General features: G+C 54.1%; 208 protein-coding genes, 10 pseudogenes and 1 riboswitch (1 of these 219 only partly in view). Of the genes and pseudogenes, 191 read left to right on the forward strand and 27 right to left on the reverse strand.

All coding sequences use genetic code 11. The features are described from left to right. Window positions 1–585 carry the end of a stalk domain-containing protein gene (locus OCY70_RS13470; protein WP_213430724.1) on the forward strand. 1,554 nt of this gene lie to the left of the window's left edge, so only the last 585 of its 2,139 coding nucleotides appear in the window; the start codon falls outside the window, past its left edge; it ends in the stop codon at window positions 583–585. Window positions 586–1,336: 751 nt separating this feature from the next. On the opposite strand, the gene OCY70_RS13475 is transcribed toward OCY70_RS13470, so the two are convergent. Then, window positions 1,337–2,389 (reverse strand): FecCD family ABC transporter permease, encoded by a 1,053-nt coding sequence (locus tag OCY70_RS13475; protein WP_213430725.1) that lies wholly within the window; start codon window positions 2,387–2,389, stop codon window positions 1,337–1,339. Beyond that, window positions 2,386–3,405, reverse strand: coding sequence for a FecCD family ABC transporter permease (locus OCY70_RS13480; RefSeq protein WP_213430726.1), 1,020 nt, complete (start codon window positions 3,403–3,405; stop codon window positions 2,386–2,388). Before OCY70_RS13480 ends, OCY70_RS13475 begins: the two co-directional genes overlap by 4 nt. Window positions 3,406–3,635: 230 nt before the next feature. Between OCY70_RS13480 and OCY70_RS13485 the strand changes: the two genes are divergently transcribed. The 12 genes from OCY70_RS13485 to OCY70_RS13540 all read left to right on the forward strand — a co-directional run bounded on the left by OCY70_RS13485 (window position 3,636) and on the right by OCY70_RS13540 (window position 14,587). Then, window positions 3,636–4,616: an ABC transporter substrate-binding protein gene (locus OCY70_RS13485; protein ID WP_213430727.1), complete on the forward strand. Its 981-nt coding sequence runs from the start codon at window positions 3,636–3,638 to the stop codon at window positions 4,614–4,616. A 28-nt stretch (window positions 4,617–4,644) separates the two neighbouring features. Beyond that, window positions 4,645–4,794: a hypothetical protein gene (locus OCY70_RS13490; protein ID WP_261944902.1), complete on the forward strand. Its 150-nt coding sequence runs from the start codon at window positions 4,645–4,647 to the stop codon at window positions 4,792–4,794. 33 nt (window positions 4,795–4,827) lie between these two features. Next, on the forward strand, window positions 4,828–5,292 hold the full coding sequence (locus OCY70_RS13495; RefSeq protein ID WP_213430728.1) for a Fur family transcriptional regulator: 465 nt from the start codon (window positions 4,828–4,830) through the stop codon (window positions 5,290–5,292). Beyond that, on the forward strand, window positions 5,289–5,561 hold the full coding sequence (gene yidD / locus OCY70_RS13500) for a membrane protein insertion efficiency factor YidD (protein ID WP_168181724.1): 273 nt from the start codon (window positions 5,289–5,291) through the stop codon (window positions 5,559–5,561). The genes OCY70_RS13495 and yidD overlap by 4 nt, the downstream gene beginning before the upstream one ends. Before the next feature lie 419 nt (window positions 5,562–5,980). Further along, window positions 5,981–7,984, forward strand: a complete 2,004-nt coding sequence (metG, locus tag OCY70_RS13505) for a methionine--tRNA ligase (RefSeq protein WP_213430729.1) — start codon at window positions 5,981–5,983, stop codon at window positions 7,982–7,984. Between the two features lie 151 nt (window positions 7,985–8,135). Further along, window positions 8,136–8,312 (forward strand): hypothetical protein, encoded by a 177-nt coding sequence (locus OCY70_RS13510; RefSeq protein WP_249725561.1) that lies wholly within the window; start codon window positions 8,136–8,138, stop codon window positions 8,310–8,312. Window positions 8,313–8,529: 217 nt separating this feature from the next. Then, window positions 8,530–8,745 (forward strand): hypothetical protein, encoded by a 216-nt coding sequence (locus OCY70_RS13515; protein WP_249725562.1) that lies wholly within the window; start codon window positions 8,530–8,532, stop codon window positions 8,743–8,745. Window positions 8,746–9,415: 670 nt separating this feature from the next. After that, window positions 9,416–11,209: a group II intron reverse transcriptase/maturase gene (gene ltrA / locus OCY70_RS13520; protein ID WP_261944929.1), complete on the forward strand. Its 1,794-nt coding sequence runs from the start codon at window positions 9,416–9,418 to the stop codon at window positions 11,207–11,209. 48 nt (window positions 11,210–11,257) lie between these two features. Continuing rightward, window positions 11,258–12,124, forward strand: coding sequence for a metal ABC transporter solute-binding protein, Zn/Mn family (locus OCY70_RS13525; protein WP_249724882.1), 867 nt, complete (start codon window positions 11,258–11,260; stop codon window positions 12,122–12,124). Window positions 12,125–12,178: 54 nt separating this feature from the next. Beyond that, a complete protein-coding gene (locus tag OCY70_RS13530) occupies window positions 12,179–12,937 on the forward strand; it encodes a metal ABC transporter ATP-binding protein (RefSeq protein WP_249724874.1) in 759 nt (252 codons plus the stop codon). A gap of 50 nt (window positions 12,938–12,987) precedes the next feature. Continuing rightward, window positions 12,988–13,791 carry a metal ABC transporter permease gene (locus OCY70_RS13535; RefSeq protein WP_197257810.1) on the forward strand — a complete coding sequence of 268 codons (804 nt, stop codon included), beginning with the start codon at window positions 12,988–12,990 and terminating at the stop codon, window positions 13,789–13,791. Between the two features lie 79 nt (window positions 13,792–13,870). Beyond that, window positions 13,871–14,587, forward strand: a complete 717-nt coding sequence (locus OCY70_RS13540; protein WP_213427678.1) for a cytochrome c biogenesis CcdA family protein — start codon at window positions 13,871–13,873, stop codon at window positions 14,585–14,587. A 110-nt stretch (window positions 14,588–14,697) separates the two neighbouring features. On the opposite strand, the pseudogene OCY70_RS13545 reads toward OCY70_RS13540, so the two are convergent. Then, a pseudogene (locus OCY70_RS13545) lies at window positions 14,698–15,123 on the reverse strand (spore photoproduct lyase family protein); the annotation flags it as partial. Between the two features lie 146 nt (window positions 15,124–15,269). On the opposite strand from OCY70_RS13545, the gene mntR reads away from it, so the two are divergent. The 3 genes from mntR to OCY70_RS13560 all read left to right on the forward strand — a co-directional run bounded on the left by mntR (window position 15,270) and on the right by OCY70_RS13560 (window position 18,504). Continuing rightward, window positions 15,270–15,698, forward strand: coding sequence for a transcriptional regulator MntR (gene mntR / locus OCY70_RS13550; protein WP_006676725.1), 429 nt, complete (start codon window positions 15,270–15,272; stop codon window positions 15,696–15,698). A gap of 117 nt (window positions 15,699–15,815) precedes the next feature. Beyond that, complete coding sequence (locus OCY70_RS13555) at window positions 15,816–17,429, forward strand: family 10 glycosylhydrolase (protein WP_213427677.1); 1,614 nt, start codon at window positions 15,816–15,818, stop codon at window positions 17,427–17,429. Window positions 17,430–17,526: 97 nt separating this feature from the next. Further along, entirely contained in the window at window positions 17,527–18,504 is a 978-nt protein-coding gene (locus OCY70_RS13560; protein ID WP_213427676.1) for a patatin-like phospholipase family protein, read from the forward strand. 104 nt (window positions 18,505–18,608) lie between these two features. Here the strand turns inward: OCY70_RS13560 and OCY70_RS13565 are convergent, their stop codons facing one another. From OCY70_RS13565 to OCY70_RS13595, 7 genes are all read right to left on the reverse strand, one after another. Beyond that, entirely contained in the window at window positions 18,609–19,862 is a 1,254-nt protein-coding gene (locus OCY70_RS13565) for a polysaccharide deacetylase family protein (protein WP_213427675.1), read from the reverse strand. Between the two features lie 193 nt (window positions 19,863–20,055). Then, window positions 20,056–21,216, reverse strand: a complete 1,161-nt coding sequence (locus tag OCY70_RS13570; RefSeq protein WP_213427674.1) for an acyltransferase — start codon at window positions 21,214–21,216, stop codon at window positions 20,056–20,058. Window positions 21,217–21,375: 159 nt separating this feature from the next. Then, window positions 21,376–22,605: a sensor histidine kinase gene (locus OCY70_RS13575; RefSeq protein ID WP_213427673.1), complete on the reverse strand. Its 1,230-nt coding sequence runs from the start codon at window positions 22,603–22,605 to the stop codon at window positions 21,376–21,378. 27 nt (window positions 22,606–22,632) lie between these two features. Continuing rightward, on the reverse strand, window positions 22,633–23,331 hold the full coding sequence (locus OCY70_RS13580) for a response regulator transcription factor (RefSeq protein WP_213427672.1): 699 nt from the start codon (window positions 23,329–23,331) through the stop codon (window positions 22,633–22,635). A gap of 182 nt (window positions 23,332–23,513) precedes the next feature. Next, the gene (locus tag OCY70_RS13585; protein WP_213427671.1) at window positions 23,514–25,262 is read right to left on the reverse strand and encodes a stalk domain-containing protein; all 1,749 of its coding nucleotides are present in this window, start codon (window positions 25,260–25,262) and stop codon (window positions 23,514–23,516) included. A 282-nt stretch (window positions 25,263–25,544) separates the two neighbouring features. Beyond that, window positions 25,545–25,856 (reverse strand): hypothetical protein, encoded by a 312-nt coding sequence (locus OCY70_RS13590; protein WP_197257828.1) that lies wholly within the window; start codon window positions 25,854–25,856, stop codon window positions 25,545–25,547. A gap of 49 nt (window positions 25,857–25,905) precedes the next feature. Beyond that, entirely contained in the window at window positions 25,906–26,856 is a 951-nt protein-coding gene (locus OCY70_RS13595; RefSeq protein WP_213427670.1) for a DUF1385 domain-containing protein, read from the reverse strand. 192 nt (window positions 26,857–27,048) lie between these two features. Between OCY70_RS13595 and OCY70_RS13600 the strand changes: the two genes are divergently transcribed. The 4 genes from OCY70_RS13600 to efp all read left to right on the forward strand — a co-directional run bounded on the left by OCY70_RS13600 (window position 27,049) and on the right by efp (window position 29,982). Beyond that, window positions 27,049–27,645 carry a YqhR family membrane protein gene (locus tag OCY70_RS13600; RefSeq protein WP_213427669.1) on the forward strand — a complete coding sequence of 199 codons (597 nt, stop codon included), beginning with the start codon at window positions 27,049–27,051 and terminating at the stop codon, window positions 27,643–27,645. Between the two features lie 119 nt (window positions 27,646–27,764). Then, window positions 27,765–28,232, forward strand: coding sequence for a type II 3-dehydroquinate dehydratase (gene aroQ, locus OCY70_RS13605; RefSeq protein ID WP_213427668.1), 468 nt, complete (start codon window positions 27,765–27,767; stop codon window positions 28,230–28,232). Between the two features lie 36 nt (window positions 28,233–28,268). Next, complete coding sequence (locus OCY70_RS13610) at window positions 28,269–29,345, forward strand: M24 family metallopeptidase (protein WP_213427667.1); 1,077 nt, start codon at window positions 28,269–28,271, stop codon at window positions 29,343–29,345. A gap of 79 nt (window positions 29,346–29,424) precedes the next feature. Further along, window positions 29,425–29,982, forward strand: a complete 558-nt coding sequence (gene efp / locus OCY70_RS13615) for an elongation factor P (RefSeq protein WP_213427666.1) — start codon at window positions 29,425–29,427, stop codon at window positions 29,980–29,982. Window positions 29,983–30,670: 688 nt separating this feature from the next. Here the strand turns inward: efp and OCY70_RS13620 are convergent. Continuing rightward, on the reverse strand, window positions 30,671–31,588 hold the full coding sequence (locus tag OCY70_RS13620) for a transposase (protein WP_213427665.1): 918 nt from the start codon (window positions 31,586–31,588) through the stop codon (window positions 30,671–30,673). An 853-nt stretch (window positions 31,589–32,441) separates the two neighbouring features. Between OCY70_RS13620 and OCY70_RS13625 the strand changes: the two genes are divergently transcribed. After that, complete coding sequence (locus tag OCY70_RS13625; RefSeq protein ID WP_261944903.1) at window positions 32,442–33,695, forward strand: aspartate kinase; 1,254 nt, start codon at window positions 32,442–32,444, stop codon at window positions 33,693–33,695. Between the two features lie 80 nt (window positions 33,696–33,775). Here the strand turns inward: OCY70_RS13625 and OCY70_RS13630 are convergent, their stop codons facing one another. From OCY70_RS13630 to OCY70_RS13640, 3 genes are all read right to left on the reverse strand, one after another. Then, window positions 33,776–34,237, reverse strand: a complete 462-nt coding sequence (locus OCY70_RS13630) for a DUF441 domain-containing protein (protein WP_213427663.1) — start codon at window positions 34,235–34,237, stop codon at window positions 33,776–33,778. Window positions 34,238–34,368: 131 nt separating this feature from the next. Next, entirely contained in the window at window positions 34,369–35,091 is a 723-nt protein-coding gene (locus OCY70_RS13635; protein WP_213427662.1) for a 2-phosphosulfolactate phosphatase, read from the reverse strand. Between the two features lie 61 nt (window positions 35,092–35,152). After that, a complete protein-coding gene (locus OCY70_RS13640) occupies window positions 35,153–35,983 on the reverse strand; it encodes a phosphosulfolactate synthase (RefSeq protein ID WP_213427661.1) in 831 nt (276 codons plus the stop codon). 282 nt (window positions 35,984–36,265) lie between these two features. Here OCY70_RS13640 and OCY70_RS13645 point away from each other — a divergent pair, with 282 nt between their 5' ends. The 28 genes and pseudogenes from OCY70_RS13645 (at window position 36,266) to OCY70_RS13780 (ending at window position 60,909) form a co-directional block, all read left to right on the forward strand. After that, window positions 36,266–36,535, forward strand: a complete 270-nt coding sequence (locus tag OCY70_RS13645) for a YqhV family protein (protein WP_181454649.1) — start codon at window positions 36,266–36,268, stop codon at window positions 36,533–36,535. 120 nt (window positions 36,536–36,655) lie between these two features. After that, entirely contained in the window at window positions 36,656–37,681 is a 1,026-nt protein-coding gene (gene spoIIIAA / locus OCY70_RS13650; protein WP_213427660.1) for a stage III sporulation protein AA, read from the forward strand. After that, window positions 37,651–38,175 carry a stage III sporulation protein SpoIIIAB gene (spoIIIAB, locus tag OCY70_RS13655; RefSeq protein WP_213427659.1) on the forward strand — a complete coding sequence of 175 codons (525 nt, stop codon included), beginning with the start codon at window positions 37,651–37,653 and terminating at the stop codon, window positions 38,173–38,175. The genes spoIIIAA and spoIIIAB overlap by 31 nt, the downstream gene beginning before the upstream one ends. Window positions 38,176–38,186: 11 nt before the next feature. Next, window positions 38,187–38,390 carry a stage III sporulation protein AC gene (spoIIIAC, locus tag OCY70_RS13660; protein ID WP_006676747.1) on the forward strand — a complete coding sequence of 68 codons (204 nt, stop codon included), beginning with the start codon at window positions 38,187–38,189 and terminating at the stop codon, window positions 38,388–38,390. A gap of 50 nt (window positions 38,391–38,440) precedes the next feature. After that, complete coding sequence (spoIIIAD, locus tag OCY70_RS13665) at window positions 38,441–38,830, forward strand: stage III sporulation protein AD (protein WP_213427658.1); 390 nt, start codon at window positions 38,441–38,443, stop codon at window positions 38,828–38,830. Between the two features lie 12 nt (window positions 38,831–38,842). Then, window positions 38,843–40,090, forward strand: a complete 1,248-nt coding sequence (gene spoIIIAE, locus OCY70_RS13670) for a stage III sporulation protein AE (protein ID WP_213427657.1) — start codon at window positions 38,843–38,845, stop codon at window positions 40,088–40,090. A 28-nt stretch (window positions 40,091–40,118) separates the two neighbouring features. Beyond that, window positions 40,119–40,907, forward strand: a complete 789-nt coding sequence (spoIIIAF, locus tag OCY70_RS13675) for a stage III sporulation protein AF (protein ID WP_213427656.1) — start codon at window positions 40,119–40,121, stop codon at window positions 40,905–40,907. Window positions 40,908–41,026: 119 nt separating this feature from the next. Next, on the forward strand, window positions 41,027–41,683 hold the full coding sequence (spoIIIAG, locus tag OCY70_RS13680) for a stage III sporulation protein AG (protein ID WP_213427655.1): 657 nt from the start codon (window positions 41,027–41,029) through the stop codon (window positions 41,681–41,683). Window positions 41,684–41,731: 48 nt separating this feature from the next. After that, window positions 41,732–42,475 carry a SpoIIIAH-like family protein gene (locus tag OCY70_RS13685; RefSeq protein ID WP_213427654.1) on the forward strand — a complete coding sequence of 248 codons (744 nt, stop codon included), beginning with the start codon at window positions 41,732–41,734 and terminating at the stop codon, window positions 42,473–42,475. A gap of 140 nt (window positions 42,476–42,615) precedes the next feature. Continuing rightward, window positions 42,616–43,107, forward strand: coding sequence for an acetyl-CoA carboxylase biotin carboxyl carrier protein (gene accB / locus OCY70_RS13690; RefSeq protein WP_213427653.1), 492 nt, complete (start codon window positions 42,616–42,618; stop codon window positions 43,105–43,107). 46 nt (window positions 43,108–43,153) lie between these two features. Then, entirely contained in the window at window positions 43,154–44,497 is a 1,344-nt protein-coding gene (gene accC / locus OCY70_RS13695) for an acetyl-CoA carboxylase biotin carboxylase subunit (RefSeq protein ID WP_213427652.1), read from the forward strand. Between the two features lie 110 nt (window positions 44,498–44,607). Next, a complete protein-coding gene (locus OCY70_RS13700) occupies window positions 44,608–45,015 on the forward strand; it encodes an Asp23/Gls24 family envelope stress response protein (RefSeq protein ID WP_168178007.1) in 408 nt (135 codons plus the stop codon). Between the two features lie 75 nt (window positions 45,016–45,090). Next, window positions 45,091–45,630, forward strand: a complete 540-nt coding sequence (gene amaP, locus OCY70_RS13705; RefSeq protein ID WP_213427651.1) for an alkaline shock response membrane anchor protein AmaP — start codon at window positions 45,091–45,093, stop codon at window positions 45,628–45,630. 16 nt (window positions 45,631–45,646) lie between these two features. Further along, complete coding sequence (locus tag OCY70_RS13710) at window positions 45,647–45,877, forward strand: DUF2273 domain-containing protein (RefSeq protein ID WP_197257861.1); 231 nt, start codon at window positions 45,647–45,649, stop codon at window positions 45,875–45,877. 198 nt (window positions 45,878–46,075) lie between these two features. Beyond that, complete coding sequence (gene nusB, locus OCY70_RS13715) at window positions 46,076–46,609, forward strand: transcription antitermination factor NusB (protein WP_213427650.1); 534 nt, start codon at window positions 46,076–46,078, stop codon at window positions 46,607–46,609. Between the two features lie 46 nt (window positions 46,610–46,655). Beyond that, complete coding sequence (gene folD / locus OCY70_RS13720; RefSeq protein WP_213427649.1) at window positions 46,656–47,531, forward strand: bifunctional methylenetetrahydrofolate dehydrogenase/methenyltetrahydrofolate cyclohydrolase FolD; 876 nt, start codon at window positions 46,656–46,658, stop codon at window positions 47,529–47,531. Window positions 47,532–47,664: 133 nt separating this feature from the next. Beyond that, window positions 47,665–49,020 carry an exodeoxyribonuclease VII large subunit gene (xseA, locus tag OCY70_RS13725; protein ID WP_213427648.1) on the forward strand — a complete coding sequence of 452 codons (1,356 nt, stop codon included), beginning with the start codon at window positions 47,665–47,667 and terminating at the stop codon, window positions 49,018–49,020. 3 nt (window positions 49,021–49,023) lie between these two features. Further along, window positions 49,024–49,290: an exodeoxyribonuclease VII small subunit gene (gene xseB, locus OCY70_RS13730; RefSeq protein WP_249724871.1), complete on the forward strand. Its 267-nt coding sequence runs from the start codon at window positions 49,024–49,026 to the stop codon at window positions 49,288–49,290. Further along, a complete protein-coding gene (locus OCY70_RS13735; protein ID WP_213427647.1) occupies window positions 49,283–50,197 on the forward strand; it encodes a polyprenyl synthetase family protein in 915 nt (304 codons plus the stop codon). Before xseB ends, OCY70_RS13735 begins: the two co-directional genes overlap by 8 nt. Window positions 50,198–51,021: 824 nt before the next feature. After that, on the forward strand, window positions 51,022–51,648 hold the full coding sequence (locus OCY70_RS13740; RefSeq protein WP_213427646.1) for a hypothetical protein: 627 nt from the start codon (window positions 51,022–51,024) through the stop codon (window positions 51,646–51,648). Next, window positions 51,629–53,527, forward strand: a complete 1,899-nt coding sequence (dxs, locus tag OCY70_RS13745) for a 1-deoxy-D-xylulose-5-phosphate synthase (protein ID WP_213427645.1) — start codon at window positions 51,629–51,631, stop codon at window positions 53,525–53,527. The genes OCY70_RS13740 and dxs overlap by 20 nt, the downstream gene beginning before the upstream one ends. Window positions 53,528–53,559: 32 nt before the next feature. After that, complete coding sequence (locus OCY70_RS13750) at window positions 53,560–54,390, forward strand: TlyA family RNA methyltransferase (protein WP_213427644.1); 831 nt, start codon at window positions 53,560–53,562, stop codon at window positions 54,388–54,390. 111 nt (window positions 54,391–54,501) lie between these two features. Further along, window positions 54,502–54,972, forward strand: coding sequence for a DNA-binding protein (locus OCY70_RS13755; protein ID WP_261944904.1), 471 nt, complete (start codon window positions 54,502–54,504; stop codon window positions 54,970–54,972). Window positions 54,973–55,073: 101 nt separating this feature from the next. After that, window positions 55,074–55,523, forward strand: a complete 450-nt coding sequence (ahrC, locus tag OCY70_RS13760) for a transcriptional regulator AhrC/ArgR (RefSeq protein ID WP_213427643.1) — start codon at window positions 55,074–55,076, stop codon at window positions 55,521–55,523. A 23-nt stretch (window positions 55,524–55,546) separates the two neighbouring features. Beyond that, a complete protein-coding gene (gene recN / locus OCY70_RS13765) occupies window positions 55,547–57,268 on the forward strand; it encodes a DNA repair protein RecN (RefSeq protein WP_213427642.1) in 1,722 nt (573 codons plus the stop codon). A 120-nt stretch (window positions 57,269–57,388) separates the two neighbouring features. Further along, on the forward strand, window positions 57,389–58,726 hold the full coding sequence (gene spoIVB / locus OCY70_RS13770) for a SpoIVB peptidase (RefSeq protein ID WP_213427641.1): 1,338 nt from the start codon (window positions 57,389–57,391) through the stop codon (window positions 58,724–58,726). 226 nt (window positions 58,727–58,952) lie between these two features. Then, window positions 58,953–59,771 (forward strand): sporulation transcription factor Spo0A, encoded by an 819-nt coding sequence (gene spo0A, locus OCY70_RS13775; RefSeq protein ID WP_213427640.1) that lies wholly within the window; start codon window positions 58,953–58,955, stop codon window positions 59,769–59,771. A 171-nt stretch (window positions 59,772–59,942) separates the two neighbouring features. After that, a pseudogene (locus OCY70_RS13780) lies at window positions 59,943–60,909 on the forward strand (tyrosine-type recombinase/integrase). A 162-nt stretch (window positions 60,910–61,071) separates the two neighbouring features. On the opposite strand, the gene OCY70_RS13785 reads toward OCY70_RS13780, so the two are convergent. Then, entirely contained in the window at window positions 61,072–61,197 is a 126-nt protein-coding gene (locus OCY70_RS13785) for a hypothetical protein (RefSeq protein WP_261944905.1), read from the reverse strand. Then, window positions 61,190–62,173, reverse strand: a complete 984-nt coding sequence (locus OCY70_RS13790; RefSeq protein WP_213427639.1) for a hypothetical protein — start codon at window positions 62,171–62,173, stop codon at window positions 61,190–61,192. The genes OCY70_RS13785 and OCY70_RS13790 overlap by 8 nt, the downstream gene beginning before the upstream one ends. Before the next feature lie 216 nt (window positions 62,174–62,389). Between OCY70_RS13790 and OCY70_RS13795 the strand changes: the two genes are divergently transcribed. The 5 genes and pseudogenes from OCY70_RS13795 to OCY70_RS13815 all read left to right on the forward strand — a co-directional run bounded on the left by OCY70_RS13795 (window position 62,390) and on the right by OCY70_RS13815 (window position 68,378). After that, a complete protein-coding gene (locus tag OCY70_RS13795) occupies window positions 62,390–63,427 on the forward strand; it encodes a DUF4238 domain-containing protein (RefSeq protein WP_249724865.1) in 1,038 nt (345 codons plus the stop codon). 819 nt (window positions 63,428–64,246) lie between these two features. Next, window positions 64,247–64,651: a hypothetical protein gene (locus tag OCY70_RS13800; protein ID WP_213427637.1), complete on the forward strand. Its 405-nt coding sequence runs from the start codon at window positions 64,247–64,249 to the stop codon at window positions 64,649–64,651. 304 nt (window positions 64,652–64,955) lie between these two features. Continuing rightward, window positions 64,956–66,083 (forward strand): hypothetical protein, encoded by a 1,128-nt coding sequence (locus OCY70_RS13805; protein WP_213427636.1) that lies wholly within the window; start codon window positions 64,956–64,958, stop codon window positions 66,081–66,083. A 158-nt stretch (window positions 66,084–66,241) separates the two neighbouring features. After that, window positions 66,242–66,475 (forward strand): annotated as a pseudogene (locus OCY70_RS13810) (sporulation initiation factor Spo0A C-terminal domain-containing protein); the annotation flags it as partial. A 569-nt stretch (window positions 66,476–67,044) separates the two neighbouring features. Further along, window positions 67,045–68,378, forward strand: a pseudogene (locus OCY70_RS13815) (IS3 family transposase). 201 nt (window positions 68,379–68,579) lie between these two features. On the opposite strand, the pseudogene OCY70_RS36130 reads toward OCY70_RS13815, so the two are convergent. Beyond that, window positions 68,580–69,736: pseudogene (locus tag OCY70_RS36130) on the reverse strand (IS110 family transposase). Window positions 69,737–70,104: 368 nt separating this feature from the next. Between OCY70_RS36130 and OCY70_RS13830 the strand changes: the two are divergent. The 4 genes and pseudogenes from OCY70_RS13830 (at window position 70,105) to OCY70_RS13845 (ending at window position 72,940) form a co-directional block, all read left to right on the forward strand. Beyond that, window positions 70,105–70,927: pseudogene (locus OCY70_RS13830) on the forward strand (MerR family transcriptional regulator). Between the two features lie 22 nt (window positions 70,928–70,949). Beyond that, window positions 70,950–71,965 (forward strand): annotated as a pseudogene (locus OCY70_RS13835) (serine hydrolase domain-containing protein). 477 nt (window positions 71,966–72,442) lie between these two features. Continuing rightward, window positions 72,443–72,544, forward strand: a pseudogene (locus OCY70_RS13840) (type II toxin-antitoxin system HicA family toxin); the annotation flags it as partial. 108 nt (window positions 72,545–72,652) lie between these two features. Continuing rightward, window positions 72,653–72,940: a type II toxin-antitoxin system HicB family antitoxin gene (locus tag OCY70_RS13845; RefSeq protein ID WP_249725655.1), complete on the forward strand. Its 288-nt coding sequence runs from the start codon at window positions 72,653–72,655 to the stop codon at window positions 72,938–72,940. Window positions 72,941–73,360: 420 nt separating this feature from the next. On the opposite strand, the gene OCY70_RS13850 is transcribed toward OCY70_RS13845, so the two are convergent. Further along, the gene (locus tag OCY70_RS13850) at window positions 73,361–73,999 is read right to left on the reverse strand and encodes a DJ-1/PfpI family protein (RefSeq protein ID WP_213431215.1); all 639 of its coding nucleotides are present in this window, start codon (window positions 73,997–73,999) and stop codon (window positions 73,361–73,363) included. Window positions 74,000–74,295: 296 nt separating this feature from the next. Between OCY70_RS13850 and OCY70_RS13855 the strand changes: the two genes are divergently transcribed. Then, window positions 74,296–75,795 carry a VanZ family protein gene (locus tag OCY70_RS13855; RefSeq protein WP_213431214.1) on the forward strand — a complete coding sequence of 500 codons (1,500 nt, stop codon included), beginning with the start codon at window positions 74,296–74,298 and terminating at the stop codon, window positions 75,793–75,795. 54 nt (window positions 75,796–75,849) lie between these two features. Here OCY70_RS13855 and OCY70_RS13860 read toward each other — a convergent pair whose 3' ends face one another. Both OCY70_RS13860 and OCY70_RS13865 read right to left on the reverse strand, forming a co-directional pair. Next, window positions 75,850–76,218, reverse strand: coding sequence for a DUF2627 domain-containing protein (locus OCY70_RS13860; protein WP_213431213.1), 369 nt, complete (start codon window positions 76,216–76,218; stop codon window positions 75,850–75,852). Window positions 76,219–76,559: 341 nt separating this feature from the next. Continuing rightward, window positions 76,560–77,804 carry an IS110 family transposase gene (locus tag OCY70_RS13865; protein WP_261944707.1) on the reverse strand — a complete coding sequence of 415 codons (1,245 nt, stop codon included), beginning with the start codon at window positions 77,802–77,804 and terminating at the stop codon, window positions 76,560–76,562. A 407-nt stretch (window positions 77,805–78,211) separates the two neighbouring features. Between OCY70_RS13865 and lpdA the strand changes: the two genes are divergently transcribed. From lpdA to lipB, 5 genes are all read left to right on the forward strand, one after another. Further along, entirely contained in the window at window positions 78,212–79,639 is a 1,428-nt protein-coding gene (gene lpdA / locus OCY70_RS13870; RefSeq protein ID WP_213426215.1) for a dihydrolipoyl dehydrogenase, read from the forward strand. A gap of 137 nt (window positions 79,640–79,776) precedes the next feature. Continuing rightward, window positions 79,777–80,808 carry a thiamine pyrophosphate-dependent dehydrogenase E1 component subunit alpha gene (locus OCY70_RS13875; RefSeq protein WP_213426216.1) on the forward strand — a complete coding sequence of 344 codons (1,032 nt, stop codon included), beginning with the start codon at window positions 79,777–79,779 and terminating at the stop codon, window positions 80,806–80,808. Next, complete coding sequence (locus OCY70_RS13880) at window positions 80,799–81,782, forward strand: alpha-ketoacid dehydrogenase subunit beta (protein ID WP_213426217.1); 984 nt, start codon at window positions 80,799–80,801, stop codon at window positions 81,780–81,782. Before OCY70_RS13875 ends, OCY70_RS13880 begins: the two co-directional genes overlap by 10 nt. A 102-nt stretch (window positions 81,783–81,884) precedes the next feature. After that, window positions 81,885–83,252 carry a dihydrolipoamide acetyltransferase family protein gene (locus tag OCY70_RS13885; RefSeq protein ID WP_213426218.1) on the forward strand — a complete coding sequence of 456 codons (1,368 nt, stop codon included), beginning with the start codon at window positions 81,885–81,887 and terminating at the stop codon, window positions 83,250–83,252. Between the two features lie 62 nt (window positions 83,253–83,314). Continuing rightward, window positions 83,315–84,043 carry a lipoyl(octanoyl) transferase LipB gene (lipB, locus tag OCY70_RS13890; protein WP_213426219.1) on the forward strand — a complete coding sequence of 243 codons (729 nt, stop codon included), beginning with the start codon at window positions 83,315–83,317 and terminating at the stop codon, window positions 84,041–84,043. Between the two features lie 146 nt (window positions 84,044–84,189). Here lipB and prli42 read toward each other — a convergent pair whose 3' ends face one another. Beyond that, window positions 84,190–84,291: a stressosome-associated protein Prli42 gene (gene prli42, locus OCY70_RS13895; RefSeq protein WP_085982251.1), complete on the reverse strand. Its 102-nt coding sequence runs from the start codon at window positions 84,289–84,291 to the stop codon at window positions 84,190–84,192. An 89-nt stretch (window positions 84,292–84,380) separates the two neighbouring features. Here prli42 and OCY70_RS13900 point away from each other — a divergent pair, with 89 nt between their 5' ends. The 8 genes from OCY70_RS13900 to OCY70_RS13935 all read left to right on the forward strand — a co-directional run bounded on the left by OCY70_RS13900 (window position 84,381) and on the right by OCY70_RS13935 (window position 93,158). Next, window positions 84,381–85,511, forward strand: a complete 1,131-nt coding sequence (locus OCY70_RS13900; protein ID WP_213426220.1) for a M20/M25/M40 family metallo-hydrolase — start codon at window positions 84,381–84,383, stop codon at window positions 85,509–85,511. Between the two features lie 109 nt (window positions 85,512–85,620). Then, the gene (locus OCY70_RS13905; protein WP_213426221.1) at window positions 85,621–86,475 is read left to right on the forward strand and encodes a helix-turn-helix transcriptional regulator; all 855 of its coding nucleotides are present in this window, start codon (window positions 85,621–85,623) and stop codon (window positions 86,473–86,475) included. A gap of 224 nt (window positions 86,476–86,699) precedes the next feature. Further along, window positions 86,700–87,875: a Gfo/Idh/MocA family protein gene (locus OCY70_RS13910; RefSeq protein WP_213426222.1), complete on the forward strand. Its 1,176-nt coding sequence runs from the start codon at window positions 86,700–86,702 to the stop codon at window positions 87,873–87,875. Window positions 87,876–87,966: 91 nt separating this feature from the next. Further along, complete coding sequence (locus OCY70_RS13915) at window positions 87,967–89,235, forward strand: glucuronate isomerase (RefSeq protein WP_213426223.1); 1,269 nt, start codon at window positions 87,967–87,969, stop codon at window positions 89,233–89,235. Window positions 89,236–89,256: 21 nt separating this feature from the next. Continuing rightward, window positions 89,257–90,027 carry an SDR family oxidoreductase gene (locus OCY70_RS13920; protein ID WP_373871407.1) on the forward strand — a complete coding sequence of 257 codons (771 nt, stop codon included), beginning with the start codon at window positions 89,257–89,259 and terminating at the stop codon, window positions 90,025–90,027. Window positions 90,028–90,101: 74 nt separating this feature from the next. Further along, a complete protein-coding gene (locus OCY70_RS13925) occupies window positions 90,102–90,989 on the forward strand; it encodes a sugar phosphate isomerase/epimerase family protein (protein WP_213426225.1) in 888 nt (295 codons plus the stop codon). After that, window positions 90,986–92,119, forward strand: a complete 1,134-nt coding sequence (locus OCY70_RS13930) for a Gfo/Idh/MocA family protein (protein WP_213426226.1) — start codon at window positions 90,986–90,988, stop codon at window positions 92,117–92,119. Before OCY70_RS13925 ends, OCY70_RS13930 begins: the two co-directional genes overlap by 4 nt. Further along, a complete protein-coding gene (locus tag OCY70_RS13935) occupies window positions 92,085–93,158 on the forward strand; it encodes a mannonate dehydratase (RefSeq protein WP_213426227.1) in 1,074 nt (357 codons plus the stop codon). The genes OCY70_RS13930 and OCY70_RS13935 overlap by 35 nt, the downstream gene beginning before the upstream one ends. 89 nt (window positions 93,159–93,247) lie before the next feature. Here OCY70_RS13935 and OCY70_RS13940 read toward each other — a convergent pair whose 3' ends face one another. Further along, entirely contained in the window at window positions 93,248–93,397 is a 150-nt protein-coding gene (locus OCY70_RS13940; protein ID WP_158000447.1) for a hypothetical protein, read from the reverse strand. A 151-nt stretch (window positions 93,398–93,548) separates the two neighbouring features. Between OCY70_RS13940 and OCY70_RS13945 the strand changes: the two genes are divergently transcribed. From OCY70_RS13945 to fur, 4 genes are all read left to right on the forward strand, one after another. Beyond that, window positions 93,549–94,136, forward strand: coding sequence for an NUDIX hydrolase (locus tag OCY70_RS13945; RefSeq protein ID WP_213426228.1), 588 nt, complete (start codon window positions 93,549–93,551; stop codon window positions 94,134–94,136). Continuing rightward, window positions 94,124–95,335: an endonuclease Q family protein gene (locus OCY70_RS13950; RefSeq protein WP_213426229.1), complete on the forward strand. Its 1,212-nt coding sequence runs from the start codon at window positions 94,124–94,126 to the stop codon at window positions 95,333–95,335. Before OCY70_RS13945 ends, OCY70_RS13950 begins: the two co-directional genes overlap by 13 nt. 119 nt (window positions 95,336–95,454) lie before the next feature. Next, complete coding sequence (gene spoIIM / locus OCY70_RS13955; RefSeq protein ID WP_213426230.1) at window positions 95,455–96,099, forward strand: stage II sporulation protein M; 645 nt, start codon at window positions 95,455–95,457, stop codon at window positions 96,097–96,099. Between the two features lie 102 nt (window positions 96,100–96,201). Continuing rightward, the gene (gene fur / locus OCY70_RS13960; RefSeq protein ID WP_168178049.1) at window positions 96,202–96,681 is read left to right on the forward strand and encodes a ferric iron uptake transcriptional regulator; all 480 of its coding nucleotides are present in this window, start codon (window positions 96,202–96,204) and stop codon (window positions 96,679–96,681) included. A gap of 15 nt (window positions 96,682–96,696) precedes the next feature. Here fur and OCY70_RS13965 read toward each other — a convergent pair whose 3' ends face one another. Then, entirely contained in the window at window positions 96,697–98,112 is a 1,416-nt protein-coding gene (locus tag OCY70_RS13965) for a S8 family peptidase (RefSeq protein WP_213426231.1), read from the reverse strand. Between the two features lie 179 nt (window positions 98,113–98,291). Between OCY70_RS13965 and ald the strand changes: the two genes are divergently transcribed. From ald to OCY70_RS14125, 32 genes are all read left to right on the forward strand, one after another. Beyond that, a complete protein-coding gene (ald, locus tag OCY70_RS13970) occupies window positions 98,292–99,410 on the forward strand; it encodes an alanine dehydrogenase (protein WP_213426232.1) in 1,119 nt (372 codons plus the stop codon). Window positions 99,411–99,497: 87 nt separating this feature from the next. Further along, window positions 99,498–99,734, forward strand: coding sequence for a DUF4227 family protein (locus OCY70_RS13975; protein WP_213426306.1), 237 nt, complete (start codon window positions 99,498–99,500; stop codon window positions 99,732–99,734). Between the two features lie 132 nt (window positions 99,735–99,866). Beyond that, window positions 99,867–100,844, forward strand: a complete 978-nt coding sequence (locus tag OCY70_RS13980) for a tyrosine recombinase (protein ID WP_213426233.1) — start codon at window positions 99,867–99,869, stop codon at window positions 100,842–100,844. Continuing rightward, window positions 100,841–101,662, forward strand: a complete 822-nt coding sequence (locus OCY70_RS13985; RefSeq protein WP_213426234.1) for a purine-nucleoside phosphorylase — start codon at window positions 100,841–100,843, stop codon at window positions 101,660–101,662. Before OCY70_RS13980 ends, OCY70_RS13985 begins: the two co-directional genes overlap by 4 nt. A 34-nt stretch (window positions 101,663–101,696) precedes the next feature. Beyond that, complete coding sequence (locus tag OCY70_RS13990) at window positions 101,697–103,025, forward strand: pyrimidine-nucleoside phosphorylase (RefSeq protein WP_213426235.1); 1,329 nt, start codon at window positions 101,697–101,699, stop codon at window positions 103,023–103,025. Between the two features lie 228 nt (window positions 103,026–103,253). Then, window positions 103,254–104,483, forward strand: coding sequence for a D-alanyl-D-alanine carboxypeptidase family protein (locus OCY70_RS13995; protein ID WP_213426236.1), 1,230 nt, complete (start codon window positions 103,254–103,256; stop codon window positions 104,481–104,483). A gap of 89 nt (window positions 104,484–104,572) precedes the next feature. Beyond that, window positions 104,573–104,926: an anti-sigma F factor antagonist gene (gene spoIIAA, locus OCY70_RS14000; protein ID WP_006676804.1), complete on the forward strand. Its 354-nt coding sequence runs from the start codon at window positions 104,573–104,575 to the stop codon at window positions 104,924–104,926. Continuing rightward, window positions 104,923–105,372, forward strand: coding sequence for an anti-sigma F factor (gene spoIIAB, locus OCY70_RS14005; RefSeq protein WP_213426237.1), 450 nt, complete (start codon window positions 104,923–104,925; stop codon window positions 105,370–105,372). Before spoIIAA ends, spoIIAB begins: the two co-directional genes overlap by 4 nt. An 11-nt stretch (window positions 105,373–105,383) precedes the next feature. Further along, on the forward strand, window positions 105,384–106,139 hold the full coding sequence (gene sigF, locus OCY70_RS14010; RefSeq protein WP_213426238.1) for an RNA polymerase sporulation sigma factor SigF: 756 nt from the start codon (window positions 105,384–105,386) through the stop codon (window positions 106,137–106,139). A gap of 1,079 nt (window positions 106,140–107,218) precedes the next feature. Continuing rightward, a complete protein-coding gene (locus OCY70_RS14015) occupies window positions 107,219–108,973 on the forward strand; it encodes a spore germination protein (RefSeq protein ID WP_213426239.1) in 1,755 nt (584 codons plus the stop codon). 153 nt (window positions 108,974–109,126) lie between these two features. After that, a complete protein-coding gene (gene lysA / locus OCY70_RS14020; RefSeq protein WP_213426240.1) occupies window positions 109,127–110,467 on the forward strand; it encodes a diaminopimelate decarboxylase in 1,341 nt (446 codons plus the stop codon). A 123-nt stretch (window positions 110,468–110,590) separates the two neighbouring features. Next, on the forward strand, window positions 110,591–111,028 hold the full coding sequence (locus OCY70_RS14025) for a peptidylprolyl isomerase (RefSeq protein WP_213426241.1): 438 nt from the start codon (window positions 110,591–110,593) through the stop codon (window positions 111,026–111,028). Window positions 111,029–111,485: 457 nt separating this feature from the next. Next, window positions 111,486–112,298 (forward strand): transglycosylase SLT domain-containing protein, encoded by an 813-nt coding sequence (locus tag OCY70_RS14030; RefSeq protein WP_213426242.1) that lies wholly within the window; start codon window positions 111,486–111,488, stop codon window positions 112,296–112,298. Window positions 112,299–112,338: 40 nt separating this feature from the next. Then, complete coding sequence (locus OCY70_RS14035) at window positions 112,339–112,830, forward strand: VanZ family protein (RefSeq protein ID WP_213426243.1); 492 nt, start codon at window positions 112,339–112,341, stop codon at window positions 112,828–112,830. Window positions 112,831–112,914: 84 nt separating this feature from the next. Continuing rightward, window positions 112,915–113,080, forward strand: a riboswitch (FMN riboswitch). A gap of 268 nt (window positions 113,081–113,348) precedes the next feature. Further along, window positions 113,349–114,518, forward strand: a complete 1,170-nt coding sequence (gene ribD / locus OCY70_RS14040) for a bifunctional diaminohydroxyphosphoribosylaminopyrimidine deaminase/5-amino-6-(5-phosphoribosylamino)uracil reductase RibD (RefSeq protein ID WP_213426244.1) — start codon at window positions 113,349–113,351, stop codon at window positions 114,516–114,518. Then, window positions 114,499–115,158 (forward strand): riboflavin synthase, encoded by a 660-nt coding sequence (locus OCY70_RS14045; protein WP_213426245.1) that lies wholly within the window; start codon window positions 114,499–114,501, stop codon window positions 115,156–115,158. The genes ribD and OCY70_RS14045 overlap by 20 nt, the downstream gene beginning before the upstream one ends. Before the next feature lie 23 nt (window positions 115,159–115,181). After that, window positions 115,182–116,423, forward strand: a complete 1,242-nt coding sequence (locus tag OCY70_RS14050) for a bifunctional 3,4-dihydroxy-2-butanone-4-phosphate synthase/GTP cyclohydrolase II (protein WP_213426246.1) — start codon at window positions 115,182–115,184, stop codon at window positions 116,421–116,423. Between the two features lie 54 nt (window positions 116,424–116,477). Further along, window positions 116,478–116,945, forward strand: coding sequence for a 6,7-dimethyl-8-ribityllumazine synthase (gene ribH / locus OCY70_RS14055; protein ID WP_213426247.1), 468 nt, complete (start codon window positions 116,478–116,480; stop codon window positions 116,943–116,945). An 81-nt stretch (window positions 116,946–117,026) separates the two neighbouring features. Next, window positions 117,027–117,821, forward strand: coding sequence for a segregation and condensation protein A (locus tag OCY70_RS14060; protein ID WP_213426248.1), 795 nt, complete (start codon window positions 117,027–117,029; stop codon window positions 117,819–117,821). Further along, window positions 117,790–118,407, forward strand: coding sequence for an SMC-Scp complex subunit ScpB (gene scpB / locus OCY70_RS14065; RefSeq protein ID WP_213426249.1), 618 nt, complete (start codon window positions 117,790–117,792; stop codon window positions 118,405–118,407). The genes OCY70_RS14060 and scpB overlap by 32 nt, the downstream gene beginning before the upstream one ends. Next, window positions 118,408–119,109, forward strand: coding sequence for a metal-dependent hydrolase (locus OCY70_RS14070; RefSeq protein ID WP_213426250.1), 702 nt, complete (start codon window positions 118,408–118,410; stop codon window positions 119,107–119,109). A gap of 243 nt (window positions 119,110–119,352) precedes the next feature. Further along, window positions 119,353–120,060, forward strand: coding sequence for a DUF2953 domain-containing protein (locus OCY70_RS14075; RefSeq protein WP_249724453.1), 708 nt, complete (start codon window positions 119,353–119,355; stop codon window positions 120,058–120,060). Between the two features lie 137 nt (window positions 120,061–120,197). Next, the gene (gene ytfJ / locus OCY70_RS14080) at window positions 120,198–120,635 is read left to right on the forward strand and encodes a GerW family sporulation protein (protein ID WP_213426251.1); all 438 of its coding nucleotides are present in this window, start codon (window positions 120,198–120,200) and stop codon (window positions 120,633–120,635) included. 215 nt (window positions 120,636–120,850) lie between these two features. Next, window positions 120,851–122,080, forward strand: a complete 1,230-nt coding sequence (locus tag OCY70_RS14085; RefSeq protein WP_213426252.1) for a D-alanyl-D-alanine carboxypeptidase family protein — start codon at window positions 120,851–120,853, stop codon at window positions 122,078–122,080. A 44-nt stretch (window positions 122,081–122,124) separates the two neighbouring features. Next, on the forward strand, window positions 122,125–122,769 hold the full coding sequence (locus OCY70_RS14090; RefSeq protein ID WP_213426253.1) for a nucleoside recognition domain-containing protein: 645 nt from the start codon (window positions 122,125–122,127) through the stop codon (window positions 122,767–122,769). An 80-nt stretch (window positions 122,770–122,849) separates the two neighbouring features. Continuing rightward, window positions 122,850–123,383 (forward strand): spore maturation protein, encoded by a 534-nt coding sequence (locus OCY70_RS14095; RefSeq protein ID WP_213426254.1) that lies wholly within the window; start codon window positions 122,850–122,852, stop codon window positions 123,381–123,383. A 550-nt stretch (window positions 123,384–123,933) separates the two neighbouring features. Next, on the forward strand, window positions 123,934–124,677 hold the full coding sequence (locus tag OCY70_RS14100) for a pseudouridine synthase (protein ID WP_213426255.1): 744 nt from the start codon (window positions 123,934–123,936) through the stop codon (window positions 124,675–124,677). Window positions 124,678–124,955: 278 nt separating this feature from the next. Continuing rightward, complete coding sequence (gene resA, locus OCY70_RS14105) at window positions 124,956–125,480, forward strand: thiol-disulfide oxidoreductase ResA (RefSeq protein ID WP_249724456.1); 525 nt, start codon at window positions 124,956–124,958, stop codon at window positions 125,478–125,480. 24 nt (window positions 125,481–125,504) lie between these two features. Continuing rightward, entirely contained in the window at window positions 125,505–127,169 is a 1,665-nt protein-coding gene (gene resB, locus OCY70_RS14110; protein WP_213426256.1) for a cytochrome c biogenesis protein ResB, read from the forward strand. Beyond that, window positions 127,166–128,419, forward strand: coding sequence for a cytochrome c biogenesis protein CcsA (gene ccsA, locus OCY70_RS14115; RefSeq protein WP_213426257.1), 1,254 nt, complete (start codon window positions 127,166–127,168; stop codon window positions 128,417–128,419). Before resB ends, ccsA begins: the two co-directional genes overlap by 4 nt. 79 nt (window positions 128,420–128,498) lie before the next feature. Beyond that, entirely contained in the window at window positions 128,499–129,215 is a 717-nt protein-coding gene (locus OCY70_RS14120) for a response regulator transcription factor (protein ID WP_213426258.1), read from the forward strand. 1 nt (window position 129,216) lies between these two features. Further along, window positions 129,217–130,656, forward strand: coding sequence for a sensor histidine kinase (locus OCY70_RS14125; RefSeq protein ID WP_261944908.1), 1,440 nt, complete (start codon window positions 129,217–129,219; stop codon window positions 130,654–130,656). A gap of 158 nt (window positions 130,657–130,814) precedes the next feature. On the opposite strand, the gene serA is transcribed toward OCY70_RS14125, so the two are convergent. After that, window positions 130,815–132,401, reverse strand: coding sequence for a phosphoglycerate dehydrogenase (gene serA / locus OCY70_RS14130; RefSeq protein WP_213426260.1), 1,587 nt, complete (start codon window positions 132,399–132,401; stop codon window positions 130,815–130,817). 519 nt (window positions 132,402–132,920) lie between these two features. On the opposite strand from serA, the gene OCY70_RS14135 reads away from it, so the two are divergent. The 50 genes from OCY70_RS14135 (at window position 132,921) to OCY70_RS14380 (ending at window position 174,055) form a co-directional block, all read left to right on the forward strand. Next, window positions 132,921–133,511, forward strand: a complete 591-nt coding sequence (locus OCY70_RS14135) for a CPBP family intramembrane glutamic endopeptidase (RefSeq protein ID WP_213426261.1) — start codon at window positions 132,921–132,923, stop codon at window positions 133,509–133,511. Next, entirely contained in the window at window positions 133,508–133,903 is a 396-nt protein-coding gene (locus tag OCY70_RS14140; protein WP_213426262.1) for a hypothetical protein, read from the forward strand. Before OCY70_RS14135 ends, OCY70_RS14140 begins: the two co-directional genes overlap by 4 nt. A 6-nt stretch (window positions 133,904–133,909) precedes the next feature. Next, window positions 133,910–134,719, forward strand: coding sequence for a metallophosphoesterase (locus OCY70_RS14145; protein WP_213426263.1), 810 nt, complete (start codon window positions 133,910–133,912; stop codon window positions 134,717–134,719). Window positions 134,720–134,856: 137 nt separating this feature from the next. Further along, on the forward strand, window positions 134,857–135,288 hold the full coding sequence (locus tag OCY70_RS14150) for a DNA-directed RNA polymerase (RefSeq protein ID WP_213426309.1): 432 nt from the start codon (window positions 134,857–134,859) through the stop codon (window positions 135,286–135,288). 265 nt (window positions 135,289–135,553) lie between these two features. After that, complete coding sequence (locus tag OCY70_RS14155; RefSeq protein ID WP_213426264.1) at window positions 135,554–136,174, forward strand: genetic competence negative regulator; 621 nt, start codon at window positions 135,554–135,556, stop codon at window positions 136,172–136,174. Window positions 136,175–136,349: 175 nt separating this feature from the next. Continuing rightward, window positions 136,350–137,600: a Glu/Leu/Phe/Val family dehydrogenase gene (locus OCY70_RS14160; RefSeq protein WP_213426310.1), complete on the forward strand. Its 1,251-nt coding sequence runs from the start codon at window positions 136,350–136,352 to the stop codon at window positions 137,598–137,600. A gap of 65 nt (window positions 137,601–137,665) precedes the next feature. Then, window positions 137,666–138,379, forward strand: a complete 714-nt coding sequence (gene prsW, locus OCY70_RS14165; protein ID WP_261944930.1) for a glutamic-type intramembrane protease PrsW — start codon at window positions 137,666–137,668, stop codon at window positions 138,377–138,379. A 53-nt stretch (window positions 138,380–138,432) separates the two neighbouring features. Beyond that, window positions 138,433–138,582, forward strand: coding sequence for a hypothetical protein (locus tag OCY70_RS14170; protein WP_006285250.1), 150 nt, complete (start codon window positions 138,433–138,435; stop codon window positions 138,580–138,582). Window positions 138,583–138,701: 119 nt separating this feature from the next. Then, on the forward strand, window positions 138,702–140,045 hold the full coding sequence (gene ypeB, locus OCY70_RS14175) for a germination protein YpeB (RefSeq protein WP_213426265.1): 1,344 nt from the start codon (window positions 138,702–138,704) through the stop codon (window positions 140,043–140,045). Between the two features lie 287 nt (window positions 140,046–140,332). Continuing rightward, complete coding sequence (locus OCY70_RS14180; RefSeq protein WP_249724460.1) at window positions 140,333–140,611, forward strand: hypothetical protein; 279 nt, start codon at window positions 140,333–140,335, stop codon at window positions 140,609–140,611. A gap of 89 nt (window positions 140,612–140,700) precedes the next feature. Next, entirely contained in the window at window positions 140,701–140,913 is a 213-nt protein-coding gene (locus OCY70_RS14185; protein WP_249724463.1) for a diadenosine tetraphosphatase, read from the forward strand. 147 nt (window positions 140,914–141,060) lie between these two features. Next, window positions 141,061–141,765 carry a (d)CMP kinase gene (gene cmk, locus OCY70_RS14190; protein ID WP_213426266.1) on the forward strand — a complete coding sequence of 235 codons (705 nt, stop codon included), beginning with the start codon at window positions 141,061–141,063 and terminating at the stop codon, window positions 141,763–141,765. A 6-nt stretch (window positions 141,766–141,771) separates the two neighbouring features. Continuing rightward, window positions 141,772–142,350 carry a lysophospholipid acyltransferase family protein gene (locus OCY70_RS14195; RefSeq protein ID WP_213426267.1) on the forward strand — a complete coding sequence of 193 codons (579 nt, stop codon included), beginning with the start codon at window positions 141,772–141,774 and terminating at the stop codon, window positions 142,348–142,350. A gap of 249 nt (window positions 142,351–142,599) precedes the next feature. Beyond that, the gene (gene rpsA / locus OCY70_RS14200; protein WP_006678906.1) at window positions 142,600–143,820 is read left to right on the forward strand and encodes a 30S ribosomal protein S1; all 1,221 of its coding nucleotides are present in this window, start codon (window positions 142,600–142,602) and stop codon (window positions 143,818–143,820) included. A gap of 89 nt (window positions 143,821–143,909) precedes the next feature. Next, window positions 143,910–144,524, forward strand: coding sequence for a permease (locus OCY70_RS14205; protein ID WP_249724466.1), 615 nt, complete (start codon window positions 143,910–143,912; stop codon window positions 144,522–144,524). Window positions 144,525–144,664: 140 nt separating this feature from the next. Continuing rightward, window positions 144,665–145,987: a ribosome biogenesis GTPase Der gene (gene der / locus OCY70_RS14210; RefSeq protein WP_213426268.1), complete on the forward strand. Its 1,323-nt coding sequence runs from the start codon at window positions 144,665–144,667 to the stop codon at window positions 145,985–145,987. 24 nt (window positions 145,988–146,011) lie between these two features. Next, on the forward strand, window positions 146,012–146,614 hold the full coding sequence (gene plsY / locus OCY70_RS14215) for a glycerol-3-phosphate 1-O-acyltransferase PlsY (protein WP_373871408.1): 603 nt from the start codon (window positions 146,012–146,014) through the stop codon (window positions 146,612–146,614). Next, window positions 146,604–147,629: an NAD(P)H-dependent glycerol-3-phosphate dehydrogenase gene (locus OCY70_RS14220; protein WP_213426270.1), complete on the forward strand. Its 1,026-nt coding sequence runs from the start codon at window positions 146,604–146,606 to the stop codon at window positions 147,627–147,629. Before plsY ends, OCY70_RS14220 begins: the two co-directional genes overlap by 11 nt. 95 nt (window positions 147,630–147,724) lie before the next feature. Further along, entirely contained in the window at window positions 147,725–148,003 is a 279-nt protein-coding gene (locus tag OCY70_RS14225) for a stage VI sporulation protein F (protein WP_213426271.1), read from the forward strand. Window positions 148,004–148,177: 174 nt separating this feature from the next. Then, the gene (locus tag OCY70_RS14230; RefSeq protein WP_087441947.1) at window positions 148,178–148,357 is read left to right on the forward strand and encodes a DUF2768 family protein; all 180 of its coding nucleotides are present in this window, start codon (window positions 148,178–148,180) and stop codon (window positions 148,355–148,357) included. A 34-nt stretch (window positions 148,358–148,391) separates the two neighbouring features. Continuing rightward, window positions 148,392–148,694: a 2Fe-2S iron-sulfur cluster-binding protein gene (locus OCY70_RS14235; RefSeq protein WP_213426272.1), complete on the forward strand. Its 303-nt coding sequence runs from the start codon at window positions 148,392–148,394 to the stop codon at window positions 148,692–148,694. After that, window positions 148,691–149,452, forward strand: coding sequence for a hypothetical protein (locus OCY70_RS14240; protein ID WP_213426273.1), 762 nt, complete (start codon window positions 148,691–148,693; stop codon window positions 149,450–149,452). Before OCY70_RS14235 ends, OCY70_RS14240 begins: the two co-directional genes overlap by 4 nt. Before the next feature lie 53 nt (window positions 149,453–149,505). Then, window positions 149,506–149,862, forward strand: a complete 357-nt coding sequence (locus OCY70_RS14245) for a 2Fe-2S iron-sulfur cluster-binding protein (RefSeq protein ID WP_213426274.1) — start codon at window positions 149,506–149,508, stop codon at window positions 149,860–149,862. Window positions 149,863–150,141: 279 nt separating this feature from the next. Then, window positions 150,142–150,876, forward strand: coding sequence for a hypothetical protein (locus tag OCY70_RS14250; RefSeq protein ID WP_261944909.1), 735 nt, complete (start codon window positions 150,142–150,144; stop codon window positions 150,874–150,876). Between the two features lie 365 nt (window positions 150,877–151,241). Further along, the gene (gene spoIVA / locus OCY70_RS14255; protein WP_213426276.1) at window positions 151,242–152,720 is read left to right on the forward strand and encodes a stage IV sporulation protein A; all 1,479 of its coding nucleotides are present in this window, start codon (window positions 151,242–151,244) and stop codon (window positions 152,718–152,720) included. 278 nt (window positions 152,721–152,998) lie between these two features. After that, the gene (locus tag OCY70_RS14260) at window positions 152,999–153,271 is read left to right on the forward strand and encodes an HU family DNA-binding protein (RefSeq protein ID WP_006678894.1); all 273 of its coding nucleotides are present in this window, start codon (window positions 152,999–153,001) and stop codon (window positions 153,269–153,271) included. 169 nt (window positions 153,272–153,440) lie between these two features. Continuing rightward, window positions 153,441–153,662 (forward strand): trp RNA-binding attenuation protein MtrB, encoded by a 222-nt coding sequence (gene mtrB, locus OCY70_RS14265; protein WP_168181472.1) that lies wholly within the window; start codon window positions 153,441–153,443, stop codon window positions 153,660–153,662. A 201-nt stretch (window positions 153,663–153,863) separates the two neighbouring features. After that, the gene (locus OCY70_RS14270; RefSeq protein ID WP_213426277.1) at window positions 153,864–154,409 is read left to right on the forward strand and encodes an ATPase; all 546 of its coding nucleotides are present in this window, start codon (window positions 153,864–153,866) and stop codon (window positions 154,407–154,409) included. 124 nt (window positions 154,410–154,533) lie between these two features. Further along, window positions 154,534–155,403 carry a heptaprenyl diphosphate synthase component 1 gene (locus OCY70_RS14275; RefSeq protein WP_213426278.1) on the forward strand — a complete coding sequence of 290 codons (870 nt, stop codon included), beginning with the start codon at window positions 154,534–154,536 and terminating at the stop codon, window positions 155,401–155,403. Between the two features lie 38 nt (window positions 155,404–155,441). Continuing rightward, window positions 155,442–156,179, forward strand: a complete 738-nt coding sequence (locus tag OCY70_RS14280) for a demethylmenaquinone methyltransferase (protein ID WP_213426314.1) — start codon at window positions 155,442–155,444, stop codon at window positions 156,177–156,179. Continuing rightward, window positions 156,172–157,044 (forward strand): UbiA-like polyprenyltransferase, encoded by an 873-nt coding sequence (locus OCY70_RS14285; protein ID WP_213426279.1) that lies wholly within the window; start codon window positions 156,172–156,174, stop codon window positions 157,042–157,044. The genes OCY70_RS14280 and OCY70_RS14285 overlap by 8 nt, the downstream gene beginning before the upstream one ends. Next, window positions 157,041–157,670 carry a UbiX family flavin prenyltransferase gene (locus OCY70_RS14290; RefSeq protein WP_213426280.1) on the forward strand — a complete coding sequence of 210 codons (630 nt, stop codon included), beginning with the start codon at window positions 157,041–157,043 and terminating at the stop codon, window positions 157,668–157,670. Before OCY70_RS14285 ends, OCY70_RS14290 begins: the two co-directional genes overlap by 4 nt. Continuing rightward, window positions 157,642–158,511 carry a menaquinone biosynthesis protein gene (locus tag OCY70_RS14295; protein ID WP_213426281.1) on the forward strand — a complete coding sequence of 290 codons (870 nt, stop codon included), beginning with the start codon at window positions 157,642–157,644 and terminating at the stop codon, window positions 158,509–158,511. The genes OCY70_RS14290 and OCY70_RS14295 overlap by 29 nt, the downstream gene beginning before the upstream one ends. An 8-nt stretch (window positions 158,512–158,519) precedes the next feature. After that, entirely contained in the window at window positions 158,520–159,494 is a 975-nt protein-coding gene (locus OCY70_RS14300; protein ID WP_213426282.1) for a polyprenyl synthetase family protein, read from the forward strand. 92 nt (window positions 159,495–159,586) lie between these two features. Further along, window positions 159,587–160,030, forward strand: a complete 444-nt coding sequence (gene ndk / locus OCY70_RS14305) for a nucleoside-diphosphate kinase (RefSeq protein WP_213426283.1) — start codon at window positions 159,587–159,589, stop codon at window positions 160,028–160,030. A 168-nt stretch (window positions 160,031–160,198) separates the two neighbouring features. Then, window positions 160,199–161,080 carry a CheR family methyltransferase gene (locus tag OCY70_RS14310; protein ID WP_213426315.1) on the forward strand — a complete coding sequence of 294 codons (882 nt, stop codon included), beginning with the start codon at window positions 160,199–160,201 and terminating at the stop codon, window positions 161,078–161,080. 87 nt (window positions 161,081–161,167) lie between these two features. Next, entirely contained in the window at window positions 161,168–161,353 is a 186-nt protein-coding gene (locus tag OCY70_RS14315; RefSeq protein WP_213426284.1) for a molecular chaperone, read from the forward strand. Window positions 161,354–161,565: 212 nt separating this feature from the next. Next, the gene (gene aroC, locus OCY70_RS14320) at window positions 161,566–162,735 is read left to right on the forward strand and encodes a chorismate synthase (protein WP_261944910.1); all 1,170 of its coding nucleotides are present in this window, start codon (window positions 161,566–161,568) and stop codon (window positions 162,733–162,735) included. Between the two features lie 11 nt (window positions 162,736–162,746). Then, window positions 162,747–163,868 carry a 3-dehydroquinate synthase gene (aroB, locus tag OCY70_RS14325; RefSeq protein ID WP_213426286.1) on the forward strand — a complete coding sequence of 374 codons (1,122 nt, stop codon included), beginning with the start codon at window positions 162,747–162,749 and terminating at the stop codon, window positions 163,866–163,868. 2 nt (window positions 163,869–163,870) lie between these two features. Continuing rightward, the gene (aroH, locus tag OCY70_RS14330; protein WP_213426287.1) at window positions 163,871–164,239 is read left to right on the forward strand and encodes a chorismate mutase; all 369 of its coding nucleotides are present in this window, start codon (window positions 163,871–163,873) and stop codon (window positions 164,237–164,239) included. A 408-nt stretch (window positions 164,240–164,647) separates the two neighbouring features. Next, a complete protein-coding gene (gene trpE / locus OCY70_RS14335) occupies window positions 164,648–166,297 on the forward strand; it encodes an anthranilate synthase component I (RefSeq protein ID WP_213426288.1) in 1,650 nt (549 codons plus the stop codon). Next, window positions 166,294–167,349 carry an anthranilate phosphoribosyltransferase gene (gene trpD / locus OCY70_RS14340; RefSeq protein ID WP_213426289.1) on the forward strand — a complete coding sequence of 352 codons (1,056 nt, stop codon included), beginning with the start codon at window positions 166,294–166,296 and terminating at the stop codon, window positions 167,347–167,349. The genes trpE and trpD overlap by 4 nt, the downstream gene beginning before the upstream one ends. Next, window positions 167,339–168,142 carry an indole-3-glycerol phosphate synthase TrpC gene (trpC, locus tag OCY70_RS14345; protein WP_213426290.1) on the forward strand — a complete coding sequence of 268 codons (804 nt, stop codon included), beginning with the start codon at window positions 167,339–167,341 and terminating at the stop codon, window positions 168,140–168,142. The genes trpD and trpC overlap by 11 nt, the downstream gene beginning before the upstream one ends. A 19-nt stretch (window positions 168,143–168,161) precedes the next feature. Then, window positions 168,162–168,932, forward strand: coding sequence for a phosphoribosylanthranilate isomerase (locus OCY70_RS14350; protein WP_213426291.1), 771 nt, complete (start codon window positions 168,162–168,164; stop codon window positions 168,930–168,932). Next, on the forward strand, window positions 168,889–170,112 hold the full coding sequence (trpB, locus tag OCY70_RS14355; protein WP_213426292.1) for a tryptophan synthase subunit beta: 1,224 nt from the start codon (window positions 168,889–168,891) through the stop codon (window positions 170,110–170,112). The genes OCY70_RS14350 and trpB overlap by 44 nt, the downstream gene beginning before the upstream one ends. Beyond that, the gene (gene trpA / locus OCY70_RS14360; protein WP_213426293.1) at window positions 170,109–170,939 is read left to right on the forward strand and encodes a tryptophan synthase subunit alpha; all 831 of its coding nucleotides are present in this window, start codon (window positions 170,109–170,111) and stop codon (window positions 170,937–170,939) included. The genes trpB and trpA overlap by 4 nt, the downstream gene beginning before the upstream one ends. Window positions 170,940–170,981: 42 nt before the next feature. Beyond that, window positions 170,982–172,079, forward strand: coding sequence for a histidinol-phosphate transaminase (gene hisC / locus OCY70_RS14365; RefSeq protein WP_213426294.1), 1,098 nt, complete (start codon window positions 170,982–170,984; stop codon window positions 172,077–172,079). Continuing rightward, window positions 172,076–173,170, forward strand: a complete 1,095-nt coding sequence (locus OCY70_RS14370) for a prephenate dehydrogenase (RefSeq protein ID WP_213426295.1) — start codon at window positions 172,076–172,078, stop codon at window positions 173,168–173,170. The genes hisC and OCY70_RS14370 overlap by 4 nt, the downstream gene beginning before the upstream one ends. A gap of 154 nt (window positions 173,171–173,324) precedes the next feature. After that, window positions 173,325–173,894 (forward strand): hypothetical protein, encoded by a 570-nt coding sequence (locus tag OCY70_RS14375; RefSeq protein WP_213426296.1) that lies wholly within the window; start codon window positions 173,325–173,327, stop codon window positions 173,892–173,894. After that, on the forward strand, window positions 173,891–174,055 hold the full coding sequence (locus tag OCY70_RS14380; protein WP_213426297.1) for a hypothetical protein: 165 nt from the start codon (window positions 173,891–173,893) through the stop codon (window positions 174,053–174,055). The genes OCY70_RS14375 and OCY70_RS14380 overlap by 4 nt, the downstream gene beginning before the upstream one ends. Before the next feature lie 204 nt (window positions 174,056–174,259). Here the strand turns inward: OCY70_RS14380 and OCY70_RS14385 are convergent, their stop codons facing one another. Together OCY70_RS14385 and OCY70_RS14390 are read right to left on the reverse strand one after the other, a co-directional pair. Continuing rightward, the gene (locus OCY70_RS14385; RefSeq protein WP_213426298.1) at window positions 174,260–175,741 is read right to left on the reverse strand and encodes a recombinase family protein; all 1,482 of its coding nucleotides are present in this window, start codon (window positions 175,739–175,741) and stop codon (window positions 174,260–174,262) included. Window positions 175,742–175,775: 34 nt separating this feature from the next. Then, complete coding sequence (locus tag OCY70_RS14390) at window positions 175,776–176,510, reverse strand: LexA family transcriptional regulator (RefSeq protein ID WP_213426299.1); 735 nt, start codon at window positions 176,508–176,510, stop codon at window positions 175,776–175,778. A 446-nt stretch (window positions 176,511–176,956) separates the two neighbouring features. Between OCY70_RS14390 and OCY70_RS14395 the strand changes: the two genes are divergently transcribed. From OCY70_RS14395 to OCY70_RS14460, 14 genes and pseudogenes are all read left to right on the forward strand, one after another. After that, entirely contained in the window at window positions 176,957–177,091 is a 135-nt protein-coding gene (locus OCY70_RS14395; protein ID WP_261944911.1) for a hypothetical protein, read from the forward strand. Between the two features lie 100 nt (window positions 177,092–177,191). Beyond that, entirely contained in the window at window positions 177,192–177,941 is a 750-nt protein-coding gene (locus OCY70_RS14400) for a phage antirepressor KilAC domain-containing protein (protein WP_213426300.1), read from the forward strand. Then, a complete protein-coding gene (locus OCY70_RS14405; RefSeq protein WP_261944912.1) occupies window positions 177,938–178,285 on the forward strand; it encodes a hypothetical protein in 348 nt (115 codons plus the stop codon). Before OCY70_RS14400 ends, OCY70_RS14405 begins: the two co-directional genes overlap by 4 nt. 4 nt (window positions 178,286–178,289) lie before the next feature. After that, window positions 178,290–178,502, forward strand: coding sequence for a hypothetical protein (locus OCY70_RS14410; RefSeq protein ID WP_213426302.1), 213 nt, complete (start codon window positions 178,290–178,292; stop codon window positions 178,500–178,502). A gap of 453 nt (window positions 178,503–178,955) precedes the next feature. Further along, window positions 178,956–179,120, forward strand: coding sequence for a hypothetical protein (locus OCY70_RS14415; RefSeq protein ID WP_213426303.1), 165 nt, complete (start codon window positions 178,956–178,958; stop codon window positions 179,118–179,120). Window positions 179,121–179,264: 144 nt separating this feature from the next. After that, window positions 179,265–179,459, forward strand: coding sequence for a hypothetical protein (locus tag OCY70_RS14420; RefSeq protein ID WP_213426304.1), 195 nt, complete (start codon window positions 179,265–179,267; stop codon window positions 179,457–179,459). A 45-nt stretch (window positions 179,460–179,504) separates the two neighbouring features. Continuing rightward, on the forward strand, window positions 179,505–180,413 hold the full coding sequence (locus tag OCY70_RS14425) for a hypothetical protein (RefSeq protein ID WP_213426305.1): 909 nt from the start codon (window positions 179,505–179,507) through the stop codon (window positions 180,411–180,413). Continuing rightward, the gene (locus OCY70_RS14430; protein WP_283776700.1) at window positions 180,391–181,194 is read left to right on the forward strand and encodes a PD-(D/E)XK nuclease-like domain-containing protein; all 804 of its coding nucleotides are present in this window, start codon (window positions 180,391–180,393) and stop codon (window positions 181,192–181,194) included. Before OCY70_RS14425 ends, OCY70_RS14430 begins: the two co-directional genes overlap by 23 nt. Continuing rightward, complete coding sequence (locus OCY70_RS14435) at window positions 181,191–181,514, forward strand: hypothetical protein (RefSeq protein ID WP_261944913.1); 324 nt, start codon at window positions 181,191–181,193, stop codon at window positions 181,512–181,514. Before OCY70_RS14430 ends, OCY70_RS14435 begins: the two co-directional genes overlap by 4 nt. Window positions 181,515–181,519: 5 nt before the next feature. Next, a pseudogene (locus tag OCY70_RS14440) lies at window positions 181,520–181,729 on the forward strand (LexA family protein); the annotation flags it as partial. A gap of 19 nt (window positions 181,730–181,748) precedes the next feature. Further along, the gene (locus OCY70_RS14445; protein ID WP_261944914.1) at window positions 181,749–182,687 is read left to right on the forward strand and encodes a hypothetical protein; all 939 of its coding nucleotides are present in this window, start codon (window positions 181,749–181,751) and stop codon (window positions 182,685–182,687) included. 5 nt (window positions 182,688–182,692) lie between these two features. Further along, the gene (dnaI, locus tag OCY70_RS14450; RefSeq protein WP_306433993.1) at window positions 182,693–183,634 is read left to right on the forward strand and encodes a primosomal protein DnaI; all 942 of its coding nucleotides are present in this window, start codon (window positions 182,693–182,695) and stop codon (window positions 183,632–183,634) included. Window positions 183,635–183,731: 97 nt separating this feature from the next. Continuing rightward, complete coding sequence (locus OCY70_RS14455; RefSeq protein ID WP_213431442.1) at window positions 183,732–183,935, forward strand: hypothetical protein; 204 nt, start codon at window positions 183,732–183,734, stop codon at window positions 183,933–183,935. 216 nt (window positions 183,936–184,151) lie between these two features. Next, window positions 184,152–184,652 carry a Holliday junction resolvase RecU gene (locus OCY70_RS14460; protein ID WP_261944915.1) on the forward strand — a complete coding sequence of 167 codons (501 nt, stop codon included), beginning with the start codon at window positions 184,152–184,154 and terminating at the stop codon, window positions 184,650–184,652. A 534-nt stretch (window positions 184,653–185,186) separates the two neighbouring features. Here OCY70_RS14460 and OCY70_RS14465 read toward each other — a convergent pair. After that, window positions 185,187–186,119, reverse strand: coding sequence for a helix-turn-helix domain-containing protein (locus tag OCY70_RS14465; RefSeq protein WP_315973913.1), 933 nt, complete (start codon window positions 186,117–186,119; stop codon window positions 185,187–185,189). 125 nt (window positions 186,120–186,244) lie between these two features. On the opposite strand from OCY70_RS14465, the gene OCY70_RS14470 reads away from it, so the two are divergent. The 19 genes and pseudogenes from OCY70_RS14470 to OCY70_RS14560 form a co-directional block, all read left to right on the forward strand. After that, window positions 186,245–186,460, forward strand: coding sequence for an XRE family transcriptional regulator (locus OCY70_RS14470; protein ID WP_213430788.1), 216 nt, complete (start codon window positions 186,245–186,247; stop codon window positions 186,458–186,460). Window positions 186,461–186,503: 43 nt separating this feature from the next. Continuing rightward, window positions 186,504–186,656, forward strand: coding sequence for a hypothetical protein (locus OCY70_RS14475; protein ID WP_249725572.1), 153 nt, complete (start codon window positions 186,504–186,506; stop codon window positions 186,654–186,656). Between the two features lie 324 nt (window positions 186,657–186,980). Further along, complete coding sequence (locus OCY70_RS14480; protein ID WP_213430787.1) at window positions 186,981–189,056, forward strand: Mu transposase C-terminal domain-containing protein; 2,076 nt, start codon at window positions 186,981–186,983, stop codon at window positions 189,054–189,056. Window positions 189,057–189,071: 15 nt separating this feature from the next. Further along, window positions 189,072–190,061, forward strand: coding sequence for an AAA family ATPase (locus tag OCY70_RS14485; RefSeq protein ID WP_213430786.1), 990 nt, complete (start codon window positions 189,072–189,074; stop codon window positions 190,059–190,061). 9 nt (window positions 190,062–190,070) lie between these two features. Continuing rightward, complete coding sequence (locus tag OCY70_RS14490; RefSeq protein ID WP_213430785.1) at window positions 190,071–190,424, forward strand: hypothetical protein; 354 nt, start codon at window positions 190,071–190,073, stop codon at window positions 190,422–190,424. Between the two features lie 63 nt (window positions 190,425–190,487). Beyond that, window positions 190,488–190,778 (forward strand): AbrB/MazE/SpoVT family DNA-binding domain-containing protein, encoded by a 291-nt coding sequence (locus OCY70_RS14495; protein ID WP_213430784.1) that lies wholly within the window; start codon window positions 190,488–190,490, stop codon window positions 190,776–190,778. Further along, window positions 190,775–191,407, forward strand: coding sequence for an ABC transporter permease (locus OCY70_RS14500; protein WP_213430783.1), 633 nt, complete (start codon window positions 190,775–190,777; stop codon window positions 191,405–191,407). The genes OCY70_RS14495 and OCY70_RS14500 overlap by 4 nt, the downstream gene beginning before the upstream one ends. Before the next feature lie 14 nt (window positions 191,408–191,421). Then, window positions 191,422–191,835 carry a regulatory protein GemA gene (locus OCY70_RS14505; protein ID WP_261944918.1) on the forward strand — a complete coding sequence of 138 codons (414 nt, stop codon included), beginning with the start codon at window positions 191,422–191,424 and terminating at the stop codon, window positions 191,833–191,835. Continuing rightward, window positions 191,822–192,184 carry a hypothetical protein gene (locus OCY70_RS14510; protein WP_163979858.1) on the forward strand — a complete coding sequence of 121 codons (363 nt, stop codon included), beginning with the start codon at window positions 191,822–191,824 and terminating at the stop codon, window positions 192,182–192,184. Before OCY70_RS14505 ends, OCY70_RS14510 begins: the two co-directional genes overlap by 14 nt. 34 nt (window positions 192,185–192,218) lie before the next feature. Then, window positions 192,219–192,917, forward strand: a complete 699-nt coding sequence (locus OCY70_RS14515; RefSeq protein ID WP_261944919.1) for an ATP-binding protein — start codon at window positions 192,219–192,221, stop codon at window positions 192,915–192,917. 242 nt (window positions 192,918–193,159) lie between these two features. After that, window positions 193,160–193,387 (forward strand): hypothetical protein, encoded by a 228-nt coding sequence (locus OCY70_RS14520; protein WP_213430782.1) that lies wholly within the window; start codon window positions 193,160–193,162, stop codon window positions 193,385–193,387. Beyond that, the gene (locus OCY70_RS14525; RefSeq protein WP_213430781.1) at window positions 193,384–193,806 is read left to right on the forward strand and encodes a hypothetical protein; all 423 of its coding nucleotides are present in this window, start codon (window positions 193,384–193,386) and stop codon (window positions 193,804–193,806) included. The genes OCY70_RS14520 and OCY70_RS14525 overlap by 4 nt, the downstream gene beginning before the upstream one ends. Next, window positions 193,803–194,540 carry a peptidoglycan recognition protein family protein gene (locus tag OCY70_RS14530; RefSeq protein WP_261944920.1) on the forward strand — a complete coding sequence of 246 codons (738 nt, stop codon included), beginning with the start codon at window positions 193,803–193,805 and terminating at the stop codon, window positions 194,538–194,540. Before OCY70_RS14525 ends, OCY70_RS14530 begins: the two co-directional genes overlap by 4 nt. A gap of 51 nt (window positions 194,541–194,591) precedes the next feature. Next, entirely contained in the window at window positions 194,592–194,918 is a 327-nt protein-coding gene (locus OCY70_RS14535) for a Mor transcription activator family protein (RefSeq protein WP_213431483.1), read from the forward strand. A 112-nt stretch (window positions 194,919–195,030) separates the two neighbouring features. Further along, complete coding sequence (locus OCY70_RS14540; RefSeq protein WP_306433995.1) at window positions 195,031–195,459, forward strand: guanylate kinase; 429 nt, start codon at window positions 195,031–195,033, stop codon at window positions 195,457–195,459. Then, the gene (locus OCY70_RS14545) at window positions 195,459–195,722 is read left to right on the forward strand and encodes a hypothetical protein (protein ID WP_213431481.1); all 264 of its coding nucleotides are present in this window, start codon (window positions 195,459–195,461) and stop codon (window positions 195,720–195,722) included. The genes OCY70_RS14540 and OCY70_RS14545 overlap by 1 nt, the downstream gene beginning before the upstream one ends. Then, entirely contained in the window at window positions 195,723–196,040 is a 318-nt protein-coding gene (locus OCY70_RS14550; protein ID WP_213431480.1) for a hypothetical protein, read from the forward strand. Next, window positions 196,040–196,600, forward strand: a complete 561-nt coding sequence (locus OCY70_RS14555; RefSeq protein ID WP_261944921.1) for a DUF3486 family protein — start codon at window positions 196,040–196,042, stop codon at window positions 196,598–196,600. Before OCY70_RS14550 ends, OCY70_RS14555 begins: the two co-directional genes overlap by 1 nt. Further along, a pseudogene (locus tag OCY70_RS14560) lies at window positions 196,593–197,102 on the forward strand (phage terminase large subunit); the annotation flags it as partial. The gene OCY70_RS14555 and the pseudogene OCY70_RS14560, both read left to right, overlap by 8 nt.

Raw genomic sequence — 197,102 nt, forward strand, 5'->3', positions numbered from 1 at the left:
GCGATGAGACCAGGGGATGTCTATACGATGTATGCCGATTTCTTCGGCGACAACACGCTGGAATATTCGGTCGTGGCCCTGGAAGATTCGAAGGATATTATGAAGGAACTGAACAAGCTGAAGGAGCTTGAGCCTGACGGCAAGCATATCCGGGGTACGTTCAACAATGCGGATCGCGTATTCACGATTGGCGAGCGGGTAGGGGAAGTTGCGTCCCGTCTCGTATTTGCCGACAAGACAAATGACACGTACATTGAAGGTTCGGATATGATGACCTATGAGAACCAAGTGAACGCCGGCAACTACGGCGTATTGTACCGCGTCAAGCTGGAAAATGTGGCGCCGCACACACTGATCGCCTTCAACTCTCGCGGCGGCTCATACTCCGGGGGCTTGTTTGTGAACGGACAGACCGTGACGACCCCGAATAACGGAAGATTGAGCAGTACGAGCGAAGCCAGCGTCGTCTACCGGACCGGAGCTTACGAGGAGACGGTAGAGATCCTGTTCACCCCGGCTGCGGGCAGCAATATGCCGGTCAATCTGCTATTCATCCCACTGCCAAAAGAAAAACCAGCAGAATAAGCCATCATTCTTAACTTATCACAACGCTTGATTGAGAGAGGGTACCCCCGCGGTGCCCTCTCTTTTTGGCGTAACTCGACGGGCCCTTGACTCCTTATAGCCAATATCCCCGCGGCTCAGGTGTCACGGCTGATATCCCGTGCACTCCTTACAGCCAATATCCCTGCGGGTCAGGTGTCAGGAGTGATGTTCCGCTGATCCTTATGACCAATATCCCACCGCCTCAGGTGGCAGGGCTAATGTCCCGCGCTAACTCCTTACAGCCAATATCCCCGCGGGTCAGGTGTCAGGAGTGATGTTCCGCTGACTCCTTATGACCAATATCCCACCGCCTCAGGTGGCAGGGCTAATGTCCCGCGCTGACTCCTTACAGCCAATATCCCAACGAATCAGGTCTCACAACTGATGTTCCGTGCTCATTTTATTTAACAATGAATCCCCACCGAGAACTTTGGCACACTAGCTAACCGAGAACTTACTAAACCTGCGCGACGGGGAGAGCGAGCATAAGAGTCAGAAAGAGACGTGTCCAACCTGGGTGACGGGGATAACGAGCATAAGAGGCAGAAAGTGACTTGTCCAACCTGCGTGACGGGGATAACGAGCATAAGAGCCAGAAAATGAATAGTCCAGTCTGCGTCAAGAGGGTAGCGAACGTAAGCGGCAGTAAGAGATGTATCCGTCCGATATGCGACCTTGTGCCCCGGCTTCGGTGGCCCGCGCAGGCGGGCCATCCGTTACAGTTGAGGGGCTAGCCGTCGCTCCGCTTCCGCCGGAGCAGCAAGATGATGAAGAAGGGAGCCCCGATGGCGGCGGTGAAGACGCCGACCGGGATATCGAGCGGACTCATCATGGTGCGGGCGGCCGTATCGGCGATGACGATCAGGATGGCGCCGACAAGCGCGCTCATTGGTATGAGCAGGCCATAGGTCACGCCGGCGAAGCGGCGGGCGATATGCGGCGCCATCAGAGCGATGAAGCCGATAGGGCCGCCGATGGCCACTCCGGCCCCGGCAAGGACGGCCGCGGTGCCCAGCAGAAGGAAGCGGTCGCGCTGCACGCTGCTGCCGGCGGCTTGGGCGACATCGTCCCCGAGCTGGAGCAGGTTGATGCGCCGCGACAGGATGAAGGCGATCACCCCGGTGACGGCGAACCAGATCAAGATTTGCTTGGCTTGCGGCCAGCCGGCGCCGTATACACTGCCGAGCAGCCAATTGTAGGCCTTCGCGGTCACGTACATCGGGCTCATGACGACCAGCATCGTGTTGACCGCCTGTGCGGCGGCGCCGACGCCGACCCCGATTAGGACGAGCGTCGCCGGCTTCACGCCCTGCTTCCAGGCGAGACCGTAGACGATGAAGGTCATGAGCGCCGCGCCAACGAATGCTGTCGGAGGCAGCCAGGCGATGCTGGCTGACGGAGCCAGTGTCAGCAGCGCCGTGGCGGCGACCGATGCCCCGCCCGTAATGCCGATGATATCCGGCGATGCGAGCGGATTGCGGATTAGCCCCTGCATGATGGCGCCGGAGGCGGCCAATGAAGCGCCGACGAAGGCGCCCGTCACGATGCGCGGCATGCGCAGCTTCTGCACGGTCATCACATGGACGGGCTCGCCGTAGCCGAAGGAGGCCAGGAGCGCATCGAGCGGAGCGATGCGCAGCGTGCCGATGCCGGCGCTTACTACCATGCATATGAGCAGCAGCAGGAAGAGCAGGGCCAGCGCAAACCATCCCTTCCGTTCGATCAGGAAGGAGACGCGGCCCGAGCGGGAGCGAAATTGCCGTTGGGTGCCATTCTGTCTCATCCTCTAACCCCCTTGCGTGCGGCGTATACAAAGAACGGTACCCCGATGATCGCGGTCATGACGCCGATAGGAATCTCCTTCGGTTCGGCGATGAAGCGGGCGCCGATATCTGCAAGCAGAAGCACGATCGCGCCGATCAAGCCGCTGTAGACGACGAGCCAGCGCATGCCGATGCCGACCAGACTGCGGGCGATATGCGGGACGACGAGACCGAGGAATCCGATCGGTCCCGCAACGGCGACCGAAGATCCGGCAAGCATGACGATGAGCAGTCCCATGCCCCACTTGATATAGGGGACCTTCAGCCCGAGGCTGACGGCGACATCATCGCCGAGGTTCAGCGTATCCATCGGCTTGGCCAGCACCCAGGCTCCGATCCAGGCGATGGCCATGTACGGGAGCACGTCAATCAGCACCTCCAGCTTCCTGCCTTCGACCGAGCCGGCAATCCAGAACAGGACTTCCTCCAAGGCCCGATGATTGGAGATAAGCAGGCCGTTGGTCAGCGAGCTGCTGAGCGCGGCGATGGCGGAGCCTGCGAGCGTCATGCGAATCGGATGAATCTGTCTTCCGCCCGACGAACCGAGCAGGAAGACGAGCAGGCAGCCGGCGCAGGCGCCGGCTAACGCGAGCCAAGTGAAGGATTGCAGCGAGTTCAACTGGAAAAAGATGAATCCGATCACGACAAACAGGGAACTGCTCGCGTTGATTCCAAAAATCCCGGCATCGGCAAGCGGGTTCTTCGTCAGCGATTGGAGAATGACGCCGGAGATGCCGAGGCTGGCTCCGACCGCTGCGGCAATGAGCGCCCGCGGAATCCGGACTTCGCGGATAACGATATGCTCATTGCTTCCCGCATACTGCTGATAATCGGTTAGCGCTTCCCATACGTGATGAAGCTTCGTATCGAATACGCCGTATACGATGCTCGCCCAGACGCATCCGAGCAGGACAAAGATGCCAACGCTGCAGCCAATCCATTTGGCGGACGAGGATGATAGCCAAGAAGTTCTCATGCGGCGTATTCCTTTCTTTAACGTAAATGATATAAAAATCAATTGTTGACAAATCGCAGCACATTCTATACGATTAGCTTGTTCGGCGACTGATAATCATTATCAGGACTGGCCGATTCAATTGCAACAATAAATTTATATCTATTTTTGAACTTTTTTTTAATGTTTGGAATGATTCTAAGGAAGAGCCGATTGATGGCTCTGGTGATGTGAAAGGGGCAAATACTCGAATGAAGAAGTGGACATCATTGCTGTCTCTCGTGCTGGTGATTGGTCTGGTGCTGTCGGCCTGCGGCGGTAATTCGAATGGCGGGGCAGGCGGTTCGACGGAAGGCGCCGGGAAAGCGGAAGGAGATGGCGAGGCTCAGACCCGGGCCGTCAAGCATGCGATGGGGACATCGAACGTTCCGACGCAACCGAAGCGCGTCGTCGTGCTGACGAACGAAGGGACGGAAGCGCTGCTCGAGCTCGGCATCAAGCCGGTCGGAGCCGTGAAGTCCTGGACGGGAGAACCTTGGTATGATCATAATAAAGCGGACATGGAAGGCGTCGTCGATCTCGGTGAGGAAGGCCAACCGAATCTGGAGGCGATTCTGAGTCTGCAGCCGGATCTTATTCTCGGAACGAAAATGCGTCACGAAGCGCTCTACCAGCAGCTAAGCGATATTGCCCCAACGGTCTTTTCCGAGACATTGCGCGGGGAATGGAAGGAGAATCTGCTGCTGTGGGCCGATGCGGTCAACAAGAAGGCGGAGGGCGAGCAATTGATTCAGAACTTCGACAAGCGGGTTGAAGATTTCCGGGCAAAGGCCGGCGATCAGCTCAACAAGGAAGTCTCGATTGTCCGATTCATGCCAGGCAAGGTGCGCATTTATTATAAGCAGACGTTCTCCGGCATTATTTTCGATCAGATCGGCATCAAGCGTCCGGCGGCCCAGCAAAAAGACGCCTTCGCGGATGACGTCTCCAAGGAACGGATACCGGAAATGGACGGCGACATGATGTTCTACTTCGTCTATGAGACAGGGAACCAGGAAGCGTCGAAGCTGGAGGAAGAATGGACGAAGGACAAGCTGTGGCAAAACCTGAACGTGGTGAAGAACAACCAGGTCTTCCGCGTCGATGACGCCATCTGGAATACGGCCGGCGGCGTGCGCGCAGCGAACCTGATGCTCGATGATTTGTACAAGCAGTATCATTTAGAGAAATAATCGCATCACGTTAAGGAGGCTGTCCCCCATGCCGGAAGGCATGGCAGGGGCAGCCTCTTATGCTGAGTGGCATCGGCAGAGTGGCAGCGGGGTGACCGACTGGATGAGCGGGGGATTAACTGGGCAGCGGTTGGCGGGGAGAAGGTTTGACTACGGAAGGACAATAGCTCATTATTAGAGGAGAGGTTCGGAATCTACGGGAGGGACACCGATGCTGACCACAGATCAAATATTGGACAAAATGGCGGCGCAGGGACTGCGGATTACGGAACAGCGTCGCACGCTAGCCAAATTATTCGCCGATACGGACGGCTTCCTGACACCGAAGGATGTCTATGAGTTTATGGGGAAGCGGTATTCGGGGCTAAGCTTCGATACGGTCTACCGCAATCTCCGCGTCATGCATGAGCTGGGCGTGCTGGAGCAGATCGTCTTCGAGGACGGAGTCAAGTTCCGGGTTCATTGCGCGGAGTCGCACCACCATCATCATATGATCTGCCTGCAGTGCGAGAAGACGTACCCGATACATTTTTGTCCGATGCCGCTGACCGATGTGCCGGATAAGTTCCAGGTCGTGAAGCATAAATTCGAAGTTTTCGGCTATTGCGAAGCCTGTTCGCATGCCGGCGGCTCCGAAGCGGGAACCGGCGCGGACAAGGACGGTGCCCGGCCATGAGCTCGCCCGAAGATGCGGGCCGGCAGACCGCTTCACGCCCGTCGCGGGCGGTGCGGACGCTGCAGGGGCCGGTGAGATTTTACCGCAAATTCATCTCCCCGTTGAAGCCTCCGACATGCCGCTTCTACCCGACCTGTTCGGCTTATGCGCTGGAAGCGCTCGAGGTTCACGGTCCGATCAAGGGGAGCTGGCTCGCGATCAAGCGGATCGGCCGCTGCCATCCGTTCCATCCGGGCGGCTACGATCCGGTTCCGCTCAAGCGCTCTTGACATGTGGCGGAGGGCTGGGATATATTTGGAGATAAGCTGGAGACAATATTGCATATATCATCCGATGAAAGGATAAGTAGGAAGCGATGAGCATCGCAGAGAGCCGGGATTGCTGCGAACCGGTATGTGAACCCTTCCGAATATGGTCCCGGAGGAACCGCTTGCGAGCTTCTGTGCGTGAATGGCGAGAGAAGGCAAGCCTGCGGCGGCTCATTCCCGTTAACGAATGTTCCAGGCCGGTTGAATCGGCCGCAAAGAAGCTGTCGCCGCTGCCCTGCGGAAGAGGAAGGGAAGGCGGCAGGAATTTGGGTGGTACCGCGTGAGTTCAGCTCTCGTCCCAAGAGGATGAGAGCTTTTTTGCGTGCATTCCGGGGTTCACTCCCAGCGGCTGCAAGCGAATATGAAGGAGGATGGGCATGATGGCCAACAATAACAAAACCTTTTACATCACGACTCCGATCTATTACCCGAGCGACAAGCTCCATATCGGGCATGCGTATACGACGGTAGCCGGCGATGCGATGGCCCGCTACAAGCGGCTTCGCGGCTTCGATGTCCGCTATTTGACGGGAACGGACGAGCATGGGCAAAAGATTGAGCGCAAGGCGGCGGAAGCAGGGAAGACGCCGCAGCAATTCGTGGATGATATCGTCGTCGGAATTAAAGAGCTGTGGAAGAAGCTGGATATCTCCTACGACGACTTCATCCGCACGACCGAGGAACGGCACAAGAAGGTCGTCCAGCAAATTTTCGATCAGTTGGTTCAGCAAGGCGACATTTACAAGGGAACCTATGAAGGCTGGTACTGTACGCCGTGCGAGGCGTTCTTCACCGAGCGACAATTGAACAACGGCAACTGTCCGGACTGCGGACGTCCGGTGGAGCTCGTGAAGGAGGAAAGCTATTTCTTCCGCATGAGCAAGTATGTCGATCAACTGCTGGCTTACTATGAAGAGCATCCGGACTTCATTCAGCCGGAATCGCGCAAGAACGAGATGATCAATAACTTCATCAAGCCGGGCCTTGAGGATCTGGCGGTCTCCCGCACGTCGTTCGACTGGGGAATCAAGGTAGCCGGCGATCCGAAGCATGTCGTCTACGTCTGGATCGATGCATTGACGAACTACATTACGGCGCTCGGCTACGGCTCCGACAATTCGGAGCTGTACGAGAAGTTTTGGCCGGCCGATGTGCATCTGGTCGGGAAGGAGATTATCCGCTTCCACACGATATATTGGCCGATTATGCTGATGGCCCTCGGACTCCCGCTGCCGAAGAAGGTGTTCGGGCACGGCTGGCTGCTGATGAAGGACGGCAAAATGTCCAAATCGAAAGGCAATGTCGTCGATCCGGTCATGCTGATCGACCGCTATGGCCTGGACGCGCTGCGCTACTATTTGCTGCGCGAGGTGCCATTCGGTTCCGACGGCACATTTACGCCGGAGGGCTTCGTGGAGCGCATCAATTACGATCTGGCGAATGATTTGGGCAACTTGCTGAACCGCACGGTGGCGATGATCGAAAAATATTTCGACGGTATCATTCCCGCGTTCCAGGGGCAGGTGACTCCGTTCGACGGCGAATTGGCTTCGATGGCAGGCCAGACGGTGGATAAGGTGGAAGCCGCCATGGAGAAGATGGAATTCTCCGTCGCGCTCAGCGCAATCTGGCAGTTCATCAGCCGCACGAACAAATATATCGACGAGACGCAGCCATGGTCGCTCGCGAAGGACGAGGCGCGTCGTGACGAGCTGGCCTCGGTGATGACGCATCTGGCGGAGAGCCTGCGCGTCGCTTCGACTCTGCTGCAGCCGTTCTTGACGAAGGCGCCTGCGCTGATCTGGGAGCAGCTCGGACTGAAGCCGGAGTCATGCGCCGACTGGGATGCGGCCCGCACGTTCGGCGTCATTCCGGAAGGCACGCGCGTCGTCAAGGCCGCGCCGATCTTCCCGCGCCTGGAGGCTGCCGCAGAGGCGGCATTTATCGCGGAGAGCATGAGCGGCGGAGCAGCCGCGTCCGCTCCGGCCGATACGCCTGCGCCTCCAGCGTCCGCACCGGCGGAAGCGGAGCCTGCGGCAGGTCCGCCGGCCGACGCCAAGGAAGAGATCAATATCGACGATTTCGGCAAGGTTGAGCTGCGCGTTGGCCAAGTGACGCATTGCGAGCCGGTGCCGAAAGCGGACAAATTGCTTCGATTGGAGCTTGATCTCGGCTACGAGCAGCGCCAAGTCGTCTCCGGCATCGCGCAGTATTACAAGCCGGAGGAGCTGATCGGCCGCAAAGTGATTGTGGTCGCGAATCTGAAGCCGGTCAAGCTGCGGGGCGTCTTGTCGCAAGGCATGATTTTGGCCGCGTCCAAGGACGGCCAGCTTACGGTCGCTACCGTGCCGGACAGCATGCCGAACGGAGCGGTCGTCAAGTAGGTTAACTGACGATACGAATCGCATGCAAAATGTCGTTCAGATTGGAAATCAATTTGAACGACATTTTTGTGCTTACACGCGCGAACGTTTGTTTGTGGTATAGTTGAAGACAGCTTGGAAAATGATTCAATGGGACAATGGGGAGGGCAATATGTCAGGATTGCAAAAAGTGGAATGCGGGTTATACACGATGTGTCTTGTGCAGGATGAAGACCGGGTGCTGCTGGTCAATCGCCCCGATAAGCTGGGATTCCTGAAGAAGGCCAGCAAATACGGGCCGATGAACTGCCCGAGCGTCGGATCCTTCAGCATATCCTTCCCTTCTTGAATCATGCCGCCCAAGCTGACGGGAATGTATAGGTATACCGCGGGATTCAGATGCCAGATGGCCCTCTATCATCTTATGATCGGTGTCGAGGGATGTCAAAACATGAAACTGTTTTTTTTCCGTAAAGAGGGGATTGACATGTGTTTGGACCCTGCTATAATCTTAATAGTAATGATTACGAAATAGAAAGAACAAGGACAGGAAAGGGAGTTGGAATATGAATCTTGGGAAACGACGTCTGTCGCTGCGGTTCATCATGATGCTGCTGCTCGCTTGCGCTCTTCTGCTGCTCAATGCATGCGGAAATAACGATTCGGCTGCGGAAGGAGCGGCCAACGGCAAAGTTAATGTAATAACAAGCTTCTACCCGATCTATTTCATGGCGAGCGAGATTGGAGGGGAACATGTGTGCGACTTGTTTTGCTATAACTGAATAACTTCAGGAAAAGCAAGGACTTTATAAAGAAAAGTCTAACTTTCTATCCGAGAACAGGAATGAGGAATCCATGTTTTCCAAAACTGTTCCGTTGAGACTCCTACATGCGTCTTGTTCGGCAGGGCATGAGGTATGAAGCTAGGTGAAGTCGGCAGAAGGAAGCTGGAGCCACCAATCAAGGAAGGTATGCTTACTGATATGCCGGACGGCTGAAAAATTGCCTATGGTGAGAATGTTCAAAGGGGAACTGACGAAACTCCGAATGTAAGAATCTAAATGCCTACCTCATGGAAACATGTTGACCAATGAATGTTGGGGCAAGTGGCGTAAAGTACAATTACATGTTAGGAAATACGCTATACCGAACAATGGCGGTATCAAGCTTGCAGGTTCAAAGGAGTCACCTAAGGGCAGTATGCATAGCTAGGATAGAAGGAACAAGGAAAGCAAGGGACGTTGCAACAATGGACTGCCGTCCAAGACGGTTGCTATAAGGTTACACCGAAATGCATTTACCCTTGTGAGAGTAGGGGCACGACCAATGAAACTTCCGTAATAGAAGTGGAGGAACAGCCCTGAGTCTTGTTACTTGACAACAACTTTCCAAAAGTGAACTGTATCGGTCGGGTATGAATGTGGGGACAATCTCTGCAAGGGGGTTGCCACAATACAGGCTCTGCGTTATTGGGATTACTATAATCTAACAGATACCTTTACAGACTTACACGAGCAGGCCAAGCAAGGAAAAACATTCAAACGTCTCTATGAACTAATCACATCAAGAGAAAATATCCTTCTTGCTTACCGTACAATCAAGTCAAATAAGGGATCTAAAACAGCAGGAACAGATGGCAAAACAATCGAGAATCTTAAAACAATGACAGACAGCGATCTTGTGAACCTTGTTAAAACAAAACTTAAGAATTACCAACCTAAAAAGGTTAGACGGGTCTTTATTCCAAAACCTAATGGGAGAAAGAGACCACTGGGAATTCCATGCATTCTAGATCGGCTAATACAGCAGTGCTTTAAGCAAGTACTTGAACCAATCGCCGAGGCGCACTTTTATAAACATAGTTATGGGTTCAGACCATTGCGCTCCACCCATAATGCATTGGCTAGAGTTCAATTTTTGATTAATAACGGGGGACTTCACTTTATCGTAGACATCGATATCAAAGGATTCTTCGATAACATTAATCATTCAACCTTGCTAAAGCAGATATGGAATCTTGGAATACACGATCGTAAGGTTTTACGGATTATCAGTCGAATGCTAAAAGCTGTAATAGAAGGTGAAGGTACTCCTGTAAAAGGAACCCCACAAGGAGGAATTTTATCCCCTTTACTTTCTAACATTGCACTGCACGATCTTGATACTTGGGTAGCTGGACAATGGGAGAATTTCCAAACAAAACATGCATATACGAAGAGGAATAAATATAATGCTCTTAAGAAGTCAAAGCTTAAAGAAGGATTCATCGTCAGATACTCCGATGACTTCAAAATCCTCTGTCGTGATTGGAAAACGGCCCAAAAATGGTTCCATGCCGTAAAACTTTATTTGAAAGATCGCCTTAAGTTGGACATTTCCCCTGAGAAATCAAAAATTCTGAATTTGAGGAAACAGAAATCTGAATTTCTCGGCTTTACAATTAAAGCTACAATGAAGGGGAAAAAGGCAGTTGCACATACCGGTGTGATTGAGAAGAAAAAACAACAGATTAAGATACAATATAAGAAACTTATTCAACATATTCAACAATCACCCTCAGCCGGTAATGTGCACAAATTCAATAGTTTTGTTCTCGGGATTCACAATTACTTTAGGAAAGCAACGCATGTGTTCATTGAGTTCTCACGACTTGCCTATGACCTGAAAAAGTTCACTTATAATCGTTTGAAACGGGCTGGTAAATACGAACATCCTGATAATCCACCTCCGACATATAGGAAGTTTTACTCAACCAGTTATCGCACGTTCAAGGTGGATGGAGTCTACTTATACCCGATAGTAGATGTAACTACCTCTAACAATCTGAACTTCAGTCAAGAGATAACTCCATTTACTGTCGAGGGGCGGAAGAGGATTACTAGAAAACTGGTTGGATTTGTACAATCAGAAATCATTATATTAATGAAATCAGACAATCCTCAACGCAGTGCAGAATACTTGGATAATCGGATTAGTAGGTACAGTATGGTCATGGGAAAATGCGAGATCACAGGTATATTCCTTTATGCAGACGATGTGCACTGTCATCATTATCTTCCAACTTACCTTGGTGGAGATGACAGCTACAATAACCTGAGGATCCTTCATCAAGATGTCCATACACTTATTCATGCCACAAACCAGGAAACGATTATGAAACTCATAAACATGCTTGGCCTAACAGGCAGCATGATTAAAAAGGTAAACCAATACCGCAAAATGAGTAACTTGGGCACTGTTGTTTAATTCAAGTAGCAAGATGGAACGCCGTGTGCGGTGAAAGTCGCATGCACGGTGTGGAGGTGGGGAAAAGGTGGCGAGCTATTCAAAGCCTTACCTATACCTATTCAGGTGACCAATCTGATCCCGACGGGAGTCGAGCCGCATGACTGGACGCCGAAGAGCCGGGATTTGCAGAATGCTTCCAAGGCGCAGCTGCTGCTCGTGAACGGAGCCGGATTCGAAGGCTGGCTGCCTGATTTCCAAAAGGGGCTGGACGCCGGCTCGAAGGTGAAGACCATCGAGGTCAGCGATGGAATCACGCTGATAAAGGCGAGCGAAGAGGAAGAGGAGCACGGGGAAGAAGCGCATCACGAGGGCGAGCATGCACATGAGGACGATCATGGACATGACCATGGCGATATCGATCCGCATACGTGGATCAGTCCCAAGTCTGCGCTCATTATGGTGGAGAACGTGAAGAACGCGCTCGTGGATGCCGATCCGGAGCATCGCGCCGACTATGAGAAGAATTATGAGCAGTTGAAAGCGAAGCTGGCTTCCATTGATGAGGAATATACGTCGAAGCTGAAAAACGTGGCGAAGCGCGATATCGTCGTATCGCACCAGGCGTTCGGTTACTTGGCGCGGGATTATGATCTTCGCCAGCATGCGATTATGGGCATTTCTCCGGATGCGGAGCCGCGCGCGCAGGATTTGCTGAATCTGGCGAAGCTGGTGCAGGAGAAGCAATTGAAATATGTATTTTTCGAGGAACTGGTATCCGATCAACTGGCCCAGACGCTGGCTTCGGAAGCGAAGGTCGACACGCTCGTCTTGAATCCGCTGGAAGGCTTGACGCAGGAACAGGAAGCGGCGGGCGATAATTATTTGACGCTCATGGAACGCAACTTGCAAAATCTCCTTCTCGCGTTACAATAAGAAGGATACATTCCGGCGCGGGCGGCGAGCCGGCCGGGAGGATAAGGAAGAGAGATGACAAGAACAATGCACGTAACCGATCCCTGCCACGGGCAGGTCATAACGTTGGATCATGTCGGTTTTGACTATGAAGGGCAGAAGGTCTTCGAGAATGTGAATTTCACGGTGAGAGAACGGGACTTCGTCGGGGTTATCGGAGCAAACGGGGCAGGCAAGACGACGCTGCTGCGCTTAATGGTAGGCTTGCTCCGGCCTACCGCCGGGGAAGTGAAGCTGTTCGGCACGCCGATTCAGCGCTTCAAGCAGTGGGAACGCGTAGGCTATGTTCCGCAAAAAAATTCGTTCAATCCGCTGTTCCCTGCCACGGTCATGGAGGTGGTGCAGTCCGGGATGTATAACCGGAGACGCATGTTCCGCAGGCTGTCGAAGCAAGAAATCAGCCAATGCGTCGATGCGATGGCTGCGATGCGGATCGAGAATCTGGCTCACAAAAAAATCGGGCAGCTCTCCGGGGGACAGCAGCAGCGCGTCTTTTTGGCCCGGGCGATGGTGAACAAGCCGGACTTGATGATTTTGGACGAACCGACCGTCGGCATCGATGCCGGCACGCAGAAGGAATTTTTCAGCCTGCTGCAGCATTTGCATGCGCATCACCGGATGACCTTCGTCATGGTCTCCCACGATCTGGACCTGGTGAATTCGTGGCTTGGCGACGAGCCGGCCGGCACCTGCGGGAACTTCCACTTCTATGTGAAGCACTCTCATGAGGCGGAATGTCTGGAGCCGGGTTTGACGCATGGCGTTATCGTCTGAATGCCGCTGCGGCATGCGGCTAGCAAATGATGTGAAGGGGTCGGTATAGATTGGATATTATATTTTCGGAATTTTTCCAGAGAGCCCTTATCGGCGGTCTGTTCATCGGGATTACCGGACCGCTGATGGGGATGTTTCTCGTGCTGCGCCGGCTGTCCATGATCGGGGATACCTTGGCCCATGTCACGATTGCCGGGGTGGCGCTCGGATTTTTGCTGGGCATCTATCCGCTCGCGATGGGTGTCGTCTTCGCCCTGCTGGGGGCGGTGGCGATCGAGCGGCTTCGCAAGGCGTATAAGACGTATGCGGAGCTGTCGATAGCCGTTATCATGTCGGGCGGCGTCGCGTTGGCCTCGCTCTTTTTCACGCTGGGACGAAGCTTCAACGCGAACGTGACCAATTATTTATTCGGCAGCATCTATACGCTGAACGGCACGGATCTGACGGTGGTCGGAGCCGTGACGGTCATTGTCGTTGTTTTTATGCTTATTTTTTTCAAGGAAATGTTCATGCTGACCTTCGATGAGGATGCGGCCGCGGTGAACGGGCTTCCGGTCCGCTGGTTGAATATCGCCGTGACCGTGCTGACGGCGCTTGTCATCAGCGTGGCGATTAAGATCGTCGGCGCCTTGCTCGTATCGGCGCTCTTGACGATTCCGGTCGCGACCAGCCTGCTCCTCGCCAAGAGCTTCAAAAGGGCGGTCATCGTCTCCGTGCTCGTGTCGGAATCCGCCGTCATCGCCGGGCTGCTCATGGCAGGCGTGTGGAACCTGGCGCCCGGAGCGACGATTGTATTACTATTGATTGCCATGTTAATATTAACCTTAGTGATACGCCGGGGGGTAAAGGTATAGGTCTGTCGGCATGGCGGTCTTCCGCTGCATGCAGGCGTTCCGTCACCCTGGCGCGCGAACTAGGGAGGAGGCGGTCAACATGTCGGATGTAACGGTCTGGGTTGCCTTTTGGGCAGGAGTCATATCATTTATTTCCCCGTGCTGCTTGCCGTTGTATCCCACGTTCCTTTCAATTATAACGGGCATGTCCGTCAATCAATTGAAAGAAGAGCGCAACAAGCGGGTCGTTCGCTGGAAGACGATGACGCATACGCTGTTTTTCATTCTTGGGGTCAGCGTCGTTTTTTATACGCTGGGGTTGAGCGCGACCTTCCTCGGATCATTCCTGGCCGAATACCGGGATACGGTCCGTCAAGTGTCGGCGATTATCATTATCGCGATGGGGCTTGTCATTATGGGCGTCTTCCGCCCGCAGCTCCTGATGAAAGAATGGAAGTTCGACGTGGCGCGCAAGGGAGGCTACCTCGGATCGTTCTTGTTCGGGATGGGCTTCTCGGCGGGATGGTCCCCCTGCGTGGGGCCAATTCTTGGCGCGATTTTCACCTTGTCGGCTTCTCAGCCGAGCCTGGGCATCGTCATGACGACGGCCTACTGCATCGGCTTCGGGCTGCCGTTTTTCATTCTGTCGTTTTTCATCGGATCGGCGCGCTTACTGCTCCGCTATTCGAACGCCATGATGAAGTTCGGCGGCGCGGTAATGATCATCATGGGCGTGCTGCTGTTTACGGATCATTTGAACCAGATTAATATTTGGCTGCAGCAGATTACGCCGGATTGGCTCAAGCGGCTTACATAGGAGCGGCATCTTTTCAAGGAACTGGATGCGGCCCATCAGAGAACCGGGCATGCTTTCTCCCGATGGAGAGGGCATGCCCGGTTTGTTGTTGTTCGCGCCCGGAATCCGGCTTACGTGAAATTCAAAACGCGGGAAGCAGGGAAGTATTCGCCGATTCGCCCGGTGATGAATTCCTTCAACCGGTTCGCCCGCTCATCCGGATAGACATATTTCCCTTGTCCCCAGCGGCCCCACTTATATTTGCGCTCCGCGATATTCATCTGAAGCTTGCTCTTCGGATAGCGCTTTTCGATGACGGAGCGGAGCTTGCCGAAGGGTTGATCGGCCATCCGCTCGATCAGGTCGTACAGGCTCCCGGTAATATGCTCGATGCTCAGCGGATCCGAGGTACAGGACGCTTCGAAGCGCGTAATCTCCGGCTTCCGCTCCTCAATGCAGCGCACGGCCGTTGCCCATATGTCATCCGTGTTGACATACACCCGGATATAGGGCTTGGCGCCATGCGTCATCTGCAGATAGCAATAATGGCAGTGGCCGCTGCCCGGTTAGTATGCGTCATTTTGAGGCGGAACCGCTTGGAAAAAAGCCGTATTTCCCTGCGATGGTTGAACTTGCTTACATGAACATGGTACACTATCTTATGGATATTGTTAGCGATCGTGGATGAAATGAGGGACGCTTGATGCCTACGCCAAGCATGGAAGATTATTTGGAACGCATTTATAAGCTGATTGATGAGAAAGGGTACGCCCGTGTATCGGATATTGCGGAAGGGCTGGAGGTACATCCATCTTCCGTCACGAAGATGATTCAGAAGCTGGATAAGGATCAATATCTGATCTATGAGAAATACCGCGGGCTCGTGCTGACGAGCAAAGGCAAAAAAATCGGCAAACGGCTTGTGGACCGCCACCATCTGCTGGAGGAATTCCTGGAGATGATCGGCGTGCAGCATGAGAACATCTACACGGATGTGGAAGGAATCGAGCATCACTTGAGCTGGGATTCCATTACGTGCATCGAGGCGCTTGTCGAATATTTCAAGCGTGACCCCGAGCGTATCAAGGATCTCGCCGGCGTGCGCGGCGAATTGGAGAACGAATCTTCGTAAAAACATCTGTTTCGAGAGAAACAGATGTTTTGTTTTGCGCGTCTAATAGAGTAGGGCTTGAATACTTGAATAATTGACCAAGCCTGGAATATCAGATGCAAGGGAGAGAGAGGATTCATGACAATCTGGAGACGCCTCCTGTCGGGAACGATGGCGGCGCTGCTGTTCGGGGGCGGATTGGCGGCGCCTGCGCAGGCAACGGCGAACGACATTGCGATTTATCTCGATCAGAAGAGGCTGGTCACGGACGTGGCGCCTTATCTGGTGCCGGGGAAGAACGTAACGATGCTTCCGTTCCGGGCCGTCGGGGAAGCGGTCGGTGCGACGGTAGGCTGGGACAAGAGCAAGCAGGAAGTGGAGTTCCGCAAGGATGACACCGTCATCCAGCTCACGATTGGCAGCGATACGGCGCTCGTCAACGGGGAGAAGGTGGAACTGGACGCGGGAGCGCAGATGCGGGACAGCCGGACGATGGTGCCGCTGCGCTTCATCGGGGAGAACACGGGCCTGACCGTCAATTGGAATCAGCAGGAGCGAAGGGTGAACCTGTTTACGGGCGAGGCAGGCTCACAAGGAAATACAGGTTCGCAAGGCAATGCTGGAGCGGAAGAAGAAATACATACCGAGGGCTTGAGAGGCACTTGGATTTCCACCGTATATAACATTGACTGGCCGGCCGATCCCCGCAAAGGGGCGAACCCGGAGCAGCAGAAGAAGCAATATTCCGATATGCTAGACAAGCTTCAGGGTATGGGGTTAAACGCGGTCTTCGTTCAGGTGAGACCGACATCGGACGCCTTCTTCCCTTCGAAGCTTCTTCCGTGGTCGGAATGGCTGACGGGCAAGCAGGGGCAGGATCCGGGCTATGATCCGCTCGCTTATATGATCGAGGAGACGCACCGGCGGGGAATGGAGTTCCATGCCTGGTTCAATCCGTTCCGGATCAGCGTCCAGGGAGACATCGCCAAGCTGGCCGCCGATCACCCGGCGAAGCAGCATCCGGATTGGGTCGTCAAGCATGGCGGCAAGCTGATGTATGATCCGGGCGTGCCGGAAGCGCGTCAGTTCATTATCGATACGATTATGGAAGTGGTGAACGGATACGATATCGACGGGGTCCATCTGGATGATTACTTCTATCCGTACGGACAGGATGCCGAGCCTTTCCTTGACGACGCTTCCTATAAAGCGTATAACAAAGTATTCAACAACAAAGGCGATTGGCGGCGCAACAATGTCAATCAATTCATTCAACAATTGAATGAGGAGATTAAGGCGAGCAAGGCGAAAATCCGCTTCGGGGTCAGCCCGTTCGGGGTATGGCGCAACTCGACGCTCGATCCGACGGGCTCGTTAACCACGGCGGGCTACAACAGCTACGACGATCTGTACGCCGATGTGCGCACCTGGATCAAGAACGGCTGGATCGATTACATCGCTCCGCAAGTCTATTGGCATATCGGCTACAAAGCGGCTTCTTATGATACGCTCGTCGACTGGTGGGTAAAGGAGACGGCAGGCACCGGCGTCGATCTGTATATCGGGCATGCCGCCTACAAGCTGGCGGACGCGAAGGAAAAGGATTGGTCCAGCGCCGACGTGCTTATCCGCCAACTGGACTACAACAAGCAATATGACAGCGTGGCCGGCAGCATTTTCTTCAGCGCCAAGGATTTGCTGAACAACACGAAGGATGTGGCTGCGCGGCTGAAGCAATATTATGAGCAATAACAACACCGCACTTATATAACCCATCATATCCGCCCTCTTCCGCGCATACATAACAGTAATACGATCCGCGTATGCGCCGGAAGGGGGTATTCCCTCTATGAAAATCAATGCTGTTTTTGAAGGCGGCGGCGTCAAAGGCATTTCGTTGGCCGGAGCGGTGCAGGCCGCCGAGAACTACGGGTTTTCCTTCCATCGCGTGGCCGGAACTTCTTCGGGTTCCGTCGTGGCCGCGCTCATCGCTGCAGGCTACTCGGCGGAAGAGATGCGCCAGTTCATGATGGAGATGCCATTCTCCTCCTTCTTGCAGCGCGCTCCGATTTTTCAAATCAAATGGATTGGACCGGCCATGCGGCTGCTGCTGAAAAAAGGCTTGTATTCCGGAGAACGGCTTGAATACTGGATCCATCAGCGGCTGCTGGAAAAAGGGGTCCGCACCTTCGGGGACATCAAGCCCGGCCGGCTGCGCATCATCGCCTCGGATATTTCCAACGGCCGGCTGCTCGTGCTTCCCGACGATATGAAGCAGTACGGAATCGATCCGAACCGGTTTCTCGTCAGCCGAGCCGTGCGGATGAGCACCAGCATTCCGTATTTTTTTGATCCCGTCATCATCCGCCAATCCTTCCAATCGGCCGTCCGCAAAAACAAGCCATTCAACAAACAGTTCTCGTATATCGTCGATGGAGGCTTATTGAGCAATTTTCCGCTATGGCTGTTCGATGAGGACGCGGCGGGCGGGGGCAATAACTGCATTCCGACGATCGGATTCCAGATGGTAGGGAAGAAGGAGAATCACCCGCACCGGATCGGCGGCCTGCTGTCGATGCTGCAAGCGATTTTCGGCACGATGATGTCCGCTCATGATCAGCGGTATATCGAGAAGCACAACCAGTACCGGACCATCAAAATTCCGACGCTTGGCATCGGCACGACCGATTTCGCTCTCACGCTGGAGCAGAGCATGGCGTTGTTCGCCTCCGGGCTGGAAGCGGGCATCGAGTTCTTTAAAGACTGGGATTTCGGAAAGTATAAAGAGATGTTCAAAGCTTTTCATAGCCAGGTTCATAAAATATAGACAAATAGCGCTCCGCGGTTTATGCGGAAACGCTATTTCGGGCAGGTCTTGAATTCGTGGAAGAAGCGAACGGGCGTAAGACAGGTTATTGATAAATGGACGCGTTACGGGAAAGAGATGCCATCGCTGCCGGGATCTGCCGGTGATTCCTCCGGCACGGGATCGGTTTTCAACGACACGGTATTTTGCGAGCCGTTCCAGTAGATCTCGATGCTATACATTTGGCACAGCTCCCGCAGCGGAATCAATATCTCCCCGTCCTCTAATAGAGGCTGTTTTTTTTTAAAATTGACATTTTTGCCGTTGATCTGGACATAAACCTCATTCTTCTTTTTTTTCTTCGCATACCCGCCATCGCTAAGCAGCTTGATTAGCTCCTCGGGCGTCTGCTTGGTCGTTCCCGCATTGAAGCGGAAGGCGTTGCGATCTTCCCGGCCGGTCATTCCCGGTTTGATGGTGAAGGAGAGCTCAATGTTCAGCGTTTTAAGTACACGTAGCACATCTTGGTTATAAGCTCCGTATGGGAAGGCGACGATGCTGCGCGTGTTGCCCAGCTCTTCCCGGAGCCGCTTCTCGGCAGTGGCCAGGTCTCTGGTAATGCGGCCGATATATTCCTCGTCGGTCTCGACTCGATCCCGGTCCTTCAAGTACAGATGGCGGCTCAGCATCGGTTTCTCCTTGCCTTTGGCGTTGATCGGTCCTTGGCGATGGGAGTTGTATGTATGACTATAGAAGCTCATGCCGGCTTTTTTCATTTCTCGCATCTGATCCCACGTCAGCTTCGGCTTGCCGGTCTGGTTGTCTATGCTGGCGACAATGACGAAGTTCGTGGCGGTGTAGCCGAATTTCTGCAATATCGGAAAGGCGTGCGTATAGAACGTCTCGTAGCCGTCATCGAAGGTAAGCAGCACGGCATTATCCGGAATCGCGGACCCTGCCGTCATAAAGTCAATATATTCACCCATGCTGATGACGTGAAATCCCCGTTCCTTAAGCAGCTTCATCTGCTCCTCGAATTGGTCGACGGGCAGCAGGTGAGGCTTCTTCTTATCCGGTTGGTCGACGAGCTGATGGTACATCAATACGGCAACCTGGTTCGAATAGTAGACGGAAGATGACGCCGGCGGGGAATATTCCTCGATTGACATCCCCAATTCCTTCCAGATCTGATCGGAGGATGCCCGGACCATCAGAGTTCCTTCGTCCACGACAACAGAGACGGGCTTCTCCAGCTTCTGTCCATTTATCATAAACGCAACCTCCTTCACGCTTCGGTTCAGGCCGCAGCCTTGCAGCACCACGAATAAAGATAGAAGCGCAAGCGCGATTTTTACAGGGTATAATAAGCGGGCTTTCATCAATAAATCCTCCTTTGTTCATCTCATAACGAGATTGTAGATGGAGGATCTTAATGATCTTGTTAGTCAAAGCTTAACGAATGCTTATCGATCGCGAAATATTTACCATCTTCCTTAAAGATCCCTTAATAAAGGACCAAATAAGGAACCAAAAAACTCCGCCCCGCATCAGATCGGGACGGAGTATTCAGGGTCAGCCGCTCGCGGCGACTCCCTGTCCTGGCTTGCTCTTTTTCCGTGGAGGCGTGCTCCCGAAGATAACCCAGGATTGGGGCACGAAGCGCACCGTCAGGGAGACCGTAATCCAGGACAAGATAAGCGCCGACAAGAATCCGCCGGCATACCACATATGCAAGAGCGGCGATTTCGATGTATGCGGCGGGAAGTTGCGATAGACGAATAAAAAGAACGGATGAATCAAATAAATGCCGAATGAGATTTCCCCGAGACGATGCATTCCGTTAACGAGCCACGGCCAAGCATGACGCCGAAGCAGAAACGCGATCTGAAATGCCATAATCGCGAAAGTATAGGTATGAACATTCCACATCAATTCATACAAGAGCGAATTATAGTTGGCGCCGTACAACCGAGTCGTGTGCCAGATGTACACATGTCCGAGTCCGGCGCATAACCCGACCGTCCACAAGGCGATCCAGGACATGATCCGCGGCGCGGTCGCATTTTCCCGGCTGATGATGAGCCAGCTCTTCAGCTTCGGATAGTAGATGCCCAGGAAGGCGCCCAACATGAAGTAGGACATATACGCGAGCGACCAGCTCCCTTTGTTCGGCACCTGAAGCGCGTATTTATTAAGCAGGATGAAGCCCCATTGTATGGCCAGTCCGATGGGAATGCTCCACTTGACGATAGACGGCTTCCGCTTGAACAGCCACAGGCAAATCGGGAACAGCAGATAGAATTGGATGCTGATGAAGACGAAGTATAGATGCGTATACGCCTTGCCTGTTGCCAACTGACTGAAAAATTTGATAAGCGTCTCGTCCAGGGCACGATCCCGGTAATGAGTAAAATGCAAGATGACGAAGTAAAATACCGAAAATAAACAATACGGAATGATAATGTACTTCAGCCGTTTTTTGTAGAAATTGCCGATAAGCTGCGAGTCCAAAGGCCTCGAAAAGTAATTGTAGAACAGCACGAAGCTGCTCAGAAATAAAAATGTCGGTGTCCCAATCTTCATAAATATATTCATGAAGCTGTACATCCAGTAAAAGTTGGAATCCTTCATCTGCAGCGTCGCAAATGACGTCGAGTGGACGGACAGGACTCCGATGATCGCCATCGCGCGTACTAGCTGCACCTCGGACAGCTTTTCACGTCCGGTTGCCATGATGTCATACCTCCCATGCGAAATATCTATAAGAAGATGTTCAAGCAGGCCCATAAATCAGGTTCTCTGGAACATTCCCTATCAACGATTATAAAATATGTATCTTATGAAAACGGATCGGAAATCCTTATTATCTTCTTAAGAGAAGGCGCCGGCGGGTCAGGCGCATGGGAAGCGAGTCGTAAATGTCGTCTTGTTGCGATCGCTTGTAGCCGAGATCTTCCCGCCGTGAACCTCGATAATGCTCTTCGTAATCGCCAATCCCAAGCCGGTTCCGCCGGTCTCCTTGGAGCGGGACTGCTCCGCCCGATAGAAGCGGTCGAAAATATACGGCAGATCCCTCTCCGAAATCGGCTCGCCGTAATTGGTCACCTTCACATAGATCTGCTCCTCTTCTTTGCCGAGCTCGATATCGACATACTTGCCGGCCTTCCCGTACTGGATCGCATTCGAGATCAGATTCTCATAGGATCGGACGAGGCGGTCTCCATCCGCCATAATGTACAGCGGCTCGGAAGGGGCGTTGATGCGGCACATCATGCCGGCTTTCTCAAGACTCGGCACGAATTCCTCCGCCAGCTGCCGGATGAAGTTGGTCATGTCCAGCTCGGTCAATTCGAGAGGAAGTCCGTTGTTGATGCGCGTGAATTCGAACAGATCGTCGATCAAATACTTCAAGCTTACTGCTTTCTCATAGGCGATATTGACATAGTACCGCAGCTCGACTTCATCGTGATACCTATCGTTTTCGATCAGCTCAAGGAAGCCGAGAATCGATGTCAGCGGGGTGCGCAGGTCATGCGAGACGCCCGTAATCAGGTCGTTCTTCGTCTTCTCGGCATTGCGCTCTTCCTGGATCGAGTGGTACAGTTGGGCGCTCATATGATTGATGCTCTCGGCCACCAGACCGAGATCGTTCGCAGGCTTGACCGGAATGACGTGCTCGAATTGCCCCTTGGCGATCTCCTGCAGTCCGAACGTAATTTCTTGCAAATAGCTGTTCAATTCTTCAGACAACGCGTTGATCCGATAGGCGATCGATCCGATTTCATCCGACGACTTGACCGGAATGACATAATCGAATTGTCCCTTGGCAATCTCCTGAAGCCCATCTGTAATCTCGTTCAGATAACGGATGATGGGACGGCTGAACAGAAAATAAAACAAGATAAACGACACGATACCGGTCACGATCATAATCGGCTTGGAGCCGATATTGTTCACCGCCCAGATGAGCAGTCCGTTGTAGGGCGGCTCTAACAGCAAGTACCCGGCCAGCAAGCGGCCAAGCAGCATGATGAATGCGGTTAGGCTCACGCTTCCCAGGAACACGAGCAGGAACTTCCAGCGGACGGTACGGATGAGGTTGGCGCTTTTCGGTTTTGCCATGCATGACACTCCTATCGCATCCGAATTTTACAGGGACTCCATCTTATAGCCAATGCCCCATACGGTTTTAATGAATCTCGGATTTTGGCTGTCTTTTTCGATTTTCTCGCGAATTTTACGAATATGGACCATGACGGTGTTTTTGGATTCCATGAACGGTTCGTTCCATACTTCCTGATATATCTTCTCCATGCTCAATACGATCCCCCGATTCACCGCCAGCAGCTTCAGAATCGCGAATTCGCGCGGAGTCAGCTTCACGGGCACATCATCGACGGTCACCGAGTGCGTCGCAAAATTAATGACGAGATCGTCGATCTGGATCTCATTCTCATCCGCCGGGCGCGCCGTATTGAACTGCTTGTAGCGGCGGAGCTGGGACTTGACTCGGGCAATGAGGACGAGCGGGTTGAACGGCTTGGTGACGTAATCGTCCGCTCCGATGCTGAGGCCTGCGATTTTGTCGATATCCTGGCTCTTGGCCGACAGCATAATAATCGGGGTATTGTTCTGCTCCCTTATTTTCATGCAGGCCTGAATCCCGTCCATCTTCGGCATCATGACATCCAATATAATCAGATCGACCTTATGGTTCTGAAGCAATTCGAGCGCGGCCAGGCCGTTTGGCGCTTTCAGCAGCTCATACCCTTCGTTTTTCAAATAGATTTCCATAAGCTCAATAATTTCTTTTTCATCGTCTACCAATAGAATGGTCTCTTTCGGCATCAGACTGACTCCTTTGCAGTGTAGGTACGATTGTGGGCTGTGACACGTCCCGCTGGCGGCGAAGCGGCGGGACATGCTTCAAGACGCCCCGGGCATACCGCCCGGCAGCGTCTTGATCGCGCCAATCCACCGAATTTTATTCTCTCTATATAGGATGCGCGTAACTGCGCAAGAACGCAACCCTATTCTTTGGCTTCCGGTATCGGCAGGAAGAGCATGTGAATCGGAAGGTTGCTTCCGGAGGCCAGGACGAAGGTCAGACGAACCGTCTCCTCCCGATCGCCTGTCCGGTGCAGAATGCCGACTTCTTCCGGACTGGTAAGGATGCTTCCGTCCACCATATTGACGACTTTGCCGTTCACGAGGAAGGCGCCTGCATAATGTCCGCCGCGCGCGTTCAGCCCGACAACGGTGTGCGGGGCAACCTGGAGCTCCATATCATAGAGTACCCCGGTGTTCCCGATATTGGTCTCCTCCAGGCCGGTGACGCGATCGGAGCCGGTTACGAACGTATCGAGATCGTTGTCTCCGATAATCATCCGCTGCGGCTTGGCGCCAAGCACCTGATTGACGTGGAACGTGCGGTTCCCTTCGGGGAAGGTTCCGCGCACATGCTTGCCGTCCCGAGCCAGCTTGGGAAGCTCCGGCAGCGCTTCGATCGGATCCTTGTCCGGATCCAGGATGACAACCGAGAATTCAAGTTCCTGGTCCGTATGAATTTCGGAATAGGATGTCATCGTCAGTCCGCCCTTCATCGGAGATTTGCTGATCTCGGGCAGGACTACGACCGTCTCGCCGACCGGCACCTTCATCGTCCGGATCGGTTCGGACTTGGCGAGAGAGTCCAGGAACCGCGACACAGCGGTTTTTCCGCTGGTCGATACATACTTGGTCGGACCGCCCATCCCGAAGGCGTTGAGCGTGACATTGGCATCGGATGTGCCATGATTCGTCGCCAGCAAGTATACGGATATATCTTGCTGCGAGCGGTTCTGATTGTGAATGTTAATCCGGAAGCTTCCCGAGAGCGTATCCTGGTAACCGATGCCTTCCTCCCCATACAGATGCTCGGGGCTATTGCTGCGGACGAAGGTCATTGGACTGGTCGTCGTCGTATAAGTGACCGCATCATAGACAAGCACGTCGTTGCGGTCAACCGGAAATTTGCTTCCGGGTTCAGCGTAGAGAAGCCCGTGCTCCGTCGGTGTATACAGGGACTCATTGGTTACGGTAATCTTCTGAGTTATCGTATCGCTCTTGCCGTGCTCGTTCTCGACCCGAAGCGTCACTTCATGCTCCCCGGGTTCGAAGAAGGCGGGCGCTTTGCCTGTCCAGGTTCGCTTCACGATCTCGCTGTGCTCGTCCTCGCTCAAATCCTCATACCGGATATTTTCGCCCATTCGATAGACGGACTTGTCCGTTTTGAAATTGGCGGCCGGAGGGGAGGGCTCGGCGATGATTTCTTTCCAGGCCAGCGTATATTTCGAGCCGGATACCTTCAATTGGCTCTCCGTGATGTCGGCCCATGTGCGAAGCGGCACCATCAGGCTGCCTTTCTGGCTGAAAATCTCTCCTGCCGCTTCCACTTCGTTTCCGTTTACGCTAATCGTTGTCGCGCCCGCTTTGAAGCGAAGCGTCAGCTCTTCTTTGCTGGCTACCGTTTCCTTGGTATCGGCATCGTAGGTTACCGAGAATCCATAGAGGAGCGCGACGCTCTTCAGCGGAATATAAGCCAGATTGTCCTTGTCGACAACGGGCTGATCGGCGATGAGCTCTTGACCATTATGAGACATATTGGCTTTCTCGGCTGTTAAAGCAAGCATATGGCTTGCTTCGGCGGCTTGTGCGGCGGCGAATGGAAATAATAGCTGCCAAGCCAGAACCGTACTGAATACGATAAGTTTCACACTACCTGATTTGTTGCGTTTCATCAAGAACACTCCTTCTCTCTTAGGGGGTAAAATGCGTGTCGGATAATTGTTAAATAATTATTCCAGAGCCTTTTACGTACAATTAAGGAAAAAAGTTGCGCATCCAACTGACGCTTGTGCGCGAAGGAGGGGAGCCGTGCGGAATGGAGAAAAAGAAGCGTTACGGTCTGATTGTACAGGGAGACGATTGGCAATGCATCAATTCGACACATTATTTTATGGAATATTAATGAAATGTTAAGAAATAAAAAAGGAAGCGCCATGGCGAGCGCTTCCGTTCCGCTACTTCGTATTCTTCTTGTTATCCTTCGGCTTGCTTCCTTCAATGACCCGCAGGTTGGCCTGCGACCGGGGCCGGATCCGCTTAGGCTGCCGGTTCGCGTTGCCCTTCGCCTTGGCTTCCGTTTGGGCCGACTTCTTGATTTTGGGGGCGGCTGATTTCTTCGGTCCCAGCTTATAGAGTAGGAATACCGCTGCAATCAGCACGGCGGGAATGAGCAACGATGCGATCCCTCTTTGCAGGGCAGAGTACAATACGCCGAGCCCGGCCAACGCCAGGATTACAGCCAGAGCCCATCTTGGAAATGCGCCCATATTATCATTCCTTTCGCCTGTTGTCTTCTTCCGCAGAAGCCGATGCTGCTCAGGAGGCCGCTTTCTTCGCCGTCAGCTCCTGATCCAACTCGCGCATCCGGTTGAACGAAGCGATGGATACTTCTACTTGATCGTCGGTCGGCTGCTTCGTCGTCAGCAGCTGCAGCCACAGACCGGGGTAACCGAGCCAGCGCAGCACGGGAACCTCTCTCAGCGCATTGGTCAGGCGGAGGAACTCATAAGCTACGCCCATGACGACAGGGATAAGCAGGAGCCGGGGATAAATCCGTTCCCATAAATTATCATATGGGATGAAGGAGTAAATGACGACACCCACAATGACCGATAAAATGATAAAGCTGCTTCCGCAGCGGTAATGAAGCGTGCTGAACTTCTGCACGTTCTGAACCGTCAGCTCCAGCCCTGCTTCATAGGCGCTGATCACCTTGTGTTCCGCGCCATGATATTGGAACAATCTTCGGATAATCGGCGTCTTGGCGATCAGCCACAAGTAGGCAAGCAGGAAAATGATTTTAATAATTCCTTCAATCAGCGTATGAATGACCCGATTATCGAATGCTTTTCCGAATAAAAATTGCTCGATGACCACGGGAACGGCGGTAAAGATGACCTTGCTGAAAATAAGCGACAGTACGCCGACGGCCGCGACCCCGATAATCATGACGAGATTCCATTTGCCATCGTCTTTGATTTGTTCAGCCGCCTCCTCGCCTTCCTCGTCCTCGGCATACTTTTCCGCCGCATAAGTCAAATGCTGGTATCCCTTGCCGCTCGCATCCAACAGACTGACGAACCCGCGGATAAAGGGAATCTTCTTCAAAGCGGTAAGCCATGGCTTGTCCTCGCGCGGAACTTCATAAAAAGTAATTTCCTTATTTTTACGGCGGACCGCTGTCACATTGACATGCTTGCCAGCGAACATGACGCCTTCGATCACGGCCTGCCCGCCATAAATTGACCGGTTTTGCTGTTCAGACAAATTCGTTCACCATCCTCATGTATTGAAAAAACAGTTGTGCAGTCAGTACTAATGTATTAGGAATGTTATATTATTGTAACGAATTTCAACAGCGTTTTCCACATCATGATTTTGCGGAACGCTGTAATCTCCCTTCCTCGATTGGTGCATACTACCGCATATATGTTGTCTGAGGAAAGGAGAGCAATCGATATGAACGAACGCCAAACCCGCATGCAGCAGAAGCGGACGAATCCGTTCACGTTCGGCGTGATGACCGGTTTTTTTGCCGGATTGATATGGGGGAGCCTGCATTGGCTCGGCTATATTTTTAGCTTTACCATTATCGTGCCGGGATTTTTGGTCGAGCCGTTTTACAAGCATGCCTATTTGACCACGGTGGACGGCCAGCTTCTCGGCTTGGGCTCATTCATCGTCTTCTCGATTCTGGCGGCGCTGCTGTATGTGCTTCTGCTCCGCAAAGTGCCTGGGCCTTGGGCAGGCGTCATCTTCGGCCTGGTGTGGTGGGTTATTCTGTTCGTCGCTCCCGGACCGCTGCTGGGCCTGGTTCCGCCGGTGCGGCACACGACATGGAATACGATATGGACGGAATCATGCACGATGCTGCTGTGGGGCCTGTTCATCGGCTACACCGTGGCGACGGAATTCAATGAAGAGCGGGAGCGCGAACCGGAAGATACCGATCAATCCGGTGCGTCTGGAGAACGGCAGGATACGCCGGGCAATGGTGAGAATGACGGCGGCGGGGATGCATCCGACGACCGCTCGCAGCCTCAGCCTGTCATGTAATCCGCCGGCAGGGGGAAAGTGAGCTTCTCCTTTGCGGTTACGCTTCTCATTTGCCGCTTCGTATGTTAAAATACGTGAGGATTCTCATGTAATCGTGTACGGGGAAAGGGGTGTGCGGCTTGGCTTCCTATCTGGTATTGAACGGACCGAATCTGAACATGCTCGGTATTCGCGAGCCCGGAGTCTATGGAGACGAGTCGTTGGCGGCGATAGAGGGCAGGCTGACGAGGATGGCGGAGGAATGGGGCGTCCGCCTGGAGACCTTCCAGAGTAATCATGAAGGCGAGCTGATCGACCGGATCCATGCCGCTTACGGCACGCATGACGGCATTCTCATTAATCCGGGCGCGCTGACGCATTACAGCTATGCGCTGCGCGACGCGATTAGCGCCATGAACATCCCGACAGTGGAAGTCCATATGTCGAACATACATAAAAGGGAAGCCTTCCGGCATGTATCGGTAACCGCACCGGTTGTCCTCGGTCAGATTGCGGGATTCGGATCGAGGTCCTATGAGTTGGGCCTAATTGCGCTTCATCAGGCCGTAAGCGACTCGAAGCGGGAAAAATCGGGCGGGCCCGAATAACGGATTGACAATAGTCCATGTCAGGAGATGATGAGAATGAGTCAACACCGCATTACTCGATTGAGAGAAGCGATGGAAGCTCGCGGCTTGGAAGCACTGCTAGTGACCAGTGCGGTGAACCGGCGCTATTTGACCGGATTTACCGGATCTTCAGGCTACGTATTCATTACAGCCGATCGGGCGGTTTTAATGACGGATTTCCGTTACACGACGCAAGCATCGGATCAGGCGAAGCATATGCAAGTGGTGGAGCACGCGCCGAGAATAACCGACACGCTGAAGCAGCTGCTGTCGGAGGCCGGCTTGACTCGAATCGGCTTCGAGCAGGAGCATGTGACCTATTCCACCTATGCCGCTTACAGCGCGCAGCTGCAAGGGATCGAGATGGTTCCGGCCGGCAGACTGGTCGAAGATCTGCGGATGATCAAGGATGCGGAAGAACTGGCCGTGTTGAGGGAAGCGGCCCAACTGGCCGACCAAACCTTCAGTCACATTCTTGGCTTCATCAAGCCGGGCGTGCGGGAGAAGGATCTCGCATTGGAAATGGAATTCTTCATGCGCAAGCATGGGGCCACGTCCAGCTCGTTCGATACGATCGTCGCTTCCGGGGAGCGTTCGGCGCTTCCGCACGGCGTGGCGAGCGAACGGGTCATTCAAGGCAACGAATTCATAAAATTTGATTTCGGCGCATTGTACAACGGCTACTGTTCCGATCTGACACGGACTGTCGTTCTCGGCACTCCGTCGGATAAGCACCGGGACATTTATAATATTGTACTGGAAGCGCAGCTCAATGCGCTGGCTCACATCCGTCCAGGCATGACGGGACGGGAAGCCGACGCGTTGGCGCGCGATATTATCAAGCGCCATGGATATGGCGATCAGTTCGGACACAGCACCGGGCACGGCGTAGGCATGGAAATCCATGAAATGCCTCGTCTTGCTTCATCGTCCGATGACGTGCTCACCCCGGGCATGACGGTAACGGTCGAGCCGGGCATCTATTTGCCGGGCTTCGGCGGTGTGCGCATTGAGGATGATATTGTCATTACGGACAGCGGTATTGAGATTATTACTCAATCGACCAAGGAACTGCTCGTATTGGACATGTAGTCGGACAGGATTGAGAGCCACAAGGATCTGCTCCGTCCAAGGAATCTGGGTTGCATAATTGTAGGAGGGAATCAAGCGAATGATATCAGTTAACGATTTTAAGACAGGATTGACAGTTGAAGTGGACGGAGATATTTTTACGGTCCTCGATTTCCAGCATGTGAAGCCGGGTAAGGGCGCCGCTTTCGTGCGTTCCAAGCTGAAAAACCTTCGTAACGGCAACACCGTGGAAAAAACGTTCCGCGCGGGCGAGACGCTTGCGAAGGCGCAAATCGATAACCGCGAAGTACAGTACCTATACAACAGCGGCGATGAATATACATTCATGGATAATGAGACCTATGATCAGTTCAACCTGTCGAAGGATCAGCTCGAATGGGAGCTGAACTTCCTCAAAGACAACATGGTCGTTCATATCGTCAGCTACCAAGGCGAGATTATCGGCATCAATCTCCCGAACAGCGTTGAGCTGAAAGTCGTCGAGACCGAGCCGGGCGTTAAGGGCAACACAGCAACGGGCGCAACCAAAAACGCGACCCTGGAAACCGGCCTCAACGTTCAAGTGCCGCTGTTCATCAACGAAGGCGACGTCCTTCTCATCGACACGCGCGAAGGCAAGTACATCTCCCGCGCCTAATTAGCGGATGTACGAATCGGATCCGCATAGCCCCGGAAGCAGGTCGCTTCCGGGGCTATTTTCTATGCCTGGGGAGTGATGTACCTTGGGAGTACCGTTCGCATGGAGTACATACCTTCGCAGCCTTATGATAAGTATCCCGGTAGCTCAGTAAGGGAGGCACGGTGACCGTAAACACTAGTTGAGATGATACGAAAATATTGTCTGCCATGGCCGTAAACTAAGCTAGGATGACATGAAAATATGTCTGCCATGGCCGTAAACTTAAGCTAGGATGACATGAAAATATGTCTGCCATGGATGGTCCTAGGCCTGCGATGGCCAGAAACTCGCTCTAACATTTCCATCAAATTTACTGAGATGAGGGATGCTGAGATCGTGAATAACGATGTCCAGCTCGGGAGACTTGGATCTTTCCATTTTTCTTTTATGCGCAATATCCCGGTCCCTCAGGAGCCCCGTTGTTAGGAAGGCCACACTCACTCGCCTTTGTCTCCTTTGTCTCGTTATCCCGATAACTCAGGAAAGCTTCCGTTGCTAGGAAGCCTAGATGTTGTTATAAACATAAAAACTGTGCAACAAAAAAATGAGGCTAATTACACTTCGGTTCCCCTAACAATGTACCAAAAGCAGAGAGCGGAATCAGTCCAGCCGGCATGTATCCTCTCAACTTACTGTGTCGATTTATTTAGGCAGCCATAAAATAGCCGTTGCGGCTTCTAGAGGAGGCTGCTCTCCATAAGTATCGGCGTCTTGCCCCATTGTCGGCACAGCATATCGCCGCCAAGGGTTCCCACCCGATCGTCTGGCGGGCAGCAGCATTTTCACGGTAACAAAATTCATCCAGATAATGCTGTAAATACTTGCCGCTTATCCCGCGGAACGTATCGCATAACCAACGCTGTGCACGCCGGAATACAGCATAGAGCGGACTGTTATGCTTAACCCGAAAACGCTGGCGGATAATGGAGATCATAGACTCCGATGCAGAGACATGTTCTGAAATAAAGTGATCGCGGCCGCAAGGAAGCAGCAGTTTGCCAGACATATGCTGCCGCTTAACCTGCTTCATTTTATATTGCCGTTCCGCTCCATTGGAATCGAGCGAGGCAGCTACAATTAGCGGCTGCTCGCGCGGACCGAGATCGACATTGGGGTAATTGCGCGGGCCATTATAGGCAATAAAGCCAAGCACACGATGATCAAGCCGTTCTTGTTCATCGGCACAGCTAATCGCTATACGAATTTTATGCAGCATCGCCCATGCTGTTTTGTAGGTCACCTTAATGATGGAGCTCAGCCGAACTGCATTAATTCCTGTAGCGGGATGAGAGACGAGCCATATCGCAGCTATCCATTTCCGCAGGGAGGTCCGGCTTCCTTCCAGGATCGTCCCGGCAGTCAGGGACGTCTGATGATGGCAGTCGGTACATTCATACAGAGGAAGCCGCCGTGTCCGGATCGCATACGCGCGGGCATGCCGGCAGTTCGGACATCGAAACCCGTTGGGCCATTTCAACCTAAACAGGGCAGGAATGCATGATTCTTCAGTAGGGAATTGCTTCATTAACTCTTCCAACGTGTCAACATTCGACCAGCCATTCATCCCGGTAGCCTCCTCCAAATACAACGAATACAAACAAATGTTCTTGTTTTGATTATACCAAACATATGTTTCCATATCAAGTATGAAAGTGGGATTTGAGGTGCTTAAGAGTTCCAATAAATTCGTAATTTGATTGTGGGATACCCGCTAATTTTGGCGCCCGTCAAAAATGCTTCCGTTCATTATCCCGTCATTATGCTGACCCTTCATTATAAGGAAACGATTTTTAACAGTTTGGAGTCGGCCTGACCGCTTGGGAGATTTGTTGTACGGAAGTTGAGACGCCTGAGTGGCTGGGATATTGAACATAAGGCCTTAAGTGATGAACCTAGAGCATTAGGGAATCTTCCTTTACGGGATGGGTACTGGATGAGGCGAGGTTGCTGGGCACCATGGAGACTCGCTCGCGAGAGTTGGATGTTGAAGCTTTACTTGAACAATCGGGCGACTCGCGTAAGGAGATTCAAGCACCCTGAGGGAGCATCGGGGAGATTCACTGAAAGCATGTCGGACCAAAGCTGAATGTATGGGAGCATCAGCATTGCAGGGGCCGAGATGGAGAGCCGCAGGAAGCAGAGAAAGCTACTAGAATAAGAGAAAACTACTGAAAGTATAGAAAGCTGCTGTAAGCAGAGAAAACAATTGAAAGCAAAGAAAGCTCCTGAGCGAGGGGGATCATCTTCATAAGGTCGTGAGCACAGTTTCTTATCAATTGTCTCAATCCGAACGAATTCGAATACAGGGCTTCAAGTCGTCCGTGATTGTTGTATTTTTTTCTTCCATCGGCCCAAAAACGTGCTATAATATGCAATTAATGATTGATACAGTCCATTTAGGGTGGGAGTGAGTCAGCGTGGCACTATACGTTATGAAGTTCGGAGGCAGCTCCGTCGGGACGGTCGAACGGATGAAGCGGGTTGCCGAACGGATCGTAGAGAAAAAATTAGAAGGCCACCAATGTGTTGTCGTTGTGTCCGCTATGGGGGATACGACGGATGATTTGATTGATCGAGCGAAAAGTATAAACGATCAACTGCCGCCCCGTGAGATGGACATGCTGCTGACTACGGGCGAGCAAATCTCGGTGTCTCTGCTGTCGATAGCCATTCAAAAGCTGGGCCATGCGTCCATCTCGATGACCGGATGGCAAGCGGGTTTCCGGACGGACGCCACGCATGGAAAGGCGCGAATTAAGGACATTGCTCCGGAGCGTGTGCAGGCGGCGCTGCAAGCGGGGAACATTGTCATCGTCGCCGGCTTCCAAGGCATGACCGAGGACGGAGAGATTACGACCCTCGGACGCGGCGGATCCGACACGACGGCGGTCGCGCTGGCTGCGGCAATTGAAGCCGATGTGTGCGAAATCTATACGGATGTTGACGGAATCTATTCTACCGATCCGAGAATCGTGCGCCGCGCGCGCAAACTGAAGGAGATTTCATACGATGAAATGCTGGAGCTGGCCAATCTTGGCGCGGCGGTTCTTCATCCCCGGGCTGTAGAATATGCGAAACATAACAAGGTCTGTCTCGTCGTCCGATCAAGCTTCAATTACAATGAAGGGACCTATGTGAAGGAGGAAGCGAAGATGGAGCAAGGGGTGGTCGTTAGCGGCATCGCCTATGACAAAAATGTGGCACGCATCAGTGTTCTCGGCGTAGCCGATCTTCCGGGGGTGCTCGCCCGCATGTTCGGCGCGCTCGCCGATGAGCAAATCGATGTCGATATCATCGTTCAGAGCGGGGTAACGAACGGGGAAGCCGATTTCTCGTTCACGACGGCGCTGCATGACCGTGACCGCGCTGTTCAGGTTCTGGAGAACATCCGGATCGAAGTTCCTTACCGCGAAGTGACCTCTGAAGCCGACCTGGTCAAAATCTCCATCGTCGGCGCAGGCATGGTCAGCCACCCTGGCGTCGCGGCGCAAATGTTCCGCGTCATCTCGGAGACGGGCGTCAGCATTAAAATGGTAAGCACATCCGAGATCAAAGTTTCCTGCGTCGTGTCCAACGCCAAGCTGAATGAAATTATTACTGCTCTTCACACATCCTACGGGCTGGATGCCGTCGAGGAAGCGTTCGTCGGCGGACCGAAAGAACGAAGATAAATAAGGGAAGATATGAATAAGATAAGCCGGTCCGCAAGGGCCGGCTTGTTGTTATGCGTCATAAGAGGCGGGGGAAGCGGCTAGAACTTATCGATAATCCATCGGCTAATGGCCAACAGCAAGGCCGTTATTCCGGCCGCCATCAGCGGTCCCACAGGCACGCCTCGCAAGAGGACGATCCCGATCAGAGAGCCGGCAACGAGGCCGACGATCATCTGAGGATCATTTTTCAGCAGTTCCAGGCCCCGACCGTTCATGGACGTGGCTATGGCCCCGCCGGCCAACGCGATAATTCCCGGCCAGGATGTGAGCGTGCTCCACAGATGTTCGGCCGTTATCCGCTCGGCGGCGAAGGGGACAAGCACGGCTATCGTCAGGAACAACAGCCCCAATTCCAGTCCTCTCCGCTCGATGGCAGGCAGATACCGTTCCAGATGTACGAGCTTGACGATAAGCAGGATGCATGCCGCCGTCGTAATGATTGGGGAACGGCTGACCAGTCCGACAACAATGAGTATAACCAGTACCAACTCGCCATTCATGATTATTGCTCCTCGACAAGAAAAGTTTGTCCGTCCAATTGATCAACAGGGGACGCAGTGAACATCCTCTATTTACTGTATGAACAAGCCCTCTTCGTTTAGAACAATGATCATTCATGAACATGCGCGCCCTATGTCGCAAACGGAAGCATCATCTGCTGAGTCCACACCGGAACGACCGATACCGTGTCGATGCCGGCGCAGTATTCGACATCCTTGGCGTATCCTAGCTTGGCAAGGCGCATCCCGCCGGAGCAGCGGAGCAGCGCAGCCGTAATTTCTCCTGCATGGTGTCGGTAGGCGCTGACAAGAATGCTTCCGAGGTCATTCGTGCGAATCTCCTGTTCCTGGCTGGCAAGCCGGAACAGCTCGGCGACGATGAGACCGGCGCACAGGCCGTCCTCGAAGGCGAATTCATCCTGCATGCCGGCGCATAATACCGCAATGTCCTTGCGAAGTTGATAGGCGGTGCGCGCGCATTCCGACGCATTCAGGAAGCCGCCGGCCAAGATGACGTCGGCCTTCGACGCCTTGTGGATCGCCCGCGTCCCGTTCGATGTCGTCAGCACGACACGCTTCCCGTACACGCTCTCGCCCATATATTCGAACGGAGAATTGCCGGCATCGAAGCCCGGAATTTTTTTGCAGTTGCGTTCGCCTCCCGTAATGTCCCCGTCACAGGCAGCCTGCTTGGCCTGCTGCACCGTTTCGACCGGCAGAATGCCGGATGCCCCGTGCGCCAGCGCCGTAATGATGGTGCTCGTCGCCCGAAGCACGTCGATGACGATGACCGTCCGGTTCTCCAGTTCAATCGACCTTGCCTCATTGACGCTAGCTATGACATCGACCTGCATAGTTGCTCCCCCCTTACTCTCCTTGCCGACTTCGCGTTGGCGATGCCGATAAATTGCGGCTCTACTTCACCGTATCCAGCCTCGCCGTGTCCAGCAAATGGACCATCGTATCGGAGCGCAGTCCCCGCCGCAGCGCCTCGCAAGCGATAATGTCGTCCGGCGCGATATTGCCGAGATTGGCTTGCGGACCGAGCGTTCGGAGAATGGCGGTCTGCTGATCCTTCCGCGGAGCCTCCCACATGAGCCGGTACGGGGAGTGCACCGCTTCGGCAATCATCGACACCATCTCCGTGTCGCAGCCCCCGCGCTCGTCGTATACGCCAACGCCTGCTCCCGACTCCCTGCCTTCCAGCGTCATCCATTCGGCGCCATGGGCAATATCTTCATTGAACGCTTCCAAAACGTCGTCCCAAATGAAAGTGGAGCCGGCCGCTTTTTTCCCGTATTCGGAGCAGACGAAGAACCCTTCCTCGCGGGCGCGCTGGATGAGGTCATTGCGCTTCTCCCGCGGCAGCGTGATCGTTCCATCCGATACTTCGATTCCAGTGAAGCCCATTTCTTTCATCATATGAAAAAATGGTTCGACCATGCCTTTGGCGACGGCGTATTCGAGAAATGTCCCCCCGGGCATCACCGTAACCCCATACTGCCGCGCCATGTCCAGCTTCCATAACAACAGCGGGGCCGGCGTAACCGCAGCTGTGCCGAAGCCCAGCTTAATGATATCGATATGGTCATGAGCTGAAGAGAGCAGATCGGAAAATGCGTTTGCTCCCAAGCCTTTGTCCATGACCATCGTCAATCCGGTTGTTCTCGGCTTGTGGGTTCGTACTTCGCTCGGATCTACTAGGGCTCCAGGCCATTGTTCGATTTGAGGTTCGGAAAGACTCATCACATAATCCCCTTCATGTCCCCAGATTAGTCGAATCATGCAAGCAATATATGCTTCCGCCTGCTGACAGGTGCCTACCGGGGCGGGAAGGCCGCGCTTGGGGAGAAGATGGCGAAGGAATCGAAGAATCGAAGGGACGAGCATGAATGGTACGGTCCCGCGCATACAATGGTCAATATACGGAAAAGGACAGGCCACACGGATTACGCCTGCGGGTGCCGGAGATAGCGGAAATTTAGGTATCCGCTTTACGTTTCCCTCGCAGCGAAAGGAGGTGCGAAGTTGTCCGTCGATAAATTTGTCGCCAGCATGTCAGGGCTCCGCATAATATCGGGTTGCCTGGAAATTACCGCCGCACTCATTATGCTCAAGCTGAATGAGCCGGAGAAGGCGCTGGCCGTCAATTCTCTGCTTGCGCTTGTCGGTCCGCTCGTTCTCATCGCGACGACGACCATCGGTCTTATCGGCATCGCAGACAAGCTGAACTGGAGCAAGATGGCCTGGATTGCGGCCGGGGTGTCCTGTCTGCTTATCGGTATTTTGAAGAAGTAGGAACCGGGCATTCGGGGTGCCAGGCCCGGCGGAAGCATAAAAAGCGGCGCGGCGCCATACATATAGGGATACAAGCCAAGGTTGTCCGGCTGTCGAATGATGACACGGGAGGGAATGCCAATGGAAGCGCTAAGCTGGTCGGCGGTGCTGCCGCCGATGCTCAAGTCAATCCTGATGCGGCTGCCCGCCGGCACATATCGGGAGCTGGAGGAGATTCGTATCCGCGTAGGACGCCCGCTGGAAATCGGCGTCATGGGCGACTTCCAGCTCGTGACGGAGCGGGGGGAGCGTACGGATAATCCGAACGCTGCCTATCGCCCAAGCCGGGAGGATGGGCATCAGCTGCTCGATCTGATAACGAATCATTCATTGTACACGATGGAGGAAGAATTGCGCCGCGGATTCGTCACGATTCCGGGCGGACACCGGATTGGCCTCGTCGGCCGCACGGTGCTTGCGCAGGGCCGGGTAAGCCATCTGCGGGAGATTACCGGCTTCAATCTGAGGATTGCGCGCGAGGTGCACGGGATCGCGGGTTCGGTCATGCCGATGCTGCTTGATTTCAAGCATGCCCATGTTCATCATACGCTGATCGTATCGCCTCCGCAGCAGGGCAAGACGACGCTTCTGCGCGACCTGGTGCGGGCGATCGGCAGCGGGAGCTGGCATCATCCCGAAGCGAGGTGGAAGGCGCTCAAGGTAGGGGTCGTCGACGAGCGGTCCGAGATTGCCGGTTGCATCAAGGGCGTGCCCAGCTATGATCTCGGCTATCGGACCGACGTGATGGACGGGTGCCCCAAGGCGGAAGGGATGATGATGTTCATCCGTTCAATGTCGCCTGACGTGCTTGCCGTAGACGAGATGGGACGGGAGGAAGATTTGCTGGCCATGAGAGAGGCGATGCATGCCGGCGTCCGCCTGATCGCCACCGCGCATGCGGAGGATATGGACGATCTGCTGCGCCGCCCCGGCATCCGGCAGCTGCTCGAGGAAGGGGCCTTCCGCCGCATCGTCACGCTCCGCCGGGCCAAAAGGGAATGGCAGCGCAAAGTATACGACGAGAAAGGCAGAGTGCTGCAGAAGCCCGTGCTGCCGCTGGAAGGGAGGCGTCCGGAATGCTCAAGCTCCTCGGATCGGCCCTCTTGATCGCCGCCGCAGCCAGCATCGGCTGGCTGAAGGCCGCTTCCTACGCAGCGCGGCCGAAGCAGCTCCGCCTGCTCAACCATGCCCTTCAGCGGCTGGAGACGGCCATCATGTACGGCCATACGCCGCTTGCTGCGGCCTTCGCCGAGATTAGCCGTCAGCAGCCGCCTCCGCTGCGCGCCGTCTTCGCCGATGCGGCGCAGGCGATGGACGCCGCGGATGCGGTCCCGCTCACCGCCCGCGAAGCGTGGCAGCTGTCCTGGGAGCGGCATCGCGGAAATACGGCGCTGGCGAACGAAGACCTGCGCATTCTGCTCGAATTGGGCTACAGCCTCGGCATCAGCGATCGCGACGATCAGCGCAAGCATATCCGCCATGCGATCAAGCAGCTGGAGCAGGAAGAATTCGTGGCCCGCGAGGAATACCAGCGGTATGGCACGATGTGCCGCAGTCTCGGCGTATTGAGCGGCTTGTTGGCCGTTATCTTGATGTATTGAGGTGCCAGGAAATGAATGTGGATGTCAGCGCCATTTTCCAAATCGCCGGGATCGGCATTATCGTGGCCATGATACATACCGTGCTCAAGCAAATGGGCAAAGAGGACATGGCGCACTGGGTGACAGTCATCGGCTTCGTCGTTGTCCTGTTCATGGTCGTCCGTCTGCTGGATCATCTCTTTCAAGAGATTCGGACCATATTTTTGTTCCAATGACTGAAGTTGACTAGCGCGGCGCGGCCGCAGTATCCGGGTAGGTGGTTGCCGTGGAAATCATACAGGTGGTCGGTCTCGGCTTGATTGCCGCCATCCTTGTGCTGGTGGTCAAAGAACAGAAGCCGATGTTCGCCTTTCTGATCTCGGCCGTGACCGGAGTTATTATATTTATTTTTCTCATCGGCAAAATCGATATCGTCATTCACGTGCTGGAGGATCTGGCCGATCGATCCGGAATTCAACCGGTCTACCTGAAGACGATTCTCAAGATTATCGGAATCGCCTATATCGCCGAATTCGGCGCCCAGGTGGTGCGGGACGCCGGCCAGGAAGGGATCGCCTCGAAGATCGAGCTCGCGTGCAAGGTGCTCATCATGGTGCTGGCGGTTCCGATCATTAGCGTCATTATCGAGACCGTAATGAGATTGCTGCCAACATAAGGTGGAGAGGGAATGAATCGATTACGACGGATAGACAAGCCGCCGCTGAAGCGGATGCGCATCTGGACCTCGGCTCTGCTGTGCTTCCTGTTCGCCTTCATCGGGTCAGGGTATGCCTCCCCCGAGTCCCCTCAGGGGGACGCGGGGAATTCCCGCGCGCAGGCGGTGACCGAACAGTGGGGCCGCGAGCAGGCGGACAAGCTCGATACGGGGGATGTCGAGCGCTATTGGAACGAACTGCTGGGCAAATACAGCGGCTTTTTTCCGAAAGACTCGCTGCCCGACTTCGTCGATCTGCTGCTGCCCGGGGGAGAGAAGCTCACAACCGGGGCGGTGCTGCAGGCGCTCGGCAAGTTCCTGCTGCAGGAAGTGATCCTGAACGGCAAGCTGATTCTGACTATCGTCATTCTAGCTGTATTCAGCATGGTTCTGGAGACGCTGCAATCGGCGTTCGAACGGAATGCGGTCAGCAAGATCGCCTATGCCGTCTCTTATATGGTCATCATTATTTTGGCCATCAACAGCTTCCATGTGGCGATCGGCTATGCGAAGGAAGCGATATCGAGCATGATTCATTTCATGATGGCGATGGTGCCGCTTCTGTTCACGCTGCTCGCTTCGATGGGCAATCTCGTTACCGTCTCGGTCATGCACCCGCTCATCGTCTTTATGGTGCATCTTATCGGAACGCTCATCTATACCGGCGTCTTTCCTCTGCTGTTCTTCTCGACGCTGCTGCATATCGTAAGCGCCTTGTCGGACAAGTACAAAGTGACCCAACTGGCCAATCTGCTGCGCAATATCAGCATCGGCCTGCTGGGCGTGCTGCTGACTGTCTTCCTGGGTGTCATCTCCGTGCAGGGCGCCACAAGCTCGGTTACCGACGGAGTGACGGTCCGGACGGCGAAGTATATTACGGGCAATTTCGTGCCTGTCGTCGGCCGCGTCTTCTCGGATGCCGCCGATACGGTCATATCCGCCTCGCTGCTTGTCAAGAACGCGGTCGGATTGACCGGGGTCATCATCCTGCTGTTTATTTGCGCGTTCCCTGCCTTGAAAATCGTGACGCTGGCGCTCATCTACAACGTCTCCTCCGCTATCATGCAGCCCCTTGGCGACACGCCGGCAGCCGAATGCCTCAAGACGGTCGGCAAAAGCATGATCTACGTCTTCGCGGCGCTCGCGGCCGTCGGGCTGATGTTCTTCCTGGCTATTACGATACTGCTGACGGCAGGAAATGTCGCGGTCATGATGAGGTAGATCTGGGGAGAGAAGGGAGGCAGGAAGTATGCAATGGTTCAGTCAATGGCTCAAAGAGATCATCATGGTGATTTTGCTGGCCGCCTTCATCGACCTGCTGCTGCCGAACCGTTCGATGCAGCGTTACGTCAAGCTGATGCTCAGCCTGATTATTCTGCTCACGCTGCTGTCTCCGGTGCTGCGCCTGTTCGACTCCAACGTGACGGCTGAGCTTGCCCGCGAATGGGATACGCTGCTGACCACTTCCCCCGCCAACAGTCCCGAAGGGAAGACGCTGGAGCAGATCCGGCGGGAAGGGGAACGCTTGGCCCGCGCTCGGGAGCAGGAGGCGCTCCGATTGGCCGGCGCGCAGATGGAAGCGAGCATGAAGGAGCAGATTAACCGGGCGCTGCTCCAGTCGGGGGCTGACGGTTCCAGCGGGGGACCTGCCGTTCAGGTGGCGGCCGTCCAGGTTACGCTGACGCAAGACGCCAGGCAGGGGCAGCCGGCAATTGAGCGAATTGCGCTCACCTTGGAGGAGGCCCCCGCCGCCGGGGAGGCGGCAGCTCCGGACAGCGGCGGCCCGCCCGAGCCGAAGCCGGTCGCGGCCATCGAGCCGGTCCGAATCGAGCCGATCGATGCGGCCCGCAGCTCGCCGTTGGAAGCGCCGGAAGAGGCGCCGGTCTCCGGCGCGGGCAGCGGCGAGCTTCTGCGCATGGAGGCCGCCGCCGTCGGGGCACTGACCTCCGCTTGGCTCGTGAAGCCCGAGCAGATTACGGTGTCATGGTCGCCGGAGAACGCCTTCCCGGCTGGCGCAACAAAAGATAGCGGCCGATAGCTGCCGATAGCCGCCGAAAAAAAATGCGGACAAACCGTCATAAAATCGCCGCCCGCGCGTATAGGTGAAAATAGGACAAGTGAGAGCAGGTCCATACTACGCAAAGGCGGTCGATAGCGTTGGCGAAATGGTTGCAGCGGATTGAACAGTGGATCGGCAAGGGCTCGAACGGTTCCAAACGGATCAAAGCGTTCCGCTGGCTGCTTCTTCTCGGCTTGACCGGCGCGGCGCTCCTCTTGTACGGCACGTTTCAGTCCGGCGGCGGATGGCCGAAGGGCTCAAGCAATGTCGGCCGCGAGCCGCCGGCGGTAGGCGTATTTGACGGCGCGGAGCAGAACGCGTCCGGCACACCGGCCGCGCCGGGCACATTTGAGTCGGTGGAAATGACATTCGAAGCCCGGGTCAAGTCGATTTTGGAGGAAATTGTCGGGGTGGGACAAGTCGATGTGTTGGTCACGATTGACTCGACGGAAGAGATTGTCGTCCAGCGCAACTTCAAGGACAACCAGCAGCTGACAGACGAAACCGATGGGAACGGGGGCAAGCGGCATACTACGCAGCATACCCGGGACGGCGAGATTGTCATGTACGAGTCTTCCGACGGCAAGACGCCGATTGTGACCAAGCGCATCAAGCCCAAGGTTCGCGGCGTTGTCGTCGTCGCCAAAGGAGCGGAAAACGCCGTCGTCAAGTCGCTCATCGTCGATGCGGTCGAGAAAGGGCTGAATGTGCCGGCCTATCGAATCTCCGTCGTGCCGCGCAAAATCGCCGAGTAGCAAATCAACCTGCATAATGCATGAATCGTGAAGGAGGAGAAAAAGACGATGAATACGAAAAGACAAACGATATGGCTGGTATCGATGCTTAGCTTGATGGTGGTGCTGTCCGCTTATTATTTGTTCACGGAAGACACGCCGAAAGCCCCTGAAATGGCGGCCGAGCAGCAGCAGCTGAATGGCGATGCGGCGGAAGCGGCCCAGCTTCCGCAAGTGGAAGTCACCGAGGTGTCCGTCGGGGAGGACGCGAAGGCCAAGGCGGCAGAGAACGGAAAGCCCGCTCCGGAGCTTGGAGCGCAAGGAGAGCCAGAGGAGCAAGGGGCCGACCCTACGGTCAACATCGAGAGCGGACAGCCACGTCAGGATGCGGCGGCGCCAGAGGCGACTCCGGAGGACAAGGAGCAGGCGATGCTGGATCAAGTTGTGGCCGAAGGCGTCATGAAGCGGAGCGCGATCGAGCAGAAGCAGATGGAGCGCAACGAGCAGTACCAGCAGGAGCTCGAAAAGCTGATGGGCATGATCAATGACGACAAAACGACGGGCGACAAGCTGGCGCAAGCCTACGAAGATATGAACCAGTTGGAAGAACGCGAGGTCAAAATCTCCAATCTGGAAACCGAGCTGCAGAAAGATTACAGCAACGCGGTCATCACGCAGGAGGACGATCGGTTCACGGTCGTCGTGCAGAGCGACAAGATGGAAGTGTCCGAAGCGGTGGATATCATCTCGAAAATGATGAAAGAGCTGAACATCACGCAGGATAAGGTAAGCGTGCAGTATGTCTCGGAATAGCGGCGTTGTCGGAACTGGCCCGGTCAAAAACTGGGCTCTTTCCATTTGAGACGATTATGATATAATACATACGTCGTAGATTGTCCGCCTTGTAACATAATCTACTTGCTCATACATATCGTCTCAAGGAGTGATTCAAGTTGTTCAAAATTAGCGAAATCAAGGAACTGATCAAGCTCCTGGACCAGACATCCGTACATGAACTGGAAATAGAGAACGAAGGCTGCCGCATCGCGATCCGGAAGCCCGGCAAGACTGAGGTGTTCAATGTGCAGACATCGGCCGCGCCGCTTACATATCCAGCGCCTGCCCCGGCAGCGGCTGCTGCCCCGTCGGAAGCGGTCGCGCCGGCGGCCGAGCCTCAGCCGGAGAAGAAGGAAGAGCAGGCGGGCTTGGTCCGCATCGTATCCCCAATGGTCGGAACCTTCTACAGCGCGCCTTCGCCGGAATCGCCGCCGTATGTGAAGGTTGGCGACAAAGTCAACGAGAAGACGGTTGTGTGCATTCTGGAAGCGATGAAATTGATGAACGAGCTGGAAGCCGAGGTCAAGGGCGAGATTGTCGAGGTGCTAGCAACGAACGGCCAATTGGTCGAATTCGGCCAGCCTTTATTCCTGGTGAAGCCAGAATGACGTATTCCGTCATTCCATTACGATGCCCAGCCAAGGAGGTCCAAGGATGAAGTTCCATAAGATTTTGATCGCTAACCGCGGCGAGATAGCCGTTCGCATCATTCGCGCCTGCCGCGAGCTCGGTATCGCGACGGTCGCCGTCTATTCGGAGGCGGACAGGGAAGCGCTGCATGTGCGGCTTGCCGACGAAGCTTATTGCATCGGCCCTACCGCGTCCAAGGACAGTTATTTGAACTTTACGAATCTGATGAGTGTCGCCACGTTGACGGAATGCGACGCCGTGCACCCGGGGTACGGGTTCTTGGCGGAAAACGCGGACTTCGCGGAGATCTGCGAATCGTGCGGCATTACGTTCATCGGTCCGTCCGCGGACGCGATCGAGCGGATGGGCGACAAATCCGTCGCCAAGCAGACGATGAAGGACGCCGGCGTTCCGGTTATTCCCGGATCGGACGGGCTGGTCGAGGATCTGGAACAGGCGCTTATGATAGCGCGTGATATCGGATATCCTGTCATTATCAAGGCTACCGCAGGCGGCGGAGGCAAAGGAATCCGCATCGCGGAGGACGAAGAAGCCTTGATCAAGCAGATGACGGCCGCTCAGCAGGAAGCCGAGAAAGCGTTCGGCAATGCGGGCGTGTACCTGGAGAAGTATTTAACCGGAATGAAGCACGTGGAGATTCAGATTATTGCCGACAAGCACGGCCATGCGGTTCATTTGGGCGAGCGCGACTGTTCCGTGCAGCGGCGCCGCCAGAAGCTGGTCGAGGAAGCGCCATGTCCGGTCTTGACGCCCGAAGTCCGGGAGCGGATGGGAGAAGCGGCGGTTCGCGCCGCGCTGGCTGTCGATTACTCCGGCGCAGGCACATTGGAGTTTCTGCTCGGGCCGGACGGCAATTTTTACTTTATGGAAATGAATACCCGGATTCAAGTTGAGCATCCGGTAACGGAGATGATTACGGGAATCGATCTCATTCAGGAGATGATTCGCGTCGCTCAAGGCGAACCTTTATCTTTCCGTCAAGAGGATGTCGTCATTGACGGATGGGCTATAGAGTGCCGCATTAACGCGGAGGATCCGGCACGCAACTTCATGCCTTCGGCCGGCCAGATCGGTTTTTATCTGCCGCCGGGCGGATTTGGCGTTCGCGTCGACAGCGCCGCCTATCCAGGCTGCCTGATCTCGCCGCACTATGATTCGATGGTTGCCAAGCTCATTGTGTGGGCGCCGACGCGCGAAGAGGCGATCGACCGCATGAAGCGGGCCTTGGCCGAATTCGCTATCGAGGGCATTCATACGACGATACAGTTCCATATCCGCCTGCTTGAGCACCCGAAGTTTATCGAGGGCGATTTTGACATTAAGTTTTTGGAAGAACACGAGGTCTAGAGTCCTGGTTTGACCGCCCCCGTTTGTCTTGCGCATGGGCAAATGGTATAGTTAGGTTAATCATGGACAGGAACTGCCTCTAGTACAAAAAGACGAGGAGAGTGTGACGGATGAATCAGGCAATCGCATCGGAATTTGAGCGCACGGATTTGGGCAACATCCAGATTGCGCCGGAGGTCATTGCAGTTATCGCCGGTCTCGCGACGATCGAGGTTGAAGGCGTAGAAGGCATGAGCGGAGGTTTCGCCGGCGGCATCGCGGAGATGCTCGGACGGAAGAACTTGTCCAAAGGCGTGAAGGTGGAAGTAGGACAGCGCGAAGCGGCTGTCGATGTCAATATTATTATTGAATACGGCCATCGCATTCCTACCGTAGCCAGCGAGATCCAGCAGAACGTGAAGCGCTCGATCGAGATGATGACCGGGCTTCATGTCGTGGAAGTGAACGTGCATGTACATGACGTCCATTTCAAGGCGCAAGAGAAGGTCGAAGAGACGGATCCGGCACGAGTTAAATAAGATCGATATGGAACCCCCTCTTGGAGGGGGTTTACTGCCATTCAATACGAATTTGTTCAAAGGAGGCAGGCTAGCGTGAGCAAAATTGTGGACAGGTTCTTCCTGTTTATATACAGCTTCGCGATCGGCACGATTGCCATAGCTGTCATTCTTGCCGCTACAGGCTTCATCGCCCAACCGATACAGCTGACGGAGCCGTTCTGGCTGCAGTCGGCGGTCATCACGACCGCCGCCGTCTTGTTTTTGTTGAGCATCCGTTTTTTCTATGTGTCTATCCGGAGAGAGCGTGCGGCGCTGCCTTCGATCGATCAGCGGACAGAGATTGGCGATATCAAGATCTCGATTGAGACGATAGAGAATGTAGCGCTAAAGGCGGCCGGACGAGTACGGGGAGTCAAGGACCTGAAGGCCCGAATTCGCACGAACGATGCCGGTCTGGACATTGTGATCCGGACGGTCGTAGACGGCGAGACGTCGATTCCCGAGCTGACGGAGGAGGTCCAGCGCCAGGTTCGCGATTATGTGCAGCAAATTACGGGGATTCCGGTCTCATACGTATCGGTGTATGTGGCGAATGTGGTCCAGACGCAGACCTTCAAAGCGCGAGTTGAATAGGTGGTGAGCTTTCCGGATGTGGAATGAATGGTGGGAGAGTCACAGGAATCGCATCATCGGCATCGCGGCTGGAATTTTTTTCGGCGTCATTTATTTGATCGCCGGATTTTGGGATATGTTATTTTTTGCGCTGCTCGTCTTCATCGGATACAATGTAGGCAGGCAAAAAGATCTGAATCTGGGCCCCATGTTTCCGTGGCGGCGTATCGGATTATGGCTGTCAGAACGGTTTGATAGGTTTAAGTAGTCCTATGGACGCTCCGAACGACTGCTTGACCGCCGGTCTCTTACCGACGGAGCAACAATCGGGGCGGTCATAGGATTTTTTGGACTGGGCATGATTCCGGATGGCCCATGGCAGCCTAGAGAGAAGGAAGCCACCTTCGGACGGCAGTGCGAAGTGGCGATTCGGATGCTATATAGATGCAGGAGGAGAGTTTTTTTCATGAAGAGACGCATTGCCAGAGAGATGGCAGTTCAAAGCTTGTATCAGCTGGAAATGACGGACGTGACGCCTGAACAAGCGGTGGACATGATCGTTTCGGAATCGAATCAAGAAGAGAATGAAATCGGGCTGAAGCCGGAGCATGCGCGGGCGATGCATGAGCATGTGCTGGAGTGGGTTCGCGACACCTGGAAGAAGCGGGACGAGATCGATGCGATCCTGGCCCGTTATTTGAAGGGCTGGCAGGTCGACCGGCTGTCGCGGGTCGATCGGCAGGTGCTGCGCCTCGCCTGTTATGAGATGGCGTTCCGCACCGATGTGCCGCCGAAGGTGGCCATCAACGAGGCGATCATTTTGGCCAAGCATTTCGGCACCGAGGAGTCGGGCAAATTCGTGAACGGCGTGCTCGGCCAGATGCTGCGGGATCGCGGCGGCCAGGAGGACGGAACGGAGGCGGGCGCAGGCGACCGCGCTCATCGCAAGGACGATGAATCGGCGGATGGAACCGCGATGGAGAACGAACTGCAGGGATAACCGGCGACCTAAGGCGAGCTTCAAAAGAACGAATGGAGGAGAGACCATGACAGCGCAACTTTTGAATGGACAAGCATTATCACAGACGATACGCGAAGAAATCAAGCAGCAGGCGGCACGGCTGATTGAGCAAGGAACCCGCCCCGGATTGGCGGTCATCATCGTGGGCGACGACCCGGCTTCCCATGTCTACGTGAACAGCAAGCATAAAGCCTGTCTCGAATTGGGGTTCTATTCGAAAGTGCACCGTCTGCCGGAACAGACCTCCCAGGAAGAGCTTCTCGATCTGGTTGGCCGCCTGAACGCGCAAGCGGCGATTCACGGCATTCTCGTCCAGCTCCCGCTGCCGTCTCATATCGACGAGAAGGCCGTCATTGACGCGATTGCGGTGGAGAAGGATGTCGACGGCTTCCATCCGGTCAGCGTCGGGAACATGGTGCTTGGCGACGAGTCTCTTCTGCCTTGCACGCCGGCGGGCATTATGGAGATGCTCAAGCGCAACGACATTCCGATTGCCGGCAAGCATGCCGTCGTCATCGGCCGCAGCAATATTGTCGGCAAGCCGATCTCGCTGCTGCTGCAGCGCGAGCATGCGACGGTGACGATGTGCCACTCGCGCACGCAGCACATCGAAGAGCTGTCCCGAATGGCGGATATTCTCGTCGTCGCCATCGGCAAGGCGCATTTCGTCAACCGTTCCTTCATTAAGCCGGGAGCCGTCGTTATCGATGTCGGCATGAACCGGCTGGAGAACGGCAAGCTCGTCGGCGATGTCGATACCGACGATGTCAAGGAGCTGTGCTCCTGGATTACGCCGGTGCCGCGCGGCGTCGGTCCGATGACGATTACGATGCTGATGTCCAATACGCTCAAGTCGGCGGAACGGTTCCACCGCTTGGCGGAGGCTTCGGCCCAGGCGTAGCCGGCGGCAGGGCGGAAGCCGTGCGGCGGGTCGCGGTGCGAACCGGAGGACGAATCGCAGCAGGAGCCGCCGCACGGGCCGCAGTTACTAACGTTCATATGGCAGGATGTCTCGGGGGGAGGAGGCTGCCGGAATGGCGAATCAGGCACGGGTTCTGTCCGTTAAGGATCTGAACCGTTATATACGAATGAAGCTGGATGGGGATGCCCGGCTGCAGGATGTCTGGGTGCGGGGCGAAATCTCGAACTTCACCCACCATTCCAGCGGCCATATGTATTTTACGCTGAAGGATGCGGACAGCCGCCTGCGGACGATTATGTTCGCATCCTACAATCAACGGCTCCCTTTCCGGCCGAAGGAAGGGGCGCGCGTCATCGCCCGCGGCAACGTGACGGTGTATGAGCGCGACGGCCAGTATCAATTCTATGCGCAGCATATGCAGCCGGACGGCATCGGCAGCCTGTATGCGGCGTTCGAGCAGCTGAAGGAGCGCTTGGGAGCCGAAGGGCTGTTCGCGGCGGAGCGGAAGCGGCAGCTGCCCCGCTATCCGAAGAAGATCGGGGTCATCACGTCGCAGACGGGCGCCGCGGTGCGCGATATTATCATTACGCTGCGGCGGCGCCAGCCCGGCGTCCATGTCGTTCTCTATCCGGTGCTGGTGCAGGGCAACCAGGCGGCCGCCTCGATCGCGGCGGCCATCGAAGCGATGAACCGCCACCAGGAAGCCGACGTGCTGATCGTGGGGCGGGGTGGCGGCTCCCTGGAGGAGCTGTGGGCCTTCAACGAAGAAATCGTGGCGCGCGCCATCGCCCGATCGGCCATCCCGATTATTTCGGCCGTCGGGCATGAGACGGATTTCACGATTGCGGACTTCGTCGCCGACCTGCGGGCGCCGACACCGACGGCGGCCGCGGAAATGGCGGTGACGCATCAGGAGGAGCTGCGCCAGCATCTTCAGCATCTGGCGGAACGGTTGCGTCACGGCATGCGGCGAACGGTGCAGCAGAGCCAGGAGCGGTTGCTGCGCGCCCAGCGTTCGCCCGTGCTTCGCAAGCCCGAGCTGCTGATGGCGAAGCATCAGGAGCGGTATGAACGGCTGCGGGAGCGGCTGGCATATCGGTCGCGCAGCCGCTTCAAGGAAGCGGACGAGCGGTGGAGGGAGCTGCGCGGACGCCTGCGGGAGCAGACGCCGGTGCATCAGGTGCGTTCCGCGCGGGAGCGGCTGAACGGCATCGAACGGCAGCTTCACCGCGCGATGGCGATGCAGATGAATGAGCGGCGGCTGAAGCTCGGCGCGCATCTGAAGCATCTGGACGCCCTGAGCCCGTTGAAGATTATGGCGCGCGGCTACAGCCTCGTGTATGATGAGCGGGAAGAGAACATTATCCGCACGATTAAAGATGTGCAGCTGGGAGACGTCGTCCGTGTGAAGCTGAACGACGGCCAGCTCGATTGCCACGTCTGGTCGATGAAAGGAGACAGCGATTGATCGATGGATAATCAAGAAAAAGCTATCACTCAGGAAATGAGCTTCGAGACCGCAATGGAGAAGCTGGAGCATATCGTCGAGCAGTTGGAGAGCGGGGATGTGCCGCTGGAGCAGGCAATCGAGCTTTTCCAGGAAGGGATGGGCCTGTCCGGTCTGTGCGCCCGCAAATTGGAGCAGGTTGAGCGCAAAATCGAGGTTTTGTCGGAGCAGAATGGCGAACTGAAGCGGCAGCCGTTCCCGGCGGAAGAAGCGGGTGATCGGATTGAGTAGCGCCGGAGCGGAAGAAAGGTTCGCTTCTTATCTGGAGCGTCACGTCGCGCGGATTGAGCGGCTGCTGCCGGCTCAATTCCCCGCCGGCTGGCAGGTTCCTGCCGAATTGAAGGAATCGATGCTGTACTCGCTGATGGCCGGGGGCAAGCGCCTGCGGCCGCTCTGTGTTGTCATCGCATGCGAGAGCCTGGGCGGCCCGCTGGAAGCCGCCGATCCGGTGGCCTGCGCCATCGAGATGATACATACCTATTCCCTCGTTCATGACGATCTGCCGGCGATGGATAACGATGATTATCGCCGGGGCAAGCCGACCAACCATAAGGTGTTCGGGGAAGCTCTTGCCATATTGGCGGGGGATGCGCTCCTCACCCACGCCTTCTACACGGTCGCGCAGTGCGCGAGCCGTCACGGCATCCCGGCCGACATCGCCCTGACCATCACCGAAGAGCTGTCCGTCTATGCCGGCATGCGGGGCATGGTGGGCGGCCAGACCGCGGATATGCTGGGCGAACAGGGAATGACGACGTTGGACCAGCTCGAATATATTCATCTTCACAAGACGAGCGATCTGATCGTGTTCGCGCTTCGCGCCGGGGCCCATCTGGCGGGGGCGAATGAAGCGCAGTTGAACGCGTTGACCGAATTCGGGACGAAGCTTGGCCTCGCTTTCCAGATTCAGGACGATATTCTGGATATCACCGGCGAAGAAGCGCTGCTCGGCAAGCCGAAGGGCAGCGATGAGAAGAGCGGGAAGGTGACATATCCGTATTTTATCGGCCTCGAGGCTTCGAAGCGGGAGGTCGCCCGGCTGACCGATGAGGCGAAGCAAGCGGTGCGGGAGGCCGGATTCCCTTATCCGGCGCGGCTGTACGAGCTGGCGGATTATTTGCTGGAGCGCCGATTCTGAACCCGCCGCCGGTCTCGTGACTCGCGGCAATCCAGGGCGGCTCTTCCATGGAAATGATATTTCATGATTCGCTTTCCGGTTTTGTGATATAATAGAGCGTACATAGAGTGGTGCAGTATTCTAGTCGGCCTCCCGACACCGAAGGCGGGCCTAAAAATTCGCCAAAGGGCACATCGATGAAGTTCCTGGTGTTGGCTTGCGACGCCCAGTCGTGGGCTGATGCTGGGAGTTAAGGTCGTGGGGCGATCCACAATGGCATGTGGGCGTTGACCCCGCTTCCGCGGAGGCCCAAGTGCGTGGTACGGCGTCCTCGCGCGCCGCATTACGGCTTGGGGTATGAACCTATTTTGCGAGTCACGCGGAACGCTCTCCGGCTTGCCGGATCGTTCCGTGCGGGTGGCTTGTATATAGCGTAGCCTGCCTTGAGTGAGTCTGCAGGGATAGCGGATGTGTAGATTGGACGGTCTTCGGCCAAAGACCTGCCTATCGAATGCCGCTTGAAATCTGATTTGCAAAAGAGGCTAAGGGTCGGTTCAGGGCTGCTCGAGGAAAACTCCTAGACTGTTCACAATGTGAGGCTTTGTGGGGATTATAGTGTGGTCTAAGTGGTAATCCAGTCTGATGTCCGGCGACGGCGTCAAGACGCCCTTAATCGGAAACGGCCTGCCCGGCGACGGGGAGGCGGGCGTCTGGGAAAACCTACTGGACCTAAGCCACAGCGTTTATCCAGAAAGCTACCACTCCAACCATCTTTGGTTATTAAGACACATAAGAATGAGTTCGTTCGTAGGAACATCTCATAAAAGGATGAGTTGACAACGATAATGAAGTTTTCATTCAAACATTCCGTCAAGTGGAGCATATTCATTTTTTTCGTCACCTTCGCGATGGCCGTCATATTGTCTGTTGCCTCCACATCAATGCTGGGGAAAGCGGGCTGGGGCGTCGGTATGGTGATCGTGTTGATGCTCGTGCTTATTGGAGTGTTTTTTGATATTATGGGCTTAGCTGCGGCTGCCGCGAAGGAGACTCCGTTCCATGCGATGGCGGCGGAGAGAGTGCGCGGAGCCAAGCAAGCGATCTATATCGTGCGCAACGCGGATCGTTTCTCGAACTTCTGCAATGACGTGATTGGTGACATGACAGGGGTTATCAGCGGTTCGGCCACGGCGATCGTAGTGACGAATTTGCTATGGTCCATGAATGCGGAGAGCGTATGGATGACGACAGCGGTAAGCGTTGCCTTCACCGGCCTCGTATCCGCATTAACCGTCGGAGGCAAAGCGTTGGGGAAGTCATTTGCGATTCATTACTCCACACCGATTGTGTTGCTGATCGGCAAATGCTTCTATTTTTTGGAGAGCAAGCTCCATATCCGCTTGTTTACCAAAAAACGCGGCAAATCGAAACAACGAAAGCGAGGGAATTCCCGTGCTGCTCGAACAGATTAACCAACCTAGCGATCTGAAGCGGTTGACGAAGGAAGAACTTCCGATCCTGGCGGAAGAAATTCGACAATTTCTCATTGAAAAGCTGGCGGTGACCGGAGGACATCTGGCATCGAACCTGGGCGTCGTCGAGCTTACGCTTGTCTTGCATTATTTATATGACAGTCCCCGGGACAAAATGATATTCGACGTCGGCCATCAGGCATACGTTCATAAAATATTAACCGGCCGCAAGGACCGGTTCGATACGCTGCGCCAGTACAAGGGGCTGTGCGGCTTCGTCAAGCGTACGGAGAGCGAGCATGATGTATGGGAAGCCGGGCACAGCAGCACCTCGCTGTCCGCGGCGATGGGAATGGCGCTCTCGCGGGATTTCAAAGGCGAGAGCAACAAAGTCATCGCGGTAATCGGCGATGGGGCGTTGACGGGAGGCATGGCGCTCGAGGCGCTCAACCATATCGGGCATGAGAAGAAGAATCTGATGGTCGTGCTGAACGACAATGAGATGTCGATTGCCCCGAATGTCGGAGCGCTACATAATTATTTGTGCAAAATACGCTCCGACCGGAACTATTTAAAGGCGAAAGAAGAAGTGGAGCAGTTGCTCAAAAAGATTCCGGCGATTGGCGGCAAGCTCGCCAAGACGGCGGAACGGGTGAAGGACGGCTTCAAATATTTGGTCGTGTCGGGCATGCTGTTCGAAGAGTTCGGGCTGAAATATTTCGGACCCGTGGACGGGCATGACATTGACAAGCTGATCGATATTTTTCAGCAAGCGAGCCGCGTGAACGGCCCGGTGCTTATTCATGTCGTCACCCGCAAAGGCAAAGGATATACGCCGGCGGAAGCCGATTCGCATAAATGGCACGGCATCTCGCCGTACAAGATTGAATCCGGGCAAGTGCTGAAGGCGGTAGGCAATCCGATGTACACCGAGGTATTCGGCAAGACGCTCGTGGAGCTGGCGGAGCAGGACGATCGCGTCGTGGCCGTGACGCCGGCCATGCCGGGCGGCTCCGGATTGCTTGGCTTCGCGGAGCGCTTCCCGGGGCGCATGATCGATGTCGGCATCGCCGAACAGCATGCCGCCACGATGTGCGCCGCGTTGGCGATGGAAGGGATGAAGCCGGTATTTGCGGTATACTCCACCTTCCTGCAGCGGGCGTACGACCAGGTGGTGCATGACATTTGCCGCCAGAACGCGAACGTGATCTTCGCCATCGATCGGGCCGGGTTCGTCGGACCGGACGGGGAGACGCATCAAGGCGTGTACGATATCGCTTTTATGCGCCATATTCCGAATATCGTGCTGATGATGCCGAAGGATGAAAACGAGCTGCGCCATATGCTGAAGACGGCGCTCAAATACGATGAAGGACCGATTGCGGTCCGGTACCCCCGCGTAAACGCGGTCGGCGTCGAGCTGGACGCCGAGCTGATTCCGATTCCGATCGGGACATGGGAAGTGGTTCGCGCCGGCGATCATGCCGCCGTGCTCGCGATCGGCCCGATGGTTCAGGTGGCGGAGGAAGCGGCGGAGCAGCTTCGGCGCGAAGGCATTCAACTGCGCGTCATCAATGCGCGCTTCATGAAGCCGCTTGACGAGGCGATGCTGACCATGCTCGCCAGAGAGCAGCTGCCGATGATCGTGCTGGAGGAGGGCTCCGTGGCAGGCGGCCTGGGCAGCGCCATCATGGAGTATTATGCCCAGCATCATGTATTCGGCGTCAAGGTGAAGCCTATCGGGGTTCCGGATTGCTTCGTGGAGCACGGCAGCATCAAGGAGCAGCGCCAGGAGGCGGGCCTGACGGCCGAACAACTGGTGAAGGAAGTGCATACGATGCTCTTCGCCCATGGGGATAACCGGATGAGCCGGGCCTAGCCCGAGTACCCAATGACAGACAGGAGTACAGCATGTCGATACCGAAGGAACGGATTGATGTTCTGCTCGTGGAGCAGGCCTATTACGACAGTCGTGAAAAAGCGAAAGCGGCCATTATGGCCGGCTTGGTATATGTGAACGAGGAACGGATTGAGAAGGCGGGGACGAAGGTTCCCCGGGACGGAACGATTACGGTGAAGGGCGCGGTCCATCCTTATGTCAGCCGGGGCGGCCTGAAGCTGGAGAAGGCGATTCGCCACTTCGGCCTCTCGATGACGGATGCCGTCATGCTGGATATCGGCGCTTCGACAGGCGGATTTACCGATTGCGCCCTTCAGCATGGCGCGCGCTGCGTGTATGCCATCGATGTCGGCTATAACCAGCTTGATTGGTCGCTTCGCAATGACGAGCGGGTGCATGTCATGGAGCGGACCAACTTCCGGTATACGGAGCCGGATCATCTGCAAGGACCGGTTCCGGATACGGCGACCATCGATGTGTCCTTTATCTCGCTGAAGCTGATATTGCCGCCGCTTCAGGCGCTTATCGGCAAACCGGGCCGGGTCATCGCACTGATCAAGCCTCAATTCGAGGCGGGAAGAGAGAAGGTCGGCAAATCCGGCGTCGTCCGCGATCCGGGGACGCATGAACAGGTGCTTAGGGAGATATTGGATTTTGCCGCATCGTTGGGCTTCCGCCTGGAAGGATTGACCTATTCGCCGATTACGGGAGGAGAAGGCAATATCGAGTTTTTGGCCTATTGGAGCGTGCCGGAAGGCGGCTCGCCGGAACCTGCGGCCTCCCGCGATCAGATTCACGCGGTCGTCCAGGAAGCCAATTCGGTGTTCCGCTCGACCTCTTAATCCTTCGTTCGATTCCATCCGCTGAAGCTCATCCGGGACAGACATCCGACGGATGAGCTTTCTTTATGTATTGGCAGGCACCGGCGGTGCGTTTTCCATCATTGCGGGGTGGTGATTCCATTGAGCGATATCTGGGTCATGGGATTGATTTTCATCGGCATACTGATTTGGATCGGCTTCGGCGTGCGGCGATACGCCCATTCTTCCGAGCCGATGGAGGATGTCTGCCTGAGCGACCGGTTTCCGGAGGATGAGGAGGCGATACAGCTCGTCGAGGATGCAGGGTACGAGCTGATCGGCGGCAAGTTCTGCATGCCTCTGCACTTTACGGTAGACGGAGAGGACATCGATGCCCGTATCTCGATCGATATGATCGCGAAACGCGACAATCAATGGTATATTGTTCGTATCGCACGCGAACGGATGCAGCTTGATTGGGACGGCAGCGGCATGAAGCGGCAGTGGATGCCTTACTTCACCGCCTATCCCGACAGCGCCGGCCTGCTTGTCGTCGATATGTTGGAACGACGGGTGCGGCTGATTCGGGTGGACTGGGGGGAAGCCTATGTCCACGGCGATTAAAGCCATACTAAGAATGAGAACAACTCTAAGAATAAGCAACAATCGGCTCACTTGCTGCGGCCAAAGGCCAAAAGTAGAAGGAACAAAAACGGAGGGCTCACATGAAAGGTCAACGACATATCAAAATTAGGGAAATCATAATGAACAACGAGATCGAAACCCAGGATGAATTAGTCGATGCCTTACGGAGCGCAGGCTACCACGTGACGCAGGCTACCGTCTCCAGGGACATGAAGGAGCTGCATTTGATCAAAGTTCCGATGAAAGACGGGCGGTACAAATATTCGCTGCCGGTCGATCAGCGCTTCAACCCGGCCCAAAAGCTGAAGCGGGCGCTGCTGGATAATTTCATCAGCATCGATAGCACGGAGAATCTGGTCGTCATTAAATGTCTGCCCGGCACGGCGAATGCCATTGCCGTACTGATGGATAACATCGAGTGGCCGGAGATTATGGGCACCGTCTGCGGAGACGACACGATACTGATCATTTGCCGGACGAAGAAGGAAAGCGATCAAGTCGTAGCGCAAATTGAAGAGTATATTTCGTAAACGGCATCCTGGGAGGGGAGTCCATGTTAATCGCATTATCCATTACGAATCTGGCGGTCATTGAATCCGTTCAGCTTCGGTTCCATCAAGGATTTCACGTTCTGACCGGGGAGACGGGCGCCGGCAAATCGATCATTATCGATGCGCTGGGATTGATCGGGGGAGCCCGCGGTTCCTCGGAATTCGTGCGCTATGGCTGCGATCGGGCGGAAGTGGAGGCATCCTTTGATCTGCCCGCAGATCATCCGGCCTGGGAAGCGGTCGCGAAGCTGGGGATTCAGGCGGATGCGGAAGAATTGCTTATTATCCGCCGGGAATTGACGGCCAACGGCAAGAGCATGTGCCGCATTAACGGCCAGATGGTCAATCTGACGATGCTGCGCGAAGTGGGCGAGCTGCTTATCAATATCCACGGCCAGCATGAGCATCAATCCCTGCTCAAGGTAGAGCGGCATCTGGATTGGCTTGATGCGTACGGCGGAGAAGAGCTGGCTGCGCTCAAGAAGCGGTATCGCGAAGAATTCGGCTGCTTCATGGCGCTGCAGCATGAGCTGAATCAGTTGAAGCAGACGAGCCAGCAAGCTTATCAGATGCTTGATCTGTACCGTTTTCAGATTGAAGAGCTTCACAATGCCAACCTTCAGGTGGGCGAGGATGAATTATTGGCGGAAGAAAAGCGCAAACTAGCAAATGCCGAGAAGCTGATGGATCATGTCAATCATGCTTATGAGCGGTTATACGGGCAAGGCGCGATGGATGCGGTCAGCGTGGCCATCGCGAAGCTTGAAGACGTTATGCCGTATGATCCGGCGCGGTTCCAGCCCATGGTCGAACAGCTCCAGACGGCCTACTATCAATTGGAGGATGCGGCGTACCAGCTGCGCGACTACCGGGAGAACATCGAATTCAATCCGGAGCGGCTGGAGCAGATCGAGGATCGGTTGGAGCAGTTGAATGGATTGAAGCGGAAATATGGAGCAACGGTGGAAGAAATGATCGCTTATGGCGAACGGATACAGGCCGAGGCGGACAAAATCGAGCACAAGGATGAGCGGATTGCCGCGTTGGAGAAGGAAGGCGAGGAGAGGCTGGCGAAGCTGGCCAAGCGGGCGCAGGCCTTAAGCGATGCCAGACGGGAACTGTCCGATAAGCTGACGAAGCGGATCGAGAAGCAGCTGCAGCATCTTCATATGGAACGAACCCGTCTCGATGTCCGTCTGGAACGGCTTCAGGATGGACAAGGCTTCGACGTGAACGGAGTGAACGTCCGCTTCACCAAGAACGGGTGGGACGATGCGGAATTTTTGATTTCGCCGAATCCGGGCGAACCGCTGCGGCCCTTGCACAAGATCGCATCCGGCGGGGAGCTGTCCCGGATAATGCTGGCGTTGAAGACGATATTTGCCGAGATGGATCGCATTCCGGTGCTCGTCTTCGATGAGGTGGACACCGGAGTAAGCGGACGGGCGGCCCAGGCGATTGCCGAGAAGCTGGCCGAAGTGTCCCGCAGCGGTCAAGTGTTCGCGATTACCCATCTCCCGCAAGTCGCCTGCATGGCGGATCATCATTACTACATAGAGAAGCTCGTGCGGGACGAGCGCACATCGACCCAGGTAACGGAATTGCAGGAACAAGGACGTGTTGCCGAACTGGCGCGCATGCTGGGCGGCGTGGAAGTAACGGAAAGAACCCTGCATCATGCTCAAGAAATGCTGAAGTTGGCTGAACGTCAAAAAGGTGCGTAATTCAAGGGCTTGAGGAATGATTTTCACTCATAAAACGCTGGGGTCAAGGTTACCTTAATGTTACGAAACGGGCACGCCCTTTTTCGTCAAAGCTTCCGTCAACAAAGGAGTGTGACACCTTTGAACCCCAACGCAAAACGGCTGCTCGGTCTTATGCTAGCCATTATTGTTTGTTTATGCTGCACCACAGCCCCTTTCCGCACCTACGCGGCTTTGCCGAATCATCTGCGTCTTTTTGAAGGAGAACACAAGCAACTGAATCTGGTCATGCCTGTCCAAGCGCAGGCCACCGTGGATCGGCCCGATATCCTGAAGGTCAACGGGCAGAGCGAGACCTCCTTCCGCTTATCGCTGCAGAAGCCGATCTCGCTCGAATCCTCCCAGACCGGGCAGGCTGAATTGAAGCTCAAGCTGTTCGGCGGCATTCCGTTGAAGACGTTGAAGGTCAATGTCGTTCCCAACCTGCGGGTCGTTCCCGGGGGACAGACGATCGGCGTCAAGGTTAAATCGTCCGGGATTCTCGTCGTCGGGCACCATCTTGTTCATGTCGGACCTGAGCGCAAAATATCGCCGGGTGAAGAAGCAGGCGTCCGGTTAGGCGACATGATTATGAGCATGAACGGCACCCGCCTTAACGATGTGACCAAGGTGGCGGATATCGTTCGCGAAGCCGGCGAGAAGAAGCAGACAATTGAACTGGTCATTCAGCGGGGCGACACCGAGATGAAGACGAAGCTGAAGCCGGCCTATGATGTGGAGGACAAGACCTGGCGGCTTGGGTTATATATCCGGGATTCCGCCGCGGGCGTAGGCACGCTTACGTTTTATGCTCCCGATCAAGGGGTGTACGGAGCGCTTGGCCATGTCATTACCGACATGGACACACAGACGCCCATCACGGTAGGCCAGGGCGAAATCGTTCAGTCCAATGTTACCTCCATTTCCAAAAGCCAGAATGGCGAGCCTGGCGAGAAGCGGGCTCATTTCTTGAAGGAAGGCCGCGTCTTGGGGAATATTGAACGCAATACACCGTTTGGCATTTTTGGAAAAATGACGAATCAACCGGAGCACAGTCTGTACAAGGAGCCGATTCCTGTCGCTTTCAGCGAAGAAGTGCAGGAAGGCCCCGCCGAAATGCTTACGGTCGTCAACGGCCAGCAGGTGGAACGGTTCAAGCTGGAAGTGGTTCATGTGACGAAGCAGACGTCACCGGCCACCAAAGGGATGGTCATCCGCATTACAGACCCTAGATTGCTGCAAAAGACCGGGGGCATTGTCCAAGGGATGAGCGGAAGTCCCATCATACAGAATGGCAAGCTCATTGGCGCCGTCACTCACGTGTTCGTCAATGATCCGAGCTCCGGCTACGGATGCTTCATTGAATGGATGCTGCAGGATGCGGGCGTGGTGCTCTCGCCACCCCCGACCTCCGGCAAAGAAGGCTCACATGCTGCGTGAGCCTTCTTTTTATGCGCTGATTCGCCTTTTGCGTGTCGAAGGAATGCGAATGATGTAGAAAAAATGAATAACTATACATTATAAATCATGTTCGTAAAAAAATAAAGAAAAAAACTTTTCGACAGAAGGAATTTCATTTTTGGTGTCGAATAAGTTATTCTTGTAGAGGAAAGCCAACGACAGCAATGCTCGGGAATGCTAAACTTTGACAAGGGAGGATCTGAAGTTGCAAAAGATCGAAATACTGTTAGCGGACGACAACCGAGAGTTCACGAACTTATTAGCCGATTTTTTATCAGAACAGGAAGATATGGTTGTCACCGGTGTCGCCTATAATGGTGAAGAGGTGCTTCAATTCCTGGAACAGACGAGAGCGGTGCCTGATGTGCTCATTCTCGATATTATTATGCCTCACCTGGACGGTCTGGGCGTGTTAGAACGTTTACGCAGTATGAATCTGTCCCCGCAACCGAAGATCATCATGCTGACCGCATTCGGCCAGGAGAGCATTACGCAGCGTGCCGTGCAGCTCGGCGCGTCCTATTATATCCTGAAGCCGTTCGACATGGATATCCTGGCGAACCGCATCCGGCAGCTGGCTGGCATCGCTTCGACTCCGTCCGTAGGCGTCTCCAGTGCCGGCAGCTACATGACCTCCTCCAAGTCGAATGTCGTCCAATTGGGCAAGACGAAAAATTTGGATGCAAATATTACGTCCATCATACATGAAATCGGCGTTCCGGCGCATATTAAAGGTTATCAGTACTTGCGCGAAGCGATTACGATGGTGTACAACAACATCGAAATTCTCGGCTCGATTACGAAAACGCTGTATCCGGCCATTGCCGAGAAATACAAAACGACACCGAGCCGCGTCGAGCGCGCGATTCGCCATGCCATCGAGGTCGCCTGGACCCGCGGCAACATCGACAGCATCAGCCGCCTGTTCGGCTACACGATCAACATCAGCAAGTCGAAGCCGACGAACAGCGAATTCATCGCGATGGTCGCCGACAAGCTGCGGATTGAGCATAAGGTGAGCTAAGCGTAGGCGTGGTGCGGGTTTGAACGTGTCAAGAGCTATTGCATCTTTGGCTATAAATATCCGAAAACGGGTGTTTTGAGCCAATAAATATCGAATGAGTAAGCCAACTAATACCACTTGTTTATTGGGTTCCCTACAACCCCATAAAGGAGTGGTATTTCTTATGACGACATGGAATTTCACATCGACAATTTTATGCTTTATTGCAGTTCCAAGAATCTTTCCCGCAAGACATTGGCATGCTATGAACAAACCCTTAAGTTGACGCTGTTCTTGAAGCAGGGCTTTGGGATTGACGATGTGAAGAAAGTGCAGTCGGGACATATTCGGCAATACATCAAGTATCTGCGGGAGCGGGGCAAATACACGGTCGTCAATAAGGAAGAGAGCAAGAACATTAATCATCCTGATAACCGAAGCGACTATAAGAAGGACATATCGACGACAACCATAGCCAATTACGTTCGAAACATCAAAGTGTTTTTCAATTATCTGTACCATGCTGAGCGGGAAATTCCAAAGAACCCAGTGGACAGTATCGACAACCCTAAGCCTGAACGGAAAATGAAGAAGGTACTGACGCCTGATGAAATCAAGCGAGTGTTAAAGCAGTTCGATTCATCAACCTTCCACGGCTACAGGAACTATATTATTACCAAGCTTTTGCTGGATACGGGAATGCGAATTGGAGAATGCCTGTCCTTATTCCAGAGCATTTTGACTATACCCATAAGAGCATCTTAATCACGAACCCGAAGAATAAGCAGGAACGATATGTGTACTTCTCATTCAAGCTGGCTAATGACATGAAGCAATGGATGAAGTACAAGGACAGGTATTCGGAAAGCCCATTCTTGTTTCCTACAACCAGAGTAACGCAGCTTGAAGTACGCAATTATGAAAGAGCATTGCGCGAAGCGGGAGAGCGGGTAGGGGTATCCATCCATCCTCACCAACTGAGGAATAATTTTGCTAAGTACTATATTCTAAATAATGGGGACTGGTTTAGCTTGTGCCGCATTCTGGGGCATAGCTCGGTTGAGGTAACTCAGAAAGCTTATCTGGATTTTTCACGAATGATGAAATCGCTCGAAAGTATCAGAAGCATAGTCCTATAGCTCATATGGCTGGGATTTGATTGTGTAGTGAAGCTCTAGGAGGCGTTTTTAGGCCATTGATGGTTAGGGGTAAGCGTTCTTCAATAGGTCGGGTTAAAAGCCTTAATAGCCTCATTATGCCGCTGTAAAGTATCACACAACATTGAGCACCTATCTCACAATAGAGAAGGTGCTCGATTTGTTTAATTCTTTGCTCTTAGGATTACATGATTGAGACCGATAACTGCTAAGCCGATAATTACCAGGATAAACCATGCAGGGGCTGAGAAGGCCTTGCCGTCGCCTAATGCGATTCCGACGTTACCCATTGAGTGTCACCTCCTCTCCCGTAATCTGAGCAAGAAGAGAGGGCAGGGAAGCGACAATTTGATTCCAGCTCTCTCTAGTTGTAGGCTCGGACAAGAACTGCATGAGCTGCTGACGAAAACCGCCGCTGATCAGAACAAGTAGTACATATCTGTAGAATGATGGTTTGTCTATAAAGAACTTTATTTGATAATAATCCTCAAGGTTCTGGATGCTGTTACCGAAGAAGGGAATGTCATATACGCTTCCAAAGTGGGCTTCAAGGCCCGACAAATAATCCTTAAGCAAATGTATCAGCTCATACGCTTCTTGATAGTCCTGTTCGTCGGATTGTCTAACCGCATTCCTCCAGGTCATCTGTTGCAACCATGTATTTGTAGACTCCAGGATCGTATTGCCTGCGAATTCCGATGCGATATTGGATTGTTGACTGAAGACGCGGAATACTTCCTGAGAGATGGTTCCCTTCGAAATGATATCAGAGATAAGCTTGCTTACAAGCATTAACCGCTTAGCATTTTCCTGTGCTTCGATCTTTTGCTTCTCTTCAAACTCTTTTGAAGGTCGACCAATTGCCTTTGGCGCTTTTGCCGCCTCGTCTGTTGCGATATCATCAATGATCTCTGGATAATCAGGGTGAGCAGTATATCCTGCAACTTCCTTGAATGTAGTCATAATCCGCGAATGGAATTCAATAAGTCGAGTCTTTAGCTTGTCCCACTGAACGGGATAGCCTTTCCAATAAAGGATGAAGATATAGTCCTTCTGATGCTTGCATAGCCTGTTAGATTTAAGCTTATCAATTAAGATAATAGCGCTTATTGTTCGCTCATCGTAGTGGGTAACGACACCCTGGGAGAACCCTAAACTAACACGATTCCCAACGATAAGACCATATTCCACGTACCGCTCAATCATGTTGCTGCTTATTGATATTCCGTGCTCTCGAACTCGTTGGAGCAGTTCTTCTTTCAACATTGTTCTCACCTCTTGAACTGATTGTAGCCCGCACAGAATATGAAAACAATGGATGCTGGATGCGGAAATGAATTTGGTGATTGACACTTTATCAATAGTAGTACGAGTTGGATCAACGTAGCGAATTTGGAAATCATGCTATAATTACATCTACAGGGATAGAGGGGACTTAGTGCTGGTGCAGGACTAAATCTTCCAAACGATTACGGCTTCTGAATGGGGGAGTTATCGGTGAAAAACCTTAGAAAGAATCATCATTACGTATCCCAATCGTATTTAAAAGCATGGGCAAATAAACATCATAGAATTTGGACATACCGTACGTTAGTCTCCCATAATGCAGTTCCAGAGTGGTCACAATCGTCAATAAGGAGTATAGCCGATCATCAGCATTTGTTTACCCGAACCATAGTAGGAGACGAATCCGATGAGGTTGAAGTGTGGATGGATCAGGAAATTGAATCTCCTGCACAAATAGCCTTATCAAAAGCACGTTCTAATAAACCTTTAAACGGACAAGAGTGGGAGTGCTTGCTTAGATTTGTTGCGCTTCACGATATACGCTCTCCAGCTAATTATATAGAGCATATGAAGCGTTGGAAGCTGGAGATGCCGAATATCATGGAAGAAGTGATGCAGGCCACTATTAACATGTTGGAAGCTGGAAATGATCAAGGTCATAATCCTGCTAATGAGTCGAATCCTGATTCCAAAATGATTCCTATGAAAGTAACTAAGGAAATCAGCACTGATTCGGAGTGGGGGCAGTTGAAAACTGAAGTGCTATTGGGGCGGGGACTATGGCTGTTCTCTATTCGCCACGTTCTGCTTAACACCTATAGGGTTCTGAATACGCACACATGGAGTATACTCCAGGCTCCTGAAGGGATGGAGTGGATCACAAGCGACAATCCTGTAGTGAAGTTAAATTACTACGGAGAAGGATCATACGATTTTAAAGGCGGGTGGGGAAATGAGGGCAGCGAAATCATTTTTCCTTTATCTCCCGAGCTATTGTTATATACCCAGGTTGGTAATAAAGCTAGAATGAATACTGTTTCCATAGAGCTAGCGACAACTTTAAATCGATTTATTGCGGAAAATGCGCATCGTCACATTTTTGCTTCTAATCCTACTGATGGAATCAGTAGTATCATTCCACGTGTCGTAGACAAAATTGCGTATGATGACGAGAAAAGAGAGTGGGAGACCTGGCATACACGCCAAATGGAATTAGAAAAAGAGTATCAATGATTAACGGACAGAGGCCAGTCAAGGCCGAGCGATAGCGAGTTCATTTCAGTCTTGACGGGCGGTTGGTATCTCCGACACTTATCCATTTCCTTCGGTCGAATGACCGAGGGACGGCGCACGCCGAGTGACGGGGTGCAGGGGGCGTGCTCCCTGCGTTTTCCCTTAGGGGACGGATGGGGGCTAGATATTGCTCAAATTTAAAGGCGCTTCTGACGGCAGATTGTTTATAAGCGGCAACGGTTGCTATAAGCGTGATGGATGGAGCGAAAACGGAGTAGAAAAAGAAAGCACTACTACGTTCAGCTTTGGGTATGTCTTGCACATAATGGTTCGGATTGGACAGTAGTTAACAGAAAGATGCATGAGGACAAGGCTACATACAAAAATAAATAAGTGGGGGAACCGCATTGCCTAAATTGATCGTCACAGCATTATTGCTAACAGGGTTACTTGCTGGATGTAGCAGCAAGAACGGTATAATAACCAGCAATGGAAATAGCAGTCGAGTAATAAATAGTCCAGCTTCAGTCACGAGCTTGAAAAAGTATTAGGTTACTTAGAAGGAATAAATCTCCCAGTTGAAATACTTGAGACGCTAGAGTGGATATATCTTCCCATTTTTAGATATGGTAGGAAGCCAAAATTCCTCATCGAGAAAATTGTTAGAGAATCCGACTTTTTTGGGAAGTAATTGTTACGATATATAGAGGGGAGAATGAAGCAGGACAAGCAGTAATAAGAGAATGAAAGCCCAATTAGCGTATGATTTATTGAATGAATGGGAGGCTGTTCCTGGTGTAAGCGCGGATGGTAATTTGAATGGACAATACCTTAGAGATTGGATTACCACGGCACGAGAATATTGCAGTGCCGTTGGGAGTTGTTGCCGATGTCCAAATAGGACAAATACTGGCTTACTCCCCTTTCGGTACTGACGATTTGTGGCCACATGAGGAAGTAAGAAATATAATTGAGGCTATTCAAAGTGAGGCTTTAGAGGATGGATTTCGTACAGGAACTTTTAATAAAATGGGAACTATAAGCAAGGATTTAGATGAGGGTGGAATACAAGAGCGGAGATTAGCGGAGCAATATAAAGAATATGCAGATGCTTTTGAAGGTAAATGGATACGTACAGCTGCAATTCTGAGAAGACTATACGAAGGGTATCTTAGAGAGACAGATAGAGAAGACAATAGAACACAATTAAATTTCTACGAGTAGTGACAGGATGGATATTCATATACAGACTGTGGGAAATTATTGTCATCTGGACTGTCCTGCCAGAAAGCCATATTGATATGTGCATATGATTATCCTGACATGCCGTCTTTGCCAGCAATTGAAGCCTATGAAGTTCTAGTCAGAAGTAAATTTTCGGTTGGAGAAAGAATACAAAAGACATTTACTAGTTTAATTCATCCCATTCACAAGCAGGGAACAGTATATGCTTGGGAGTTACTAGGTAGAAAAGAAGATTGATTTCAGACTGTTCAACTTAATTAAGCAGAAATAGAAGGAGGATAAAATGACATATTGTTTAGTTTGGAAGAAGGAAGACTCGATATTTTTCTTAAGCGACTCAGCAGTTTCGTCGAAGTCAGAACAAACATTAAGAGAGAAAGATCCTCGGGATTACAATACATTTGGCGAAAAACAAGCACGTTATGATCAATATTATGTGTATGAACAAAGTAACAAAATAACTAAAATCAGAGACGATATCGCGGTTTGTTTTGCTGGGGATGTTGGTGATGGATATGAAATGATCAGAGTATTTGAGGAATGTCTCTCGTATGGAATAGATATTTACAGTGCAATCACATCAGTATACAGTTCTGTAAGTAGTGAAAGAGTTCAATTTGTTATCGGATTTATGGAATATGGGAGAGCGCGACTGATAAAGATTGAGCACGGTAGAATATTTGAGGCAGATATGTTTGAGATTGGTTCTGGTTCGGAAGTAGCTATATGGAGTGACTCGGTAAAAAGATGGCTAGAATTTGATTTCCCAATCAATCATTTATTAGAGATAATGGTTGTTCTGATTCAAACAGATGCCATGACAAAATTCATGGTACCTCATGGAGTTGGTGGAACATTTAATGGCTTTGAACTAAATGAAAAAGGAGGACGCTGGTGCCCCGATTTAATGTATTGTTTATACACTCCTATAAAGAGCTCAGAAGGGTTTATTAGTGTCATTAACCGAAATGGTCTTCTTGCTACATCTTCAACATTTAATAGTGTAACAACGATGTTAACAGGATATGGGCACACAAAGGATAATAATGAACTTTCTTATGAAGAGATCGAGCAGATTTCTTCGGAGCTGAGTGAAAGTGTCACTGACTACTTAATATTGACTAACATAAATCAAAAAAAAGTTTTGATGATTTTTATTGATAAGTGGCTCCATTATCCATTCTTGAGAATGTGGAAAAGAGATAGGGGGGCGGAAGTAGATTACATGTTGGTTTATGATCAAGAAATTATAGGCGATTATATTTTCTCCAGTAGGCACGGTGATGATGATGAAATGTCATTTCATTTCTTAGATATTCGTAAATTCAAAACAGAATACCTTTCCCTTAATGACTTCGAGGAAATGACGGGAGGAAAGGGCAATATATCAAATACATATGAATATCAATAATATAGATTGGTTCTAAGCTTTGGATATTTATCGGGTTGACACCATTGATGCCGTGAAGTATGGATTGAGTAAGGGGATTTGAGCTATAAATAATCCCGCGGAAACCCGATAAACATTTGGATTTGTACTACTCATTCGATACTTTTGACAGCTCAATTGCCATTACGAAGACGACGCTGTATCCTGCGATCGCCGAGCAGTTCAAAACGACGCCAAGCCGCGTCGAACGCGCCATCCGCCACGCGATCGAGGTCGCCTGGACGCGGGGCAACATCGATAGCATCAGCCATTTGTTCGGCTACACGATCAACATTAGCAAAGCGAAGCCGACGAATAGAGAGTTCATCGCGATGGTCGCTGATAAGCTGCGGATTGAGCATAAGGTGAGCTGAAGGGAGTAGTGGGTGTGGGTTTGGGGATTATTATAAAATACCCGATAAACTCGCGTGGATTAACCTTTTTTTCATTCGAGGGACCCGGATAAACGTATTGGCCTAAAGGCTAACCTCTTTGACTCTTTTTATTCTTCGGGGAAATCTAGGGTCCCGCTGCACGACAAGAGCCGCGGGGTGACTCCTGCGGCTCTGTTAGCGCGTGTATTTACATCTCTTGAAACAAAACCTTGAAAGGCACGGAGCCAGTCTAGGTCAAGGTTACTGACAGAATGGCAAGAAAGCCAATTTTAATTTTTCTTCTATTTTCGATTCTAGCCAGCCCATAACCTCGCTGCGATTCTAGGATGAGAAAATAATAATTGCGTATCAAAGAACCCTAAGTTGATGTAGTGCACTTCTTAGAATAGTCATTGGGCCCTAGCCCGATGAATTCTAAGGGGTGCATTTTCAATATCACTGAATAGGGCCTTGACTTAGTAAATTGTACCCTATCGAGTAGACACTTTAAAAAAGTCTCTCGATAGGTACTTTTGTTTATAGCAGAAAAATGGGAATGAGGAATTATAATGAGCAAGAAATTATTTACAGATGAAGAAATCAAGCTGTTATCTAACAATCCTTATGTGAAGTCCGTTTCTTCAAAGGCAATCACGTATACGGATGCGTTTAAGCAATTGTTCATCTCAGAGAATAACAAGGGCAAACTGCCGAGAGAAATATTTGAAGAATGCGGTTTTGACGTAACCATCATTGGGATCCAAAGAGTCAGATCTTCGGGAAAGAGATGGCGTGCGAGTTACCAGGAGAACGGAGTTTTAGGTTTACAGGATACGAGAAGTAGATCATTAGGAAGACCCCTTAAACGGGAGCTGTCGCTGGAAGAGAAATATGCCAGGCTGGAGGCTCAGAATGCCTTGCTAAGAGCGGAGAACGAACTTTTAAAAAAGATTCGCTTCGCGGAAAGGGGGCAGAACAAAGAATAGCACTGCCACCTACCCAAAAATATGTCTTTATCCGTACCATCATCGAGAAATATCAACTCCACCGTATGGTCAACTATTTATGTAAAGTGTCCGAGGTTTCCAGAAGAGGATACTACAGGTACTGGTCTTCCGAAGCGAAGCAAAAGAGAAGCCAGAAGGAACAGCGGGATGAACAGCTAAGAGAAACGATCTTAAAAGCTTTCCATTTCAAAAGACGCAAGAAAAGGGGCCCGTTCCATCAAGATGACATTGGAGGGGCAGTTTAAGGTTATCTCAATTTGAAACGGATTAGGAGGATTATGAAGAAATACGGCATTGTGTGCCCTTTCAGGAAGGCCAATCCCTATAGACGGATGATGAAGGCTACTCAAGAGCACAGGATCGTTCCTAACCTGCTGAACCGGGAGTTTAAGCAGAAGATCCCCCGTAAGATATTACTGACGGACATCACCTATTTATTTTACGGATCAGGCAAGAAAGCCTATTTATCAACTATCAAGGACAGTTCAACCAATGAAATCTTGGCATATCATGTGTCAGACCGAATCACGATGGATCTTGCGACAGATACCCTCCTAAAGCTTAAGAAAAACCGAAGGTTTAAGAAAGCAGATGATGCCTTCATTCATTCTGACCAGGGATCTCATTATACAAATCCGGAATTTCAAAAAATGGTTAAGAAAATGAAATTGAAACAATCCATGTCCAGGCGGGGAAACTGCTGGGATAACGCCCCTCAGGAGTCCTTTTTTGGACATTTTAAAGATCAGGCCTCCATTAAACCTTGTTTGACTTTGGACGAGTTAAAACGGGAGATCAAGGACTATATGACTTATTACAACCACTACAGGTATCAATGGAATTTAAAAAAGATGACCCCTGTTCAATACAGAGATCATCTTCTTCAATCTGCCTAGACTTTTTTAAAATGTCCTTTACATGGGGGACAGTTTATAGCACGTTGGGTTTCTTTTTTTCTGTGAAAATCCAAACGCACTCATGAACGATTATCGTCTTTAAAAAGCAGCAGTTTTCTGAGAAATGACCATAAGATGCCCGGTCCACCTTCTTTGAAGGGGCCTTGTTTAAAATCGCTATGTTTCGTCAATGCTGTAAGGTTAGTTGATCTGCATGAGTGGTGCTTGTGGTCCACCTTCGATGTAAATTTGTTTGTTCTTCAGCATGTGGTAAGCAATGATAAGTATCTTACGTGAAATGGCAATGCAAGCTTTTTTCTTTCCTCGTCGTGAAGCAATCTTCCAGAACTTTGTTGCCAAGACCGTGTTTCGTGAGCGAGCGATTGCCCAAGACGCTTCGCATAGTGTCACTTTTGCATGAGGATTGCCTTTTACGCTTTTTGTACTTTTTTTTGCCTGCACTCTCGTGGTTGCCGGGTGCTACGCCAGCCCAAGAGGCAAGGTGATCTGCGGATGGAAATTGCTCCATATCGGCCGCGATTTCTGCAAGGAGTGCTGCAGCTGTTCGTTCGCTAACACCTGGAATGGTCTGAAGCAGTTCGTACTCCGTCCGATAGAGCTCCAAGTGATCGTTAATTTCGGCTTCCAACCGAGCAATGGACTTCTCTAAGTATTCGATATGCTCCCAACAATCTTTAATCAATCGAATTTGATGCGGGGTCATCGTGCCAAAAAGAGAGTCAGTAACTTCACTTTTTTTGTTCTTGATCGAACCCTTGACGCTCGCTTCAAATCTTCCGCGTCAACGTAACCTTTTTCGATTAAGCGTTGCAACAAACTGCGCCCGGAAACACCGAATACGTCTGAGATGACACTGCCTAGCTTGACGTTACCTGCTTCAAGATACTTCTGGATCGGTTTTTCTCCGCTGTTAGGGAGCCGATTCGTTTTTTTCGAAGTCGGCAGAGGTCCCGTAGCTCCCTTAAGTCCTCGGATGGCACAAAGCTGGGCTCAATTAGACCGACTCGAAGCAGCTTCGCGATCCATTCGGCATCACAAACATCCGTCTTGCGGCCAGGAACATTCTTAATGCGCTGCGCATTCGCCAGTACGACGGTGAAGTAGCCTTCAAGGATGTTGTAGACAGGTTTCCAATAGATTCCCGTGCTCTCCATTGCGATGTGTGTAACGCCTTGGGACTCCAGGTACTTAAGCAGTTCGAAAAGATGTTTGGTCATCGTTCCAAAGCTTCGGATCTCGCTGTGGGCCTCCCCCGCAGCATCTGTGGTCATCACACAAACGACGATTGTCTCTTGGTGAACGTCCATTCCAGCACAGCGTTCAAGCAATACTTCCATCTTGGCTTCCCTCCATAACTGAAATGCATGACGGCGGATGAATTCGAGCTTGAGCATTTTTCTGTTCGCGGTTCTCTGGGCATACAGAGCCAGCACAGGTTTGTACACAGAACTCATCCTCAACAGTTTATTTGTCGGGGTTACACCACCATTAAAAAGAACGTGTTTCGCGTCATGTAGTAGCAGTATGGGAAATAGGTCCGACCACTAAACCCTCGCTATTTTCATGCTAGGTTTGCGAACGAGAGTTCATGAATGTTTATTTTGCCGTTGACTTTGCCCGTAGGGGAAAGCGTACAGTGAAAGGGAACAAAGATTGATATATAAAGCCTTTCCGCCGTTAAAAAATGAAGAATGGAGGTGACCTCTTGCTTTCGATTGGAGAATTCTCGAAGATATGCGGCGTATCTGCAAAAACGCTTCGGTATTATGATGAGATCGGACTCATCCAGCCCGATGAGATTAATCCGGAAAACGGTTATCGGTATTATTCCATCAGTCAGCTCAAAAAGATGCTCTTGATTAACCGTCTGAAATCTTATTCTTTTTCTCTGGAAGAAATTAAAGACATTTTGGAATGGGAAGAGGATCAAGCAGAAGAGAAGGTTTGTTCTGCCCTGCCGCAAGCGAAGGGAAGTACAGGAAAAGATCGATGCTTTCGCCTATGCCCTCAATCAAATGAACCGGGATATTTCGAATTTGGAGAAGGGCATGCCAATGATGGCACACCTTGACCATATAGAGGTGCAGCTTGTTGAAACCGGGCCAATGAATATCCTTTCTATGCGGCAGATGCTGAGCAGTGATGACTATGCTGTAGGCTATGGAACGTATTTTAGCGGGCTCTATGCAAAGATTGCGACTGAAAAACTTACCCTGCTTGGTGCGCCGATGACGATTTATCACAGCCCGGAATACAATCCGGCCGGCAACGACACAGAGTTTGCCATCCCGATAGCGGAAGCGGTAAAGGGAACGAGACATTTGCCCGGCGGCCTCTGTGCGAAATCTGTGCTGCACGGTTCATACGCCGACTTGACGTCGGTCTATGCCAGACTGAGGGAATGGATAGAAAATGAAGGCTATGAATTGATAAAGGCACCCTATGAAGTGTATATCACCGCCCCCAATCAAGCGGCCGTTCCTGAAGACATCGTTACCCAGGTATATTTTCCCGTAAAGAAAAAATAACGTTTGTAGAGAGGTACCTATCATGCAAAGAAGTTACTGGCCAACGACAGAATGGCAAGCCGCAGACCCGGCAGCTTTGGAAATGGACGCTGACAAGCTGTTAGAGCTTGAACCTGCGATAAAAGCGGAGTACAGCGATATTAACGGCATTGTTGTAGTGAAAAAAGGATACATTGCTTATGAAAGATATTTTAATGGCTATGGCCCGGATGCCGCCCACCACGTGGCGTCTGTAACGAAAAGCGTCTTATCTGCTCTCATTGGGATTGCCATAGATGCAGGATATATTCAGAATGTGAATCAGAAGGTCCTTGATTTTTTCCCCGAGTATGCGGCCGCTGGTGCTGATAGGCAGAAGCGGGACATCACGATACGTCATCTCCTCACGATGACGGCTCCCTATCCATTTGAGGACTGGCATGAACCGTTGGACAAGCTGTGCATGCAGCCCGATTGGGTAAATTACACACTGGATTTGCTGGGCCAAAAAGGGAGTATCGGAGCTTTCAAATATTCTACCGCCGGGGCGCACCTGCTGTCAGCGATTATCACTCGCAGCACAGGAAAAAGTGCCCGCGACTTTGCCAACGAACATCTATTTAAGCCGATTGGGATGAGAGAAATCCCGGATATGGGAATGAAATCTTTGACGATTTATTCGGGAAAAACGTGAAAGGACGGGTTACGGATCCGCACGGCAACTCCACGGGAGGATGGGGACTTACGCTAACGCCCCGGGATATGGCCCGTTTTGGCGTTCTGTATCTGAACCTTGGCAAGTGGGACCATCTTCAGGTGATTTCGAAGACATGGATTGACGAATCAACGGTGATGAACCCCAATCATTACGGGTATCTGTGGTGGCTGCGCGAAGAGGACGGAGTCTTTGCCTACTCGGCACTAGGCGATGGCGGTAATGTCATTTGCTGCATTCCGGAAAAGGACCTGGTCGTAGCCATTGCATCCGAATTCAGCATGAATCCGCGTGATCGATGGACACTGATTAAGGAAGGCATTATCCCGGCTGTAATGGATTAAATATATTTTCCCCAAGACAGTTAAGGATACAAGTAGCCCAGCAATAAATTGTTCGAGCTTCCCCCAAAGGGAGTGTCTCACAGGCACTGCAAAATGATGGAGATGACGAGGTAACAGAGAATGTGGATGCGGGAAAAACGGCAGCGCGCAAACCGGTGGAAGATGGATGAAGCAGTGAAATGCTGCGTGGATGCATCAATTACTGCTCTTTAAGCCGCTATATGATGAAATTCCTGCAAAAGTACATGATGTTCATCGTTTTTTGTCTTTTATCGATTGAATAGTCAGAAATTGATGCCGTTTTGCAGGATTCCCTGCAACGGAGTACACGCCATAAAGGAAAGCTGCAGTTTTGCAGTTTTCGGCGATAGATATCTTCTCAAAAGATGTACGAATCAGGATAGTAAGAACTTTTGCCGAGCGTTCTAACACGAAGGTTGGATGCAAGTTCGATAAGCTAAAAGTCCTGATCGATATAGTCATCATCAATATAAACATCCAACTAAAATGGGCAAGGTAACAATACCTCATCCGAATAAAGACTGGCCGCGTAAAACAGTGGATAGCATTCTGAAATAGGCGGGGCTGAAAGAGGCCCTCTGTAAAGGATAAACATAAAATTTAAAAATTCATGTAACACCAGTTTCTCACGTTGACCGAAGAACATTGAGGGAGTTGAAGAAAAATATGAAAGACCGATATATCTTTCCTGCGATCTTCGATTATGCGGATGATGGTATTTCCGTCAAGTTCCCGGATTTACCCGGTGCATTTTCTTGCGGGGAGACCGACGAAGAGGCGTTTCGTATGGCAAAAGAATGTCTTGCGTTGCACTTGTACGGTTGGAACAAGACGGAGAAAAGATTCCGGAACCAACCCGTACGCTTGACCTTAGACTCGATGCTAACGAGTCCGCCGTTCTCATCGACGTATGGATGCCGCCATTCCGTGACTATATGGCGGAGAAGGCTGTGAAGAAAACGTTAACCATTCCGTAATGGCTTAACCGACCGTAAGTCATACGAAAAAAGGCCCTGTTGAATAAATCGGGGTTTAACGATATTCGACGCCTGTCATACTTTTCCTGAATCATGGGGAGAATGTTTATAAGGCGGGATAAACTGCACCTACAGTTCCCTGACTGATGGGGAGAGTGCGAATAAGGCTCGGCGCGTATGCATTTACTTGGTCTCCAGGGAGTTGCTTTTAATGAATATAAGCTGCTGAGAAGACAAAGCCCCACAAGCGGATACATCCCGCCGGGGACTTTTTCCATTACTTACCATGATAGCTTAGCAGTCTTACGGCTTGTTGAACGTGCTTCCCCCAATGCCAGCGATGAAAGCAGCGGACTCTGGCATTGGCGATGTTTTCCCTGATCAAGGGAGAACTGCTTTACGATATTTTTCCCGGCTCATTCGATAAATCGATGTCATATTCCATTCTTTTGGCCGTGCGTTCGGCAACGTCCCGGCCCAGTAGCCGGCTGACGAGATGGAAGGACATATTGATGCCCGCCGAGATGCCGCCGGATGTGACGATGTTGCCTTCATCGACATATTTGACGTCCCGCTTCACCGTCAAGCTAGGGTAGTCCTTTTCCAAACGGTCGCAGGAGTTCCAATGCGTTGTTACTGTCTTGCCGTCGAGCAATCCGGCTTCTGCCAAGATTAAGGCCCCGGTGCAGACGGAGGCCATAATATTCACTTCATCCATACGGCTCTTCACCCATTGAGTCGTCGTCTTGTTATACATTTCCGTCCGGCTACCCGGTCCGCCGGGCACGATGAGAATATCGAAGCGAGGCGCATTGTCATAGCTGTAATCGGGCTGTACTTTCAACCCGTTCCGCGCGGTTACCAGCTTGCCGTCTTCTGAGACGGTCTGGACGAGAAAAGGTCTGGCTGTAGTGTCAGACGAATGCTCGGTTACGGCGAATACTTCAAATGGCCCTGCGAAATCAAGTACCTCTACGTCGTTATAGAGCAAAATTCCTGCATGAATCACGGCTCGTTGATTCCTCCTATATCCCATTTGGCTGTTGCATGTCGCCATTTTATCAGGCTGCACAGGGAAAAGCATGACGATAAAGGGCTATAAAATAAGAACAAATTTTAAATTGTTATGTTCTGGAAATCAATCCGGTTCGGCGGGATGGGATGTGCGTTGCACGATTTTTATTGGAGAATTCGGCGAAATACGGTAAAATAAACGAGCGTTGAAGGAATAGCCGTATACGTCTGCGTCGAAAATAAGACTTCCGTGTGCGGCAGCCATACGCTATATACATACAAAACATGACTGTGCAACAAAGGGGTAAGCCAGTAACGATGAATGCTTATTTATTTCCGATCAAAATCGCGTTGTTTACGTTTCCGATCGCAGCGTTTTTTCTGACGCTCCCGTTTTTAATCGTGCAGTACCGCAAATACGGCTATGTGAATAAGGTACGGTCGTTGGTGCTGTACTCGATGCTGCTGTATTTTATTTCCGCATACTATCTCGTCATTCTGCCTCTGCCGGCCAATCGCGACAATTGCGTGCCTGGCGGCAGCGGGGTATTTTCGCAGTGGATTCCATTTACCTTTATCCGTGACATTATGAAGGAGACGAATGTCGTCTGGTCACAGCCTTCAACCTATGTGCAGATATTAGGGGAGCGGTCATTCTGGCAGGCGGCTTTCAACGTGGCTCTGACGCTGCCGCTCGGGGTATATTTGCGTTATTATTTCCAGAAATCGTTCCTGGGGACGACGCTCATTGCCTTTATCGTGTCCCTCTTCTTCGAGACGACGCAGCGCACGGGCTTGTACGGGCTGTATGCATGCCCATACCGGCTGTTCGATGTCGATGATTTGCTTCTCAATACGGTCGGCGGGATGCTTGGATTTTTGCTGGCTCCCTTGATTACGTATTTCCTGCCGCACAGCAGCCAACTGGATGCGGACGTGGATCTGACGCGCAGGCCGGTCGGCTTTATTCGCCGGGCCATTGCGCTATGGCTCGACTATTTGTGCATTGGCTTTATTTACTGGATTATCGCCATATTTATGGTCGCAGCCAACGGCAATGACGTGGATCAGTTCCTGAATTATTTGCAGACTAACGGATGGGTGCTGGCTGCCACGATTTTTGTTTATTTCATGCTGGTGCCTCTGTGGACGGAAGGGAAGACGTTCGGCAAATGGGTGACGCGCATTCATCTGATCGATGACCGCTTGGCGGCGGATCCGGAGCGGACGAACAAGCTTTCTTTCAAGGGTCTGCTCATCCGGTACGGCTTGCTGTATTTCGGCATCGGCGGGATCAATTATGTATTTTTCTACGTGCTGAATTCCGGCTATCTGGCTGAACTGGGCGGATTCGCGCCGATCGTCATCATTTTAGGGCTCGTCTTCAATGCGTTCGTGGGTCTGCATGTGCTGCTGCATATTTTCCGCCGGGATAAACGTCTTTTCTATGAGAAAATAAGCGGTACCCGCAACGCTATCACGATCCCGGAGCGCATGCTGCCTTACGCGGGCACGGCCGACCCGAAGGAGACGAAGGAGGATGCGGAGGAGAATCCGCCAGTCCGCCGCACGATGGAGTTCCAGGACGGATCGCAGCTAATAATTCGGGCGGATGCCGTGGCGGAGCCTAAGAAGGAGGAGTCTTCCGAAGAACTCGTGGAGCCTCGGGATGCTCACTCGGGCGAGCCCGATGCAGGGGCGAAGCAGGAAGAGGCGTCCGGCGAAGACGAAGCGAAGCAATGGAGCCGGGAGGAGCAGGTAGAGAAGGAATTGTCGCGGCTTCGCGCCAAGCTGGATCAAGACCGGTCCGATAAATAGGGAAAAGCAAAAACGGTCTCCGACCGTCCGGTAGGACGGGGAGACCGTTTTGTGCTATGAAGAGGCAGGCGGTTCGGAAGATGAATTGTTACGGGCATCGGCCTGCTGCTGAATCATTGGCTTGAACGAGGCCGGCCGCGGCCCCTTCTTCTTGCGGAAGCGGGGAGCGACATAATTCCGCTTGCGGTCGCGGTAGAACACCCAGCCGCCGATAAAGGCGACTCCGATGGCGAACATGGCGAAGCCCCCGAGGAAAGGAAGCCAGCCGAAGGATGGGGCGGCGAGGCTGTCATTCCCATGGTCGGCGATGTAATCGAAGATGACGTTCTTCATCGTCAGAAAGCCGAAGGTCGCGAGCAGGCCCGGAATGACGAGCAGCAATATAGCAATAAAGCGGGTTATCACATGCGTATCCTGTCTCATGAATTGATCACCTGTCGGAATATGTTCATTCTTAACTACATTTTATCTTACCTGGAAATCGGGGTATTGTCTAATCGGATTGCGCCCTTGGAACGGGGGCGGTTTGACAGATTCAGGTTTGGCGGTGCCGGAAAAAGGGAGTACAATAGAACCATTGGATTCGGACGATAAAGTCCAGCGGTATGATGTCAAGTCCCTGATTTATGAGAATTGGAAAATTTCCTTGGCGTGCAGCAGGATCAATCCCAAAAAAGGCATCACCAAACTAGACCCAGTCGAAAATTAAGTAAAATACCATAATATAACTGGGAATTAGAGAAGAAAATTCTTGAGCCAAGGCATTATTGCTCTGTCGGCTTCACCTTCCTTCTGGGCGTATAGAGTTGGTCGTTGCGTAGCAGCACATCGACCAGACGCACAAGTTTTCTTGCCGTTAAGACGAGGGCACGTTTGTGTTGATGCTTAGGGACTTCATTGAATTTCTTCCGGTAATACTCCCCGAATTCCGGGTCGCGGTTTTTTACCGAGTTGGCAGCTTCAACTAGGTAATAGCGAAGGAATCGGTTGCCGGAACGAATGCGCTTTGTATCTTCCGCCTCGAAGGAGCCGGATTGGTGCTTGCGCCACGTCAGACCCGCATACTTGGCCAAGGCGGCTTGATCCGTGAAGCGGTCGATGTCGCCGATCTCGGCCAGGATGCCTGCGGCATAGACCCGATCAATGCCCGGAATGGAACGGAGGCACTGGCTGCTGGAAATGCCGTCTAAAATGCGCTCAATCGCCTTGTCGAGCTCTTTAAGCTGACGCTGGATGCTCCGGATCGACTGAATTGAGGTGCCCAGCACCAAATCAATGGAATCCTCGACAACCTTCGAGAGGCGGTACGAGGCCCGAGCCGCCTTTTGAATACAGCGGGCGACGTGTTCGGGATCGGGGAAACGATTTCTCCCCTTGTCCTTTAGATAGTCAGCCAAATGGGCGACATCCATATTCCCCATCTCATCCAGGCTATACTTTTCCGAGAGCATTTCCATGATGGCATGGCCGAACACGGAACTGTCCACTTCCGCGCGAAAAGCATTGCACTTATAGAACAGATTTTGCAAAAAGTATTGCTTCTCGCGGGTGAGGTTGTGTACGAGATGGAATCGCATGCGAGTGAGCCGCTGCAAGGCGATGTACTGTTCCTGCATCACGATAGTCGTCGTGAGTCTGCCAAAACGCAGGCGGTCTGCAATGATCCAGGCATCGATGCGATCGGTTTTGTCCAGGTCGGCATAAGCGTCTTTGAATTTGTTAATCAGCTTCGGATTAATGGTGAACACCTTGGCATTCAATTGTTGAAGGGCCTCATCCTCATGCAAGTACATGGCTGGATGCCAGCTGTAGACGGATGTGGCTTCAAGCCCGATATGAACCTCAGAGCAGGCTGTCTTGACCGCAGCAGAAATGATGCGATCCCGCAAGTAAGAGGCGCCGTGCAGATTGTTGGTGGTCTTGAAGGTCTCCAGGGTGTCGCCATCCGATTTCATCAAACAGGCTTCCAGTTCTTCGGAACTGACGTCAATACCGACAAAAAGCTTCAAGAGAATTCCTCCTTTCTATAAGGGATTCAGGGAACGGACTCTCCGGACTGTCTCCGGCGCACTCGCCGATCAATCACCCTCGCATATGAGAACACGCTTCGGTTCATGAGCTGCCCCGACGCTGCTACAGTCGGGCATGAGTTGCCGAAGGGAACAGCCAGCGGGTAAGAAGTGCAAGCGAGTACCGGAGAAACAGACTTAAAAAGTAGATTGGACTACAGGAGTGAAACGAATTTCCCCGAATGGAACCCTAAGTTCCATTGTCCGGAGACATTCCGGAAAGTCCAGTCCCCATATTAATTTTCAATGTGCAAGCTGGAAATTTTGAAGGCATTCTATGTTCCTATAAAGGACTGGAAAAAGACTCAAAACTGCCTTTAGGAAATACTATACGAGGAGTGCTTGGTATGACAAAGCAAGTCGATGTGGCCATTTTGGGCGGAGGAACGGGCGGATATGTCGCGGCCATCGCCGCGGCGCAGGCCGGTAAATCGGTCGTCGTCATTGAACGGGAGAAGCTGGGCGGGACCTGCCTGCACCGCGGGTGCATTCCGAGCAAGGCGCTGCTGCGCAGCGCGGAAGTGTATCAGGAGGCGGTGAACGGCTCGGCCTACGGCATCGAGGTCGAGGGCGTGAAGCTGCGCTTCGACCGCGTTCAGGCCCGTAAGCGGGACATAGTCGAGAAGCTGCATCAAGGGGTCTCGCTGCTGATGCGGAAGCATGCGATTGAAGTGATATATGGAACCGGACGGGTCATGGGGCCGTCGATTTTTTCGCCCAAGAGCGGATCGGTGGCGGTCGAGTATCCGGACAAGGAGGCCGATACGATTGTGCCGAAGCATCTCATTATCGCGACGGGATCGCGTCCGCGGATGCTGCCGGGACTGGAAGCCGACGGAGAACTCATCGTTACGACGGATCAGGCGCTTGAATGGGAGCAGCTTCCGGAGCGCGTCGCCATTCTGGGAGGCGGCGTCATCGGCGTCGAATGGGCATCGATGCTGGCCGACTTCGGCGTGGAGGTCGATGTGATCGAAGCGGGGGAACGGATTGTTCCGATGGAAGAGGAAGATACGGCGCGCGAGCTTCAGCGGCAATTGGCGAAGCGGGGCGTCCGCTTCCATACGAAGGCGGCGCTTCAGCCGGAGGCAGTACATAAGGATGAAGAGCGGGGAGAAGTTCATCTCCTCATTGAAGAAAACGGAGAGAGCGTAAGCATAAAAGCGGACAAGCTGCTCGTATCTATAGGGAGACAGGCCAATATCGAGAATATCGGCTTGGAAAATGTCGGCCTGGAGACGGAGAAAGGGTTCATCCGCGTCAACGAGTGGATGCAGACGAACGAGTCCCATATTTATGCGATTGGCGACGTGATCGGCGGACTGCAGCTGGCTCATGCCGCGGCGGCCGAGGGGCTGGCCGCCGTGCGTCATCTATGCGGCGATACGTCGGCTGATTATGACTCGCGGAGCATTCCGCGCGCGATCTACTCGCGTCCGGAAGCGGCCTCGATCGGCTGGACGGAGCGGGAGGCGAGAGCCGCGGGCTATGACGTGAAGGTAAGCCGCGTGCCGCTGCATGCGGTCGGCAAGTCATTGGTGCACGGAGAGCCGGAAGGGTTCGCGAAGGTGATTGCGGATGCCCGGTCCCGCGATCTGCTCGGCGTCCATATTGTCGGGCCGCATGCGACCGAGCTGATCGGGGAAGCTTCGGCAGCCATGCTGCTGAATGCGACCGCATGGGAGATGGGGCAGGTGATCCGGCCGCATCCGTCGCTCTCCGAGATCTTGACCGAAGCGATGCTTGGCATAGAAGGCAAAGCGATTCATATCTGACACATCCGGCCGCGGAAGCTTGACCATAGCTGATGTTTTCTTTTTCAGAACGATGAGAGTATAATATGTTTAGAGTCAAGTCTTAGTACCTGGTATTATACTCGCGACAGACTTGAATGAAGAAGGAGGTCTGCTTCATGACGCCGGAAGCGAATACTCGTCAGAAGACGAGGCATGAGTCCCTCGGGCTCTCGGATGAACAGGCGGTTGACATGTACCGGAAGATGCGGCTTGCCCGCATGTATGATGAACGGGCGCTGCTGCTGCAGCGGGCGGGAAAAATCAATTTTCACGTGTCGGGTATCGGTCAGGAAGCTGCCCAGATCGGTGCGGCATTTGCATTGGATAAAGAAAAAGACTATTTTTTGCCCTACTACCGCGATTACGGCTTCGTCCTGTCCGTCGGTATGACGATACGAGACTTGATGCTGGCCATTTTTGCGAAGGCCGAGGATCCGAACAGCGGCGGCCGGCAGCTGCCGGGCCATTTCGGCAGCAAGCGTCTTCGCATCGTAACCGGATCCAGTCCGGTGGCGACGCAAGTGCCGCATGCCGTAGGCATTGCGCTGGCGGCGAAGATGCGCAACGAAGAAGCGGTCTCCTTCGTCACGCTGGGCGACGGCTCGAGCAACCAGGGGGATTTCCACGAGGGCTGCAACTTCGCCGGCGTGCATAAGCTGCCGATGATCGTGATGGTCGAGAACAACCAGTATGCCATCTCCGTCCCTTTGGACAAGCAGGTGGCGGGCCGCATCAGCGACCGGGCATTGGGCTACGGCTTCCCGGGCGTGCGCGTCGACGGCTGCGATGTGCTGGAGGTATACCGCGCCGTCAAGGAAGCGCGCGAGCGGGCGCTGCGGGGCGAAGGGCCTACTCTTATCGAAGCGGTCATGTACCGGCTGACTCCGCATTCCACTTCGGACAACGATATGGTATACCGGACGAAGGAAGAAGTGGAGAAGAACTGGAAGAACGATGCGCTGCCTCGCTATAAGGCGTATTTGATGGAATGCGGCCTCTGGTCGGAGGAAGAGGACGCGAAGCTCACCTCGGACATCAAATCGATGATGGATCGCGAGCTCGCCTACGCCGAGCAGGCGGCCTTCCCGGCTGCCGAAGAGGCGCTGCGGCACGTCTATGCGGAGGAGGAAGCAGGCACATGGCGGTAATCGATTATATTGACGCAATACGAACGGCAATGAAGGAAGAGATGGAACGGGATGCCGACGTATTCGTCCTCGGCGAGGATGTCGGCGTCAAGGGCGGCGTGTTCACGACGACAAAGGGGCTGTATGAGCAATTCGGCGCAATGCGCTCGCTCGATACGCCGCTGGCCGAATCCGCGATCGCGGGCGTCGCGATCGGCGCCGCGATGGTCGGGATGAAGCCGATCGCGGAAATGCAGTATTCGGACTTCATGTTCCCGGCAACGAACCAGATTATCAGCGAAGCGGCGAGAATCCGCTACCGCTCCAACAATGACTGGTCCTGTCCGGTTGTCATTCGCGCTCCGATCGGCGGCGGAGTGGCCGGCGGACTGTACCATTCGCAATGTCCCGAATCGGTCTTTTTCGGAACTCCCGGCTTGAAGATCGTCGCTCCGGCTACGCCTTACGACGCGAAGGGCCTGCTCATCGCGGCGATCCGCGATCCGGATCCGGTCTTATACTTCGAAAATAAAAAATGTTACCGCATGATTAGCGGGGAAGTGCCGGAAGGCGATTATGTCGTTCCGATCGGAAAAGCGAATGTTGTGCGGGAAGGAACGGATATTACCGTCATCGCCTACAGCTTGCCGGTCCATATGGCGGTGCAGGCTGCGGATGAACTGGCCAAGGAAGGAATCAGCGCGCATATTCTTGATCTGCGCACCATACAGCCGCTAGATCGGGAAGCGATTCTCGAAGCGGCGGCGAAGACGGGCAAAGTGTTGATCATTCATGAAGATAACAAGTCGGGAGGCGTCGGCGCGGAGGTCTCCGCCATGATTGCGGAAGAGCTATTGTTCGATCTGGACGCGCCGATCAAGAGACTGTGCGGCCCGGATATTCCGGCGGGCCCGTACAGCCCTCCGCTGGAGAAATTCTTTATGTTGAGCAAGGATAAGGTCAAGGATGCCATGCGCGAGCTGGCGTTGTTCTAAGGACGGGAAGCGGCCGGACAGGCGGAACGCCGGCACTGTGCTCATGCATGCCGCGCAGATTCGCCGGGGCCGGCCGGTTGTCAAGAACGGGAGTGAAATTCAATGTCTGATGTTAAAGGGAAAGAAATCACGATGCCGCAGTTGGCCGAATCGCTCGTGCAGGCCACGATTGGCAAATGGCTGAAGCAGCCCGGGGAATCGTTCGAGGCCTATGAGCCGATCTGTGAGGTCATTACCGATAAAGTCGTCGCCGAGCTGCCGGCTACCGAAGCGGGCGTCATGGAACAGATTATCGCGCAAGAGGGCGAGACCGTCGCCGTCGGCGCCGTCATCTGCCGCGTCCGTAGGGAAGCGGCCGCGGTTCCGGCGGACGCAGGGCAGGCGAACAAGCCGGCCGCCGCGCAGGGCAGCGGCCAGGCGCCAGCTTCCTCCGGGCAAGATATGAGCGGGCGCTACTCGCCTGCCGTCCAGCGCCTGGCGTTCGAGCATGGCGTCGATCTGACCCGCTTGAAGGGTTCCGGCTTAGGCGGCCGGATTACGCGGAAGGACGTGCTGGCGGCCGTCGAGTCGGGCGCTTCCGCCTCTGCTGGAGGAGCCGGTGCGGGCGCGCAGACGCCACGCCAAGCAGAGCAGCCGGCTCAGCCCGGCACGGCAGCTTCGGCGGCTCCTTCGAATCCGCTGCCCGATGCGGCTCAGGTTCCGGTGCGCCATTCGGGGCTCCATCTGGCGGATTCGCCGCGCATCCCAACCATCGAAGTAGAGGAGGCCGGCCGCGGGGAGACGTTCATTGACGTGACGCCTATCCGCCATACGATTGCCAGCCGGATGCGGCAAAGCGTCTCCGAGATTCCGCATGCGTGGACGACGATTGAAGTCGATGTAACGAATCTCGTGCTGCTGCGCAACAAGGTCAAGGACGAATTCATGCGCAAGGAAGGCTTCAACCTGACCTATCTCGCGTTCGTGCTGAAGGCGGTCGTCAACGCGATCAAGGATTACCCGATCATGAACTCGGTCTGGGCCGTCGACAAAATTATCGTCAAGCGGGATATCAACCTGTCGCTGGCGGTCGGCACGGAAGACTCGGTCCTGACGCCGGTCATCAAGCAGGCGGATCAGAAGAACATTGCGGGTCTTGCCCGGGAAATCGACGAGCTGGCGCGCAAAACGCGCGAAGGACGGCTCAGACCCGATGATATGCAGGGCGGAACCTTCACCGTGAACAATACGGGCTCGTTCGGCTCGATTCTGTCCTACCCGATTATCAACTACCCGCAGGCGGCAATTCTGACGTTCGAGTCGATCGTCAAGAAGCCGGTCGTCATCAACGACATGATCGCGGTCCGCTCGATGGCGAACATGTGCTTATCGCTGGATCACCGCATTTTGGACGGCGTCATTTGCGGCCGCTTCCTGCAGCGGGTGAAGGAGAATCTGGAAGGATACACGCTCGATACGAAAGTGTATTGAGAGATGAACGACGGCATGAGCGACGCGAGAGAAGACTTTTTACAGAAGAAGGCGATATCAGGATGAATGGAACGGCAGAATCGGCACAAGGCGGGAGAAGACTTCGTGTTCATCATCTGGGCTTCACCGACTATGGCGAAGCGTGGGAGCTGCAAAAAAGCATCGTGAAGCAGGTCGATAGCGGCGAGCGCGACGATACGCTGCTGCTGCTGGAGCATCCGCCGACCTATACAGTCGGATCGCAGCGGCATCCGGAGCATTTGCTGCTCTCTCCCGAGCAATTGAAGGAGCGCGGCATCGCGGTCTATCAGATTGACCGCGGCGGGGATATCACCTACCACGGTCCGGGGCAGCTTGTCGGCTATCCGCTTCTGCTGCTCGAAGGGAAGCGGATCGACCTTCACGGCTACTTGCGCTCCCTGGAGGAAGCGATCATCCGGCTTCTCGCTTCGTTCGGGGTCGAGGGAAGCCGCAAGCCGGAATATACGGGCGTCTGGGTCGGCAACGTGAAGCTGGCGGCTATCGGCGTCAAGTTCAATAAATGCCGCCGGCACCGGGGCTTCGTGACGAGCCACGGCTTCGCCCTGAACGTCAAGAGCGGCATCCAGGCAGGCGGCTTCAGCGGCATTGTGCCGTGCGGAATCAGCGAGTATGGAGTCACTTCCCTGGAGGACTGCACAGGCATGGAATTCACGGTGGAGGACGTCGGCAGGCTGCTGCTGCCTTACTTGGCCGAGGTGCTGGAGTACGATCAGGCGATCGTCGAGCCATTGGAGGCGTTGAGCAGATAGCAGCGGCTTCAGCTGCAGGGGTTCCCGCCTCCGCATGGACGGAAAGGTCATGTACGTAGCGGCGGAACGTAGAGTGTGCGGGAATAGCGGGAGGGCAGGCGTCCTGCGGGGAACAGCTTGTCCCTCCCATTCCGGATGCGGGGCGGTCAGCCGTACAACAATGGCTCGATCAGCACGAGCACGGTGGACACGAGCATGGCCGCCAGCATCAGATAGACGATGATTTTGAACCACTTTTTGGATTGCATGACACGGGTAAGCTCCTTTCTTCAGCGAATGCTGAATTTCAGATCATTACCCCTATTGTAACGAACAATTCGTCAGGAGGAAAGCGAATATGGTTCAACAGGATAGAGTAGTGAAGCATTTCATGGAATTGGTGCAGGTGGATAGCGAGACGAAAAACGAGCGCGCAATCTGCGACGTGCTCAAGCAGCAGTTCGAAGCGCTCGGTCTGCAGGTGACCGAGGACGATACGGCTCCGGCGACGGGGCATGGGGCAGGCAACCTGATCGTGAACTGGCCGGCGACGCCGGGACAGGAAGGCAGCACCCGCCTGTTCTTCACTTCCCATATGGATACCGTGAAGCCAGGCAACGGCATCCGTCCGCAGCTCGGAGAGGACGGCTACATACGCAGCGACGGCACCACGATTCTCGGATCGGACGATAAGGCCGGCCTGGCGGCCATGTTCGAAGCCATTCGCGTCATCACGGAGACGAACCGCCCGCATGGACAGGTTCAATTCGTGATTACGGTCGGCGAAGAATCGGGCCTCGTCGGCGCCCGGGCCATGTCGGCCGAGCATCTGCAAGCCGATCTCGGCTTCGCGCTCGACTCGAACGGAGAGGTCGGCGCAATCGCGGTGGCGGCGCCTACTCAAGCGAAGATTTCGATGGAGATTTTCGGGAAATCGGCGCATGCCGGCGTGAATCCGGAGGACGGCATCAGCGCGATTCAGGTGGCCAGCAAGGCGATTGCGCGCATGCCGCTGGGACGCATCGATCACGAGACGACGGCCAACATCGGCCGCTTCGAGGGCGGCGGCGCCACGAATATCGTCTGCGATTATGTGAAGCTGGACGCCGAAGCGCGCAGCATCGTGCAGAGCAAGGTCGAAGCCCAGGTTCAGAAGATGAAGGAAGCGCTGGAGAGCGCGGCAGCCGAATACGGCGCCCGTGCGGAATTCAAGAGCGATATCGTCTATCCGGCGTTCAATTTCACGGAAAAGGATGAAGTCGTGAAGCTGGCGCAGCGCGCGATCGAGCGAATCGGCTCCGTCTCCCGCCTGTTCCATTCCGGCGGCGGCAGCGACGCCAATATCTTTAACGGCATGGGCGTGCCGACGGTCAATCTGGCCGTAGGCTATGAAGATATTCATACGACGAACGAACGCATTCATGTATCCGATCTGGTACGCACGAGCGAGCTGGTCGTTGCCTTGATCGAAGAGGCGGCGAAGGCATAAGCGGGCAGGCGATCGGATGGAAGCTTAGGTGTGCGGACCGTGCCGGGAAGCGGCCCCACCGTTGTACAGGCTTCTGGCCGCTCCCGGCCACCTGAAGGAGGAGAGACGATTGTCCTTCATTCATCATTCCTCGATGTTCGAGTTCCAATATCGCAATACGGCGCCTTACGAGACGCCGTATTTCCATTCTCATGCCAATTATGAGATTTATCTGTTCCATTCCGGCCATGTTCATTATTTGATCGGCGATCAGATCTATCTCCTTCAACCGGGAGATTTGATTCTGATGCACGGCTTGACGCTCCACCGGCCGAATATCGACACCCGTTATCCGTATATCCGCTCCATCATTCACTTCGATCCGCGCTATGTGGAGGCGATCCATGCGGCAGGCGATGCCGCGCAGGAGCTGCTGCGTCCGTTCCGGTCCTTGAAGTACGCGCGGTTGCGGCTGTCCGAGGACCAGGTGGACGAGGCGATGCGGCTGCTCGGCCGTATGAGCCTGATGGGGGAACGCGGGGATTTCGTCGGCGTTCAGCGGCAGCGGCTTGCTTTTCTCGAATTGCTATACTGTATCTATGATTGGTGCCGGGAGCCGCTGGCGGAACGGTCGGCGGAAGGGGAGCCCGAGATTCGGGTGCAGGAAGCGATACAGGTCATCGAAGGCTGCTATCAAGAGGAGATAACACTGGAGGATATCGCCAGCCGCCTGCATATGAACAAGCATTATCTTAGCAAAGTATTCAAAGAAGTGACCGGCACGACGGTCTTTACGTATCTGTACCACCGCCGCATCAATCAGGCGAAGATCTGGTTTTTGACCGAACCGGATTGGTCGGTAACCGAGGTGGCGATGCGGGCGGGGTTCAAGCATCTATCGCATTTCTCCCGCCTGTTCAAGCAAATGGTCGGCTGTTCGCCGGATCAATACCGCAAGCAGCTTCAAGCTTCCGAGTCAGGGTAACCTGGAACGGAAGCTTTTTTTGGCTGTACGGCAGGAACAAGGGACGGTCTTTTCCGGCAGACGCGGCGGCTGGGTCTTCGGAATGCCAACCACAGTTAAATGCGTCCCTGAAACGCTTAATCCAATGAAAGCGCACTCAACACGTCTTATGATACGCTACGTACAAATGCAACCGTACCGGCTGCGTTCCAGCTCATTAGTCGTCAGTTAAGGGGGAAACGCGAATGGATACCGTACGAATCGGCGTCATTGGATTAGGAAATATGGGGAGCGCCCACGCGAAGTGCATCGCGCGCGGCGAGATAACCGGGGCGGTATTGGGCGCTGTCTGCGACAGCGTTCCCGGCCGCCGGGAGTGGGCAAAGTCCGAATTGGGGGAGCGCATCCCGTTTTATTCGACAGAGGAAGAGATGCTGGCTTCCGGGGAGATCGATGCCGTGCTGATCGCGACGCCTCATTACCATCACCCGCAATCGGCGATCAACGCATTCGAGCATGGGCTGCACGTCCTGATCGAAAAGCCGGCCGGGGTCTATACGAAGCAGGTGCGGGAGATGAACGAGCGGGCGGCGCGAAGCGGCAAAGTGTTCGGCATTATGTACAATCAGCGCAGCCAGCCGATCTATCAGAAGCTCCGCGATCTGATTCAATCGGGAGAGTTGGGCGAGATCCGGCGGACGAACTGGATTATTACGAACTGGTACCGGCCGCAGAGCTACTATAATTCAGGCGGCTGGCGCGCGACCTGGGCGGGCGAAGGCGGCGGCGTGCTCATCAATCAGGATCCGCACCAGCTAGATCTGTGGCAGTGGACGACCGGCCTTGTCCCGAAGCGGGTGCGGTCGTTTTGCCGCTTCGGGCATTACCGGGACATCGAGGTCGAGGACGATGTTACCGCTTATGTGGAATATGAAAATGGAGCGACCGGCGTATTCGTCACGACGACCGGCGAGGCGCCGGGCACGAACCGCTTCGAGATAACCGGAGATCGGGGCAAGGTCGTCATTGAACACGGGAAGCTGACGTTTTGGCGGCTGCGGGTGGCCGAGCCGGAGTTCAACCGGGAATATGAAGGCATGTTCGGTCAGCCTGAATGCTGGAAATGCGAGATCCCGGTCCATGGACAGGGCGGCGAGCACCGCTACATTATTCAGAATTGGACCGACGCGATCCGGACAGGGGCGCCGCTGCTTGCGCCGGGTGAGGAAGGCATCCACGGACTGACGCTGTCGAATGCGATGCTGCTGTCGACCTGGACGGACAACTGGGTCACGTTCCCGCTGGATGAGGAGCTGTTCCATGCGGAGCTGCAGAAGCGGATTGCCCAGTCCCGCTATTCGCCCGATGCGCCGGAAGAGGCGCGGGCTCCGGCGGATATGAGCCGTTCATTCGGCTCGTAGCCGCCTGCCAGCCTGCCAGCCGGACCGCAGGCTGTGGCGGGCGCGTCCGGGTACAGCGGCTGAAAACCAGGGAGAAGGAGGTTGGAAACGAATGAACCAGGAAGAACAGGCGATTCGGCAGATGGCCCATGAGGTCGTGAAGCAATGCGCCGTCACCGATATGCATACCCATCTGTATGCGGAGAACTTCGGTTCCCTGCTGCTCTGGGGGATCGACGAGCTGTTGACGTACCATTATCTGATTGCCGAAATGTTCCGGCATTCCCCCGTCCCGGAGGAGACGTTCTGGGGCTGGAGCAAGGAGCGGCAGGCGAATCACGTGTTCCAGACCTTATTCGTCGATCGTTCTCCCGTCAGCGAAGCGGCGATCGCGGTCGTCGGGATATGCCAGCGGCTTGGCATGCCAATCGCCAGCCGCAGCATCGAGGCGCTGCGGGAAGCGTGGTCGAAGGTAAGCTTATCGGAGCATATCGATCATATTTTCCGCTTGGCCCATGTCAAGCAGGTCGTGATGACCAACGATCCGTTCGACCCGTTGGAGCGGCCGGTCTGGCAGAGCGGCGGAGTCCGGGATTCCCGGTTCCTGGCGGCGCTTCGGATCGATTCCTTGCTGCTGGACTGGGAATCGGCCTGTCCGAAGCTGCATACGGAAGGCTGTGCGGTGACGGCGGAATGGGACGGGCCGGGCGGCGAGCAGAATGTCCGCGAAGCGAGACGGTTCCTGAAGGAATGGGCGGTGCGGATGAAGGCGGTCTATATTGCCGCATCCTTGCCCGGAACGTTCCGGTACCCGGATAACGGATGGAGCAGCCGCATGCTCGACGAGGCGGTCATCCCCGTCTGTCAGGAGTTGAATCTGCCGCTGGCGCTCATGATTGGCGTCAAGCGACAGGTCCATCCGGCCTTGCGGTTGGCGGGAGACCGCGAGGAGCGGACCGACATCGCCATGCTGGAGCGGCTGCTTGTCCGCCATCCGTCCCAGCGGTTCATGGTGACCCTGCTTGCCCGCGAGAATCAGCACGAGCTGGCGGTGCTGGCGCGCAAATTTCGCAATTTGCTGCCTTTCGGCTGCTGGTGGTTCCTGCATACCGAATCGATGATTGCGGAGATGACCCGGATGCGGACCGAACTGCTTGGCACCTCCTTCATTCCGCAGCATTCGGATTGCCGGGTGCTGGAGCAGTTGATTACGAAGTGGGACTATTCGCGCCGCACGATTGCCGAAGTGCTGGCTCATCAATATATCCGCCTCGCACGGGCCGGATGGACGGTATCGCGGGAAGAAATGGAACGGGATGCGGATGAATGGTTCAACCGTCAATTCCGGACGTTCACCGGCATCGCGCCGGCCGGAGCGTGAGGATGGGCAAGGAGGATGAACATGTCACAGTGGTTTGATTTGCACGGCAAGACCGCGGTCATTGCCGGAGGAACAAGCACGCTCGGCCGGTCGATGGCCGAGGCGCTGGCCGCGCATGGCGCCCAGGTCGCTATCATCGGGCGCAAGGCGGATGCCGCCGCCGAAGTGGTTGAGCGGCTGGCGGCGGCGGGAGGGGACGCCCAGGCGTTCCTGGGCGATATGACGGACGAGCGCGATATCGAGCGCGTTCGCGCCGAAGTGATGCAGCGCTACGGAAAAGCCGATGTGCTGCTGTACTGCCCCGGAGTGAACAGCGCGACGCCGTTCTTCGAGCTGGGGATGGAAGAATGGGATCATATTATGAACGTCAATGTGAAGGGCGCCATCCGAATGTGCCAGCATTTCGGGAAGTCGATGATCGGAGGCGGCAGCGGGGGCTCAATTATACTCATCTCCTCCGTCTCCTCGGATCCGCCGTTATCCCGCGTGTTTTCCTACTCTATGTCGAAGGCGGCCCTGAACAGCATGACCAAATATCTGGCCCGTGAGTTCGCTCCTCACGGCGTCAGGGTCAACGCGATCATCCCCGGCTTCTTCCCGGCGGAGCAGAACCGGGCGATCCTGTCCCCGGAGCGGGTGGAAGCGATTATGCGGCATACGCCGATGGGGCGGTTCGGCAGCCCCGAGGAGCTGCAAGGGACTGCGGTGTGGCTGGCGTCCGAGCGGGCTTCGGGCTTCGTGACCGGCGCATTGATCCGCGTCGATGGCGGCTTCGGGGCGATGACGATCTAGAGGCCCGCAAGCCCTTTTAACAACTGTCACTTCAACTTTAAATAACTGTTTCTATATTGAAGGAGGACTTATCTATGAAATGGTCTGTCTTTACCGTAGCCGTTCCCGATCTGTCGGTGGAACAAGTCATTCCGGAAGCAGCCGCTGCCGGGCTGCACGGAATCGAATGGCGCTGCGCCCCAAGGCCGGCGGAAGCGAAGAGCCAGCCGCCATCCTTCTGGGGCAATAATCTGTGCACCATCGAGCCCGGAACCGCCCTGGAAGTGCTGCAGGGCCTGCACGAGCAGATGCAAGAGCATGGCCTCGACAGCGCGGCCGTCATGCCCTACTTGAAGGTCGGGGATATGGAGGCGGCGGAAGAAGTAATGCGCATCGCCCGGGCGCTGGGCGCGCCGATGATGCGGATCGGCGTCCATGGCTATAACCGGAGCCGGCCTTACAGCGAGCTGTATGACGAGCAGATGGATTATGTGGCGAAGCTCGTGCCGCTGCTGAAGCAGTACGGCATCCGGGGGCTGATCGAGACGCATCATATGACGATCGCGCCAAGCGCAAGCGCGGCCTACCGGATCGCGTCTGCCTTCGATCCGGAGCATATCGGCGTGCTGTTCGACCCGGGCAATATGGCCTTCGAGGGATATGAGAACCACCGCATGAGCTTGGAAATGCTGGGGCCGTACCTGGCGCATGTCCATGTCAAAAATGCGGATATCGCGGCAGCGCGGGAACATAACGGCCCGAAGCTGGAATGGTCGCCGCTGGATCGGGGATTCGTCCGGTGGCAGCAGGTGATGGAGGACTTGACCGCGGTTGGTTATGACGGCTATTGCGGGGTGGAAGATTTCAGCGGCGTTCATTCCTCAGGCGACATGCTGCGCGGCTTCGTCTCGCTGATGAAGGCGCTTGCGGATGGCGCCGCAGCCCGTCAGGAAGCCGGAACCGCCGGGGGGAGTACGCGATGAACCGCACTGACGGCATGCGCTACGCTCCGGAAGGCAAGCCGAACCCGGTATGCGGGCCGGGGGAATTCGCGTTTGCGGCGATGGCGCTGGAGCATGGGCATATTTATGGCATGTGCAACGGCTTGGTGGAAGCGGGAGCGACCTTGAAATGGGTCTACGATCCCGAGCCCGCCAAGGTAGAAGCGTTCCAGGCCCGTTATCCCGGGGTGCGGGCAGCCCGTTCGGAGGCGGAGATTTTGGAGGATCCCGAGGTGCGGCTGATCGCCGCGGCCGCCGTCCCGGCGGATCGGTGCGCTCTCGGGCTCCGGGCGATGGAGCACGGCAAAGATTACTTTACGGACAAGACGCCGTTCACGTCGTTCGAGCAATTGGAAGCGGCGCGCCGCACCGTGGCCGGGACGAAGCGGAAGTATATGGTTTACTACAGCGAACGGCTGCATTCGGAAAGCGCGGTGTATGCGGGGCAGTTGATTCAGGAGGGCGCCATCGGCAGAGTGCTGCAGGTGATGGGAACGGGACCGCACCGGCTGCAGGCGAAGCAGCGTCCGGCCTGGTTTTTCGAGAAGGAGCGTTACGGCGGGATATTATGCGACATCGGCAGTCATCAGGCCGAGCAATTTCTGTACTACGCGGGCTGCCGCGATGCGCAAGTGCTGCACAGCAAGGTGGCGAATTACGCGCATCCCGAATATCCGGAGCTCGAGGACTTCGGGGACGCCATGCTGCTGGGAGACAACGGCGCGACCAATTATTTCCGCGTCGACTGGTTCACGCCGGACGGACTCGGCACATGGGGGGACGGCCGCACCGTCATCCTTGGCACCGACGGCTATATCGAGCTGCGCAAATATATCGATGTCGCCCGTTCCAACACGCCGGATCATGTCTATCTCGTCAATCATGAGGGAGAACGGCATATTCCGGTGTCCGGCAAGGTCGGATTCCCTTTTTTCGGGGAACTCATTACCGATTGCATTCATCGCGCGGAGCGGGCCATGACGCAGCGGCATGCGTTCAAGGCGGCCGAGCTGGCGCTGGCGGCGCAGGCGAATGCGGTCGTCATTCCGAATCCATCTGAAAAAGGAGGCGGAGAACTTGGAATTAACGTTCCGCTGGTACGGCCCGGATGACCCGGTCCGGCTTGAATATATTCGTCAGATTCCGGGGATGCAAGGCATCGTGTCGGCCGTCTATGACGTTCCGGTCGGCGAAGTATGGAGCCGCGAACGGATTCGCGGCCTGAAGGAGACGGTGGAGGCGCACGGCTTGCGGCTCGCCGTGATCGAAAGCGTCCCGGTGCATGAAGATATCAAGCTGGGGCAGGCCGGGCGGGACCGGTATATCGACAATTACGTGGCGACGCTGCGCAATCTGGCGGCGGAAGGGATCCGGACGGTATGCTATAACGTCATGCCGGTGTTCGACTGGACCCGAACGAAGCTCGATCATGTCCTGCCGGATGGCTCCACGACGCTTATCTATGAGGATGACGTCATTCAACAGATGGATCCGGCGGACGGAACGCTGCGTCTTCCCGGCTGGGACACGAGCTATCTTGACGGGGAAGTCGGACGTCTGTTCGAACGGTACCGTTCGATCGGAGTGGAGCAGTATTGGGAGAATATCGCATATTTCGTCCAGCGGGTCATGCCGGAGGCGGCGGAGCTGGGGATGCGGATGGCGGTCCATCCGGACGATCCGCCGTGGCCGATATTCGGCTTGCCGCGAATCCTGGGACGCGAGGAGCAGTTCGCCCGCTATTTGTCGCTGTTCGATCATCCCGCCCACGGCATATGCTTCTGCACCGGCTCGCTCGGCTCCGATCCGGCCAATGATTTGCCGCATATGATCCGGCAGTTCGGCAGCGCGGGGCGGATTCATTTCGTTCACGCACGCAACGTGCGGGTGACCGGACAGCGCTCGTTCCAGGAGACGGCCCATCTCTCCTCCGCCGGCTCCGTCGACATGACCGCGGTGATGCGCGCGCTGGCGGACATCGGGTATACCGGCCCGCTGCGCTCGGATCACGGCCGCATGATCTGGGGAGAGCGGGGGCGTTCCGGCTACGGGCTGTATGATCGGGCGCTCGGCGCCGTCTACTTGAACGGCATTTGGGAAGCGGTGGCGAAGTGTTCGGAAGCGGCACGGGCGCATCATCCCGCCAAGTAAGACAAGGGTACGCTAAGGCAATCAACGCCTTGGACCGTACCCTTTTTGGGTTTGCAGCGAGCCCGGGCCGGCCGCAATGGGATGCGTCTCTACTTTTTGGCCCGGCTCTGCTGCTTTTGGAGCGTCATGGACAACGTGGCGGTGCGTCCTTCCCGAATCATGAGCCTTCTCAGTTCGGCGCGAATTTCATAGCTTTTTCCTACGAACAGCATATCCTGCTTGGAATAATATTGTTTCACGTCAGTACCTCATTTCGTTCGGACAAGCCGTTTTGGTATAATGGGTATGTTGCATCGAACGGAATTATGTATGCATAGCGATGGCTCGCTCCGGAGCCGGACAGCCCCGGAAGGACGAGCCAACCATTTGTTATAAGGGAGTGGCCACGAGATGAGCGTGCACGATGATGTCAATCAAGCCAAAAACCGCCCGTCGCTCGAAGAAGTGACGGTCGATACGTCTACCCTTTTCGAAGGGAAAATTATCGATCTTCAGGTCGTTACTGTTACTTTACCCGATGGGACAAAAGCAACTCGTGAAATTGTCCGCCATCCGGGCGCGGTCGCGGTGCTGGCGATCAAGGACGGGCGCATGCTCGTCGTCGAGCAGTACCGCAAGCCGCTCGAGCGGACGCAGGTCGAGATTCCGGCAGGCAAGCTGGACGCGGGAGAGCGTCCGGAGGATGCGGCCAAGCGGGAGCTCGAGGAGGAGACAGGCTACCGGGCAGCTTCCTTGATTCCGCTCGGGGCGTTCTCGACCTCTCCCGGCTTCGCGGACGAGATTATCTATCTGTATGCGGCGGACGGATTGGAAGAAGGCACGATGAACCCGGACGAGGACGAGTTCCTTGAGGTGAGCGCGCTGACGATGGACGAAGCGTTCGAGGCGATGCGTCAGGGCCGAATCGGCGATGCGAAGACAATTCAAGCGCTCTATGCATGGAAAATATACGAGTTGACGGGCTCATGGCCGGTATAATCACGCCCGGGGAAGGCTCGAAATTCACCGGCATGCGCGTCTTCGGAGATTTCCATATCCATATCGGCAGCACGTCCCGCGGCGCACCGTGCAAGATGAGCGCAAGCCGGGATCTGACGTTCGAAGCGATTGCGAAGGAAGCGTCGGAGCGCAAGGGCTTGCAGCTGATTGGGATTATCGACGCGCACGCGCCAGGCGTACAGGAGGATATCGCCGCCCTGCTGGAGCGGGGAGAGATGGAGGAACTGGCTGACGGCGGCATTCGCTACCGGAACACGACGCTGCTCCTTGGCGCCGAGCTTGAAATCCGGGCGGAAGGGCTCGGGATGGCGCATGTGCTGTGCTATCTTCCGAGCTTCGATGCGATGCGCCATTTCTCGGCCTGGCTGTCGCCTTACGTGACCAATATGAATCTGTCTTCCCAGCGGGTATACGTCCCGGCACGGGCCCTGCAGGAGCAGACGGCGGCGCACGGCGGCGTATTCATTCCGGCGCATGTTTTCACGCCGTTCAAAAGCATCTACGGCAACTGCTCCGATCGGATGGCGGATGTATTGGACATGGAGCTAATCGATGCGGTGGAACTGGGCCTTAGCGCCGACACCGAGATGGCCGGTCTCATCTCCGAATTGGACCGGTACTCGCTGCTGACGAATTCGGATGCCCATTCGCTCCGCAAAATTGCCCGGGAGTACAACCAATTGACGGTCACCGAGCCCAGCTTCAAGGAGTGGGCGTTGGCGCTACAGAATCGGGATGGCCGGTGCGTCAATGCCAACTACGGGCTGAACCCGAGCCTGGGCAAGTATCATCGCTCGCGCTGCACGGAATGCGGAGCCGTCCCCAAGACAGCGCAGCCTCCCGCGGCATGCCCCGCCTGCGGCAGCGGCAAAATGGTGCAGGGCGTGCTCGACCGCATTCTCGCCATCTCGGATCGGGACCGCAGCCAAGTTCCCGCACATCGCCCGCCGTATATTATGCAGGTTCCGCTGGAGTTCATTCCGGGCGTCGGGCCCCGCACGCTGAACAAGCTGCTCGACCGGTTCGGCACCGAGATGGCGGTGCTCCATCAGGCGACTCTGGAGCAGCTCGCGGAGACGATCGGCGAGAAGACGGCGGAATATATCGTCAAGGCGCGAAGCGGGGAGCTGGCCTTGGCGAGCGGCGGAGGAGGAACCTACGGCAAAGTCCTCGCTTAACGAAGCCTGCGGCGCAGAAGGGACGGCTCCGGCGTTCATATTCGGACGAGCCGCCGCATACAATGGAATGACACAGAGCCGCTGTGAGTCCATCGTATGGGAAAGGAGCCGTTCCCCGCATGAAGCCCGCATCACATTCGATTCGCGCGCAACTTCATCTGTATCTTTTTGTCTCGATTTTATTCTTGGTCGGGGTCGTGTTCGGGGCGCTGCTGGTCAATGCTCTAACGTTGGAGCAGCAGCAGGATCTGGGCAGCCATCTGGGCCACTTCTTCGTGACGCTGGACGGGGATAGTCCGGAGCCGGACCGGGCAGGGATGTTTGCCGAATCGGCCATGCTGTACGGCAAATGGATCGGGCTGATCGCGCTGCTTGGTTTTTCGATCGTCGGATTTCCGCTTGTCCTGGTGCTTGTCTTTGCCAAAGGGATCTTCATCGGCTTCACGGTGGGCACGCTGATTGGCCAATACGGGTGGAAGGGGATGCTCTTCGCCTTCGCTTCGGTCGCCCCGCATAATCTGCTGGCCATACCGCTTATCCTGATCGCCAGCGTCGCATCGATTACATTCGCGACGTATATATTGAAGAACCGGGTCTTCATGGCCAAGGTTCAGTCGCTGCGCGAGCCGCTCGGCCGCTTCGTGCTCGTTCAGATGACGGCAGCCGCCGGGATGGCCGTCGCGGCCGCCATCATGACCTGGGTATCCCCCTCGCTGATGAATCTGGCTGCCCCGCTGCTGGCCGGAGCGGTATCCGGAGGATGAGACCCTTTTTCATTTGCGTAAATGATTTGACACTTATTGCATTCTCCCCCTATAATGATAGAAGCGAATAGAATTGCGGATTGGCGGGCAAGGGGGGAGATCATGGAAGCGCGTATTGAGAAGATCAAACAACAACTGCAATCCCAAGGGTACAAGCTGACACCCCAGCGTGAAGCAACCGTTCGCGTTCTTCTCGAGAACGAAGAGGATCACCTCAGCGCGGAAGATGTATTCATGCTAGTGAAGGAAAAGGCCCCTGAAATCGGTCTTGCCACCGTGTACCGGACATTGGAGCTGCTGAATGAGCTGCACGTGGTGGAAAAATTGAACTTCGGGGATGGTGTAGCCCGTTATGATTTGCGCGGCGATAACAACAAGCATCACCATCATCATTTGATCTGCGTCCAATGCGGTTCGATGCAAGAGATACAGGAAGACTGGCTGGGCCCGCTGGAAGAGCGACTGGAGAAGGAATTTCAATTCCATGTCGTCGACCATCGCCTTGACTTCCAGGGCATATGCCGGGAGTGCCAGGAGAAGGAGCGCCTTCGCAGGGAATCTTCATCGAACGATGAATCATAACATACAGCCTCGATGTCAATGACGTCGAGGCTTATTTAATCTGTGTCGGATGGAGTTTCTTGACAGATTTGCCGGACGTTGCTTTCGAGAGGCGGCCTTTGCCGTCTTCTGGCATGGGCCCGGCACGCCTGCGGCGGGTGCGGTTGGAGCGGTCCTCCGCGAACGTGAAGGAGACTGTTTATGTCTCGCCGGGCCTGCTGTAAGCGCTGCCGGCAGGGCGGGGGTGCACGGTTTCTTCGCGTGGTGCTTAGCCTTCGCTGTATACGCGACCGCCCTGTGCGCATTGATAAGCCCCGCGCCTTGGGCCGTCACCGGCTCCCCGCGCAATCGGCGGGACGTATGAACCAGCGCGGAGCGAATCTGCTCCGGCGGTATGCCGGGACAAGCCGACAGCATCAATGCCGCCGCTCCCGAGACATGCGGGGCCGCCATCGAGGTCCCCGAATCTACGGCGAAGCCGCCCTTGTCGCTCGTTGAGACAATATCTGTGCCTGGGGCCGCGACATCGATTCCTGTGCCGCGGCTGCTGAATCCGGCGATGCAGTTCAGCCTGTCGGTCGCCGCGACCGCGATCACTTCCGGATAGCTGGCCGGCTCATCGATGGCTTCGGCATCCTTGCCGTTATTGCCGGCGGAAGCGACGATGGCGATGCCTTGGCGGTAAGCGCGGCGGATCGTGCTGCGCAGCAGCTTGCTGGGACCGTTCAGACCCAGGCTCAGATTGATGACATCCATCCGGTTCCGAATACACCATTCCACGCCTTCTACGATATCGGATACATACCCTTCGCCATTTTCATCCAGAGCCTTGACTGCATACAGCTCCGCTTCAGGAGCTGTGCCGAACGGGAGATTCCCTCTGCCGAGCGCTGCGGCGGTGCCTGCCACATGGGTGCCATGGCCGTTGTCGTCATCATAGGATGCCCCTGGGCGAATCGTGTTGACCCCGCCGGAGATGCGAAGATCCGGATGGGGCGAGATACCTGTATCGACAATCGCAATCCGAATGCCCTTGCCCCGGGTTGCCTGCCAGACTTTGGGCGCCTGAATCCGTTTGATACCCCATGGAATTTGCTGCATCGAAGCCGCTTGACTTTTGGCTGTGGAATGGTCCCGCTTCATGGAACGCACTCTAGTGAAAGAAGAACGCTGACCCAGACCAACCGCATGAGCCCGCACGCGGGCATCGTTTTCGATTCGGCGAACGCTGGGATGCTTCCTTAATTCGGCCAGCTTGGCATGAGGATGAACATGACAGCATAGCATGCAGGCCGATTTCACCTGCTTGACGGGAACGATACCCTGCTTTTTCAACACGCGAACGCACACATCGAAGCTTTTTCGATCTTTGAGCACGATGATTTTCCGTACCGTGTGCCGGGCAGGCTTCCCGTGCACGACGGCTTGTAACATGCGGGTTAAGTTGCGCATGCCGTACCGTCCTCCCGTTCCGATCAGGATAGGTTCGTGGTGCCTCGTATAAGGGGCACACGATTAGAGTATGGGAACGAAGGTGAGACGGTGAGCCTCCGCGATGCATTTGCCGCATCGATGGCGAATGGAGCGCCTGCCCGCGAAAGGCCAATATAGTTCATTAGGGAGGATTTTGTATGAAGATTGGAGTGCCTAAAGAAATCAAAACGAATGAGCGCCGCGTCGCCTTGACCCCTTCGGGAGCCCACGCGCTTGTGCAGGATGGTCATCAGGTTATCGTGGAACGGGGAGCCGGCGTTGGCAGCGGATTTGAGGATGAGGAATATGTGCGGGTCGGCGCAGCGATTGCGCCGGATGCTGCCGCGGTATGGGGCAAATCGGATCTGATTGTCAAGGTCAAGGAACCGCTGCCGGAGGAGACGGCCTTTTTCCGGTCCAATCAGACGCTGTTCACGTATCTGCATCTCGCCGCCGCTCCTTACCTGGCCGACGCGCTGGTCCAATCCGGAATGTGCTCGCTCGCTTATGAGACCGTGCAGCTTCCGAACGGCAAGCTGCCGCTGCTCACTCCGATGAGCGAGATCGCCGGCAAAATGTCGGTGCAGATCGGCAGCCATCTGCTCGAATCGTATGTAGGGGGACGGGGCGTGCTGCTTGGCGGCGTGCCGGGCGTTCCGACGGGAGAAGTTGTTATTATCGGCGGCGGGGCCGTCGGCACGAACGCGGCCAAAATCGCGCTTGGCATGGGCGCCCGGGTAACGATTCTCGACCTGAACCTCGACCGGCTGCGCGAGCTGGACGATTTGTTCGAAGGGCGAGTCACGACCGTGGTCTCCCAGCCGTTCTATGTGGAAGAAGCGGTCCGCCATGCGGATCTGCTGGTCGGAGCGGTTCTCGTGCCGGGCGCGAAGGCGCCTCGTATCGTGTCCGAGGATATGGTCAAGCAGATGAAGCCCGGCTCCGTCATCGTCGATGTCGCCATTGATCAGGGCGGCTCGATCGCGACGATGGATCGCGTGACAACACATGAGCAACCGACCTTCGTCAAGCATGGCGTCATCCACTATGCGGTCGCCAATATGCCGGGCGCCGTGCCGCGCACGTCCACGCTGGCCCTGGCGCATGCCACGCTCCCATATGTGCGGAAGCTGGCGTCCTTGGGGCTCGAGGGAGCGATTCAGCGCGCGCCTGAGCTGAGAGGCGGCCTCACGACGTACGAGGGCGGCATCGTTCACCGGGTCGTGGCGGAAGCGCTTGGCTACGAAGCGCGTCCGGAGCCGTTCCCGTCCGCCTAGCGCCCATCATGCCGATGGCATATCCTGTCCGCTTGTCTCATACGTTACGAGTAAGGGGACGATTCGGATAAGGGGGACGTGAAGAGAATGATCGTGTCGCTTCGCAAAGTATTGGACCGGCTCAAGTTCGTGGCGCTCTTTTTGCTCTTGACGTATGCGATGGCCCATCTGCTCGGAAGCGTGTCCGACTGGATATCTCCTGTCGACAAATATAGAGAGCCGCAGGGCAAAGCGGTGAAGGTGTTCCAGACAGAGGGAATGGCGGACATGGAGCCCCACACGTTCAAGGAACGGCTTCGTCTGTTTTATTGGCTGGGGGAATAAACCGCTGCGTTCACGCATCAGACACACGGTACGAAGCAGGAAAGTGCCGAATCCGCGTGGAAAGTATAAAGGAACCTATTCATGTCTGACGCGCCACTATAGCGGGAGGAAGACGCAGCAAGGAGATTTAACATGGAGCATCCGATAGAAGAGTGCATCGAACGTTATGAACAGCATTTAACACAGGAGCGGCGAATGTCTGCCCATACCCGAGCCGCGTACCTGCGGGATATTCGCGCGTTCCTGGGAGCGGATACGATGAGCGGATTGGGTTCGATTGGGGCGATCCGGCCTTTTCACGTAAATCAATATGTATTTCAGTTGAAGCGGGAGGGGCGGGCTGCATCGAGTATTTCCCGCCTCGTCGCTTCGATTCGCTCCTTCTGCCATTACTGCATCCGCGAAGGATGGCTGGATCTGGATCCGACGCTCGGGCTGGAGCGGCCGAAGCCGGAAGCGAAGCCTCCCGAGATTTTGTCGCCGGAGGATACCGAACGGCTGCTCCGTCTTCCGGATCTGGCGACAGAGCAAGGCATCCGCGATCGCGCCATGCTGGAGACGCTGTATGCGACCGGCATGCGCGTGTCCGAGCTGATGGCGATCAATGTCGGGGACGTTCAGCCCAAATTGGGCTTCGTGCGCTGCGCTTCCCCGAACCGGGAGCGGGTCATCCCGCTCGGACAGGCTGCGGCTGAGGCGATTCAGCGGTATTTGGAGGAAGCGCGGCCCCGTCTTCTCGGCGGAAAGCCTGCTAACGGAGACGAGACTTCACGGAACGGCGCCGGAGGGGAGATGCGGGAAGAGGCGTTATTTCTCAATGTGCGAGGACAGCGTATGTCCCGCCAAGGGTTTTGGAAGACCATGAAGAAATACGCGGAGCGTCTGGAACTCCCATTCCCGCTTACGCCGCATACGCTGCGCCACTCGTTCGCGGTGCATCTGCTGCAGAACGGAGCCGACGTGCGCGCGGTGCAGGAGATGCTTGGCCATACTGAATTAGCGACTACGCAGCGGTATATCGCGCAAATGTCAAGAACGAGCATGAAGGACGTATACACGCACGCGCATCCGCGCGCCAGAACATCATCATTCGGGGAGGAAAAACAATGAATCACGCTTATGAACACATCCAAGAAGCGGCATCCTATATTCAGAGCCGTACCAGCGCTCGTCCGGAGATCGGGTTGATTCTCGGTTCCGGTCTCGGCGTGCTGGCCGATCTTGTCGAGAATCCGGTCACGATTCCTTACCGCGAGATTCCGCATTTTCCGGTATCCACCGTCGAAGGTCATGCGGGAGACCTGCTGATCGGCACGATTGAAGGACGCGCGGTCGTCATGATGAAAGGGCGCTTCCATATGTATGAAGGCTACGGCCCGGAAGTGACGGCATTCCCGGTGCGGGTCATGAAGGCGATCGGCGCGGAGAAGCTCCTCGTCACGAATGCGGCCGGCGGCATAAATACGAGCTATGAGCCGGGCGATCTGATGGTCATTAGCGACCATCTTAACTTGACAGGCCGCAATCCGCTCATCGGGGCGAACGACAGCCGTCTGGGCGTCCGCTTCCCGGATATGTCCCAGGCCTATAGCCCGCGGCTGCGCCAGTTGGCGAAGGCCACGGCGGAGGGGCAGGGCTTCTCGCTCCGCGAAGGGGTCTATGCCGGACTGCTCGGCCCGAACTATGAGACGCCGGCCGAGATCCGCATGCTGCGCACGATGGGCGCGGACGCGGTAGGCATGTCTACCGTCTCGGAAGTCATTGTCGCCAGTCATGCGGGCCTTGAGGTGCTGGGCATCTCCTGCATCAGCAATATGGCGGCGGGAATTCTCGATCAGCCCCTGTCCCATGACGAGGTGATGGAGACGGCGGATAAAGTGAAGGATGCCTTCTTGAAGCTGGTACTGGCACTGATTCCGAAAATGTAAGTTTGATTACAGCATCCGGTTAGGAGGAGCGAAGATGAGGGCAGTCGACATCATTCACAAAAAAAGGGAAGGTCACGAGCTGACCGCCGAAGAGATTCGTTTTCTCATTCAGGGCTACAGCAGCGGCGAGGTGCCGGATTATCAGATCGCCGCTTGGGCGATGGCTGTTTATTTCCAAGGCATGACGGCGAGCGAGACGGCGAGCCTCACGCTGGAGATGGCGCGTTCGGGCGATCAGATCGACCTGAGCTCGATCAGCGGCATCAAGGTAGACAAGCATTCCACAGGCGGCGTCGGGGATAAGACATCCTTAATTCTCGCGCCGCTCGTCGCCGCGGCGGGGGTGCCTGTCGCGAAGATGTCCGGGCGCGGTCTGGGCCATACGGGCGGAACGATTGACAAGCTGGAGTCGATTCCAGGCTTCCAGGTCGAATTGGAGCGGGAGCAATTTTTCAAGCAGGTGAACGAGATTGGCGTCTCTCTAATCGGGCAGACGGGCAATATTACCCCGGCGGATAAAAAGCTGTACGCTCTGCGCGACGTGACGGCCACGGTCGAATCGATCCCGCTCATTGCCAGCTCTGTTATGAGCAAGAAGATTGCGGCCGGTGCCGACGCCATCGTGCTCGATGTGAAGACGGGAAGCGGCGCTTTCATGAAGACGCTGGATGACTCGATTGCCCTCGCGAAGGCGATGGTCGATATCGGCACGGATACGGGACGGCAGACGATTGCGGTCATCTCGGATATGGATCAGCCGCTCGGCCATCTTATCGGCAATTCACTAGAAGTAGAGGAAGCGATACAGACGCTGCGGGGGGAAGGTCCGCGCGACTTGCATCGTCTCTGCATCATGCTGGGCGCCCATATGCTCGTGCTGGGCGGGGTCGCCCGCGATGCGGCTGAAGCGGAAGCGCGTCTGGAGCAATTGATTGCGGACGGGTCGGCGCTTGAGAAGCTGAAGGAGCTCATTGCGGCCCAGGGCGGAGACGCGTCGGTCGTGGATCATCCGGAGCGGCTGCCGCATGCCCGGGAACGCTTCGAGGTGAAGGCGGAAGCCGGCGGCACGGTAGCGGCCATTCAAGCCGAAGAGATCGGCATTGCCGCGATGCTGCTCGGAGCCGGAAGGGAGACGAAGGAGTCCGTGATCGATCTGAGTGTCGGCATCGATCTCCGCGCCAAGGTGGGAGATGCCGTGAATGCAGGCGACGTGCTGGCCGTGCTTCATGTCAACGATGCTTCGCGTCTGCAGGAAGCGGCGCAGAAAATTATCCATGCCTACCGGATTACTTCCGAAGCGCAAGCGGCGGCGCCGCTCGTCTACGCCATCGTCACGAAGGACGGCGTCGAAAGATTCGTCTGACAGAGACATGCCTTGACAATTCCATAAAAAGCCGTTCGTTCCCTCAACGGCAATCCATGAGGGTTACCGTTTCTAGCGAAACTTTTCGTTTTGCTAGAAACTTTTTTTATGTCCGGAAAGAGGTGGAATATTTTGCTTGCATTCAGACAAGACTGAAACTAAGCACATCTGGCAGAGGATTGACTCGTCCATTCTGTTGTGCACAACTCTTGTAGGAGGGGAACTGCTTTGAAGAATAGGCTATATAGAGTGGCATGTTCCGCATTGCTTAGCGCCAGCCTGATGACAACCGGCGCCGCTGCAGCGTTCGCCGACGTGCCGCCATGGACCGGAACGGAAGAGCCTAGTCAGGCCACTTCATCAACGGGCGCAGCAGAAGTGAAGCTAGCGGAACATGCACGCTCGGCCATCCTGATGGATGCGGATACGGGTACCGTCATTTTCGAGAAAAACAGCCATGATCGGCTCCCGCCGGCCAGCATTACGAAAATCATGACGATGCTGCTTGTGATGGAAGCGATAGATCAAGGCAAGCTGAAGCCGACGGATAAAGTGACGACGAGCGAGTATGCGGCATCAATGGGTGGCTCTCAAATCTTCCTCGAGCCCGGGGAAGAAATGACGGTCGATGAAATGATGAAAGGTATTGCAATGGCTTCAGGGAACGATGCTTCGGTCGCCATGTCGGAGAAGGTGGCGGGATCGGAACAAGCATTCGTGCAGATGATGAATGAGAAGGCCAAAGAACTCGGCATGAAGGATACCCACTTCGAGAACAGCAACGGTCTTCCTGCGGAAAATCATTATACATCCGCGTATGACATCGCTCTGATGTCTAAAGCCTTGCTTCAATACCCGGACGTCACGAAATATACGGGGGCTTACGAAGATTACTTGCGCCAAAACACCGCTAAAAAGTTCTGGCTTGTCAACACGAACAAGCTGGTCCGGTTCTACCAGGGGGCGGATGGGCTCAAAACGGGGTATACCTCGGAAGCGAAGTTTTGCTTGTCTGCCTCGGCTAAGCGGGACAATTTGCGCGTTATCGCGGTCGTGCTTGGCGAGCCGAATACGAAGACGCGCAATGCGGAAGTGACGCAAATGTTCGATTACGCATTTGCCCAATACATGAACGTCCCGATTCTGAAGAAGGGTGATGCCATTGGCAGCATCCGGGTAGAAAAAGGGATGGTCGAGTCGCTTGATCTGGTGGCCCAGCGCCCTTACCATGTGTTGCTCAAAAAGGGCGGTTCCAAGGATAACGTCCATTTCAAGCTGGAGTCGCCGGAATCCATCAAAGCGCCGATCGAGAAGGGCCAGTCGCTTGGCAAGATTATCGTGTATCAGGGGGATAAAGCGATCCGCGAATACCCTGTCGAAGCAACCGAGTCTATAGCGAAAGCCGGCTGGTGGACGCTGTTCAAACGGACGTGCGGAAAGTTGTTTTTTGTCAAATAACAGCATGCTTCTTCTAGTTTTGTCGCCAGGCAGGAATTGGGTTTGGCGGTGACGAATGGTATCGGCAACATGGGAGGAGAGTGATTCGCATGAACTTGCAGGTGGAATTGGAACACCGGCGCAATGTACTGATCACCCGTCTGAGGGGAGAGCTGGATCATCATACATCGGAAATTGTACGCATGCAGTTGGATGAAGCGATTCAGCGCGGACAGGTGAACCATGTGGTGTTGAGCTTGAGCGAATTGACCTTCATGGACAGTTCCGGTCTGGGGGTCATTCTCGGCAGATACAAGCAGATTAAGGGCAGAGGCGGAAAAATGGCCGTCTGTGATCTGAACCCTGCCGTACGGCGGTTGTTCGAGCTGTCTGGCTTGTTCAAAATCATGCATGTCTACGATAACGAGCGCCAGGCGCTCCTTGGATTGGAGGACGTATCATGAGTGGACATTCGAACAAAATGTCATTGGAATTTTCCAGCCGCTCGGAAAATGAAGCCTTCGCCCGCGTCGCCGTGGCGGCCTTCGTTGCGCAGTTGGATCCGACCCTGGAAGAGCTGACGGATTTGAAAACCGTAATTTCCGAGGCGGTGACGAACAGCATCATTCATGGATATGACAATAATCCGGAAGGCATCGTATCGATTACGGCGGAGATTGAGGGCGACCAAATTATGTTGACGGTCACCGACCGGGGGCGTGGCATTGAAGACGTCGAACTGGCCAGGCAGCCGCTGTTTACATCCAAGCCGGACATGGAACGCTCGGGCATGGGCTTCACCATTATGGAGAACTTCATGGATGAATTTGAAGTGACAACCGAATTGGGCGCCGGTACCACCATCCGCATGAAAAAGCGGATCGAATCCAAAAAAGCGCTCTACAATTAGGGGTTGAAGCCATGAAAGCTGATGTGAAGCAATCGTCGCAAAGTTATTTGGACGACGCAGAAGTAAAACGTCTGATAGCGCTGAGCCAAGCGGGTGACGCCGTGGCTCGCGAAACGCTGGTCAATTGCAACATCCGGCTTGTATGGTCGGTCGTGCAGCGCTTTATCAACCGCGGCTACGAACCGGATGATTTGTTCCAAATCGGCTGCATCGGCTTGCTCAAATCGGTCGACAAATTCGATTTGACCTATGATGTCAAATTCTCCACCTATGCCGTGCCGATGATTATCGGAGAAATTCAGCGCTTCCTGCGCGATGACGGTACGATCAAAGTGAGCCGTTCCTTGAAGGAAATGGCGAACAAGGTCCGCAAAATGAAGGACGAGCTCTCGAAGCGGCTCGATCGTCTGCCTACGATTAAGGAAGTCGCGGACGAATTGGGCATTTCGCCGGAGGATGTTGTCTTCGCCCAGGAGGCGAACAAGCCGCCGAGCTCGATTCACGAGACCGTCTTCGAGAACGACGGGGACCCGATCACCTTGATGGATCAGATCGCGGATGATTCCCAGGACCGCTGGTTCGACAAGCTGGCGCTGAATGAAGCGATTGAAGGCTTAAGCGAACGGGAACGGCTTATCGTCTATCTGCGCTACTACCGCGACCAGACGCAGTCGGAGGTAGCTGGCCGGCTCGGCATCTCCCAGGTGCAGGTATCCCGGCTGGAGAAAAAAATATTGCAGTCCATCAAGGCGCAAATTGCACAATAAAGCGGACACCGCAAGGAGTATTCCTGCGGTGTCTTTTATATGTTGGCGTGTCAGTGTCAGGAGGACGTAAGATGTTCATATTTTATCTGGGAAAGGGAGTGGAGTAGCGGGGCAAGCCCTTGCCAACATTATCCCATTAGTTCAGGGGTATGATTTCAGTCGTCCGCAAAGCTTGAATCGACAGATCTGAGAGGGTCTGTTTCATGGTCCACGCTATAAGGTTGTAATGCGTTTGGATTATTGCGCTGATATCGATGGAGGCAACTGATTAACTGACGCCCGCCGATACCCGCCGAAACTGGCCAATATCGCCAAGACTCGTCAATACTCGCCGAAACTCGCCGAAACTCGCCGAAACTCGCCAAGACTCGGTGATACTCGCAGTACTCACTGATACTCACTGCTACTCACTGCTACTCAATGAAACTCGGAAATACTTACTGACACTCCTCGATACTCGCTGATGCCGGTTGTTCCGTCGGATGCTCTGTTATTGCCATAAGTTCAAAACGTTAGATGTTCGTACATATGTCGAATGGGGTGTGAAGTGTTGAGCAGCCCTTTAGATCATTCTCCCGTTAGCTCAGAGTCCGCACTCTGCTCTCAGCAAAGACCGGTACATAGCTCTGAAAGGCCCTGGAAAGGCCCTGCCCCATGACTGGCCTGAATTATCGGGATAATGCCCATAAGCCCCTGCAGAAATGCCGACCCGCTCTGATTGAACGGGATAGTGGTCATAAGGGAGCGGTTAGCATGTCGTTCTGCCATGACTGAACGGGATAGTGCTCGTAAGGACTACTTACATGCCGACCTACTCTGACGGAATGGGATAACGTTCATAAGGCAATACGGCCCCATATGATCCGCAACCATCCTTGCTGACCGAAGGGGGAGTGGCGAAAAGGCTTCGGAGAGGATAACGGCTATCCAATGAATAGTCCGATTGGAGGCTGGGGGCGGGCCGAGCTAAGCAAGGGAACCGATGCAAATGTTTCCTACCCGGTTCTTTCCTCATAATGCAAAGGAACTCAACCATACTAAAGAGTACATATCAACATGGCGACAGGAGGTTTTTTGCGATGAGGGAGCAGCAGACGCATGAGTCGGCTCAGACGGAAGGGGAGCTGCAGCCTCCGCGTTCCGCGGACGATTCGCATGAATGCGAAGCTCGGAATCATAAGCAGCAGCGCGACATGGCGAATGCAGGCCAGCAGAGCGGACCCGGACAGAAAGGTAAAGGCAATAAGGGCGGGAAAGCAAAAGCGGGGGCAGGCGACAGCGTTCGGGGGCCGGTCGAAGTCTCGAATACGATTGAAGAGGCAATCGCGTATTGGAATTGCGATGACGATATTCCGAAAAGGCTGGAGGATACGAAGAAGACGTTAAAGGAGGTCGTCGGTTTTACCGATTCGTTTGATGTGATTTTTCGGGAAATGACATTCGGCGGGCGGCGTGTCGGCCTCTTTTATTTGAATGGATTTGCCAAGGATGAGGTTATGACGATCATTTTGACGCGTCTTACCTTCCTGGAAAAAAAATCGCTGACCCCGAATGCGCTTAAGGCATTTTTTGATTGCTATATCCCGCATATTCAGGTGGAAAAGGTAGACAGGCTTAGCGAAGTAATCAATAAGGTGCTCGCTGGCGGCAGCGCCTTCTTCATCGAGCATGAGTCGGAAGCGATTGTTACGGATGTGAAGACGTTCCCGTCCCGGGGGCCGGAGGAGCCTTCACTGGAAAAGGTCGTGCGCGGGGCTCGCGACGGATTCACCGAGACGCTGCTCACGAACGTTACGCTGGTCCGGCGGCGGCTTCGCGATCCAGGCTTAAAATATGAGATCATACAGGTCGGAAGACGGACGCGAACCGACGTCTGCATTGCATATATTGATGATATCGTCGACATGACCCAGGTGGAAGCCGTCCGCAAAAAGATTAAGGCTGCCAATCTGGAAGGGCTGCCGCTCGCCGATAAGCAACTGGAGGAGGTTATTATCAACAAAGGCTGGAATCCGTATCCGCTCGTGCGGTATTCCGAAAGGCCCGACGTGGTGGCGGCACAATTGCTTGACGGGAATGTCGTCATTTTCGTCGATACGTCGCCTTCCGTTATGATGCTGCCGACGACGTTCTTCGATCTGTGCCAGCATGCCGAAGAGAACCGCCAGACGCCGTTCATGGGGACCTATATGCGATGGATTCGCTTCATCGGCATATTTGCGTCCTTGTTCCTGCTGCCGCTCTGGATGCTGATGGTGATCGAGCCCGGGATTAAGCCGCCGGCCCTGCAGATTATCGGTCCGCATACCATGGCGAAGCTGCCTATCTTCCTGCAGTTTTTGCTGGCTGAAATCGGCATCGACCTAATGCGCATGGCGGCTGTCCATACGCCGTCCCCGCTGGCGATCGCCCTTAGTCTCGTGGCGGCGGTCATGGTTGGCGAGATTGCGGTGAAGACAGGCGTCTTTGTCAATGAGGTCATTTTGTATTTGGCTGTTACCGCAGTCGGGATGTTCGCCACGCCTAGCTACGAGCTGTCACTCGCCAACCGGGTTGTCCGGCTCCTTTTGCTCGTGGCGGTAGCCTTATTCAAGGTGCCGGGACTGGTTATCGGCATTACGCTGTTCATTCTATGGCTGTCGCTGAACCGCTCCTACAATTCGTCTTATCTGTGGCCGTTCATTCCTTTCAACGCGAAGGCGATGTTCAACATTCTGTTCCGGCAGCCGGTCCTGAACATGAAAACGCGGCCGAGCTTCAACAAGACGCGCGATAATACGAAGATGCCGCCGGATCGCTCTTCCGGCCGGGGTAACGGCGAGCTGCAGACGTAGAGAATGACACGGTGTCGCGATAAAGCTATAATTGCAAACGTTATGTACAAAAGTCCATTCTTCCATATAGAATGGACTGGTATACTCGATGTAATATTTTTCATGGTGCTGGGAGATCCAGTGTATGGATGAGGAAATGGGGAGAATAGAACGATGCACTTACATGGAACAAGTACAATCAATGAATCCGGCCGCCTCGAAATCGGCGGCTGCGATGTGACCACCTTGAAAAACCAGTTCGGAACACCGTTGTACATCATGGACGAGGCGCTCATTCGTACCCGCTCCCGCGAATATATGGAAGCGTTTCGCGAATCGGGCCTGAACTTCCAGGTTGCCTACGCGAGCAAGGCGTTCTGCGTGATGGCGATGTGCCGCATCGCGGACGAGGAAGGCTTGTCCCTTGATGTCGTATCTGAAGGGGAACTGCATACGGCGCTGCAGGCAGGCTTTCCTGCCGAACGGATCCATTTTCACGGCAACAACAAGACGCCGGCCGAGATCGAGATGGCGCTTGATGCCGGCATCGGATGCTTCGTCGTGGACAGCTTCGCCGAGCTGCACCTGCTGAATGCGCTCGCCAAAATGCGGCGCCAGCAAGTATCGGTGCTCCTGCGCGTTACGCCCGGCGTCGAAGCGCATACCCATGAATATATCTCGACCGGGCAGACGGATTCCAAGTTCGGCTTCGATATCGGAAACGGAACGGCGTTCCAGGCCATCGCGCAAGCATCCGATGCGGAAGGCTTGCATCTGCTCGGGATTCACTCCCATATCGGATCGCAGATTTTCGAGACGGAAGGATTCCAGATGGCGGTACAGCGCGTCGCGGAGTTCGCGGCCAACGTGCTCAGCCAGATGAATGTCGTCTTCCGCGTCGTGAATCTGGGCGGCGGCTTCGGCATTCGCTATGTTGAAGGCGATACGCCGCTGGCTGTCCGGGATTACGTGAAGGCGATAACGGAAGCGGTGCGCACGCACTTCGGGCCGATCTACAGCGAATTGCCTGAGATTTGGGTCGAGCCGGGCCGCAGCATCGTCGGGGAAGCCGGCACGACACTCTACACCATCGGTTCGATTAAGGATATCCCCGGGGTTCGGAAGTATGTTGCCGTCGATGGGGGCATGACAGACAATCCGCGTCCGGCGTTGTATGAATCGAAATATGAGGCGATCGTGGCCAACCGTGCGAAGGATGCGGCCGATGAAGTGGTCTCGATTGCGGGCAAATGCTGCGAGAGCGGCGATATGCTCATCTGGGATGTGGCGCTGCCATCCGTAACGGCTGGAGATCTGCTGGCCGTCTCTTGCACCGGCGCTTATAACTATTCGATGGCAAGCAATTATAACCGGATTCCCCGCCCGGCTGTTGTCTTTGTCCGGGAGGGCGAAGCCGATCTGGTCGTCCGCCGCGAAACGCATGAAGATATTGTCCGCTGCGATCTGATTCCGGCACGAATGGAAAAACGCGAATCGCAGCCGCTTGGCCGATAAATTCCGCGCCCCGCATTCGCCTGCAATTGGGCGGAGCGGGGCGGTTTTCTTTTTGCGCCGAAATCACGTATAATCGTTATCGATAGTCATCCCACAACGAGATATGAGAGGAGTTCATACATAATGAGCAAATTTGCACAAATTGAGATGGAAAAGGGCGGCACCGTCAAAATCGAATTGCACGAGAAAGAAGCGCCGGGAACGGTAGCCAACTTCGAGAAGCTGGCGAATGAGGGCTTCTATAACGGGTTGACCTTCCACCGCGTCATTCCGGGATTCGTCGCCCAAGGCGGATGCCCGCAAGGAACGGGAATGGGCGGACCGGGGTATACGATCAAGTGCGAGACGCAAGGCAATCCGCACAAGCATGTTCGCGGCGTGCTCGCGATGGCGCATGCCGGCAAAGATACCGGCGGCTCCCAATTTTACATCACGTATGACGCTTTCCCGCATTTGGATGGCGTGCATACGGTTTTTGGTAAGGTTGTGGAAGGAATGGAAGTTGTCGACCAAATCAAGCAAGGGGATAAAATGAAGGAAGTACGCGTTCTAGAAGGCTAACTTTCGCCTACCTGCTCCCGTTAACTGGGGAGCAGGTTTTTTTTTAGATACAGAAACATTAGACAAGATAAAAATATTGCGTATAATCATAGAAGATGATAAAATGCTAGGAAAGAACGAACATGCGTTCCCTGGTAATTGCGGCAGTCAGCCGGCCGGCAGCGGCAACGCAAGCATGCGGCCTACGCCAAATCAGAACAGACCCGAAGCTATTGAGAACAAATCAGGTTGAATTACCCCAAATGAACCCCTCTTTTACCAATCAATCCATTGCATCCGTAGTACATCGCTTCTATCATTTCCGCCTTCCCGTATATCTCACATGTCCCCTGATGAGAATCGGAAATACCATGATTTGTTTCAAGCTGACCAAGTTTGAATAAGCAGAGATAGAGAGAAACGCAACCGGATATCGGTACCGACGAAGTCGGGGTAGGGTCATTAAGAGGAGATGAACATGAGGAAAGGTGTCATAACCGTCGTAGGCGCGGCAATTGTTCTTACATCCTGCAGCCTGGACGGACTGAACAGAGAGACGGCGACGTATCAGGAGTATATCGATCGGGTGCCGCTCGTATTCGAGCTGGAAGTGGAACGTCAAGCGCGGCAAGTAGACTTGCATAAGAGCAGCGGGAAAGAAAAAGAGGTTCGTATTCAATCAGCGTCGGCAAAGAGCGAGGCGCCCATTCGTCCGCACATTCCGTCGATTAAGCTGCCGGATGAAGTGCTTGATATGATCTGGAAGGAAACGCGCAAAAAGAAGATTGATTATATTACCTTTTTGGCTTTGATCAAAGTGGAAAGCAACTTCGATACAGACCTGGTGCACAGCAATCCGAACGGGACGGAGGATTACGGGCTCGTGCAAATGAACTCCGTCAACGTATCGCGGCTGTCCAAAGCGATCGGGCGCCCGAATCTCGATATGTTCGAGCCGAAAGACAATATTCTGCTCGGCCTGGCCGAACTGCTCGAATGCCGCGCTTATTGGAAGGACAAGTATAAGGGCGATGACCTGGAAAAAGCGATGCTCCTCGCTTATAATCGTGGTAGATATGGATCCAAGCGCTGGATTCAGGACAAAGGCACGTTGGACAGCGCCTATACGAAAAGAGTGCTGAAAGCGAAGGCCCATTATGAGCGCGAAGCGGCAAAGGCTGCGCAGGCCGTCAAGACGGCCCAAAAGAAGTCGGGGTCGAATATGGCTTCTCCGAAGCAGCAGAAGCCGGCTCAGACGATGAGAATCCAGCGTACAAGACAGGCGAATTGAACGGGCTGGAAGCTCTAGATAGAAAGGGGCACGCGAATTTATGCGCAAGAGAAGCCGGTTAGGCCTTCTATGGTTCATTTTGACCATCGCCTGGATGGCGTTTATCTTCATGAAATCGGCCGAACCGTATTCGGTTCAGGATATGAAGCCGGCGCTCGGCTCTTTCGTCTCCGAAGAGAAGCTGCTCCGTTATGTTCCGCGCTGGGAATTTTTTTATGACGGGAGTCTTGTGTCGTGGCGGGAGCCTTACCATTTCGTCGAATTTTTTATCCGCAAATGCGGGCATATCGCCGAGTTCGCCCTGCTGACGCTGCTGCTTATCTTGACGCTGTCGGCGCGCGTCCGTTCGAAGGGCTTGGTGGCGGCGGGGAGCGGGCTTATTGCCGTCCTATACGCCTGTTCCGATGAGTGGCACCAGACCTTTGTGCCCGGGCGGACCGGACATCTCGCCGACGTTGCGGTCGACTCTATCGGAGTGGCGCTCGTACTGGCCGCCTATGCAATCGTCATTGCGGCCCGGCGGAGAAGGTGAGGTGAGGGATGGCCTTGCCTTTTTTCGCTACAAGTGATAAGATCCGTTACGTAATCGATTGTTGATTACTCCATATGATATCTGCTGAACCTTCAGGGCAGGGTGCAATTCCCGACCGGCGGTGATGGAACGATAGCGCTGTTGACGGCTATCGGCTTCCTTAGTCCGTGACCCGGGCGAACTTCGTTCGAACGGTGGATCTGGTGCAACTCCAGAGCCGACAGTATAGTCTGGATGGGAGAAGGGCGTCAGGAGAAGAGTTTTCTTTTTAACTCTTTTTAGTTCTTTTTTCACATAGTTTTTTTCAGTGCCGATAATCAGCCGGTTTATTTGTCGTACGCGGGAAGGCGGTTGCGTTCCGTCTCTTTTTTCGCCAACGATTCCGGACTGTTTTATTTGACTGTGCCTATGATGAAAAAGAGTACATACCTGTAAGCTCAACAACCTAGCCCTTCGGAGGATTCCGAAGGGTTTTTGCTGCGATGGGGCAAGCTGTAAAAAGAAGGAGGGACGTTCTGGTGCATCCGGTAATCAATGATGAGTTTTACATGCAGCTTGCGCTGGATATGGCGGAACGGGCCATGGGGCAGACCGGCATCAATCCGGCCGTCGGCTGCGTCATTGTCCGCGAAGGCCGGGTCGTCGGACTGGGCGCCCACCTGCGGCGCGGCGAAGGCCATGCGGAGGTGCACGCGCTGCAGATGGCCGGCGAAGCCGCGCGCGGCGCCACCGCTTATGTGACGCTCGAGCCGTGCAGTCATTACGGCAAGACGCCTCCCTGCAGCCTTCGGCTCCTGGAAGCCGGAATCAAGCGCGTCGTCATCGGCTGCCTTGATCCGAACCCGGCCGTCAGCGGCCGGGGAGCCAAGCTGCTGCGCGAGCAGGGCGTCGATGTGGCGGCGGGCGTGCTCCGGCCCGCGGCCGAGGCGCTCATCGAGATGTTCGCCAAGTACATCACGACCGGCTTGCCGTACGTCACGCTCAAGACGGCGAGCACGCTGGATGGCCGCATCGCGACGCATACGGGCGACAGCCGGTGGATCTCCAACGAGCAGGCCCGGGAACGGGTGCACGCGATGCGCCACCGCCATCAGGCGATTATGGCCGGAATCGGCACGGTGCTGGCCGATAATCCGTCCCTGACGACGCGGCTTGCCGTGCCGGGCCTTCATCCGACGAGGCTTATCGTCGATTCAAGGCTCCGGCTGCCGCTGGAGGCGAAGGTCGTCGCCGACCGCTCCGCGCCGACGATCGTGTTCACGACTTCCCGGGCGGATGCCGGGAAGCGGGAAGCGCTGGAGGCTCGCGGCGTACAGGTAATTGCCGCGGGCGATGGGCCGCAGGTTGATCTGCGGCTCATGATGGAATGGTGCGGAAGCCAGGAGATCGGCTCCATCCTGCTAGAGGGCGGCGGCCGCCTGAACGGGGCGATGCTGGAAGGGCGCTGGGTGGATCGGGTCGTGCTGTTCTATGCGCCGACGATTGTCGGCGGCGCGGCGGCTCCGGCCAACTTCGCCTTCGCCGGTGTAAGCCGGATGAACGACGCTTACCGGCTCCGGCATACGCAGGTGGAAACTCTGGGAGATAATGTTTGCATCAGCGGTTATCCGTTCGGCACCGTATTTGAACGGATTGCCGCCACGCTGGATCAGAAGGGAGGAAGCAACGATGTTCACGGGACTCGTTGAAGAAGTCGGCCGGCTCCAGGCCGTAACGAAGCGCGGAGAAGCGATGGTGCTGCATATCCGGGCCGCGAAAGTGCTGGAAGGGATGAAGATCGGCGACAGCATCGCCGTGAACGGAGTATGCCTGACTGCTGTCTCCCACGACTCCGGATCCTTCATGGCGGATGTCATGCCCGAGACGTTCCGGCATACGAACCTGAAGGATTTGCAGCCGGGCGCTCCGGTCAATCTGGAACGGGCGATGGCGGCGGACGGCCGCTTCGGCGGGCATATCGTACAGGGCCATGTCGACGGGCTGGCGCGCATTATTCGCCGGTCGGCCCAGGAGAACGCGGTCGTGTTCGAGTTCCTCGCCGAGGATCCTGGCATAGCCAAGTATATGATCCCGCGGGGATCGGTTACCGTGGACGGTATTAGCCTCACCCTCACCCGGGCGGAAGAGGGAATGTTCGCCGTCTCGATCATTCCGCATACGCTCGCCGAGACGGCGCTCCACGGCAAGCAGCCGGGAGACACGGTCAATATCGAATGCGATGTGCTGGCCAAATATGTCGATCATTTGCTGGCCTTCGGCAGCCGCTCCGCCGCGAGCGGAAGCTCCCGCATCAGCAGCGCCTTTTTGGCGGAACACGGCTTTATGTGACATCATGCAAAGGGGGAAGAGCGATGAGTGAACAATTTCAGTTCGATACGATAGAGGATGCCATCCGAGACTTAATGGAAGGCAAAGTGATCATCGTCGTCGATGACGAGGATCGCGAGAACGAAGGCGACTTCCTGGCGCTGGCCGACAAGGCGACGCCGGAAGCGATCAACTTCATGATTACCGAGGGCCGCGGGCTCGTCTGTGTGCCGATTACGCCCGAGCGGGCAGAAGAGCTGGATCTGCCGCCGATGGTTACGCACAACACCGACAATCACGGGACGGCGTTCACGGTGTCGATCGACCACGTCGAGACGTCGACCGGCATCTCGGCGCATGAGCGCTCGCTGACGATTCGGAAGATGCTCGATCCGAAGGCGCAAGCGGCGGATTTCCGCCGTCCGGGCCACATCTTCCCGCTTATCGCGAAGCGGGGCGGCGTGCTGCGCCGCGCAGGCCACACCGAAGCGGCCGTCGACCTGGCCCGCCTGTGCGGAGCGTCCCCGGCGGGAGTCATTTGCGAAGTCATCAAGGAAGACGGGACGATGGCGCGGCTGCCAGACCTGATCGAGATCAAGCGGAAGCACGGCTTGAAGCTCATTTGCATCAAAGATCTGATTCATTATCGCAACGAGAAGGAGAATCTGGTCCGGCGCGAAGTCGAAGTGAACATGCCGACCGACTTCGGGGTGTTCCGGGCGATCGCTTACACGAACGAGGTCGATAACAAAGAGCATGTCGCCTTGGTGAAGGGCGAGATCGACGGCACGAAGCCGGTGCTGGTCCGGGTCCATTCCGAATGTCTGACCGGCGATGTATTCCATTCGCACCGCTGCGACTGCGGGCCTCAGTTCGCGGCCGCCTTGCGCGCCATTGAGCGGGAAGGGAACGGCGTCCTCCTCTATATGCGGCAGGAAGGCCGGGGAATCGGCCTCATTAACAAGCTGAAGGCGTACAAGCTTCAGGAACAAGGGCTCGATACGGTCGACGCGAACCTGAAGCTCGGGTTCCCGGCGGATCTGCGGGATTACGGCATCGGCGCGCAGATTCTGAAGGATCTCGGCGTCCGCCACATCCGGCTCATGACGAACAATCCCCGTAAAATCAAAGGGCTGGAAGGCTACGGCCTGGAAATTGTCGAGCGGGTGCCGATTCAGATGCAGGAAAACGAAGACAATACCCGTTACCTGCATACGAAGGCGGCGAAGCTCGGACATATGCTCGTCTTCGATGATATCGAGCAGAACGAACAAATCGAATCCTGAATCACAAGCTAGCCGTTCACAGAGCAACCTATATTCCATCGGGAGGTTTTACCTATGCCACATGTATTTGAAGGTCATTTAGTATCGGAAGGATTAAAATACGGCATCGTTGCCGGACGCTTCAATGAATTCATCGTCTCCAAGCTGCTGTCCGGGGCGCTGGACGCGCTGAAGCGCCACGGCGTGAAGGATGAGGAGATCTCGATCGCCTGGGTTCCCGGCGCATTCGAGATTCCGCTTATCGCCCAGAAAATGGCGGAAAGCGGCAAGTATGACGCGGTAATCACGTTGGGCGCCGTCATTCGCGGATCTACGCCGCATTTCGATTATGTGTGCAGCGAGACGGCCAAAGGGGTCGCTCAAGTCAATATGAAAACAGGCGTGCCGACCGTGTTCGGCGTGCTGACGACGGATTCGATCGAGCAGGCGATCGAGCGCGCAGGCACGAAGGCCGGCAACAAGGGCTGGGAAGCGGCGACAACGGCAATCGAGATGGCTAACTTGACGAATCAGCTGAAATAGTGCTTATTTAATGTAGTGCCCTTTATAGAGGTACACCCTTTATATCGGGCGCTACATTTGTTTTTTACGGGAGGAACGTTCGTGTCCGTCACTTACAAGCTGGAGCTGTTCGAAGGGCCGCTTGACCTGCTGCTTCACCTTATCGATCAAGCGGAAATTGCCATTCAGGATATCTCGATCAGCGAGATCACCGATCAATATATGGATTATTTACATAGCATGAAGGAATTGGAATTGGATATTACGAGCGAGTTTCTCGTGATGGCAGCGACACTGTTAGCGATGAAGTCCCAGCAGCTCTTGCCGAAGCCGCCTGTCATGGAATGGGACGACGACCTGATGGACTACGAAGAAGAGGAACCGGATCCGCGAGCGGAACTGATACGCAAGCTGGTAGAATACCGGAAGTATAAAGGAATCGCCGAGCATTTGCGGGAAAAGGAAGCGGAGCGAAGCCTGCTGTTCACGAAGGAGCCGGAGGATCTGACTCCGTTCATGCCATCGAAGCCGTCGAATCCGGTGGAAGGACTCCATGTGTCGGATTTGATTGCCGCCTTCCAGAAGGCGCTGCGCAAAGCGTCCCGCCGCACGATGGTTGCCACGATTCACCGCGACGAGATTTCCGTGAAGGATCGGATTCGCGATATCGTCACGGTGCTGCGGCCGGTGGGGAGAGGAGGCAAGCTGATGTTCTCCAAGCTGCTGAGCGAGCATTTGACCCGCCATGAGGTGGTTGTGACGTTTCTTGCGGTGCTGGAATTAATGAAGATGAAGCAGATTCGATGTTTTCAAGATCGGGTATTCGATGAAATCGTGATTCAGTGGCAAGGGGATGTGGAAGAAGATGGACTTTCAGACGTTGAAGTCGATTATTGAAGGGCTCCTGTTTATGGCGGGAGATGAAGGTTTAAATAGTAAGCAAATCGCAGAAATTACGGAACAGCGGCAGGAAATCGTCATGGAGGCGCTGCATGATTTGCAGGCGGACATGGAGCGGTCGAAGCGCGGGATCCAGATCGTCGCCATTGCGGGCATGTATCAATTGGCGACCTTGCCGGATCATGCGCCTTATTTCGAGCGGATGGCCTATTCGCCTTCCCGCTCGTCTTTGTCCCAGGCAGCGCTTGAGACGCTGGCCATCGTGGCCTACCGCCAGCCGATCACTCGCGTGGAGATCGAGGAGATTCGCGGGGTCAAGTCCGATCGGGCCATTCAGACGCTCGTGAACAAGGACCTGATCGAAGAAACGGGCCGGGCCGAAGCGATCGGAAGGCCGATCCTGTACGGCACGACACGCGCGTTTCTCGATTATTTCGGGCTCGCCAGCTTAGCCGAGCTGCCGGAAGCCGCGGCCTTCGAACAAAGTGAAGGCTTGGAGGAGGAGACGCAGCTGTTGTTCGAGAAATTAGAAGGACGGCAGCTGACGATTGAAGATGTGAATGAAGAAGGAGGAGATCGTTAAATGCGAATTCAGTTTCATGGGCATGCCTGCGTCGAAATCGATACCGGGAAGCATCGGCTTATCATCGATCCGTTCTTTACGGGCAATCCTGCCGCCAAGACCACGGCGGATCAGATTCAGGCGGATTATGTGCTGCTTACCCACGGGCATGGCGATCATATCGCCGACGCCGCAGACATTGCGAAGCGGAATGACGCCACCATACTGGCCATCGTGGAGCTGGCCGAGTATATGGAGCAGCAGGGAGCGCGCGCCATCGGCATGAATCTGGGCGGGGGAGGCACGTTCGACTTCGGATCGATCAAATGGGTCAATGCCCTCCACAGCTCTTCGGTCACGGTGAACGGTCAGGCTCAATATTTGGGCAACCCGGCGGGAATCGTGCTTCAGATGGATGGATTGACCGTGTATCACGCGGGCGATACCGCCCTGTTCAGCGATATGAAGCTGGTTGGAGAGCGGTATAAGCCGGATATCGCCTTTTTGCCTATCGGCAGCTTCTTCACGATGGATCCGGAGGACGCGATCCTGGCCGCGCAATGGGTCAAGGCGAAGGTCGTCATCCCGATTCATTACAATACGTTCCCGCCGATTGAACAGGACGGCGCGGCGTTCGTGTCTCAACTGATGGTGATCGGCATTCAGGGCGTGGAGCTGGCGCCGGGAGATTCGCTTGACACCGATGAATTGGAGCTGGGCTGACCTGCGCTGGCATAGGCGGGAAAAAGATCCGGAGAGCAGCAGATCGAATAATGTAATGGATAAGAACGGAAAGAAGCGGCATACACAAGCCCGCCAGCGGACGACGCCAGTCGATCTGCGGCGGGCTTTGCCGTGCTTGGCCGTCCGCCTCGGCAACCCCGCGATGGTACTTCCTGCATGTCTGATTGGCGAAAAGGCCATAATACGGTTAGTTCAGGAAATTATTCGGATCGGAGGCAGACTATGGGGATGTGGATTATGGCAGGCGTCGCGGCGGTTATCGCCATGCTGCTCTTCCTGATTCTCTTCTCGACCGTCGAATGCAAGCTGGTCATTCACAAGGTGGAGAAGCATGAGCGGGTATCCCTTATTATCCGGGCCTTCTACGGATGGATTCGCTGGCGGTACGAATGGCGCTCTATCCGCTTCATTAATATGGAAGAAGGCATTAATCTGAAGCAGAAGAAGAAGAAAGAGAACTTCGGCGGGGGCAGCCAGGATAAAACGAAGCGGAACGTAAACCGGGAGAGCGTGGCCCGGTACGCCAAACGGATCAAGCGGTTGGTCCGGCATACAAGAGGCATCGTCGAATGGGTCGAGGAGACGATGGACCATATGAAGTGCTGGCTGTTCATCTGGGAGACGGAACTCGGGGTCGGCGATCCGGCCGGAACCGCGATCGCCGCGGGAACGACCTGGTCCCTCAAGTCATGGCTAGTCGGGAAGTTAAGCTATTCGCTTCGCTTTCAGGATTATCCGAGACTGGGAATTACCCCTCAATTTCATTATCCCTACTTCTCCACCCGGATCGTCTGTATTGCCGAGATCCGAGTCGGCCATGTCATTCGCTCGGTGATCCGGCTTGCCTTCCGGATTGTCCGTGCCGAAGGCGGCATCGGCATGTGGCGGCGGACGCTGGCGGAAGCCAACGCACGGAAGGTGCAGGGATAGCTTATACATACTACGCTTTATTTGTGCGCAAGCTATGAACGTGCAGGCAGTACCTGATGAGGGGATAGGTGTGAAAAAGCCGATTTTCGGCTTTTGGAACGGCACTATTTTATATATGCGGAGGAGGACTCAAGGCAATGGCAGAACATCCTGTCGAAGGATTAATGCAAGCTGCGTTCGAGAATATCAAAGCAATGGTCGATGTAAACGCGATCGTTGGCGATCCGGTTCAGACCCCGGACGGCAGCGTTATACTTCCGATCAGCCGCGTCGCTTTCGGCTTCGCTGCGGGAGGGAGCGACTTCCGCATTGATCCGCGGCGCTCCGGCGGGAACGGACATGAGGATCGGAAATCGTCTCATGCCCTGCCGTTTGGCGGCGGAAGCGGCGGCGGCGTCTGTCTGACCCCGATTGCGTTCCTTGTCGTCGGCCAGCAAGGCATCAATGTCGTGTCGCTCGATAATCAGACCCATCTGCTCGAACGGATTATCGACGTCACCCCGAGTGTCATTGACCGGATTGAAGCGATGTTCACGCGCGACCGGTACGACGGACTGAATGAAGAAGAGGCGTGATATCGCCATGCGCTATCTTATGCAGAAGCGTCAAGTTCGCCTGCCTTCCCCATCCGCTAAGCGATGTGCGAAGGAGGAGCGGGCTTGACGCTGTTTGTCGTGTGGAGGCGACGGCGTCTTCTTTCGCATGTGTTCTCGTCTGCTTCCGCATACCTGGGAGAAGACAAGCATACACATGGTAACAATTGGACTCGCATCACAAAAAGGAGGGCCTTATGATCCGATTCACCAATGCGGGATTCACCAAAAAGCTGCTGCTTATTAGCTCCGTGCTTCTTGTCCTTAGCCCGTTCAGCGGGGCGAGCAACGGAAGCGCGGGCTTTTCCGATAGTTCCGGCGCGGTGGCGCAGGCGGAACCCGAACGCGCGCCCGAACGTCTCACCGAGCGGATAAAGCCCCCGGCCATCCATGCCAAGGCCGCCGCGCTGATCGACGTCGCCAGCGGGCGGATTCTGTACAGCCTGAACGGCGAGGAGCCGCTTCCGATGGCAAGCACCACGAAGATCATGACCGCCATCGTGGCGATTGAAGCCGGCAAGCTGAGCGATGTCGTGAAGACGAGCAAGCGGGCATTCGCCAAGGAAGGATCCTCCTTGTACCTGCGCAGAGGCGAGGAGATGAGTCTCCATCATCTGCTGTACGGGCTGATGCTTCGCTCCGGCAATGATGCCGCCGTCGCGATCGCGGAGCATGTCGGCGGGTCGGAAGAAGGGTTCGTGTACATGATGAACGAGAAAGCGGAAATGCTTGGCTTGGAAAAGACGCAGTTCCGCAACCCGCATGGGCTGGATGCCGACGGGCACTATACGACGGCGAACGATCTGGCCCGGTTGTCCGCGTACGCGCTTCACAATCCGACCTTTCAGGAGATCGTGCGCACAAAGGTGAAGACCGTGCCGAATCCGAATGCCAATTGGGATTATAAATGGACCAATAAAAACAAAATGCTGCAGCTATACGAGGGAGCCGACGGGGTGAAGACCGGCTATACGTCAAGAGCGCTTCGCTGTCTCGTCAGCTCGGCGACGAGACACGGCCAGCAGCTTGCGGTCGTGACGCTCAACGACGGCAACGACTGGCTCGATCATTCCCGCCTGCTTGATTACGGGTTCTCGGCCTTTCCGGCGGTGCCGCTCATCGCCAAGGGCGACAAGATCCAAGGCTATGAGCATCTGCAAGCTACAGCCTCGGTCGCCTATCCGCTTGGAGAAGATGAGCGCGGCCGGGTGAAGGCTTCCGTCCGCCTTGTTGCGGCGGGAAGTCTCGATTACCGGTTAGGCTACCGCGGGACGCTTCGCTATGAACTGGACGGCAAGCCGCTGATCGCCGTCCAACTGGAGGATGCCCCAGCGGCCGGCGCCGGGACAGGCAAGGCGGATTCCGCCGCCGCCAGATGGTTCGACGGGCTGCGGTCCGCGGCAGGCGCGTTATTCCATGCGCGCTAACCGCAACGGGAAGGGAGCGCCGCAAGTCATAAGGGGGGAGAACGATGGTCAATGCAATCTGGATGTTCATGCTGCTGGTCGGATTTATCGCGGCGGCCGCCCAAGGGCGGATTGAAGCGGTGACGGAAGCGGTTTTTGACGGAGCGAAGACCGGAGTGACGGTCAGCTTCGGTCTGATAAGCGTAATGGTGTTCTGGCTGGGGATGATGCGCATCGCGGAAGACGGCGGCCTGCTGGCCAAAATCGCGAAGGCGCTTGGCCCGATCGTCCGTTTTTTGTTCCCGGACGTGCCGCCCAATCATCCGGCGCTCGGGTACATCATGTCCAATATGAGCGCGAATCTTCTCGGCCTGGGGAACGCGGCGACGCCGATGGGGATACGGGCGATGCAAGAGCTGCAGAAGCTGAATCCGGACAAGGAGACGGCGACGCCGGCGATGTGCACCCTGCTCGCGATCAATACATCCAGCATCACGCTGATTCCGACGACGCTCATCGCCATTCGGATGAATTTCGGCTCGGCCAATCCGGCCGAGATCGTCGGCACGACGCTGCTCGCTACGATGGTGGCGACGATCGCCGCGATTGCGGCCGATCGGTGGTACCGCAACCGGGCTTCGGCCCGTCCGCCAAGCCAGACGGCAGGAAGCGGCCGGGCAGGGCTTGGCGTGCCGCCGATGCCCGACTAAGACCGGGCAGGCCGGTCATGCGGTCAAGCGCCATTGGCTGAAGAGGGATTTCATCACTCGTTCGGAAAGGACGGCTGCTCATGTACGCTGTAGTGTCGCTTATTTCTGCATGGGCCATCCCGGCCATTATCGTCTTCATCCCTTTATATGCGTATTTCAAGCGCATCCCCGTCTATGAATCGTTCGTGGAAGGGGCGAAGGAAGGCTTCCAGACCTCGATTAACATCATTCCGACACTCGTGGGGATGATGGTTGCCATCAGCGTGTTCCGGGCCTCCGGGGCGATGGAGTGGATCGTCGGCTGGTTCGCTCCGCTGCTTAGCTGGTTCGGAGTGCCGAGCGAAGTGCTTCCGCTTGCCTTCCTGCGGCCGATAACCGGGGCGGGTTCGCTCGCTTTCACGACCGATCTGATTAAGACCTACGGCGCCGATTCCATGATCGGACGAATGGCTTCCACCATTCAGGGCAGCACCGACACGACACTGTATGTGCTGATGGTCTATTTCGGAGCGATCGGCATCCGCAAGGGACGCTATGCGCTCAAGGTGGGCCTGTTTTCCGATTTGGTCGGGTTTGTGGCCGCCGTTATCGTCTGTCTGCTCGTGTTCGGGTGAGAGGACGGAAGCGAATTATGGGAAGGCAGTCTCTCATAGGCATTGCAAAATGATTGAGGTGACGAGTCAACAGAGAATGTGGATGCGGGCAAAACGGAACGCTCGCATAGAGACTGTACAGATCGGAAAAATGGATAGTCTCGGATAGAAACTGTATAGTTCGGAAAAACGGCGGCACGCAAAACGGCGGAAGATGGATGAAGCAGGGAAATCCTGCGAGGATGCAGCAATTTCTGCTCTTAATGCCGCTTTTGATGAAGTTCCTGCAATAGTACATGATGTTCATCGATTTTTTTCTATTATCTATTGGATAGTCTGAAATTGATGCCGTTTTGCAGGATTCCCTGTAACGGAGTACACTTCATAAAGGAAAGGTGTATTATTGCAGTTTTTCGGCGAGTCGAGCTATAAGAATAAGGGGGCTGTCTCAATGTAGTTGAATACTACTTTTGGGACACCCCCTTTGTCATGGATTTCGACAATATTTTGAACCTACGGCTTGTGGTCTTGTTCACAAAAGGATATCATAGGTTTGAGGTGACAGACATCAATGGAAGAACGATTGCAAAAAATAATGGCAAACGCAGGGGTTGCGTCGCGCCGCAAATGTGAACAATTGATACTGGACGGGAAGGTGGAGGTGAACGGGGAGGTCGTGACCGCGCTAGGGGTCAAGGCGGATCCCGCGACAGACATCATTACCGTGAACGGCAAGCCGATTACCGCGAATGCCAACAAAGTATATGCCGCCTTCCACAAGCCGAAAGGGGTTATTACGAGCATGTCGGACCCCGAAGGTCGCAAAACGGTGCTTGATTTTGTGAAGGGCATCGGGGCGCGGGTCTATCCGGTAGGGCGGCTCGATTACGATACGGAAGGGCTGCTGCTTCTAACCAATGACGGCGATCTGGCGAACATGCTCATGCATCCGCGCCATCATGTGGCGAAAACATATCATGCGACCGTCAAGGGCATTCCGCACGGCGATCTGCTGGAGAAGCTGAGAGAGGGCATTCAGCTTGAGGACGGCATGACGCAGCCGGCTGAGGTGGAATATCATGATGTCGATATGGAGCGCAAATCGGCCACGATCAGCATTACGATCTACGAAGGGCGCAACCGCCAGGTGCGCCGGATGTTCGAAGCGATCGGGCATCCTGTCGTGAAGCTGAAGCGGGTACAATTCGGCAGCATCTTCCTGCAAGGGATTCCACGCGGCAAATTCCGGCATCTGACCAAATCCGAGGTCAACGAATTGAAGATGGCGATCAAGGCGAACCGCACAGAGGCCTGAACCGATTCCTGAATCGGTTGGAACGAACCCGGCAGGCGTGGGGTTTGTTTCCCGTTGCTATGACACATAATTTTCATATTAAGGAAGAGGGGGCGCGCAACCAATGAATTATAATGATCGTGGATGGTGTGCGGAAATTGTAGCAACTCCTCTGCCTGATTGTGAAAAATGTCATAGAAACGAGTGTTCAAAAGGGCCGGTTTTCAGCACCGAGAAGGTTGCTTGAACTCGAAGAGGGAGCACACCGGTTTTATGAACAACCTCTGGAAGGGGCGCAGATGATGGGGAAACGCAATAAGACAGTCCAAATCATTATTTTGGCGGTCATCCTTCTGCTCGGCGGCTTCGCTGTCAGTTCCGCCTTCAAGAAGTCGGAGACGCCAAAAACCGGGGATGCGATACCGAACCTGACCTTGCAGAGCGTACAGGGCGAACTGGTTCAGTTAAGCGATTACCGGGACAAGACGGTCGTCCTGAATTTCTGGGGATCATGGTGCGAGCCGTGCGAGCGGGAAATGCCCGCCTTGCAGAGCACGGCGGATGACTGGAAGGAACGCGGGGTCGAGGTTGTCGGCGTCAATGCGGGGGAAGATGCTCTGGTCGTCGAGAACTATATGAAAAAAGTGAACGTGGGTTTCACGATGCTGCTCGATCAAAAGAGGAAGGCGATCAAGGCGTTCGGGATCGGGCCGATGCCGACCACGTTCTTCATTAAGCCGAACGGCAAGGTCCACGCCATCCATGTCGGAGAATTATCCCGTGATCAACTGAATGCTTATCTTCAGCAGATTACAGGCACCTAACCGGGATGGAAGGAGGGCAATGACGTGGCGTTTGTCAACACGAAATGTGAATGCGGGCATCAGAACGCCGTAGGAACGGTGCTGTGCGAAGCCTGCGGCAAACCGCAGAACGAGGAGTCCGGGTCCGATGCGGTGCTCGAGATGAGATATGACGGCGTCGCCCGCAAATCGCAAAAAGCGAATCCTTCATGGATTGACCGGATCTGGAACTTCTTCTCTTCGGTCAAAATCGCGATCATCATCATTATCATTACGCTGATCGGGGCTTCTCTCGGAACGATTTATCCGCAGGAAAGCAATTTCATCTCGATCGACGCCGCGACGTACTACAAGCAGACCTATGGCACGCTCGGGCATATCTATTATTTGCTCGGCTTGTCCCATACGTATGAATCATGGTGGTTCATTACGCTGCTCGTCATGATCGGGGCCTCGCTCGTCATTTGCAGTCTGGACCGGGTCCTTCCGCTGTACCGCGCTTTACATAAGCAAAAGGTTCGCAAGCATGAGCAATTCATTACGCGGCAGCGCGTCGTCTATCAGGGCGATATCAAGGAGGAGCCGGAGGCATGGCTGGACAAAATGTCGGACGCCCTCAAGAAGCGCGGCTACCGCATCGTCCGCGACGACGGGGCGCTGCTCGCGGAGAAGAACCGCTTCAGCCGCTGGGGGCCTTATATCAACCATATCGGACTCATCATCTTCTTGCTGGCGGTGCTGGCAAGAAGCATTCCGGGATGGCATATGGAGTATTACGCCGGATTTCCGCAGGGAGAGCCGCGCGAAATTCCAAATACGCCGTACTATTTGCAAAATGATCATTTTACGGTCGAGTATTATTCGGAAGACGAGATGCCGGAGCAATTCGTCAAGGAAGGCCGGGTATTCGCGAAGCTGTTCGAGACGAAGGCGACCCTGTTCCGCTGTGTCGACAAGTGCGACGATCCGGTGGCGGAGCCGGTGCTGGAGAAGGTTCACCAGCATGATATCAGGGTCAACGAGCCGTTGGAATACGACGGCATCTCGGCGTATCAATTCGATTTCGATCTGACGCCGAAGCTCGTGGCGGTCAAGCCTGAGCTGCGGAATCCGGCTACGGGCGAAATATACGGGCAATTCGAGCTCAAAGTGAACCGGACGGAACGCGAGTATAAGGTAGGCCCGTATACGCTGGAATTAACGAGCAAATTCATGGACTTTGGCTTGAACAGCAAAGGCGAGCCGACGAATCTGTCGCAGGAGCCGAATGCTCCCGCTTTTATTTTCCTGATTAAGGGACCTGGCTTATCGGATGAAGGAGAGCCTTATCTCTATTTCCCGCTGCAAAAAGATAAGGTCCGCTTCCAGCAGGATGTCATTAACGGCAAGATGGCGGAGCGGTTCGAGCTGCGCGTGCCCTCGATGGAGGATGTGACGATGTCCGAATCCACGAGCTACCTGACGGTACGCAAGGATACGGCGATGCCGTTCATCTGGGTCGGGGCCGCCATCAGCATGATCGGCCTGGTGATGGGCTTCTACTGGCAGCACCGCCGCGTATGGCTGCGGCTGGACGGACAGAATCTCGCATTGGGAGCGCATACGAACAAAAACTGGTTCGGCTTGCGCAATGAAGTGGCACGCGCATTGGCGGCCGCCGATGTGCAGGTGGATTCCAAAATGATAGATCGTGGGGGGAATAAGGCTTGAATTTGCTACAATTTAGCCAGGACGCCTATTTAGTCGCATTTTTCTTGTTCTGTATCGCGTTCATTCTGTTCGTGTTCGCCCTCGGGGGCGGCAAGTCCCAGGATTACGGCCGCCGGGAACGGAAGTGGGGGAAGATTGCGTTCGCCGTGACGATTATCGGCTTCTTGGCGCAGGCGGCCTACTTCTTCACGCGCTGGATTGGCGCGGGGCATATTCCGGTCAGCAATATGTACGAATTTATGTCCTTCCTGGCGATGATGATTATTGCCGCTTTCGTCGTGGTATATTTGATCTACCGTTCGACGGTGCTCGGGGTGTTCGGAGTGCCCCTAGCGGTTATCATTATGGGCTATGCCTCTGTCTTTCCGAGCGAGGTTCAGCCGCTCATCCCGCAGCTGGACTCGATCTGGCTCTATATCCATGTTACGATGGTCGCGCTCGGCTACGCGTTCTTCGCGGTCGGGTTCCTGGCCGGCCTGCTTCATCTGCTGCGATCGATCCGCTGGGATGCCGGGGCGCCGCGCCGGCCGCAGCATTGGCTCGAATTCACGATGGCCAGCATCGTTATCGTCGTCGGCTTTATCTCGATCGTCTTTATTTTCCGCGGAGCCGGATACGAGGTCATCATCGATCAGAAGTTGGAGAGCGTCAAGAACGGTCAGATCGAGACGAGGCTGGAAAAGGTTACGTATCAAATGCCGCCGCTGGTCGCTCCGTACAACAGTGACTCGGCTTCCTTGGAGAAGGTGCCGAGCTTTATCGGCATATCGCTGCCGCTGATGGAAGCGCCAAGCTGGATGAAGGGCGTGCAGGCGGGTCGGAAGCTGAACACCGTCATCTGGTCGCTGCTGACCGGACTGGTGCTGTACGGCCTCATTCGTGTGATTATCCGCAAGCCGATCGCGAAGTCGATTCAACCGCTGGTCCGCGGCGTCGATCCGGAGCTGGCCGATGAGATCAGCTACCGATCGATCGCGCTGGGCTTCCCGGTGTTCACGCTGGGCGGGCTGATCTTCGCGATGATCTGGGCGCAGATTGCCTGGTCCCGGTTCTGGGGGTGGGATCCGAAGGAGGTCTGGGCGCTCATTACGTGGCTGTTTTACAGCGCCTACCTGCATTTGCGCCTGTCGCGAAGCTGGATCGGGACAAAATCGTCCTGGCTTGCCGTCATTGGCTTTTTGATCGTTATGTTTACTTTGGTCGGAGTGAATCTCATTATCTCCGGGCTGCATTCCTATGCCGGAGTATAATCCGGGCAGCTGCGCATGCGACTGGACAGGACCTTGTTCTGTCCAGTTACGCGTATAACCATTGGAAGGGGAGTCGTATATGTCTGAACATGTGAATCGCATACTGGTGGTAGATGATGAAGAACGCATTCGCCGCCTGCTCAAAATGTATCTGGAAAAAGAGGGATACGCGATTGATGAGGCGGAAGATGGAGAAGTAGCGCTCCGCAAAGCGGTAAGCGAGGATTATGATTTGATCCTGCTCGACGTGATGCTGCCGGGGATGGACGGCATCGAAGTGTGCACGCGGCTGCGGCAGGTCAAAGCGACGCCGATCATTATGCTGACCGCGAAAGGCGAAGAAATGAACCGGGTCCAAGGGTTCGAGGTGGGGGCGGACGACTATGTCGTGAAGCCGTTCAGTCCGCGCGAAGTGATCTACCGGGTCAAGGCGGTGCTTCGCCGTTCGTCGGCGACGGCGTTCTTGACCAACGATCCGAAGACGAGCAACAATATCGTATTCCCGCATTTGGTTATCGAGCATGATGCCCACCGCGTCACGGCGGGAGGCCAGGAAGTGAGTCTGACGCCGAAGGAGTATGAGCTGCTTCACTATTTGGCGATATCTCCGGACAAAGTGTTCTCGCGCGAGGAATTGTTGAAGGATGTATGGAACTACGAATTTTTCGGAGATCTGCGGACCGTGGATACCCATGTGAAGCGTCTGCGCGAAAAGCTGAACAAGGTGTCGCCGGAGGCAGCGGCCATGATTACGACCGTATGGGGCGTCGGTTACAAGTTAGAGGTGCCGAAATAACGTGAAATTTTGGCGAAGCATTGTCGGAAAGCTGTGGATGACCATCATCGGCCTCGTCGCCTTCGTCATGGCGACCTTGGGCGTATACCTGCTGCCTTACATTGACAGCAACTTCGCGCATCCGAATGACATTAAGCAATTGTTCGTCTATACCGCCATCACCGGCTTCTCGCTGACGACGTTCTTCGCGCTGTTCCTGTTCACGAAGATTACGCAGCCGCTCCGCAAGCTGAAGGAGGCCGCCGACACGATACGGCAAGGAGATTATTCGACGAAGGTAACGATACGCTCCTCCGACGAGATCGGCGAGCTGTCCCGAACGTTCAACCATATGGCGGAGGAGCTGAAGCTGACGATTCAGGATCTGCAGCATGAGAAGGAGCACCTGGCCAGCGTGCTGCGGAGCATGACCGACGCGGTGATTACGTTCGACGCGGCCGGCCAAATGCTGCTCACGAATCCGCAGGGCGAAGCGATCCTGAACACCTGGAATCAGATGGAGTGGAACATTCAAGAGGAGGGAGCCGAGTCTTCGGCCGTTCCCGATCCGTTGAAGCCTTATTTCGATACGGTCGTGAAGGAAGGGAAGGAAGTGACGGCGCGGGTTCACGTGCAGAAGGAAGTATGGTCGGTCGTGATGGGCCCGCTCCATGCCGACAGCCGCGTGCGCGGAGCGGTCGCCGTGCTGCGGGATATTTCGGAGGAAGTCAAGCTGGAGAAGCTGCGGACGGACTTCGTCGCCAATGTGTCCCATGAGATCCGTACCCCGCTCTCCATGCTGCAAGGATACAGCGAGGCGCTGATGGATGATATCGCCGCCTCCCCCGAGGAACGGCAGGAACTTGTCCAGGTCATTCATGACGAATCGCTCCGCATGGGGCGTCTCGTCAAAGATCTGCTCGATCTGGCAAAGATGGAATCGGGCCATATGCAGATGCACTGGAACGAGACCGACTTCAATGAACTGATTCACCGCGTATACCGCAAATATACGGTGCTCGCGAAGGAGCAGCAGATTCCGATCGTGCTGAAGCTCGAAGCGCATGATCCGGTGCTGCCCGCCGCCGACGAGGATCGGCTGGAGCAGGTGCTGACCAATCTCCTGGACAATGCGCTGCGGCATTCGTCAGCCGGGGAGGAAATAGCCATCGGTACGAGCCGCGGCGTTTCCGCCGATGGGGGCGAGACGCTGACCATCGTCGTTCAGGACCACGGCCAGGGCATACCGTCTGAGGATCTCCCCTATATTTTCGACCGCTTCTACAAGGCCGACAAGGCCCGCAAGCGGGAAGCGACCGGCGGGACCGGATTGGGTCTGGCTATTGTCAAAAATATTGTGGAGGCCCACAAGGGATCTATCCAGGTTCACAGCGTCCAGGGCGAGGGGACGACGTTCACCATTCAGCTCCCGATCCCGGTGTCGCAAAAAGAGAACGGATGACGAAACGGCAAAACTCCCTTTTCCGCTTGGCGGAGAAGGGAGTTTTGTGTCGTGCGGCGATTCGCTAATGATGTCAGAGCAAGACGGATTTTTTACCAAAATCTTGTTGCCCGTGGAACAAGGGCGCAGGGCTTTGCGTGATCCGGGCCACCTTTTCGTTATAGGACGATGACTTTCGCTTTATGGATATCCCCATGAGCCTTCAGCTCCGCGAGCACATCCTGCGGCACCGACTTATCCACGGACAGCACCATAATCGCGTCTCCGCCGGCGATTTTGCGTCCCACCTGCATCGTCGCGATATTTACGCCGTTGTTGCCAAGCAGGGAGCCGACCAGCCCGATGACGCCCGGCTTGTCATGATGGGAGATCAGAAGGAGATAGCCTTCCGGCGCCAAATCCACGGTATATTTGTCGATCTGAACGATCCGTTCCCCGTAACCGTTCAGCAGCGTGCCGGCCACGAGACGTTCTTCGTTGCTCGTGCGCAGCTTGACCGTCAGCAGGTTGGTGAAGCCTTTGGCGATATGGGATTTTTCCACCAAAATATGGATGTCGCGGACCTTGGCCAGATGCATCGAATTGACCTCGTTCACTTCGGATCCAAGATGGCGGGACAGCACGCCTTTGACGATGTAGCGCGTAATCGGCTGGGTATCCACCTCGGCCAGATCGCCGCAATAATTGACGACGATCTCCAGGACAGGGCTTTTCGCCATTTGGCCGGCGAATTGTCCGAGCTTCTCGGCGAGCTTGAAGTAAGGCTGAATCTTTTTCAGCACGCTCGGCGCGACCGGCGGCATATTCACCGCATTTTTGAACGGTTCGTTCCGCAAAATATGCAGCACCTGCTCGGAGACGTCGACCGCGACGTTCTCTTGCGCTTCTACCGTCGATGCGCCGAGGTGAGGGGTGACAATGATCTTCGGATGATTCAAGAACGGATGATCGGCAGCCGGCGGTTCCGCCTCGAACACGTCGAAGGCCGCTCCGGCAACGATGCCCGCGTCAATCGCCTCGATAAGCGCCCGTTCATCGATAATGCCGCCGCGGGCGCAGTTGATGATGCGCATTCCCCGCTTCATCACCTCGAACTGCGGCCGGGAAATCATATGGCGCGTCTCGTCGGTAAGCGGTGTATGGACGGTGATGAAATCGGCCGCGCGGATAATCTCGTCAACCGTTCCAAGCTTGACGCCAAGCTTCTCCGCCCGTTCGTCCGTCATGAACGGATCGTAGCCGATGACTTCCATGCCGAACGCCTTGGCGCGCTTCGCGACCTCGCTCCCGATTCGGCCCATGCCGAGCACGCCGAGCGTCTTGTTCATCAATTCGACGCCAAGGTACGACTTGCGGTCCCATACGCCGCTAATCGTCTTCATGTACGCTTGCGGAATATGGCGCGACAGGGCCATCATCATGGCGAAGGCATGCTCGCAGGTCGTGATCGTGTTGCCGTCCGGCGCGTTGATAACGATGATTCCCCGCTTCGTCGCCGCTTCCAGATCGATGTTGTCCACGCCGACACCCGCGCGTCCGATGACCTTGAGCTGCTTGGCGGCTTCCATGATACGGGCCGTTACCCGCGTCTGGCTGCGGACAAGCAGGGCATCGACATCGCCGATGATGCCGATCAGCTCGTCTTCCGACAATCCGGTCTTTTTCAGAACGGTCACATCCTGCGCGTCGACGAGCTGCTGGATGCCGAAATCGCTGATCGGATCCGATACGAGTACTTTGAACATGGATATCTCCTCCCAATATCTAACTCATAGTTATCTATAAAAAAACTCCCGTCCGCATACTACGACCGTAGTAAGGGACGAGAGTCTTCTTCCGTGGTGCCACCCTTCTTCGCCCGGCGCTTGCGCGCCAGGCCTTGACCATCTCGCAATGAGATGCCGAGCGGTAACGGGCTCAAGCCGGTTGGACCTACGCACTTGCCGCCGGCAAGCTTCAGCACAACAACTCCGGAACGCTGGAACATGATGGTCCGCCGCCGATTCCCACCTGCCATCGGCTCTCTGTAGGCCTTCGCATCTGTTCTTTTCCTTCACCGTATTACATCATGAAATTTCATTTAATGTATCACGCTTCCTGATCGGTGTCAATAGGGAGAAAAAAGACCTGATTCCATAGGGAGCGCCGAGCTAATTGCACGGGCTGAGGTTGTATCGGAGCCATTTTTTCTGATATGATTCATCTGTTGGTTCATCGCAACTTTACTTGCATGTGTGTGTATATATCGGTAAGGCAGGGATTGAATGAAACAGAAATGGAATCAATTTAAAGAACGGCAGGTTCGTGTTCACGAACTGGACGATCGCCTCCTGCTTCTTAACCTGTACCTGACGCAAGGCCTCACTCTGCTGGCAGGATTGATATGGATATGGCTGCAGGGCAGAAATCCGTTCGCCCTTCTGGCCCTGCCGGAAGGATGGCAGTGGCTGTGGTGGAGCGCCGGCTTGGCCGTCGTCGTCGTGCTCGTCGACATCGCCGTGTCGCAATTCGTGCCGGAGGAAATGACCGACGACGGGGGCATGAACGAGAAGCTGTTCGGCAAGCGGCCGTTGTGGCATATTGTCGTGATTTGTCTGATTGTGGGCATCTGCGAAGAACTGTTGTTCCGGGGGGCGGTCCAGCATGCTTTCGGTCCGTACTGGACCAGCATTCTGTTCGCCGCGATCCATGTCCGCTATTTGCGCCATTGGCTGCCGACACTGATGGTATTTCTCATCAGCTATGCGCTCGGAACCGTCTACGAATGGACGGGCACATTGTGGGCGCCGATTGCGGCTCACTTTTTCATTGATTTGATTATGGGACTTATTTTACGCTTTCGGAGGGAATTATGAGCGAGAAGCGGCCTGACCCGTCATTTCGCGGGTTCACACGCAGAACCGCGGCCCCCGACATGGAAGACAGCCCGGCGCTCGCTGCGCTGCGCCGGCTGCGGGAAGATTCGGCGTCCAAGGCTTCGGCCGATGGAAAGGAAGAGGCCGGATCCCATCCAGACACCAAGACAACAGCATCGAAGCGCCAGGGAGAGGAGCCGGGGGAACAGGCGGCGGCTCTCCTTGATGAGGAAGAGGATGAAGATCGTTATTTGCCACCCCGCAAAGAATTGTATCCTTCCAATTACGCAAAACTTACGCAATGGTTTTACAATATATTGTTTTTGCTGTTTATCGGGCTGTTAATCGCTCTCTTCTTGTGGGGGCGGCATAAGATGGCGTTGGGAGGATAATTCGCCATGATTGCTGTTATCGGTCTTGTTGTATTGGGCTTCTGTGCCGTTGCGGGCTACATGCTGCGGGAAGCGAGCGGATGTAACATTGTGGAGGAGGAAGTGTCGTTAAGGCGGCTGCCGTCATCATTCGACGGCACCCGCTTGTTTTTTATTTCCGATATTCATCGGCGGACCATTGCCGATCGGGAGCTTGCGGCTCTGATGAAGCATGACAAGGCGGATCTCGTCATTATTGGCGGGGATATGACGGAAGCCGGCGTTCCGCTCGAACGTTGCCGGCATAACATACGGATGCTGTCGCGGCTTGGCCCGGTCATGGCCGTTCATGGCAATCATGATTACAAGGCAGATATCCGCAGGCTTGACGATATGCTCAGGGAACTCGGCGTGAAGGTGCTGGACAATGAAGCCGTCCGGCTGGAGCGGGGCGGAGCGGGGATATGGCTGGTCGGCTGGGATGACTTCAGCACGGGAAGGACGAACGCCAAGCTCAGCATGCTTGACGTCAGGGTGCAGCCGGGCTGCACCATCGTCGTCACTCACGATCCGCTGTCCCTGCGGGGCGAGAGTTTGGAGGGCATCGATTTGGTCTTGTCGGGGCATACGCATGGCGGCCAAATCTGCTTGCCTGGCCTCGGACCTGTCCGCACAGGAAAGTTTTACCGTCAATACTTGGCAGGCTGGTATCCGTTCGCCGACAAGAACGGACATTGCGCGCGGCTGTTCATCAGCAGGGGATATGGGACCTCGCATGCCCCTTTTCGCCTGTGCAGCCCGCCGGAGGTTCATTTCATTACGCTCCGGGCACGCTGAAAAACAAATACCGGGCTTTCCAGTTCCTGCGATGCATGCCCCATTGTTTCCTGAATTTATTGCGCATGCTTCAGGTGAACGGCGACCACACTAACTACTGAATCCGAATAACCAAGGAGGGATCAGCAGTGAATAATATGAGAGCATTTTTTACCGGTACGGCTCTCGGTGTAATCGCGGGCATGTATATGGCCGATCGCCGCTCTCTTGCGAACCTGCAGTCCAAGCTTCAGGTAGCTGGAAACGTGATGCAGGACGTGATGGGCCAAGCGAAAAACAAAGTGATGGACTCTGCGATGACGAATCTGGCCAATGTGGGCAACGCCTTGTCTAAAGCGGCCAGCCAAGCCAACCCGAACGAGTTCAGCCTGGACAAAGTAAAGCAGCTCATCGATAGCGATCCGGAAGTCAAACGCAAGGTTGATGCGATTCTGAGCGAGAACGGACTGGCTCCGCTGCCTTCATCCATGAATTCTACGGCTGCTGCGACGAGCGCTCAGGACGCATTGAAGACTACGGTTCAGTCGCTGGAGACCAAAGCGGACATGCAGCAGCCGGCCCGCCACTAATGAAATAGCTAGCAATGGCTGCAAGATCATGCAGCCGATCTGGGCCGTCTTGATCGAGCAACCGGCAACAAGAGCCGTCGAGCGTTCATCGACGGCTTTTTGGGTATTTTCCATACATACCTAAGAAGATCCGGACAGGCCATTTTATGTAGTGCAAAACATTTGAATTAATGATAACATGAGGTTACAAGGAACCATTTTCAGCACATATTATATGTTGCTTCATAATCTGTTATAACCGAAGTTGCAAAGGAGGGTCCTGTCCATGAAAATCGAACGTCTGAGCCATGACAAAATCCGTGTTTTCCTTACGTTCGACGATTTGTCGGAGCGCGGGATCCAACGCGAAGATCTCTGGCGCGAGATGACGAAGCTGCAGGAGCTGTTCGCGGAAATGATGGACCAGGCTTACACTGAACTCGGATTCGACGCGACGGGACCGCTTGCCGTAGAAGTGTTCGCAATGCCTGCGCAAGGCATGGTCGTCATTGTAACCCGGACCCGCTGGGATAGCGCGGGGCACCATGCGAGCGGCGCGGATGAAGACGAGCTGGATGATGTGTATGAAATGGAAGTGACGCTCGAAGAGAGCGACACGATCGTTTTCGCTTTCCGCGATTTTGAGCATTTCATCGAGGCCGCCCATACGGTGAATTCCAATTTCTCCGTCTCTGGCGCGCTATACCAATATAATAATCAGTGGATATTCTATGCGGAACCCGCGGATCTCGACTCTCACCGTCTGCAGGGTCTGGTCTCTATTCTTGCTGAATATGGGGAAGCCGCATCCGTAACTGCCGCGGTTCTGGAGGAGTACGGAACATGCATTCTCCCGGAGAATGCGATTGCCGTCATATGCAGTCATTTCCCTCCTCGGCACGCTTAAATGGTTTCTGTTGATTAACAGGGAGCGCCCGCTTCTGAAACGGAGCGAGTCCCCTGTTTTCATTTGTCATCATATGTCAGTCAGTATATTCAAGCTTGCTCTCATTGGACACAGCAATGTCCAGACACCCGGGTTCAATGAGTATATCTACTATAAACCTATGAGGTGAATAATGATGACCGCTAATGATCACAACTCCCTGCTTGCTTCCACTCAGCTCGTAATTGAACAGGCTTTGCAGCGTCTGGGTTATGGACAAGATATGGTGGACTTGATGAAGGAGCCGCTTCGCATGCTGACGGTGCGGATACCGGTGCGCATGGATGACGGCAGTGTTCAGGTGTTCACCGGCTTCCGCGCCCAGCATAACGATGCAGTCGGTCCAACCAAGGGAGGCGTGCGCTTTCATCCTGGCGTGACAGAGGAAGAGGTCAAAGCCCTGTCCATTTGGATGAGCTTGAAATGCGGAATTGCCGATTTGCCGTACGGCGGCGGCAAAGGCGGAATTATTTGCGACCCGCGGCGGATGTCATTCGGCGAACTGGAGCGGTTGAGCCGCGGATATGTCCGCGCGATCAGCCAGATGGTCGGTCCGAACAAGGATATCCCGGCGCCGGACGTCATGACGAACTCGCAAGTGATGGCATGGATGGTCGATGAATATAGCCATATTCGGGAGTTCGACTCCCCGGGCTTTATTACGGGCAAGCCGCTCGTGCTTGGAGGATCGAAGGGGCGCGAGACCGCGACGGCGCAGGGCGTCGTCATGATGATTTTCGAAGCGCTCAAGGTGCGGGGGATTCCGCTCAAGGAGGCCCGGGTTATCGTTCAGGGCTTCGGGAACGCCGGCAGCTATCTGTCCAAGTTCATGCATGAAGCGGGAGCGAAGGTGGTCGGCATCTCCGACGTCAACGGCGCGCTTTACGATCCGGAAGGTCTCGACATCCCGGATTTGCTTGACCGCCGGGATTCCTTCGGCACCGTCACCAATCTGTTCAAGAATACGATTACGAACGAAGAATTGCTCGTGCAGCCTTGCGATATTCTCGTTCCGGCAGCGATCGAGAATCAGATTACCGAGGACAACGCCCATCAGATTCAGGCGAGCATCATCGTCGAAGCGGCCAACGGTCCGACGACGATCGAAGCGACCAAGATTGTCACGGACCGGGGCATCCTGCTCGTGCCGGACGTATTGGCAAGCGCCGGCGGCGTCATCGTGTCTTATTTCGAATGGGTACAGAACAACCAAGGCTACTATTGGAGTGAGGAAGAAGTCATGCAGAAGCTGCAAAAGCTGATGACGCAGGGCTTCAACAAAGTATACGAGACGCATCAGATGAAGCAAGTGGACATGCGGCTGGCCGCTTATATGGTCGGCGTGCGCAAGACGGCTGAAGCGGCGCGCTACCGGGGGTGGGTGTAAGTGTGGGCATAGTTCCGGCTATCACAGCGATAGCCGCCAGCACTTCAGATACGGCCGTGCAGACGATGGAATCAACGACGCCGATACTGCCTTTGCTGACGGACGCGATAGCCCCCGGCATTGCGCTGTTGGTGTACTTCTATCTGAAGGACCGCTATGATTATGAACCGATTCATATGGTCGTGCGCGTGTTCCTGCTCGGATTTTTGATTGTCTTCCCGATTATGATTGTGCAGCATGGGCTCGTGCTGTGGTGGGGGGACAACCCGCTCGTCTCCTCCTTCACCATTTCGGCCGGGGTGGAAGAGGCGGTTAAATGGTTCGTGCTTTATCATATGATCTATAATCATGTTGAGTTCGACGAGCATTACGACGGAATTTTATATGCCGTCGCCGTGTCTCTCGGCTTTGCCACCATCGAGAACGTTTTGTATGCCTGGATTAATCATTCTTCCTTCTCGCATTTGATACTGCGGGCGCTGCTCCCGGTATCGGGGCACGCGATGTTCGGCGTGATGATGGGATACTATATGGGCAAAGCGAAGTTCACCAAGGACAATGGCGGACGGACCAGGCGTTACCTGGCCTATTCCCTGCTGTTCCCTATTTTCTGGCATGGCATTTATGATCTGATATTGTTGACGGTGACACGTTACTGGATATGGTTTGTCGTACCGCTGATGATTTTTCTGTGGTATTACGGCATGGGCAAGGTGCGCCGGGCGAATGCCCGCTCGCCTCTCCACCTCGTGAAGCGGGAGGAAGAGATTAATATGTGAACCGGCAGGCAATACTGGCACATAGTAATGTTCCCAGATGGAGGAGTGAGCGTGTGCGGGTAAAAGTAACCATTCGGTGCAACCGGTGCGGCGAGAAGTTCGTGCTGCGCGGCAAGAGGGAAAAAGGCCGCGTCGAAACCGGCTTCAAGCAATGCCTGTGCGACAACCGCGATAATTTTGAAGTCGAAGAAGAACCGATTTGAGCTGGCAAACTGTCAGCATGAAGAGCGTAACATAGGAAACGATGCATAAACCTTCCGCTGTTCCAGCAAACTATGGACAAATCCATGTACAAGTTGCTGTGAAGGGAGACGTTTGTACCATGTATAAACGATTTAGTGCCGTTATGTTTCCGATCGTTACGCTCTTTTTCATTGGAGCGATCGTGTGGGGCTATCAAGAGCATCAAGAGAAAAATTCAATATTGATCAAAGCGGAAAACCAATATCAACGGGCATTCCATGATTTGACGTACCATGTGGACAGGCTGCACAGCGAGTTGGGACGCACGCTCGCGGTCAACTCGCAATCGCAGGCCATGCACCGCAAAGGGCTCGCCAATGTATGGCGCATTACGAGCCAAGCGCAGAATGAGATTAACCAGCTTCCGTTGACACTGCTGCCGTTCAACAAGACGGAGGATTTTCTGTCCCGCATCTCCAATTTCGCTTACCGCACCTCGATTCGCGATCTGACCAAAAAGCCGCTGTCGGATGACGAAGTGAAAACACTGAAGACGCTGTATAAGAACGCGGGCGATATTTCAAAAGATTTGCAGAAGGTTCAGCATAAAGTCATCGCCAACAATTTACGCTGGATGGATGTCGAGACCGCAATGGCCTCAGAGCAACAAACGGCGGACAACACGATTATCGATGGCTTCAAGACGGTTGACAAAAAAGTCGGCGACTATCCGGAGTTGAATTGGGGACCTACCATCGCCAATATCTATACGAAGCGTTCCGTCAAGATGCTGAAGGGGCAGCCGTTAAGCGTACAGGAAATCCGCCAGAAGGCGGAACAATTTTTGGGCAACAAAAATTACAATAAAATCGAAGTCAGAGAGAACGGCAAAGGAACGGAGTATGAATCCTGCACGGCGTTTGCCGACTACGGCAATGACGGGAAGGGAACCGTAACGCTGGATTTTACGAAGCAGGGCATGCTGATGGCGTATATGGACGCGCGCGAGATTAAGGAAAAGCGAATTTCGATGAAGCAGGCCGCCCAATCCGCCAAGGAGTTTTTGAAGAATAACGGCTATCCCGACATGGAGGCCGTCAAATACAATGGACGAAACCGCGTCGGCAGCTTCACCTTCGTGCCGGTCGTGAACGGAGTCTATGTCTATCCGCAGCAAGTCGGCGTGCGCGTCGCGCTTGATAACGGGGAAGTGACCGGGGTCCAGGCTACGGATTATGTATATGAGCACAAGGACCGGAACATCGGCAAGCCGAAGCTCACGAAGCAGGAAGCCCAGAAGATGCTGCATCCGGAAATGGAGGTTCTGTTCGATCGGCTGTCCCTGATCAAGAATGATGAAGGGGAAGAAGTGCTGTGCTATGAATTCGGCGGCAAAATTAACGGCACAACGTACCGCATCTATATTAACGCCGAAAATGGCGAAGAAGAGCATATTGAAGAAATGACTGCCGTGCAAGAATAACATTTGCGCCGCAGAAGCGCCGGAGGGCGTCTATCCTGGAGACGGGAGGATGCTTTCCGGCGCTTTGTGCTGTTGGACCCCGGCATCCCGTGGTATAATTGCCCACAGGGGGGAGCTTATGTTACCTAAAGTCAATGATATGTTATATATGCAGCTGGAGCGTTCTCCGGAGGAGGCGACCTATAAAGCAAGGGTGACCGAGTTGGACGACGAGCGAATCTGGATGGAGGTTCCGCTCTGCGAAGAGACCGGGAAATTCGGATTGTTCGCCATCGGGGAAGAGTTGAATGTCTTCGCTCACGGCCGCGCCGAAATGGGGCCTTCGCGAAGGACAGCTGCTGCAATGCTGGCTTGCGGTTCCGTTCCGCAACGGAACGATCGAGCACATTCCGTTCACCGGGCAAATCGTCCGGGTTCGACCGCTTCACGAGGAGCGGAATCTGATCATGATGAAATTCGGGCAGATTGCCGAATTGGACCAGCAGAAGCTGATCCGGTTCTGCTTCGAACGCAAAATTGAGGCAAGGAAACGAACTTGTCTCCGGACGTATCTTACATACGGATAAGACCGGAACACCGGTCTTGTCGCTCGCTGTGAATCGATAGCGCATAATTTCCTGGAAGGAAAGCCATAATATTCCTCAAAAACAGGAGGATGTGGGAGCCGGTGCGCGATCGGGAAGCGGCAATTATGGATTGGTGGGAATGGATTTTCAGGTGGATGGTCCGCATTGGGCTGGCCTTCGCCGCGGCGCTGCTAGCGGTGCAGCTGCTGCTTATGCACGGCGGGATAAGAAGCTTGCTCTGCAAGGTGGAGAGGCTGGAAGGCGTGCCGTATCCGCCCTCCGGGGCGCCGGAGGAGCCGTGAAGCCGGCTCGGGGAACGGGAGCTTCCTCTGATTGCCTGTTTTGCATCCCCACATGAAGTGTGGTATAATTTTGACGTCGCAGGCAACGCCTGCTTTTTTAGTGATATCTCTATATACGGTGATTGTTCCAGGAAGGAGTCAGACTCGTTGACAGTACAGTCCAACGCTCCTGCGCTTCGTTTGAATATCGCTATCGACGGGCCTGCAGGAGCCGGGAAGAGCACAGTGGCCCGCCTCGTCGCCCGCGAATTGGGTTATACGTATATCGATACCGGTGCGATGTACCGGGCGGTAGCGTTACATATGTTACGATTGGGAATTGATCCTGAGGATGAGGATGCCATTCAAGAAGCGATGAAGGATGTCGCGGTTGAACTGATTCCGCTTGATTCCAGGCAAGCCGTTCTGTTGAACGGAACCGACGTCACGGACGAGATCCGGACGCCGGAGATTAGCCGGCTCGCTTCCTCGTATGCCCGGTCATCCGCCGTTAGGGAGAGGCTTGTCCACCTCCAGCGCGGCATGGCTGCCCGCAAGGGAGTCGTCATGGATGGCCGCGATATTGGCACGCATGTTCTTCCCGATGCCGAACAGAAATGGTTCGTGACCGCTTCCGTCGAAGAGCGCGCGCGCCGGCGCTACGCTGAATTGAGCGGCGTCGAAGGCGCGACCGTAGAGCAGTTCATGCGGGAGATTGCGGCTCGCGACAAGCAGGACGAGACGAGGGAGGTATCTCCGCTGCGTCAGGCGGAAGACGCCGTTCTGCTTGATACGACGCGCATGACGATTGATGAGGTCGTTCGCGTCATCGTGGATCAGGCCAAATTATTATGCAGAGATGGGGAACGGTAATCAATTATGTTTTATACGACGATAAGGGCGCTGCTTCGCCTGATTTACCGGCTTCTTTTCCGGTTGGAGGCATCCGGGACAGAGCATGTGCCGAAGGATGGCGGCGTTGTCCTCTGCTCTAACCATATCAGCCTGCTGGACCCTCCCGCGATAGGAATATTGCTGAAGCGGCGCATCCGCTTCATGGCGAAGGCCGAGCTGTTCAATATACCTTTGTTTGGAGCGGCCATCAAGGCGCTGGGCGCATTTCCCGTCAAGCGGGGCGGCGTCGGCAAAGAAACTATCCGCACGGCGTTTCAATTGCTTCAGGACGGGGATATTATGGGTATATTCCCTGAAGGGACCCGCAATACCGACCAAGCGGCCGCAGCGAAGAAGGGAGCGGCAATGATTGCGCTCCGCAGCGGCGCGGCTGTCGTTCCGGTGGCGATTATCGGCAGCTACCGGCTGTTCCGCAAGACCCGGGTCGTCTATGGTCCGCCCATCGAGATGTCGGATCTGCTGGAGCAGAAGGGAAGCGACGTTCTGGAGAAGGCAACCGACCGCATCATGGATCATATTAACCGGCTTAAACGGGAAGGTTGACGATTCGGAAGATTGGCGTGCATGATTTTCCGCTAACGTCAGATACTACAGGTATTATTTACAGGTTATATTCGAGATTGTTACGACATCCCGATGCGGAGCGGCCATTCGAACGGCCGGGCCGCGGACGGATTCGCATATTAAGGCATCGCGTGAGCGGTGCTGCAGAAGGGCGCGGAAGAGTCCTTGCGAAGCCGGCCTCTAAGGCGGGGTTCAATAAATGGGGTTTCAATTGAGGAGGTAGTTCACATGTCTGAAGAAACAAAAGTCAACGAAACAGCCGAAACGGCAAACCAGGAAGTGATGGAAAACATCGTGTCCGTCAAAAAAGGGGATACCGTCAAAGGCACGATTGTTAAAATCGACGACAACCAAGCGGTCGTTAGCATTGGATATAAATATGACGGTGTCATTCCCGTCCGCGAATTGTCATCCGTATCCGTAGACAATATTGCGGATGTTGTCCAAGTAGGGCAAGAAGTCGAATGCAAGGTTGTCAGCATCGATGATGACAAGGAGCGCATGGTTCTGTCCAAGCGGCAAGTAGACAGCGAGAATGCATGGGATGTCATGCAGCAGCATTTCGACAACAACGAAGTATTTGAAGTTACGGTTGTTGATGTCGTCAAGGGCGGCGTCGTAGCCGATGTCGGTGTCCGCGCATTTATTCCTGCATCCATGGTAGAACGTCACTTCGTGGAAGACTTCAGCGATTACAAAGGCCGCACGCTGCGCGTAAAGGTCAAGGAAATCGATCGCGAGAACAACAAGCTCATTCTGTCGCAAAAAGAAGTGCTTGACGAAGAGTTCGAAGCGAACAAGAAGCGCGTCATGGAAAGCCTGAGCGAAGGTCAAGAGCTGGAAGGCACCGTACAGCGCTTGACTCAATTCGGCGCATTCGTTGACGTTGGCGGCGTGGACGGTCTTGTTCACGTGTCCGAGATGGCTTGGCATCATGTCGACAAGCCGTCGGATCTCGTTCAGGAAGGACAGAAAGTCAACGTTAAAGTATTGAAAGTCGATCCGGCGAACGGCAAAATCAGCCTGAGCATGAAAGCGACTCAACCAGGACCTTGGGAGCAAGCTGCCGACAAGATCAAGACTGGCGATATCCTGACTGGCGAAGTGAAGCGCCTCGTCGACTTCGGCGCCTTCGTTGAAGTGGCTCCTGGGGTGGAAGGATTGGTTCACATTTCCCAAATCGCGCATCGCCACATCGCGACGCCATCCGAGGTGCTGAAGCAAGGGCAGACCGTTCAAGTTAAGGTGCTTGACTTCAATCCGGCCGAGAAGCGTGTCAGCCTGAGCATCAAGGAGACGGAAGAAGCGCCGGCTCCTGCGCCAAAAGCCGAGAAGAAAGTCATGAAGGAAGAGTTGAACAACAACCCGAACGTGTCCTTGAATAATCAAGGAATGAGCGTCACTTTGGGCGAGCGCTTCGGCGATATGCTCAACAAATTCAAAAAATAATCGAATCAACGTCCTTCGGCGGGTTCCCCAGGAGCCCGCCGTTTATTTTTGCAGATTCCTTCAAATAATAAGCAAAAAAGGAATCGGAGTTGAAGCGATTGTTGCCGGGGATGCTGTCATTCATTTTGTGGCTGTGCTGTGCCATATTGATGGCGACGGGATGGAGGGATGTGCTGCTGCGCGGAGCGCCCCGAATGATTCTGCTCCTCGTCGGCCTGTTCTGGCTATTCTTTCACGATGCCGGCTTCGGGCTGCTCCCGGAAGGACGCGGGATTCAGCCGGTATGGCTGCTGTGGTGCATGATCGCGGGATGTCTGGCCGGCATGCAGGCGCAGGCCTCCGGCTGGATCATGTTCGTCCTGGCCGGGCGCATCGTGTTGATCGGCGCGGTCTGGCTGTGGACGGCGCTGCTGTCCCAGTCAGCGGTCTGGACGCTCCCGCTTCTCCCGGCGCACGGCGCCGCCTATCTGATGATCATCGCGATTGTGCTGCTGTGCTCGCGGGACTGGACGCATCAGTGGATTATGGTGACGCTGGGGCTTACGGCGGGGGAGTGGCTGATCCAATTGAAGCTGTCCTCTCCCTCGGAATTCGGCGGCGCGGCTGTGCAGGATGCGTGGTGGCTCGTGTTCGTGACCGTCCGGCTGCTGTCCGCCGTCATTGAATGGTCCCGGCACAAATGGTGGCAGACGCGCTTGCAATGAGCAGGCCGCGCATGGTCAGTGCCGGATAAAGGCGAGCTACAAATTAGTCAGGTCTCCTGCAAATTGGTTAGCCAAGGTGCTGATTTTTTGATATGATGAACTACGTGTAGATGTTGCATTAGAGATGAGGAGTGAACTGCATGGCAAAACCCGTTGTTGCCATTGTCGGGCGGCCGAATGTCGGCAAGTCCACCATTTTTAACCGAGTCATCGGCGACCGTTTGGCCATAGTGGAGGACAAGCCTGGCGTGACACGCGACCGTATTTACGGAACGGGCGAATGGAACGGCAAGCCGTTCAGCATTATTGACACGGGCGGAATCGAAGTGTACGGCGAAGACGAGATGCTCCGCTCTATCCGTGTGCAGGCCGAGCTGGCCATTGAAGAAGCGGTTGTCATTGTTTTCATGTGTGAAGCGAAGAGCGGCGTAACCCAGGCGGACGAGGAAGTGGCTGAGATTCTGTTCCGGTCCGGGAAGCCGGTAGTTCTTGCGATTAACAAAGTAGACAACTTGCAACGCATGGACGATGTTTATGAATTTTACAGTCTAGGCTTCGGCGATCCGGTGCCCATCTCCGGTTCGCACGGCACGGGACTTGGCGATTTGTTGGATGAAGTGGTCTACCGCTTCCCTGAGACGACCGAGGAAGAGTACGATGAAGATGTCATCCGGGTCGCCCTGATCGGCAGACCGAACGTAGGCAAGTCATCGCTCGTCAATGCCATCTTGGGCGAGGATCGCGTCATTGTGAGCGATATTGCCGGCACGACGCGCGACGCGATCGATACTCCGTTCGAGAAGGACGGCCAGCGGTTCGTCTTGATCGATACGGCCGGAATGCGCAAGCGCGGCAAGGTATACGAGACGACCGAGAAGTACAGCGTCATGCGCTCCATGAAAGCGATCGAGCGGGCCGATGTCGTCCTTATCGTCATCAACGGCGAAGAGGGCATAATCGAGCAAGACAAGCATATTGCAGGCTATGCCCATGAGGCCGGCAAGGCGGCGCTGTTTGTCGTCAACAAATGGGATGTCGTCGAGAAGAACGATCGCACGATGCATGAATTCGAGACGAAGATTCGCGATCATTTCCTGTTCATGCCTTATGCGCCCATCGTCTTCCTGTCCGCGAAGACGAAGCAGCGGCTTCATAAGCTGCTGCCGGTTATCGAGCATGTCGCAGAGCAGCATGCGAAGCGCATACCGACCCATCTGCTCAACGATGTGATAAGCGATGCAGTCGCTTACAATCCTCCGCCAACGGATAAAGGCAGACGGCTGCGCATTAATTATGCGACGCAGGTCGCGGTGAAGCCGCCGACGATTGTCATCTTCGTGAACGACCCGGAACTGATGCATTTCTCCTACGAGCGCTATTTGGAGAACCGGATCCGGACGTCGTTCGATTTCGAGGGCACGCCGATACGGCTGTTCACCCGCCGCAAATCCGATGAAGGTTAGGGGAGAACTGAGTTGGTCTATTCAATGATTGCCATCGCAGCAAGTTATTTAATCGGTTCAATCAGCTTCAGTCTGCTGCTCGCCAAATGGCTGCGCGGAATCGATATCCGCCAGCATGGGAGCGGCAATGCCGGCGCGACCAATACACTGCGCGTGCTGGGCAAGGGACCGGCCATCAGCGTGCTGCTGCTGGATGCGCTCAAAGGGATTATTGCCGTGCTGCTTGGATGGTGGCTGGGCGATAATGCCTGGGTGATGGTCGGTTGCGGCATCGCGGCGATCACCGGCCATAATTGGCCGGTGTACTTCCGTTTTCGCGGCGGCAAAGGGATCGCGACGACGATTGGCGTGCTGGCGATGCTTGCATTTTGGCCCGCCTTCACGGCAGGCGTGCTGGCCATCGCCTCGATAGTCTGGAAGCGGTATGTGTCCCTCGGCTCGCTTATTTTTACGCTGCTGACACCGGTCTTTATTTTGATTTATCGTTATGATTGGCCGATTTTTTGGGGCAGCCTGCTGATTTGCGCGTTCGCCTTTTATCGTCACCGAAGCAATATCATGAAGCTGTGGCGGGGCACGGAGAACCGCCTCGGCTCGAAGAAAGGAGAGGTGCCGCGTGTCCGCTAAAGTTGCCGTGCTCGTCGCCGGAAGCTGGGGGACGGCACTCAGTGAGGTGCTTGCGCAAAATGGGCATGACGTTTATTTATGGACACGCCATTGCGACCAAGCGGAAGAGATTAATGAGAAGCATCGCAACGGAAAATATTTGCCGGACGTCGTGCTTCACCCCGGCTTGAAGGCGACATGCAGCATGCAGGAAGCGATGGAGGGGGCCTCGGCATGCGTTGTCGTGGCGCCTTCTTCTGCCATGCGTCAAGTAGCGGGTCGAATGAAGCCGTATATTACGGATGAGATGATTATCGTCCATGCGACCAAAGGCTTCGAGACCGAATCGCTCGCCCGCATGTCGGAAGTATTGGCTGCGGAGCTCGAATGCGGCTTGGAGCGAATCGCGGTTCTGTCGGGGCCGAGTCATGCGGAGGAGGTAGTCCTGAAGTGCCCGACGACAGTCGTCGTCGCTTCCGCCGGATTGGAGACGGCCGAGCAGGCCCAGGATCTGTTCATGAATGACACCTTCTTCCGGGTCTATACGAATCCCGATGTGCTTGGCGTCGAATTGGCCGGATCGTTGAAAAATATAATCGCGCTTGGCGCGGGACTGTCCGATGGGCTCGGCTTCGGCGATAACGCCAAAGCGGCCTTGCTGACGCGCGGATTGGCGGAGATAGCGCGGCTCGGAACGAAGATGGGAGCCAATGCGCTCACGTTTGCGGGCCTGGCCGGCGTCGGCGACCTTGTCGTCACTTGCACAAGCCAGCACAGCCGCAATTGGCGCGCCGGCTCGATGATCGGGCAAGGCATGGCTGTAGACGAGGTCTTGTCCCGGATGGGGATGGTCGTCGAAGGCATTCGCACGACGAAGGCCGCTTACCGTCTCTCCGAGCAATACGAGGTGCAGATGCCGATTACCGAGCAACTGTACCGCGTCCTGTTCGAAGGCAGGGAAGCGAAGACGGCCGTAGAATATTTGATGGGCCGCGTCCGCAAGCATGAGATCGAAGAAGTGGCAGTCTGGTCCTGATCGTTCAAGGCAGAGTGCGGAAATCCGGCCTTATCTCTCACCTCTCATGGAGTCTGTTCATACATTGTAGGTAAACAGACTTGAGGAGGGAATATATGTCGAACAACAAATTCCCGAAGGAAGCCTTGAACAAGATCAACAAAAAAGCCGGCAAAAACATAACCGAAAACCAAATCAAAAAGCTTGCCGGATCGGTTAAGCCTTCCACGCTTCAGAGCGAGGCCCAACTGCGCCAGCTCATCAAGCAGGTCGCTTCGGTCGCAAAGCTTCCCGTGACGGAATCTACGATGAATGACATTGTCAGCGCCGTGAAGAAGAGCGGCATGAATCCGAACAACATGGAAGCGTTGATGAAAATGATGATGAAGAAGTAACGGTTACCGTCCCCAACCGGCCGGCAGCGTGAGCGGATGCTTGCGCTGCTTTATTTTTGCCATCAGCTCGGACAAGCTTCGGCTTGCGAAGAAGAATCATCCACTCTCGTTTTCTTCTGCGGATACGAATGGTATAATGGGAGCAGTTTGTTAGGAATGGGAGAATCAGAGACTATGGATGGTATGACGAAGATGTGGGTATCGTTTATAGGAATCGGCCTGATGGCTTTTTCCGCCTTTTTAATCATGTTCGCCCGGACGAAAACCAAGGGTTGGGTCAAAGGCATTCTATCGTTAGTCGCATTCATTATGTTGTTGGCCGGCATGCTGTACGGCCTGATTTCCATTATGTAATCACAATACGCATACTCAGGAGGAACAACGGGTTATGGCAGACATTAAGGTACGGGGACGCGAACGGGAGGCTGCCGTGACGGTGCCGGCCGGAACGACGCTGCTTGAAGCCGCAATCCAGGCCAAGGTGGACTGGTCTTATTCCTGCACGCGGGGGACCTGCGGCCGCTGCCGTTGTCAGATTGTCTCCGGCTATGACAACCTGGGCGATGTCACCGATGCGGAATGGACCCGGATGGAGGAGGAAGAATTCCATCAAGGCTACCGGCTCGCCTGTCAGACGACGGTGGTGAAGGATGGCCAGGTAGAAGCGATACATAAGCCGTATTTTGGATGACGCCGCTGCGTCGATTGGCGCTGTCCGCCATTACGGGCGGCTCATCATTTGCGCGCGTTGTGACGGGCTTCATGCCTTCCCTGCGCGTCGAGATTCACAGAAGAAATGGAGCGCGCCGCATGAACGAACATTCATTGTCTCATTCGCTAGAGAAGAGTATCGGCCTTTTGACGGAGGCCTGCCCGCCGGGAACGCTGCCTTGGATGCTGGGCGGAAGCTGCGGCTTGGTTCTGCAAGGCGTGGACATCGACCGCGAGCCGCGCGACATTGACCTGTACGCCGATGAAGCGGAGGCGAATTCCCTGCACCGCGCCTGGGGCGACTGGTCGACGGATGAGCCGGTATGGAGCATCACCGACCGTTACCGTTCGCTGTTAAGCCATTATCGTTGTGAACGGATAACGGCCGAGTTGGTCGGAAGCTTCACGATCACGACGCCGGAATGCCGCTATGAGACGGTGATTGTCGACGGGTTATGGCCCGTCGGGCCGGAGCATGCGCTCGGCAGCCACATCATACGGCTGATGCCGCTGGCGCATGAGCTGGTCTTCAACCTGCTGCGCGAGCGGGAGGATCGCACGGAGGCCATCGTGCGCGTCATGAAGCGGGAGCCGGACATGCATGTCGAGGCGATGCGGGCCGTATGGAACCGCTGCCGGGCCAGTTCGCGCTTCGCGGAGCGGCTGTGCGCGCTCTGCCCGCAAGTGATGGCGGGCATCATCCCGAACCGGACCGTTCATGCATCGGAGGAAGATTAGAAATGGTTGTTCAAAAGCGGACTTTTTGAACAACCTCTAGAAGGAGGAGCGCTGTGGGAACGCGCGTGACATTCATGCCGGCCGGGAAAACGATTGATGTCGTCCGTCCGACGACGATACTGGCGGCCGCCCGTCAGGCCGGCGTTGCCGTGCGCACGCGCTGCGGCGGCAAAGCGGGCTGCCTCCTGTGCAAGGTGAATGTGTCCGGCGATGCGCATGCCGTCACGGCCCCGACGCCGCCTGAGGTGCGGAAGATGGGGATGGAGGAGTCGCTGGGCTCTCGCCTGGCGTGCCAGGTCCGGCTGAGCGGCAGAACGGGAAGGGTCACGGTCGAGGTGCCGGAAGATCCGTTGAAAGCGCTCGTCCGCCGCAAGCTGGAGGAACAGCGGGGCGAGGACACATTGTGGTAGCAGGCTTCAAAATAAATGTTCAATAAGGCCGGTTTTCAGCACCGGGAAGGTTGTCAGAACTCGAAGCATATGCTTTCGAGGCGAGTTTTGCTTGTCAAAACTTGTAAGGAGCAGCGGAGTATAGGTCAGACTACATGAGCAGCTATAATGTTTCCGCAGGAAACATACTTCGAAAGCATACGCTTTTCAAGAGTGAATGCAAGATTCGATGCCGAGTTACTTCCTGAATTACTTCGTGATCAAAAGCGGACTAATAGAAACAGGCTGGAGGGAAAGAGAGTGAACCGACAACGAGGAGCCGGCATCGTCGCTGTAACCGCTCTATTGCTGGCGCTGCTGCAAGGATGCATGTATCCGCAGGAACTGCGGAAGGAGAATCAGCAGTCCGCCCGCGAAGGCGTGCTGGTCGTTCAGAGCGCGGTGGATGACTATTTGAAGGATACCGGACTGCTCCCGATACAGAACAGCGAAGCGGATGTTCCCCGGTATGAGAAGTTCCGCGTTGACTTCGAGGCGCTGAAGCACAGCGGCAAGCTGAGCGCCGCGCCGGCCAGCGCGTTCGAGGCGGGCGGCGCCGGAGCCTATCTTATCATCGACGAAGAGACGGAGCCGAAGGTCCGCATCATGGATTTGGCGGTGGCGCAATATGTGAATGATGCCGCCCGTGCCGTCGATTCCTACAAGCGCAAGCAGGGACGCCTGCCTGCGAAGGAAGAGGCCTACCCCGGCTTCTACCGCATTGATGAAGCCGCCGCCGGTCTCAAGCCGTCGAACGTCAGAAATCCGTTCAGCGGAGAACCGTTGCCGCTGATGATGGATGAACAGGGACGCGTCTATGCCGATTACGCGATGGAGCTGATGCAGGCCATCGAGGGGGGAGACAAGCCGCCCGCCGAGGATGGAGCCGACTTGCGCCCGCTGCTGACCGAGAAATCATTCTATGTCCCGGTCAAATCCGTCCCGTACATATGGAAGGATGGGGCTCCGTGGCCGCAAGCGGAACCCGAGCAGTAATCAACGCGCCGGCAGGCGCGAGACCAAAAAGCAAGACCGTATGGAAATTTTCCGTACGGTCTTGTTTGCGTTGTCATACTTTTCTATGACTTTCATATAACTGATTTGGAAGGCGTGAGTGCGCCCGGCGAAGAAAAATGTTGTTATCAGGGGGCATATTTGCGATAGGCGCGAAATAAGATGGTACTAGTCCAAAAACATGTACGAGTTGCGTCGCAATGCCCTTGTACAACGTGAAGTCTCGGCGGAGAACACTGGCGACAACGGCAACAGCTCAATCCTAGCAACGGTGCCAATCGTTTCAGAAGGACGAGAGGCGGACGAAAGCCTCTTGTCCGTCGGAACATTTTGAGGAGGGGATATCATTGGAAAAAGTGGACATCTTTAAGGACATTGCCGAGCGTACCGGCGGGGATATTTACCTCGGGGTCGTCGGTGCGGTCCGCACGGGGAAATCGACTTTTATCAAACGCTTCATGGAGACGGTCGTTCTTCCAAATATTACAAATGAATCCGACCGCATTCGCGCCGTCGACGAACTGCCGCAGAGCGCTGCGGGCAAGACGATTATGACGACGGAGCCAAAGTTCGTGCCGAACAATGCGGTTCAGATTAAGGTGGCGGAAGGACTGGAAGTGAACGTCCGCCTGGTGGATTGCGTCGGTTACGCCGTGGAAGGCGCAAAAGGCTATGAAGACGAGAACGGGCCGAGGATGATCAATACGCCTTGGTTCGAGGATCCGATCCCGTTCCAGGAAGCGGCGGAGATCGGCACGCGGAAGGTCATTCAGGAGCATTCCACCCTCGGCGTCGTCGTCACGACCGACGGCTCGATTGCCGAGATTCCGCGTTATTCGTATGTCGATTCCGAAGAACGGGTCATCAACGAGCTGAAGGAAGTCGGGAAGCCGTTCGTGCTCGTCATCAACTCGACGCGTCCGAAGAGTGAAGAAACCATAGCGCTGCGCAACGAATTGCAGGAGAAATACGACATTCCGGTGATGGCTCTCAGCGTCGCGACGATGAGCGAAGATGACGTGATGGGCGTGCTGCGGGAAGTGCTGTACGAATTCCCGGTTCATGAAGTCAATGTCAATCTGCCGAGCTGGGTCATGGTGCTCCATGACAACCATTGGCTGCGCACCAGCTATGAGAGCTCGGTTCGCGATACCGTCAAGGATATCCGCCGTCTGCGCGATGTCGACCGCGTCGTGCAGCAATTCATGGACTATGAGTTCATCGCCCGCGCCGGACTTAGCGGGATGGATATGGGGCAAGGCGTTGCCGAAATCGACTTGTACGCGCCGGATGAGCTGTATGATCAGATTTTGATGGAGGTCGTCGGCGTTGAGATACGGGGCAAGGATCATTTGCTCCAACTGATGCAGGAATTCTCTCATGCGAAGCGGGAATATGACCGGTTCGCCGATGCGCTGGAGATGGTGAAGACGACGGGGTACGGCATCGCGGCTCCGACCTTAACCGAGATGGCTCTTGACGAGCCGGAGCTTATCCGCCAAGGATCGCGCTTCGGGGTGCGGTTGAAGGCGACGGCCCCGTCCATTCATATGATCCGGGTCGATGTGGAATCCGAATTCGCGCCGATTATCGGCACGGAGAAGCAGAGCGAGGAATTGATGCGCTATCTGATGCAGGACTTCGAGAACGATCCGACGAAGATCTGGGAATCCGATATCTTTGGCCGTTCCCTCCACTCCATCGTCAGGGAAGGCATCCAGGGCAAGATCGCGATGATGCCGGACAATGCCCGCTACAAGCTGCAGGAGACGCTGGGCCGGATCATCAACGAAGGATCGGGCGGCCTGATAGCCATCATCCTGTGACGGAACATTCATACCGGATACGGAGTAGCTCAGGCGCTCCTTGTTCTCTCGGGAACAGGGGGCGGATTGGGCTATTTTTGTTTATTTCGCGGCGCAGCGCCGATTTTACCCCCTTGCATTTGCGATAGCGGTATATTACTATAAATTTGTTCCTCGACCATGAAAGACGGCAGAGCCAAGCTGTATCTGACGTTTTTAGGGTTGATGATGTATATTTTCATAGGAAACAGTGAAAAAAAGGGATAACAGGACATATTTCATCGGGAGGTGAATTGAGAATGAACAAATCCGAATTGATTACCGAGGTTGCAGAGTCCACGGAATTGTCCAAGAAAGACGTGACGAAAGTGGTAGACGCCGTCTTCGAAGCGATTTCCAACGCACTGCAGAACGGTGATAAGGTCCAATTGGTAGGCTTCGGCAACTTCGAAGTGCGCGAGCGCTCCGCCCGCAAAGGACGGAACCCGCAAACGGGTGAAGAAATCGAAATTCCTGCGAGCAAGATCCCTGCGTTCAAACCGGGTAAAGCACTTAAAGACGGCATCAAATAAGTGAACTTACATACTCTAGTGACCATGGGGAACGCGAGCTCAGTGAAGCCGCGACGGGATTCCGTCGCGGTTTTCTCTTGTCCGGGAAGACGTATCCATCGAATCGAGACGGGCTATGGGCAAGCGGCGCAACCGTGTTATAATAGCGAGAGAAGAGGAGGGAGTTCTGTTGGAGAACCAGACCGACTATATCGTGATCAAGGCGAAGGATCAAGGCGTTCAAGTATTCGGACTGACACGGGGCCAAGATACCCGCTTCCATCATATCGAGAAGCTGGACAAGAATGAAGTGCTGATTGCGCAGTTCACCGAACATACGTCTGCGGTCAAGGTGCGCGGCAAGGCCGTCATCCTGACGAAGCACGGCGAGGTGCATACCGATACGGATTAGGGCGAGCTGCTCCGCCATGCTGCGGGGCGGTTTTTTTGCGGCGCCCGGCAAGGCTGCCGCGGCTGATCTGCGTCGGAATTGCAGTCATACCCCGCACACTTTCACTGTATGATGAGGTATGGACATCCTCTTATGGGTCGAGACTGGAAATAGGGGTTCACAGCGGATGTCTTCACCATGTACAGTAGGGGAGCGGGTATAATGAACCGGGTTCAACGATGGCGGCCGGCTATGCTGACAGCGATGGCGACCATCCTGCTGACGGCGGGGCTTGGCTGGCTTTCCGCGCACCGCGCGGACGGGAACAAGCCGCAGGAGGCGGCCGCCGTAACGGCATCGCCGCAGACGGTCTCCGTCACCGATGCGCGGCTGGTCGACTATTTATCGGATATTCCGCTGCAGCTCAGACTGAGCCGGGCCGCATGGAACGGAGACGGGCTGACGATTGACATGAAGGTCGCCTCCACCATCGCGAGGCCGGATGCGATCTATCATGATATATACGAGATGCTGCAGCACAGCTTCAGCCGAACGGACAACGTGAACCGGCTGCTGCTGCGGATCGTCATACAGGACGAGCGCTTGAAGAAAAATTATGTTCTGCTGTCGCTGGACGCGCGCAAGCAGGAAGCGACGCCGGAACGGATGAAGGCTATCCGCGAGGGCGTTGTCACGCCCGATACGGAGCAGGCGCTTCGCTTTATTTATACGCCGCTTTGGGATCGGACTTTTCCCGGAGACAGATAGAAGGCATGTCTGGCCCGATGGGGCAGCAAGAAAATATGCCCGTTCATATGGAACCTATGATATAATGATTTAGATTGCGACATCCCGCCAGGATGACTACCCGCTTATTGTCGGAGGACTCATAATGGAAGTAAACCACATTTCGCAATTGGCAAAACGGTACGTAGAACATGACATGATACAGGCGTACACTGACCTGCCTGCGTTCCCACACACGCGGGTGGAGCTGATGTTCGCCTTTTTAAACCGCAGCAAGAAGGGTGCGGAGCACAGCGAGCTGATTGCGCTGGTGACTTCGCTCGTGCAAGTGGGCCTTGACACCCACGACATGATTGAAATGGCGACCAAAGATGAGAGCGATCGCAATCTGCGTTCCCGTCAGCTTAAGGTGCTGGCGGGCGATTATTTCAGCAGCCGCTTCTATCATCTGCTCGCCCATGCGGGACAGATCGATGCGATCCGTGCGCTGAGCCAGGCGGTCTGCGCCGTCAATCAGCTCAAGGTGGCCACGCTCGAGAAGATGAAGCAGTGGGCGATGACGGCGGAGGAATATTTGCGCGCGTGCGTGTCGCTGCGCAAGACGCTGTTCCAGTCTTTCAACCATCGTATGGCTGCCCAGGACGTAGGTTTATGGGAGCAGCTTCTCGACCAAGTAGCCGAACTGGAAGTGATGAAGCAGGAAGAGGAACGCTCCGAGCAGTTCCAGCGCTTCGAAGGCAGTTGGTCTTATTGGCATGTATGGCAGCAAGGCACGGAAGAAGAGAGAAGGAAGATGAAGCAGCGCGCCTACGACAGCGCGTTCTGGAGCGCGATGATGGCGAAGTATGAAGTGAGACAGCAGTTGGCGTACCAGATTCGGGTCATTCAGGACAAGCTGCAGACCATTACGTCCGCGATGTCGCTGGACGCCGTAACGACAGGACGGGTCGTCCAATTGCTGAGCCCGCTCGTGCTGCCGTCTTCTCCGGCCAATGCTGCGGCTCAACGCAGTTAACATACCGGATTGAGGTGAAGGGCAAGGTGACGCATAACATGGAGACTCACTCGCCAAAGACGGGGAAGTCCAAGGAAAAATATGTGCATGATGTGTTCGAGAACATTGCTCATAAATACGATGTCATGAACGATATTATGAGCTTCCGGCGCCATAAAGCGTGGCGGAATTATACGATGCGCCGGATGAATGTTCTGCCCGGGGAGACCGCGCTCGACTTGTGCTGCGGGACATGCGACTGGACGATCCAGCTCGCGCAGGCAAGCCGCACGGGACAGATGATCGGTCTGGACTTCAGTCCGAAGATGCTTTCCGTCGGGCAGCGCAAGATAGAAAAATTGGGCTTGCAGGATCAGATCCGGCTTGTCGAGGGCAATGCGATGGATCTCCCGTTCCCGGATAACAGCTTCGATTATGTGACGATCGGCTTCGGGCTCCGCAATGTCCCCGACTATGATCAAGTGATTCGGGAGATGCGGAGAGTGGTCAAGCCCGGGGGGCGGGTCGTCTGCCTGGAGCTGAGCAAGCCGACCTGGCAGCCGTTCAAAGGCCTGTACTATTTTTATTTCGAACGGCTGCTTCCGATGCTGGGGAAATGGATTGCCAAGCGCTACGAGCAGTACAAATGGCTGCCGGAATCCTTGGCTGCGTTCCCTGGCAGCCAGGAACTGGCCGACATGTTCCGCGCCGCCGGCCTGGAGCAGGTGGAAGCGAAGGCGCTGACTGGAGGAATTGCCGCGCTGCACATCGGCACGAAGGGGAATGGACATGTTTAAAAAAGTGCGTATTTTCCTGGAAATGATAAAAATCGAACATACATTATTCGCGCTTCCGTTTGCGTTCATGGGCGCCATCCTCGGCTCCATGGTCATGGATAACCGCTTCCCTACGCTGGCCGAATGGGGATGGATTCTGATGGCGATGGTCGGAGCGCGAAGCGCGGCGATGGCCTTGAACCGGCTCATTGATGCCGCCATCGACGCCAAAAATCCGCGCACGGCCAACCGCGCCATTCCGGCCGGCCTGCTCAAGGCGGGAGAAGTGATCATATTCACGGCCGTATCGTTCGGACTGCTGTTCTGGGCAGCCGCCAATTTGCAGCCGCTGGCTGTTTATTTATTGCCTATTGCGGTCTTTATGCTTGTCTTTTATTCATTCACGAAGCGGTTTACATGGCTGTGCCACTTTATTCTTGGATTGACGATCGCGCTGGCTCCGCTAGGGGGCTGGGTTGCGGTCACGAATGAGGTGAACTGGACTTCTATTATTTTTTATTTGACGGTGGCTTGCTGGACGACGGGCTTTGATGTCATTTATGCTTGCCAGGATTACGAATTCGATCGCAGGGAAGGCTTGAAATCGATTCCCGTCCGGTTCGGCATCGCGAAGGCATTGTGGATAGCGCGCGGGTTTCACATTGTGACCGCGATTGGCTTCGTGCTTCTGCTGTTCCTCACGCAATTGAGCTGGTGGTATATTATCGGCACGATCATCGCTTCCGGCTTGCTCATTTATGAGCATATGCTGGTCAAGCCGTATGATCTGAGCCGGACGAACACCGCATTCTTCACGCTGAACGGCATTTTGAGCATTGTCGTATTCGCCTTCACTTTGCTGGATTTGGTGGTGCTGGGCCCATGACAGCGGAGAACAAACGTTATGTCGTAGGCATTACCGGGGCGAGCGGAGCGATCTACGGCATCCGGCTCGCGGAATGCCTGCTGCAAGCCGGCTGCATCGTGCATTTGCTCGTCTCGGATGCCGGGTGGCGGGTGCTCAAGGAAGAGCTGGGTTGGGAAGTCACCCGGCGCCAGGAGGCCATCGAGAGGGCGTTCGGTGAACAAGCCGGCCGCATCGTGTACCATCCGATCCAGGATATCGGGGCCAGCATCGCCAGCGGCTCCTACCGTGTCCAAGGCATGATCATCATGCCTTGTTCCATGGGGACGCTGTCATCCTTGGCTCACGGCTCCTCGGATAACCTGATGGGACGGGCTGCCGACGTGATGATGAAGGAAGGGCGCCCGCTCATCGTCGTGCCGCGCGAGACGCCGATGCATGCGATCCATCTGGAAAATATGCTCAAGCTCGCTCGTATGGGCGTGCGCATCGTGCCTGCGATGCCGGCGTTCTATTATCATCCGAAGACGTTGGACGACATCGTGAACTTCCTGGTCGGAAAGGTGCTGGACACGCTCGATATCGAGCATCAATTGTTTAGAAGGTGGGGGGAACCTGATGGTACTGCAGCAAGACACGAACAATAACCCGTCCCATATTCGCATCGGCCGCATCGACTATACGAACGTATGGCCGATCTTTTATCATTTTCAGCCGAAGAATACCCGGGCTGTATTGGACATGATCCCGGCCGTCCCTGCCGGGCTGAATCAAGCGATGCGCGAAGGCCGAATTGATATGGGTCCGATTTCGGCGTTTGCTTACGGCATTTCCTCCGAGCAATATACGCTGTTCCCGAATTTGTCGGTGAGCGCGTACGGCCGGGTCAATTCCATTTTTCTCTTTTTGAAAAAGCCGCTGGAGGAAGCGCTCCGGGGCAAGATCGCGTTGACGACAACGTCGGCCACGTCGACCAATCTGTTCAAAATTATCGCCGCGAAGTTCTACCATGCCCGCCCGGAATACATTCCGATGGATCCGGATCTGGACGCGATGATGGCTGAAGCGGACGGCGCCGTTCTGATCGGCGATCACGCCATCCGGGCCTCTTGGAATAACCCCGGATATGAAGTGATCGATCTCGGCGAGCTGTGGCGCCAATGGACCGGGCATTGGATGACCTTCGCCGTATGGGCGGTCAACCGGGACGTCATCCGCCAGCATGGCGACGATATCAAGATCATTATGGAGGCGTTCGAAGCCAGCAAGCGGAAGAGCCTGCTCGATCCGCGCCCGCTGGCGCAGGAGGCCGTACGCACGATCGGCGGTACGGTCGACTACTGGATGAATTATTTTACCAATTTGAATTACGATTTCGATCGTCCGCAGCAGGAAGGGCTTCAACGCTATTTCCAATACGCGTACGAGTTAGGGCTTATTGATCATGAAGTTCGGCTTGAACTCTGGTCGGAAAATACGGTTGGTTAGGTGAAGGCATGAAATTGTGGGACATTTACGCGACAATGAAGCAGGATGTATCGTATATCGAGGAGCAACTGGAACGATCGATCGCAAACGATCTCCGGACGCTGAATGACGCTTCGCTGCAGCTGCTCAAGGCAGGGGGCAAGCGCATTCGCCCGGTCTTCGTTCTGTTGGCCGGCAAATTCGGGACCTATGATCTGGAGAGACTCAAATACGTAGCCGTCCCTCTGGAACTGATTCATATGGCTTCGCTCGTTCACGACGACGTCATCGACGATGCCGATACGCGGCGGGGACAGCTCACCGTCAAAGCCAAATGGGACAACCGGGTTGCCATGTATACCGGAGACTATATCTATGGGCAGGCCCTGGTGCTGGCTACCGAGCTGCAGGACCCGCAAATTCACCGCATCCTGTCGAAAGCGATGGTTCAAATGTGCATCGGGGAGATGGAGCAGATTCGGGATTTCTTCAATACGTCCCAATCCGAGCGGCAGTACCTGCTGCGAATCCGCCGCAAGACCGCGCTTCTGATCGCGATCAGCTGCCAATTGGGAGCTATCGCTTCCGGGGCTTCGGCCGCCATCGGGCGCCAGTTATACCGGTTTGGCTACAATGTCGGGATGGCGTTCCAGATTCGCGACGACGTGCTTGATTTGACCGGCACCGAAGCGCAATTGGGCAAGCCTCCGGGCAATGACATCCGGCAGGGCAATTTGACGCTGCCTGTCATTTACGCATTGGAGGAGACCGGACGGCGGCAGGCGTTGCTGCGGGACATTGAACGAATCCGGTGCATGAACGGAAATACGGATGTGTCTTCAATCTTACATATGATACGGGAGAGCTCGGGGATCCGGCGCGCGGAACAGCTCGCTGAACGCTACATCAACAAAGCGATTCATGCCTTGGAGCAGCTGCCTGATATCCGCGCGCGCAAAAACCTGCGGGATATCGCCTATTTTATTGCCAATCGATCCCATTAATCCGGATATAAAAAGTCAAGGTGCGAAATGATGAAATATTTGGTATACTTGGTTCGCTGGACTACTTTCACAATATATTGAGGAGTGAACCTATGGAACGCACATTCATCATGGTCAAACCTGACGGCGTGCAAAGAGGACTCATCGGGGAAATCGTAAGCCGCTTTGAACGCAAAGGATGGAAGCTTGTATCCGGGAAATTAATGACGATTACGCGCGAACAAGCCGAACGCCATTATGCAGAGCATGCAGAAAAGCCGTTTTTTGGCGAATTGGTTGATTTCATTACTTCCGGTCCCGTGTTCGCCATGATCTGGGAAGGTGATGAGATTATCAGCTTGTCGCGCTTGATGATTGGCAAGACGAAGGTAGGAGAGGCGCAGCCGGGAACGATTCGCGGCGACTATGCGTCCCACACCCCGCTCAATCTGGTGCACGGTTCCGATTCGCAAGAAAGCGCTGCCAGAGAAATCGCGAATCTGTTCGCCGACAGCGACATTATCAGCTATGATCGGGCGGTAGAGAGCTGGATCTGATCATAGCCTGCAATTTGAAGGTACTCCTGCATGACTGGCCTAATTATTATTGAAAGAGCTTACATAAAGCAGGAAAAACATCGGAACACGGCGAATAGGAAACTGTTCAGCCGTGTTCTTTGCTGTGTTGAAGAACGGCTCCCATGATGAAGTGGTGGAGAGTGAATGATGATGCATGAATCGAAGCGGCAGCCTGCCCTATCGTCCTATCCTTTCGGTCAAGCGACAGCCGAAAGCGGAGCCTCTTCCGGAGCTGCGGGACATGAGGATGAGGATTACCGGCATTTCGTGACGGAGATCAAGCGCCTGACAGGCATTGATCTGCTGCAGTACAAGGAAGCGCAAATGAAGCGGCGGTTGACGACGCTGCGCATGAAGAACGGGTACACGACCTTCCGCAGTTTTGTCGAAGCGATCCGGCAGAACCCGGGCTTGCTGGATGAATTTCTGGACCGGATGACGATTAATGTCTCCGAATTCTGGCGCAATCCGAACCGGTGGGTCACGCTGAGAGACAGCGTGCTGCCGGCGTTGGCGGCCAATACGAAGCAGCTGCGCTGCTGGAGCGCGGCCTGTTCCACCGGAGAGGAACCGTACACGCTGGCCATGATATTAAATGAGTCGGGCCTGCTGCAGCGCTCTCAGATTACCGCTACCGATATTGACGAGAACGTCTTGATGAAGGCGAAGGAAGCGTGCTACGTGGAGCGCTCGCTCAAGGATGTGCCGGATGTGTGCCGGCAGAAATATTTTCAACAGACGCCGGAAGGGTACCGGGTTGTCGAGTCGTTGAAGAACGCGATTCGGTTCCGCAAGCAGAATCTGCTGGAGGACGCGTTCGACACCTCGCATGACCTGATCATTTGCCGCAATGTCATGATTTATTTCACGGAGGAAGCCAAATTCCAATTGTACCGCAAATTCGCCGATGCGCTAAAACCGGGCGGGGTGCTATTTGTGGGAAGCACGGAACAGATTTTCAATCCGGGCCAATACGGACTGGAGACGATGGAGACGTTCTTTTACCGGAAAATGGCATCTAGCGTATAATCCGTATCCCTTCTTCCGATACTAGACTTACGTAGACGGAACGAGCATCCTCCAGGATGACTACGAGGACGGAGGGACGAGCACGATATGGACAAGAGGACGGTCATCGCGGCTTACCGGCGAGGAGAATTAACGATCCACGAATGCGCCCAAATTATAGGGGTGGAAGTGACATTGAAAAACTGGCTCCCTCTGTTGGCGGAGGAGGAACGGGCGGGAACGGCTCCCGCGCCTTTGCGGTCGGCCTCGAAACGGGCCTCCGTATGGAGATAGCGGAGCCGAAGGTCTGTTCCGGTTCTTGGCATCCGCTGCCGGATGGCGGCGAGCGATACCTATGCGCACAGTTCATGACACGCTCTTGGCGGCATTACGCCTTCGGAGCGTGTTTTTGTTTTCTTGTCAAACGTTGCCTCCTATACTATAATGAGCAAAAGAGTTAAGGATTTTAGCCATTTACAGCAATACAGCTTAAAGGGGGAGCAACGGTGAGTCTACGTTATTTGACAGCAGGAGAGACCCACGGACCGCAATTGACCGCCATCGTTGAAGGGATGCCCAGCAACCTGGCGATTGACTTTGAACAGTTGAACTTTCAGCTTCAACGCCGCCAAAAAGGGTATGGCCGCGGACGGCGGATGCAGATTGAGACGGATACGGCCGCGATCGTCGGCGGGGTGCGTCATGGTTATACGACCGGAGCTCCTATCGCGTTAGTAGTCGAGAATAAGGATTGGAAGCATTGGCGGAATATTATGAACGTGGAGCCGATCGAAGGCTCCGACGAAGAAAAGCGCCGGGTCCATCGTCCCCGTCCGGGACATGCGGATCTGAACGGGGGCTTGAAGTATCAATTGACCGATCTGCGCAACGTGCTGGAGCGCTCCAGCGCGCGCGAGACCGCGGCCCGCGTCGCGGTGGGCGCCGTCGCCCGCCAACTGCTGGAAGCGTTCGGCATCAAGATCGGCGGACAAGTTATCCGCATCGGGGAGATTGAAGCGCCGCCGCATTCTCTCCCGCTGGATGAGATGATCGAACGGACCGAGCAGTCTTCGGTTCGGGTCGTTGATCCGGCAACCGAGAAGGCGATAGAGGACTACATCGATAAAATCAAGGCAGAGGGCGACTCGATCGGCGGCATCGTGGAGTGCATCGTCGAAGGCGTTCCTGTCGGGTTGGGAAGCCATGTACAGTATGATCGCAAGCTGGACGGCCGCATCGCGCAGGCGGTCATGTCCATCAACGCGTTCAAAGGCGTCGAGATCGGCATCGGCTTCGAAGCCGGACGCCTGCGCGGGTCGCAGGTGCACGACGAGATCCTCTATGACGAAGAGAAAGGCTATACGCGCGCTTTCAACCGCCTCGGCGGCTTCGAGGGCGGCATGACGAACGGGATGCCGATCGTCGTTCGCGGCGTGATGAAGCCGATTCCGACGCTGTATAAGCCGATGCGCAGCGTGGATATCGACACGAAGGAAGCCTTCACGGCCCAAGTCGAGCGTTCCGACGCATGCGCCGTGCCTGCGGCCAGCGTCGTCTTGGAGCATGTCGTCGCTTGGGAGGTCGCGAAGGCGTTCCTGGAGAAATTCGGCGGAGATTCGATGGAGGAGATTCGCGCCAACTACGAGCAATACTTGCAGCAAGTGGCCCGGTACTAGGAGGGAGCGTCATGGAGAACAAGGAAGCGATGCAAGCCGTAGAGCTGAGAGTCGATCTTGGCGAACGCTCTTACCCGATCTGGATCGGGAGCGGGCTGCTGGACCGGCTTGGCGAGGCGAGCCGGCAGGCGGGCATCCCTGCGGGAAGCCCGATTCTCGTCATCACCGATGAGCATGTGGGCCGGCGTTATTTGAACCGGGCCGAGCAAGCGCTGCACGCGGCCGGTTACCGTACCGCGTCGCTTACCGTGCCGCCAGGGGAGCAGTCCAAATCGCTGGCCGTGTTCGAGGACTGCGTCCGCGCCGCGCTGGAAGCGGGTTGCGACCGCATGTCCACGGTCGTGGCGCTGGGCGGCGGCGTCGTCGGCGATCTGGCCGGCTTCGTGGCGGCCTCGTATATGCGCGGCGTCCGCTTCATTCAGGTGCCGACCACGATTCTGGCGCATGACAGCAGCGTCGGCGGCAAGGTGGCGGTGAATCATCCGTTGGCCAAAAACATCATCGGCGCCTTCCATCAACCGGAGTTCGTGCTCTATGATACGGCGACCCTGCAATCGCTGCCTGATCGGGATGTCCGTTCCGGTCTGGCGGAGATGGTGAAGCACGGCTTGATCTGGGACGCCGGCTTCGTCGCTTGGTGCGAGGCGAATGCCGGGAAGCTGCTGGCCAAGGATGAGGAAGCGTTGGCCTATGGCTTGGCGCAGGGTTGCGCCGTCAAGACTGCCGTCGTATCCCAGGACGAGCGCGAGAACGGACTGCGGGCGATTCTGAATCTGGGCCATACGATCGGCCATGCCCTGGAGGCGGTGGCCGGCTATGGCGAGCTGCTGCATGGCGAAGCGATCGCGATCGGAATGGTCGGCTCGGCCCGTCTGGCGGAGCGGCTCGGAGCGGCAGCGGATGTCGCAGCGCGGACGGAAGCGTTGATGCGCCAGTTCGGCCTGCCGGTATCGATTCCGGCCGGCTATTCGACCGAGGCGATTCTGGATGCGATGATGCATGACAAGAAGTTCAAGGAGGGCCGGACGGTATTTGTGCTCCCGACAGCTATCGGCAAGGTGGAGATCCGGCGCGATGTGCCGGTGGAACTGGTGGGGAACATCATCGAAGAGTTGAAAGGGGAGACGAAGTAAGCATGCATGCAAGGGGAATACGCGGAGCGACCACCGTCCAGCGCAATGATGCGGATGAAATACGGCGCGAGACGACCGTCTTGCTTGAACATATCGTGGCAGAGAATCAGATCGTTCCGGAGGACATCGTCAGCATCTGGATTACGATGACCCAGGATCTGAACGCTTCCTTCCCGGCGCAGGCCATTCGCGCGATGCCGGGCTGGGAGTGGGTGCCGTTAATGTGCGCCGTGGAGGTGCCCGTCGCGGGCAGCCTGCCGCTGTGCATCCGTTTGATGGTGACCGTCAATACAAATAAATCGCAGCGGGAAATGCGCCACGTGTACTTGAACGACGCTTCCCAGCTGCGCCCGGACTTGGCTACTTCATAGCGGAGAAGCGTCCCCGGGTATAAGCGTTCCAGCACGGAAGGAAGTAACGGAGATGCCGTCTGCTTCCGTTCGGGTGTTGACGCATCGTTCATTTGCGGGTATGATGTGAAGAAGCATAGTTGAGTAGAGTTAGTTGAGATGAGATTGAGTTGAGTCGAGCTGAGAGCATGGATACGTTTTTACAAGCGACAGCTATCGCCAGGGGTGCAGTGCCCTCCTTCTTTTTCTGGGTAACAACCGGGGATTATTTGGCGAAGCCGATCTTTCTTTGGCGATCCATTCTTTGTTATACCCTGAGCTTGATCATCCACAATATCATGATCGAATCAACGAACCTCTACCTTGCGGTAGAGGTTTTTTGTTTCTTGCTTCCATCCGAATCACCCGAATTCGAAAGGAGTGGATGTCATGCATCCTCATGTGGATGAAGTATTGCGATTATCCCGCACTTATCCGGTTATTCCGGTCTCCGAGACCATTACGGCAGATACAGAGACCCCGATACGATTGTTTCAAAGGCTGAAGCATGAGCCTTATGCTTTTTTGCTGGAAAGCGTGGAGGGCGGAGTCCAATGGGCGCGCTACTCCTTTATCGGCACAGATCCCTTTCTGATCTTGCAGGGCAAGAACGGCACGCTGCGCATTACCGAGCGGGACGCCGTCGCCGAGATTCAAGAGCGTCCGCTAACCGCCGTGAAGAAGCTGCTGCGCAAGTATGAAAGTCCGACCCTGGCGGGCATGCCGCCGCTAACGGGCGGGGCAATCGGATTTTTCGGCTATGATCTGGTGCAGCAGTATGAGCGTCTTCCGCGCCATCGGCGGGACGACCTGATGATGAATGATATTCAATTCATGTTCTGCGATCAGCTGATCGTCTTCGATCACGTCAAGCAGCAGATGCAGTTCATCGTCAATCTGCATCTGGAGCGGGACGATACAGAGGAGCATATCCGGGCGCAGTACGCACAGGCGAAGGAGAAGCTGAGACGGCTGCAGGAGAAGCTGCTGGCCGCTCCGGCCACCGAACTGCAGAGCGGCCGCTTCCTCCCGGGAGGAACCGCCTCCGAGCTGAAGCCGTACCGTTCGAATGAGACGCGGGCGTCTTTTATGGAGAAGGTGGAGCGGGCGAAGGAATACATTCGCGGCGGCGACATCTTCCAGGTCGTCCTCTCGCAGCGGTTCGAGCGGCAGACGACGGTCGATCCGCTTGATGTGTACCGGGTGCTGCGGATGACGAATCCTTCCCCGTACATGTACATTCTGAAAATGGACGACGAAACGCTCGTCGGCACCTCGCCCGAGGCGCTTGTCCGGGTCAATGGCGAGCGGGTGGAGACGCGGCCGATTGCCGGCACCCGCCCGCGCGGACGGACGGAAGAAGAGGATCTGGCGCTGGAGGAAGAGCTGCTGGAGGATGAGAAGGAGCGGGCCGAGCATGTGATGCTGGTCGACCTCGGGCGCAACGATCTCGGCCGGGTCTGCGAATTCGGCACGGTCCGCTGCGACACGTATATGGGCATTGAGCGCTACTCGCATGTGATGCACATTGTATCGAACGTCTCCGGCACGCTGCGCCGGGATAACGATTTCTTCGACGCCTTTCTGTCATGTCTCCCGGCCGGGACGGTCTCCGGCGCGCCGAAGCTGCGGGCGATGGAGATTATCGCGGAGCTGGAGCAGGAAGCGCGCGGAGCCTACGCCGGCGCCATCGGTTATTTGGGCTTCAACGGCAATATGGACACCTGCATTACGATTCGGACGATTATTTTCAAGGGCGGCACGGCCTATGTTCAAGCCGGCGCCGGCATTGTATGGGACTCGGTTCCCGAGAAGGAATACGAGGAGACGGTCAACAAGGCGAAGGCGCTGCTGCTCGCCATTCAGACGGCCGAGGAGATGTTCGAATGCAGGGAATCGGCTGCATCCATGGGAGCGCCGAAGGACGGCCGTCCTTCCGTCCAGGCTGCGGAGCGGGCCGCGCTCCCGGTCAATTGGGACTATTACGCGGCTGTCCAACCGGGCAAGAAGCTTATGGCAGAAAGGAGCGTATCGCAATGAGTACTCACACGGTTCCAGACAGCGTCTTGACGAAGCAAGCGCTGGCCCATGTGCTGGCCGGCGGTCATCTGAGCCGCGAAGAAGCGCGGGAGGTCATGTCCGACGTGATGGACGGCCATGCCTCTGCCGCCCAGATCGGCGCTTTGCTGGCCTGCTTGCGTCTGAAGGGTGAGACGGTGGACGAAATTGTCGGCTTCGCCGAGGCGATGCGCAGCCGTGCCCGCCACGTCATCACCGCGCAGGATCGGCTGCTTGATACATGCGGGACCGGCGGTTCCGGCATCCACAAGCTGAACATTTCTACGGTATCGGCGATTATCGCGGCTTCCGCTTCCGTGCGGGTCGCGAAGCACGGCAACCGCTCCGCCTCCAGCCGCTCGGGCAGCGCCGACGTGCTTGAAGCGCTCGGCATCAATATCCATCTGACGAGCGACCAGGCCGCGGAATGCCTGGAGCGCGTCGGCATCTGCTTCCTGTTCGCGCAGGTGTTCCACCCCGCGATGAAGCATGCCGCGGCGCCGCGCCGGGAGCTGGGCGTGCGCACGGTGTTCAATATGCTCGGCCCGCTGACCAATCCGGCGGGAGCGGATCGCCAGGTGCTGGGCATCTATGACCGCAGCCGCACCGAGACGATCGCGGCGGTGCTTCGCGAGCTGGGCTTGAAGCGGGCGCTCGTCGTCGCGAGCGAAGACGGCCTCGACGAGATCAGCCTGTCCGCTCCGACCCGGATTAGCGAGCTGAAGGACGGCGAGCTGAGAACGTATGATATTACGCCGGAGCAGCTCGGGCTGCGGACGCAGCCGCTGGCCAGCGTGCTGGGCGGCGATGCCGCGACGAACGCCGCCATTATCCGCCGCATCCTGCACGGGGAGCAGGGACCGCACCGCGACATCGTGCTCGCGAATGCCGGCGCCTGCATCTACGTGGCCGGGCAGGCGGAGAGCATCGCCGAAGGCGTCCGCATCGCGGCCGCCGCGATTGACAGCGGACAGACGCTCCGCAAGCTGGAGCAATGGAGAGAAGCGACAGGGGGATGGAGTCATGTTTCTTGATCGGATTGTACAGACGAAGCGTCAAGAGGTAGCGGAGCTGGCTGCGGCGCTGAACCGCCGGGAGGCGGAGCGCACGATTGCGGAGCTGCCGCAATGCCGCTCGCTCATATACGCGCTGACGGCCGGGAAACGGCGTTCCGTCGGCTTGATTGCGGAAGTGAAGAAGGCATCCCCTTCCAAAGGGCTGATCCGCCAAAACTTCGATCCGGCGGCCATCGCCCGCGGCTATGAAGCCGCCGGGGCCGACGCGCTGTCGGTGCTGACGGATCGCGATTATTTTCAAGGCGGCAATGATATTTTGCGCGAGGTGCGCAGCCGGACGGAGCTGCCGGTGCTGCGCAAGGAATTCATCATCGATGAGCTGCAGCTGCTGGAAGCCCGTCTCATCGGCGCCGATGCCGTGCTGCTCATCGCGGCGATATTGAACGACGGCGAGCTGGCGCGGCTGAACCGATGCGCGCTTGATCTCGGGATGGAGACGCTGATTGAAGTTCATGATGAGGAGGAGCTGAAGCGGGTGCTGGCGCTCGACGATGCGCCGCTCATCGGAATTAACAACCGGAATTTGCATACCTTCGTTACGGATCTGGAGCAGACCGAACGGCTGCGTGCGCTCGTTCCAGCCGATCGGACGCTGGTCAGCGAGAGCGGAATTCATAAGCCGGAGCATATGAAGCGGCTGGCGGAGACGGGAATCGACGCCGCGCTCGTCGGCGAGCATCTGATGCGGCAGCCGGACGTGGAAGCGGCCGTACAACAATTGATGAGCGGCCTGCCGCGGGTCGCGGTATGACGGAAGGAGTGTGAGTGTGATGACGGAAGTGACGGAGGATGCGAGGCAGGAGCGGGCCGGAGGCGGCCATGAACAGGCGACGAGCGTGAAAATATGCGGGGTGACCGGATTGGAGACGGCCCGGGAGATCGTTGGGGCCGGGCCGGACTGCATCGGGTTCGTGTTCGCGCCCAGCCGGCGGCGCGTCTCGCCTGCCGATGCGCGCGGCTGGTTGGCCCGCCTGGAGGAAGAGGGCGCGAAGCTTCCGCTCACGGTCGGGGTGTTCGCCCGCCCGCGGCGGGAGGAGGTGGACGCGGTGCTGACGGAGGTTCGCCTCGACGCGGTGCAATTGATCGCCGACCATGATCCGGATCTTCCGGCGTGGCTGAAGCGCCGGCATGAGGTGCAGGTCTGGCTGACAGTGCCGATTGCCCGCGCGGAGCCGGGCGGGAGCCGCATGGCTGCGGCGGAAGCGATGCTGCGCCGCATGCGGCATTGCATTGACGCCATTCTGCTGGATACGCATGATCCGTCGCAGGGGGGCGGCTCTGGCCGCACTTTCGATTGGACCGTGATTCCGCACTATCGTTCGCTTGCGGGAGAGCTTGGCCTCCTCCTGTATGCGGCGGGCGGGCTGAATCCGGACAATGTCGGAACGCTGCTTGCGGGCGGCCGCATCGATGGCGTGGATGTATCGAGCGGGGTCGAGACCGAAGGGATAAAAGATATTCGTAAAGTATCCGCATTTATCGAAAGGGTGAGAGCATATGGAACAGACACAGACGAAGGGAACGGCGGCGGCGCTGCCTGACGTTCACGGCCGCTTCGGCGACTTCGGCGGGAGATACGTGCCGGAGACGTTGATGAACGCGCTTCTTGAGCTGGAAGAAGCTTATCATAAATTTACGAAGGATTCGGAGTTCCAGGCGGAGCTGATCAAGCTTCTGCGGGAATATTCCGGCCGACCGACTTCGCTCTATTATGCGGGGCGGTTGAGCGAGACGCTGGGCGGAGCCAAAATTTATCTGAAACGGGAAGACCTCAATCATACCGGCGCTCACAAAATCAACAACACGATCGGTCAGGCGCTCCTCGCCAAGCGGATGGGCAAGAAAAAGGTTATCGCCGAGACGGGAGCGGGGCAGCATGGCGTGGCGACGGCGACCGTGGCGGCTCTGCTCGGCATGGAGTGCAAGGTGTTCATGGGCGAAGAGGATATGAAGCGTCAGCGGCTGAACGTATTCCGCATGCAGCTCCTCGGGGCGGAGGTCGTTCCCGTCCTGTCGGGAACCCGCACGCTGAAGGATGCCTGCAACGAGACGCTGCGCTACTGGGTCAGCCATGTCGATGACACCTTCTACATTCTCGGGTCGGTGACCGGGCCGCATCCTTATCCGATGATGGTGCGGGACTTCCAACGCATTATCGGGGACGAGACCCGCAAGCAGATATTGGAGAAGGAAGGCCGCCTTCCCGATCTCGTTATCGCCGCCGTCGGCGGGGGCAGCAATTCGATGGGCATGTTCTACCCGTTCCTTCAGGATGAGTCGGTGGCGCTGCTCGGCGTTGAAGCCGCCGGCAAAGGAATCGACACGCCATTCCACGCCGCCACGATGACGAAGGGGTCCCGCGGAGTGTTCCAGGGCTCGCTCAGCTACGTGCTCCAGGATGACTTCGGCCAGGTGCAGCCGGCGCACTCGATATCGGCCGGATTGGATTATCCGGGCGTCGGCCCGGAGCACGCGTACCTGAAGGACAGCAAGCGGGCGAAGTACGCGCCGATCACGGATGCAGAGGCGCTGGACGCGCTTCAATTGCTGAGCCGGACCGAAGGAATTATTCCGGCGCTGGAATCGGCACATGCCGTAGCGCAGGCGATCAAGGAAGCGCCGTCGATGTCTCCGGACTCGATTCTGGTCATCTGCCTGTCGGGTCGCGGAGACAAAGACGTGAATCAGATTATGGAGACGCTGGGGGAAGAGGAAGGATGAGTGACATGGCTGCACAGACAACGAACCGGCTGGATGATATGTTCGCGCGCTGCCGCGCGGAAGGAAAGGCTGCGTTGATGCCGTTCATTACATTGGGCGATCCGGATTGCGGGACGACCTTGAAGCTGCTGCTCCGCTTGGAGGAAACGGGCGCGGACGTGATTGAGCTGGGCGTGCCGTACTCCGACCCGCTGGCGGACGGGCCCGTCATTCAGCGGGCGGCGGAACGGGCGCTGCGGGGCGGCGTAACCTTGGAGGACAGCTTCCGGGTAGCGAGACAGGCCCGGGAACAAGGAGCGAGCATCCCTTATGTTCTGTTCACCTATTATAATCCGGTCATGCAGTACGGAATCGAACGCTTCTTCCGGACCGCGGCGGAAACCGGCTTCAGCGGGGCCATCATCCCCGATCTGCCGTACGAAGAGAGCGGGCCGGTGCGGACGGCGGCGGATGCTTGCGGCATTCACCTCGTTCCGCTCGTCGCGCCGACCTCGGAGGAGCGGATCAGCCGCATCACGGCGCAAGGCCGGGGCTTCATATACTGCGTATCCTCGTTGGGCGTGACCGGGGTAAGAGACAGCTTCGATCAAGAGGTTGAGCGGTTCATCCGGCAGGTGAAGGCAACGACCCCACTCCCTGTCTGCGTCGGGTTCGGCATCTCGACGCCAACTCACGTGAAGCAATTTTCGGCGTATTGCGACGGGGTTATTGTCGGCAGCGCCATCGTGAGGAAAATAGAAGAAGCTCAACCATTGTTGTCCGATGAGGCCACTTTTGAAGATGGGATCTTGCAAATTTGCGATTTTGTGCGACAATTAAGAAATTAACGCTTTGCAGCGACTTCCCATGTAAGGAAAGGTGGTAACCGGATGCAACCGAAGAGCAGTATTGTACATCTCCCTGTCTATCAGCCGGGGAAATCGGTCGATGAGGTGAAGCGGGAACTGGGCTTGGACCGCATCATTAAGCTGGCGTCCAACGAGAATCCGTTCGGATGCTCTCCTCAGGCCAAGGAAGCGATGAGACAGGAAATCGAAAATGCCAGCATCTATCCGGACGGGGCTGCCGTGGCGCTGACGGCCGCGGTAGCCGAGAAGTTCAATGTCGACACGAATCAAATCGTGTTCGGCGCCGGCTCCGACGAAGTGATTCTGATGCTGTGCCGGGCGTTCTTGGTGGCGGGCGACGAGCAGATTACCGCCGACCAGACCTTCCCGCAATATAAGCATAACGGGGATATCGAAGGCGCGGTCACGGTCGAGGTTCCGTTGAAGGAAGGGACGCATGATCTGGACGCGATGCTCGCCGCCGTCACGGAGCGGACGAAGCTGATCTGGATCTGCAATCCGAACAATCCGACGGGGACGATTATCGGCCGCGCCGAATTGGCGCGGTTCATGGAGCGCGTCCCGGAGCGGGTGCTCGTCGTGCTGGACGAAGCCTACTGCGAGTATGTGACAGACGAGTCCTACCCGGACGGTCTCGACTATTTGCCTCATTATAAAAACTTGATCGCGCTGCGGACCTTCTCCAAAATCTATGGCTTGGCCTCGCTCCGGATCGGATATGGCATCGGGCATCCGGACGTCATTCGCCTGATCAATCAGGTGCGCGAACCGTTCAACACGTCGCGCTTCGCCCAAGCGGCCGCCCTTGCTGCCGTTCAGGATCAGTCATTCATCGAGGAGTGCCGCCGTCTGAACGCGGAAGGGATCCGCTATGTGCAGGAACAATTCGCAAGACTGCAATTGTCCAGCTTTCCGGCCCATGGCAATTTCATTATGGTTGACGTCGGCCATCCGGCGCAGCAGGTGTTCGAGGCGCTCATGCGCAGAGGAATTATTACGCGGGCAGGCCATAAAAAGTATCCGACACATATCCGCATCACGATTGGCTCCCGCGAACAGAACGAAGCGATGATTGAAGCATTGGAAGCGGCATTGGCTGAACTCAAGGTGGGCATATGAACACGAGAATCGCGATATTGGGCGTAGGACTGATTGGCGGTTCGCTCGCCCTGTGCTTCAAGAATAACCCCGGGATTCATGTTGTCGGATACTCGCCGAATCCTTCTTCAACCGAAAAGTATGTCAAGCGCGGGGTCGTCGATGAAGCCACGACCTCGCTGCAGGATGCGGTGCGGGATGCGGATTATATTTTTGTCTGCTCTCCGGTAGGGATGTTGGAATCAATGCTCCGAAGCCTGCATCAGTTGGATGTGAAGCCAGGCTGCATCGTAACCGATGTCGGGAGCACGAAGGCGTCGGTTGCCCGCTGCGCCCGCGAGCTGGCATGGAGCGGAGTGCATTTTATCGGCGGCCATCCGATGGCCGGATCGGAGCGTTCCGGCGTGGAGGCGGCTTCGACGCTGCTGTTCGAGAACGCTTATTATGTCTTGACTCCGGATAAGGATGTCGATGAGGATGCGTACAGCAGGCTCGTCTCCTTGCTTCGCTGCACGAAAGCCCATATTATCCGCATGAATCCGGAGGAGCATGATGCGGTCGTGGGCGCCATCAGCCATCTGCCGCATATCGTCGCCGTCGCATTGGTCAATCAAGTGCAACAATACAATGAGGACAACAGTCTCCACGAGGTGCTGGCCGCTGGCGGATTCCGCGATATTACGCGCATTGCTTCGAGCGATCCGGTGATTTGGCGGGATATTTTGTTAAATAATCGGGATATCCTTCTCCAAATGCTTCAGGACTGGAAAGCGAACACGGAGCAATTCATCAATCTATTGCAGCAGCGGGACGGCGAAGGGATTATGCGCCAATTCGCGAAGGCGGGCGAGTTCCGCGGCCGGATGCCGGAGCGGCGCAAAGGCGTGCTGCTCGGGCTCCACGATCTGTATATGGATGTCCCGGACACGCCGGGCATTATCGGAAAAATCGCAACCGAGCTCGGCAAGCATCATATTAATTTGAGCAATCTTCAAATTATTGAGAGCCGGGAAGACGTGCCGGGCGTCCTGCGCCTGTCCTTCCGGCAGCAGGAGGATGCGGATCGGGCCAATGAGCTGCTCACCGGGAGCGGGTATCAGATCTATGTGTAAAGGTCGTCCCGGCAGCGCATTCTTCTCATGGTCGGCAGGATAGCTTGCAGCAGAAACAGGTGAAACGGGCCAGTCGAGGAATCTTCTTGACCGGCCTGTTTGCTTTTGCGGTCTAATCAGAGATCGATTGCCGCCGTCTGGCAATCTCTGGGGCTTGAGACAGGAAATTTACGGTGCGCCATTTGTATATAACGAGCGGGAGATGCTGGGGGAATACGCGTCCCGGGGACTTTATTATCAACAAGCGAATCAGGTGATGCCGGGAATCTGTCCCGAATTTTTCGCCTATCATGGAGCCGGAGCTTACCTTACGATTGAGTCGTATTGCGGGTCGACGCTGTCTCTGCAAGAGACGGCCCGAGCGGATGCGGCCGGGCTCGGGCGGCAGTGCGGACAATTTATGTCAGCTATGAGCAGAGCGGAGGCGCCGCTGCGCGGTTTTGGATTCCTCGGTTGGCAGGAGGAAGGTCTCGCCGGAGAAATCCAAGGGGATCTGCAGGCCTATCGGCAGGAAGAAACGAATGAGTACCTGGAGCAGTTCGGCTCCTTCAAGCCGGCATTCCGCTTCAAGAAGATCCATCGTACGACAGCTCTCCCCGTTATGCGAAGCACAAGTTCGGCATCTACAGGGCCCAGCTTAACGGATTCGCCGACGGCTTTCTTGCCGGCTATGCCGAAGAAGACGAGAGCGTTGAATATTCCGTCAAGGTTGAGGAATTTTTGATGGTGCTTGATCTGGCCTGTCATCATGCGGGCCTGTTGAACGAGGAATGGAGTGAGGGAATCCGGCTGCGGGTCGGTGATCGGGCGGCTGTGAAGGAGCGGATTCCCGAATATATTCGGCGGTTGGAGCAGTTTGCATTTGAGAAGGGGCGGAACAAATAATTATGGGTAAAAGCCCTGATTTGCGGTGCTACGGAAAAATCTGTGAAATGAAGTAAATAATTTTATAAAACCTATTGACGGAATGAAAACGGATACATTATAATAAAGGCACAGTATGGTTTCTCTCCACTCCTATCCATATACTGTGTGTCCTAAATTGGACACCGCCGCCCGTAGCTGGCGGCTCTTTTTTTTGGGTAAAACTCAGAAATAGTATATCCCACTGCCTTTATTTTTTTGAGACGTGGATTTGATTTCAAAAGTTTCACCCCATCTAAATTTTATAGAGGTCGTTAAATCGGGGACGATCTCTTCGACAATGAGTTCGACGATTCTCCGCTTGTCATCGTCTTCTAGATCTAAGATCGCCGCTCCAAGTTCGCTAAGGATATCATCGAAGTCACCAAATTTCTTTGTGGGCATTGGGAGTTTTTCGAGTTGTTTTTGTAATTCTGCTTGTCTTCTTTCGAACCGCTGCATGGCTCTCTCGAAGTCTTGTTCGGTTAGTACCCCATTGACGTAATAATCATCAAATACTTTGTGTTTTGCTTGCTCCAGCCTTTCGAGTTCATGGCGGATGTTTTGTAAGGAAGAAGCAGTCGAATCGTCATTGGTGCCTTCTAATATTTCGGTTTTTGAATATCTTTTTAAGCTAATCTCAGCAATTAGGTTTATCACGGCTGTGTTCAAAGTGTGTAAATCAAAGCTTGCACTTCGGCAGCCGCCCGGTTCATTTTTACCTACACATACATATCTTCTGTTGTTGCCAAAACCAGTAGCGCGTGAAAACATTTTACGATTACATACTGGACAACGCATAACTGTTGTGAGCATTTGTCTATTAATGTTCCCTTTCCAGGCCTTTTCCTCTCCAAAAAGTGTGCTTTGAATGTAAATAAAATCTTCCCATGTTACTAACTGAGCATACTTTTCAGACAAGGGATATAATTTCCCGTCCCATTTTTGCATTCTTGCATACGTTGGGTTACTTAAGACATAGCGGACTCGGCGAGCTGTCCAAGGCACTCCTGTTTCGGATGGGATATTGTTTTCTATGGCCCACCCGGAAATTACAAACGGCCCATTCCCTGCTTTAGCCATCTTGAACATTGTTTTTATATAAATACCATTTTCATCTTCCTTGGAACCATCTTTATATCTGACGATCCCAAATGGGAAAGGGCCGCCATTCCATCTCCCTTTTTCAGCATTGGTCTGCTTATTTGCCCGTGTTACATCAGAGAGGTTGTCGGAAAAGTATTCATTGAAATCAGCTAGTATGCCTGCGAACAACCTTCCGTTGGGAGTCCCAAAGTCCAATTGTTCTAAAGCAGAACAAATATCGACATGCAGGGATTCCAGGGAGTCATGGATCAATGAGAAATCCTTTTTCCGACGGGTAAGACGCGACAAGTTATAGCAAACAAGTTTTTTTACTTGTTTATGGGAGTACAGATATCGCAGTGCTTCCATTAGACCAGGGCGTTTAGTATAACTGATCCGATAACCGGAATAGTCAATATCCTTGAATACTGCCACGAGTTCCAGATCGTTGTATTCACAATACTGTTTGATCTTTGTTAGTTGTGTTTGCTCAGAGATATCTTCTTTATCTTCTCTTTCGTCCGATTGTCGTATATAACCTATAGCTAATTCTTTCGGCTTTACCTTTCGTAGTGCTACCATAGACAACTCCTTTCTGGCCACACTATATATGTGCCTAAATGGTGCGTCTAACTTCTACGACCTTTCCTAGCACCGTCACTTGAGCGGAAGGCACCAGGATAGGCTGCATTACAGGGTTAGATGGCATGAGCATGCACATTTCATGTTGGCACTTCACGCGTTTGAGAGTTGCATTGTCGTTATCAACTGCAACGACCGCAATATCAGATGGTGATACCTCTTCTTGCGCTACACAGATTACTACGTCACCATCGCTGATGTGATCGCCTATCATTGAATCTCCATTTACACGTAAAGCAAATGCTTTTCGACCACGCGTAACCGACTTCTCTACAAATACCACACCATCCCGATATTCAATCCGATCTATAGGTTGCCCTGCTGCAATGGCTCCGAGAATTGGCACGGAGATGAACTGTTCATCAATCCCAGCTCCATACTTTGCTCCAGTCTCTTTAGCTACGATCGCATCAAGGTATTCGCATTTTAGTGATTTCAATTTTTCAAGTTTTTTAAATTTTTCTTTTATCTCTTCTGGTGCTCGCTCAATCACTGCGGCGAGCAAAAGCTTTTCGATATCACCTCCTGTGATTTCCGCAAGTGCTCTATTTAATTCGTCTGTTGCTGGATTTGGCGTTTTCCCATTTTGCAACTGGCTAATGTAACTCTTTGTAACATTATAGTCATAGCCTTTTAACTTTTCCGCGATCTCGCCAAGTGTATATCCAGAGTCAGCAATGTACTTACGTAGCAACTCATGGTAGTTCAAGTTCTTCACCTCCTCCATTAACGGCTAAACCCATAATATAGATGTTTCAGTAAAAAGTCAACACTATTTTGTTGTTAAGTATTGACTGAAACGAAGTGTTGTTCTACTATCTAGTTAACAGATCGTTTCAGTAAACGATAAACGGGAGGTGAGAACTTGAAATACGCAAATGTATTGAGCGATGCGGTAATTGCTAGCAACATGACATACACACAAATAGTAGAAAAGTGTCGCAGAAAAGGAGTTAAGATCTCACGATCATACCTAAGTAAACTATGTACAGGCGCAATGTCGCCAGCATCTGACGAACTCAACAAAGCGCTAGCGGAAGTCCTAGCGCCGGGCTCAACATTGTACCAGCGGCTAGCCGTCGCAAAGTATAAGGAAATCATTCCGGGCGAAGTGCTCGAGGCTTTGGCTGCAGGATTATGAGGGGAGGACTAATTATGAGAACCATAGACGAGATCGAACAGGACATGCTCGCTAATAACGTCACTCCAGAAACCATAGATACCGCAATCAATACGCTCGAAGAAGAACTTATAACATTTTTAGGCGGTGTACTATGGAACGTCGGGTAACGCGAGAACCTTATGAATATCAGTTTCTGGCCCTATTATCCAAAGCAATTGTTAAGCGAGCGGAGTCCAAGAACAAAAATGAAAAGGAGACGAAATCAGCATGAACCAATTACAAGTATTCAACTTCATCGGAAATGAAATTCGGGTAGTCACGAAAGACGGTCATCCTTGGTGGGTTGCTAAAGATGTTGCAGAGGTTTTGGGATTCGATAGTGCATATCGAGTTATTCGGCTATTAGATGAGGATGAAAAGGATGCCCACAATATGGTCACCCCTGGCGGACCCCAATCATTCGGAATTATTAATGAATCGGGATTGTACAGCGCCATTATGAAGAGTCGGAAGCCGGAAGCACGACAATTTAAGCGGTGGGTGACTCACGAGGTACTGCCGAGCATCCGTAAGCATGGAGCCTATATGACGGATCAAACGTTAGAAAAGGCGCTCACAAGCCCCGACTTCCTGATTGACCTAGCAACACGGCTGAAGGAAGAGCAACAGGCGAGACTTGCAGCAGAAAGTCAAGTAAAGCAGCAGCAGCCACTTGTACAGTTTGCAGAAACCTGCATGAGCAGCAAAAACAGCATTCGGGTGCGGGAGATGGCCAAGCTGGCGAGCAAGAACGGGATCAACATTGGTCAGAATCGGTTATTCGCAAAACTCCGGGAGTGGGGGCTAATCATGCACGGCTCCAATGAACCAATGCAGCGAGCAATTGATGCAGGATGGTTTGAAGTAGTGCAGGGCGTTTACCAAAGAAGCTCAGGCGCCGAAACATATCGGACGCCGCGGGTTACGCCTAAAGGACAAGTCTATATTATTAAGCGTTTGAAGGAGGAAAGCGCATGAAGGTCGATTTAAACCCAGTCATCTGGAATGAAATCATGGATATCTGTATTGACATTGAGAAAGGCCAAATAGACCACATTGACGGGACTGCCAAGATTCAAGAGGCCGTTGAGGGATATTTGAAAGAGGTCACCACAGATGTACCGCCCTCTCAAGTCCTGACACTTGGTATATTCCAACTATTCATAGGTGAACATCCTGCAGCATTATGTGATTCCATTACTGATCTAATCCGATTCTATGCCACCACAAAAAGCAAGGCAGCATACAAAATTGTTAATCGTTTGACTGGCGAAACCCTATTAACGAACGCTTGGCGATATCAAATTAAGAAAGGAGAATGAACAATTGAAAGCCAAAATTATCGTTTTGGTGAGTGGCGATGTATACGAGGGTGTTGAAATAAAGGAAGTTAGAAAAGGTGTCCTGCCGAAGGAGATGGATTCTATGGTTGAACTTTCATTCGGCAAGACAAGAATTTACATCAATGCTGCCATGATCGTCTCTTTAGAGCCTGATGTACAGTGTACAGGTAAAGGCCTTGTAGTTACTTCTTTTTAGTCTGAGATAGAGCACTCCCCGCGACTTTCTTTGAAGCTGCGCTATATCTATTGTCGCGTAAGATTTTGGAGGCAGTAGAAGCTACTTTTTTCGATGTTTGCTTCTTGTTAGGCATAGTATCACCTCCCTTCAATGGTGTCTGGACAACTCTATTGTAATGGGAGATGAAGGAAGGTTACAGCCAAAATAAGGAAAGGGGTTCGAACATGTTCAAGGGTGGAAAGCGTGAAGGAAACAAATTGTATGTCAAGCGCGGGGATAAATGGATCGAAATCCTGGAGGCCGCAAGGCTAATGGAGGGTGATGACAAGTGAAAACAGATGAGAGCCAATGGATCGCAACGGCGTGTGATGCGGACCGGAATACGTGCCAGCTTACGCGGTATCTCGTCTTCGGAACTGTAGGCGGGGCGCAAACTTGGTACGAAGCATTACGAGAGGAGGTAGAGGAGGCATGACGCAGCAACTGGAAGCGCGGATTGAACAAGCAATCGAGGAATACATGCCGCTCTACGATCGGTATTTAGACGAGCCTGACGAAGCGGCTAGGGCGGAGATGAAGGCTCAAATGGTGGCGATTGGGCGGAAATATGGGTTCGATGGTGGGTTAGCATCATGAGGCCTACATGCGGATGCGGGCGGCCGGCTGAATATCTGGTGTACAAGCACCGGGAACCGCATTGCTTGGATTGTTTGCTTGAAGCAATCGATTGTTCAGGCAAGGAAGTAAGCGTGTTTAAACCAGTGGATTGGGGGCTCAAGTATGGAGCAACTACGGGAAGCAATCGGGAAGTTGGAGAAATTGCAGGATAGTACCAACGGAGTTGCAGTATGGTCCGCCTTAGACGAATTGTCTTGGTTTATGAATCATGAGTTGTCAGACGTGATCACACTGCTGCAGGAAGTTGAAAGCGAAATGGCCGCGGTGGGGGCCGCGAACCATTCCAGTCATCAATAAAAACAGTTACGTGCATTATATCACAAATTTGGGAGGGTGCAACATATGAGTTTCGATGATAATCAGCAAATGGACTATTCCAATTATATGATGCCGACCGAGGCGCCGCCGCTGCCGTCAGTAACGGCTCAGTTGGCGACCACACGACAGACTGAGGAGGTTAAGGCCGCGATCTTCATGGCGAAGCAGTTCCCACGGGATCAACAGTTTGCTTATAACCGAATTATGACGGCATGCCAGCGCAAGAAGCTGGCCGAAGAGGCTGAATATGAGTTCCCACGCGGAGGCAGTAAGGTCAGTGGGCCATCAATCCGGCTCGCCGAGGTGTTAGCACAGAACTGGGGCAACATTGACTACGGCTTGATTGAGTTGGAGCAGCGCCCGGGAGAATCCAAGGTGATGGCCTACGCATGGGACATCGAGACGAACACTCGCCGGCAGATGACATTTACAGCACGGCATGAGAGGAAGGCCAAAGGAAGTATCAATAAACTGGATGATCCTCGCGACATTTACGAATTGGTTGCTAACCTTGGGGCGCGACGGATGCGGGCCTGTATCCTTGGCGTCATACCCGGAGACATTGTTGACGCCGCGTTAGAACAGTGCAAACAAACGCTTATTAATGGCTACAAGGAGCCGCTGCCGGATCGGATAAGGAAAGCCTTTCAGCAATTTCAGGAGAAGTATGGCGTTTCGAAGGAAATGCTTGAGGAATATATCGGCTGCGATCAAGAAGCATTCACCGAGAATGACTATCTACGTCTGGGCAACGTCTGGAAGGCTCTCAGAGACGGTATGGCGAAGCGAGAGGACTATTTCACTATCAAGCCAATTGCGCAGCCTACAAAGGCCGAGGAAGAGTTCCTGAAGCAGCAGGAAGCGAAGGCAGATAAGAAGGTCAAGAAGGATAAGGCTGGAGGCGAAGCCGATGCTGCAGCTGAACAGCAGTAACTATTATTCGGCAGAAGCGAATTGGGAGTATATGAGCAATAGTCAGTATAAGGACTTCCGGGCATGTGAAGCAATGGCAATGGCGAAGTTGGGAGGTTGGCAGGAGCCTCCTTCTGACGCCCTCCTATTAGGCTCATATGTGCATGCCTATTTCGAGGGGGCAGAGGCATTTGAGTCATTTAAGGTTGCTACTCCAGAACTGATATCTAGTAAGGGTCCGACTAAGGGGAAATTGAAATGTCAGTACCGGGACGCTGAGGCCATGATATCGGCACTTGAGAACGATCCTTTATGCATGTTCCTGCTTCAAGGTCAGAAGGAAGTAATTATGTCGGCAGAGTTCACTGGAACATGGTGGAAAATCAAAATGGACAACTATGCTCCCGACCGACTGCGCTTTAGCGACATCAAGACAGTACAAAACATCAGCAAGGAGACGTGGGACCCAGAGAACGGCTATGTATCATTTGTCGAGGCGCAGGGTTATGTGACGCAGATGGCTTTGTACGCAGAGATAGAGCGGCGAAAACTCGGGCGGGACGGCTGGATAGAACCGTACATCGTGGCCGTGTCTAAAGAGGACCCACCGGACAAGGCGGCGATCAGTATTAACGCCTATGATATACAGCGGGCGTTGGATGAGGTTGAAAGGTACATGCCGCGGATCCTAACGGTAAAGTCCGGCCAAGAAGAACCAGAACGTTGTGAGCGCTGCAGGTATTGTCGGGGAACGAAGGTGTTGAACCGGATCATCCACTATTCGGAGTTGATTGCGAGATGACACTATCATTCAATCCGGTGCCGAAGCCGGGGAAGAGCAAGCGCATGAAACTAACGCAGAAGCAGATGGGCGATATAAGCCCGTCTGTGGATGCGGAACTAAAGGAACGGAGCAAGGGCATATGTGAAATTTGTGAGAAGGCATGGGCAACAGAGAGGGCGCACCTGACCGGACGGAAACAGCTTGATTGGAAAACCAAGGTTACGGATCTGCTGCATCTTTGCACAGACTGTCACCGGTGGCTGGACGGCACACAAGAAGGCATACGGTTCAGACGATTGGTAGCGCACATAATCAATACGGTATTAGGGAGAAGGTGAAATACATGCGGGGTCAGATTAGTCCTAAACGACAAGCAATTTTTGAGTTTATTAAAGAACATGTACTTGCAAAAGGGTATCCACCAACAGTGCGAGAGATTGGGCAAAAGGTGGGACTTGCATCCACAAGCACAGTGCAACGTCATATTGATGCCTTAGAAGCACAAGGGAAGATCAGACGCAAGCCAAACAGTCCTCGAACAATAGAAATTATTTTATAAGCAGGTGGGTGGTATGCAAGGCTGGATAAAACTTCATAGAAAGATCCGATACAATGCCATTTTTAACAATCATCAATTGTATCGGCTATGGACAATCTGCTTGCTTACGGCAACCCATAAACGGCGCGAGCAGATTGTCGGGAATCAGACAGTTTTGCTCGAGCCAGGACAATTTGTAACCGGTAGATTTGAGCTTCATTCGGAGTATAACAGCGGTCTAAAGAAGAAGGATCAAGTTTCAGAATATACCGTTTGGAGATGGCTGATGTCGCTCGAAAAAGGCGGATTTTTGAGCATCAAAACGAGCAACAAATTTAGCGTCGTAACCATTGATAACTGGGCACTTTATCAAGGTTCAGACAACGATGATGAGCAACAAAACGAGCAGCAAGTGAGCAACAAACGAGCAACAAATGAGCAACAAATGAGCACAAACAAGAATGTAAAGAATAAAGAGAATGAAAAGAATGATGAGAAAGATAGTTGTTGTTCGGATGATATCGAATCAATCTTTGGACTGAATGAAAAACAGGATCCCGTTCCTGATACTTCAGATACGGACTCTGAACCAATGATTTCAGTTCACGAATATCGACAGAAGGTTGCTTATAAGTATCTTAGTCGCAGAGGCAAAGGCTTCTACCTTACGAAGATAGACGAGGATGAGGTAGATAGTTACATTGTCGAACGCATACCGTTACGAGTAGTGCTGCAAGGCATAGATTATTCCTTTGACAACTTCAAGCCAAAGCACAACCGCGATGAGATTAAAAGCTTGAAATACTGTTCCCCAGTCATATTTTCTCTTTACGCCCAGCAAGGTACCGTTCCCGCTGCAGAGGCGTCGGGTGCCGTCCCGGAGGTGGATGCCGTTCCGCCCGGAGAGAAAGGCAAGGAGAACGTAATAGATTTGCTTGAGCAACTCAAGAAAATGCGAGGTGATACCGGTTGAAAGATATGGGCGCGGTCTTAGGTGAAGCTAAGGTAATCCCGCCGAATTACAAAGAACGTCTGGCGCGTATGGAAGCAGAACTTGAGCATCACCCGGATATAGTTGCGCTCAAGGAAAAGTTTCCTGATTGCGACCTAAAGAAGAGCAAGAAAAGCGAGCTATATAACTATACCCGTAATTGTGATAATTGCCGGGCTTGTACGGGGCTGGATACCTGCCAAAACGAGTTTCCTGGGCATAGGTTGGTGCCAGATTCGGATCCGCCGTACCTGGAACTGCTCAACTTCCGGCTGCTGCCGTGCCATTTACAACAGGCTTTAAACAAGCAGCAGAAAATAAAACACATGATTAAAAGCCATCATATGCCAGCATCAATAACAGAATCATCGTTTGAACAATTGGACGTCGATCCGCAGCGGCAGGCAGCCATAACAGAATGTATGAAATACTGCTTGGATTTTAAAGAGGGTGAAACGGTCAAAGGCCTGTATCTTTACGGGGGCATGGGGATCGGGAAAACGAAAATCATTGGAGCAGTCGCCCATGAGTTGGCTAACCGTAGTGTAGCGGTCGCAATGGTGTATGTCCCGGATTTTCTGGAAGAAGTGAAAGGTGCTATATCGACCAATACAGTCAGCGAGAAGTTGGATGCAATACGAGATGTGGATGTACTGATACTGGACGACATTGGGGCCGAGCCGTTGACGACTTGGACAAGGGATGAAGTGTTAGGGCCAGTACTGCAGCGGCGTATGGAGCAAAAGCCTACGCTATATACTTCGAACCTCACAATGACCGAGCTGGAAAGGCACCTTAGCAACGTGAAGGACTTCGACAAGATGGAACCGCAGCAGCACAAGAAGAAGGCGGCACGGATTATGGAACGGATCGAACCGTGGGTAAAGTTGATTCATGTAAACGGACGGAATAGGAGGAGAAATCCATGAAAACTTGCACTATTTGCGGCGGTAGTAAGGTGGTTATCAAGCGCATAGGGGCAATGACGCAGTTCGGACCGTGCCCCAATTGCAAAGAGGGTTCGAGATGATAGACGGATTCGCGTACAAGTCAGGAAAGAAGCCTGTGCCTCGCAGAGATCCCGAGAGGGACGACAGAGACCGGAAGGCGAGTGACGTTGTAGAGCGGCAAATGACGCCAGAGGAACGGGAGCGGATGGAAAAGATCGGCCCATACCGGGATCGCGATGGTCAGAAGCGCCGGCCCAGCCCGTATCCGGGAAGGTGGTAGAGATGGCATATATCGCATGTGACGACATGGATTTTATGTGGGAACAAAGGGATCTTGAAGTATTCCGGCAGATGTGGAAAGAAGGCTTTTGTGTAACGGATATTGCCCGTGCGTTCGCCCGGGATGCAGACGAAATAGGGCTATTGGTAATGGACCAGAAACGGAAAGGACATATCAGAAACCGCCCAGGAGGAGCATTAGGGAGGAGGATGCCAGATGGAATACGGTAACCGCGGTATGGCGTTTGAAGAGTTAATTGAATATTCTAATCGGTTGTATGAGAGTCAGGGGCTTGCTGTAATCAACAAGCGGCCGACTCCGGTCAAGGTAACCCGCAGCCAGGGGAGCCGGGTAATATCAGGGTTTTTCGAAAAGCAATCAACGGTTGACTTTGACGGCGTATATCGAGGGCGGGCGATAGTGTTCGAGGCGAAATCTACCAAAAATCCTACTAGATTTGACTTGTGCAAGCTTCCCGATCATCAATACGAACATTTGGAAAAGTGTCATAAGAATGGGGCCGTAGCCTTTGTACTTGTCAGTTTTGAAAAACAGAAGAAAGAATATCTACTCCCATACACGGCGCTACGGCCATACTGGACGGAATACAAGAAGCCTGTCGGCAAGCGTAGCATGAGTATTTTGGATTTCGACGTCCATGCGTATGAGGTGGATGCAGGGCGGGTGCCGCTGGATTACTGTACTCTCTCAGAATAGATGACAAAGATTAGATGACAAAAAACGAACCGAGAAAACGAGGGAAAGCCCGGTACTACAAGGGATTTGACGGGATTATCATAGTTTCGCGGTGACAGAAATGATGAGAATGTAAGAGGAAATTATAAAAACCAGAATTTTTAATAGAAAAAGCGTGAATCCCTTGCGTATCAAGGCTTTCACGCTTTTTTCTGTTTTTTAGCCATTGCTTCACAACCAAACTGGTCTCAAAAAGAGATCCCACGTTTTAACGGCGCGTTAATCAACATTAATCGGAAGTATTACAAATCGCAAAAGTCCATGTGTATCAAGGTAAATCATGATTAACGATCGTCATCGTTGCGTTATTAAGGGATGAAATATGAACGAAAAACGGCTAAAAACTTTAGTGGAGCAAAGGGACATTTCGGAACAAATTGAAAAAACCTGTCCCATTGCAGTTGTGGCGCGGGATTCCGGATTTTTTTAAACTGGGAAACTTTATCGCTTCAATGGGACAAAGAAACGACCATAAACAGACTATAATATGGGAATTCAAAACAACTCATCACGGAGGATTGTTTTTCCTATATTGCCTGGAATTCGATAGATGAACTTCCCTACAATTTTAACTTTTTCAGTCGGAAGGGATCGTTCTGGATAATCTGCATTTGATGACAAGAGAACGACTCGATCCCCTGCATTATAGATACGTTTTAAAGTGATTTCCTCGTCGTTAATCCTCAATAATGCAATTTCGTTGCATTCTACAATTGGCTGCTGCTGGATGACAACATAGTCCCCATTTTCAATGCCATCGCCAGTCATGCTATCGCCATCAACTTCCATAACAAAGCAAGTCCCCTTCGTGTATTTGCTTGGAACAGGCATATAGCCAAGAATGAACTCATAGTAGTTTTTTTCGATACCCGCCGCTGTCTTACCGACCAATGGTACAGCGTGAGCATCCTCCTCGATTTCACTCGTTCCATACTCTACCTTTTCTTCTTTAATACGGGCAGCGGCTAATTCGTCGTTCTTTGAAATAGCAGTTTTCTTGCTACAGGTATCCTTCTCTTTCTTAAAGCGCAGAAATTCTATATATTCTTTAACTTTTTCTTTCTCCTCCTCGGACAACTCTGAAAAATGGGAAGTAGTTTCCCACTTATCGGCAAAAAAAATAGGCGACTCCTGTTGCTCAATCTTAGGTGTCGGCCTTTCCTTCCCGGTTAGAATCCAATCTGCAGAAACCTCAAAAAAGGTCGATACTGCGATCAGGCCATCTGAAGAGGGATTCTTGTTACCGTTTTCCCAGTCACTGATTTGCCCAGAAGAAACTTTGATGCCAGTAGTTTCGGTGATGTGTGCAGCTAAGGCCTTCATTGAAAGGTTCTTCTGCTCTCTTAAATACCTAATCCTGCTCCCTATTGTGATCATAACAACAATCACGCTCCCAATTGTGATTATATTACTCACATATATGATCATATGTATTGACATTGCTCACATATGTGATTATTATTGAATTATGGGTGGTAGATACCCAAGAAAAGTATATCTCTTTTGTGAGCAGATGGCTACGTCTAATATTGTCGGAAAAGGAAGGGGATAGGATGGCGCGGAAAAGGCCAATCACAGCACTAGGATGGGAAATCAAGAAGAGATTGGCTGAACTTCAACTGGATCAGAGGGAGTTTTGCCGGCTTCACAACATCCCAGAGAATCGCTTGGGAGACATCATAACGGGGACGCGCAAGGCCGTAAAACATCGTGAAAAAATCCAACAATTGCTAGGTATCGGCAACTACCCTGAAAAGAAAGCAGAGTAACCTTTCGAAATGACATTTTTCATGGAAAGGGGGTGTAACCACGATGAAAGGAAAGCCTGAATTGGACATGTTAGTCAACGAGCGCCCTATCGATATTGGCTATCGCTCGCAGCTTATTCATGGTGCACCGAGCGAAATCCAAAATGATCTAGCGATAGAGAAAATGATTGCCCAGAGAAGTATTCTTGTTTCATAAATCTATACGTTGGAGGAAGAGGCGAAGAGAGCCATCATCGAGAGAGAACGCTGGAATGCTAGATTTAATACCATGTTCATTGATTTAAGGACACTTTATGAACGACATAACCAACTGATTGAGCAGATTGGAGAAAAACGGCGTGAGGTGGATGAGTCGGAAAAGCAAGAAACGGAATAGGTGGAGGGGTTTCCATGATTCGACATCAAGAAAAAAGAGGAACGACCCACCCCTAAGTGAGTCGCTCCTCAAATCGAATCATTATCCAGAAGATTCCCCTCCACTATAGCACATTTGCATTCAGTTTGGGAAGGAGGAGACCGATTGGCGGAATCGTATATCTCACTTGAGGAAGCTGCAAAATTTGAGGGTGTAAGTTACGACATCATTAAGAAGAAGATCCAAAGAAATCCTGAAGAGTTTAAGACGAAGACTGATCAGTCCCAAAACGGTGGAAAGCCTCGGATTCTTGTCTCTCTGGTTTCGTTAAGCAAAAAGGCTAGAATGGCGTACAAAAAAGCTGTAGGCATCGATGGCGCGGACGTAATTATCAGTCAGCGCGCGAAAACAGAAGAAACCCCGTGGTACATCTACACCGATCTTGCTGAATACATCGAAAAGAACAGCAAAACGTACTACGAAGCTGTTGAGTTATCGAAAGTCATCCACGAATTTTTGAACTATGGTGACCGTGACCGTACCGAATTCGCAGATAGTTTTGCCAAAGCACATTGTATGAGTCAACGAACACTTTACCGGCATTCTCAAAGCTATCTTGAAGCAAGTGCCTGGGCAATGAAAATGAACAAACAAGACGGAAAGAACTATGACTTTTTCAAGGTGTTAGCTCTTTGTCGCAAGCCTAAGCAGAAGAATACTTTTCCTTCGCTTACATCCGAGGTCAGGGCATTTATAGAAAACCTGTGGTTTGAACCAGCATTCGCAAGCAACAACGGAACGATCGAAATGTTATACGGAAAACTCATGAAGATAGGATCAATGAACTGTTGGGACATCCCATCATACCCGACAGTCGCCCGCTATATTGGATATTTGATGGATGTAAAGCGCGGCAAGAATGCTCGGTTACTAGCCGAAAAAGGGATGCGCGAATTTAAAAATCAGCGAATGGTAAAAGCATCACGCAACATTAAGGCATTGCCAGTTATGGGGCTTGTGCAGGGTGACGAGCATACATTCGATGTCTGGGTGAAATATACACACCCGAACGGCAAATCAAAAGCTGTAAAACCACAGTTGGTGGCGTGGCTAGACACGCGAAGCCGCTGCATCGTAGGTGATGTAATTTGTGTTAGGGCAAATTCGCAAGTGCTGAAGCAATCGCTACTCAATATGTTGTACAACGATATCGGCGGAGTTCCTGAGTGGTTGCTAATCGACAACGGGAAAGATTACACGGCTGAAGCAATGACTGGACGCAAACGCAATGAGCGAGTCAGCTTCGACAGTGAAACAAAAGGCTTCTATCGTAGCATTGGCATCCAGGATGACATGCGAAGCCTTCCATATCAACCGTGGTCAAAGGCGCAAGTTGAACGCTTCTTCGGTACTCTGATCAGCAAGTTTGAAAAATGGCTCGGTAGCTATACGGGTACGCTCACAGGTTCCAAGACGGCGGCAAAGGTCAATAAGGATATTCCGAAGATGCTGGAACGGGATGAACTGCTGACACTCGATGAGTTCTATGCCCTCTGGTGCGAGTGGCGCGACGAGTATCACCGCTCATATCACAGTGGCCTGAAGGAACAAGGCGACAAGTGGCATACGCCTCTTGAAGTGTTCCAGCAAGCAGAACGTTATGAGAAAGCGCCGCCACCGAAGTCATACGCAACCATCTTGATGATGAAAGCTGAGCGTGTGCTGGTTCGGAACATCGGAATTAAGAAGTTCGGTTATGAATATCGCGCTGATGAGCTCTGTCATTATATCGGTGACAAGGTAGATATCAAATGGGATCAGAACGATGTGACCAAGCTCTATGTATATACAACGGATGGGGACAAAATTTGCGAAGCATACAGCCAAGAATTATTGCTCATTGCCCCGAAGATGCCTCAAAAGGCACTGGAAGATCACTTGAAGATGCAGAAGCGTCAGCTACGGCAGACAAAGGACGAACTGGCGTACTACACAACGCCGCTTGAAGAACGCGATCCGCAATATCAGGGCTATGGCAATGATGTGGCTGGTTTTATCTTCAAGAACGATACTCCAACGCAGAAGCAAGGCTCTTCGAAGCTGGTCGCATTACCGGATGACAAACAGTTCAAGGACGAACTTCGTTCTCGAAAGACGATAAAGGCAAGTAGTAACGAAACAGACGACTTCCTACAGAAGCAAGCGGAGAAAGCCCTCGCAGAGCTTCGCAAACTTGGTTAATGAGGAGGAATTAAAGTGGCAGCCGCAGCACTCTATTCAATTCAAGGCGAAACACCGACAACCTTGGCGATACAACTAAAGGGCATGATGGATAAAAACGGGATGACAATCACGGAACTGGCTAGAGAAATCAATTACTCCCGTCCAGCACTCTCACAATATATCAATGGGAAGTACCCTTCTGATCCGACTGACATCGAACAAGCAATATCAAGCTTCATATCTTCCCGTGGTGGAGAAGTAGCAGCAACTAGTGAACGGACAATCATGACACTGTCAAAGCCCCAATTCGTCGAGAGCCGGGACGCTACAGCTATCATAGGAGCGTGTCAGTCCTGTCAATCCTTCACTGCTCTAGGTATCATCGTAGGGAAATCAGGATACGGAAAAACGCATACGCTCAAGTATTATGCTCGTTCCCCGAAGGTTGCTTATATCGAATGCGACGACACAATGGGACAACGCGATCTGGTCAAAGCTATCGAAAAGGCTCTCGGATTACCCAATGGATACGGATCAATCTGGGAGCGTGTAAACGGCATTCGTGAATTTTTTAATTGCAATCCTGGATACTTGCTCATCATTGATGAGGCGGACAAACTGGTCAGCAAATACAGTCAAAAGAAGATGGAAATATTGCGCGGTATATTCGATCAATCCGATGTTGGAATGATCATTGCCGGGGAGCCAAAGCTGAAAGCACTAATCAAGGGATTTATAAATCGGTTTGCGAACCGTGTTGACTTCTACGTTGCTCTGAAAGGGCTATCGTCCAACGAGGTACGCAAATATCTCGGAAACTTCAATATTGAGGAAGATGCTGTTCAAGAGCTTGTAACCCGGGCGACTAACAATAAGAACGGATGTTTCCGATTACTCGACCGGACAGTAAACAACATTCTTCGAGTATTGAATATGCGGAATTCCGAACCTTCTGGTGAAGCATCTGCTCCCCTGATTACTTCGGAGATAATCACCCAGGCTAGCAATATGATGATGCTGTAGGAGGTACAGATGATGAAAAGATATTCGAACCCATCCGATCCTGTCGTTCGCTTGTTCAGTCTGCTGCAACATGTATGCTTGCCCATTCCGGTGACACCAGCAGCAATTGTATCTGGTCTCACTGAAGAGGAAGTTCACATCACATTGAATGATTCGCCAGATTATAACATCCATAGTAAATACATTCATGCAAGACCTTCCTACCAAAAGGCATTAGCTGACATGAGAGATGAGCTGGGGGAAACGATGACGCTAGAAGAAGTGAATCGCCTCTATCACGAATTGCATTATGGATTCCTTATCTCTGATGGCAAATTTATCAGTACATTCCATGAAGTACAGCATGATGCAGCAGTTTCATGAGTTGGTGTAGCATCGCCCTGGCTTAAACCGGGGCGTCAATTACATATACAAGGAGGAACGCAAATGAAAGAATTCAGCAAGAGATTAAGCAAGAGCGGTTCTATCACGTTCCCGGCAGCGCTTCGCAGGGAATACGGGCTGTCAGATGGTGAAAAATTTAGTATCACGGTTGATGGTGAAGACGGAACCATCTTGCTTCAGCGAACACACGGGAATTGTATGTTCTGTAGGTCTGACAAGGAACTGATTGTTTTCTATGGTCGCTTCATCTGCTCCTGCTGTGTAGAAAACATGGATGTAGATGTCTCAGAACGAAGATTTGCGAATGCTTTTGAAGGAGCTGCTTCTGAATGAGCTCAACACTTGCACAGAAAGTTGACGAGGCAATCGCCCTGGAACAACAGATGAAGAAATGCAAGAAACGGATGGATTCCATCAAGGCAGAACTCACCACAGCGGCGTATGCGGAGATGGACAACAAGAACCTTTCCTTCTTCCAGATCACTGGCACGAGCGGCCGTTTCAACGTTGTGTACAAGGAAAAGTTCGAAGTTGACAACTATGACAACCTCATTGACGTTCTCGGCGAGGTCGCTCTATCAAAGGTCAGCCGCAAGCAAGCGGTCAAGTATGAAACAGATTTACGTTTCAAGGCGGCTCTCATTGCTCTCTACAAGGCTGAATACACAACGGGCGTTACTATCGAGAGCATCCTCAGTGGGCTTGGGCTCGGTGAGGATGTAATCAAAGCATTGAAGAAGAAGCTCAAAGGTGAATACCTGAAGGACAAGCAGCTCCTGGAGAGTGTGGGTGTAACTGGTGAGCTTGAAGAAGAACTTGATGCAATCAGAATGGTTAAGAATGGCGAGCTTGTTGAGCGTTTCTTTGGTCAACTATCCAAGGAACAAATCGACATCATCAGGAACGCGGTATATGTGGAAGACAGCATCAGTGTGGGGCTAGAGATCAACAAAGATACGTGAGGAGACGGACACTCATGGATAAGATCACCTATCCGCAGATGAAGAACATATTTGGGCTTGCCAAGCAAGCCCAAATCAATAATGACGAGCTGCATGATCTGGTTCACTCGGTAACAGGCTCAAATAGCATTAAGGCATTAAGTAAAGCGCAAGGAATCAAAGTAATTGACAGACTGAATCAACTACTCGGTAAATCTAAGCCATCTACACGAGCGACCCCTAACCAGATATGGCAAATCAACAAGCTGGCGAAAGAGTTAGGGTGGAACAATGATCCTCGTAGGCTTCGCGGATTCTTGGAGAAGCAGCAAGGCGTTAGCCATACCAGCTATCTTTCCCCCACCCAAGCAAGTAATGTCATCGAATCATTGAAGGCCATAAAACGGCGAACAATGGAAGGAGGTCGTAGAAGCCATGGAACATCATGAGCGGTATTCTCCAGCTCAACAGGAAACCATTGAAGCTTATTGGGATACGATCCGATGGACACGAACAACAGGGAAGATTTCTGATGGAATCAAGCAGCGCGAATATGAGTATTGGGCGAAGTATGAACCTACCCTTGTCATTAGGGCGCTATCCATCCACATGGAAAAGTATCCAAATATCAAGGAGAACTACACGCGGGGCATCCTCCGTAATCTCCTGAAAGGTGGTGCTGTTCATGCAGAAATCGAAAGAGAGCGTAGCCGATCTGTTCAGAAGCCTTCAAGCAGCCAGGGCAAACGCGATATCAGCGCCGAAGAAGCCTTCCGCAGAAGACTCTCTGGCCTATGATTGCCTAAAGTGTCGAGACGAGGGTGTTATATTAGTGCCTAAACGCAATGTGGCTTATCAATGCGAATGTATGAAGTCTAAGAAACTAAAACGGATCATGAAAACTACCAACATGAGTGAAGATGCCTTGCTCAAAACATTTGACAATTTTAATTTAGAAGGCTTGGATTCTCGTATTGTCGCTGCATATGAACTGGCGCGTGAATATTCTGATGGACTGATTGCACGAGTTCTAAAGGGAAAGGATTTAAAAGGAGTTCCTTGGTTGGGGATACTAGGGACTCCTGGCAGTGGCAAGACGCACCTAATAACTGCAACAGTTGCGCCATTGATCGAACACGGTATACATCCCCTTTTCTTTAATTGGGTACAGTCGTTTACAGAATGGTTTTCTCATTACAACGACCCAGAAAGTTCTTATATGATCGAGGAAATTCGGCAAAATATATACAATTGTGACCTGCTGGTTGTAGATGACATTTGCAAGGAAAGCCAGAAAGACACCTGGATTCGGGAGTTTTACGGCATCGTTGATTACCGTTATCGAAAGCAACTCCCTATCGTCTACACGAGCGAATATTTCGCAGAACTGATCGGGTTTCTGTCAAAGGCGACAGCTGGACGGCTATTTGAGCGTACTGTTAGCCTTAGAGGAAAGAAGTTTCTGGGCAAGATGTTGTTAAATGAGGGCGAAGACCCACTTGCCTTGGATTACCGATTTAAGGATTTCTGAAAGGTAGGCGCTTACTATGGTTGACTACAAAAAAGTTCATGCTTACACCCTGACTCCAGAACAACTAGAAGCGGAGCGTAAGCGACTCGACGCAATGAAGCCTAGACACTATAGAGGAAATGACGTTGCTATTCTTGCGCCTCAAATCGGATACAACGGTAAGTATCTTAAAAAGGGCGGCGAATGGTACAGATAGACTAATCATGTCGTTATTATCAAGAAAAGTGGCAAAGGAGAAGCGAATGACAAAGCGTAAACCGAAGCCAGTACCAGTGTTAATTGCAGCCCCACCCGATCCGAATCGATGCTTCGTCCACTTCTCCAAGGCATTTCCTACTGCTGGTACTATGGCGGTTAGCTTGGAGAGTCTAGCGAATCAACTTCGCAAGCAGCCGATGGATAGAAAGGTATCCTCGATCCAATTGCATCGGCATATTTTTGAGATCAACTTTGAGGAGGTGGAAAAATGAAGCCAACAAGCAGTATGACAATTGAAGACTGGAAAACCGTTGAAAAGAACTTGAGACATCTGCACTACCCTGTGGAATTAAATTGTGATGGTTACCCAGTAACATTGGTTCTTGAGAGGGTTACCCCGTTCAAGAACGGCATTGCAGTGTATATCGATGGAACTGTTAAGGGCTCATGGATAATTGATGATTGCGAAGAACGACGCAGATTCATGCGGCCTATCACGAAGCAACTTTTCACTAGAAAACAACTAGAAAGTGCTAAAAAAGTAAGCAAGAAATATTACAGGGACGCAGCAGCACAGAAATATACCTATCATGATCATCGTTGGTATTCTTTTGGTTCGTTAAAGAGACATTTGATCAAGAACAATGAAGTAATAGAGATTACAAGCCGTAAAGGAAGTGTCGCAGGATGATCTATCGTAAGGATCACATCCCGAAAAATACAATGAAGAATCGTCGCCCTGGATACCCAATGGACGCGACAACGATTACCATACACAACACTGGAAATTCAACAAGCAGCGCTGCAAATGAACGCGGTTGGTTGACAAATCCTGAGAATGATCGCGTAGCTTCTTTTCACATCGCAATCGACGAAAATGAAGCAGTAGAATGCATTCAATTGACTGAAAATGCATGGCATGCAGGAGATGGCAGCACCATGAAATCCGGCAATAGGACGAGTATCGGAATTGAAATATGCGAGTCGGGGAATTACCAGAAGACTCTTAACAATGCTGCGCAGCTCGTTGCCCACATGCTACAAGAACGTGGATGGGGTGTTGAACGATTAAGGCGTCACTTTGATTGGTCTGGAAAGATATGCCCAAGGCTCATGTACGATGGCGGTAAGTGGACAGGATGGTACTCATTCATTGAAATGGTCAAATCGAACCTCAAATCTGAAACGAGAAAGGATGAAGAACCGATGACAAGAGAAGAAAAAGCTGAGTTTGACAAGCTGAAGAAAACAGTTGAGGAACAAAGCAAACGTCTGAAGGACTTAGTGGAACAAATTGATCCTCCAACATGGGCAAAGGAAGCAGCAGCCTACTACGAAAAGGAAATGTCAACGTTGAAAGGCAGTTATGATTTTTGGCGACTGCTAACTATCCAATACCGGAAGGAAAAAGGGCATTCAGCATAATGAGCATTGACATTTTTGATTATCTGCTATAATTAGGAGGTGATCCGCCGGATGGAATGGCTCGATGAGCTAACGCCAGATATGCTGCCCATGCCATACCGTAAGTATGCTGAATGGATAGGATTAGATAACCTAATTACGCTGGCCAGCAAGGCCGGAGGGGATCATGTGTACATCCCCACATTGGATTTCTTCTTCCGCCGGGTACGTGACAGGCGGATCATTCAAGAGTATGATGGATATAACCATCGAGAGATCGCACAGAAGTATGAACTGAGTGAACGTAGAGTGAGAGAAATTTGTGACGGCATCCTTCCAGTTTCTCCACGGAGGGATGAGAATCAACTCCAACTTTTCGATGATGACGAGCTAAAATGAGGGGCGAAAAATCGGGGAATCCCTTCCAGACATGCAAGAAAACACTTGGTAATCTACCAGTAGAGGCTTATGCCCTACTGGTTTTTTTATTGCCTAAAAAGGAGGCTCTTACATGATGCAAGATGCAATTAACGAGATGTTATTGAATGTGGCGCTGGCGGGCCTGACTCTACTGTCTTCATTTGCGATTTACTACATACGCCGGGCTAGCGCCAAGCTGTCGGCAGAGACGGCGAAAATTGATGCGGATGCGCAACGTGCGCTGGTTCAGGCAGCTATTGAACGATTGGATGATGTTGCGACCAAGACCGTCCACCAAATTGAACAGACCGTCGCCAGTCATTTACGGGAGTCTGTCAAGGAAGGATGGTCACCCAGAGAAGAATTAATGGAACTTGCCCCTCAAGCGTATTCGGAAATTGTCCGCCAGCTCAAGCCCGAATACATGCGGGCCCTACATGACACCCTGGGCGACGCAGAGGGGTACATCATGAGCACGATTGAATCCAAGGTGCTGGAGCTCAAGGAGCGTGCTGGCTAGTGGAGTGGAATTGGATCATACAGACGGCGACGATGCTAGGCATCGGAGCAATTGGTTACTTTTTAAAAACGACGATGGCAGAACTCAAAACGCAAATCAATAAAAACGCTCAAGATGTGGATGAATTGAAAAAAGAATTGGATGACTTACGTTCCGATCTCCCGTTCATCTACACGACCCGGGAGGATTTCATTAGAACGATGAACAACGTCGACAAGAAGCTCGACAAAATACACGATAGCATGCTGGGAGGACAGAGGTAGATGGATGAACAAACCTATCACGGTGTGCAACATAATAAAGCGGTTCGGGGCTATATCATGCGCTCGCTCGCAAAAGGACATAACAATTCGCTCCTATGCAGGCAATTGGTCAATGTCATGGTCAACGATGGCGTAATCATCAGCCCGGATATCTCCAAGCATCTGGATTACTTATTCAAGAAGGGCTACATCGAATATTCGAATGAGCGTGTGAATTCGTACAATGCTTATGCCAATGATGCCGTAATCCGGCTAACGGTAAAGGGCATCGATTTACTGGAGGGCTCAACTCCGGATGATCCGGGAGTCGCCATCTAATGAGCGGCAAACGAAGAAACCGCACGCGCTCTAAAGTTGACGACCTGCCTTTGCATATCAAGGATCAGGTCGACGCGATGCTTCTTGATACACGGTACACCTACTGGGAGATATCAGAGTATCTGGAGGCCCAGGGATTCGAGGTATCCAAGAGTTCCATTGGTCGCTATGCGCTCCGAGTCGGGAACGCGACGCAGCGGCTTATGGAGGCGCAAGAACAGACAAAGGCGCTAGTCGAGATGATCCGGAAAAATCCGGACGTCGATTACACCGAAGGCGGCCTACAAATTATGGCCGGAGAGCTGACGAAGAAGATGGCGCAAGCACAGGAAGAATGGGACTACATGCCGCTGGATAAGGCGGCCCGCGTTATGGTCGCGCTCTCCAGAACAAAGGTCTATAAAGACCGCGTCCGCCAGGACATGCAGAAGAAGATCGAACTAGCATTCCAAGGGATGGAGGCAGAACTCATGGCAGCCATCAAGGCCGATCCTCAACTTGCCGGAGAACTGAAGGCGGTACTGCAAAAAGCGAAGGAAAAGATGATGGCCGATGATTAACCTGGACGAGTACCTCCGGCAACTGGAGGATGAGGCAGACAAAGAAGAACTACTCAGTCTGGAGTATCAGAAGCAGCTCTTTGAAAACTACGTCATGCGTAATGAGCAGCACCGCGAATACCGGGAAACGTTGCTAAGGGAGTACCAAAGCGGCGCAGAACTGACAGGCCCGGATGGCTTGCGCAAGAAGCTAGGAGCCATTGACCTGGGGTATTTCGGGCGGGCTTATCTGCCCCACTACTTCGTCAGGGAATCGCCGCAATTTCACGAAGAGCTGGATAGTATATGGACTCAAGGAGTCATGAAGGGCCTGAACCCTTTGCCGGATGGGAAGAAGATATCAAGGGCGAAAGGCTGCCGCCGTGCTACAGCCGCCTCACGTGGGCATGCGAAGTCGACAAACTTCACCTTTAAGGACACTTTGCACTCGGTGGTATATGAGTACAAACATTACCCGATCATCCTCTCTGATAGTTCCGACCAGGCAGAAGGATTCCTCACG

Source organism: Paenibacillus melissococcoides, from assembly GCA_944800085.1.
GTDB lineage: Bacteria > Bacillota > Bacilli > Paenibacillales > Paenibacillaceae > Paenibacillus_B > Paenibacillus_B melissococcoides.

Excerpts from the sequence above, each read along its gene's own strand:
- OCY70_RS13885 (WP_213426218.1), top strand. The coding sequence starts at position 81,885 with ATGTCTGATGTTAAAGGGAAAGAAATCACGATGCCGCAGTTGGCCGAA.
- OCY70_RS14430 (WP_283776700.1), top strand. The coding sequence starts at position 180,391 with ATGCTGCAGCTGAACAGCAGTAACTATTATTCGGCAGAAGCGAATTGG.
- trpB (WP_213426292.1), top strand. The coding sequence starts at position 168,889 with ATGGAACAGACACAGACGAAGGGAACGGCGGCGGCGCTGCCTGACGTT.
- OCY70_RS14520 (WP_213430782.1), top strand. The coding sequence starts at position 193,160 with ATGACAAAGCGTAAACCGAAGCCAGTACCAGTGTTAATTGCAGCCCCA.
- efp (WP_213427666.1), top strand. The coding sequence starts at position 29,425 with ATGATATCAGTTAACGATTTTAAGACAGGATTGACAGTTGAAGTGGAC.
- OCY70_RS13710 (WP_197257861.1), top strand. The coding sequence starts at position 45,647 with ATGTGGAATGAATGGTGGGAGAGTCACAGGAATCGCATCATCGGCATC.
- OCY70_RS13980 (WP_213426233.1), top strand. The coding sequence starts at position 99,867 with ATGGAGCATCCGATAGAAGAGTGCATCGAACGTTATGAACAGCATTTA.
- OCY70_RS13750 (WP_213427644.1), top strand. The coding sequence starts at position 53,560 with ATGTCGATACCGAAGGAACGGATTGATGTTCTGCTCGTGGAGCAGGCC.
- OCY70_RS14070 (WP_213426250.1), top strand. The coding sequence starts at position 118,408 with ATGCGAATTCAGTTTCATGGGCATGCCTGCGTCGAAATCGATACCGGG.
- OCY70_RS14405 (WP_261944912.1), top strand. The coding sequence starts at position 177,938 with ATGAAGGTCGATTTAAACCCAGTCATCTGGAATGAAATCATGGATATC.
- OCY70_RS14145 (WP_213426263.1), top strand. The coding sequence starts at position 133,910 with ATGATTGCTGTTATCGGTCTTGTTGTATTGGGCTTCTGTGCCGTTGCG.
- OCY70_RS14085 (WP_213426252.1), top strand. The coding sequence starts at position 120,851 with ATGATCCGATTCACCAATGCGGGATTCACCAAAAAGCTGCTGCTTATT.
- OCY70_RS14445 (WP_261944914.1), top strand. The coding sequence starts at position 181,749 with ATGCAAGGCTGGATAAAACTTCATAGAAAGATCCGATACAATGCCATT.
- OCY70_RS14415 (WP_213426303.1), top strand. The coding sequence starts at position 178,956 with ATGACGCAGCAACTGGAAGCGCGGATTGAACAAGCAATCGAGGAATAC.
- spoIIM (WP_213426230.1), top strand. The coding sequence starts at position 95,455 with ATGAAGCCCGCATCACATTCGATTCGCGCGCAACTTCATCTGTATCTT.
- OCY70_RS14500 (WP_213430783.1), top strand. The coding sequence starts at position 190,775 with ATGAGCTCAACACTTGCACAGAAAGTTGACGAGGCAATCGCCCTGGAA.
- folD (WP_213427649.1), top strand. The coding sequence starts at position 46,656 with ATGACAGCGCAACTTTTGAATGGACAAGCATTATCACAGACGATACGC.
- OCY70_RS14035 (WP_213426243.1), top strand. The coding sequence starts at position 112,339 with ATGCGCAAGAGAAGCCGGTTAGGCCTTCTATGGTTCATTTTGACCATC.
- OCY70_RS14505 (WP_261944918.1), top strand. The coding sequence starts at position 191,422 with ATGGATAAGATCACCTATCCGCAGATGAAGAACATATTTGGGCTTGCC.
- ahrC (WP_213427643.1), top strand. The coding sequence starts at position 55,074 with ATGAAAGGTCAACGACATATCAAAATTAGGGAAATCATAATGAACAAC.
- OCY70_RS14495 (WP_213430784.1), top strand. The coding sequence starts at position 190,488 with ATGAAAGAATTCAGCAAGAGATTAAGCAAGAGCGGTTCTATCACGTTC.
- sigF (WP_213426238.1), top strand. The coding sequence starts at position 105,384 with ATGAAAGCTGATGTGAAGCAATCGTCGCAAAGTTATTTGGACGACGCA.
- OCY70_RS13540 (WP_213427678.1), top strand. The coding sequence starts at position 13,871 with ATGTCGGATGTAACGGTCTGGGTTGCCTTTTGGGCAGGAGTCATATCA.
- OCY70_RS13880 (WP_213426217.1), top strand. The coding sequence starts at position 80,799 with ATGGCGGTAATCGATTATATTGACGCAATACGAACGGCAATGAAGGAA.
- OCY70_RS13555 (WP_213427677.1), top strand. The coding sequence starts at position 15,816 with ATGACAATCTGGAGACGCCTCCTGTCGGGAACGATGGCGGCGCTGCTG.
- OCY70_RS14535 (WP_213431483.1), top strand. The coding sequence starts at position 194,592 with ATGGAATGGCTCGATGAGCTAACGCCAGATATGCTGCCCATGCCATAC.
- ald (WP_213426232.1), top strand. The coding sequence starts at position 98,292 with ATGAAGATTGGAGTGCCTAAAGAAATCAAAACGAATGAGCGCCGCGTC.
- OCY70_RS13850 (WP_213431215.1), bottom strand. The coding sequence starts at position 73,999 with ATGGGATATAGGAGGAATCAACGAGCCGTGATTCATGCAGGAATTTTG.
- OCY70_RS13900 (WP_213426220.1), top strand. The coding sequence starts at position 84,381 with ATGGTTCAACAGGATAGAGTAGTGAAGCATTTCATGGAATTGGTGCAG.
- OCY70_RS14555 (WP_261944921.1), top strand. The coding sequence starts at position 196,040 with ATGAGCGGCAAACGAAGAAACCGCACGCGCTCTAAAGTTGACGACCTG.
- OCY70_RS13800 (WP_213427637.1), top strand. The coding sequence starts at position 64,247 with ATGGACAATACCTTAGAGATTGGATTACCACGGCACGAGAATATTGCA.
- spoIIAA (WP_006676804.1), top strand. The coding sequence starts at position 104,573 with ATGAACTTGCAGGTGGAATTGGAACACCGGCGCAATGTACTGATCACC.
- OCY70_RS14100 (WP_213426255.1), top strand. The coding sequence starts at position 123,934 with ATGGAAGAACGATTGCAAAAAATAATGGCAAACGCAGGGGTTGCGTCG.
- OCY70_RS14300 (WP_213426282.1), top strand. The coding sequence starts at position 158,520 with ATGAAATTGTGGGACATTTACGCGACAATGAAGCAGGATGTATCGTAT.
- OCY70_RS13610 (WP_213427667.1), top strand. The coding sequence starts at position 28,269 with ATGAGTCAACACCGCATTACTCGATTGAGAGAAGCGATGGAAGCTCGC.
- OCY70_RS14025 (WP_213426241.1), top strand. The coding sequence starts at position 110,591 with ATGAGCAAATTTGCACAAATTGAGATGGAAAAGGGCGGCACCGTCAAA.
- OCY70_RS13570 (WP_213427674.1), bottom strand. The coding sequence starts at position 21,216 with ATGGCAACCGGACGTGAAAAGCTGTCCGAGGTGCAGCTAGTACGCGCG.
- plsY (WP_373871408.1), top strand. The coding sequence starts at position 146,012 with ATGATTGCCATCGCAGCAAGTTATTTAATCGGTTCAATCAGCTTCAGT.
- OCY70_RS13795 (WP_249724865.1), top strand. The coding sequence starts at position 62,390 with ATGGGGGAGTTATCGGTGAAAAACCTTAGAAAGAATCATCATTACGTA.
- OCY70_RS13600 (WP_213427669.1), top strand. The coding sequence starts at position 27,049 with ATGAACGAACGCCAAACCCGCATGCAGCAGAAGCGGACGAATCCGTTC.
- prsW (WP_261944930.1), top strand. The coding sequence starts at position 137,666 with ATGGAATCAACGACGCCGATACTGCCTTTGCTGACGGACGCGATAGCC.
- OCY70_RS13915 (WP_213426223.1), top strand. The coding sequence starts at position 87,967 with ATGAACCAGGAAGAACAGGCGATTCGGCAGATGGCCCATGAGGTCGTG.
- recN (WP_213427642.1), top strand. The coding sequence starts at position 55,547 with ATGTTAATCGCATTATCCATTACGAATCTGGCGGTCATTGAATCCGTT.
- OCY70_RS13740 (WP_213427646.1), top strand. The coding sequence starts at position 51,022 with ATGAAGTTTTCATTCAAACATTCCGTCAAGTGGAGCATATTCATTTTT.
- aroH (WP_213426287.1), top strand. The coding sequence starts at position 163,871 with ATGCATGCAAGGGGAATACGCGGAGCGACCACCGTCCAGCGCAATGAT.
- OCY70_RS14295 (WP_213426281.1), top strand. The coding sequence starts at position 157,642 with ATGGTACTGCAGCAAGACACGAACAATAACCCGTCCCATATTCGCATC.
- OCY70_RS13515 (WP_249725562.1), top strand. The coding sequence starts at position 8,530 with ATGAATCTTGGGAAACGACGTCTGTCGCTGCGGTTCATCATGATGCTG.
- ypeB (WP_213426265.1), top strand. The coding sequence starts at position 138,702 with ATGTATAAACGATTTAGTGCCGTTATGTTTCCGATCGTTACGCTCTTT.
- lipB (WP_213426219.1), top strand. The coding sequence starts at position 83,315 with ATGAATGGAACGGCAGAATCGGCACAAGGCGGGAGAAGACTTCGTGTT.
- OCY70_RS13590 (WP_197257828.1), bottom strand. The coding sequence starts at position 25,856 with ATGGGCGCATTTCCAAGATGGGCTCTGGCTGTAATCCTGGCGTTGGCC.
- rpsA (WP_006678906.1), top strand. The coding sequence starts at position 142,600 with ATGTCTGAAGAAACAAAAGTCAACGAAACAGCCGAAACGGCAAACCAG.
- OCY70_RS14275 (WP_213426278.1), top strand. The coding sequence starts at position 154,534 with ATGGAAGTAAACCACATTTCGCAATTGGCAAAACGGTACGTAGAACAT.
- OCY70_RS13985 (WP_213426234.1), top strand. The coding sequence starts at position 100,841 with ATGAATCACGCTTATGAACACATCCAAGAAGCGGCATCCTATATTCAG.
- OCY70_RS13920 (WP_373871407.1), top strand. The coding sequence starts at position 89,257 with ATGTCACAGTGGTTTGATTTGCACGGCAAGACCGCGGTCATTGCCGGA.
- lpdA (WP_213426215.1), top strand. The coding sequence starts at position 78,212 with ATGACAAAGCAAGTCGATGTGGCCATTTTGGGCGGAGGAACGGGCGGA.
- xseA (WP_213427648.1), top strand. The coding sequence starts at position 47,665 with ATGGCGAATCAGGCACGGGTTCTGTCCGTTAAGGATCTGAACCGTTAT.
- OCY70_RS14425 (WP_213426305.1), top strand. The coding sequence starts at position 179,505 with ATGAGTTTCGATGATAATCAGCAAATGGACTATTCCAATTATATGATG.
- OCY70_RS13855 (WP_213431214.1), top strand. The coding sequence starts at position 74,296 with ATGAATGCTTATTTATTTCCGATCAAAATCGCGTTGTTTACGTTTCCG.
- OCY70_RS14270 (WP_213426277.1), top strand. The coding sequence starts at position 153,864 with ATGAACCGGGTTCAACGATGGCGGCCGGCTATGCTGACAGCGATGGCG.
- OCY70_RS14150 (WP_213426309.1), top strand. The coding sequence starts at position 134,857 with ATGAGAGCATTTTTTACCGGTACGGCTCTCGGTGTAATCGCGGGCATG.
- OCY70_RS13480 (WP_213430726.1), bottom strand. The coding sequence starts at position 3,405 with ATGAGAACTTCTTGGCTATCATCCTCGTCCGCCAAATGGATTGGCTGC.
- OCY70_RS14285 (WP_213426279.1), top strand. The coding sequence starts at position 156,172 with ATGTTTAAAAAAGTGCGTATTTTCCTGGAAATGATAAAAATCGAACAT.
- OCY70_RS14455 (WP_213431442.1), top strand. The coding sequence starts at position 183,732 with ATGATAGACGGATTCGCGTACAAGTCAGGAAAGAAGCCTGTGCCTCGC.
- metG (WP_213430729.1), top strand. The coding sequence starts at position 5,981 with ATGGCCAACAATAACAAAACCTTTTACATCACGACTCCGATCTATTAC.
- OCY70_RS14120 (WP_213426258.1), top strand. The coding sequence starts at position 128,499 with ATGTCTGAACATGTGAATCGCATACTGGTGGTAGATGATGAAGAACGC.
- OCY70_RS13630 (WP_213427663.1), bottom strand. The coding sequence starts at position 34,237 with ATGAATGGCGAGTTGGTACTGGTTATACTCATTGTTGTCGGACTGGTC.
- OCY70_RS14235 (WP_213426272.1), top strand. The coding sequence starts at position 148,392 with ATGGCAGACATTAAGGTACGGGGACGCGAACGGGAGGCTGCCGTGACG.
- spoIIAB (WP_213426237.1), top strand. The coding sequence starts at position 104,923 with ATGAGTGGACATTCGAACAAAATGTCATTGGAATTTTCCAGCCGCTCG.
- OCY70_RS14015 (WP_213426239.1), top strand. The coding sequence starts at position 107,219 with ATGAGGGAGCAGCAGACGCATGAGTCGGCTCAGACGGAAGGGGAGCTG.
- OCY70_RS14240 (WP_213426273.1), top strand. The coding sequence starts at position 148,691 with ATGACGCCGCTGCGTCGATTGGCGCTGTCCGCCATTACGGGCGGCTCA.
- resA (WP_249724456.1), top strand. The coding sequence starts at position 124,956 with ATGATGGGGAAACGCAATAAGACAGTCCAAATCATTATTTTGGCGGTC.
- OCY70_RS14140 (WP_213426262.1), top strand. The coding sequence starts at position 133,508 with ATGAGCGAGAAGCGGCCTGACCCGTCATTTCGCGGGTTCACACGCAGA.
- OCY70_RS13580 (WP_213427672.1), bottom strand. The coding sequence starts at position 23,331 with ATGCCGAAAGAGACCATTCTATTGGTAGACGATGAAAAAGAAATTATT.
- OCY70_RS13875 (WP_213426216.1), top strand. The coding sequence starts at position 79,777 with ATGACGCCGGAAGCGAATACTCGTCAGAAGACGAGGCATGAGTCCCTC.
- OCY70_RS14385 (WP_213426298.1), bottom strand. The coding sequence starts at position 175,741 with ATGGTAGCACTACGAAAGGTAAAGCCGAAAGAATTAGCTATAGGTTAT.
- trpA (WP_213426293.1), top strand. The coding sequence starts at position 170,109 with ATGAGTGACATGGCTGCACAGACAACGAACCGGCTGGATGATATGTTC.
- OCY70_RS14090 (WP_213426253.1), top strand. The coding sequence starts at position 122,125 with ATGGTCAATGCAATCTGGATGTTCATGCTGCTGGTCGGATTTATCGCG.
- spoIIIAC (WP_006676747.1), top strand. The coding sequence starts at position 38,187 with ATGAATGTGGATGTCAGCGCCATTTTCCAAATCGCCGGGATCGGCATT.
- OCY70_RS14490 (WP_213430785.1), top strand. The coding sequence starts at position 190,071 with ATGATGAAAAGATATTCGAACCCATCCGATCCTGTCGTTCGCTTGTTC.
- OCY70_RS14350 (WP_213426291.1), top strand. The coding sequence starts at position 168,162 with ATGACGGAAGTGACGGAGGATGCGAGGCAGGAGCGGGCCGGAGGCGGC.
- xseB (WP_249724871.1), top strand. The coding sequence starts at position 49,024 with ATGGATAATCAAGAAAAAGCTATCACTCAGGAAATGAGCTTCGAGACC.
- OCY70_RS14135 (WP_213426261.1), top strand. The coding sequence starts at position 132,921 with ATGAAACAGAAATGGAATCAATTTAAAGAACGGCAGGTTCGTGTTCAC.
- OCY70_RS14280 (WP_213426314.1), top strand. The coding sequence starts at position 155,442 with ATGGAGACTCACTCGCCAAAGACGGGGAAGTCCAAGGAAAAATATGTG.
- OCY70_RS14525 (WP_213430781.1), top strand. The coding sequence starts at position 193,384 with ATGAAGCCAACAAGCAGTATGACAATTGAAGACTGGAAAACCGTTGAA.
- OCY70_RS13530 (WP_249724874.1), top strand. The coding sequence starts at position 12,179 with ATGACAAGAACAATGCACGTAACCGATCCCTGCCACGGGCAGGTCATA.
- OCY70_RS13930 (WP_213426226.1), top strand. The coding sequence starts at position 90,986 with ATGAACCGCACTGACGGCATGCGCTACGCTCCGGAAGGCAAGCCGAAC.
- OCY70_RS14160 (WP_213426310.1), top strand. The coding sequence starts at position 136,350 with ATGACCGCTAATGATCACAACTCCCTGCTTGCTTCCACTCAGCTCGTA.
- OCY70_RS14225 (WP_213426271.1), top strand. The coding sequence starts at position 147,725 with ATGTCGAACAACAAATTCCCGAAGGAAGCCTTGAACAAGATCAACAAA.
- OCY70_RS14180 (WP_249724460.1), top strand. The coding sequence starts at position 140,333 with ATGTCTTCGCTCACGGCCGCGCCGAAATGGGGCCTTCGCGAAGGACAG.
- OCY70_RS13685 (WP_213427654.1), top strand. The coding sequence starts at position 41,732 with ATGAATACGAAAAGACAAACGATATGGCTGGTATCGATGCTTAGCTTG.
- OCY70_RS14475 (WP_249725572.1), top strand. The coding sequence starts at position 186,504 with ATGAAAGGAAAGCCTGAATTGGACATGTTAGTCAACGAGCGCCCTATC.
- scpB (WP_213426249.1), top strand. The coding sequence starts at position 117,790 with ATGGACTTTCAGACGTTGAAGTCGATTATTGAAGGGCTCCTGTTTATG.
- OCY70_RS13635 (WP_213427662.1), bottom strand. The coding sequence starts at position 35,091 with ATGCAGGTCGATGTCATAGCTAGCGTCAATGAGGCAAGGTCGATTGAA.
- OCY70_RS13485 (WP_213430727.1), top strand. The coding sequence starts at position 3,636 with ATGAAGAAGTGGACATCATTGCTGTCTCTCGTGCTGGTGATTGGTCTG.
- OCY70_RS14075 (WP_249724453.1), top strand. The coding sequence starts at position 119,353 with ATGGGGATGTGGATTATGGCAGGCGTCGCGGCGGTTATCGCCATGCTG.
- OCY70_RS14460 (WP_261944915.1), top strand. The coding sequence starts at position 184,152 with ATGGAATACGGTAACCGCGGTATGGCGTTTGAAGAGTTAATTGAATAT.
- spoIIIAE (WP_213427657.1), top strand. The coding sequence starts at position 38,843 with ATGAATCGATTACGACGGATAGACAAGCCGCCGCTGAAGCGGATGCGC.
- OCY70_RS14045 (WP_213426245.1), top strand. The coding sequence starts at position 114,499 with ATGTTCACGGGACTCGTTGAAGAAGTCGGCCGGCTCCAGGCCGTAACG.
- OCY70_RS13945 (WP_213426228.1), top strand. The coding sequence starts at position 93,549 with ATGAGCGTGCACGATGATGTCAATCAAGCCAAAAACCGCCCGTCGCTC.
- OCY70_RS14195 (WP_213426267.1), top strand. The coding sequence starts at position 141,772 with ATGTTTTATACGACGATAAGGGCGCTGCTTCGCCTGATTTACCGGCTT.
- yidD (WP_168181724.1), top strand. The coding sequence starts at position 5,289 with ATGAGCTCGCCCGAAGATGCGGGCCGGCAGACCGCTTCACGCCCGTCG.
- OCY70_RS14260 (WP_006678894.1), top strand. The coding sequence starts at position 152,999 with ATGAACAAATCCGAATTGATTACCGAGGTTGCAGAGTCCACGGAATTG.
- mntR (WP_006676725.1), top strand. The coding sequence starts at position 15,270 with ATGCCTACGCCAAGCATGGAAGATTATTTGGAACGCATTTATAAGCTG.
- OCY70_RS13965 (WP_213426231.1), bottom strand. The coding sequence starts at position 98,112 with ATGCGCAACTTAACCCGCATGTTACAAGCCGTCGTGCACGGGAAGCCT.
- OCY70_RS14510 (WP_163979858.1), top strand. The coding sequence starts at position 191,822 with ATGGAACATCATGAGCGGTATTCTCCAGCTCAACAGGAAACCATTGAA.
- OCY70_RS13975 (WP_213426306.1), top strand. The coding sequence starts at position 99,498 with ATGATCGTGTCGCTTCGCAAAGTATTGGACCGGCTCAAGTTCGTGGCG.
- OCY70_RS13575 (WP_213427673.1), bottom strand. The coding sequence starts at position 22,605 with ATGGCAAAACCGAAAAGCGCCAACCTCATCCGTACCGTCCGCTGGAAG.
- hisC (WP_213426294.1), top strand. The coding sequence starts at position 170,982 with ATGCAACCGAAGAGCAGTATTGTACATCTCCCTGTCTATCAGCCGGGG.
- lysA (WP_213426240.1), top strand. The coding sequence starts at position 109,127 with ATGCACTTACATGGAACAAGTACAATCAATGAATCCGGCCGCCTCGAA.
- ndk (WP_213426283.1), top strand. The coding sequence starts at position 159,587 with ATGGAACGCACATTCATCATGGTCAAACCTGACGGCGTGCAAAGAGGA.
- OCY70_RS14050 (WP_213426246.1), top strand. The coding sequence starts at position 115,182 with ATGAGTGAACAATTTCAGTTCGATACGATAGAGGATGCCATCCGAGAC.
- dnaI (WP_306433993.1), top strand. The coding sequence starts at position 182,693 with ATGGGCGCGGTCTTAGGTGAAGCTAAGGTAATCCCGCCGAATTACAAA.
- OCY70_RS14530 (WP_261944920.1), top strand. The coding sequence starts at position 193,803 with ATGATCTATCGTAAGGATCACATCCCGAAAAATACAATGAAGAATCGT.
- OCY70_RS14315 (WP_213426284.1), top strand. The coding sequence starts at position 161,168 with ATGGACAAGAGGACGGTCATCGCGGCTTACCGGCGAGGAGAATTAACG.
- OCY70_RS13585 (WP_213427671.1), bottom strand. The coding sequence starts at position 25,262 with ATGAAACGCAACAAATCAGGTAGTGTGAAACTTATCGTATTCAGTACG.
- OCY70_RS14550 (WP_213431480.1), top strand. The coding sequence starts at position 195,723 with ATGGATGAACAAACCTATCACGGTGTGCAACATAATAAAGCGGTTCGG.
- ribH (WP_213426247.1), top strand. The coding sequence starts at position 116,478 with ATGCCACATGTATTTGAAGGTCATTTAGTATCGGAAGGATTAAAATAC.
- ytfJ (WP_213426251.1), top strand. The coding sequence starts at position 120,198 with ATGGCAGAACATCCTGTCGAAGGATTAATGCAAGCTGCGTTCGAGAAT.
- OCY70_RS13990 (WP_213426235.1), top strand. The coding sequence starts at position 101,697 with ATGAGGGCAGTCGACATCATTCACAAAAAAAGGGAAGGTCACGAGCTG.
- OCY70_RS14540 (WP_306433995.1), top strand. The coding sequence starts at position 195,031 with ATGATGCAAGATGCAATTAACGAGATGTTATTGAATGTGGCGCTGGCG.
- OCY70_RS14435 (WP_261944913.1), top strand. The coding sequence starts at position 181,191 with ATGACACTATCATTCAATCCGGTGCCGAAGCCGGGGAAGAGCAAGCGC.
- OCY70_RS13475 (WP_213430725.1), bottom strand. The coding sequence starts at position 2,389 with ATGAGACAGAATGGCACCCAACGGCAATTTCGCTCCCGCTCGGGCCGC.
- nusB (WP_213427650.1), top strand. The coding sequence starts at position 46,076 with ATGAAGAGACGCATTGCCAGAGAGATGGCAGTTCAAAGCTTGTATCAG.
- spoIIIAB (WP_213427659.1), top strand. The coding sequence starts at position 37,651 with ATGCTCAAGCTCCTCGGATCGGCCCTCTTGATCGCCGCCGCAGCCAGC.
- OCY70_RS13700 (WP_168178007.1), top strand. The coding sequence starts at position 44,608 with ATGAATCAGGCAATCGCATCGGAATTTGAGCGCACGGATTTGGGCAAC.
- OCY70_RS13845 (WP_249725655.1), top strand. The coding sequence starts at position 72,653 with ATGAAAGACCGATATATCTTTCCTGCGATCTTCGATTATGCGGATGAT.
- trpE (WP_213426288.1), top strand. The coding sequence starts at position 164,648 with ATGCATCCTCATGTGGATGAAGTATTGCGATTATCCCGCACTTATCCG.
- OCY70_RS14230 (WP_087441947.1), top strand. The coding sequence starts at position 148,178 with ATGGATGGTATGACGAAGATGTGGGTATCGTTTATAGGAATCGGCCTG.
- spoIIIAA (WP_213427660.1), top strand. The coding sequence starts at position 36,656 with ATGGAAGCGCTAAGCTGGTCGGCGGTGCTGCCGCCGATGCTCAAGTCA.
- aroB (WP_213426286.1), top strand. The coding sequence starts at position 162,747 with ATGGAGAACAAGGAAGCGATGCAAGCCGTAGAGCTGAGAGTCGATCTT.
- OCY70_RS13510 (WP_249725561.1), top strand. The coding sequence starts at position 8,136 with ATGTCAGGATTGCAAAAAGTGGAATGCGGGTTATACACGATGTGTCTT.
- OCY70_RS13790 (WP_213427639.1), bottom strand. The coding sequence starts at position 62,173 with ATGTTGAAAGAAGAACTGCTCCAACGAGTTCGAGAGCACGGAATATCA.
- trpC (WP_213426290.1), top strand. The coding sequence starts at position 167,339 with ATGTTTCTTGATCGGATTGTACAGACGAAGCGTCAAGAGGTAGCGGAG.
- OCY70_RS13620 (WP_213427665.1), bottom strand. The coding sequence starts at position 31,588 with ATGAATGGCTGGTCGAATGTTGACACGTTGGAAGAGTTAATGAAGCAA.
- OCY70_RS13560 (WP_213427676.1), top strand. The coding sequence starts at position 17,527 with ATGAAAATCAATGCTGTTTTTGAAGGCGGCGGCGTCAAAGGCATTTCG.
- prli42 (WP_085982251.1), bottom strand. The coding sequence starts at position 84,291 with ATGCAATCCAAAAAGTGGTTCAAAATCATCGTCTATCTGATGCTGGCG.
- OCY70_RS13785 (WP_261944905.1), bottom strand. The coding sequence starts at position 61,197 with ATGGGTAACGTCGGAATCGCATTAGGCGACGGCAAGGCCTTCTCAGCC.
- OCY70_RS14470 (WP_213430788.1), top strand. The coding sequence starts at position 186,245 with ATGGCGCGGAAAAGGCCAATCACAGCACTAGGATGGGAAATCAAGAAG.
- OCY70_RS13910 (WP_213426222.1), top strand. The coding sequence starts at position 86,700 with ATGGATACCGTACGAATCGGCGTCATTGGATTAGGAAATATGGGGAGC.
- OCY70_RS14185 (WP_249724463.1), top strand. The coding sequence starts at position 140,701 with ATGTGGGAGCCGGTGCGCGATCGGGAAGCGGCAATTATGGATTGGTGG.
- OCY70_RS13805 (WP_213427636.1), top strand. The coding sequence starts at position 64,956 with ATGACATATTGTTTAGTTTGGAAGAAGGAAGACTCGATATTTTTCTTA.
- OCY70_RS13925 (WP_213426225.1), top strand. The coding sequence starts at position 90,102 with ATGAAATGGTCTGTCTTTACCGTAGCCGTTCCCGATCTGTCGGTGGAA.
- OCY70_RS14420 (WP_213426304.1), top strand. The coding sequence starts at position 179,265 with ATGGAGCAACTACGGGAAGCAATCGGGAAGTTGGAGAAATTGCAGGAT.
- serA (WP_213426260.1), bottom strand. The coding sequence starts at position 132,401 with ATGTTCAAAGTACTCGTATCGGATCCGATCAGCGATTTCGGCATCCAG.
- OCY70_RS14310 (WP_213426315.1), top strand. The coding sequence starts at position 160,199 with ATGATGCATGAATCGAAGCGGCAGCCTGCCCTATCGTCCTATCCTTTC.
- OCY70_RS13640 (WP_213427661.1), bottom strand. The coding sequence starts at position 35,983 with ATGAGTCTTTCCGAACCTCAAATCGAACAATGGCCTGGAGCCCTAGTA.
- OCY70_RS14465 (WP_315973913.1), bottom strand. The coding sequence starts at position 186,119 with ATGATCATATATGTGAGTAATATAATCACAATTGGGAGCGTGATTGTT.
- OCY70_RS14370 (WP_213426295.1), top strand. The coding sequence starts at position 172,076 with ATGAACACGAGAATCGCGATATTGGGCGTAGGACTGATTGGCGGTTCG.
- OCY70_RS13565 (WP_213427675.1), bottom strand. The coding sequence starts at position 19,862 with ATGAAAGCCCGCTTATTATACCCTGTAAAAATCGCGCTTGCGCTTCTA.
- OCY70_RS14400 (WP_213426300.1), top strand. The coding sequence starts at position 177,192 with ATGAACCAATTACAAGTATTCAACTTCATCGGAAATGAAATTCGGGTA.
- OCY70_RS13860 (WP_213431213.1), bottom strand. The coding sequence starts at position 76,218 with ATGAGACAGGATACGCATGTGATAACCCGCTTTATTGCTATATTGCTG.
- OCY70_RS14030 (WP_213426242.1), top strand. The coding sequence starts at position 111,486 with ATGAGGAAAGGTGTCATAACCGTCGTAGGCGCGGCAATTGTTCTTACA.
- OCY70_RS13495 (WP_213430728.1), top strand. The coding sequence starts at position 4,828 with ATGCTGACCACAGATCAAATATTGGACAAAATGGCGGCGCAGGGACTG.
- OCY70_RS14155 (WP_213426264.1), top strand. The coding sequence starts at position 135,554 with ATGAAAATCGAACGTCTGAGCCATGACAAAATCCGTGTTTTCCTTACG.
- OCY70_RS14290 (WP_213426280.1), top strand. The coding sequence starts at position 157,041 with ATGACAGCGGAGAACAAACGTTATGTCGTAGGCATTACCGGGGCGAGC.
- OCY70_RS14395 (WP_261944911.1), top strand. The coding sequence starts at position 176,957 with ATGAGAACCATAGACGAGATCGAACAGGACATGCTCGCTAATAACGTC.
- spoIIIAF (WP_213427656.1), top strand. The coding sequence starts at position 40,119 with ATGCAATGGTTCAGTCAATGGCTCAAAGAGATCATCATGGTGATTTTG.
- der (WP_213426268.1), top strand. The coding sequence starts at position 144,665 with ATGGCAAAACCCGTTGTTGCCATTGTCGGGCGGCCGAATGTCGGCAAG.
- OCY70_RS13950 (WP_213426229.1), top strand. The coding sequence starts at position 94,124 with ATGGCCGGTATAATCACGCCCGGGGAAGGCTCGAAATTCACCGGCATG.
- accC (WP_213427652.1), top strand. The coding sequence starts at position 43,154 with ATGAAGTTCCATAAGATTTTGATCGCTAACCGCGGCGAGATAGCCGTT.
- trpD (WP_213426289.1), top strand. The coding sequence starts at position 166,294 with ATGAGTACTCACACGGTTCCAGACAGCGTCTTGACGAAGCAAGCGCTG.
- fur (WP_168178049.1), top strand. The coding sequence starts at position 96,202 with ATGGAAGCGCGTATTGAGAAGATCAAACAACAACTGCAATCCCAAGGG.
- OCY70_RS14095 (WP_213426254.1), top strand. The coding sequence starts at position 122,850 with ATGTACGCTGTAGTGTCGCTTATTTCTGCATGGGCCATCCCGGCCATT.
- OCY70_RS13490 (WP_261944902.1), top strand. The coding sequence starts at position 4,645 with ATGCCGGAAGGCATGGCAGGGGCAGCCTCTTATGCTGAGTGGCATCGG.